Source organism: Paenibacillus sp. BR1-192 (assembly GCF_029542445.1).
GTDB lineage: Bacteria > Bacillota > Bacilli > Paenibacillales > Paenibacillaceae > Paenibacillus_AQ > Paenibacillus_AQ lautus_A.
Genome location: NZ_CP120718.1, coordinates 1,000,001 through 1,230,686 on the forward strand (window position 1 = coordinate 1,000,001; position 230,686 = coordinate 1,230,686).

Consider the following 230,686-nt stretch of genomic DNA (forward strand, 5'->3'; position numbering starts at 1 on the left):
CAGCGGCCGAAACTTCGGAGGCGCTAAAATCGGATAATCCGCTTCCCAGCATCGCAAATCCCACCATACATGACAACGTCAGCTGTTTCCATTTTTTCAATTCCATCACTCCCATGAAATGGATTTAGGTACACAGCTAACTTTAAACGCCGATTAATTACGAGCTGTTAACGGGAAGGGCTGACTGTATCAAATCTATATAGAATAATTGAATACTTGCATACATTTTTTATTAATTCCTCTGCTTGGAACCAGAAGGCATCTCCTATTCCCACATAGCTTGCTCCAGTTGTTGGCCCATCTCCCGCAAAACCTCCTGAAAACGCTGAATTTGCACGGAAGGAAGACGGTCCTTATTATGGACGCAGTATATATGCCTGGATGCCCGGTGGCCGGGAATGGGCATGACGTTAAGCATCCCTTGCCGCAACTCTCGCTGCACTGCCATGCGCGACATAAAGGAAACATGATTCCCCAAAAACACAAGTTGTTTTATCGCTTCCAGCGAGTCCAGCTCCACGGGACTCCGCATATGCAGACCATGCTGCTGCAGCCACAGATCGGTCAGCTGCCTTGTGCTGGACTCGGTTCCATGAAGGACAAAGGGGCCGCGAATGATCTGCTCGGGCTGCGGGTTATCCGATGAAGCCAGCGGATGGCCTGGTGAACATATCAGGGACAGATCATCCTTGCACAAGGGCTCGGCCTGCAGGCTCGGACCCGTGAAGGGCTCCGATGATATAATGCCCAGGTCAATTTGGTGCTTTCCCAACATGTCGCGGATGACCGGCGAAGGTTTGACAGACAAGGAAATCCGTATGCCGGGAAACTCATGCGAAAAGGTATTCAAGATCCCTGGCAGCAGATAGGTTGCAGGGACATAACTGGCTCCAATGTGCAGCGTTCCCCGATATAAGCTGTCGTATTCACGGACGACCCGCTCAGACTCTTTGGCCAGCGCGTTTATTTTTATCGCATAATGGAGCAGGGCTTGTCCGGCCTCGGTGAGAAATGTTTTTCCGCTTCGGGACTCGAACAGTCTTACTTGCAGTTCCTCCTCCAATGACTTCATATGAAAAGTAACCGTCGGCTGCTTAATGCCAAGTATCTCTGCCACGGCAGTCATATGATGATGGCGTTCGATCAGCTCCACAATTTGCAGCTTCATCAGATTCATTCGTTCATCTCTCCCCTGTATGCTCCTTATTTATCTCTCTATATAGATTTAATCTATGAGTATCAACAGAATTCAAACAAAAAGTTAATTCCTGTTTTACATTTATCTAATACAACGCTTAAACGTGAGCCTTACACTGGAAACAGCTTAAGAAGACAGGCAGGGATCAAAAATGGATATTGAAATCAGGGGGATTCATAAATCATTTGAAGGCACACCCGCGCTGCTTCCTACCGATTTAAAGCTGCGTCATGGTCGATTCACCACATTGCTCGGGCCGTCAGGCTGCGGCAAAACCACGCTGTTACGGATGATCGCCGGGCTGGAGCAGCCGGACGGAGGAGAAATTTATGCGGCAGATCAGTGTATTTATTCCAAGCACAAAAAGATTGACGTTCCGGCGCATAAACGCAACTTCGGGATGGTATTCCAGGATTTTGCCCTCTGGCCGCATATGACGGTATACGAGAACGTGGCATTCGGATTGAAGGCGGCCAAGCTTAAAGCGAATCTCAGGCAGCAAGTAACCGAAGCGCTGGCGATGGTCCGCTTGGAAGGGATGGAGAACCGTTACCCGCACCAGCTGTCCGGCGGGCAACAGCAGCGGGTTGCTTTTGCCAGAGCGGTAGCGATCCGTCCGGCCCTGGTTCTGTTTGATGAACCGCTAAGTGCACTGGATGCCGTGCTAAGGGAGGAGATGCGGATCGAAATGATGTCGCTGGTAAAGGACATGGGGCTGACTGCGCTTTATGTCACTCACGATCAGGTGGAAGCCATGTCGATGTCGGATGAAATCGTGGTGATGCGGAAGGGGAAAGTACTGCAGCGTGGAACCCCAGAGACGATATATGAAGCACCCAGCCATCCGTTTGTAGCTTCTTTTATCGGCAAGTCCAATTGGTTGACGGACGATCAGGCGATGGTGAGGCCCGAGCATGTGGCCTGGAAAAGGACAAGCGAGGAGGACGAATGCTTTCAGGCAACCGTTCTAAGCGTCAGCTATGTAGGCGAGCGATATGAAATTCGCCTGCAGGTGGACGGCTTGGATCCGTGGACCGCTTATCTCGACAAGCGGACAACTGTTGGAGAACGCGTGAATCTGTACGTGTCTCCCCGGTCGATCTGCCGGATGGGTGAAGAACCGTTTCATGATAGGAACACAAAGAATGCGCAGCCAAATAAAACAAAACGCGCGCCTGCTGCTGCAGGCTTAGGATGAAGGGGAGTTGGGGAAAAATGAGTCGATTGAAGTTACGCAAGAAAGGCGCGGTGCTGTTGTTGGCATCCGTCATGAGCCTGAGTTTGTTTGGATGCGGGAGCTCGACGAATAGCGATTCAGCCAAGCCGGCACAGGATAGCGGCAGCCTGTCGGTATCTGGAAATGCATCTGCTGCCGGTGGCAAGCTCGTTCTGTACAGCGCAGGCCCTCAAAAGCTGGCCGACAATATCGTGAGCGGCTTTGAGGCCAAGACGGGTGTGAAGGTAGAGATGTTCCAAGGGACAACCGGCAAAATCCTGGCACGGATGGAAGCGGAAAAATCGAATCCGGTCGCGGATGTGGTCATCCTGGCTTCACTCCCTTCCGCACAGGCGTTGAAGGCGGATGGTCTGACATTGCCTTATCCTGAAGCAGCCAATGCCGACAAGCTGAACAAGGATTGGTCCGACGCGGAAGGAAACTATTTCAGCACAAGCGCATCGGCGCTCGGGATTGTATACAACACCAATCTGGTCTCTGCGCCGCCTCAAAGCTGGGCGGATCTGGGTTTGCCGGAGTGGAAGGATGCGGTCAATATTCCGGATCCGACGCTGTCGGGATCGGCACTTGATTTTATCACGGGCTACTTGAGCGTGAAGGGCGACGCGGGCTGGGAACTGTTCGAAAACTATAAAGCGAACGGTACCGCCATGGCAGGAGCGAATCAGGAAGCGCTGGACCCGGTGATCACCGGTGCCAAGAGTTTGGTTGCCGCAGGCGTGGATTACATGGCGTATTCGGCCAAAGCCAAGGGGGAGCCGCTTGACATCGTATATCCGGAGGAAGGGACCGTCGTAAGCCCAAGACCGGCGGCAATTTTGAAATCCAGCCCGAATGTGGATAATGCCAAGGCTTTCATCGACTACTTGCTGTCGGACGAAGCCCAGAAGCTGGTGGCGGATGCCTATCTGATCCCGGGCCGCGAAGATGTGGAGGCCGAAGGCCGGACCAATCTGAAGGATATTCCGGTGTTTGAAGTGGATTGGGCTTGGATGAACGATCATGGGGATGAGACCGCGGCCCGTTTTTCCGATGTATTTAAGTAGATCGCATACATGCGAACCACAGGAAGGCAATGTGAGGTGAACCGCAGTGAGACCAGTCATCATGGACAGTCCGCGATTTTTATGGAAAATGGGCGTGCTTCTCGCCCTTTTTCTTCTTAGCCTTAGCATTGGTTTGCCGCTGCTGCTTATTTTCTGGCAAAGCGTATACCCCGATCAGCACTTCGATTGGCTGGCACCGATACGGACGATTGCGGGCCATGAATTGTCCGGCATTTTGCTGCAATCCATCTGGCTGGGGGTATGCGTGGTGGCAGGATCGACGCTGCTCGCGCTGCCGCTTGCCTGGATGATGGCAAAAACCCGGCTGGGACAGCATCGTTGGGTTGACGTGATTCTGATGATTCCGTTCATGACCCCGCCCTATATCGGTTCGATGGGCTGGATTCTGTTTATGCAAAAGGGCGGATATTTTCAGCAGCGGCTTCCGGGAGCAGCCGGATGGAGCGATTCCTTCTTCAGCTTCGGGGGAATGGTGCTGATCATGAGCCTGCACTTGTTCCCGTTTCTCTACCTGCTGCTGCGGGACGCCCTGATCCGGATCGGGGGGAATCTGGAGGAGGCCGGCGCGGTTCATGGCGCAAGCGCGGGATACCGGTTTAGAAGAATCATACTGCCGCTGCTCTTATCTTCCTACGGCATGGGTGCCATGCTGGTGTTTGTCAAAACGATTGCGGAATTCGGCACCCCGGCAACGTTCGGCCGCCGGATCGGCTATTATGTAATGACCTCGGAAATTCACAAATACATCTCAAGCTGGCCGATCGACTTCGGAAAAGCGACCTCGCTTGCCTCCGTTCTCCTGTCGGTATGCCTGGTGATGTGGTACATGCAGTCTACGATCAGCCGAAGGTTTACTTACCGTCTGGTCGGCGGCAAAGGCCAACGTGCCAAACGGTATTCGCTGCGCGGGGGCAGAGGTGCCATATGTGCGCTATATATCGGTTTGCTGCTGATATTATCCGTCGGCATTCCTTACTTTTCCGTTATTGCGGCGTCCTTGATGAAGCTCAGGGGAGCCGGATTGTCCTTGGATAATCTGACGCTAGCTCATTACAAGGAACTGCTGGCCTGGGGTTCCGTCAGCCAGAAGGCGCTCGGTAACAGTCTGGGCTTGTCGCTTGCAGCATCAACGGTTGCCGTTCTGCTGGGTACCGGCTTTGCCCTGGCGATCGGCAAGTCCCAGGCGCGGATGCAGCGGGTCATTGATCTGTTGAGCCTCCTGCCCAATACGGTGCCCGGCATCGTCATGGTAGTCGGTCTGATCCTGCTCTGGAATGCGCCTTGGATGCCGGTGACGCTCTACAATACGTACGGGATGGTGGTGCTGACATACGTCGTGCTGTTTCTTCCATACACGGTCCAATACGTCAAAGCCAGCTTTACGCAGATTGACGGCACCCTGTTCCAGGCGGGTCAAGTCTTCGGCGGCGGCCCTCTGCTCATCCTGCGGCGAATTTTGCTGCCCCTGATTATGCCCGGAATGCTGGCGGGATGGATCATGACGTTCACCATAGCGTCACGGGAGCTGGTCGGGTCACTGCTCATTCTGCCGCCGTCGATGCAGACATCGGCTACGTATATTTTTGCCCAGTTCGAGCAGGGGCAGGTATCGCTCGGGATGGCCATGGCCGTTGTCTCCGTCGGCATGACGGTGCTGCTGTTGCTGCTGGTCGAAGCTTTGAATTCTAAAAGAAAGTGGAATGCATCATGATGAAACTGACGGTGTGGGGCGGTGCGGGAGAGCATGGCCGCTCCGCCTATTTACTAAACGGCAGCCAGGTACATTTGCTTCTGGATTGCGGCGTCAAAAAAGAAGGAGCGGGAGACTATCCCATGATCCAGCAAGAGCAGGTGCCAAAGCTGGATGCGGTCTTTCTGTCCCATGCCCATGAGGATCACTCGGTGGCGATACCGCTCCTCTACCGGCTTGGATATAAAGGGGAGGTATGGACGACCCGGGAGACGGCGGCGCAGTTAACCGCCTATTTTGCCTCTTGGAAGGAGTATACCGCCAGAGTCGGCGCGGTGCTTCCCTATATGGAGGAGGATCAGCTGGCGATCCGCTATCGGTATCTGGAGGAAGAGGGCGATAGGCTGACATGGTTTGAAGCGTTTCCCGGCGTAAAGGTCATGTGGGGGCGAAGCGGCCATATGGTCGGGGCCGTCTGGTTCCTCGTAGAGGCGGAAGGAAAACGGATTTTCTATTCAGGCGATTATACGTCGGAATCTCTGCTGCTTGAGGATGATAGTCCGGCTCTGGCAGATAAGCCTTCTTCCACGCTGCTGGACCTGGCTATCGTGGACGCGGCTTACGGGACCGACCCAAACTCCCAGGCCGATAAGCTGAGGCAATTGGAGCAGCAGATTGAGAGCACGCTGCATAGCGGCGGGAAGGTGCTGCTGCCGGTTCCGGCCGCAGGCCGAGGGCAGGAAATGATTGTGTGGGCATACCGAAATTGGAGAAACGTGCCGATCGTGATCGAAGCGCCGCTGATCGAAGGGATGAAGCGACTGCGGCGTCGTTCGGAGTGGCTTCGCGAGAAGGATTCCGGCCTGGAATTAGGAAAGCAGTTGGAGCTTGTGCTGAACCGGAACGATTGGATCATGCCTGCCAGCGAAACGGAACGCGAGTCGCTGCTTCAGACGCACGGGGCCTCGCTATGGTTCGTAACCGACGGGATGATGCAGTCGAAGCTTGCGCAGTGGTACTATCAGCAGATGTCGGGCGATATCCGAAATCTGGTTCTGCTGACGGGTCATGTTTCACAGGGGACCTTTGGACATCGTCTCCTTCAACATCCGGCGTCGTACGGGGCCTGCTCTGTCAGGAAAATCAGGTATAAGGTACATCAAGGCTTGGCGGACGTTCGTCGGATGATAACCGGCGTGCCGGCGCTGCATACCGTGCTTGTCCATGCGGACAAGGAAGAAACAGACCGTCTGCAAGCCTGTCTGACAGACGAATTGCGGGATCCCCGCATCCAGATACATTCCATGTCGATTGGTGAGGAAGTCTGTTTCTGATTCTAATTAGAGAACCTTTATCGTTTAAAGCGATAAAGGTTTTTTCGTGTAAGAGGGACCGCGTGTTTAGATCGGGGCGAAGATGGTGAAGGCTGTAATAATCATATATAAAAAATTAATTAGTACCAAGTCCTAATACTTGGTGTTATAATGGTTATAAAATTGGAGGTGGGAATGATGAGCCAATCGAAGTCGAGAATAACGGCAATCGGGACGTACGTTCCTGAACGGATCTTAACGAATGCGGATTTAGAGAAGATGGTGGAAACGAGCGATGAGTGGATCGTCCAGCGAACAGGCATGCGGGAACGCCGGATTGCGGCTCCCGATCAGTACGTGTCCGATCTTGCCATTAAGGCTGTGGAGGATATGGTTGAACGGTATGGCGTTACCGTGCAGGATGCGGATATGATTCTTGTGGCCACGAGCACGCCGGAGTACTCTTTTCCCAGTACCGCTTCTAGAGTGCAATCGAAGCTGGGCATCGCAAGCACGGGTGCGCTGGATCTGAATGCCGCCTGTGCGGGATTCGTATATGCGCTGCAGATGGCTGACGGATTGATATCCGGGGGAGCCTACCGTAAAATTCTGGTTATCGGCGCGGAAACGCTATCAAAGATTACGGATTACACCGACCGAACGACATGCGTATTGTTTGGGGATGGCGCAGGTGCCGTATTGTTGGAGAGAGACGAGTCTTCGGCGGGGATCATCGCTTCCGTCTCGGGCACTTTTGGCGAAGGCGGCATTCATCTGTATAAAACCGCTCTCTCCGAGCAAATGGACGGTACGGAATTAAAGAGCGGATGCCTTGTCCAAAATGGCCGCGAGATTTATAAGTGGGCCATTCGGAACATTCCGGACGGCGTCCGGGCCCTTTTGTCCAAAGGGGGCATGACCGCGGACGAAGTCGATTGGTTTGTTCCGCATAGCGCCAATCTCCGCATGATCGAGGCGATTAACGAGCGGGGGCCGTTTACAATGGACCGCACCTTGACCAGCGTCGAGTACCGGGGGAATACATCGGCAGCTTCCATTCCTCTTGCGCTTCAGCTGGCCGTCGACGAAGGGCGCCTGAAAGCGGGAGACCACGCACTGCTCTACGGATTCGGCGGAGGCATGACCTACGCGGGTTCCATCGTCAAATGGACGATATGACAAATCTAAGCTATATAAACCGCTATCGATATTCGATATGCGGTTTTTTAGTGCTGCAATTTTTCGAGCGGACGAACGTGAATCGTAATATATTCAACTCAAATTCGAAAGTTTGCCTCCTCAAAATTTGGCGCCGCTTTCATTAGACTAAAGAAGAAAAATACGTTCCATGGAAGAGGGGTAGAAGAATGAAAAGGTTTAAATCATGGAGCTTGCTGCTCCTGAGTGTCATCATGGTGTTCACGCTGGCCGCATGTGGAGGCGGTGGCGGAAACGGAAGCAGTACGGCTGAATCTCCGGGGGGAGGCAGCAGCAATGAAGGAACGGACAATACGAAAGAAGGAACCGAGTCCACAGAGAAAATCGAGCTCTCCTTCTGGTCGCTCGGAACGACCAACTATGAAGATCTGGCAAAGGAATATACGAAAGAGCATCCGAACATCACGTTCAAATTCCAGAATACGTCGGACCAAACGGCGCACCACAACAATCTGACGACGGCGTTGTCCGCGGGCTCTGGCGCACCCGACATTTTCCAGCTGGAAATTGCCTTCATGGAGCGCTTCATCAATAACCAGGATAAGTTCTATAACCTGTACGACCTCGGCGCCAAAGACTTAGAGGGCAACTACCTGGAGTGGAAATGGAAGCAGGCCACATCGGTCGACGGCACCTTCCAACTCGGTCTGCCAACAGACATCGGCCCTACGGTCGTCTATTACCGTACGGATCTGGCTGAGCAAGCAGGACTGCCAACCGATCCGGACGGCTTCAGCGCTGCGATCGATTCATGGGACAAATTCGCCAGCGTGGCCAAGGATTTCACAAGCAAAACAGGAAAGCCTTTCGCCGATTTGACGGACCTGGTCTACAACGGGGTGCGTGACCAATCCCCGGATCAAATCTACTTCAACAAAGAGGACGGCTCTTTTATCGGAGATACGAACCCGCAAGTGAGAAAAGCTTACGACTTTACGGTAAAAGGAATTCAGGAAGGCTGGATCGGCAACTGGATTCTATGGTCTCCTGAATGGCAAAAAGCGATCAATGACGGCGACTTCGGCGTTATGCTCGGCCCGGCTTGGATTGCCGGTACCATCCGCAATGCGAAGGACACCGCAGGCAAATGGCAGATTGCCCAGCTTCCTGAAGGAGCAGGCAACTGGGGCGGTTCGTTCCTGACCCTGCCGAAGGAAGGCAAACATTCGAAGGAAGCTTACGAATTCATCTCGTGGGTGCTGAACAAGGAAAATCAGCTGAAATCGTTTAAGGACAGCGGATTGTTCCCGTCCATCCCGGCGGTATACAGCGAGCCTTCGTTCACGGAAGAGAAGGACGAATTCTTCGGCGGCCAGGTCATTTCCGAAGCGTATGCCAAATCGGCGGAACGCATCAAGCCGGTTTACTACGGACCGCTTCATGACCAGACCGACACGATCATCAAAAACGCGCTCAAAAACGTGCTGGAGAAAAAGGCCGACCCGCAAAAAGAATGGGAAAGCGCAATGAAGCAAATCAAGACGCTGGTCGATCGCAGCTAGGTTAAACAGAAGGATCATTCCAGCTAGCCCGTTCATATCCAATAACCGTCCGAACCCGAGAAGGGATAAAGCGCCCTTCGCTCGGGTTCGGATTTATCCTTACCTACCTGGAGGTGCATCATGGCTGACACAGCAACGGCAGAATCGCCGCAACCGGTGCCGCAAAGGCGGCGCTTGTTGACGGAGACCGTGCGAAGCCGGTTTACGGCTTATACGTTTATATCGCCATTCTTTATATTGTTCGCAATCTTCGGTCTGTATCCGATCCTGTTTACCATCTATTTGTCCTTCTTCAAATGGGATGCGCTCGGACCGATGAAATACGTCGGCTTCAAGAATTACGAGCTTATTACAAGCGACCCGACCTTCTGGATCGCATTTAGCAACACGCTCATAATGGCTCTGATGGGAACCGTGCCGCAGCTGATTGTGGCATTATTTGTTGCGGTTATGCTCAACTCGGCCTTGAACAGATTCAAGAACACGTTCCGCATCCTGTATTTTATGCCGAACATCACCTCCATCGTTGCGGTGACGCTGGTGTTCAGCACGATGTTCGGAAACAACGGGATGGTCAACTGGCTGCTGAACACCTTCGGTGCGGAAAGCGTGCCGTTCAACTCCGGCTGGTGGGGAGTCAAAATCGCAATATCGTCCATGGTCATGTGGCGGTGGATGGGCTATAACGCCATTATTTTTCTGTCGGGGCTGCAGAGCATTCCGACCGATATTTATGAAGCGGCCAAAATCGACGGGGCCACCCGAGGCCAGCAGCTGCTCTATATCACGCTGCCGCTTCTTCGCCCATTCATTCTGTTCGTCACTTTGGTATCGACGATCGGCGCGCTCCAATTGTTTACGGAGCCTTATGTATTCCTCGGTCAGTCCGGCACGGGTTCTACGCGTCAGGAAGGGGTCACGATGGTCACCTATTTGTATAACGAAGCATTTAAGAACGGATTCTTCGGTACGGCTGCGGCAACGGCGGTTCTCTTGTTCATCGCCACCATTCTGTTCTCGGTATTAAATATGATATTGGGCCGCGAAGGCAAAGATTCGGGAGGTAAAAAAGCATGAGCACAGTCGCCATAAGCCGAAAAAAGCCGGATGAACCCGGTGTCGTCGCGAAATTCTTTTTCTATCTTTTCATGGTCCTTGGCGCGCTGGTCTCGGTCTTCCCGTTCTACTGGATGTTTGTCGTGGCTACCAATGACAAGGATGCGGCATTTCACATTCCGCCGCTGCTTACGCCCGGCACGCAGTTTTTCGATAACTTCGCGCGCGTGCTGGAGCGGACGGATTTTTTCAGGGCCTTGATGAACTCGGTGGTGGTGTCTACGGCCGTGACCCTGTCCGTTGTGTTCCTCTGCACGCTGGCGGGTTATGCTTTTGCCAAGTATGAGTTTCCTCTGAAAAAGACGCTGTTTGTTTTTGTCATTGCCACGATGCTGGTGCCTGCCCAGCTGGGCGTGCTTCCACAATACGTCATCATGGCCAAGCTGCACTGGATCGACAGCTACAAAGCGCTGGTCGTGCCGGCCATGGTCAATGCCTTCGGCATCTTCTGGATGCGGCAGTACATCGCCTCTGCCGTTCATACCGAGCTGATCGAAGCGGGGCGGATCGACGGCGGCGGGCATTTCCGGATCTTCTGGAACATTGCCATTCCCGTTGTCACCCCGGCGATGGCTACGCTCGGGATTCTGAACTTCATGAACGTGTGGAATGATTTCTTCTGGCCGCTCGTCGTATTGAAAAACAGAGAGAATTACACCATTCAAATTGCGCTGCAGCAATTGTTCACCAATAAGGACGGCCTTGATTTCGGCATGATCATGTCGGCCACCTTCACGGCGACGCTGCCGCTTCTCATCGTATTTCTGTTGTTCAGCCGATGGGTCATCGCCGGATTGACATCAGGCGCCATAAAAAGTTAACAAGCAAGGTGAAGTCGACAAGGAATGCGGCCTGTCATGAAGAATAATAGACATAGTAGAGTGGAGGGAGGAAGGATCCATGAAACTCCGCCGAAAGATATTGCTGGCTATTATTCTTCTGGTCTTCATTCCGGTTATCGCGCTGGGCGGGGTATCCTATTACAGCTTTTCGGAAGCGATGGAGAAGAAGTCGAATGATTTCTACTGGATTTCGCTCCTGGAAACGGATCGGAAACTGAAGTTCGCCTTGAACGAAATCACGACGATTTCGAACTCGGCGATTACCCAGCAATCGGTTCAGCAGATGCTGAAACAGCCGGAATACGCGGTTACCTATGAACGGCGGCAGGAGATCAACAATCTGATCAATCATCCGATGATTGCGTCGTTTGCTTTTTATTCGAATGACCGGCTGATGTATAACACGAATGGCGGAATGGAGCTTCAGGAACTGAGGCAGCAGGCATGGTATGAAGCGGTGGAAAAGGCGGAGGGGCGTCCCGTATGGGTCGGACCCGGCGAGAACGGCTCTGCGGCTGACGGCGCTCCCGTTTTGATTCAATCCAGGGTCATCAAGGACTATTACTCGCTGGAGGATATCGGAACCGTGGTGATCTACGTGAAGCCTGATCTCCTGGATCAGGTGTTCTGGGAGGCGGCAACGCTGAAGCAGGGAGATATTTTGCTGGTCAACCAGCAGGGGCACATCGTGTTCAGCAAGTCAGGCGGGCATATCGGGGAGCGGACGGAATTCCCGTTTCTCTCGGATAGTTATAAGACGAATGGAAAAGGCTACTACATCGATCAATATGCAGGCGAAAAATCGCTGATCACATATTCACCTTCCCATAATAAAGATTGGTTTCTGGTCGCCATCACGCCAAGCAAACTGATTTCGGCCGAATCGGTCCCGATTCGCAACCTAGCCTTGATCCTGGGACTGATCTCGCTCGTGTCGGCGTTCCTGTTCGACCGTTTTTTTGTGCGCAGAATGGTGCGCAGCATCATTAGCGCGGTGAACGGAATGAAGCGCGTCAAGCAGGGCATCTTCGTTCCGATCCCGTCGCATAATGTGGCGGAGGACGAGACGGATTTGTTGATCGACGGCTTTAACCGGATGAGCACCCAGATCCAGGAGCTGATTGGGCAGGTCGAGACGGAACAAGCACGAAAAAAGGAAGCGGAGCTGCAGGCGCTGGTCGCTCAGATCAATCCGCACTTCATCTATAATTCACTGGAATCGATCAATTCGATGGCCGTGCTTCAGGGCAATAAGGATATCAGCAAGATGGTGGTTTCGCTTGGTAAGCTGCTGCGTATCAGCATCAGCGAGCATCATGAGCTTATCCCCCTCAGCATGGAGCTGGAGCATGTCCAGCATTATATGCGGATACAGAAATTCAGGTTCGAGGAAAAATTCGATTACGGCATTGAGCTTCCGAATGAACTGAGGCACTACGTTACGCAAAAGCTGATCGTTCAGCCGATTGTTGAGAACGCTTTATATCACGGGATCGAGCCGATGGAGGAGAGCGGACTCATCTCCATCCGGGTGTCCGAGAACGGCGAGGATATCGTGATTGACGTGGAGGACAACGGTCCGGGCTTCGATCCGGAAACGCTGATGAAGCTGTGGAATTCGGATCCGGGACAGCTCAAAAAGTACCGCGAGAACGGGGTCGGATTGAAGAATGTCCATCAAAGGCTGCGGATCCGGTTTGGCAGCCGTTACGGCCTGATGATCTGTTCCTCTCCAGGTTACGGCTCCTTGATACGAATTCGAATACCGAAAATACTGACATGACAGGGGGGCTGCAGGGTGAGATGGTTTTGGAATTGGGGCTGGATCGTCGGATATGCCGCTCTGTTGGCGCTGTCTGTCTTGTGGGTGACGGTACAGAATCAGGGACCGGCTCAGGAGGAACAGCCCGAGAAAATCACGCTAACGTTCCGGCATTTCTGGAACAAAGAGCATGACAAGCCGGTGCTGGCCGTATTCGAGAGCATCGTCCGCACTTATGAGAAAGCGCATCCAAACGTAAAGGTGAACTTCGAGAGCATCGATCAGACGATTCACCGGGAACAAAAGCTGAAGAGCGAGATGGTGACCGGCACGCCGCCGGATATGTTTGTTTTGTTCGGAGGGGCCGAGATCGTGCCTTATGCCAGATCCAACCGGTTGATGGATTTAACGGATTTTTTGCAGGATACCGGATTGAAGGAGCAGTTCAAGGATCTGCACCATTGGACCTTCGAGGACAGGATCTATGGCCTGCCCTTCGAGGGACACGCAGAGCCGATTTATTATAACCGGGCTTTATTCCGGCAGCTGAAGCTGGAGCCTCCGAAGACGCTGGGAGAGATGGACGAAGCTATTCGTGTCCTTCGGGAGAACGACATCATCCCCTTTGCGGTCGGCAACGAAGACAGGTGGCCGGCGGGAATTTTTGCCCATTATTTCATGGATCGCTACGCCGGGCCGGAACTGATTGACCGCCTGGTTGAAGGCGATGATCAGGCCAGCTTTGTGCAAGAGTCGTATTTGGAGGCGTTTGAGCACTTGGAGCTGTGGATCGAAGAAGGGGCGTTCAGTCCGAACGCAAACGATCTTTCCACGGAAGAAGCGATTGCCCAGTTCACGGAAGGAAAAGCGGCGATGTATATGAACGGCAGCTGGGATATCACGCTGCTGCAGAATGAGGATTACCCGGATTTTCAGAATGAGATCGGCGTCATTCCCTTTCCGTCGCTTTTTCCCGGCGAAGAACGCTCCTTGGCAGGGGGATATACGATCGGCATCGGGCTGTCATCGGACTTGGATGAAACGAAAAAGCAATCGGCTCTGGAGCTGCTGGGCATGTTCTATACCCCGGAGGTGCAGACTCGGCTGGTGTATGAAGGGCTGCGCGTCCCTTCGATGAAGATTGACTATGATTCGAAGAAAACCGGGCCCGTTTTTGCCCAAGTCACGGAATTGATGGAGGAATCCACGAGCACCTTTCTGCCTTACGACAACACGTTATCACCCGAGGTGAACAGTTCGTTCCTTAAGGTGATCGAGGATATGATTGGAGGACGGATCGATGCTGCCGGCGCATTGGAGCAAATTCAGAAGTCCTCGGTCCGGTATTGGAAGCTTAGGCGGAATACGGCAGCAGAGTAAACAGGAGACAGGGGGGAACGTCATGGGCGGATCGGAAGGCAAATTCAGAGTCATGCTGGTCGATGATGAGCCGATCATACTGCGCAGCCTGAAGGCGGCTATTCCATGGGATGAGCTCGATCTGGAGGTCGTTGGGGAGGCCAAGAGCGGAGACGGCGCATTGAAGCTGGCGCGCGAAGTGTCGCCGCATATCATTATCAGCGATATTCGGATGCCGGGGATGGACGGCATTACGCTCATGAAGGAACTGAAGGCGGATCAGGCAAGACGAATCATTATTTTCATCAGCGGGTACGGCGAATTCGAATACGCGAGGGAAGCGCTGCGCGAAGGGGCTTTCGATTATTTGCTGAAGCCGATCGACCACGATGAACTGACCGAAACGATTGCCAGGGCGGCCAGAACGCTGGAGAAGCAGATTGCGGATGACCAGATGCTCCACTCGATCAAGGTTCTGTCGCTGCTGGCCCGGGAGCGGATGCTGACCGAATTCATCGAAGGGAACCGTAGTCCCCTGCAGCATATGCAGTGGCTGGAGGACAGCGAGCTGGAGCATGGATACACGATGGCCGTCATTCAATTGGATCAATATTTGCGGCTTAACGAGCTGTGGAGCATGGACGAGAAGCGCCTGTGGCTGTTTGCCGTACGGAACGTCCTCGAGGAGTGGTCCTTGCAGCATGGCGGGCTGACGGTATTTCCTTTCCGCAGCGGGGAATGGGTGCTGCTGTTTCCGAACCTGACGAAGGAGCGGCAGGAGGATATCGGCCGGGATCTGGTGCAATTGATCAAGCGGAACACGAAGCTGTCCTGCTCGGTCGGCTTCAGTCCCAGCATGGCCGGCATCGACCGCTTGGGAACGGCTTACGAGACGGCCGTGCGCGCATTGTACCAGCGGTTTTATTCCGGGGAAGAGGGCGTGTTTCTCGGTGCGCCCGATTCGGTGCTGGAAACGGCCAGCGAAGCGAAGTATCCGAAGCATCTCGAGTCGCTCATGGTGGAAAGCATCCGCACGCTTCATAAGGAGCGGCTTCTGGAGCTTTTTGACGAAACCAAGGCTTATATCGAGGAGCATGCGTTCAGCAGGGAGATGACCGAGCGGGTGCTGCTGGAGATGAGCGTCGTGCTGTATCGGCAGTTTGAGCATATGAAGGTGCTGTTTGAGTGGTCGCTGGAGGAACTGCTGCAGGAGCTTCATGCATCCGGCACGCTTCAGCAGCTGATGGACGTCATCAAGAGTCACTTCAGCAAATGGATTGCCGAGAGCCGGTCCGGGCAGGCCAAAGACAATGTTCAAGCCGTGATGGGCAAAGCCAAGGAGTATATCGCGGAGAATTACCAGAAGGATCTGACCATCGAAGAGGTTTCGGAGCTGGCGGATTTGAGCATCAGTCATTTCTGCACGCTGTTTAAGGGAACGACTGGCTATACGTTTCTGGAGTACTTGACGGAGTGCCGGATCGAGAAGGCCAAGAGCATTCTGCTGAATACGGACGTGAAGGTGTACCAGGTAGCGCCGCTGGTAGGGTATCAGGATCCGCGATACTTCACCCAGGTATTTAAGAAAATCACGGGGAAAACGCCATCGGAGTATCGGGAAGAGGCGGTCTCCAAAACATAAAACGGACCTTGATCCCATGATATTGAAATCGGATATTTTGCGGATAGTATTCAACATAGGAGGGAATGAATAACAGATCCATTTTTCCGGGTTTGATCGGGGAAAAGGAGTTCTGTTATTTTTATATTAAATATCTTAATATTAAGACTTGACGTTTTAAGGTTTAAATACTAAACTGAGATTAAGCAAAACGTAAAGAAGCCAGCGAAGAACGAAGCTGCTCCCGAATCAGAAGGCAACTATGAATATTGAAGATGGTTAACATGCTATTAATAACGAAAAAAACGATAAATGGAGGTTGAAGTCATGAAGTTTAAAGGAATTCATCACGTATCCGCGTTAACGGCTGCGGCTTCGCGGAACTTCGAATTTTATACAAAGGTTCTGGGCATGCGATTGGTTAAGAAGACGGTGAACCAGGACGATGTCTCGGTATATCATCTGTTTTATGGCGACGAAAAAGGAAATCCAGGCACGGAGCTTACCTTCTTCGAAATTCCGATGGCCGGCCGGACCCGTGAGGGAAACAACAGCATTTCGGCGACATCCCTGCGCGTGCCGAACGACCGCGCCTTGGAATATTGGACCCGGCGATTGGACGAGCACGGCGTAGAACGCGAGGAGATCAAGGAACGTGCGGGCCGATTGACCCTTCTCTTCAGGGATTTCGAGGGCCAGCGCATCATTCTCGTTTCGGATGAACATAACGAGGGAGTTCCAGGCGGCGTTCCATGGGAAAAGGGGCCGGTTCCGGCGGAATACGCCATCATCGGTTTAGGCCCGGTGCAGCTGACCGTGCCTAATCCAGTGCAGACCGTGAAGGTATTGACGGAGCTGATGGGCTTCCGCTACAAAGGGCACTATGCTTCGCCAGTAGACGGGCAGCCCGATATCCTGGTCTTTGAGACGGGAGAAGGCGGTACGGGAGCGGAAGTGCACGTGGAGGAACGAACGGATCTTCCGCAGGAGCGGCTTGGCCGCGGCGGCGTTCATCACGTTGCATTCCGCGTCGAGGACGAGGAAGAGCTTCGGTCCTGGATTGACCGGATCGGTGATGTGGGCTTTTCGAATTCGGGATTTGTCGATCGCTTTTACTTCCGTTCCTTGTATTTCCGGGAGCCTAACGGTATTTTGTTCGAGGTAGCTACCGATGGTCCGGGCTTTGACACGGATGAGCATATCGACCATCTCGGCGAGTCCCTTGCGCTGCCGCCGTTTCTGGAGCCGAAGCGGGAACAGATCGAAGCCAACCTGAAGCCTCTCCATACGATTCAATGAAGATGGCGCACATCGCGCACGCAATACACACGACACCGGGTAAGCCTCTGTTTTTGGGGCGATTGCCCGGTGTTTTAATTTGATCTATTCATATAGCCGCGATATGGCATTTGCCGCCATGCTGACATGCTCCCTAAGCTCTTGGGGGGCCATCACCTCGATTTCCGCCCCGCAGCTTAGAAGAAATGCCGAAGCCGATTCCAAGGTGTTGAACTCCAAATCGGCCGTTATCCACCCGTCGTGCTGGTTATCCATATCGCATCGGAGTATTTTTACGTACCGCTCCCGCTCAAAGCGTTTGATCAGATCGACGGTCATGCGAACCTGTGCGGGATACTGCGGGAGATTTTGCATGAACCGTGCCAGCGACTCCTCCCAATACTCGGCTAGATTAAAACCGGCCGGACGCTGGAATGTATCCTCGGACATGACGGCATCCACGATTCTCGATACGCGATAGGTTCGCAGCTCGCCTTGGGATTCGGCCACCACATACCAGGTACTCCGTTTGGCAACCAGCCCGAGCGGATGAATCCTTCTTTCGACTCGTTCCTCTCCTTTCATGTATTGGATATCCATGATGCGATCCAACCACAGCGCCTCCTGCAAAACCGTAAGATACGGATGCGATTCGCGGTAGGAGTGCCAGCCTGCGCCATCGATATGGATCTTCTCCCGAATGATTTCGGCATCCTGCCGAATGGAGCGTGGGGAGGAAGCCAATAATTTTTGATAGGCAGCATCAAACTGTTTACGGATCCCCAAATCCCCGATCAGCGGGCTGTGGCTGGAAACCAGCAGGGAGATGAGCTCGTCCGGCGTCATGCCGGTCAGGTTCGTTCGATAGCTCTCCTCCAGCACCCACCCGCCCTGGGATCCTCTTTCCGCATACACGGGGATGCCCGCCGAGCTCAAGCTTTCCATATCGCGTATAATCGTGCGCTCCGATACCTCAAGCTGCTCCGCCAGATAACGGGTGTTCTTCTTCCCCCCGTTCTGAAGCATCAGCATGATGGATAATAGACGATCCGCCCTCAAGTTATGTCACCTCTCTGTATCTATAGAAGTTAATTGTATTGTAGCATGGATATAAGACAACGGATGTCATATATGTCTGATACGATGAAGGCGTTGAGATACTTCAGTATATAGTTGGAGGTAGCGCTATGAATAAGAATGATCCTAAGCCATTGCAAGGAAAAATCGCCGTCGTGGCCGGAGCGACCCGGGGAGCAGGCCGCGCCATTGCGGTGATGCTGGGTGCCGCGGGGGCAACGGTGTATTGCACGGGACGGAGCGTACGCGGCCAAGCGTCGGATATCAAGCGGACCGAGACGATTGACGACACGGCGGAGATGGTGACGGACCGGGGCGGCACCGGCATTGCCGTGCAATGCGACCATACCGTGGAAGAGCAAGTGAAAGCGTTGTTTGAACGCATTCGTGAAGAGCAGCAAGGCCGGCTGGACATCCTCGTCAATGATATATGGGGCGGCGAGAACCTGACGCATTGGAATATTCCGTTCTGGGAGCAATTTCTGTCCGATGGACTGCTGATGCAGGAGCGGGCAGTGACAACGCATATGATCACGAGTTATTACGGCGTTCCGCTGATGGTGGAGAACGGCGGCGGATTGGTCATTGAGGTCACGGACGGCTCGACGTACCGGTATCGCGGGAATTTGTATTACAGCCTGGCAAAAATTTCGGCGATTCATCTGGCCGCAGCCATGGCGGAAGAGCTGCGTCCCTATCAGGTAACCGCACTATCCGTGACGCCGGGATTTCTGCGCTCGGAGCAAATGCTGGATCACTTCGGCGTTACGGAAGAAAATTGGCGGGATGCCACGGCACAAGAACCGCATTTCATCGAATCGGAGACTCCATATTTTCTTGGGCAGGCGGTTGCGGCGTTGGCAGCCGATCCGGATGTGTCCGACAAGAGCGGGAAGGCGCTGACCAGCTGGGACTTATCGGATGAATACGGGTTTAGCGACATTGACGGGAGTAAGCCGCATTGGGGCAATTACGCGAAGAAGCAGGGACTTCCCATTACTTAAACATGTAAAACAGGGTGACCTATGCCATGATGGCGAATAGGTCACCCTGTTTTGTTACGGAAATTGTCCGTTGCACTTGCGAATACCGCTGTAAGTACGTCTAAACCATGTCATAGCGGAACATCGCAGAAACTACGCATCAACGTTCAATTTCAAGTGGTTATGAGCGGCCGCGTCTCATCGAACCCATGATCAGGCTGACGATAAAGACCAGAATGACGGCACCGATCAACGCCGGCAGGATGTAGAATCCACCCATTTCAGGTCCCCAGGATCCGAGCAGAAGTCCGCCCAGCCAAGCACCGACGAAACCAGCAATGATGTTACCGATGATACCGCCGGGGATGTCTCTGCCCATAATCAAACCAGCAATCCATCCGATGATACCGCCAACGATTAATGACCAAAGAAAACTCATGTTTATCACCTCGTATAAGTTATAGTTGTTTGTGCCTTACTATTAACCAAAGACGTGACTTTTAAACCGGATTGACCAGCAACTTGGATAAAATCATTATTTTCCAACGTAGTGATAGGCTGCTTCGTTCTTTGATAAATGCGATTTTTTTGATTATGCTTGAAGAGAGTGGTTAGGTTGAGAAAATAAAGGAGCTGGCATGGGACTCATGATAGAAAAATGGACAGAAGAATATACCATTCAATCCGTTGACGCAGATTTTAAGGGAGACTGCCGATGGTCTTCGCTGCTCAGTATTTTGCAGAGAGCGGCTGACCGGCATATTGAGGCGCTGGGAATCAGCCGCGAGGAAATGATCGAGCGGGGCATGGGCTGGATGCTGATTACGCTGGAGCTTGAGATGCGGCGGATGCCAAGGGATATGGAAACCGTATATGTGGACACCTGGAGCCGCGGGTCCAAAGGGGCGCTGTGGCATCGGGATTATCGGATCAAGAACGGCGATGGGGAATTGCTGGGCGAGGGCCGCTCGGTATGGGCGCTGGTGGACATTCATAAACGGAAAATTCTGCGTCCGTCCATGTTTCCGTACGAGGTGCCGATCGGTCAGGAAACGGTTGGAGAGCTGCCAAGCAAAGCCGTGTTGCCTGAAGGGGTACAGCTGGATGATGTTTATACGTATACGGTCCGGTATAGTGGAATCGATACGAACGGCCATTTGAATAACGCCCGGTATGCGGATTTGAGCTTTGACGTGCTGGATGAGCAGGAACTTCGGGAAGGGCGAGTGACCGGCTTCAAAATTACATACCATAACGAGGCCAGACTGAAGGATACGATGGTGATCAAGCGTTCGGCCGAGGAGAACAATCGGGTGTACGTGCAGGGCACATCGCCGGACGGAACCAACTTTTTTGAAGCGGCTATCGTTAGGGGATCATAAACCATCAGGTTGTTCTTACGGAGGGGAGAGAGCGGCCTGACGCTTCATGGAGGGTGAACGGATGTACAAAATCATGATCGTTGAGGATGACCCCAAGCTGGCGGGGCTGCTGCAATCGCATATCGAACGGTACGGAAATGAAGGAAACATCGTCGAGGATTTCGATCATGTGCTGGAGCAGTTCCATGAGATGAAGCCGCATCTCGTTCTTCTCGACGTGAACCTGCCAAGCTTTGACGGATATTATTGGTGCCGCCAGATCCGGTCGGTATCGACCTGCCCGATTATATTCATCTCGGCCCGTAACGGGACGCCGGATCAGCTCCGGGCCTTGGAGAACGGCGCGGATGATTATATCACCAAGCCGTTTGCTTACGATATCGTCATCGCCAAAATCCACAGCCAGCTGCGCCGCGTATACGGCGACTATGCGGCAGCATCCGCCGAGCGTACGGTGGAGAAGGACGGGCTTGTCCTCTATCCCGAACGGATGGAGCTGACTCTTCACGATCAGACATCCGTGCTCACGAAAAAAGAAACGGTCCTTCTGGAAACGCTGCTGAGCCGGAGCCCCCGGCTTGTGACGCGCGAGACGATTCTGGAGAAGCTGTGGGACGATACGTTCGTGGACGATAATACGCTCAGCGTGAATATTAACCGGGTGAGGAAACGGCTAGGGGAGTTAGGGATTGAGAATGCGCTGGAAACGATTCGCGGTTCGGGGTACAGGCTGCATACCGTATGGAAGAGGTAGGCAATGAAGAAGCTGTTTTGGCGTGAGCATTTGCCCCTCATTCTGTTTGTAACCGCGGCCTTGTTCGTGGTGCTGCTCGTATTCTGGTATGACGGCTATGATCATCCGGTGACAGCGGCTTATGCCGTTTTCCTCGGTCTGACCATTCTTGGCGGGTACTTGGCATTCCGGTATTTCACGCACCGGGATTTCTATGAGCGGCTGTCGCAGCCCATCAGGTCGTTGGAGGAATCGATCAAGCATAACGAGTCGGCCCCGCTGCCTACGGCCCTTAGCGAGCTTATGGAAGAGCAGTACCGTCAATACCGCACGGTCATGGAAGAGTGGGAGCGCCGGCGGAAAGAGCATATGATCTTCATGAATCAGTGGGTGCATCAGATGAAAACGCCGCTGTCCGTCATTGAGATGATCACGCAGGAGGATGATAACGACGCCTTCAAGAGTTTATCCGAGGAATCCGACCGGATTCGGCGCGGGCTGGAGATGGTGCTCTACATGTCCAGGCTCGAAACCTTCGAGCAGGATTTCAGCGTGGAGCCCGTGAAGCTTCATCAGGCGGCAGTCGAGGCGGTGCACGAGAACAAGCGTTATTTTATTCACAGTCATGTGTATCCGGAGGTCCGGATCGATTCGGATCTCACCGTTCAGACGGATGCCAAATGGCTTCGGTTCATCATGCTGCAGCTGCTGTCCAACGCCATTAAATATTCTGCCGGAACCGGGCTTAAGGTGACGATCCAGGCCCGCCGGACGGAGGACCACCGCCATGTGGTGCTGGAGATCACGGACCGGGGAATGGGCATACCGCCATCCGACTTGAAGCGGGTGTTCGACCCGTTCTATACCGGGGAAAACGGCCGCAAGCTGAAGGAATCCACCGGCATGGGCTTGTATCTCGTCAAAGAAGTGGTCCATAAAATGAACCACCAAATCGAGTTGGAATCCGAGCCGGGAAGAGGAACGACCGTGAGGCTGATTTTCTCGGGGTGAGATCTGCTTTGTACAGACGTCTCATGGAGGCAGAGTTCAATTATGGCTGTTACAGGTGACATTCACGACATTGAAATTATATAAGGCAGTAAAGCATGGGCTGGGTAAGATTTGGTTTGATCTCTTATTGAACTTTGGATTGAGTCACCTAAATACGTTACCGAAAGCACCTTATCTCGGGTAAATGATGGATGTTGACCCATCATAAAGCCTTGATGTAAGGTTCTTTCTTTTGTTTTAAATCATGAGTAGGTATTGGCACGCACCAGCGAAAGAGGACGAAACGATTCCGAAGAAGCGAAGCGGTCGCCTTTGCACCCGAATTTTCACCTCGGTGTAATCGTTCAGAAAATTTGGGGGCAACAGCGATCGTAGGAACGTTACGTACTCGTAGCGGCCTGAGAATCGCAACAGTGACATACTCGTAGCGGCCTCTAGAATCGCAACAATGACGTACACGGAGCACCTTTAGAATCGCAACAATGACGTACAGGAGCGCCTCTGGAATCGCAACCGTACGCACTCGAAGCGCCCTTTAGATTGCGACCGTGACGTACCCAGAGCGGGTCTGCGCATGAATCTTACACCGATGTAAGGTTGGCGAAAGAGTGATCGATAGGAGATGGCCTGCCGGATGCTATACACTAACCTTACAAGAACGAAATAACGAAAGTGAGGTTTACAACAAGATGGAAATATTAAACGTGCGCAATCTGGGCAAAGTCTATAAGGCCGCGGTGTCCCACGAGGCGCTTTCCAATATCAATCTGAGCATCAACCAAGGGGAATTCGTCGGCATCATGGGCCCCTCCGGCAGCGGAAAAACGACGCTGCTCAACATGATCTCCACCATCGACCGACCTACGTCCGGGGAGATCACCATCGGCGGGGAGGATCCGTTCCGATTATCCCAGGATAAACTCGCCATGTTCCGCCGGCGTGAGCTGGGATTTGTCTTTCAGTCCTTCAACCTGCTGAATACGCTGACGGTGAAGGAGAATATCCTGCTCCCCCTGGCGCTGGACGGCGTGGATCTGGATGAGATGAACCGCCGTGTCGGCATTTTGGCCGATAAACTGGGCATCACATCGATACTGGATAAGCGGACTTATGAAATATCGGGGGGACAGGCGCAGCGGACGGCGATAGCTCGGGCCATGATCCACGTACCGAAGCTGGTTCTGGCCGATGAGCCGACAGGCAACCTGGACTCCAAGTCGGCCCGCGACGTCATGGAAATGATGGACCGGAGAAACAAGGAAGACCAAGTGACGATGCTGCTGGTCACCCATGACCCGGTGGCAGCAAGCTACTGCAATCGGGTGGTGTTTATCAAGGACGGACAGTTATACAACGAAATCACGTACGGCGAGAGCCAATCGGCCTTCTATCAAAAAATCATCAACGTGTTATCGCTGCTGGGAGGTTCGGGACATGAATTTTCGCCAGTTCGCCATTAACAATGTCCTGCGCAGCAAGCGCACGTATATTGCCCATTTCCTGAGCAGTGCCTTCTCCGTCATGATTTTCTTTACCTACGGGCTGCTGTCGTTTCACCCACAGCTGAAGGACGGCCTGGTCTCCTCGAGCGATACCATGTCCATGCTGGGCACAATGGGCATGACGGTATCGCAATACATTGTGTTTGTGTTTTCCTTCTTCTTCCTGCTGTATTCGGTGGGGGCTTTCATCAAGGTTCGGAAAAAGGAGTTCGGCATTCTGCTGATCCTCGGCATGTCCCGCAAGCAATTGAACCGGATGCTGTTCATCGAGAATATCCTGATTGGCGCTGCAGCGATCGTAGTCGGCATCGGAACGGGATTGCTGTTCTCCAAGCTGATTCTGTTAATCAGCGCCAAGCTGCTGGCCGTGGATACCGGACTTCCGTTTTATTTTCCGCTCGAATCGCTGATCGTTACGGCTGCGGCTTATGCGGTATTGTTCCTGCTGATTGCGTTGTTCTCCTCGTTCATGCTGCGTAAGGGCACGCTGCTCGCCCTGGTGAAAGCAGAGGAAAGCCCCAAGCCGCAGCCGAAAGCATCGCCTTGGCTGGCCGTGCTGGCTGTCCTGTTGATCGGAACCGGTTACGGCATGGTCCTGGTTTTTGCCATTCTCCAAATCTTCAATCTGTTCCTGCTGCTTGGCGGCGTTATATTCGTCATTATCGGCACGTATTTTCTCTTCACTCAGTTCAGCGTGTTTTTTATGCGGTATCTGCAGAAGAAAGAGCGGTTCTTCTTTCGCCGAACCAACCTGCTGACGATCTCGGAGCTGCTGTACAGAATCAAAGACAATGCGGTGATGTTCTTCCTCGTATCGGTCATCTCGGCATCCGCCTTTACCGGGATCGGCACCACGCTTGCAATCGGGGATCCCGGCCTGTCGGCCATGGAGAATCCTTATGCCTATACGTACACTATGAATGATGAGAACGCTGATAAAGGGAATCGTCATCTTGATATGATCAGGGAGGAGCTCAAGAAGGGCGGATTTCAGTACAAGGAGGCGGAGGTTACTCCGATATTTTCGGATAACGGGATCAATCTGATTAAGCTCAGCGAATATAACAGTCTTATTCAGTCGATGGGTTACCCGTCAGAAACATTGGGCGACCTGGAAGGCATCCTGACCCCGGGGACCGTCACGGAGAAGAACAGCTACCGAATCGATGGTCCTGGGAATGATCAATTCGAGGTGATAAACGGGAAAACATCGGAAATCGTCAAGGTGCTCAAAGCCGAAACGTTCATTGCGGTGCCCGCGACCTACGGCGATACGCTGGTCGTATCCGACCGCCTGTATAAGGATGTGCTCCAGGCACAAGAGGATCAGGAATTCGGTTATGCGGCATTCCATACGTTTTACGTGCAGGATTGGAAGAATACGGGGGATGTGTCCAGATCGATTCAGGAACGTCTTAAAGAGCCGGAAGACTACAGCTATTATCTCAAGTCATTGTACTTGGATTGGAAAAGCGCCCAGCAGCAGAACGGCATTCTGCTTATGGTTAGCGGCCTGGTCGGCATCGTGTTCTTTACCTTCGCGGCAAGCTTTGTATATTTCCGGCTATACGCGGATCTTGCCCGGGACGAACAGCAGTATCGCATGATTGCCAAGGTGGGACTCAGCAAAAAAGAGCTTGGCACCATCATTACCAAGCAGCTTGTCATTATGTTCTTTTTGCCGATGTTAATCGCACTCATCCATAGCGGCGTTGCCTTTGTTGCGCTTCAGCAGCTGGTAGACTTCTCGATCGTAGGGCATAGTTTGAAGATCTTCATCTTCTTCCTGAGCATCCAGATCATGTATTTCTTTATTACTCGCTGGCGTTATCTGGAGCGTCTCAACAAAATCATTCAGTAAAAACCGCCATTTCTTCGTTGAAAAGGGCCAAAACGGGTATGTTATTACAAGAAGCACTCAACAACGAGAAATGGGGGCGATTCCATAATGAATGATCACAGCATGTTAAAGACGGGTGCCGTAGAGACCGAAGAGGTTACGACCGATATTCTTTCCTTGCGTACCGTCATGGTGAACGTCCAAATGATCGGTACGCCGGGAACCGGTGACTGGGTGCTGATTGATACGGGACTCGGAAATTTCGAAGGCTCCATTGCGGAAGAAGCGGAGAACCGATTCGGCAAGCCGCCAGTGGCCATCGTGCTGACGCATGGCCATTTCGACCATGTGGGCAATGTGAAGGAATTAGCCGATCGCTGGAACGTTCCCGTCTACGCACACCCGAGCGAACTGCCGTTTCTTACGGGACAAGAAGACTATCCTCCGGGGGATCCGAGCGTAGGCGGGGGATTGATGGCCCGCGTTGCTCCCATGTATCCGAACAAAGCCATCGATCTGGGATCGAGGATACGACCGCTGCCGGAGGACGGAAGCGTACCCGGTCTTCCCGAATTCAAATGGCTGCCGACGCCGGGGCATAGCCCCGGACATGTTTCCCTGTTCCGCGAACGGGATCGGGTCCTCGTAGCGGGAGACGCGGTCATTACGGTGAAGCAGGAGTCGGCGCTTGCCGTCATCGGGCAGGAGAAGGAGCTTCACGGTCCGCCGATGTATTTTACTCCGGATTGGGATCTGGCGCGTGAATCGGTTCGCCGCCTGGCAAGCCTGAATCCCGAAATTCTGGTCACGGGGCACGGCGTCTCCATGCGCGGTGAAGAACTAACGACTTCGCTTGCGCGGTTGGCCCGGGACTTTGACCGTTTGGCCGTTCCCGAGCAAGGTCGGTATGTGGATAAGGATGCGGATGGAAAGTGAATCGAGGGCAGCATTTAATTTTCATGGCATGAACGATTTATAGGCTAAACGAGACACCGTGAGGTTAACGACCTTGCGGTGTCTTTTCATATGTTGAAGATTCAATATGGAAAGAATGAACGGAACTGTGCGAAAATGTAGGTGATCGCGGCACCCGCTTTTTTCAAAAAAAATAATAAAGTGCGTGAACCTGGGTGCGCTCTCAGGCATCTAACTTATGTAAGGCCCGAGGAAGCGCCACAAAGGAGGTCTCATAACGTGAACAAAAACAAGAAATCCGATATAGAGCGCGATGTTCGGCTTGCCCAGCAGGGGGACCCGGAAGCCTTCAGCAGGCTGATCCTTGCTAACGAGCGTAATTTGTACGGTTTGGCCCGTCTATATCTGAAGCGGGAAGAGGACTGCGCGGATGCCGTACAGGAAACGATCGTAAAATTCTTCGCAGCTATGCCTTCCTTGAAAGAGCCTGCTTTTTTCAAAACATGGCTGAGCCGCATTCTCATTCATGAATGCCTGCAATTGCTGCGCTCCCAGCAGCGGCAGCGTACCGTTGCGCCTGTCGATGAGGTTGCCGATGCAATGCCGTATGAAGCGATCGAGCTTAAGGAGGCCGTAGCACATCTGGAAGACGATTTACGCAGGGTCATTCAGCTTCACTATTACAGGGATATGCCGATCAGAGCTATCGCCGAAATCGCAGGAATACCGGAAGGAACGGTGAAATCCCGTCTGCACCGGGCGCGCGCCATATTGGCGGAAAGACTGGAATCCTCCACGGAAAGGAACGTGAGCCATCACCCGATAGTTTGTAAGGAGTCGAGTCTGAATGACTTTGCTCCTATATATAATGCGATTCCGGCGGGAAGGCTTGCCGACTTCAACAAGATGCAAGGATCATGGGGGGCAGCCGCTTAATGGGAAAGAATCCGAATGTCAGATGGATGGACGAATCCGATCTTGAGCCATGCTCCGAGCTGATGCTCAAGGTCTTTAACGGCGAACCCTGGTTCGACCAGTGGGACTCTGTGCTGCATGTACAGCAATACCTTAAGGAATTTATGGACAATCCGGTGTTCCTGGGATTCGTTATCGAACAGGAGGGCAGCATCCTGGGAGCCTCCTTTGGCCATACAAAGAGCTGGTACAGCGGCAAGGAGTACCATATCCAGGAATATTTCATCGATACCGGTTTGCAGCGCAGCGGTCTAGGCTCGGCGCTCATGAATGGAATGAAGGCCTACTTACATTCGATGAACATTCGTTGCATGGTACTGCTAACGGGAAAGGGGCTTCCGGCCGAAGATTTTTATCGGAAGCATGGTTTTGAAGTGAAGCAGGACATTATTTTTATGTCCAACAAGTTTTAAGCGGTTTGATAATTCGATTGAAATAGGGGAGTTGTCTTGATGTCGGTGCGTGTTCTTAACTAACCAAATTTTATAGGACTCTGGCAAGCGCTTTGCGAAAAAACCTTACTGATGCGAGGTTTATTTGCGATGGCTCGAAGGCTGGAGTCCACCTGGTTAAGAACACAACAGCCATCCATAATCATATTGACTGTACATAGCCGTACCCTGGGTACGGCTTCCCGCTCAAGGGGCAGAAGGTGGACGATGGTTCATGGACTTCTGTCCCTTTTTCATGTCGGTTTATCAGCACGCAGGGGGTCGTGTGTGTTCTTTTCCAGGGGAAGTGCAACCCATACTCAGGAAGAGAGCGTGATTTCACATGATCCATTATATAGAAGAGGTAAAAAAGAAGGTTTCCCTGCAGGAAGGTACCCAGGTGATCGAACAGCTGCTGACAGCAAGTTATATGCGCCCGGGCATATCCACCAAGGAGCTGGCACGCCATACCTGTCTGCCGCTTCCGGTCGCTGCCGCGATCAAGAAGGAGCTCATCAAAGCCGGAGCACTCGTTCAAGAGCGGGGAGTGCGCTGCACCTCTGCCGGAAAGCTTTATGTCGAACAACAGCTGGGATACGGCGGCATCGATATCGATCTGTATCATACGCTGCTGGCCGGCGAAGCGGATTGGCGGACGGAGCTTTCCGATGTGCTGGCGAGGCTCACGGAGATTCTGGACCAGCGCCCGCAGGTCGATGTTCAAATCGACCAATCCCAATGCACAGTCGAGACGAGTCTCCGGAGGGCGATTCTGTGCCTGAGGGAGCACAGCCTGATCGGGAAAAACATCCTGTGCGTGGGCGACGACGATCTCGTGAGCATTTCGCTTGGCCTGCTGCTGAAACGGCTCTTCCCGAACGCCAAGGGGCAGAGAGCGGGCCTCACCGTGATGGATATCGATGAACGCTTCCTGCGGTTTATCGGTGACGTGGCTGCAAGGGAAGATGTATCGGTTACATGCAGGCATGCCGATCTCAGACGGCCTCTGCCCCAGGAATGGAAAGGGCAATACGATTGCTTTTTCACGGATCCGCCGTATACGCTCCAAGGCTTGACCTTGTTCTTGTCCCGTGGCCTTAGCGCGCTGAAGCCCGAGAAGGGCTGCCCCATCTTTCTCTCGTTTGCGCATAAATCACCCGACTTCACATGGTCCATGCAGCGCGAATTCGTCCGCATGGGGTTGTCGGTCAGACAGGTGCAGCTTCATTTCAATCAATATATCGGAGCGCAGATGATCGGCAATAGCGGCCAAATGATCGTGCTGACAACGACGGAATATACGGAGCCGCCGATTAAGGGCTCTTTTGAGGATGAGCTTTATACAGGCGAGGTTCGGCGGACGGTCCGAACCTACCGATGCACCCAATGCCAGAGCGAGCTGCAGGTGGGCGTGCAGGGCGATTTTACCACGATCGAGGATTTGAAGAAGCAGGGCTGTCCGGCATGTGCCCATCATGCGTTCACCCGGCTGGCGAAGAAAATGATCTGATTCGTTTTTGTGGAAACAATCGCTGGGAGGTTATAATAGGGGAACAGAGGAAGGGGAGGGCTATGAAAGTATTAGTATTGGCTGAGAAGCCGTCCGTTGCGAAGGAAATTGCGAGAGTGATGGGCAGCCGCGAGAAGCAGAAGAATTATTTTGAAGGACCGAAATATATTGTGACCTGGGCGCTTGGACATTTGGTGGGGCTTGCCGAACCCGAGGATTATGATAAGAAGTACCAGACCTGGGCGCTGGAGGATCTGCCGATCCTGCCGGACAACACGAGGCTTAAGGTGTTGAAGGAAACAAGCCACCAGTTCAAGACGGTGCAGCATCTGATGAAGCGTTCGGACGTCGGGGAGATGATTATTGCCACCGATGCCGCCCGCGAAGGGGAACTCCTTGCACGCTGGATCCTGAAAATGGCGAAGTGGAACAAGCCGTTCAAACGGTTATGGATTTCTTCCCAGACGGATAAGGCAATCAAGGAAGGTTTCGCATCCCTCAAGCCGGGGCAGCAGTTCGACCGGTTGTACGAGTCCGCACGCTGCCGGGCGGAAGCGGATTGGATGGTTGGACTGAACGTGACGCGCGCGCTGACGACCAAATTCAATGCGCAGCTGTCCGCAGGCCGGGTTCAGACGCCGACGCTCGGAATGATCATGGACCGCGAGAAGGAGATCGTGAATTTCCGCTCCCAGGAATACGAGACGCTGCAGGCCGATCTCGGAAGCTTTGAGGTTTCGTGGCGTCCGGCCGGCGGAGACGGCCGTTTATTCGAGAAGGACAAGGCCGCCAAGCTGAAGCAGAAGCTGGAAGGCAGCACGGGAAAAATCGTGAGCGTGAAAAAGAGCGAGAAAACCGAACCGCATCCGCTGGCATACGATTTGACCGAGCTGCAGCGGGATGCCAACCGCCGATTCGGGTTCTCGGCCAAGCAGACCTCGAATGTGCTGCAGCGCCTGTACGAGCAGCATAAGCTGGTCACCTATCCGCGCACGGACAGCCGTTACCTGACATCCGATATGGTCGGGACGTTGAAGGAAAGGCTGTCGAGCATTGCGATCGGACCGTATGCGTCCATTGCGCGCCCGCTGCTTCGCAAGAATTTGTCGCCAGGCAAACGGGTCGTGGACGACAGCAAGGTTACGGATCACCATGCCATCATTCCTACCGAACAGACCGTGCTGCTGAATCAGCTGTCGGTCGATGAACGCAAGCTGTACGATCTCATCGTGCGCCGGTTCATCAGCTTGTTCTATCCTCCTGCCCGTTACGATAACGTATCGGTGACCGTGCAGATTGAAGGCGAACAGCTCTATGCGAAAGGGACAACGATCAAGGACAGCGGATGGCGCGAGGTGTATGGTGGCGACTATGAGGATGACACGGACGACGAGAGTGACGATGGTCAAGGCCCATCTTCTTCGGGCAAGCTCCTGCCGGAGCTGAAAGAAGGAGAATCGGTGAAGGTGGTCCGCTGCGTGCTGAAGCCGGGACGGACCCAGCCGCCGAAGCGGTATAACGAGGCGGCGCTGCTCTCCCAGATGGAGAAGCACGGCCTTGGAACCCCGGCAACCCGGGCCGACATCATCGAGAAGCTGGTCAGCTCCGACACGATCGAACGGCAGGGGCAAACCCTCCATCCGACAGGCAAAGGCAAGCAGCTGATCGAGCTGGTTGCTCCGGAGCTCCGGACGCCGGAGCTTACGGCGCGGTGGGAAGCCGAGCTCGAGCGGATCGCGAAGGGGCAGGGCAAGCCGGAACCGTTCCTGCGCGGCATACGGGATATGACCAAGAAGCTGGTCACGGACGTGAAGGGAAGCGAAGCGGAATACAAGCCGCATAATGTTTCGAACAGCCACTGTCCGGATTGCGGCACACGGCTGCTCGAGAAGAAGACCAAGCGCGGCAAGCTGCTTGTCTGCCCGAGTGACGATTGCGGGTACAAGCGCTCAGGCGAGAAACGCCTGTCCAACCGCCGTTGTCCGCAGTGCCATAAGAAGATGGAGATGAAGGAAGGCAAGGCGGGGCTGTTCGTGCAGTGCCTTGGCTGCGGCATTACGGAAACGCTGAAGAAGGACGCCAAGCACGTGAACAAACGCGAGGAGCGGAAGCTCGTGCAGCAGTACAGCAAGCAGGAGTCGATCGGTTCCAACCTGGGCGATCTGTTGAAGGCAGCGCTTGAGCAGAAAGGGAAGGAATAGTCTCTCGAGCGTTAATCTCATAGGGCTAAGATGGATTGCGTTTTTCTTGCCGTTGTTAGCATAACCTCGGGTGCAATGGCCCATTCTACGGACAGGGGGTGATTTGCATGCCGAACCATAAAGCGAGAAAGACCGAAAACCAGCAAAACAAATCAAGCATTCTGGAGGAGAGCAAAACCCTCAAGCCGAAAAAGGCTGCAGACTATGTTCCGAGCCTGAACGAAATATCCAAGAACGAATCTTGATGGCTCGTGGCGGTTAAGAAATGTTTGGGTTGTCATTATGCCGGGCACGGGCCGGTCGGATCTTACAACCGCCGGCCGGTGTCCTCGTAATGGCATCAGGGACAGCGCTTGGCGTCATGCCCCTAAGGCATGGCCGGGCATTGTCTTCATCAGCCTGCGGTTTTATAATAGCGGTAGAACGTATAGCTAATGGCTGATTGGCAAGATCGATCAGTTGAAATGGGGGTGCGTGAACCAACGTGAGACCTGCACTGATCGTTTGGTTTATTTTTATCAACGCGGTAGCCTATCTGGTCATGTCCGAGGATAAACGGCGTGCCCGGCTGGGGCGGGATCGCGTTCCGGAGAGGACGCTTTTTCTGTTGGCCGCCATAGGCGGGGCTTTGGGCGTATGGATCGCGATGTACCGCAAGCGTCATAAGACGAGGCATTTATCATTTAAAGTCGGAGTACCGCTGCTGCTAGTCGTAAACGTTGCATTGTATACGTATTTCTGGGGTTAGCTTGTTTGTTGCCATGATTTACATAGGGGTGTCGCCGACAGTTAGTCGGCAAGCTCGTTTCATACCGGTATGAAGCTGTTTAATAATAAGTAGTAGGTCTTTTAACAACAGAAAGAGGTGGCCTGTATGCTTTTTACTAAAATTCTTCTAGCTTACGACGGCTCCAAAGCAGCGAATAAAGCGCTCGGACGTGCAGTGGAACTTGCCAAGGTAACGCCGGGAGCGACGCTGGATGTCATTCATGCTTACGATTTTCCTCGCTTCTTCGTTGGGGAAGGGCTTGCCCCGATTCCAGCTTCACTCAATAAAGATGTTTACGATCTGGCCGTGCAGACGACGGAGGAAATCCGCGAGCGGATCGAGAATTCGGGCGTTAACGGTCAAGTGGAGATGATCCAGGGTCCTCCGGCCGAGGTCATCCTGGAGTATGCGGATCAGAACGGCAGTGACCTGATTGTCATCGGCAGCCGCGGTCTTGGCGGCATCCGCGAGTTCGTGCTGGGCAGTGTCAGCCATAACGTGGTGCAGCATGCAACGATTCCGGTACTTGTCGTAAAATAATGTGGAAGGGACGCGAAGGCGTCCCTTTTTGATAGGAACGTATACACTTCAGTCGACTCACCCTCCTGATCTCGCAAGAAAAAAATCGTCAAATGCGGTCTATCTTCTTATGAGATACGTCGATCGATTTTTTTCTTATAGCGCAGTTCATGTTGGGTGTTCGTGATTATTTGGTCAAAGGAGGTCCTATGGAAATTATACTTCTTATCATCTTGGTCGTTCTGGTCGGACTTATGGCTTCAAGCCGAATGACGGCCATAGAGAAGCGAATGAAACGGCAGCAGGCCGCGTTGAACCAAATCGCAAGCCATTTAGGAATACCCGAGCCGCCGGTGCCTGCGGAAGTCAAACGGCTGCTGCAGGAAGGGCAGGATATTAAAGCGATTAAAACCGTAAGGGAAGAATTGGGATTGTCTCTGGTTGAAGCCAAACAATATGTAGATGCCATCAAGCATGGGGAGCGGTAGAACAGGCATGACGTGAATGTACGATGCTCGATTATAAGTGAGGGGTGGCATTCTCGATGGTAAGCTCCCAACGCCCGTCGCGATACTCGATTCGGTGCAGCCCGGTGTTCGCCGCCGGGAAGAACGGATTCTTATTGGTCCAAGCCGTATCTTTAATTAGATGATAAATGATGTTGATCACTCCCCCGTGTGTGACAACCAGTACGTTCTCATGATGATCCGCCGATTCCTGATCCTGGCATAGTTTGGTGAAGGTATCCTTGATCCGCTGGAAATTTTCTAGCGGGCTCTCACCTCCAGGGTATTTCTCGTCCATCCGTAAGCTGGAAAAATACAGCCCGGGGAATTTCTCTTCCGCTAATGCGTGGGGCATTCCAGCGAGCAGACCGTTGTTGGTCTCCCGCCATTCCTCGGAGCCGATCAGCGGCAGGCTAAGTTTATCAGCAATGATTGCGGCTGTCTGACAAGCCCTTTGCAGATCGCTGCAAATGATCCGCCGGATATTAAATTCATGCTTGTGTTCATTCAAGTACTGCCCCAGCTTCTCCGCTTGCCTGATCCCTTCATCGGTGAGACCGCGCTGGCTCCATCCTCCGCGATATCCTTCTTCGTCCTGACCATGCCTTACGAAATAGATAGCCATGGGTTCCTCCTTAGAAATAGATTCTGATTTTGCGAGATTCAAATTTAAACGTCGGATTAGATGATTCGTCGTATTAAATTCTAATGACGGATGTTAAGATTTCGACACTCGCCCCCAACTTCCTTGCAAGTAGCTACAATTAAAGAGCAGAATGTGGTCTTATTTTATTCTGTGATAATACTTTTCCCTTACCCTCAATGCAGCAGCATAAAATTCTTCATTGAAGAAACTCCAGCGGAGCGGACGAATCGTGGATGGAGAAGCGCCAGCGTTCGCCTTTAAACACGGGAAACAACCCAATATGATTCAATCCAGTTTCCCGTGTTTAACAGCGATCGGAATCACGATGCGTCAGCGCAGCGCTGCCATCACTGCCCATACCATTTTTATGTACGGCCGTTGCCCGTGCCTTCAATAAAGCCCGCAATCTCCAAGAAGTTTTTGCTGCAGCATTGCTTACTCCCTAGATACGAACATTATTTTTTCTGTAAATCCGATTGTTCGTGTTTAGGTTGACATTGGGTGTCAGAAATTGATAAACTGAGGATGTTGAGGTTCAAAATAACTTATGAAGCATGATTGATGAAATTGAATATGTCTCGTATAAAGCCGGGGATATGGCCCGGAAGTCTCTACCCGAAAACCGTAAATTTTCGGACTACGAGGGAATACAAACGGTGCGGCAACAACGGGGCTTGGCTTCATGTTTGCTTCTTAGGCGGCGGATGCGCAAGACTCTTCCGCTTGACGCAGGCGGCAGCGTTCGTAATCCTTGTATGTCCGAGACCTGCACAGAACTTTGTGTTTACGGGATCGGACTTTTTTTTCAGCAGTCATATGAATGTCGAATTTCGCAGAAAGCGGGGGTAACTCATGACAGCACAAGTAGGAGTCATTATGGGAAGCCAATCAGATTGGGATACGATGTCCCATGCATGCCAGGTGCTAGACGAGCTTGAAATTCCTTATGAGAAAAAAGTCGTATCCGCTCACCGGACGCCGGACCTGATGTTCCGTTATGCCGAGGAAGCGGAGGGCCGGGGGCTTCGCGTCATTATCGCCGGAGCCGGCGGAGCTGCCCACCTGCCCGGGATGGTCGCTTCGAAAACGGTGCTGCCGGTCATCGGCGTTCCGGTTAAATCGAAAGCGTTGAAGGGTCTGGATTCATTGCTGTCGATCGTACAGATGCCAGGGGGCATTCCGGTGGCAACCGTAGCGATCGGCAAAGCCGGAGCCACGAACGCCGGGTTGCTCGCAGCCCAAATTCTTGGCACCTCGGATGCAGGGATTCGCGAAAGAGTGCAAGCGCGCCGGGACCGGATCCGGGACGAAGTGCTGGAAAGCAGCGATAACCTATGATGGAGAACGGAGCACAGCAGATGCGAGCATCCGGCAGAAAGCTTTTGCCGGGTTCCGTCATTGGCGTTCTCGGCGGCGGGCAGCTCGGACGAATGATCGCGCTGGACGGAATCCGGATGGGATATTCGTTCGTCACCCTTGATCCGACGCCGAACTCTCCGCTCGGCCAGATGGCAGAGCAGGTTACGGCCCGTTACGACGACGTCGAGGCTGCCCGGCAGCTCGCGGCGAAGGCCGATGTCATTACCTACGAATTCGAAAATGTCGATGCGGGCGTGGCCCAGCTTCTGGAGGAGCAGTCTTATGTTCCTCAGGGAAGCAAGCTGCTGTACACTACGCAGCACCGCTTGCGCGAGAAGGCCGCGATCGAAGCGGCCGGCGTGCCGGTTGCACCGTATCGTGAAATAACAAGCTTGGAAGATTTGTTGTCCGCCGCCTCCGAACTTGGACTTCCATGCGTGCTAAAGACCGCCACGGGAGGTTATGATGGTAAAGGGCAAGCGGTTCTCCGCAGCGAAGATGAACTCGAATCGGCTTACAAGGAGCTGGCTGCCAGCGGGACTGAGCTGGTATTGGAGAAGTTCGTCAAGTTCGCATGCGAGATCTCCGTCATTGCGGCGCGTACGCCCAGCGGCATCGTGAAGAGCTTCCCGCCGGCAGAGAACGTGCACGTCAACAATATTTTGCACTTGTCGATTGTGCCTGCGCGCGTGCCGAGCGAAGTAAAGCGCAAAGCATGCCAGCTCGCGGAACGCGTGGCTGAAGGTTTGGGAGCTGTTGGCCTGCTGGCCGTCGAGATGTTTGTGACCGAGGAGGGGGAGTTGTTCGTGAATGAGCTTGCGCCTCGTCCGCATAACTCGGGGCACTACACGATGGAGGCATGCTCAACCTCTCAATTCGAGCAGCATGTGAGAGCGATTTGCGATCTGCCGCTCGGGGATACGACGCTGCTGAGCCCGGTCGTCATGGTGAACCTCCTGGGGCAGCATCTGGAGGAAGCGGTACGGCGTTTTGGAGAGCACGACGCGCTTGCAGAGTCTCTCGGCGTTGTGCCCAAGCTTCATCTTTACGGCAAAAGCGAGGCGAAGGCTAACCGCAAGATGGGACATATCAACCTCTTGTGCGGGGACGTCGATGACGCGCTCGAATGGGTAGAGAAAACTAATATTTGGAGGCAGGATTAAACGATGATTGAACGTTACAGCAGACCGGAAATGCGGGCGATTTGGACCGAGGAGAACAAGTTCAGAGCATGGCTGGAAGTGGAATTGTGCGCATGCGAGGCATGGGCCGACCTTGGCGTCATTCCGAAGGAGGACACCGTTAAGCTTCGCCAGAATGCGACCTTCAATATAGATCGGATTTATGAAATCGAGCAGGAAACCCGCCATGATGTCATCGCTTTTACCCGTGCAGTGTCGGAAAGCCTTGGCGAGGAGCGCAAATGGGTCCACTACGGCTTGACTTCGACGGATGTGGTGGATACCGCGATGGGATATCTGCTCAAGCAAGCCAACGATATTCTGGAGCAGGACATCCTGCGCTTTATCGGTATTTTGAAAGAGAAAGCACTGGCTTACAAGCATACCCCGATGATGGGCAGAACGCATGGCGTGCATGCAGAGCCGACGACCTTCGGCTTGAAAATGGCGCTGTGGCATGAAGAAATGATCCGCAATCTGGAGCGTTTCCGCCATGCGGCTGATGGCGTGCAGTACGGCAAAATTTCGGGTGCTGTCGGCACGTATGCCAATATCGATCCTTCGGTCGAAGAATTCGTTTGCCGCAAGCTCGGCACGAAGGCGGCGCCGATCTCGACCCAGACGCTGCAGCGTGACCGTCACGCGGAATACATGGCGACGCTTGCCCTTATCGCTACTTCGCTCGAGAAATTCGCTACCGAAGTACGCGCGCTCCAGAAGAGTGAGGTTCGCGAAGTAGAAGAGGCATTCGCCAAAGGACAAAAGGGTTCCTCCGCAATGCCGCATAAACGGAATCCGATCGGTTCGGAGAACATCTCGGGCCTTGCCCGCGTCATTCGCGGCCACATGGTTTCCGCTTACGAGAACGTGTCGCTCTGGCATGAGCGGGATATTTCCCACTCCTCGGTAGAACGTATCATCCTGCCGGACGCTACGATGCTGCTGAACTACATGCTGAACCGCTTCGGCAATATCGTGAAGAACCTGACGGTCTTCCCGGAGAACATGAAGCGCAACATGGCCCGCACATATGGCGTTCCTTTCTCCGGCCGGATCCTGACGAAGCTGATCGACAAGGGCTTCAGCCGCGAGCAAGCGTACGACACCGTTCAGCCACGCGCCATGCAGGCGTGGGAAGAGCAGCGTCAATTCCGCGAGATCGTGGAATCCACGCCTGAGATCACCGAGGTGCTCAGCGCCGAAGAGATCGAAGATGCCTTCAATCCAAGCTGGCACCTGAAGCATGTGGATACGATTTTTGCCAAGCTGGGACTGGAGTAATTAAGATACCAAAATTAATCCGCATTCATAAAAGATCTAGAGAAATTCAATTTCTACAACGGAGAAGGCGGAATTGTTTTGGAGAAGCGATAGCGGTCTCCTGAAAGCTTTCCATCGGAAAGCTAGCATCGAAAGCATATGCTGCCCCCGGATTTCAACCATTAAATCTTATGTAATAGAAATCTGGGGGCAATAGAGATCGGAAAAATAATCCGCATTCGTAGTGATGACAGGCAGACAATCTCTAGTCTAAGGGGAGGAACACATGACATTACCGGCATTATCGACCGCCACTCATCTGGTCAACGTACCGCTGCTGTACAAGGGCAAGGTTCGTGAATTGTACGACCTGGGCGAGCACGTACTCATCGTAGTAACCGACCGTATTTCCGCTTTTGACTATGTGCTGGAGCCGCCCGTTCCGGCTAAAGGAACCGTGCTGAACAAGCTGAGCGCCTTCTGGTTCGAACAAACGGAGCAGCTAATCCGCAATCATGTCGTGCATACCGACGTGAACCTGCTGGGCGATGCCGTCAAGGACAAGGACCTGCTGGACGGACGCATCATGGTGTGCCGGAGGGCCGAGCGCATCGATATCGAATGCGTCGTGCGCGGGTACATCACCGGCGGAGGCTGGAGGCAGTATCAGTCGTCGGGTGAGGTCAACGGCATTCAGCTGCCGGAGGGCCTGCGCAAGAACGAGGCCTTTCCGGAGCCGATCTTCACGCCGGCGGCCAAGAACGATGTCGGTCATGACGAGGACATCCCGCTTTCCCGCATGAAGGAGCTTGTCGGCGAGGAACTGGCATTGCAGCTGCAGGACAAAAGCCTGATGCTGTACAAGTTTGCCCGCGATTACTGCCGCAAGCAAGGCATTATTTTGGCCGATTGCAAGTTTGAGTTCGGATTGATCGACGGAGAGATCGTTCTGATCGACGAGATTTTCACGCCGGATTCCTCCCGTTTCTGGGATGAGAAGAATTATGCGCTCGACATTGAGATCGACAGTATGGATAAGGAGCCGGTACGCACGTATCTTGCTTCGTCCGATTGGGATAAGAACAGTGAGCCGGATCCGCTGCCGCAAGCCGTGGTGGAGGAGACGACCCGCCGCTACAGCGATATTTACAGCCGAATCACGGGTGTTAGCCTGTAAGCTTTGATAAACCATTTCATTCATATATACCGAGGAGGAACAGGATACAATGTTGAAAGCAAAGGTCTACGTCACGATTAAGCAGAGCGTATTGGACCCTCAAGGGGTAGCGGTGCAGGGGGCGCTTCATTCGATTGGGTACAAGGAAGTGGAGAGTCTGCGGATCGGTAAATATATGGAACTTGAGCTGGGTACGGACAACCGTGAGGAAGCCGAGCTGCGAGTGAAAGAAATGTGCGAGAAGCTTCTGGCCAATACGGTGGTAGAGAACTACCGTTATGAATTGGAGGGCTAAACCAATGAGATTTGCAGTGCTGGTCTTTCCTGGCTCCAACTGTGACATTGACTGCTATAAGGCGGTAGAAGAGACGATCGGTCAGCCGGTGGATTATGTATGGCATACGGCAACGGACCTTTCCCCATACGATTGTATTTTGGTGCCCGGCGGATTCTCCTATGGAGATTATCTGCGGTGTGGTGCGATTTCCCGGTTCGCCCCGGTCATGAACGAAGTGGCGAAAGCGGCGGAAGAGGGCAAGTATATTCTGGGCATTTGCAACGGATTTCAGATCTTGACGGAAGCCGGACTCCTTCCGGGAGCCCTGCGGCGCAACGATTCGATGAAATTCCGCTGCCATGACACGGTGCTTAAAGTGAACAATAATACAACGCCGTTTACCCGCGATTACGCGGAGGGACAAGAGATTGTCATTCCGATCGCGCATGGCGAGGGCAACTATTACTGTGATGAAGAAACGCTTCAAAAGCTCCGGGACAACCGGCAAATCGTATTTACGTATCAAGACAATCCGAACGGCTCGATCGAGGATATTGCGGGCATCTGCAACGAGCGCGGCAACGTAATCGGCATGATGCCGCATCCGGAGCGCGCGGTGAGCAGCCTGCTCGGCTCGGATGACGGTAAAGCAATGTTTACATCCATATTACAGGCATGGAGGGATACTCATGGCGCAGCAAACGTCCGTTAAGGAACCGACGGCAGAACAGATCGCAGAGCATCAGATTTACAAGCAGATGGGAGTTTCGGACAGCGAGTATGAGCTGATCTGTTCCTTCATGGGACGCAAGCCGAATTACACGGAAATCGGCGTATTCAGCGTCATGTGGTCCGAGCATTGCGCCTACAAAAACTCCAAGCCCCTGCTTCGCCGCTTCCCGACAAGCGGCCCGCGGGTCCTGATGGGACCGGGCGAAGGCGCAGGGATCGTCGATATCGGCGACAACCAAGCGGTCGTATTCAAAATCGAAAGTCATAACCACCCTTCCGCTGTAGAGCCTTACCAAGGCGCAGCTACGGGCGTAGGCGGCATCATCCGCGATATTTTCTCCATGGGGGCAAGACCGGTAGCGATTCTGAACTCGCTTCGTTTCGGCAAGCTGGAGAGCGATCGCGTAAAATATTTGTTCGAACACGTGGTATCCGGCATAGCCGGCTACGGCAACTGCATCGGAATCCCGACGGTAGGCGGCGAGGTGGTATTCGACGAGAGCTACGAAGGCAATCCGCTGGTCAATGCGATGTGCGTCGGCGTTATCGACCATGACAAAATTCAGCGCGGCGTTGCAAAAGGGGTAGGCAATCCGGTCTTTTATGTCGGGCCTCCAACTGGCCGCGATGGCATCCACGGCGCAACCTTCGCTTCCGTTGAGCTGACGGAGGAATCCGAAGCGAACCGTACGGCCGTTCAGGTCGGTGATCCGTTCATGGAGAAACTCGTGATGGAATCCTGCCTTGAGCTGATCGATTCCGGCATCGTGCTGGGCATTCAGGATATGGGCGCAGCCGGACTGACTTGCTCCAGTGCCGAAATGGCAAGCAAAGCAGGCAATGGCCTGGAGTTGTACCTGGATCAGGTGCCTCAACGCGAAGAGGGCATGACGCCTTATGAAATGATGCTGTCGGAATCCCAAGAGCGCATGCTGTTCGTCGTTGAGCCGAAGCATGAAGCGCAAGCGCGCGAAATCTTCGAGCGCTGGGGCGTCATCTGCGCCAAAGTCGGCAAGGTAACGGACGATGGCCGCCTGAAGCTGATCCACCACGGCGAGGTGGTTGGCGACATGCCGGTTAAAGCGCTCGTCGACGAGTGCCCGATCTATAACAAACCATCCCAAGAACCGGCTTATTATCAAGAGCAGGCTGCGGTGGACACGCTCCGTTATGAAGAAGTGAAGGACTTGGGCGGCGCCCTCAAGAAGGTGCTCGGTTCGCCAAGCCTTGCAAGCAAAGCATGGGTATACAACCAATATGATTATATGGTTCGCACCAGCACGGCCGTTCGTCCGGGCTCGGATGCAGCCGTCGTAACGGTGCATGGAACGCGCAAAGCCCTTGCGATGACAACGGACTGTAACGGACGTTACGTCTACCTCGACCCTGAGCTCGGCGGCAGAATCGCGGTCAGCGAAGCGGCGCGCAATATCGTGTGCTCCGGTGCCGAACCGCTGGCAATTACGGATAACCTGAACTTCGGAAGCCCGGAGAAGCCGGAAATTTTCTGGCAGATGGAAAAAGCCGTGGACGGCATGGCGGAAGCTTGCCGTGAGCTTGAAACGCCGGTCATCGGCGGAAATGTCAGCCTCTACAACGAGAATGCCAAAGGCGCGATTTATCCGACGCCGGTTGTCGGCATGGTCGGCCTGATCCATAATACGGATCATATTACGACGCAAGCCTTCAAGGCGGAGGGTGATGCCATCTACGTTCTGGGCGATACCCGTGCCGAACTGGGAGGCAGCGAGTTCCAAGCGATCCTGCACGGGGTGTCGGAAGGCAGACCGCCGGAGCTGGACCTGAATACCGAGAAGAAATTGCTCGGCGGCGTACTGAAGGCCATCCAATCGGGTCTGGTCCAATCGGCGCATGACGTGTCGGAGGGCGGACTTGCAGCAGCGCTTGCGGAAAGCTGCATCAGCGGCGGCATCGGTGCGAGCGTGAAATGGGCAACCGAGCTGCGCAACGACGTGGCGCTATTCAGCGAGAGCCAATCCCGGATCGTGCTGTCCGCGTCTCCTGATCACAAGAATGCGCTGGAGAAGCTCCTGCAAGAAGCGGGCGTTCCATTTACCGAGCTTGGCGTAGTCGGCGGAAACAAGCTTAGCATTAACATTAACGGTGCTTCTGCGCTGGAAGAATCCGTGGAGGCTTTGAAATCCGTCTGGGAGGATGCCATTCCATGTCTCATGAACTGATACCCGAAGGACTGTGGACAGGGGATTACTACAATGAGGGAACAGGTCAGAGCGATATTTTCGATACATTAAAAGAAGAGTGCGGCGTATTCGGGGTGTTTGGGCATCCCGATGCCGCCTCCCTTTCCTATTACGGGCTTCACGCCCTCCAGCACCGCGGCGAGGAGAGCGCGGGAATCTGCGTGGCCGACGGCGAGAATTTCAATTATCACCGCGGTATGGGGCTGGTAAAAGAAGTGTTTGATAAAGACAAGCTGGAATCGCTGCAGGGCAGCATGTCGATCGGGCATGTCCGGTATTCGACCAGCGGAGACAGCAGGCTGACGAATGCGCAGCCGCTCGTCTTTAAATATCGTGAGGGCAATCTGGCGATTGCTACGAACGGCAACATCGTGAATGAGCCGAAGCTTCGGCGCGAGCTGGAGATGGAGGGCTCCATTTTCCAGACGACCAGCGATACGGAGGTCATCGCGCATCTGATCGCGCGTTCGCCGAAGGATTTTGTCGAGGCTGCCAAGGATGCCTTGCAGCGCTTGGTGGGCGGGTTCGCTTTTCTGCTCATGACCAATGACAAGCTGCTCGTCGCCTCGGACCCGAACGGACTCCGTCCGCTCACGATGGGTCGTCTGGGCGATGCGTACATCTTCACCTCCGAGACCTGTGCGCTTGAAGTTATCGGAGCTGAGGCGATTCGCGACGTCGCTCCCGGCGAGCTGCTGATCCTCGATCGGAACGGGCTTCGGGAAGAGCGTTACACGGAAGCGGGACGCAAAGCGTTGTGCGCGATGGAATATATTTATTTTTCACGTCCGGACAGCGATCTGAACGGCTCCAACCTGCATTCGGCTCGCAAACGGATGGGCAGCAAAATGGCCCTAGAATCGTTCGTGGATGCGGATGTGGTTACGGGCGTACCGGATTCCAGCATCTCGGCCGCCATCGGTTATGCCGAACAGACGGGCATCCCTTACGAGCTGGGATTGATCAAGAATAAATACACGGGCCGGACGTTCATTCAGCCGAGCCAGGAGCTGCGCGAGCAGGGCGTGAAGATGAAGCTGAGCGCGGTACGGCGCGTGGTCGAAGGCAAACGGGTAGTCATGATCGATGATTCCATCGTACGGGGAACCACGTCCCGCCGGATCGTCAATCTGCTTCGCGAAGCGGGCGCGACCGAAGTGCATGTGCGGATTACGTCGCCGCCGTTCAAGAACCCTTGCTTCTACGGCATCGATACGCCGGACCGCAGGGAGCTGATTGCCTCCGAGAAAAGCGTCGAGGAAATCTGCCGGGAGATTAATGCGGATTCCCTGTCGTTCCTGAGTCCGGAGGGCCTCATATCCGCCATTGGCGGTTATGATGAGCACAGCCATAAAGGCGGCTTGTGCATGGCATGCTTTGACAATGATTACCCGACGCAGATTGATTTCAACGGGGAAGAGAAGATGGGCTGCAGCTGCTGATTCTGCGCAGCGGACAGCCATTTTTTCTCGGATATCCCCTTTAAGCTGATTATTGATTAAGCCCATAAATGATGTGTGAACTGAACTGATACTTTCGTCATAACGAAAAAGGAGTGTTGAGCGCGTGTCGGATACTTACAAACAAGCAGGCGTCGATATCGCTGCAGGCAACGAAGCGGTAGAGCGGATGAAAAAGCATGTCAAAACGACTTTCAGGCCGGAAGTCATGACGGACCTCGGTGGTTTTGGCGCACTGTTCAAGCTGAATAAAGACCAATATGAAGAGCCGGTACTCGTCTCAGGCACGGATGGCGTCGGCACAAAGCTGAAGCTTGCATTCGCGATGGACCAACATGATACCATCGGCATCGATGCGGTAGCGATGTGCGTGAACGATATTGTGGTGCAGGGCGCAGAACCGCTCTTTTTTCTCGACTATTTAGCGTGCGACAAGGTCATTCCGTCCAAAATCGAGTCCATTGTCAAAGGGATCGCCGACGGATGCAACCAGGCGGGCTGCTCGCTGATCGGCGGGGAAACGGCGGAGATGCCGGGCATGTACAGCGAAGGCGAGTATGACATCGCGGGCTTCACCGTGGGGATTGTCGACAAAAGCAAAATGATCAATGGGTCGAATATCGCGGCAGGCGACACCGTGATTGGACTTGCCTCCAGCGGCGTGCACAGCAACGGCTTCTCGCTCGTCCGCAAGCTGCTTCTGGAGGATGCCGGCTACTCGCTGCAGCAGGAGCTTCCGGAATTGGGAGGACGCCTTGGCGACGTGCTGCTCGCACCAACCAAGATTTATGTGAAGCCGCTGCTCGGGCTGCTGAAAGAGATCGAAGTGAAGGGCATGGCGCATATCACGGGCGGCGGATTCATCGAAAATATTCCGCGCATGCTGCCGGATGGCGTCAACGTCGACATCGAATACGGCGCTTGGCCGATTCTGCCGATTTTTAAGCTGATGCAGGATAAAGGCAGTATTTCGAACAAGGACATGTTTACGACATTCAATATGGGAATCGGCATGGTGCTTGTCGTTAAGGAGCAGGATGCTGACGGGGCGCTTCAATTCCTGCGCTCCGCAGGCGAAGAGGCTTATGTCATCGGCCGCGTGACCGAAGGCGAGCGCATCGTAACCTTCACGGGAGCTGAGGTGTAATGAGAGCGTTTCGGATGGCGGTGTTCGCTTCCGGAAGAGGCAGCAACTTTCAGGCTTTGGTCGATGCGCAGCAAAGCGGAGCCTTGGGCGGCGAGATCAGCATTCTGGTATGCGACAAGCCTCAGGCTCCCGTCGTGGAGCTGGCTAAAGCGGCGAATGTGGATGTATTCGCCTTTCAGCCGAAGGAATATGCCTCGAAGGAAGATTACGAACGGGAAATTGCGGCAGAGCTTCTGCAGCGCGGTGTCGAATTGATTGTTCTTGCAGGATATATGCGGTTATTGAGTCCTTCCTTTGTCGAGTTCTATAACGGGCGGATTATCAATATTCATCCTTCGCTCCTGCCTGCTTTTCCAGGCAAAGACGCGATTGGCCAAGCGCTTGCGTATGGCGTGAAGATGACCGGCGTCACGGTGCATTTCGTGGATGGCGGCATGGATACTGGGCCGGTTATCGCTCAGAAGGCCGTTGAAATCAAGGACGGCGATACGGCGGAAACGCTGGCAGAACGCATTCACGCCGTGGAGCAGAAGTTATACTCTGAGGTCGTTTCCTGGTTTGCCCAGGGGCGAATTTCGCTGAACGGGCGGAATGTGACGATTGCCTAATAGGCTTTTGTAATAAAAGCGGACAAGGTCTTGCAGTGAATCGACATGTTCGATATTTCTCGGGAAATAATTTGCAATTATGGATCTTCGACAGCATCTACGGTATCAAGACAGGCCTAACTTAGTAGATTTTCATTCAAAATAGGGGGTATGAACGTGGGTATCAAAAGAGCTTTGGTCAGCGTGTCGGATAAAACCGGCGTCGTGGAATTTTGCCGCGAGTTGTCTTCATTGGGTGTAGAGATCATTTCGACAGGAGGAACGAAGAACCTCCTCGCAAAAGAAGGCGTTCCTGTCATCGGCATTTCCGATGTGACCGGATTCCCGGAAATTCTGGACGGTCGCGTCAAAACCCTTCATCCAGCGGTGCACAGCGGCTTGCTTGCCATTCGCGACAGCGAGGAGCATCAGCGTCAAATGCAGGAGCTGGGCCTCGATTACATCGATCTGGTCGTGGTGAACCTGTACCCGTTCCAGGAAACGATCGCGAAGCCGGATGTCGAGTATGAAGATGCGATCGAAAATATCGACATCGGCGGGCCGACGATGCTGCGTTCGGCTGCGAAAAACCATGCTTTTGTGAGCGTGGTTGTCGATGCGGCGGATTACGGCAGCGTGATCGAGGAAATCCGCGGCGGTGGCGACACAACGCTGGAAACCCGGAAGCGCCTTGCAGCCAAGGTATTCCGTCATACGGCTGCCTACGATACGCTCATTTCCGATTATTTGTCGAATGTGACAGGGGATCCGCTTCCTGAGCGCTTTAGCGTCACCTACGAGAAGATCCAGGATCTTCGCTACGGCGAGAATCCGCATCAAAAGGCAGCATTTTACCGGAAGCCGCTGGCTCCTGCGGGAACGTTGACGACCGCCGAGCAGCTGCACGGCAAAGAGCTTTCCTACAACAATATCAATGACGCCAACGCGGCCCTGCAGATCGTGAAGGAATTCGACGAGCCGACCGTGGTGGCCGTGAAGCATATGAATCCTTGCGGCGTGGGCATCGGGACGAATGTCCTAGAAGCTTATCAAAAAGCTTACAATGCGGATCCGACGTCCATCTTCGGCGGCATCGTGGCCGCAAACCGGACGATTGACGCTCCGACGGCCGATCTGCTGAAGGATATTTTCCTTGAAATTATCCTGGCACCGGACTTCACGCCGGAGGCACTGGAGATTCTGACGAAAAAGAAAAACATCCGCCTGCTAAAGATGGGCGAGTTCGGCTCGGCCAAGGAGCGCCAAAGCACGCTTGCCGTAACAACCATCGAAGGCGGCATGATCGTGCAGGAAAGCGATGTGCATTCCCTCGATGCTGCTGACCTGAAGGTCGTGACGGACCGCGAGCCGACCGAAGCCGAGCTGAAGCAGCTGCTCTTCGGCTGGAAGGTGGTCAAGCACGTCAAGTCGAACGCAATCGTATTGGCGGCTGACGACATGACCGTCGGCGTTGGCGCAGGTCAAATGAACCGTGTCGGTTCCGCGCGCATTGCGGTGGAGCAGGCGGGAGAGAAGGCCAAGGGCGCGGTTCTCGCTTCCGATGCTTTCTTCCCAATGGGCGATACGGTGGAGCTTGCGGCGAAAGCCGGCATTACCGCCATCATTCAGCCGGGCGGCTCCATTAAGGATGAGGAATCCATTAAGGCTGCCAACGAATACGGGATCGCCATGGTCTTTACCGGCGTGAGACATTTCAAGCACTAATTCATTCGTTAAAATATGACGGGGGTTTGGTTGCAGACATCAGACTGCATTCGTAATCTCCCCTTTCATTCAGCAGCATATAGAGGCGACGCCGCGTTTAGCGCGCGCCGCCTTTACGTTTAAGGGGCGAAAGGTCGACTTATCGCTTTGCCCCGTAAATGATTCATGCAATGAAACGATATCGCGGGCAATATGAAATGATTCGGGAGGGGTAAACCATGGATATTTTGGTTATCGGAGGCGGCGGAAGAGAGCATGCCATCGTATGGGCACTGGCAAAGAGCCCGAAAGCAGGCACCATTTACTGTGCGCCGGGCAATGCCGGAATCGGGAAGTTGGCCGAAAACGTGCCGATTGCGGTATCGGAATTTGATAAGCTGGCGGCTTTCGCCGTAGAGAAGCAGGTGGGTCTCATTGTTGTCGGTCCGGATGATCCGCTGGCGGAAGGCATCGTGGATGCGTTTGACGCTACGGGCATCCCGGTATTCGGTCCGCGCAAAAACGCGGCCGAAATCGAGGGCAGCAAAACCTTCATGAAGGATCTGCTCCATAAATACAGCATACCGACAGCGGCTTACGCGAAGTTCGACAATTACGGGGAGGCGCTTGCTTACTTGCGCCAGCAAGGCGCGCCGATCGTCGTGAAAGCGGACGGGCTCGCAGCAGGCAAGGGCGTTACCGTTGCGCGGACGATCGAGGAAGCCGAGCAGGCGCTCAGCGACATCATGCAATCGAAGGTGTTTGGCGATGCCGGAAGCCGCGTGGTTATCGAGGAGTTCCTGGAAGGCCAGGAAATGTCGATCCTCGCCTTTGTGGACGGCGAAACCGTGAAGCCGATGTCCGCAGCGCAGGATCACAAGCCGGCCTATGATGGGGATCAGGGGCCGAATACCGGAGGAATGGGAACGTATTCGCCATTGCCTCATATTCAGCCGTCCATTATCGAAGAGGCGATTGAGACGATTATCAAGCCTACGGCAAAAGCGATGGTTGCCGAAGGACGTCCGTTCTGTGGCGTTTTGTTTGCCGGATTGATGATCACGCCGGACGGCAGACCGAAGACCATTGAATTCAATGCCAGATTCGGCGATCCGGAAGCGCAGGTTGTATTGCCGCGCCTAAAGACCGATCTGCTTGACGTTTTCCTTGCTGCCGTAAACGGGACCCTGGCCGATCTTGAGCTGGAGTGGAGCGATGAAGCAGCCGTTTGCGTCATTCTGGCTTCCGGCGGCTATCCTGCATCGTATCCGAAAGGAATCGCGATCACCGGCCTGGACAACGAGCAGGACGGGACGATCGTATTTCATGCGGGCACTTCTCGCGATGCCGATGGCACCTGGAGAACGAATGGGGGACGTGTCCTGGGCGTTGTCGGTTTAGGGGCGGATATCGCCGCAGCACGCGCGAAAGCCTATGAACGTGCGGAAGCGATTGCGTTTGAAGGCAAGTTTAACCGAACGGATATTGCGCTCAAAGCACTGCAGTAAGATAAACTCATTGGCTAACAACCCTGCTTCAAAATAGAAGGACTGCCGCAGATCGGTTTCAAAGATCACAAGCGGTAGTCCTTTCTTGCTGTTATCGGAAATATATGGGGAAGCCAACTTAGATACAAGATCTGCTCTTGGCAAACACGGGCACATCTGTTTCTATTTCGCTCGATTGTGCAAACGTTTGTTCAACAAGCAGGCATTTATGATGGCTACTTGTCTCAAATAACGTGCAAAATGACAGGATTGCACAGGATCTGCACAACTATTTTTATGATAACTTACGAAATACAGTGAATATCGAAGATAACGGAGGATTATATTCCAAAAACGGGGAAAAATGATCTGTGCAAACGTTTTTATATTCGATATTAAATGTTGTATGATGTTTTCAGTGAATGAAGCGCTTTCTCAACGGGATTTTTCCTGAGTATCTCGCCAGATGCTACATAGAAAAAGAGACGCTGAAAATTTTCTGAAATCGTTTGCGCAGATTTCCAACATTTTCTGATCATTTATTGAGAGGGGTAATCATGGAATGAAGATGAAGAAGTTACTTACGCTAGCTGCAACCTTCACGTTGGCGTTCTCCATTACAGCGTGCGGAGGAAATACGGCCGCTCCAGCTACGGAGGCACCTGCTGAGACTCCGCCAGCACAGGAAACGCCGGCCGAAAATACAGAGACACAGGAACTTAAGCCAGAAGAAGGCGCGAAATTGGTCGTATGGGAAAGCCGGGACGAAAGAGCTTACACCGATGCGGTTGCCAAAGAATTTACCGAGAAATACGGCGTTGAAGTGACCATTGAAGAATTGTCCCCAACTGATCAAGTAACCAAGCTTGCGCAAGACGGACCATCCGGCTTGGCTGCCGACGTCGTACTGTTCCCTCACGATAACCTGGGTAAAGCCGTAGCGACAAACCTGGTTCTGCCAAACGATTTTTATGAAGAAAAAACGAAAAGCAACAACACGGAAGCAGCCATCCAAGGCGTAAGCTATGACGGCGTTCTGTACGGATACCCTCGCGCTGCGGAAACTTACCTGATGTACTACAACAAGGACTTGGTAAAAGAAGTTCCGACAACGATGGAAGAGGTTATTGAATTCAGCAAAACCTTCACCGACAAATCCAAGAACAAGTATGGATTCATGTTCGAGACAGGCAACCTGTACTTCGCATATCCGTTCCTTGCTTCCAACGGCGGATACATCTTCGGTAACGGCGGTGCCGACGTCAACGATATCGGCCTGAACAACGAAGGGGCAGTGAAGAGCATGGAAGTATATGCAAGCCTTAAGGAAATCCTTCCGGTTAAATCCGGCGATATTACGCCGGATATCAAACGCGGATTGTTCACGGCCGGCGATCTGGCGATGGACATTAACGGACCATGGGAGCTTGGCGGATACAAAGAAGCGCTTGGCGACAAGCTCGGCGTTGCTCCAATCCCGACGATCGGCGGTCAGCCTGCCGTATCGTTCTCCGGTATCAAAGCTTGGTACGTAAGCTCGTTCACGAAGTATCCGCAAGCAGCTCGTCTGTTCGCCGACTTCGCAACGTCCAAAGAAGCACAATTGCAATTGAGCGCATTGGTTGGTTCGGTTCCGACGAACAACGAAGCTCAAGAAGACGATCAAATCAAGAACGACGAGTACGTATCGGCATTCACGGAGCAGTTCAAATCTTCCCAGCCGATGCCTTCCGTACCGGAAATGGCTAACGTATGGTCTCCAGTAGGCGCTGCGCTGGCTGAGATCTGGGACAATAACAAAGACGTGAAAGAAACGCTGGATAAAGCTGTAACTCAAGTGAAAGACCTCAACAGTGGTGGAGCTGGCGAGTAATAGCGTTCTTATATAATACGAGACAGATGAAGAAGTTCACCCGCCGAACAACCGGCGGGTGATTCCTCGATTATACGGAGAGGAGAATGGAGGGAGCATGCGTCAACATCGTATCACAGCGGCCGTATTATCAGCCATCTGCATGGGTCTGGGTCAGCTTTACAATCGGCAATGGATCAAAGGCGTTATTTTACTTATCGTAGGCGTATTCAGTCTGTATTACTTCATTAACAACCTGGGTGATGCCATCTGGGGAATGGTAACATTGGGAGAACAGGGGAGCCATTTAGAAAAAGTCAACGGCTTGACCCAAATGGTAGCGGGTGACCATTCCATCAATCTCCTGATTGAAGGACTTATCACCTTAATTATGTTTGCGCTCTTTCTTATTGGTTACTATGCCAATATCAAAAACGCATATAACGCTGGAAAACTAAGGGAAAAGGGTGTAACGCCCAACAATTTCAGACAGACCCTTTACTATATTTTCGAATGGAAATTCGCGCAATCTTTCCTGACACTGCCGGCGATCGGTATTTTGTTTTTTACGGTCATGCCGATCATCTTCATGGTCCTGCTGGCGTTTACGAACTATTCCGCTCCAAACAATCTGCCGCCAGCAAACCTGGTGGATTGGGTTGGCTTCAAAACCTTTACCAATCTCGTTGCACTAAAATCGTGGAGCCACACCTTTTTCGGGGTTCTGACCTGGACGATCATCTGGGCGGTGCTCGCAACGGTTACCACGTATTTCGGCGGCGTGCTCGTGGCGCTGCTTATCCAACAAAAAGGAATTCGCTTCAAAGGCGTATGGCGCGTCATCCTGATCATTCCATATGCGATCCCGCAGCTGATCTCGCTGCTTGTCATGCGTAATATGTTTAACGGACAGTTCGGCCCGATCAACCAGTATTTAAGGTACTTCGGTTTGGAAGGACTGCCTTGGCTGACCGATCCGGTCTGGGCTAAAGTGACCGTTATCGTTGTTAATATGTGGGTCGGTATCCCTGTCTCCATGCTCCTCGTGATGAGCGTTCTGACCACGATTCCGAAGGATCTCTATGAAGCGGCGGACGTGGATGGAGCGACCGGCTTCCAGAAGTTCAAGATCATAACCCTGCCGATGATTTTGTTCTCGACGGCACCGGTACTGATTACGCAATTTGCCGGTAACATCAACAACTTTAACTTGATTTTCCTCCTGACGAACGGTAACCCGGTGGTGGGCGACTATCAATACGCGGGAGCGACGGACCTGCTCGTCACCTGGCTCTATAAACTGACGCTGGATCAGCAGCGTTACAGCATGGCATCGGCCATCGGTATTATCATCTTCATGATTATTGCGACCTTCTCGATTTACAATTATCGTCGTACCAGATCATTCAAAGAGGAGGATATGATCCAATAATGGGAATTAAAATGAGAAACGCGATCCGCCTGACGGCAAGCTACATCACGCTTGTCATCATCGCGATCGGCTGTATTTACCCGGCGCTCTGGATTGTTCTGGCCTCTTTCCGTCCCGGAAAGTCGTTGTACAGCAAATCCTTGATTCCAGAATCCTTCACGCTCAGTCATTATAAAGAGCTGTTTACGTCCCAAAGCTTCCTGTTTGGCACATGGTACATGAACACGTTGAAAATTGCGGTGTTCTCCATGATTATCGGGACCATTCTTGTCCTGCTTACTAGTTATGCGGTATCCCGCTTCCGGTTCAAAGGCCGTCAGAATGCGCTATCGGTCATTCTCGTGCTGGGGATGTTCCCGGGCTTCATGAGCATGATCGCCCTGTATATCCTGTTGAACTCCCTGGACCTGCTGAATACGCATGCCGCGATGATCATCGTGTATGCGGCCGGGGCACCGCTTGGCGGAACCCTCATCATGAAGGGCTTCCTGGATACGATACCGCGAAGCTTGGATGAAGCGGCCAAGATAGACGGAGCCACCAACTTCCAGATCTTCCGCAAAATCATTCTGCCGTTGTCGAAGCCGATGATTACGTATATGGGCTTGACGCTGTTTGTCGGCCCATGGGTAGACTTTATCTTTGCCCGGCTTGTGCTCCGGACCAAGGAAAACTGGACGCTCGCCGTCGGCCTGTGGGATCTCGTCAACTCCACCCAGGACAGCAACTTTACGTTATTCGCGGCGGCATCGGTGCTGATCGCACTGCCGATCACCCTGCTGTTTGTGTTCCTGCAGCGTCTGCTGGTCGACGGCATGACGGCCGGCGCAAGCAAAGGGTAAGCCAAAAAACGAGACAAACGCACGATATCATCATAAGACACATAGATAGAGAGAACAGCGAAGAGACACAGCCGGTAATTGCCTTGCTGTGTCTTTTTGCATGTATGTTTGCAATCGGGGGGTACATAACATGAACATGATAAAGCGTTTTCAATTCAAGGCGGTCGGCATGAAGCTGTTTGTTATCTTTTTTACAACGATCGTCCTGTTATCTTCGGCGCTGGGGTTATTGTCGTATTTCATCTCCAAGGACACGGTCATGGATCAGGTATCCGAAGCGACTTCGGGGCAGATGATGCAGGCGGCGGACAAGCTGGATTTTCTGCTGGCCCAGTATGAAGCCGCCTCCCGCCAGTGGGCGCTGGACACGGTGCTTCGCGAAGATCTGGTGACGGTCAGCACGGCGGATATCGGCATTCGGGACAAAACCCAGGCCGAGAACCGGATCCGTGAGAAGCTGAACGGGATGGCATCTTCGGATAAACGCCTGCAGGGCATGCGTCTGGTCGCGCCCAATCTTCAGGCCCAAAGCTCCTATAACTCCACGGGCTATTCCGGAATGTCTTCTTCGGACGGGGTGAAGGCGAAGATCGACCGGATTATTCAGGCCGATGGCGAACCGGTATGGTTCCCGACTGAGATCAAGGGTTTTATGGGGAACGAGAATACCGCCACCATGACGATGGGGAGATTGCTGAAAAACCTGAAGAATCCGAATGCGCAGTACGTCCTGCTGATGGATGTCAAGGATGCGGCGGTGGGCGAGGTGCTGGCGAATCTGAAAATAGGGAATAACGGACAGATGCGGATCGTGGCCGAAGATAACCGGATCGTGCACGACGTGGACCCGGCCCAGCTGATGCAGCCGTCCGCCATTACGGTTCCTCCAGATGCCGAGGAAGGGGGATCTACTATACCGCCGACGAGCAGATGGTGGTGTATACGCCTTTGAAGACCGCGCCATGGCATATGGTCGGCTTTGCTCCCGTTAGCGATTTCGTGCAGGCCACTGACAAACTGCTTGCCGTGACGCTTGCGGTCATTGTGGCAGCGATCCTTGTGGCGGTTCTGATCGGCTACTATATGATGCGTACCGTCGGCCGTCCGCTGAACCAGATGTGCAGCCTGATGGAAGAGGGCGAGCAGGGGAACTTAAGGGTGCGGACGGAATTCCGCCGTGCCGATGAGATTGGCCGTCTGGGTCAGAGCTTCAACCGGATGATGGGGCAAATCTCGGCTTTGGTCGATCAGACGAATGCGTCGGCGAAGGAAGTGCTGGTTACGGCCGAGGAATTGGCAGAAGCCTCAAGGGGAACCTCCCTTACGGCCGGCGAAATCGCGGCCGCCATGGAACAGATTGCGCAGGGAAGCGGAAGCCTGGCCATGGAGGCCGAACGCGAGAACCAGCTGGCCGAGAACATCGGCGTCCGGATGAGCAAGGTGTCCGATACGAATCAGGTGATCGCTGCCGCGGCGGATCGCGTGCTGCGGGTAACGGGAGAAGGCGCGCAGCATATGGACAGCCTGGTGGAGAAATCGACGCGGATTAACCAGGTGAACCGGGCGATCGTCCAAAATGCTGAGAAGCTGAAGGATAATACCGCATCGATTCACAAAATATTGGAACTGATGTCGGAGATCACGCATCAGACCAACGTGCTGTCCATTAACGCGACGATTGAAGCGGCCCGCGCCGGGGCGGCAGGCAGCGGCTTCATGGTGGTTGCCAATGAAGTGCGGAGCCTCGCGGATCGTTCCAAGGAGTCGATCCAGACCGTAGGCGCAATGATTCTGGACATTCGGCGCGAGGTGCAGGGCTCCGTGGATGCTTTGACGTCGGCATCGCCGCTCTTTGACGAACAGCTGCATTCGGTGCAGGAAGCTCAGGGCGTCTTTGATAACGTGCGTCATGAGATGGATGCGCTCTTAACCGAGATCAGCGAGTCTACGCATGCGGTGGAGGTTCTGATCGATTCCCAGCTGGCGCTGACCGACTCCATCTCGGAGGCGAGCTCGATCGTCCAGGAAACCAGCGCAGCCACGGAGGAGGTCGCTTCGATGTCGTCCGAGCAGTTCAAGGTGAGCGAGAAGCTGGTCGGCCTGTCGTCGCGATTGGAGGAGCTGTCGGAGGGGTTGCGTAAATCGTTGGTGATGTTTAGGACGTAAATGGTTTTCGATTGCTGCGTGAAAATGATGTGGGTTATGCAACACTCCGCAAGCTCCGTTGAAGCGAGACGCTGCGAGTACGTATCGTTCCTCCAATCGCTGTTGCCCCCAATTTTCTTTGGATTATGATTTTTCGGTAGAAAATCGGGGGCAAAGGCGACCACTATCGTTTTTCCGGAATCGATTCGTCCTCTCCGCTACTGCGTGCTAAACGCACAACCATTTACGCCTGGGTTTGGGGGAAGAAAAAGGCCGATGAAGGGGAACATCTTCATCGGCCTTTTTTGTTGGTGGGCGTGTTGCTCGGGAGCGCAAGTGCAGGATCGTTGAGTTGTCCCGTCTGCTTGTTGAGTTACTACCTGCTGAGACGCTCTCCCATTGGGAATCGCTCATGCAATGCAGAGGAACGTTGAGTTACTGCTGCTGAGACGCTCTCCCATTGGGAATCGCTCATGCAATGCAGAGGAACGTTGAGTTACTGCTGCTGAGACGCTCTCCCATTGGGAATCGCTCATGCAATGCAGAGGAATGTTGAGTTACTGCCTGCTGAGACGCTCTCCCTTTGGGAATCGCTCATGCTGTGCAGAGGGAATGTTGAGGTGCTTTGTGCGTAACGGGCTATTGCCTGCTGGAATTATGAATTGCATGAGTAAAACGAGCTCCGGGATCATATCCGGAGCTGGTTTTGTTTAGGTGCCGTTCTTCGGTAAGAGCTAGTCGTTCTTGAACTTACGGCTGCCAGTTCACGTTAATGGTGGCCGTGCCGCTCGTTGGTGCGGTAAAGGTGTGGTTCGATCCGCCTTCCCATGTTACCGTCGAGCCCTGTTTTTTCAGGAATTTGAATTCGATGGTTTTGCCGGCGGGAACGCTGACGTCATAGTACCAGGTTGGGTATTGGTAGATGACCTGGTTGTACAACGGACCGATGGCTTTGGCCGGGTCCCAATTGCCGAGCTCGCTTACGCTGCCTGCCAGATACACGTTCTGGCCGAGCGCAGTGGTGGCGTTGTTCACCACAAAGCGCACGCTGACCTGATCCCCGCTCAGCACTTCGAAGTTGTCGTGCACATTGCTTGAGGTTCCGGCGCTGTTGGCGATTTTGATATTGTATACGCCTCCGGCAACGGCAGGAATTTTCACTTTGATCTGCGTGTCCTCCCAAGCCGTAATGTTAGCGCCGGTAACTGCCGTCGTGCCAAAGTATACCGTGCCTTTGGTTGCGCCGAAGCCGCGGCCGTCAATGGTGACGGTTGCGCCCGGTTTGGCCATCATCGGTCCTACGTGCCCGATGGTTGGCGTAGTCACGGCCGTGGTGTACTGCCATACGGCCGTACCGCCCGCTGCCAGCGTGAAGTTGGAAGCGGATCCGCCGGAGCCGACGGTCAGGTTGTTACCGTTCAGGAGGCCGCCCAGCACGTCGGTGTAGCTGCCGGCCGGCAGTGAGGTTACCAATCCCGTAATGGAAGCCGGCGTGTTCACGTTGCGGTTGACGGCGATGACGGCTACGTTGTTGCCGAACTTGCGCTCGTAGATCAGCACATCGTTGTTGATCCAGCGCTCCTGCGTCGTCCCGTAAGCGATGGCCGGGTTGGATTTGCGCAATGGCGCCAGCTTTTTAATTACCTGATAAGCCGTAGTCGTGGTAGAGAAAGAAGGAATTCGAGCCCGGTTGTCGGGATCGTTCCCGCCGGACATGTATTGCTCGGTTCCGTAATAGATGGCTGGCACGCCGCGTGAAGTGAGCGTGAAGGCGAGCGCTTGCTCCAGCTTCCGGCGGTTGGCGCTGTTATTGTGGAATCGTTCCATGTCATGGTTATCGATGAACGTGACCTGATCCTCCACCTGGAGGTAATCGGCCGCAGAGCCCTCCAGCATGGATTTCAGTCCGTACATATTGTCGGTGTTGTCCCTGAATACCTGGCGAACCTTCTGCGCGAAACGGAAATCCAGCAGGCTCATGCCGGATTCGTTGGCGAACTTATGGTTCTCGGCACTCACTTCGTTCACGCCAAGGAACCATTCGCCGAAGGTAAAGACCGGCTTGTAATTGTTGACGGTGGCCATGAAGCTCTTCTGCCAGCCGAACGGCATATGTTTTACCGCATCCATCCGAATGCCGTCAATGCCCAGATCGAGCCACATTTTAATGGCATCCTTCAGGTAGGTATCCACCGTGCTGTTGTTGTGGTTCAGATCGGCAAGATCGTACAGGTTTTTGTAAATCCCGTTCTCTGTCGTCGAGAAATCGGTGCCCCCGTTATGATGGAACAAATTCTGCGTATCGCCCGTGTATCCGCCGAGGAGGGTGCCGTTGTTGTACAGCTTGCCGTTCTCCGCGAACGACGGCTGGTCCGAGGAAGCGGGAGACGTGTGGTTCGGTGCGAAGTCGATGATGACTTTGATGTTCTTGGCATGGGCGGCAGCGATGAGGTTCTGGAAATCGGCGATCGTGCCGTACGCCGGGTTCGTTTTCTTGAAGTCTCTGGCCCAATAACCATGGTATGCGGTGTTGTTCACGCCGGAATAGTTGATGACGCTGTAGATGTTCTCGACCGGCTGGGAGATCCAGATGGCGGTAACACCCATGCCGGTCAGGTAGCCGTCGTTGATTTTGTTGATGATCCCTTGCCAGTCGCCGCCGCAGTACAGCCGCAGGTTGGTGCAGGTACCGTCAAAAGCCGGGCCGGTCGGATTGTTGGCAGGATTGCCGTCGGAGAAACGGTCCGTAAAGATTTGATAAATGACATCCGTGCTGAAATTTTGCTTGTTGGATACCGAGGTATCCGGAGCTGCATGGACTGGGCCGAGCAAGCTCAGCGCCAGGGACAAGCTAAGGGCAAGGGCGGTTGTCAGTTTGTAGAATTTTTTCATCGTATTCCTCCTATGTAACAGTTATTGAATGGGGGTTGGTTCAATGAGCAAACCGAAGCTGCGGGGAATCACCTCCTGTACCAAATATAGGGCAACAAAAAACCCCGGCATCTCCTGAAGAGAAACCGGGGTTGTTCCATACCGGGTGTGCGGTGACGGAATGCATGGCCCTTAAATTATGCGAGTGTTTGATTTCAACAATATTGTAAATGAAAGCGAATTCAGGTGTCAATATGTAATATCCAAATAATAGGGGATTGATATGCTTGATATGAAATTAAATTTTATAGTTATTATTTATTATTGAAACAAAATTTTACAGACCATATAATAGGTTTAGCAAGCGTTTACAAATTGAAGAGCATGTTCATATGAAAATGGCGTGTTTGTTGTTCATCCAACTCAAGGCCTGGAAAAAAGGAGGGAAGTTCAGTGGAGACTCATGTGAAGGCCGGCGCAGAGCAGCTGGGCTTGGGAATCAAGGGAGTGAAGGCGGCGTGCGCCGCCATTGAACGCGAAATAGCCGCGGGTACGACGCCGGGTGCCGTACTGGGCGTTCTGCATGAAGGCAGGACATGGTTCTACACAGCAGGCTATGCCAATCCTAATCCGGTGCAGGGCCAGCCTGTGCCTGTTAGCGAGGATACATTGTACGATTGTGCATCCTTGACCAAGGTGGCGGTCACGCTCCCGTTGATTCTGCAATTGATCGATGATGGAGTTCTGACCTTGGGCACGAAAGCGAGCGATATGCTGCCTTCATTCGGAACGGCAGGCAAAGAAGAAATAACGGTGGGCCAGCTGCTGACGCATACTTCCGGGCTCCAGGCGGATATGAACCTGCATTCCCATGGCTGGGACAGGGAGCAGATGTGGGATGCCGTTTTTTCAGCGCCGCTTGCGGCGAAGCCGAATACCGAAGTGATTTACAGCGACTTGGGATATCTGGTGCTTGGTCGCATCATAGAACGGTCGCTCGAGCTGCCTTTGGACCAAGCGTTTAAGCGATGGGTGGCGGATCCGCTGGGCATGCATCACGCAACGCTGACTCCTTCGCCGGGTCAGGCGCACCGCTATGCCGCAACGGAGCATGAAGAATCCATCCAGGATCATCTGTGCGGAATCGTGCATGATGAGAAGGCGCGGGCTTTGGGCGGCGTGTGCGGCCATGCGGGATTGTTTGCCACGGCAGGTGATCTGCTCCAGTATGCCCGAATGTGGCTTGCACAGGGCGCGATTCCCGCGGTGGAGGCTGCGGAGGCTGCGGAGGCCAGAGCCGGCGAATCGAGGCTTCTATCTCGGGCAGCGGCCGCTGCCGCCACCCGTCCCCATACGAGCCATATTCAGGGCACGAGCCGTGGTTTGGGATGGGTGCTGAAAGGGGATAAAATGGACGCCTCGGGAGATTGGATGAGCCCACACTGTTACGGGCATACCGGCTTTACCGGAACCAGCCTGTGGATCGATCCCGAGTCTGATCTTGCGGTCGTTCTGCTGACTAACCGCGTATATGGGGGGCGGAGCAGCAGCGTGGCTCAGCTGCGCGCACAGGTCCACAACGCTTTGAAGGGAGCCGTGGCATGGTAAGACTGGAATACGGCATATGGTTGTCCTGCCATCCAAGCATGCCCCGACTCACGCACCGTTTGCACAGGGAGCAGTGCGCACGATGTACAAAATATCGATTCCGCAGCGGCAGCAATCCGAAGCCGAGCTAACGCCGGATGGACATTAAGCAATGCCTCCTGATGTCGGTACATTTATGGGAGCTGCTGCATAGATAATTCGTCCAGACATGGAGGATTGGTGAATGGAGATCAACCGGTCGCATGCCGTTAAGCGGCAATCGCCGCCGATCCAAGGCTTACGATTACAAGGAGGGATAACACAATGGCGAATTTTACCTACAGGTCTTACCGGCCTGGAGACGAGGAAGGGATCACGGCTCTGTGGAACGCCTGTCTGCCGGGAGATCCCGTCACCCGGCTTCGTTTTCGAAATCTGGTGCTGCTCGACCCGAACTTTGATCCGCAGGGACTGCGGATCGCGGAGCACGAGGGCCGCATAGTGGGCGTCCTGTATGCGGTGCGCCGGAGATTGCCGATGATCGGCACCGAGCTGGACCCGGATCACGGCTGGATCACCTTCTTCTATACCGATCCATCGGTTCGAAGAATTGGGGTCGCGTCGCGGCTGCTGCAGGAAGGCGAAGATTATCTTCGTCATCATGGGCGCAGCAAAGTCTTTTTCTCCTCGTATGCCCCGAATTATATCGTTCCGGGCATTGATGGGGAGCGCTATCCGGAGGGCTTGGCGTGGCTTGCGGCCAGCGGTTTTAGCCGCAATTACACGGCGGTTGCGATGGACCGCTCCCTGGTTGGTTTCCATATGCCGCCGGAGGTGGCGGAGCTGAAGCGGCAGCGGGAGCATGAAGGCTTTACTTTCAAGTCGGCTCAGGACAGCGATCTGGTGGAGCTGATCGAGTTCGCGACGGACGTGTTTAACCCGGATTGGGGCCGGGCGATTCGCGAGGGACTGCTCCAGCGATTAACAACGGATCAGATTCTGATCGCGCGCGATCAAGGGAAGCTGGTGGGCTTCTGCCTGCATGGCGGATATGAGAGCGTGGCTGAACGATTCGGTCCGTTTGGCGTGGATCCGTCGATGCAAGGGAAGGGTCTCGGAAAAATACTTTTGTATGACTGCCTTGCCCTTATGCGTGCTCAAGGACTGCATGGTGCCTGGTTCCTCTGGACGGGCGAGCAGAGTCCCGCAGGCCATCTGTACCGCAAAGCCGGCTTCGACGTGACGCGCCGGTTCGAAATTATGAGCAAGCCGCTTCAATAGATAGCTTCGACTACATGGATATACAAAGGAGAGATTACATTGACGGAAGCAAAGCAGCATCACATTTTGGCGATTGGCGGGCATGCGGGCGATATGGATCTTACGGCAGGAGCCGTGATCGCCAAATACACGCAGGCTGGCCACAAAGCGACGTTTCTTCATCTAACGCCGGGAGAGAAGGGACACCCCCGTCTGACGCCGGAGGAGTACGCAAAGCAAAAGATTGACGAAGCTCACCAATTTGCCGATATCGTCGGCGCGGATGTGCGGTTCCTTGCTTACAAGGATGCCGAGCTTCCGCTGGACGAGGAAGTGAAGTATCAGGTCGCCGACGTCATACGGGAAGTGAAGCCGGATATCATCATCACGCATTGGAAGGAGAGCATTCATAAGGATCATTCCAATACGCATTATATCGTGGAGGACGCCCGCTTCTACGCGGGCTTGAAGACGATTGAGCGCGAGCTTCCGTCCCACTATGCCCAGCATTTATACTATGCGGACAATTGGGAGGACCCGTACGATTTCCATCCCGAGGTCTTCATCGACATTCCGGACGAAGCCTATGAAACGTGGGTGAGAGCCATGAACGTATACGCTTATGCGCGCGGGGAAACCTACGGCTTCCCGTTCATCGAATACTACAAGGCGCTCACGATCGTACGGGGAGCTCCGATGAACTTCAAGCGCGCGCAGGCCTTCGCGGTTCCGAGAGGCGCGTTGACCAAACGGTTACAATTTTTCTAAATATATGGTTTTTCATCCAATCAACTGGAATAATCGCTAACATTCTCACAAAAAAATTGTGAGAAATACCAAAACATCCACTGACATTATACCTATCTTTTGATATAATGAGTGATGTTACGGGGGAACACGTACGGAATCATATATAGAGAATAAATACAAACAGGAGAGGAAGTCTTCCATATCGGAGGCTTCCTCTCTTTTCGTTTCGTTCGTCAAGAATTGCGAAGAATGGGGACATAGCGTTTCCGATTGCAGCTCTAGCGGGGAGGCGAGGCGGAAGGGCAGCTGTTGCATTTTTCAAAATCCATGGTATGATGTATTTAAAGAATCTTAAATTTAAGATATTTAGGCTTGATTTTAGGGCAGCCTATGATGGGATCGCCGCCTAGTTTATGATGTGATTTTTCAGGGCAGACTTTGGTCCTATTGAGCTATTCCAGGGCATTCTAACGAACATTAATGGTGTCAAACGGATTCGAAATTGAAGCATATCACCAATCGAAGGGAGACTATAAACATATGGAACATACGCATATTTACCGCCAGGGAACCTCTCCGGAGGCACCAACCTTGCTATTGCTGCACGGCACCGGGGGGAACGAGGAGGATTTGCTGCCGCTGGCCGAGATGATCTCGCCCACGTCGAATGTGCTCGGCGTCCGCGGGAACGTGCTGGAGAACGGCATGCCGAGATTTTTCCGGCGTCTGGCCGAAGGGGTGTTTGATCTAGAGGATCTCGTGAAACGCACGCATGATCTGAATGAATTTCTGAACTGGGCAGCCGCCGAGTACGATTTTGACCGCAGCCGCATCGTGGCCGTCGGGTATTCAAACGGCGCCAATATTGCCGCCAGCCTGCTGTTCCACGAAGGGGACGCGCTGCAAGGGGCCATCCTCCACCATCCGATGGTTCCGCTGCGGGATAAAACCTTGCCGGATTTGACCGGCGTTCCGGTCTTCATCGCGGCCGGTCGGCGCGATCCGATGTGCACGCCGCAGGAGAGCGAGGATCTGAACGAACTATTGAGCGGGGCAGGCGCGGACGTGAAGCTGCATTGGGAGAACGGGGGACATCAGCTCAGCCGTGCAGAGGTCGGGATGGCCGCTGCCTGGTTTAAGGAGAAGTTCCTGTAATACCGGGCATGCCAAGATCCATGATGCGTTCCCTGTCTAATCAAGTAAAAATGAAAGCGAATATGATCAAAATACCGTCAATACGTTGGCGGTATTTTTTTTATACTTAACCCATCGAATAAGAATCGAGGGGGTCCGACATGGCACAGACAATGGAGACGATGAAGAAGCCTGGCGCCCAGCCGACACGGCAGGACAAGTCCAGGGGATCCTTGCAGCGGGGAGAGAACCTATGGGGGATCGCATTCGTAAGCCCGATGCTGATCGGCGTTATTATTTTGGTACTGTTCCCGATATTGGCTACGCTCGTGCTGGGTTTTGCCGATTGGAATTTCGTGCAGGGCTGGGACGGCATCCAGTGGGTCGGGTTTCAGAATTTCCGCCAGCTGCTGGAGGATGACATGTTTATCAAGTCGGTACGCAACAACGTCTTGTTTCTCCTGACGGTTCCGGTCTACATGATGATCTCGATGACGCTGGCCATTTTGATCGACCGGTTTGTCTATATGAAGGGCTATTTTAAAGTGGCTTACTTCATGCCCTACATATCCAACATCGTGGCGGTGGCCGTCGTATGGCAGGTGCTGTTCCAGCCGTCCTACGGTCCGATCAACGAAATACTCCGGACGCTCGGGATGTCCAATCCGCCCAAGTGGATCGCGGATCCCAATTTCGCGCTGATTTCCATCATGCTGATATCGATCTGGATCTCCATCGGCTTCAATCTGATTATTTATATCGCCGGCCTGCAATCCATTCCGAAGGATCTGTACGAGGCGGCGGACATCGATGGAGCCAACGGCTGGACCAAGTTCAGGCGCATTACGCTGCCCCTGCTGTCGCCGACGTCATTTTTCCTGCTGGTGACGGGGATCATCTCCACGTTCAAGGTCTTTGACATCATTGCTGTCATGACGCAAGGGGGACCGATCGGCTCGACGACCATGATGGTGTGGTATTTGTACGATACGGCATTCGTCAACCTGAAGGTCGGTTACGCATCGTCCATTGCCGCGGTTCTGTTCGGCTTCGTTATGCTGATTACGCTGGGGCAGTGGGCCGCTCAGAAGAAGTGGGTCAACTACTAAGAGGGAGGGTGCTATATGGGGACAAGAGTCGGCGTCGACTGGCGCAAGCTTATCGTCACGATCGCGATGTTCGCGGTGAGCATTCTGTTTCTCCTTCCTTTTATCTGGATGCTGGTGACATCCTTTAAGGTGGAGCGTGACGTATTCGTATATCCGATTCAATGGATTCCGCGGGAGTGGAACGCGATTCAGAATTACAGGGAGGTATGGTTCGGGGATTATCCCTTCTACCTCTATTATTGGAACTCGGTCAAGGTCAGCATACTGACCACGATCATCTCGGCCATGGTATCCGCCCTGGCGGCCTACGGCTTCTCCAAAATCCGGTTTGCCGCCGGCAATTGGCTGTTCATCATCGTGCTGGTGACCTACATGATCCCGGGCCAGGCCATCCTGATCCCGCAGTTTATTCTGTACCGCAACATCGGGCTGTTCGACAACCACTTCGGCCTCATTATGCTGGGAAGCTTCAGCGTGCTCGGAACGTTCATGCTAAGGCAATTCTTCATGGGGGTGCATCAGGAATTCATCGAATCCGCCAAAATCGACGGCGCGAACCACCCGCGGATCTTCTGGTCGATTGCGCTGCCGCTGGTAAAGCCCGCTGTTGCCACGTATGCGATCCTGCGGTTCATCTGGACGTGGAACGATTATCAGAATCCGCTCATCTTCCTGCGGACGGACGGGCTGTTCACGATTCCGCTGGCGATGCAGAAATTCACCTCCTTGAGCGGAGAATTCTATTCCCTGATCATGGCGGCTGCCGTGTCGGCGATATTCCCGCTGCTGATCGTTTTTATCATCGGCCAGAAGAGCGTCATCGAAGGCATTGCGCTGGGTGGGGTCAAGGGCTAGGGACCTCGGGAATGAACGGGGTAAAAATAGTTCCAACATCAGTAAAGATTGTTTTATGGTTAAGATGTAAGCGCTCTATATAATGTGAATAGTCACAGCTAGAATCGTCACGACCTTACATACCGATATCAATGGGGAGGGTTATAGACAATGATGAACAAGAAATGGTGGTCAGGCGTTCTCACGGCCGCGATGGTGATCGGCTTGCTGTCCGGCTGCGGCGGAGCGAAAGAGAATGCGGCGCAAGGTGATTCCGCGCAAGGCGGGGGCAAGACCAATCTGAGGCTGTACACCTATGGCACGGAGGAAGCTTACAATTGGAAGAAAACGATCCAAGCCTATGAAGAGGCAACCCCGGGCGTGACCATTGAGCTGGTCCAGCTCAGCGAGAAGGGGGATACGCAGGAGGCGTTCAAGAAGCTTGACCTGGAGGCGGCATCCTCGGCCCAGATGGACATTCTGATGTTCAGCGATCCGGCGGGTTATGCGCAGCGGGTGGCGCTCGGCATGGCCGAGCCGCTGGACGACTTTATCGCGAAGGACGGTTACAGCGTGGAAACGGATTATAAAGTGGATACCCGCCTCGACGGCAAGGTCTATGCGCTGCCCGGCAAGTTCAACCCCTGGTATGTGCTGCTGAACAAGGATCACCTGGAGGAAGCGGGGCTGCCGGTTCCGACGGACTGGACCTGGGACGAATATGCGGACTATGCCAAAAAATTGACCCAGGGCGAAGGAGCGTCGAAGCGCTACGGGACGTACTTCCATGGTCCGCAAGGGGGCGGATGGCTGGAATTTCTGAAGCTGATGATGGCCAATCAGCCTCAGGATACCGACTATTTGAAGGCCGACGGCTCTTCCAATCTGGATAACCCGACCTTCAGGCAGACGCTGGAGCTGCGCGTGCGGATGGAGAAGGAGGACCAATCCTCGGTACCTTACACGGACATGATCTCCCAGAAGCTGAACTACCGGACCCAATTCTTCAATCAATCCGCGAGCATGATCACGATCGGCAGCTGGATGAACACGGAGATCGGCGGAACGGATAAAGTGCCGCTGGACTTCAATGTCGCCGTAGCCCCATTCCCGAAAAACGAGGCAGGCGATCCGACGGGACTTACGCCGGTAACCACGGATTACGTGGCGGTGGCGGCCAAGTCGAAGCATAAGGAAGAGGCTTATCAATTCGTCCGCTGGTATACAACGGAAGGGCAGATCGTGCAGGGCAAGAACATTCCGGCCTGGCAGCAGGTGAAGACCGAGCAGGTGGAGGAGATCATCGACACCATTCTGGCGGGCACGAAGAGTCCGGAGAAGGTAGACAAAAAATCGCTCGTGGACACATTGGTTGCCTCGAAGGCCTCGGCCATCGTGCCGCCGGCGCCTTATCAGGCGGAAGTGTACGAGGCGGTGAACGAGGAATACGAGAAGCTGATACTGGGCAATCAGGATATTGACCAGACCATCGCGAATTCGCAGGAGCGAGTGAACAAAATTATAGAATCCAACAAAAAATGATCTGGTATAATAGACAAAAAAATCGGGACGAAACTCTTCGTCCCTTTTTTTGAATTCGCGTACATTATTCCCGTCACGCCATACCCGAGGTGGATCCTATGCCCGCACGATTGAAGAGCCTGATTCCCAGCTCCATCAGGCATAAGCTGATATTGGCTGCCGTCACCTGCATCGTGGTTCCCGCCATCGTCAGCTTGATTCTGTATAATTCGTTAACGAAGGAAGCCTTGAGGCAGCAGGCGGTATCCAACGCAAGCGATGCCCTTCAGCTGGTCCGCGGATCGGTGACGAATCTGCTCTTAAGCAAAATCAATATCGCCAACTATATCCAGATGAATTCCGGTTTGAATTCCTATTTCAAGCAGGTGGTATCCGGCAACGAAGACCCCGATCCTTATCGCAGGTTCATGGAATCCAACCGGGTGCTGGAGCATCTGGACAGCTTGACGGTCGTCGGCGAGAAAAGCTATGTCACCGTCATTCTGGAGAACGGCTCCTATTACATGAATTATTCCGTAAGCGATTACAATCCGCTCGATTACAGGCAGCGCCCCTGGTTTGGCCAAATTTCGGAGCTGCAAGGCTTGGAATCCCTGTGGACGGAGCCGGAGGCCACGATGTTTCGCTCGGACCAGATCGATCATCCGACGCAATTATCGGTGGTGCGCACGCTCCGGCTGCCGGATTCCGAAATTTACGGTTACGTGATCGTGACATTCATGGAGGATCAGATCAGCGGGATCTTCAACTCCCTTTCGGAAGGCAACGATATGGTGCTGCTGGATGCCAAGGGAACCATCGTTTCCGGCAGTCATCAGAGCCAGATCGGAACGACCTTTGCATATCTCGATGACTTGGATCAAGAAAAGCCGTATTCGATCGTGCCGGTGAAGGGGGAGAAGCAGCTGATGGTACACCAGGACATCCCGTTTGCCGGGTGGCGCCTGGTGCTGATGCAGCCGTACAAGGATGCGATCGTCAATATCAACTCGATTTTCAACCGGGTGTTCTGGTTTCAGATGTGCTTCTTTCTGATCTTTCTGCTGCTGCTCATTGCGCTTGTCCGCGCGTTTACCAAGCCGTTAGTCAAGCTCGGCAAAGTGGCAACCTCCGTGCAGCGCGGAAACCTGGAAGTGAGGTCGAATGTTCATGGCAATGATGAGGTTGGACGGCTGGGGCATTTATTCGACGACATGCTGGACCGGTTCAAAGCCATGATCTCGGAAATATCCGAGAACCAGGCGAGAAAACGAAAAGCGGAGCTCCGAATGCTCCAAGCCCAGATCCATCCCCATTTCCTGTTCAATGTCCTGAATTCGATCCGGATGAAGGTCATGAAACGGGGCGATCCCGAAAGCGCCAAGATGATCGGCTCCCTGTCCGTGCTGCTCCGCATGACGATCAGCCGCGAAGAGGACGAGATTGCGCTTCACGAAGAAATCGACCTGATCTCGCATTACGTCGCCCTGATGAACCTTCGGCAGAAGGAGGAGGTCCGGCTGGAGTTGGATATCGCGCCGGAGGCTTTTCTCTTCAAAGTACCGCGCTTTTTTTCTGCAGCCGATCGTGGAGAATGCATTAATCCATGGGCTCAACCAGCAGGCAGGGACGATTCGGATTGCAGCCGACATGAAGGGCAGGCATCTTGTGTTGGCCGTGAAGGACGACGGCATCGGCATGGATGCTGCGATGAGGGAGTCGATTGTCCGGAGAATCCAGGGCGGATCCGCCGGATCCTCGATGCAGGAGGAGGCAAGCGGAGGCAGCTTCTCCCATATCGGTCTGCAAAATGTGATGGAACGGATGAGCATGGTGTTCGGCGAGGCTTTTCAATGCCACGTCTACAGCGAGCCTGGCCAAGGAACGGTGATCGAGATGTATATACCGGAAAGAGGGAATGCGGATGTATAACGTGATGCTGGTGGATGATGATTATCCGGTCATTGAGCTGTTGTCGGAGGCCATCTCGTGGAATGAGCTGGGTTTGAACCTGATGGGAAGCTATGAGAACGGAATGAGTGCTTGGGAGAAGGCGAGATCTTCGCCCCCGGACATTCTGATTACGGATATCGGCATGCCCAAAATGAACGGGCTTGAGCTGTCCGCACGCATCAAAGAAGTGAAGGCCGATGTGCGGATCGCCATTCTGTCCTGCCACAACGAATTCCAATATGCCCAGCAGGCCATGCGCCTGAACGTGCAGGATTATCTGCTGAAGGATACGCTCGACCCCGAGGAGCTGGCCCAGCTGCTGAGGCGGTTCAAGCAGGCGATGGACGAGGAAGCCCAGAAGGGCTGGGAGCGGTCGCGGATGATCCATCTGGTGGACGAATCCAAGGAGCTGCGGAAGGAGCAGAGCCTCAAGAACTTCATCCATCAGCCCCTCCTGTCCCCCGAAACATGGCGGCATGAGCTGTCGGAATACGGCGTGCTGAAGCCGGGTTATCACTGCCTGCCCGTGGTCGGACATCTGGAGGATGTCCGGGAGATCAAGCACCGCTTCGCTTCCAACCAGACGCTGCATTTTGCCCTGGGCAACGTGCTGCGGGAGGTGCTGGATCAACTGAATCCGGATGCGGTGCATGTCCTATATGATGCAAAGTCTTCGCTGCTCCTGTTCGCGTATCGACCCGGCTTGGGCAGCAACATATACGATGAGGCCGCCGCCTGCCTGAAGGAGGTGCAGCGGACGCTCGAGCGCGTGCTGCGAATCCGCATGTCGTTCCTGATCGGCTGGGGGTGCGCGGAGCCGGAGGGCTTAAAGGCAGGGCTCAATGAACTGCTGGCCTGCCGGCATCAACGATTCTATCTGGAGCCGCAGGAGATATCCAAACTGAACGGAGCGCTTGAACAGAAAAGTCTTAATGGGGATCCTGATCTCTTTGCTTATTATGACCGGGCCAGTTCGGAGCTGCGGGAATCGCTGCTCGGAAAAGAGGGCTTATGCGCGGTGCGCGACGCGGTCGATCGGTGGATCTCATGGATTCAAGAGAAGCGGTACGCACCGGAATCGGTCAAGGACTGGGTATTGAAGCTCCTGCTGGATCTGAAGCTGAGGCTTCATCTACTGCATTCGCTGTCACCCGCCTATACGGCCGATGCGCTTCACAAAGAGATCATGGACATGGATTCTCTGAACGAGCTGAAATCCTGGCTTCACGATTATTTGGAATCCACCATGCAGGCTATGGACCGGGGATTCGGGGGCAGCAGACGATCGGAAGTGGCGGAGGCCTGCAAATACGTGTCCCTTCGGCTTGACCAGAGGATCACGCTGGATGACGTTGCGGGCTGCCTGCACCTGAATCCGAGCTATTTCAGCCGGATGTTCAAAAAAGAAACCGGCGTGACCTTCATCGAATACGTCACCCGCATGAAGATGGAGCGCGCCAAGGAGCTGCTGCGGCAGACGGACCGCACGGTCGGGGAAATCTGCGAAAGTCTGGCTTACGACAATGTAAGTTATTTCAGCAAAACATTCAAAGCGTATGCGGGGGTAACCCCCGTAGAGTTCCGGAACGGTTGAAAGGATGTCTAACCGGCGTCACCAACAGGCGTTGAAATGGGAAGGAGGAGGGTCCTAGTCCGATGAACAGGATACAAGAGCTGACAACGATCGTGAACGGGATGGCTCCCGCCGATCTGCGGCTGTATTACCAAAGCGGGGACCAGAGTTCCTTCTGGGAAGGGATCCGGCAAAGCGAAGATTACGAGCAGGACATATCCGAGATTCGCGAGGAAGGGGAGCGGCTTCTGTCTGTCCCGAACCCGCCGCTGACGTATGACTTATTCACCCGGTTTGCCCGGCAGGGAACGAGGCTGGATTATGAGAAGGTGTATTTCGACCGTCGGCGCCGGCTGAATACCTTTGCCCTGCTGACCCTTCTTGAGCCGGATAAGGAAGCGTACCGGACGGCTCTCCAAGAGATGATCTGGTCCATCTGCGATGAGTATACCTGGTGTTTGCCGGCGCATGTGAACGTGGAATCGCCCGGCTGCATCAAGGAGACGATTGATCTGTTCAGCGCCGAGACCGGGTTTACCCTCAGCGAAATCCGCGTGCTGCTGCGGGACCGTCTGCCTTCGCTGCTGATCTCGAGAATCGGAGAAGAGGTTGAAGCACGGCTCTTCATTCCTTTCCTAAGCCGTGAGCACGGCTGGGAGACGGCGACACATAATTGGTCTGCCGTCTGTGCCGGTTCCATCGGCTCCGCGGCGCTGCTGCTTATGGAAAGCGGGGAATCTCTTGTGAAGGTTCTGCTGAAGACGGAGCGGTGCATGGACTATTACCTGCAGGGCTTCGGCCCCGATGGAGCCTGTCTGGAAGGGCTGGGATATTGGAATTATGGGTTCGGGTATTTCGTGTATTATGCCGATTTGCTGCGCAAGCGTACCCGGGGCGAGATGGATTGGTTCCGTGTGGAGAAGGTCGGCCGCATCGCCTTGTTTCAGCAGCAGGGCTTTTTGGGAGGAAAGGCCGTCGTCAACTTCTCCGATTCGCAGCCGGAAAGCACGGTACATATCGGCTTGTCTCATTATCTGTCCGCATTGTACGCAGACTTTGAGTCTCCGCCGCAGTCTCTCCGGTCGGGCTACCGCGACGACCATTGCAGCCGCTGGGCTCCGGCTTTGCGCAACCTGATCTGGCGGAACCCCTTGCTGGCGGGGGGCGATTGGGAAGAGGCAAGTTATTATTTGCCCGATGCCCAATGGCTGATCTCCCGCAGCTTCCATGGGGGCGAAGTTTACGCGTTTGCCGCCAAGGGCGGCAGCAACGGCGAGCCGCACAACCATAATGATCTTGGGCATTTTATTCTGTATGGCGCCGGAGAAGCCTGGTGCTCGGATCTCGGCTGCGGCGAGTACACGGCGGAGTATTTCGGCGAAGGACGATATGACTATGATTGCAACGGGTCCCAAGGCCACTCCGTACCGATCATCGACGGCCATGTTCAGCAAGAGGGCCCGGATAGCGCCGCGGTTGTATGGGAAGCGGTGACGGGTGAAGCCGTGGATCGGCTTGCGCTTGAGCTGACCTCGGCCTACCGGGCTCCTGCTCTACAGTCATTCACGAGGACGCTGGAATGGAACAAAAATCGGAAGCGGCCGGAACTGACGCTGAGCGACCGGTTTACGTTCGGTTCGCCCCCGCAGAGTCTGGTGGAGCGGATCGTCACCAGGATACGGCCCGAGCTGGTACTGATCGATGGCCGGCGGGCTGTTAGGCTGCGGGCACCGGGTACTTATGAGCAAGCAGAGGCAGAAGGACCGGAAGTCGTTCAGGCCTTAGAAAAGAAGAAGGAGCCGATTGCAGCTGAAGAAGGGACCGGGGAGCAGCCTAAGGTACAGGATACAAAGCCGGACCCTGCCTTTTCCGTGGACGACAGGTCCGGCCTGCTGATCCACTATGATAACGACCTTGTGGAGCCTGAGCTGACACGCCATGTTTTCCGTGATCACTTCGGCAAGGAAGCGGCTTGGTATGCCGTGGATTTTAAAGTGAAGGCCCTTGGCTTGCATGCGGATATCGATTTCAGGTTTCAATTCATATGAACAGAGGAGTGGAGAGGAATGAAAACGGAGGTCGCTTTGGATTGGTTGACGGAGGCATGGGAAAAATCGCTTGCGAAGACGCGGCGGAACGTAGCGCGGATCGGCGCGAGGTTTCCGCATGCCAGCCAGAATGGCGTCTACCAGCTGGAGCCGCCGCATTGGTGGACGGCCGGCTTCTGGCCGGGCCTGCTGTGGCTACTGTACAACGATAGCGGGGTGGCGGAGCTTAGAGCAACCGCCGAGCAGTGCGAGCTCATTTTGGATGACGTATTGAACCAATATGTGCGTCTGGACCATGATCTCGGCTTCATGTGGACGCTGACTAGCATGGCTTCCTACAAGCTAACCGCCAGCGAAGAGTCCAAGGTGCGCGCGCTCAAAGCAGCCAACTACCTGGCTGCACGCTTCAACCTGAAGGGACAGTATATCCGAGCCTGGAATCCGTGGTCGGAAGGGGAGGATAACGCGGGTCTCGCCATCATCGATTGCGCCATGAATACGCCCCTGTTGTTCCTGGCGTCGCAGATCAGCGGCGATCCCCGCTACCGGCATATGGCCGAAGCGCATATGGATACGGTGGTCCGCGACTTCGTCCGGCCGGACGGTTCCGTCTATCACATCGTACGATACGATCCGGTTACCGGTGAGCGCCTGGAAGGGATCGGCGGGCAGGGCTTTGCGCCAGAATCCGCCTGGTCCAGGGGAACGGCGTGGGCGATTTACGGCTTGACGCTTGCCTACCATCATACGGGCAAGTCGTTCTACCTCGATACGGCCAAAACGGTGGCGCATTTCTTTCTGGCGAATCTGCCGGAAGACCATGTGCCGTTCTGGGACTTCCGCGCGCCGGACGAGGCCCGCATCTACCGGGATTCGTCCGCCGGTGCCTGCGCCGCCAGCGGGCTGCTGCTGCTGGCTGACAAGGTGAGGCCGGGACAGGATGCCGTATACCGGACATCAGCGGTCCGGATTCTGGAATCGCTGTACCGGAATTACGGCACATGGGACAACGACGGGGAGGAAGGCTTGATACTCCACGGAACCAGCCATTATCCGGAGGGCAAGAATATCGACGTGCCCCTGATTTACGGCGACTTTTTCTTTGTGGAAGGGCTGGCGCGGCTGAGAGGGAAGGGGCCGTTTTACTGGGAATAACGGAGATTGAAGCGGCGCTCGGGAAGGAAATAGTGGAAGTAAAGCAAGGAAGAGGATATGGAAATTAGAAGAAGCATTCCGGGAATGGAGTGAGAATGTTAGATGAGCATACAGGTTACTGGGAATCCCAAGGTAGGCTTGATCCATCCGGTTGCCCGGAATCCGCTGAGAACAAGACGGGACGTGCAGGAGGCGCTCTCGCAGCTGCTGGAGCCTTTAAGCAAATGCTACAGCGAGGGGCGCGCACGCTTAATCCTTGAGCGTTCGGGCGCCGATGCCTATGCCGATATTGCGGAGATGGAAGGTTTCTCTCGCGTCTTGTGGGGGCTCGTTCCCGCCGTTGCCGGCGGCTCCCATGACGGGCTGTGGGAGCTGTGCCTGCAAGGGATTCGCGCAGGGACGGATCCGGAGCATGCGGAGTACTGGGGGCAGGTGAACGACTATGATCAACGGCTGGTGGAGATGGCGGTATTCGGATTGGCCTTTGCCCTGATTCCGGACCGCATCTGGCAGCCGCTGAGCGAGAAGGAGAAGGCCAACCTCTATCAGTGGCTCGATCAAATCAACCATCATCCTTGCTATGATTGCAATTGGCTGTTCTTCCATGTATTGGTCAACGTTGGTTTCCGCAAAGCAGGCTTACCATACGATGCCGGGCAGCTGGAGAACAATCTCCGGCGCATTGAGGAATTTTATCTGGATGCAGGCTGGTATAGCGACGGGATCGGGGGGCACTGTGATTATTACGTGCCGTATGCTTTTCATTTCTATGGCTTGATCTATGCGCAGCTGATGGGAGACGAGGATCCGGAACGCGCCGGGCGCTACAGGGAGCGGGCAGCGTTGTTCGCTCGCGATTTCATCCACTGGTTTGCTCCCGACGGGTCGGCCGTTCCTTACGGACGCAGCTTGACGTACCGCTTTGCGCAGTCGGCCTTCTGGTCGGCTGCGGCTTATGCCGGGCTGGACGGGTTTAGTCCGGGCCAGCTGAAGGGACTGGTCCTTAGAAATCTCAGATGGTGGTTTCAGCAGCCTATATTCGACCGGGACGGCGTGTTGACGGTGGGCTACGCTTACCCGAACCGAATCATGTCGGAGAACTATAACGCGGCCGGCTCGGTGTACTGGTCGCTGAAGACGTTCCTGATCCTGGCTTTGCCGGATGGGGATCCTTTCTGGACGGCCGAGGAGCAGGAGCTGGCGGAGACAGGACGTATTTCGGTGCAGGAGCCTGCACATCTGGTGCTTTGCCGCGAGCCGAACACCGGCCATGTGGCTGCGTTCAATACGGGCCACCCGTCTACCAACGAGCATACGCATACTTCCGCCAAGTATGAGAAGTTCGTCTACTCTACCGCCTTTGCGTTCAGCGTGCCGAGGGCGGAATGGGGACTGGCCCAAGGGGCTTTTGATTCCATGCTGGCGCTTAGCGAAGGCGATCGGCTGTTCCGGGTCAAGCGCTTATGCGAGGAGGCCCGGATTCAGGAGCATGTGCTGTATGCGAAATGGAAGCCGTGGAGAGACGTCGAGGTAAGGACCTGGATAGCGGCAGGGCTGCCATGGCATATTCGCATCCATCGGATCAGCACGGCGAGAATGCTTGATGCTGCAGAAGGCGGGTTTGCTTTAGGCTTGGGATCTCTGAACAGCTCCATGGCGGGAGAAGAGGCAGCATCGGCTTCCGGCACTTTCGGCACGAGTGCTATTTATGGCATGCTCGGTTACGATACGGCAGAGCTCATCTATCCTCATGCTAATACGAACCTTTTGCATCCCCGCACTGTCATTCCTACATTGAGGGCGGCGCTTGAACCCGGGACCCATTGGCTCATCGCGGCCGTGCATGGCACCCCCAGCGCTCCCGGCACTCCCGCCATTGAGGAGCCTTCCATGGAAGACGTGAATGAAAGGCTGGGCGTCGAGATTTTGCAGCATCAAATTACAATCACCACGCAGACGGGAAACGTGATCGTGATTCCGATGGACTAACGGGCAGGTGATCTCACCCTAATAGGTATGTGTTATGAAGCAGTGGTTTGTCAGAGCTAATATAGATCATACAGATAAAGCCGGGGGTCATTAACCCCCCGGCTTTCAATATCATGGCCTTCCGCCCGCGCGAATCATCGCAAGGGCTTATTTTGTCAAATAGGAACTGGTCAGAGGAACAAACAGGGAAGTACCCGGACCTTCATCAACGATCTCCACAAAAATAAAATCGGCAGCCGATACATCGACGTCTACGCCGACCAGGCCATCTTCAGCACCCAGGGACACCTTTTTGAGCGTTGAGTTGTTGTGGTCCATAATTACGATTTCTTGCGCACCGCCAGTCACGGCCAGCTCAAGATGCAGGTTGGCATATTTTTTACCCGTCATGATCTGGAAGCTGTTGCCTTGTTTGGCCGAATCGGTATGTAAATAAACGTCTTTATAATCTTTGCCTTTGTAGACCGTATCGCTGGAATCTTTGGTGTGCCAGGCAGATGTCCCCAATACGGAGGCTCCGAGCGAGCTTAATGATAACGGACTGGAGGTTTGGGATGGGGATCCCTGATTGCCGCCAATCAGTACGGAAGAAGTTGCGCTGTCATAACGAATGTCGATATTCATCAGATCGCCTACAGCTCGCACAGGCAAGTACGTCGTGCCGTTGTAAGTGATCGGCAGCACGGTTTTGCCGTTTGCGTCTTTCGGCGTTACCACCGTACCGTTTAATTTCAGGGAAATCTTGCTGTTCAAATAGGCTTTGATTGGCTCCAAAGCTGACGACGCCATAGCGCCTGTACCAATCCCCAGCGTGAGTGTACCCGCCAATAACCCATACAATACTTTCTTCTTCATTAAAATCACTCCCAAAATTTAGGTTAATTTTCATGCTTTATAGTATTAAAGTGTATGAAGGAAGTCAACCCTCATTAAAGGGAAGGCCCGATCCTTCATAGCCGTATACGGGTAACGGCTGTGCATCCGGGTTATGCTTGTTGCGAAAAAACTCTTTTGCGAAAGCTTGCCAGAAAAGGGCGGGATATTTTCATGAAAAGTGATACAATGATAGAAATACGTAAATAAGGGTAGCGGATGGATCAACGTTTACCTGGCAGCGAAGTGGGAGTGTGATCGAGAGAATGGAAGAGACGTATACGGCAAAACGGGCAGTCAGCATGGAGGACATCGTGCGCGCACACCACGTGCTTCGCGAAGTGATCGTACGCACGCCGCTGCAGCGGGATGCAGTACTGTCAGCCAAGTATGACTGCGAAGTGTATCTGAAGCGCGAGGACCTGCAGGTGGTTCGCTCCTTCAAGATCCGCGGCGCTTACAATATGATTCGCAGCTTGTCGGAGGAAGAACGCAGCAACGGCATTGTGTGCGCAAGCGCGGGCAACCACGCGCAAGGGGTGGCTTTCTCCTGCAACGCGTTGAATATCAAAGGCAAGATTTACATGCCGAGCACGACCCCGAACCAGAAGGTGAAGCAGGTGAAGCGTTTTGGCGGGGGCAGCGTCGAGGTCATTCTGACAGGGGATACCTTCGATGATGCATATGCCGAAGCGATTAAGGCATGCGACGAGTACGGCATGACCTTTATCCACCCGTTCGATGAAGCGAAGATCATCGCGGGCAACGGCACGATCGGGATGGAGGTTATGGAGGAGCTGGACGCGCCGGCCGATTATATGTTTGTCACCATCGGCGGCGGCGGTCTTGCGGCCGGCGTGGCAACCTACGTCAAAACCGTCAGCCCAACGACGCAAGTCATTGGCGTCGAACCGCTTGGGGCAGCGTCCATGATCGAGTCCAAGAAGCAGGGCGAAGTCGTCACCATGCATGAGATCGACAAATTCGTGGATGGCGCCGCCGTGAAGCGCGTCGGGCAGCTGACGTATGACATCTGCTGCGAGTTGGTGGACGACATCGTGACGGTACCGGAAGGCAAGGCCTGCACCACCATCCTAGAGCTGTATAACGAGAATGCGATCGTTGTGGAGCCGGCGGGGTCGCTGGCCGTAGCGGCGCTGGATATGAACCGGGACCGGATTCGCGGGAAAACGGTCGTCTGCATCATCAGCGGCGGCAATAACGATATCGACCGGATGCAGGAAATCAAGGAACGCTCCTTGATTTACGAGGGGTTGAAGCATTACTTCATGATCAACTTCCCGCAGCGCGCGGGCGCACTCCGCGAGTTTCTGGAGGAAGTGCTCGGTCCCGACGACGATATCGCGCGCTTCGAGTATACGAAGAAGCATAACAAGGAAGACGGACCTGCCCTGGTAGGCATCGAGCTCTTGAGGCCGGAGGATTACGGCCCGCTGGTGGAGCGGATGCAGCGCAAGGGACTGGATTACACGGAGCTGAACAAGAACATGAACCTGTTCAATCTGCTGATTTAAGAGGTACACGAAAGCACCATAAAAAGCCGGATTCCCCTAACGGGAACTCCGGCTTTTCCAGTTATTTCATGGTATGGCCCTCTAGCGGTCCAGGGCGTCATCCGCTGTTAACTTCAGATGGCTCTCATTCAATCGGAACCGCCTTGGCACGGTACCGCTCTACTTCCTGGTTCAGCTTGTCTTTGTTGCTCTCCAGCACGTCGGACCAGGACTTGAGCTTTTTGAGGAGCGCGCTTTTGGAGACAGCGTCGCTGTCCTTCAGTGCTTTATCGAATGCTTGCCGCACTTCCGGGTCCAGCAGATTGTCCTCGTATTTGAACAGCGGCGTGTTGTTATAACCGTAGTATAGGCTAAGCTCGGTGAATCGAAGCTTCAGCTTCACGTCCGCAGTCCGATTGGATTTGGGATACGCGCTGATAAAGGCCTCTTGCGTTAGTCCCCGATCAATGACCTCGCTCCATGGGATCACCAAAGCGGCATCGCTGACGGCAGGCTTCTCGGATTCAACGACCATGATGTCGATATAGGCTTGAATATCCTTGTTGATATAAGGCTTGTATGGCTTGAGCGTGGTATAGTCGATGATCGGGAAGATCACGCCCTCGGTCGTATAGAGCCTGTAGCCGCTGTCGCGCAGGTTGATGAGCACCTTTCGGAGCGTTTCATCCTTGGTTTTGTTAATGGTGGTGTTAATCGGCTCCCCGAATTTGTACAAGTTCATCAGTTTATCCTGAATGCCGATTTCGTACACCTTGTCGGTTTTTGCCGGGAGCGCATCATTCATCGCATTCTCCAGCTTAAGCACCAGCATGGTCGCCTGATACGCGGTCACGCTGCGGATATGCTTGGTGATGTAAGACTTGGCATAAGCCACGTCGGATTCCTTCAGCAGTTTATTGGCTTTGTTGTACACGGCATTGCCGAAGGCGGCAGCTTTGCTTGAAACTGCGTTTGAGCCAGTTTGGGATGCGGGTGCTGCGCTAACGATAACGCCGGTCTGGATCGATAGAATAAGTGCAAGGATGGCAGCAATCGCGGATTTTTTCGACTTTAACATGGTTTTTCCTCCCTTACCACACATTACCCTTATCCTATCATCTTCTATAGAACATTAGTTTACAAAGAACGAAAAAATATTAAAGATTTTGTTAAGCGCCGCCCGCGAATTCATGACGAGTTTGTATTATTTGCTCGAAAAAAGAAGTTTGGTCCCTGCGATTCCGATCAGGAATATGACGAGGCTGATCCATGGCGCAACCGTCAGTACCGGCAGCAGCCGTCCCAGCCACACGCCCGCTACCAATATCAATACCGTGATGGCGACATAAATCCCGATGTTGCGAGCATTCACCTTGCGCTTGTCTTCCTCCGGCTTGAAGGCGTCGTTCTTCATCCATCTCAGCAATGCGTGGATCAGCACATAGGAACCGCCTGCGATCAGAATCAGGGTCGATATGCGAACCTGCGTCATGCGCTCGACCGGCCCTCCGGCCCACATCGTGATGAACCCGACCAGAGCCTGAACGAAGAAAAACCAAGTTAAGGCCACCCACGGGATCATGAGATGAAATTGGAGACTGCTGAGGCCTTTCATTTTTGGCAGCTGCTCGACCAGCTCCTTGCAGTAGGATTCGGGATCGCTTCCGAATACTTCCTCGGCGCTTTTGCCTTTGGCTTGCGCGTCCAGCAGGTGCTGGGCGATTTCGAGCAGCAGCTCCTCGCCTTTTTGCTCCTGTACGGAGCTGCTGCGGATATAGACCACCATGTCTTGGTAATAGCTCAGGTTGTTCGGCTTCATGGCATCCTGGAGTCGGTTGTTCTCTTTGATCATCTGTTTGGTATTCATCTTTACTGTCCTCCGCGGGTTAAAATGTGGTCCACACTATCTTTAAGCGTTCCCCAATGTTCCTTGAATTGTTGAAGAACCTGCCGGCCTTTATCGGTCAGATTGTAATATTTACGTGGCGGTCCCCCGGCACCGGGCGCGGGCCTTAGGGTGCCTTCGATGAGCTGCTCTTTCTGCATGCGCAGCAGCAGGGGATAGATGCTGCCTTCGCTCACAAACGTCAGCCCGCTGTCTTCCAGCAGCGTGCTGAGCTCATAACCATAAACCTCCCGATGCTCCATGAGCGAGAGGATGCAGCCTTCGAGAATGCCTTTTAGCATTTGACTTTGGGTGGTCATGAATGTGGGAATTCCTCCTTCAGGTATATTGCAATGCAAGGTAGTAGGACGTGGGGCTGGGCTGCGAGTAGGCACGATAGCAGACTACCTTGTTATGCAATATATGATAGCAGACAACATGCTTGCAATGCAAGGTAGTGCTGCTGAATCTTGTCACCTTCGTGAACAAGGTATAATTCTCCGGCTCCTATTTCACAATAATAAGCATTCTGAATCTATACACGACGCCCTGATCATTCAGGGATAAGAAGGAGGAGTTCTCAGATGAGCGCTAGCTTTTTTGACGATGAATTGCACGGAGGAGACGCTGTGCCGGCACAAGGGCAGGAGGTAATCGCAAACAGCGGTGCTCTGGATGTGACACCGGCCCAGCCTGAAGGAGAATTCGTCTCCGAGCGTGAGGACCATGATCTCTCCGCCGCATCCTTATGGGAGAATGATCCGGTCGGGAAGACCTGGATGAACGATTGGAGCGGGCGCGAAGAAACCCATGCGATGTTTCGCCAGAGTTACGAGTAAGGCTGAAGGTGCGGTGGTGCGTAAGGGATGAACGTTGAAGCGGACAAGAGAAGCGCATGCTTGGATTTACGGAGCCGCGAGTGGGGCTAGAGGTGCGGGCGTCAGCGGGATGAACGACTTGGCAAACTGATGCCGTGTTAGTCCGTAATACAGGTAGAGGGCAGAATGGACCGTTTCTTAACCGCCAGCTTTAAATAGGCTGAATCTCGCTGCACACTCCATTTCAATGTTCATTACACCGTCACACCTATGCTCAGTTTGCGTTTGCCGGTGCTCCATTGCGTTGACAATCCATAATCACGATGCTAAGATAAGTTTAATTAATTCATATTAATCTTATCGGAATTATTAATATTATGATTACGGCGCGTTATCGCAAGGAGGAATCGGCATGGAGCGGCAAATTACAATCCGGCATAATCAAGAGGAACTTACGGCAACTATCCACTACCCATTGAAGGAATCGGCTCACGGAAGCCGGTGCAATCGGGTCCCGCTGGTCATCATCTGCCATGGCTTTGTGGGAAGCCGGATCGGGGTGGATCGGTTGTTTGTCAAAACGGCGCGCGAGTTTGCCGAAGACGGGTACATGGTGATCCGTTTCGACTATATCGGATGCGGGGAAAGCTCGGGCAATTACGGCAGCGAAGGTCTAGACTCGATGATTGCCCAGACGCGTTCCGTTCTTGATTACGGACTCAGCTGCGCGGATGTCGATCCGACGCGCATCACGCTCCTCGGACATAGCCTGGGCGGCGCCGTCGCCCTGCAGACGGCCGTTCGCGATCGCCGGGTAAAGAATTTGATTCTGTGGTCCGCGGTAGGATACCCGTTCAACGATATCGTCAAAATCACCGGTCGCGACGTGTACGACACCTCGGTTAAGTCGGGATCCGCCGATTATTTGGGATACTCGTTTACCCCGGTCTTTTTCGATTCGCTGGCTCAGGGGCAGCCATTCCAGGAAGCCATCAAGTTTACGGGCAATGTGCTGGTCGTTCATGGTACCTCGGATGAGGTGATTCCAGTGGACTACGCTTTCCTGTTTCAAAAGGTGTTCTGGATGCGTCAGGAAGGCCGCTGCGACAAGGAGATTATTTTCCAGGCCGACCACACGTACTCTGCCGGACCCCAGCGCCAGCTGCTCCTTGAGCGGACGCGGGATTGGTTGAACGGGCAGGAGAACATTCAGCAGGAATGGCAGCACTGGATGATTTAAGGGAGTTATTTGGCATAATGGGCGATTTAACGGTACAATAGAGTTGTCCCTTGATTTTGAAGCTGGAGGTGGCATCGATGACGTTACCTGCTTTATTTATTGCCCATGGTTCGCCGATGATGGCCCTGGAGGACAACGAGTACACCCGCTTCCTTGAGCAGTTGGGGCGGGAGCTGCCTGCACCTAGAGGCATTGCGGTATTTTCAGCCCATTGGGACGATCCGGATCAACGGTTGACCGAGGACGCCGAGCATGGAACCATGCATGATTTTTACGGATTTCCGGAAGAGATGTACAAGATCACGTACCCTGCCCGAGGCAGTGCGGAGCTGGCAGCTCAGATCCGTCAGCGTTTTGAGGCAAAGAATCTGCACGCCAAAGCCGTAACCGGCCGCGGATTGGACCATGGGGTATGGGTCATTCTGCGCAAAATGTACCCCGATGCGAATATCCCCGTGGTGGCCTTGTCCGTGGACTCCAAGCGCTCGCCAAGCGAACAATATTCCATCGGTGCGATGCTGTCCGATTTGCGTGATGAAGGCATTCTGATTATCGGCAGCGGCGGTTTGGTGCACAATCTGCGGATGGTGCATCAGAGCGATGAGCCGGATGCATGGGCAGCTGAATTCGACGAATGGGTTGCGGAGCAGCTGTCGAATTGGGACCTGCACAATCTGTTTGCGTATGACAAAAAAGCGCCTCATGCCAGCGACGCTGTACCTTCCTACGGACGGGAGCATTTTGTCCCCTTATTCTATGCGATGGGGGCTGCGGACAACGGCCGCAAGGCAAAGCGATTGTTTCAATCTTACCAATATGGCAGTTTGAGTCTGAACTGCTGGTCATTCGAATAATGAGAAGCCGAGCTTGGATCACAAGCTCGGCTTTTGTTGTGTTTGGGCCGTTTGAGCGCGTGAAACGCGCGAAACAAAAAACACCCGCTGTGCGGGTGCCGGAGAACAAGAACGTAGCGCCATAGGTCTTATACACAAGCCCATGCAGTCTGAAATAAGATTGCATGGTTTTTTTGCCATGATCCGCAGGCGCCTCGGCTATTTTTTGTATTCAACCAAACCCAAAAATTTTTCTGCACAAACCGTGTTGACATTATTGAACTACAATTGTAGTATTTATTTGTAACTACAGCTGTAGTTTATTAATAAAGATTATAGGAGAGGAGCATTACCGAATGAAAGCAGCAACGAAAGTAGCAATCGCGACCCTAAGCAGCATTCTATTACTGGGTTCTTCCGCAAACCTTGCGGCGGAGGCACAATCCGTCAAGAAAGCCCAAGCATCCGCTGTTAAAAAAACAGCCGCAACAGCCAAGTCTATATCGGCAGAGGAAAAAAAGTTTATCGAAAAAGAGATCCAGAGAGTAAAGGAGTTAACCCAAGAGTCGGGTGATATGTATGTTTTGTATCATAAATACCCACAGTTAAATAGCGGATTTGATATTAGCTATTGGGGAGGGGTGCATGAATTCACTACGTACGAGGACTACTTGAAAAAAGCTTCAACCCTGAAAGGATCCATTCTGCAGCAGCCTGCGAACCTGCCGAAGGGATATAAGTTCTTAACAGCGGTCATTGAAGCCCCGATCGAAGGAAAGTTCGTTGATGAAGTAAGAGCCGAAGGCAAGAAGAGCGGAAAGCCCATCTACATGAAAAAGATAGATTGGAAAGAAGCGGCAACCATCCGTCTTAAATATACGAACGGAGAAGACACGCTGGGCTTTTCCAAGTATGCGGCAGATTCGGTGGGAAGCAAGAAAAAAGGTTTCTTTAACGATAAGCTGCCGGCGCATGTTTTTCCAAAATACGTTTTTTGGAATGATGGCGGCAAATTTGAATACAGTATTTCACTAACCTCATTGGATCTGTCCAGGAAACAGAAGATCGAGATTCTGAAAGCAGCGGTGAAAAAATAACTTCTGCGTCAGCTATAGGTCTTGCGGACAAGCCCATACAGCTCTAGAAATAGGATGGCATGAGTTCTTTTGCAGATCAACATGCCCACAAGCGGTACAAGTATACTGCATGTAACTAAACCAAGAAAATTTTCTTCGCCAAACATGTTGACATTATCAAACTACAATCGTAGCATTAACATAACTACACATGTAGTTTGATTGAATTAACATTGGAGGTTTCATGCATGAATCATCAAATACCACCGATTACGGATGCAGAACTGGAAATTATGCGCGTATTGTGGGCTAATCCGGACTGCCCTTCCAGCGAGGTCGTAAAGAAAATGACGGATCTGATGGGGTGGAACCCCAACACAACTCGGACGCTCCTCAGTCGTCTGGTGCAGAAGGAAGCAGCGGGTGCGAAACTGGAAAAGGGTTCAAAGCGCACCCAACTATTTTATCCGATCATCAGCGAGCAGGAGTATCTGCAGTCTGAAACCAAATCCTTCATGAAAAAACTTTATGGGGGGGCCTTAAAGCCGATGCTTGCCAACTTTTTGCAGGATAAAAAACTGAATGCGCAAGAAATCGAGGATCTGAAGGCTTTGTTTGACGAGAACAGCAGTGACGGGGAAGCAGAAAAGAGAGAGCCCTGATGAGTCATACATTGCATGAAAATTTATTATTGTTTTTCGGCTGGGTCATTCGCGGATCGTTCATGGCCGGCATCCTGATCGTCCTTGTCCTGATCCTGCAATTTCTACTAAAAAACAAGATTGAAGCCAGATGGAGATACTGGCTTTGGTTTCCTGTGGCCATTCGCTTGCTGCTCCCTTGGGCCCCGGAATCTTCGCTTAGCTTATACAATGTGTTGTCTCTGGAGGCCATCGTGCCCGGCATTCATCAACAAACTCAAGTTCCACCGCATTGGAAGGAAACGGGGAGAATAAGCGAAGCGGTGGTTCGCGCTGAGAGTTCTTTAAATCTGGAAGCAGGCGGAACTTCGGAAGTACCTGCTCCATCCCTTGAATCAGAACCCGTGCAGGAGAGCAGTTTTTGGTGGAATGGGTTCAAGCAAATAGGTTTCACCAAAATACTGATGTCGGTTTGGCTTGCGGGCGTGCTGATTCTTGCCGCGAAAACGGTCTACGACCAGCTGCGATTGAAACAAGCCCTGCGCGCGGGCCGAAAAATGGACACGCCTTTTTTATCGGCAGTGTTTCACGAGACGAAACAGCAATTAGGCGTGAAGCGAAACGTGCAGTTTGTCGCCAGCGAGCGAATTCCCGGACCTGCCGTCGTCGGTTATAGTAAGCCGGCGATCGTCATTTCGCCAAGCCTGCTCATCACATTGAAACAGGAGCAGCTGCAGTATATTCTTGCGCATGAGTTCGCGCATATTCAGCGGCGGGATGTGGCAGTGAACTGGTTGATGCATATCATCCTGATCATCCACTGGTTTAATCCGTTATTATGGCTAGCCGTACATAAGGCAAGGCAAGACCAGGAGATGGCTTGCGATGCATGCGTCTTGGATCGGATGAGCCCGCAGCAAAACAATGCATACGGACAAACGATCATCCATGTGTTGGAGCATTTTTCAGGATACCATCGCCAGCCGGGGCTTGCCGGCCTGTCCGCCACGCATAAACAAATGAAAAGGAGACTTAAAATGATTAAGCATTTTAACAAAAAATCCTACCGCCTGTCCATTTTGGGGCTGGGAATGATTCTCGCGCTTGGTAGCGTGACGTTGGTTAATGCAAAGGAAAGCAATGCGGGGAACGTACCGCAAAAAGCTCCAGTGCAATCGGAACAGGATTCAAAAGCTGCCGTGATCTATCCGGAGGGGGATATAGACCGCGAGCTTTACAAGAAAGAACGGGAACAGGCCCGAAAAAAAGCAGAAGCCGCAGCCAAGGCTCTAACTCCACAGGAAAAGAAGTATATCGAGGATGAGACCAATCGAGTGAAGAAACTAAGTAAAGAGACTGGCGATATGTACGTTCTGTATCATAAATATAAGGATCTTAACAGCGGATTCGACCTAAGTTATTGGGGAGGAATAGAAAAATTTTCTGCTTACGAGGACTACCTGAAAAGAGCTTCCACGCTGGAAGGTTCCATCCTGGAGCAGCCTGCCAACCTGCCGGAAGGATTTAAGTTTGCCAAAGCGAGAATTGAAGGTCCAACCGAAGGAAAGTTCGTTGATGAAGTAAGGTCCGAAGGCAAGAAGAGCGGAAAACCCGTCTACGCGAAAAAGATAGACTGGAAAGAGGCGGCAACCATCCGTCTTGAATATACGAACGGGAAAGACACCCTGGCCATTTCTAAATATACGTTGGACTCAGAAGGAAGTAAGAAGAACGGTTTCTTTGAGGATGACTTCCCGGCGCATGTCTATCCAAAATACGTTTTTTGGCATGAAGGCGGCTTTGAATACAGCATTTCAACCACATGGGATATGTCCAAGGAACAGAAGATTGAAATTCTGAAAGCAGCGGTGCAGAAATAACATTTTGAGCAAGCTATTTGGCGCGATAGGCCCATGCAGTCCTGTAAATAGGATTGCATGGGTTCTTTTGTTGATCATGATTTTTGTGGAGTCCGAAAGAAGAGAATCCAAACTGGGAAAGGAATATATAATCAACTTGCTTTTCTGGATTGAAAACGGCAAGTCATATAGCATCACTTCCGATCCGGGACATCCTGTGACGAATGAAAACCTGATCCCATTGGCTTAATTAGCGGTCAAAAATCATGATTCGAATGCCAAAAATGCGATTACATGAAAAGGCCTGGCTTTCATGGCAGCGCTCTAAAGAGAGCTCGTAGGCTCCCAAGTTGTATGTCACACGAGTTACGGCCTGGCCGTATCGGACCTCAGATCCGCTATTTTTGCTTTTTGCTCGCAATTGGGGGATCTATCGGACACACGATCCGTTAAATTGCGTATATCACGTAAAATGAAGGCCAAATTCGGTGAATAACGGATCTCTGGTCCGTTAGTATTAGAGAAACGGTGGTTTTGGTCAAAATAAGGTCCGCTGAGTCCGCTAAAATGGTAAGTAGCTAGTTAGTGCCGTATAAAGTAACGTTCGAACGTAAGCACAACGCTCGAACGTATACTCTCGAACGTATACTCTCGAATGTATACTAAAGTTCGAACGTATGTTAAAGCTCAAACTTATGCTAAGGCTCGAACGTATGCCAAAGCTCCAGCCGTATGCCTAAGCTCGAACGTATGCGAAAGCTCGAACGTATGCGAAAGCTCGAACGTATGCCAAAGCTCCAGCCGTATGCCAAAGCTCAGACGTATGCCAAAGCTGAGACATATGCCAAAGCTCAGACGTATGCCAAAGCATGAGCAGCATGCCAAAACACAAGCAGTATGTCAAATCCCAAACGTATGCGAAAACACGAGGTGATATGCCGTAACTCCAACGTGCCACAACAAAAACAACCCGGCTTGATGGCTCAAGTCGGGTTGTTTAATCAATAGGTTAGTTGTTTAGGTTTCAGTTGCAGTTGCTTACAATGTTATGCGGTTTGTTTTTTGAAAGGTGTGTGGGTGGTGCCGTCGCCTTTCGTTGTTCTGTGCGTCATTTTGTTCCACAGGCCGCGGAGGTAAGGGAGAACCCAATGGTCGAGACCGATTTTACCAGCGTTGGCAGCAGCGACGATGATCAGCACTTCAAGCAGCAGCATTTGGGCGTTGGTGCTCACCGTACCCGAGAAGAGGAACGCGGCGTTCATGACCAGACCCATCAGGGCTGCGAAGGTGGTGAAGGTACCGAGGATCAGTCCGACACCGACGAGGAACTCACCGAGCGGGATGATGAAGTTGAAGAGCTTCACGCCCGGCAGTGCCGCGTGCTCCAGGAACGCTGCCCACCAGCCTTGGACGGCGGGGTGATCGCCGGCAGCTTTGGCAATCGCGCCTTGCAGGAATCCGCCTGCTTCGAAACCACCCGTCAATTTACCCCAACCTGCCGTCATCCATTCATACCCGATGTAGACCCGGATGAAGGTCAGTAACCACATTGCCACTTTGTTTGTTCTCAGCCAGTTGTTAAACATATAAACCACTCCTTATAAGTATGATTTTCTTTTTTTATGAAAGCTTCCTTGCCAATTCTCCGATGTTGAAGTTCTGTGATGTTGTTCTTTAGGAAGATGATCATCTCTTTCATGTCTTTATTATAAGTGAAAAAAATCACAATATATGTGATTTAAATCACATTAGTGATAAAAATCATAAAAAACTTTAAATTTGTGAGTTGGCAGGGGGAAGTGATTGAAAAGGGGCAGGGAGAACGTGGGAAGCAGTACGCAAATGGCAGCCGCAATAGAATAAGCAAAAGAGTTCAAACAGCAAGAAGTATACGCACATCCAATATCAATTAGCAGAGCATAAGTAAGTTTTACGCATAAAGCCAGCATGTAATAAGCAGAGCAGTAAATAGTCGGCGGAAATCCAGCAAGCTATATAAGCAGTAAGCGCAAAGCATCTCCTAGTACCTGGAGCGAGTAGATAATGCGCAACGCATTGGGAGATACCATATCCCTGGACCATGAGGCTCGTCGTGAATGTATTACTAGGCATAACTGCTTATAAAACACGGATGACCGGTACCGATGGCCGCGGTCACCCGATGGCTTATTGATGAAGGCAAGCATTAAGTGGTTGGAGAGAGAGGGATTCAAATGTTTCAATTTGGCGATGAAACGAGTTGAAGGGACTGGTGCAGCCAGTCAGAAATCTCGCATGACAAGAAAACAAGAGGTTTGAGATTACTTTAAATTACTTTTGAACTCTAATTTACTCCCGCATTACTTGTAAATCAGACTGCCTGATTCTGCAGAGGGGAGGAGTCGCTGCTGATTTTCGCTTTGCGCGTGAATTTATTCTGAAGATAAGGCATGAGCCAACGGTCGATGCCGATCTTACCGCTGTTGGCCGCTGAGAGGATGATCAGGAATTCGAGCAGCAGGAGCTGACCGTTGATGCTGATCGAACCGGAGAAGAGGAACGCCGAGTTCATCACCAGCCCCATCAGCGTGGCGAACACGGTGAACGAGCCGAGGATCAGGCCTAGCCCGACAAGGAATTCGCCCAGCGGAATGATGACGTTGAACCATTTGACGCCGGGGAGCGCGGCATGCTTGAGGAATACGGCCCACCAATCTTGAACCGCCGGATTCTCGCCGGTGGATTTGGCGATGGCTCCCTGCATAAATCCGCTCGCATCGAAGCCTCCCGTTAACTTGCCCCAGCCAGCCGACAACCACTTTTACCCGACGTACACCCGAATGACCGTCAGCAGCCACATCGCGATTTTGCTGGATTGCAACCATTGAATAAACATCTACACCACTCCTCCAATGAATAATCATTCTCTTTTTTGTTTTCAGATTTTTGCAAATTTGAAATTCATAAGCGCGACGGAAGCTGAAAAAACAGCAACGATCTATATAATGTCGCATCAGCACAAATTATTCATATTTGCAAAAATCTGTATTTAAATACAGTATTCGCATAGGCTGTGATTTGGCATAGGTTCTTGGCATGGAAAAAAGACGATGGAGAACCGGAGTTCTCCATCGTCTTGCATGGATCGTTACGATGTTAAGCTGTGCGTTTTTTCAGACGAGTTGTCGGCGCTTTAGGCTCATGATCGCGGTGCGTCATTTTGTTCCACAGGCCGCGGAGGTAAGGGAGAACCCAACGGTCGAGACCGATTTTACCGGCGTTGGCAGCAGCAACGATGATCAGCACTTCAAGCAGCAGCATTTGGGCGTTGGTGCTCACAGTGCCCGAGAAGAGGAACGCGGCGTTCATCACAAGTCCCATCAGAGCAGCGAAGGTAGTGAAGGTACCGAGGATCAGGCCGACACCGACGAGGAACTCACCGAGCGGGATGATGAAGTTGAACAGCTTTACGCCCGGCAGTGCCGCGTGCTCCAGGAACGCTGCCCACCAGCCTTGGACGGCGGGGTGATCGCCGGCTGCTTTGGCAATCGCGCCTTGCAGGAAGCCGCCTGCTTCGAAACCGCCCGTCAATTTACCCCAACCTGCCGTCATCCATTCATACCCGATGTAGACCCTAATGAATGTCAGTAACCACATTGCCACTTTGTTTGTTCTCAGCCAGTTGTTAAACATATAAACCACTCCTTAAATGAGTTTTAATTTTTTTGGATTAACATGTTGCTTTGTTTCTGATGTCAATGATGTGTGTTCATGTTGCCTTGGGAAGTGATCACCTTCTCTATGTCTTTATTATAAGTGAAAATATTCACAATAAATGTGATAAATATCACAAAGTTGTGAACATTTCAAAATGAACTCTCGTTTAGGGGATTCTGCACACCGTGGTAAGGCTCTTTGCACGCGCTGATCGTGGTCAGGCAAGGTTCCCAAACGCAAGGCGCATGATTCGGGAAGGGTGCTGCCTGCACGAACGACATGTGGTCCAGCATGAGACACCTGCGGGCGCCACTTAGATCGTGGCAAGGCTCCCCGTACGCAAGGTGCGTGATTCGGCGAAGGCTCTCGGTACGCACAATACGTACTTCTTAATGAGACTCATGCGCGCGGCACATGGATCGTGGACCGAGGTGTGGTTCCAGTACGCAAGTGCATATTCCCTGCCAAAGTTCCCTTATGTAAGGTATGTGGTCCGTGGCGAGGTTCCCAATACGCAAGGCGCGTGATTCGGGAAGGGTGCTGCCTGCACGCATGACATGTGGTCCCGAGCATGTCTGGAGGGCTCTTCGATCGTTAAACAGCCGCCTGCTGCTATATCCATAAAGCGCTGCCAACTCAACGGCGTCAAGGGGAACCATGATCCGAATGCATCTCTTCTTAATACAGACAAAGCACGGATTTTGTGATTAAATGTAAATTAAAGTTGAAACGTCTGTTGGAAATTACGGGTAAACGGTCTGGAAATTTAGGGTAATAAGTAATGGGAGCGTTCATAGGGGGAAACAATATGTTTAGCAAAGGGTCTTTGTCATTCCAAAAAATCGCGTGGAGGACAAGCTTGTTGTCCATGGCGGCAGTATTGCTGCTGTCCGGATGCAGCGGCGGTAAACAGCAGGCGGAGCCAACGCCGGCACCGGTGGTGGAGGCTCCGGTCGAGCAGCCGGTCGAAGTGCCCCAGGAGGAAACCTCTTCTCCATATAAGGCACCTCTGACGGGATTGCCGTTAGAAGCGTCACTGACGCAGCGTCCGCTGGCCGTTATGATCAATAACGCACCGGCTGCTAGGCCGCAGTCGGGTCTCAGTCAAGCCGACATGGTGTATGAAGTGCTGGCGGAAGGAGGAATCACGCGGCTGATCGGCATTTTCCAAAGCCAGAGCGACATTGAGAAGATCGGGCCGATTCGCAGCATTCGACCGTATCTGATCAATCTTGGCGAAAGCTATGGCGGCGTTCTGGTGCATGCGGGAGGAAGCCCGGAAGCCTACAGCATCATTCAAAGGCAAGGCAAGCAGGACATGGATGAGATCGGGAATGCAGGCGCCTACTTCTGGAGGGCCAAGGACCGCAAAGCGCCGCATAATCTGTATTCCAGCGACGAGAAGCTCCGCGAAGGAGCGGCCAAGCTCAATTACGGCAACGACGTGAAGGTGCCAGAGTATTCGTTCTATCCGGAGGCGATCGCTGCAAGCGCCGATGGCGAAGAGGGCACTGAACCGGTTGAGGTTGTTTCCGGGGAGGCTGCAGAGAAGGTAGAAATCAAATTTTTATTGGACAGCTATGTCGTGGATTATCAGTATGACGGTTCCTCCAACACGTACAAACGGTCGATCAACGGATCGCCGCATGTGGATCTCAACGATAACGTTCAGCTGGAGGCCGCGAATGTGATCGTGCTGGGGGCGGACCATAAGGTGCTGGATGACGTGGGCCGGCTTGCCGTGAACGTGGAAGCGGGCGGGGAAGCGATGCTGTTCCAGCGCGGGGAAGTCATCAAGGGACAGTGGGTACGCGCTGCGGGCGATGCGATCCGTTTCGTGAAGGACGGCAAGGAAGTGCCGCTGGTTCCGGGAACGACATATTTCAACATTGTGCCCAACACGCCTTCTTTTGAAAGCCATGTAACGATCTCGAATCCCTAGAATTCGAGGCAGCGAATCAGGCCTGCCGTTTCGGGATAATTTGCACGCATACGGAGATGTTAATAGGCAAGGGAATTGAAGGGATATCCATGCATCTTCTGTTTTGTTAGTTCCTTACATTTTTGAGTGTTACTTTTCTATACACACCCTGCTATGGATGTGATAAGATAGTCAAGGTTGTCTATCTTTTCAGGGCGTTCGCGGCAATTTATCGAAAAAAGGGGTTAAGAGTATGAAAATGAAGAAAAAGGATATATTCTTCCAAACGCTGGAGAATATGGCCGATACGGTGGTACAAGCCGCAGACTATTTTTCGCAGCACGTTTCCAATCTTGAAGATGTGCTTGAATTTGCCAACGAAATGAAGAAATACGAGTCGCAGTGTGATACCTACACGCATACCATCATTACTGAACTCAACAAAACATTTATTACGCCAATCGAGCGCGACGACATCATGGACCTGACAACCAGCATGGACGATGTGATGGACGGATTGGAAGCAACCGCATCCCGTTTCTATATGTATAATCTGGGGAAACCTGACGAGTACATGGTGCAGTTTGCAGAGATTCTGCGTCAATCGGCTTATGAAATTCAGAAAGCCATTCATTTGCTCTCCCAGAAGAAACTTCTGGCGATTCGTGAATACACGATCCGCTTGAACGATCTGGAGAACCAAGGCGACGAGCTGCTGCGGATCTGCATCAAGGATCTGTTTGCCACCGTCTCTGACCCGATTCTGCTGATCAAGAAGAAAGAGATTTACGAACGTCTTGAGACAACCACGGACACCTGCGAAGACGTGGCCAATATGCTGGAATCCATCATTATGCGCAACTCGTAAGGGAGTCCTGAACAATGGATACAACGATGTTAGTATTAGTAATAGTTGTTTTTTTGGCGCTTGCATTTGACTTCATCAACGGGTTCCATGATACGGCGAATGCCATTGCAACGTCGGTATCGACCCGGGCCTTGAAGCCTCGAGTAGCCATATTGCTCGCAGCGAGCATGAACTTCATCGGCGCGATGATGTTCACGGGCGTTGCCAAAACCATCGGCGGCAGCGTCGCGGATCCGACCAAGCTGGATAACGGGATCGAGGTTGTTATTGCAACATTGCTTGCAGCCATCATCTGGAACCTGGTTACCTGGTGGTTCGGATTGCCTTCGTCCTCTTCCCATGCCCTGATCGGGGCATTGGCCGGCGCAGTATTCGTCGGCGCGGGAAGCGACATGCTGAATTACGGCGGATTCAAGGACATCGTGCTGGCGTTGATCCTGTCACCGATTATCGCGTTCGTGATCGGTTATCTGGTCATGCAGCTGCTGAAGCTCATATTCGCCAGACGCAGCCCGCATACGGTAAATAAAGGCTTTCGCACGATGCAAATCTTTACGGCAGCACTCCAATCCTTCACGCACGGTACCAACGATGCACAGAAGGCGATGGGGATTATCACTTTTGCTCTGGTCACTTCCGGTCAATTGACGGAGATGGAAGTTCCGCTCTGGGTTAAAATTTCTGCAGCAACAGCGATGGCGCTCGGTACGTCGGTAGGCGGCTGGAAGATCATCAAGACCATGGGTACGAAAATATTCAAAATCGAGCCGATCAACGGGTTCGCCGCGGATTTCTCGGCCGCTTCCGTTATCTTCTCGGCAACTTTGCTTCACTTGCCGATCAGTACGACGCATGCCATTACGTCGGCAATTCTCGGCGTAGGCTCGGCGAAACGCTTCTCCGCCGTAAAATGGTCCTTGGCAGGACGCATCGTGGTAACCTGGTTTATTACGATTCCGATTACGGCCGTACTGGCAGGAGTCATCTTTAAAATTCTTTTCTAGACATGAATCATTACACATAGAGAAACGGATAGTTGTGGGGCCAATCAGGAATCGATTGGCTTTTTTTGTTTAAAAGAATCGATGGTAGCAGGGGAAGGGGACATCCAATCATGATACGCGTTCTGGCGATTACGCCAAGCTATGAACCGGTGACCGGGCTTACGCTGGAAGAGATCCGGATGGAGGACTATGCCTGGATCTGGGCCGATTTCAGCAATCCCACGCCGGAGGAAGCGCGGAAGCTGGACACTTATTTTCACTTTCATCCGCTGGCGGTGGAGGATTGCCTGCACGTCCTGCAGCGTCCCAAGCTGGATTATTACGAGAAGATGCAGTTCTTTGTCCTGCATGCCCTTCAGCCGGATACGCTGCAGGCGGTCGAGGTGGATGTATTCCTGGCCCCTTCGTTCGTGGTCTCCTTCCACCAGCAGGCACTGCCGGAAATGGACGAGGCTTGGGAACGAGTGCTCGCGGTTGCCGGCAAGGGGCCGCTGGGCCAGGACGGCCCAAGCTTCACGGCGTATACGATTATGGATAAGCTGGTGGACCAGTATTTTCCCAGCCTGTTCGCCATCGAGGACGAGCTGGCCGAGTTGGAAAGCCAAGGGGAGAAGGATTCGGTCGAGGACCTGATGAATCAGGTCTTCGCCCTGCGTTCAAGGCTGCTCCGCCTGCGGCGCACGGTGGTGCCGATGCGGGATCTGCTGTACCGGATCGTGAACTCGCAGCATATGGAGCATCACGCGCACCATGCTTATTTTTCCGACATTTATGACCATCTGCTGAAGCTGGCGGACATGATCGAGGCGGACCGCGAGATGACAGCAGATTTACGGGACAGCTACATATCGGTGAATTCGAACCGGATGAATACAATCATGAAGACGTTAACCGTCATCACGACGATCTTTATGCCGCTCACCCTGATCGCCGGGATTTACGGGATGAATTTCGAGAACATGCCGGAGCTGGGGTGGCATTACGGATACTTCTTCGTGCTCCTTCTCATGTTCGTGCTGGGCGGCGGCATGGTGTTGTGGTTTATGCGCAGAGGCTGGTTTAAATAAGGAGGTTCTAAGGCGGTAAATACTGTTAAGCCAACCGAAGCAGAGATTCCAGTCGGGACCATCTGCGTCGGTCGAAGTTCTGGGTCAGCGGTAACTTTGAAGAGAGATGAGCGGGGAAGGTTGTCCCCTATCAGAGGGTGAATGCTAAATCGCTGTCGTTTCTTGTTCTTCCGTAAGGGGTAAAGGCTTGCTGAGGAGGGACTGCATATGAAACTCGGGCTCAAACGACATCCCAAGAAGCGTTTATCGCGCCAACCTGACGAGCCTAAACGTTCCCGGCTGCTGCGCCGGATGCTTCGCTTAGCTTGGAAACGAAAACGAAAGCTCGCCGTCACGAACCGTTACGAGGCGGGCATGGTCATCAGCGAGATCGCCACGGGCCTGCTGTTCATCGCAGGCAGCATCATGATGTTCTATCCCCAGATGAAACGAATCCCGACGGTGCTGTACCTGCTCGGCAGTATTACGATGCTGCTGCGTTCCGGTTTGCGCGGTTCGTATTGGTTCCGGTTAAAATCGCTGGAAAACGTCGAGAATAAAGAAGCCGGTCCCGAAGGGGACTGGACGCGCTGATGGGATATATAATTTGAAAAAAGATAGGGCTCCAGTCTGGGGGTACAGACTGGAGCCTGCGTGATGTATGAGGGTTCCGTGCATCCGGCCATGGTGGGCCCTAACGTATCTGATGGACCCATCCTGACAGATCTGATCTCATTCGCTGATCAGAACCTGCACTGTTTGATTAGAATTGCACGGCATATAAAGTGTCGTGTGCACCGATTACATAGGTTAACGACGCCGTCTTTTGCCGGAGGACGATTTACGCGAGCCGGAGCGGCGTCTGCTTCCCGAGGACCGCCGTCTTCTCGGTTTGTATTCGTAGCCGTCTTCATTCTGATCCGTATAAGCAGTCGAAGACGATCCGCTGCCCTTCTTCTTAAGTGCGCCTGCCAGCACGGAGAACATAGGCGCAAGCTGCTGGAAGCCCTGCATGACCTTTTGTACCTTGCCGATGTTGTTGACGATGCCGTCGATGCCGCCCATCCGGTCGATGAGACCCTTGATGTCGCTCATATTGTTGACTCCGAGCCCGCCGAGGAGCTTGCCTAATCCACCGCCGCTGCCGCCTCCTCCGCCGAGGAGACCTGCCAGCCCGCCGCCGCCGGAATTCGTGGAGGGAGCGAGAGCCGAAGCCGAAGCCTCCAGATCCGTTACGCCGTCGGTATATGGATATAACGCCGTTTCACCGACTTCCGGATAATCGCCGTATGGCGTGATGCCAGGGTACGGTGTTGGATCCTGCGGCAGTGATTCATATGAATTGAGGGAGCGATGGTTATTCGTGGGTCGGCGATGATAATAGTGAGAATGACGCGTCATGATATCACTTTCCTTTTTGAGTTAAGATACTATACTGTATGATACGGGCGGGCGATGGGTTTAGGCGGATGTCCCGATTTTCGGGATAGGAGCGGAATCGGGCGATGGCCCAGGAAGATTTTAGCGCGCCTCTTTCGGACGTGAATGAGAGCGTTTATGCGGGATGAGTCCCCCTAAGGGATGGTCGTCCTGTAGTGCGTGAAATCGTTAATGCTTGAAAATACTAGTTCCGCTCGGGTACAATGGGAGTGCGAGTGTTATACACACAGTAACAATAGGGGATGATCATCCAGTGCAATTAAAGAAGCTAAATGATAAGAGCATCGATCAATTATTCGAAGCGATATTAACCCTGGACAGCGTGGAGGAATGTTATGTATTCTTCGACGATCTCTGTACCGTGAACGAAATTCAATCCTTGTCGCAGCGGCTGGAAGTGGCGCGCATGCTGGGCAAGGGATGCACATACAACCAGATTGAAGCAGAAACGGGAGCCAGCACCGCCACGATCTCGCGCGTGAAGCGCTGTCTGAACTACGGCAATGACGGTTACAAAATGACGCTGGAGCGTCTGGGACGTTAATTCATGACGAAGCCGGGTGTGCTGGTCATCAGTCATGGCTCACGTGAACGGAAATGGGTGTCGCTTGTGGACGAGGCCGTCCACGAACTGGCATCCCGTATGGATATACCGGTCGTATCTTCGTACCTGGAATTGGTAGAGGGCCGTCTGATTCAGGACGGCATCACGGCCTTGGAAGACCAGGGTGTCACCGACATTGTGGTCATTCCTCTATTTGTCTCGTCCGGCAGCACACATGTCGACGAAATAGCTTATGCTATAGGAGCGAAGGCCGTTCCGGACATGGAGACGGACCTGGCGCCGTTTCGGGTCCGGTCCCGGGTTCATTTCGGTACGCCGATGGACGACGATTCCGAGATTGCGGCCATGGTATGGGATAAGGTGAAAGAGCTGTCCGTGACCCCGGCGAAGGAAGTCATTCTCCTCGTCGGACACGGCAGCCGGCATGATCTGTTTCGCAGCCGTTGGGAAAAGGGTATTAACTCTTTGGCAAAGCGAGTTAGCGAGGTAAGCGGAACCGGCGCGGATTATGCCTTACTCAGTCCCGGCGATGTGCGGGACAAGGTGACAGCATGGATGGAGCGCGGCTGCGATGTGATCGTAGCTCCGCTTTTTTTGAGTGAGGGGTATTTTACGGAGAAGGTAATACCCGATCGGCTCCAGGGGCTGGAATGCCGGTATTCCGGCAGGACCTTGCTTCCGCATTCGCTGCTGCCGCAGTGGATGGAGTCGCAGGCCAAACGTCTTCTTCAATCCTTGAAATCATAAGTAGGTGGCGTATCGTTAATGAGAAATGCAAGGTTAATCTATAACCCAACCTCCGGCCGGGAGGAAATGAAGCGTCGGCTTGCTGATATATTGCACCGTTTGGACAGTGCTGGCATCGAAACCTCCTGTCATGCAACGACCGGAGAGGGGGATGCGACCCGTGAAGCGGCGGATGCCGTCGAGCGCGGGTACGATCTTGTGATCGCGGCCGGCGGAGACGGTACGCTCAATGAGGTCATCAACGGGATGGCCGGCAGGGATAACCTCCCGCCGCTGGGCATTTTCCCGCTGGGGACCACGAACGATTTTGCGCGGGCGCTCGGCATCTCGAAGAATTGGGAGGAGTATTGCGATCTGGTGATTCGGGGCGAGACGCGTCCGATTGACGTGGGCAAAGCGAATGATCGTTACTTCATCAATATCGCGGGCGGCGGTACGCTGACCGAGCTTACGTATGAGGTGCCTAGCAAGCTGAAGACGATGATCGGGCAGCTGGCGTATTATTTGAAGGGGATCGAGAAAATGGTCAGCCTGACGCCGCAGGAGCTCATCATCAATGCCAGCGGTCATCCGGCGATCCATGACGAATTCATGGTGTTCCTCATTGCGAACAGCAACTCGGTCGGCGGCTTCGACAAAATCGCGCCGGGCGCGAGCATCGACGACGGCTTGTTCGACGTCATTGCCCTGCGCAAGTGCAATCTGGCGGAGTTCGTGCGTGTGGCTACGCTAGCTCTTCGCGGCGAGCATATCAACGACAAGCGAGTCGTTCATTTCCGCACCGACTATATGGAGGTTGTCTCTCCGGGACCGGTTCAGCTGAACCTGGACGGCGAGTTCGGCGGCGTCCTGCCGGGCACGTTCCGCGTGCTGCCGCAGCATTTGCGGATTTTTGGCTGAGATGTTTGGCTGGTAGAGAGGCGGTAGGCATGGGAAAAGCGCGTAAGGCGTGATGGTTGCTGCCGATGGCTCAGCGGGGACGGATCGCATTAGCGATGGATAGGCGATTATGGCGATGGGCCATGGAACGAGATGGAACAGGCCGAGGATCGCCGCTTAGGCTCCAGGCTCTTGTAAGTAAATGATTGGATTTGCAGGCGGAATGGATTGAATAACATACGAGGCTCCCGTATAATGATGGACGTGAGCTTGTGCGCTAAGCTCCCTTGGGGGAGCTTTTTGTTGTTTAAGCGAATGAAGGTTAACGGAAGATCATCCGCTTTTATTAAGTACGTGTTCAAAAAGAGTCGGTTTTCAGCACCGAGAAGGTTGAATGAAGCTAGGGACTGAGGAGTGGAGCGTACGCTTGGGTACGTGAGCACCGGAAGGCCCGGCTGAATTCAAGATTCGATGCCGAGTGGCTTCCTGATTCACTTCGTGATAGATATAGAATTTATGAGTTATCAGTGGAACTGATGAAATTCTATATCGCAAGAAAACCTACCTATGCATCGCGGTCGCTCATCCTTGAAGTGGCCTCGATATAGGTTTTCTTATCAAAAGCGAGCTTTTTGAACAACTTCTATTATGGATGGTGTTCCGATTGGGAATATAGAGTGGTAAGGGACAAGTTGAACGGAAAGAAGTGAACAGCACATCATGAAGAAGAATCGCAAGGGAAGCGACACGCGCCGCAGCGGCAAGCCGGCGGCTTCGGCGGCCCTCCTGGACCTGCCAGTGGCGAAGAACGACGAGGTCGTGATCGATATTATAGGAATGAACCATGACGGGGAAGGGGTTGGCCGTGCCGACGGCTACACCTTGTTCGTTCAGGGCGCCCTGCCGGGTGAGAAGGCACGGGTGAAGGTGCTCAAGACCAAGAAGCAGTATGGCTATGCCAAGCTGCTGGAGCTGGTTGAGCAGAGCCCGAACCGCATTGCAGCCCCATGCCCGATCTACGACCAATGCGGCGGCTGCCAGCTGCAGCATATGAGTTATGCCGGTCAGCTGGAGTGGAAGCGCCAGCTGGTGGTGGACAACCTGGAGCGGATCGGGAAGCTGCGGGTGGTGAGAGAGGCGGCAGGTGCTGGAGAGACGCGTGTGGGCAACGAGCGGAGTGGCACAGATGGTGGAGTGGACAATGAGATTTCTGAAACCAACGGGGCGAATCCTGCCGTGTCCGGCGTTGATTCAGATCAAGAAGGGATCCTCGTACGTCCGACACTGGGCATGAGCGAGCCTTGGCGCTACCGCAACAAGTCCCAGGTGCCTATCGGCGTAACGGAAGGCGGCCTGGTCGGCGGCTTCTACGCCCGGGGCAGCCACCGGATCGTGGACATGGAGACGTGCCTCATTCAGCATGAGCAGAACGACGAGGTCGTCAGCCGAGTCAAAGCCATCGGGCGAAAGCTAGGCATCACCGCCTACAATGAAGAGACAGGACAGGGCCTGCTTCGCCATGTCGTGGTGAAGATCGGTTTTGCTACACGAGAGATGATGATTGTACTCGTCACGAATGGTGAACGCATTCCACGCGTGAACGAGTGGATCTCGGCGATCCGTGAGGAGCTCCCGGCTGTTGTGAGCGTCTGTCAGAATGTGAATACACGTAAAACGAACGTGATTTTCGGGGATGTGACCCGTGTCCTGTGGGGGCGTGAGGTCATCCATGACTATATAGGCGATGTGAAGTTCGCTATCTCTGCGCGATCCTTCTACCAGGTAAACCCGGCTCAGACGGAAGTGCTGTATGGCAAGACAGTGGAGTATGCGGGACTAACCGGAGAAGAGACTGTAATCGATGCCTATTGCGGCATCGGAACGATATCTCTATTCTTGGCACAGCATGCCAAGAAGGTGTATGGAGTCGAAATCGTGAAGGAAGCGATCGAGGATGCGCGTGCCAATGCGGAGCTCAATGGTATGAAACATGTGGAGTTTGAAGTCGGCGCTTCTGAGGATGTGATTCCGCGCTGGAAAGAACAGGGCATCGAGGCGGATGTCATCGTGGTCGATCCACCGCGTAAAGGTTGTGACCCTCGTTTGCTGGAGACGATTCTTGAGATGAAGCCGGAGCGGGTCGTGTATGTGAGTTGTAATCCGTCCACGCTGGCAAGAGATTTGCGAGTGTTGGAGGATGGCGGGTATCGGACGGTGGAGGTTACGCCGGTGGATATGTTTCCGCATACGGTGCATGTGGAGTGCGTGGTGGGGATATGTCGCGTCGATACCTAGAAGTCTATAGTTTTCAGCATTCGGCGAAGTATTTCTCCTTTGCGAAGGATGAGAGCGATTATAAGAACAAGGAATTGCGAGACACAATTAAAGTTTCGGTTGTTTTGGACTTGAAGTGGGTAGATATGACGAGCAACTTTTAAGTGTACGTAGAATAGCTCCCACCTATAGCGGCGGGAGCTATTCTACGTACACTTTTTTGCTATTAGTATGGTCCTAAAAAGCGTACTCCATTAAAATGAATAAGGTGAGAAGGAGCATCTGCAACCCAAACTTCTGTTTCCCAAGCAATAACACTCAGATATCGAGCCATTACTGAACGATTCGGGAATGCAGTTACATATACGATGCCCGCAGTCGAGCCATTGAATAACCGCGCTAACTCATCATGCCGTTTTCCATCAACAGGGCCGTGGCTTGTTACTGATTCGATCAGTAATAACCAGTCCTTTTCAGGATAATAAATAACGACATCCGGCATCTTTCCATGGGAGTCAACCGCAACTCCGAGGTTACTTAACAAATCCTCATCGAAATATTTACCGCCTGTATCACCAGCAAATATCAGAATACCCCCTGGTACATACCGCGCGGCAAAATCCTCGATAATAGCTTTTATTAACTCACTATGCTCACCTTGACTCAGCATAATTTGCTTTCCGGGGGCAATTTGTACAGGGAGTCTGTTTTGTTCCCGTTCTTTGGCATACCGTTCCACAAGCGTTTGTCTTGTCGCTAGATATGCCTTTAGAGCAGGCTCCCATCGAGAGGTGCCATATAACTTTATGAGCATCAAGGCCTCGGGTTCAATCTGGTAAACGGCTTTAGGACTGTTAACAGGTCGGGTTGGCTTGTCAGGGTTGTATAGTGAAATCCCAGCATCAATGAACTGATGCATGGTCTGCCGTCTAAATGTTTCCCGTGTATTAGGGGCATACTCTTTCCCGTAATGTTCCCGACTAAAATCCATCATCGGGGTAATACCGATTAAGGGGTTCTCTGCTTCCGACCAAGTTTTTTCAGCAGTCAGATTTAATATTGCCAGTAGGCAAAGTGCTGAGCGTTCATTTAATTGGGCTCTTGGCAAGCCAAGCGCTCTGAGTATTTCCAAGGCTCCTTCAATATTAGGATGGGTGTCCTCAGTCACAGTATCTCCTCCAACTTTTGGTCTATTTCCTCTTGACCTATTGTATCAGAGTTTGACATCACCCATCTACCAAACTTTTCAAGTTTTTCTCTGCTTGGGAACTTCATCGTACGAAGATCGGTTGCGTTAACTTGTGTATGTCCGTTAAATACTCGGAAATATTTGTCGACTTCTGTTGAGTTTAAATAAGCGTATAAACCAAAAGCTAACTCAGCGGGTATGCCTTGCTTTTGATAATGGAGAACATTAAGTCCATTTTCAAATCCAACTTCAGCATAGTTGACGCTACTTGGAGTTAATACCCCCGCTACGATACGACGTTTTTCTTCTTTAGAGGAGAACCGTTTTACTACTGTATAATATCCGTTCGGATACAGCCATTTTTTCATCTCGTCATCAACAAAAACTGCGTTGGGCTTCTTCATGACTTTTGGCCATTCTGTTAATGTTCCCACGAAATGATTAGGGTAGAAGAGAGGAACAGTACCATCTTCCGGCATATCTCTTAAATGCCCCTTAACTCGAAAATCAACTACTGGTCCTGTAGAAACCTCAACACCTATTTCCTTAAGTGAGAAACAAACTGATGGGTATCTCTCAATGAAACTCTCTTCGTTAGAAGTAGGTATATGAATGAAGAATTCAGAGTCCTTTGGCTGGACAATCTTTTCGAACGGGTAACAATTAACTTCATAATCACTAAAGCTGTCGTCCCTAGAAGTAGATACTTGAACCTCGCCTTGTATCTCGCCGCGCTCTAACAACATGATCACATTTTCTTGCAAAACTTCATCGTCCTTAAAAGCCTTGTCTCTGGAATCGAATAAGTGCATGTGTTTTATTGCAGTTTTCTCAAGCAGAAGTTGGCGAAAAGGACGGAAGTAGGGTCCGTTACAGAAACTTCTCGGGATAATCGCTACGATTTGGCCATGGTCTTCCATCAATTCAATTGTCAGTGCTACGAAGGCTGAGTATAAATTAACGGTTTCAATACCGACGCCTCGAAGAAGTTTGCGGTGTCTCGAATTACTCATAATTTTCTTGTAAGGTGGATTTAATATGGCATGAGAAAAGCGTATTTTATTGTTCGAGCTTGAAAGTAAGCTCTCTTCATCAAGCAAAACATTTGTTGCCCATTCGATATAGTCCGCAGCTATGACTTGACTGTTGAGGTTCAGGGTGTCCTCGAATAACGAAAGCGTATTGAAAAGTTTTTCTCTAAGAATCTCATCAATTTCGACGGCTGTGATTGCAGCTTGATTACTTAAGCCTTCGGAAACAAGGCGACTCAAAAAAGCACAAGTCAAAGATCCGATTCCAGCTCCGGCATCAAGAATGTTGGGATGGGACATCGTATCTTTGTCGAATAGTGAAGCCATGAAGCTGGCAATACTTGATGGGGTCAAAAACTGACCTAACTCAGATTTACGCTTTAGAGAAGGATTTATCGCTAGCCGTTCCTGATCAACGGCATCTAATAGTTGAGCCATGTTTGCACCTCTTGCTTGCGAATTGTATCTAATTATTTTAGTATAATAGCTTAGGTCTTATCAAACCCAATATGTAGTCATAAATAAAAAGTCCTCGTGGGTGCTTCCCACAGAGGACTCTGCCGATGCTTTCGGACAAGTTTACCTTACCAGTAAATGAGAAAAAATTCAAGTGTGATTAACTTACAATTCGACAAAACCCCCATGACTAGAAAATGGGGCAATAAGAATCGACCAAGAAGAGAAACGGAACGGCTGAACCAAACTAAATAGCATCTTTTTTAGTTACTTCATCAGTAAGAAGAGTCATATCCATTACATCGACTTCTCGATACTGCTTAGTTAGCAGCTTTTTGAAGATTGTATCCACGTGGTCACGGGTCACGTAGTTGGACTTGTTAACGAGTGCTTCGAAAAGCCAGTGCATATAGTAATTTTTAGCCAGTTCGACTTCTTCGAAGTTTTCTCTATATTTTAAGTGGAGATGTGTGAGAGCATCTGTTGTGATAAAGATGGGCTTAGTAATAACTGAACTAGGTAGCTGATCTTCAAAATACTTGACAGTCGTATCAACTTGGGCTGCATTAAAACAATTTGAGATGAATATGTGTCCGCTCAGTTTTCTTTGTTTAGCGTAACTGGAAATTAAATCAGAGTCGTTAAGATCTTTAACATATTGTACAGCCTTTCTTTGCTCCGCTATTTCTAAAGGATAACCCTCATTTTTATATGCAAGTTTGAAATCAAATGAAAATGCGTATCTTTCTTTATCATTCCTGACATAAGATAACGAAAAGACGCCTTCCGGAAGTTGTTTACCACTCTGCTGTTTCCCCCACTTAACTGAGTTGGGGAACATGTCCTTCAATAGTGCATACCCATCATCCTCAAGATCGCCGGGGGTATACAGTGTTTTGTCAAGACTATCTGGTGGACAGTGGATACCACATAATGAGTGGTAGGACTTGTTCGCAGCAGAAGCCAAATAATTTTTTGCTCTTAACTCTAGGTTAGAATAGATGCTGTCGAAAAATAGTTTAAGATCATCATCTTTTTGAACATAAAGTTTTCCAAAACTAATAGCTTGAATGCACTCACTTGTATACTTCCCTATAAATTTTTCTTGTTGCCCTACGAAAACTGCTATTAGCGGGTTCATCATTTTATGCAGCTTGGACAAGAGTCTTCCATCAAGAGTGTGCTCAGTAATAAGGATTTGAAGTGGTCGTTGATCACCAGATCGCTCCAGCTTAATTAACTTTAACGTGTTATTACCGAATGTTAAATTGGAGTCTCCAAGCATAATCCAACTCTCATCGTCACACCAAATTCTTAATTTTCTTTTAACCTCAGCCCTAACCTCGCTAATTCCAATTTGAGTCGAAATGTTTTCTCTAACCCTGAGAGGACTATCACAGATGGGACATTCGCCAAGTATCACGGTTGAATCATCAATCCTTGTCTCGTGAGGACAGTCACTGTTTGTACACTCTGCATAAGCTTCTGTAATATTTTTGAGGAGTTTTTTCTTCATAAGTGCCTCGTAAAGTCCCTTCGCATCTCCTTGGCTGTGTTTTCTATAATCACGTTGACCCATAACGTAGTCAATTAAGTCCGCTTGTCCATCAGCAAACTTGTTGTTTGCAATCTCCTGAAACATTGGAACTCCGAATTTTTCAAAAAACTTCGTTTTAATTGACTCCAGTGTATCTTTCTCAATTAAGCTATCGTCCATAGTGAAAACAACATGCCCATCATCTTTCACAATTGAGCGAATTGTCCGTCCCACCCCTGACGATTTGAATGATATTGATGCTAAATCTTTTATACTTTCAATATTTACACAGCCCTTATCGCTAGCATCGATAACAGATGGCCACACATCCATATTTTTGGACTGGATAGTGATCTCAGGTGAGTTTTTTATCGGACTAGAGCGAAACACTACCTTCTCGACAAGGAAATCATTAACTGGTTTACCACTTGCAGTTTTTCCGTTCAAGATTGACTCAATAAATATTGTCTTGTTGAATTCCCCCTCTGTCAGAATAGTTGTCGTACCCCTCAAATGAATGTACAGTGAGAGGACAGAGAAGTCGAGGTGGAGGACAAATGAACCAAGTTAGCAAGGAATTGAAGGAAAGCATCTTGCAACGCATGATGCCGCTCAACAATGAACCTGTAAGCCAGATTGCCCGAGAAAGTGGAATATCCGAAACGACGCTGTACAAGTGGAAGCATGCCGCTAAAGCGAGCGGGATGGTCATGCCGACTGGCGCGCAAGTCTCTGAGCGTTGGAGCACACGAGATAAATTCGCCATCGTCGTGGAGACTGCGGCATTGAGTGAGATTGAATTGTCGGAATACTGTCGGGCAAAAGGGTTGTACGTTGAGCAAGTGAATGCTTGGCGTGACGCCTGCATGCAAGCAAATGGAGGGATCGCCGAGCAATCGAGCAAGCTACAAAAAGAGCTTCGCTCGAAAGAACAGGAAGTAAAGGAACTGAGCCGAGAGCTGCAACGAAAGGAAGCGGCGTTAGCGGAAACGGCGGCGTTACTGGTACTGCGAAAAAAGGCCCAAGCGATCTGGGGGGACCCCGGGGAAGACTAATCAGTGCCCCAGATCGTGAGTTAGCTCTATCACTGATCCAAGAAGCGGTGGAAGCTGGAGCAAGAGAAAGGCTAGCTTGTATCGAACTCGGACTGACCCAGCGAACCATACAACGTTGGCGCCAAAGCGGTTCACGTGAAGACGGACGACCGCATGCAAAGCGCCCTGCACCTGCTCATAAGCTAAGCGAGGAAGAAGAACGGCAAATCCTGAACACCATTCATCAGCCGGCGTTCAAGAGCTTGCCGCCGAGTCAAATCGTTCCTTCCCTCGCCGATCAAGGCACCTATATCGCATCCGAATCAAGCTTTTATCGCGTGATGCGTAAGCACCAACAACAGCAGCACCGCGGACGGAGCAAGCAGCGAAGCATGAAACCGCCAACGAGCCATTCTGCAACGGGGGTTAACCAAGTCTGGATGTGGGACATTACCTGGCTGCCAGGACCCGTCAAAGGCCTCTTCTTTTATCTCTATTTGGTGTTGGATTTGTATAGTCGAAAGATCGTGGGATGGGAGATCTGGGAAGAAGAGTCGGCTGAACATGCCAGTCAATTGATTCGCAAAACGGTGATCCGGGAACAATGCGTCATTCGCCAACATCCGCTTGTGCTGCACTCCGATAACGGTAGCCCGATGAAGGGAGCAACGTTATTGGAAACGCTGTACAGCCTAGGGATAACGCCGTCGAGAAGCAGGCCGCGAGTTAGTAATGACAACCCGTATGCCGAGTCTGTTTTTCGTACGTGCAAATACCGTCCAGCGTATCCCGCACAAGGCTTTAAGGACTGTACAGAGGGGCGTGAATGGGTGCTGCGTTTTGTCCATTGGTACAACCATGAGCACCATCATAGTGGGCTTAACTTTCTGACGCCTAGCCAGAGACATCAAGGCCTGGCTGAACAGATTTTCGAGAAGCGAAGGAGCGTTTATGAAACGGCAAAAGCTTCTCATCCAAAACGTTGGTCAGGTGCTACGCGCGACTGGAGTCTGGCAGAAGAAGTGTGGCTGAATCCAGACAATGTGACGTCTATTCAAACTGAGCAAAAGTGAAATCTTAACGTTGCTATTTTCGAGCTAAGCGACAACTATCTTGACAAATACCGAATTCGTGAAACACCTCAGTCTTATAAGCAGACAGCACACCGTCAAAAGTTTCTTCGATATATTTTTTGATAGCTACACTTTCGAATTGAACTTTGGTCTTTATTTCAACGGTACCACTTTCGGAGTTCAACTCAAACATAAGTGTATTAACTTCCTGATGCCGAATCCCTTGGTTATAGTCAGGTATGGAGGTATCATTAACTTGCTTGTAAATTAAACAAATAAAGCGGTTTTCTCTTACGATTGAGTATGAAAATATGCGATACTCATTAGTTTCTTTTGAGCCTTTATAGAGCAAATTGCGAAGCTTATCTTCAAAGCCTTTTTCTGATAGAACTTGTTTGGCTTTGCCCGGAGCAATGTTTTTATCTAATGCAAATAAATCACCTGTTCCACGGACAGTCCATAAATGATAAGTCAGCAAAGAAAATAACAATGCTGGAGATTGTCCAAACAGATGATGAAGTTGTGCCAAAGGAGTTTTATGTTTTAACTCGTCAGAGTTATTTTCATAAAAAATAGGAATACTACGCTTCTTACGGTTTTGGAAGTCGCGCAGTAGAAGGGCAAGCAACACCCTTCCCTCAGAGATAAGGGACAAGTCATTTTTACATTGCTCTTTATTTGCTGAGTCTGTTAATACTACTTCAGTTACATCGGCTAGGTCCTTAAGTTCTTCCAAAGACATTGCATCTAAAAAAGCCTCAAAGCGTCTTAATTGCTGATTTGCGCTCAATTCGTTTATAGCATCGAAACTCACTTCCAGATCTCTCCAGTAAAACTCAGTGACGCTACCGTGCTCCCTGTATCTTCCGTTAGCTGACATTCCTACACCTCAATCCTATTCTATTTATGGTATATACTTCTATAGACAATTGGAAAAGTCCTTTAATTCGACAACGTTCGTATTATAGTGCAATCTATTATTCTTCTTGTGGATAAAGATATGCTTGCCTTCCTCAAACTTGGCAAATCCGATAGAATTTCTTCCCACCTAACTATACGTTTATGACACTCATAGTCTTCTGCTCATCCAGTGGCATTAGGAATGGGCTATTAACCATGTTTCAGAAATCCCCCCTACATTTCCGTTATTCAAGTCCATGATTTTCTATTTATTTCTACCTCCTGCAACCCCAATAAGTAGATGAGAATCTTTATTTGATTAATCCCCTATTTTTTTTCGCATTGCTACCCGATTTTGCCCCAAAAATGAAACGGCTTGTAGAGGGAGCGTTGTCCCTCCGCTCTGTTCCTTGAAAACCACATATAAGTTTGTCCGGTACATTCCCCATGCAGCCTCAGAGGAAAGCCAGTATGCAAGCGCGCCATGACCATGTTGTTTCTGTTCGTCTATTCAAGACGCAGAATAATATGAGAGCGATTCCGTGAAGCATAGCGAAATGGTGGTCCCATTTTCGGCGATGACCTGCATGGCGGGATTATGATACTTCCGTCCAGCCACAGCTCATCGCAATGGGGGCGGCCTGCAGCGATCCTGGAGGAGGTGTAATATTGCACCTATGAGGACAGTCAGCCGCTGTCCGCCGGATAAATTTTTCTATACTTAAATCCGAATCGGCTACTCCGCGATTGGAGATCATGGAACAGCCTTCAATCAAACTGGAGTTGAACAATCGTTTCTTACAAGCAAGAAACCTCTCATATATTGAATGTTTTGCCGTAAAATCATCGTTCAAGCTTGTCCATAAACTTAATGATTCTGTCAGGCAACCATGTAAAAAACGCTAAGGTCGAATATCCAAGAGGACATGCTTACCAGGTGTTCTCTTTTTATATAGATACTCGTGAAAAGCCGTTGCTCAATTTGCTCAGAGCAATCGGCTTTTTCCATTTGAAAGGAGCTTTGAACACATGGCCAAGGTGATCGCCCTTGCTAATCAGAAAGGCGGCGTAGGCAAAACGACAACTGCGGTCAACCTGGGTATCGGATTGGTGGCGGAAGGGAAGCGGGTGCTGCTGCTCGATGCCGACGCGCAAGGCAATCTGACGGATTCGCTCGGGTTTCAGGAGCCGGATAATCTTCCGGTATCGCTGGCGACGATGCTGCAAAAGTGTATGGCGGAAGAAAGCTATGATCCGCAAGAAGGCATTTTGCAGCATCACGAAGGGATTGACCTGATGCCGGGAAATATCGAGTTGTCGGCCGTTGAGGTGGCACTCGTCAACACGATGAGCCGCGAAACCATCCTGCGCACGTATATCGACTCGGTAACTGATCACTACGATTATATCCTGATCGACTGCATGCCCAGCATGGGCATGATGACGATCAACGCATTGGCAGCGGCAGATAGCGTCATTATTCCCGTTCAGGCCCACTATTTGCCCGCAAAAGGCATGACGCAGCTTCTGCACACGGTTGCCCGCGTTCGCCGTCAGATCAACAAAAAGCTGGTGGTGGATGGAGTTTTGCTCACGATGGTGGACAACCGCACCAATTTTGCAAAAGATATTTCGTTCGTCCTGCGCCGCGACTACGGGGACAAGCTGCGGGTATTTCAAACGGAAATCCCCCTTTCCATTCGCGCGGCGGAAACGAGCGCTCGCGGCAAGAGCATTTATGCGCATGACCCGAACGGGCAAGTCGCCAAGGCTTATGTGGCGTTAACGAGGGAGGTGCAGGATATTGACGGCGAAAGAAGACCGGCGCGCCAGCATAAAGCTGACCACAGTCGATGATTTGTTTACGACGGAAGAAGATCGAAAGGGCCAGCAGAAGGAACAGATCAAGGATATTCCGCTGTCGGATATTAGCGATTTTCTCGATCATCCCTTTAAGGTAAAGGCGGACGATGCGATGCTGGAAATGGCGGAAAGTGTGAAGCAATACGGGGTGCTGGTGCCCGTTCTGGTACGGCCCAAAACGGACGGCGGCTTTGAAATGGTTGCCGGGCATCGTCGGAAAAAGGCGAGCGAGTTGGCGGGGATAGAGTCGATCCCCTGCATTGTACGCGAACTGGACGACGATCAGGCGACCATTATTATGGTGGACAGTAATTTGCAACGGGAGCATGTGTCCCCTAGTGAAAAGGCGTTTGCATATAGGATGAAGCTTAATGCAATGAAACGCCAAGCAGGCAGACCGAGCAAAGAAAATGCTGCCCAAGTTGGGCAGGATATAAATGGAAAATATTCCGTCGAGATTTTGGCGGAACAAGTAGGCGAAAGCCGTAATCAAATTAAACGCTTCATTAGATTGACGGAACTGATTCCCCCTATTCTCGAAATGGTAGACGACAAGCAAATCGCATTTAGCCCGGCCGTTGAAATCTCTTACTTGGCCGAGAAAGAACAGCAAGCCCTGCTCGAAACGATACAGGCCGAGGATTGTACGCCTTCGTTGGCGCAGGCGCAACGCATGAAGAAGCTGAGCCAGGACGGAAAGCTGAACGGCGATGTTATCCTCGGTATTATGACAGAGGAAAAGCCGAACCAGAAGGAGAAGCTGACGATTCCCAAGGATAGACTTAGCCGGTTTTTTCCCCAGGATTATAGCGCACTGCAAATGGAAGAGGTCATTATGCAACTGGTGGAAACCTGGTATCGCCGGAAACAGCGGGAACGGGATCACGAGCGTTGATACAGCCCTTTGTCTTTCGGACAGAGGGATTTTTTATGCCCATTTTTGCTGAAAGGAGCGTTCCAGATGGACTTTACTGTAGGAAAACGGAGGCAATATGAGCGGCTGATGAAGGAAAAGCCCGGCTTTACGAATAGTGAGCCGTCCGAAGAGGAAGAACGGTCGCCACGTAAGCAGGCACAGAGCATGGATTCGGTGCCCAAGAAGCCTGAACGCAAACGAAGTCGGGGGGACTGACGATGGAGCAGGAGAAACGAATGGCCGGCGACTACGAGGTTTATCAGGCGCTGCCCGTTGGCCGGGTCGAGGTCATTTTGGGCATCGACGCGACAAATCCCGAGAAGCCCTATTTGGTCTGCTACTGTGACCAGAACAATTTGTTTGGCATCGACCAGTATTATGGCGCAGAGAGATATGGGGACTATCTGCAAGCGATGCAGGACTTTACCAAGCTGATGCAATGGGAGATCGAAAAGCTTCAGACCGAACGTTCGGCCCTTCCAGAACCGATGGGTCCGGTTCCATCCGCCCATTGCCTGCCCATCAAGGGCGAGGATGAACTGAACGGCAAGCTTGTCGTGATTCGCCCGGAAAGGCTGCGACCGGAGTTTCGCACGGCGGATCATCAAGTGGTCCGGGTGACGGGCGGCTTCGGCGCATCGGGACATTCGCGCGGACGTGCCGTTTTCGCGATGAGGCTCTATTCCGGCGACGAGTGCCGCTATAATCGCGAAGACCTGTTGGGCTTCCTGAAGCAGGAGCATACACCGGCATGGGCAGCCGAGAAGCTGGCGCTTCTTCAAGCGGAGAAGCAGCAGAAGCCGCGGACGCGAGACGAAGCTCGCTAAGTTAGACCAATCCCTTCCAAGTGAAGAAAGGAGTCGTTGTCGATGTCATGGACCTCTCGCAACCGCAAGGCGTTCGTCATTGGAGCCATTGCGGTTAGTATGGCGCTGCTGGTAGCGGCGGCGGTTTACATGTTGATGCAGCATGACGAACAGAAGCAACAGCAGCAAGAGTTGCAAAACTACTATGAACAGCAGCTTGAAGCATTGAAGCAGGAACAGGAAAGGAGCAGTCGCGAGGCGTGGGTGGCAAGCCGGGCTGTCGCGGCCGGAGCTGTGCTGACAGCGGATGACCTCAAGGCGGTTTCGATGCCCGCCGATCTTCTTCCATCCGGCATGTTGACCAACCAGGAAGCGATTATCGGCAAGCATGCCAAGGTGGCGCTGGAGCTGGGAACGCCGCTGCTCGCTTCCTTGCTGTATGAAGGACAGCCGGTTCCAAAGGATGTGCGGCTCAAGGAATTTCAGGTGATCCAGCTTCCCTCCAATCTCCAGGCCGAACAGTTCATTGATGTCCGAATCAGTTTTCCGACCGGCGAAGACTTTGTGCTGCTGTCCAAAAAGAAGGTGCAGCAGTTGGCGGGCAATGTGGTCTGGCTGGAAATGAACGAAAAGGACATCCTGCAAGCCTCCAGCGCCATTATTGATGCGTATTTGCAAGGCGCGCGCCTTTACGCACTGCCCTACATCGAGCCGGGCTTGCAGGAGGCGGCTGTCGTCAACTACCCGGCCAATCCGAAGGTGCTGGATTTGATGAAGATCGACCCCAATCTGCTCGAAACGGCCGAAACGGAATTGGCTCGCAATCTGCGCCAAACCCTGGATGCAAGTTTGAAGGCGGTCAGCGAATCGGACAAGCTGCGGGTGTCCAGCGGCAATGTCACGGTCCAGCAGCAATTGCAAAACGAGCGGGCGACCACCCGGCAAGGCAATGCAATGTTTGAGGCGCAGGCGCCATCAGGAGCCGAGAACTCGGAGACGACGTCACCCGACGCCACCGCATCGAGGACGGAACAGCCACCGACATCCGAGGAGGTATCGCAGCTACCGTCAGTCCCTTCGGTTCCCTCAGCTTCCGTCACACCTCCTCCGGCTGCAACGGGAACGGAATCGCCCCCGGAAACGAATGCCCCATCGGGAGAAGACCGGTGGGCGGATATTCTAAATCAGTAAGGGAGACGGCTATGAAAAAAATCGTATTTCTTGGCTCGGCGGACAAAAGCCATGTGCTGCTGGCGCTCGGCCGACTATGGACCGGCTTGGGACAGAAGGTGTTGCTGGTGGATTCTACGATGGGACAAGCTGTGCAAGGCTACTTGCCGCCTGCGTTCACCGGCAGCGCCGTGCAGGAGTTTGAGGGCATGGATGTGGCCTACGGCTATGTGACCGCCGCACAACTGGATCGCGCGCTGGAACAAGCGGGAACCGCAGGCGCATATGATGTGCTGCTGCTCGACACCGACCATACGCAAATGGTAACGGGCCGCGATTTGCCCGGCTATGACAAGCGGGTATGGTGCTGGGACGGCAAGCGGCTGTCGCTGCAAAAAAATGAAGAGCTGCTACTGCGCTTGTGCTTGCACGAAGCGGAAGCGCTGCTCTCTTTTTATGAATGGCTGTCTCCGGCGTTGCCGGGCAGACTGCCCGCGTGGCAGGCGGAAACGCGAATGCGCCATGTGAAGTGGCTGGAGCCTTCCTTTCATTTTCCGCTGGATGAACGCGATGCCACGGTTGATGTGCATAACCAGCATCAGCATCGCCTTGACCTTCGCGGCGTGAGCGGAGCGTTTCGGCAGGGGCTGCTCACGATGCTGCAACAGCTTGCCGAATGCGACGCCAAGGCCGCGCGGCGCGCTTGGGCGACGGCTCAAAAACGATGGCGAGCCTGGTAGAAAGGAGAACGCACATGGGAATGATCGTCGTGTTTTGGAGTCCGTTCCCCGGTCAGGCCGGAACGACAACCAGTCTGTTGGCGACAGCAACGTGTTTGGGGCTGGAATATTCGGCAAGGCTGCTACTGCTCGGCCTTCTTAGCGAGGAGGATGAGGCGGTGCAGCGCGCCTTTTACCGGCCGGAAAAAAATCCGACCCGATTGCCGGATAGCGGCATTGACGCGCTGCTGCGGTTGCTGCAAAACCGGAAGCTGGAGGCGAGGATGCTGCGGGATTACGCGCAGCCGCTGCTGCGGGAACGGCTGGACGTGCTGCCCGGCTCGGCGAAGCCGAACGAAGGCTTTGCCGCGCTGGCGGAGCGCTGGCTGGAGCCGCTTTTGGATACGGCCAAGCGTGCCTACGATCTGGTACTGCTGGACGGCGGCAGCGGGCAGGCTTCGGGCTGGCGGAAGACGCTGCGAAATCGGGCGGATCTCGTCGTCGTATGCCTGCCGCAAAATTGCTTGCTGCTGGAGCGCTTTTTTCAATTGCCGGAAAGCGAGCGGCTAAACGGACGGAACGCGCTGCTGGCGTTTGGACAGTTCGATCCGGCGTCAGCCCTGACAGTAAACAACCTCCAGCGCCGTTTCCGCTGGCAGCAGCCGGCCTTTCCGGTCGCGCATAATACCGGCTGGCTGGATGCGGTGCAGCAAGGGGAGGCGATCCCGTATTGGTTCCGTAATCGCAAGCTACCGCGCCAGCTTGAGAACCATCGCTTTGTCCGGCAGGTGCGCGCGCTGGCGCAGGGGCTGATGGAAGGCGCGGGCGCTAATCGGCCCCTGTTTGGCGGCAAGGAGGACACGCCATGATGACGCTGCTGAATACCTTGCTTGTGCTTGCGCTTCTGCTGCTGGCGGCCTTTTTCTTGTATCTGCGCATGAGCAGCCGCCTGCCGGAGCGAACGGGTGGCGAGACCGTGTACACGCTGGAGGCGATGACGGCGTTTATCAAAGACACCTTGCACGAAATGACAACGAGCCATCTCAGCGATTTCGGCTTGTCCGAGGAAGAATACCGCCGTCGCAAGAACAAGCGGGCGGAGCTAAAGAAGGCGCTGCGCGGCTGCACCTCCGGGGATTTCCGGGACAAGGAATACGTGAAGCAGGTGATCGCCGATTTGCTGATGCAGCAATACGAATTGGATGATGAACACCTGAACCTGTTGCTGCCGTTCCAGCAGCCGGATGCCCTCACTGCCCAGGATCAGTTTGACATCCTGCTGGATCGCTACAGGCAGCAATTCGGGCTGCGGGCGCTGGAGCAGATGCTTCAGGCGTATGAGCTGGATCGGCAGCGCTTCGATGAGGAAGGGCAACTGGAGGCTTACCGGATCTCGGAGGAAGAAATTCGGAGCATCTATGCCCAAAGCGTCCCTCGCTTGACGGAGGAGGATAAGCTCCGCGTTGTCGTGCAGCGGATTTACCAGCACTACAAGGGATTTAGCGTCATCGACGAGCTGCGCGATATGCGAATCGACGGCGTATCCGGCGGGGTGTCCGGTTTGCCGCCGCTGATGTGGGAGGGCGAATGGGCGCTGGAAGAGGACGCGCAATGGCAGGCACTGCCTCGTTCGCATGATAGCGTCTGGCTGTTTTACAAGGGCAAGTCCATTCATTTGAGTTTCCTCTCGTTCGGCTCGGAGCAGGAGCTGCGCCGCGTGTGTCAGATCATCTACAAGCATAATTTTCCCGGCCAGTTGTCCGAGGCGAACGGCTATAAGGTCAATGAAATGGGCGACGGCTCCCGCGTCGTCGTCTTGCGCCCCCGGTTTGCGGAATCGTGGGCTTTTTTTGTGCGCAAATTCGATGTGCAGAGCGCTACACTGGAGCAGTTGATTCAAGACGAAAATGCGGAGCTGCCGATCGGACTCATTCGCTACTTGGTCGCGGGCGCGCGGATTACGGCAATCACCGGCGCACAGGGCAGCGGCAAGACCACCCTATTGATGGCGATGGTGCGCCATATTCCGGCGGTATTGCCGATTCGGGTGCAGGAGATGAGTTTTGAACTGCAGCTTCGCAAAATTTACCCGACTCGCAACATCGTCAGCCTGCGCGAAACGGAAACGATTACCGGCCAGCAAGGACTGGACATTCAGAAGAAAACGGACGGCTCGGTGAACATTTTGGGTGAGGTCGCGACCGACCCGGTTGCGGCCTGGATGGTGCAGATGGCGCAGGTCGCATCCCTGTTTACGCTGTTCACCCACCACGCCAAAACGTTCCGCGATCTCGTGCTGTCGCTGCGCAATTCGCTGCTCAAGACCGGCGTGTTTAGTAGCGAGCGCGTGGCCGAGCAGCAAGTCGTCAGCGTCGTCAATTTCGATATTCATTTACGTCGTGACTTGGACGGGCGGAGGTATGTTGAACGAATTACGGAATGTATGCCGGTGCCGCAGGAAGCGGATTATCCGGCCGATTTTACCGGCAAGATGACCAAGGATGTGCGGCAGGCCGCTTTTATGGAAACGATGCTGGAATTTTTCCGGCGCTCGACGGATCGCCCGCTGTATACCGCACGGAACCTGGTCGAATACCGGGACGGACGGTATGTTGCCGTCCATCCGCTGTCCGAGCAAAGTCGCCGGGACATAGCGACATACTTGAGCGGCCCTGATCAGGCGGTCTTCGATGCCTTTCTGGACAGCCATTGGGAGGAGGAGTCATGATGCGGGAATGGCTCTCTCCACTGCTCGGCATATCGACGGTTCTGTTCCTGATGGCAGTGGCGGCGTTCCTATGGCTGTCCCGACGCGATTCGGATATTGCCGCCATTCGGCGCTACGAATCGCTGCGCAAGCCTGGACAGGCGTCGCGCAGACAAGCGGTGTACAGTTTCCTGCAACAGTTGTACAGCGTGTGCGAGCAGGTGCCGATCCTGCGTGCCTATTTGCATCATCTGCGCAAGCGGCTCCTGATCGTTCGGTTGGGCGACGAGTGGAAGCTGCGACTGGAAACGATCAAGTCTGCTTTGCGGGTATGGAGCATCCTTCTCTTGCTCGTCATCCCGCTTGCCGTCATGGTGCGCGATCCGTTCACCTGGGGCATGTTGCTGCTTGGGCTTTGGGTAGGCCACGGCGTGCTCGCGGACATGGGCGTGCAGCGGCTGGAGCTGCGACTGCTCCGGCAGCTTCGCACGTTCTTCGGCGATGTGCGGCATCACTACCATCGCCACGGCATGGTCGAGGAAGCGATCTATGAGGCGGCGGACGGCGCGCTCTATGAAATGGCGCTGCACGGACAAGAACTGTACGACATGCTGACGGACAGCAATGCAGAGGACAAGCTGGCGCAATACGTGGAGCTGGCCCCCAATCGTTATTTGCAGGGGCTGGCCGGATTGTCTTATCTCATTAAAGAGCATGGCGACCGGCAAACGGAAAGCGGCTCAGTGTATCTCAAGGGGCTGGAAAAGCTGTCCGGCGAGCTGAGTCTGGAGCTTCTGCGACGGGAGAAGCTCAGTTATTTGCTGCAAGGGCTGACGGTGATTGCGCTGGTGCCGCTGCTCTTTACCCGCCCGATTGAAGCCTGGGCAAGCCGCTTTTTCCCGCCGATGGATGCCTTCTACGCCGGGGCGCTCGGTTGGCTGGCGAAGCTAAGCCTGCTCGTGGTCGTCTGGCTGTCCTATGTGCTGCTCCGTGCGCTGTCGGAGCTGGATGGGGCTGCCCGATCTACCAGCCGAAAAAGATGGGAAAAGCGGGTGTATGGCTGGCCCTGGATGCGCTGGCTTGTGCAGCGGCTGGGGCCGGCTCCCGATTCGCGGGAAGCGCAGCGGGTGACGCAGCTGCTCAAGGATACCGCTTCGCCGCTACGGCTGGAATGGTTTTATGTGCAGCGGGTGGTCGCAGGCGCGTTGGCCTTTGCCGCCGTGCTGGGGCTGTTTGTATCCCTGCACGCCGCAGAGCGTCATCAACTGCTGTATGCGCCTGTCAAGCCGGGGATGCTGTTCGGGCAGTTGTCGGCCGAGGAAGAAGCCAAGGCGCGGGAAGCCGCAGCGCTGGATCGCCGCATCATCGAACAAGTAAAGGAGGTGAGGCCGCGCAACGAACAAATGGTCATGAATCTGCTCCGTCAGCAGGCCGTTAACGGCGAACAGGAGGAAGAGCTTCGCCTGACCGCGCGGCGGGTGATCGGGAAGCTGGAGAAATTGGAGCAGCCGCGGCTGCTGTGGTGGGAGGTGTTGTTGGCCATCGCCGGAGGCTGGGGAGGGTATGCGCTGCCCGTCGGCATCCGATGGTTTGAACGGCGCATGCGGCGGATGGAGATGAAGCACGAGGTCGATCAGCTGCAGGCGGTGATCGCCATGCTGGCCGGGATGGAACGCATGTCGGTCGAGCAACTGCTCATCTGGATGGAGCAGTTTGCCCGTTTGTTCAAGGAGCCGTTGCAGGCGTGCTTGCTCCACTTTGAGCAGGGCGAGGAGCAGGCGCTGGCGCAGCTCAAGGAGGACGCACCATTTGTGCCGTTCGTGCGGACGGTGGAGAAGCTGGAGCTGGCGTCACAACATTTGACGATCCGTCAGGCGTTCGACGATCTCGAAGCGGAACAGAACTTTGCGCGAGAGCAGCGCAAGCAGGAGTATGAGCAATTGATTGAACAAAAGGCAGGCTGGGGGCGCTGGATCGGCTTTACTCCCCTGATGACGCTGATTTTCGGGTATTTGGTCATCCCGTTGCTCGTCGTCAGCCTGCATCAAATGACGGCTTACTACGAGCAGCTTCAACGCATTCAGTAAGTTAAGCCGTAAAAGCGTCCTTCCTTTTTTCACGAGGAAGGCTTTTTGTTGATCCCAATCATAAGGAGCGAATTCCATGTCGAATGCACAAAAAGCATTAGTGATGGCAGCGGGTATTTTCCTCGCCATCGCTCTCATTACCCTGGCCGTGGTGCTGTTTGTTTCGGCGCAGGATTCCACCAAAGCTGCGCAAAGCAATTTCAGCAACATCCAGACCGAGCTGTCGCAAACGGCCTTTACCGTATACGACAATACAACGCTGTCAGGCAGCCAGGTCGTCAACGCGCTGCGTAAATTCCGCGATGTCGATCAATTCGGCATTCAGATTTACACTGGTAAAAACCCGGCCGGGCAATGGTACGGCAAAACGATCAATACAAGCGTGCCGCTGGACAGCGTGACCTACGGCACGGTTGTCGGAGTGGCTCCGGGCCTGATCGCGCAGACGGTGGACGAGGCGGACATCAACTACGTGAACCCGAGCGGCAAGTTCCGCGCGAATCTGGTGCTGGACAGCAGCAATGTCATTCGCGGTATTGTGTTCCGGCAGCAGTAAGACCGGAGGAAGGAACGGAAGCGTCCGGGAAACCCGGACGTTTTCCGTCTGAAGGGAGGAAAACCGGATGGATTACGCCCCGAGAACGATGATGGAGATGAGTGTCGCTTTTTTGGCATTTCTGATGGCGGCGGGAACGGGGCTGCTGCTGTTTGAAAACGGGGCTTCGCTGAACACGTTGGCCTACGTCTCCGGCCAAGCTCAGGAGCGCAGCCTGCATCAGACCGCAAGCCCTATAGTCAGCGACGGCACCATGAGCGGCGCGGAGGTGCTCCACGCGCTTGCGCGGCTGGAGGAAGGCGATGCGGACATGCTTGTGGACGGTGTTCGCTACGCAGCGCCGCTGGAACGGGAGCAGCTTCGCATGGCAGGCATTTCGTTGCAGGCGAAATATGTGCCTGAATATGAACGCGATGCGGCGGGGCATTTGCTGCGTCTGGTCTTGAGGCGGGTGCCATGAACACGCTGCTCAAGCTGTTCGCGGTGCTGATCGCGCTCCTGCTGCTCTACCTGTATCCCCTCTCCGCAGCCTTCGACCAGCAGGACGACATTTCCGAGCTGGTGGCGCTGCGGGCGACGACCTCGTTTGTGGACGCGGTGCGCGACAAGGGCGGCATTACGCCCGTGATGTACAACGATTTTATGGCCGCTCTGGCGGCAACCGGCAACAGCTTTGCCGTCGAGATGGAGCATGGCAGCAAAACCTATGTGCCGGTTTACGAGGACCCGACCCGGCCGGAAACGTTCCGTGGCACCTACGAAATTCACTACGATGCGTACTACAACGCACAGATTTTACCGGTGCTGTTCCCCGGCAATACGCTGGCCAAGGATGATCCGAGCCGCCGCTACCGGATGCGGGTGGGCGATTCCTTCTCGGTTACGGTGCGCAACACGAACCGGACGGCGGGGACGCTGATCTTTGACATGCTGAGCAACACGATCAGCCCGAATGAAAAGATTGTCATTCCTTACGGAGGGACGGTGCGCCATGCGATGGATTGAATGGGCCATTGTCGGCGCGCTGCTGTTTCTTCCGTTTGCGACGATCAACCGCATCGAGACGGATGCGCTGCGCAAGACGCTGCTGACCGAATTGCGCTATGATGCCGCGTTGGATACAGCGGTGGACGATGCGGCCAGCCAGTTGATCGGCAACGCCAGTCAGCAGCAAGAGGCGCAGTACGGCTCGGACAAACGAACGGCGCTTAATAAGGAAGATGCGGTCGCGGCGTTTTATCGGACGCTCGATGCGGGCTTCGGCATTACGGGCGATCCGGTGGCGCAGGGGACGCTGCACCGATTCGTTCCCGCTCTTGTCATCGTCGGATATGACGGCTTCTACGTTTACAGCGAACAGGAATGGACGGGTGCGGACGGCCAGACGATCATGAAGGCGGTTTGGGGAGCGAAGCAGCCGTATGCTTATGCGGATAAGGCGGGCAACACCCTGTCGTTTACGCTGGATCAGGAGGTGCTGGCCTACGACGCGGCAAGCCGAAGCTGGTACGAGGGTTTGCGGCAGGACATTCGGCAGCAAACGTCGATTCCGCTTCTGCAGGATGCCGAACGCTTTGAACAGGTCCGCCGCAGCACGATTGTCCGGGCCATTCAGGATGAGTTGGCTTATCGGATCAACCAATACAACGAGGCCGTCTCCCGATCCGGATTTTCATATGTATTCACCTTGCCGTTGATCCCGGACGAGGACTGGAGCAACAGCATCGACGATGTAGGCGTTCTCGCATTTTTGCAGGGCGTTCCGATGGGCGCGAAGCAATACAACAGTTACGCGCTGGGAGGGAGCCGGGTGCTCAAGCAGGAGACAATCATCGGCGCCCGCAAAGGCGCGATGAAGGTATATTTCCGCAGCTCCTGCGGCTATGATTACCCGCGCGAGGAGGTCTTTGCCAGCGAGCAGGCGGCGGCACGCAACGGGTATATGCCGCTGCCCTGTTCACCTTAGCTCGCACTCAAGAAAGGAGGCAATCGGATGTGTATATCCGTCTATTAATCGCGATTCTGCTGTGTCTTGCCGTCCCGATGCCCGCCGCGCAAGCAGCTGGGCCTGTATATACCCAGGCTTGCGGCGGCAGCGATTTTGCCCTGGCGCTAAAATCGGATGGAACGGTTTGGTCGTGGGGCAGCAACCAGCAGCGACAATTAGGTTATGATTCCGGCGGTTCATACGTTTCGTTTCCAACCCGCATTCAATCCTTGCATCAGATCACGGGTATTGCTTGCGGCGCGACATCGGGCTATGCGCTGCAACCCGGTGGTACCGTGTGGGTTTGGGGACGCGGCGCGGAGGGGCAGCTTGGCCTTGGCGACATGAAGCAAGGAAATGAGCCGACAATGCTTTCACTCTCCGGCGTGACGCAGGTGGACGCCGGTATCCAGTTTGCGCTGTTTGTCCGGCAGGACGGAACGTTATGGGCAACCGGAGCGAATCAGCAGGGGCAGCTTGGCGACGGGACAACGATCGGCAAAACGTCTCCGGTACAAGTATCGGGGCTGGCTGCGGTAGGGGCCGTCGCGGCAGGAGGCGCTCACAGTCTGGCCGTGACAACGAGCGGTCAGGTGTATGCCTGGGGGAGCAACAGCTATGGCGGCATTGGCAACGGCGGAGCCGGGCCTCCGGTGACGACGCCGTATGGGCAGAGCGCCTTGGTCAACATCGTCAGCGTGTCGGCAGGAAACGATTCCTCCTTTGCCCTGGATAGCAACGGTCAAATCTGGTGCTGGGGCGTGAACACATATGGGCAACTGGGCTTTGGCGATACCGACAGACGCTATGAACCGACGCTGCTTACCGCGTTGTCGGATGTCGCTTCGATTCACGCCGGTGGCGATTACACCCATGCGAGGCTGGCCAACGGCGAGCTGTGGGGCTGGGGCTCGAATTGGGGAGGCAAGCTGGGAGACGGGACGGGCACGGATCGCCACGCGCCGGTTCGCGTTCAGTTGGAGGACGTGCAATTTGTCGGCAGCACGAAGTCCGACTTTGTGCTGGCCGGGACAACAAGCGATTTGCTCTATAGCTGGGGAAATAACTCGGGCAGTGTGCTTGGATACAACGGTGGTTCCCGATCCGTCCCCGGTCTGGTGATAGGATTGCTTGCATTCTCCAAGGGCGACACTTCGTTTTTGCCGGTGGTTTTGCCGTCCTCCTTGAACAGCTCGGCCGCCTTGCCGATAGCGGTTGCGGATTTGTGCGGCTATAATTCGGGCTGGACGCTGAGCGTGTCCGCCACGCCGTTTTACAGGTCGGGACTTGATCCGACAACCGGAGACGGCATTCTGGCCGTAAGCTTTCCAGCCTCTAGCCTGACCGTAAGCGGGCAATTGCCAATTACCTTGCTGCAGGGCATGGAGATTGACGCCGTTCACGGCCCCAGGCACCTGCCGGGACAAACACTGGGGGCGACCGCAGTCCCAATCATGCAAGCAGATACCGGTTACGGCACGGGAATCTATATTACGAATTTGTCTCTGGTTCTGGCGGTGCCGGAGACCGTAGAGGTTGTGCAGGCTGCGGATTCCTCTTTTTACAAGCAGGGCGACATGATCGGCCTGCTGGCCGGAACGTATACCTGTACGCTCACCCTGACGCTGACCAGCGGACTCTAAACCGAAGGAGCGAATGACGCATGATGTGGATTCGACTGTTGCTGCTGGCAACGGTTTTTTGCGTTGCGACGGGATTTTCGGCCTCAGCGGAGGGACAGCAATTAATCGTAAGCGGCGACCCGGCGCGCATCCAACCGCAGCTCGGCGCTTATTTGGAAGAGATCGTCCCCGGAGACGAACGCGAGTATACGGTGGAGGTCACCAATCCAACAGACAAGGACATCACGGCCCTGCTCTACACGGCCGATGCCGTCCCTGCGCTGGGCGGAGGCAAGGATTTTACGCTGCCGGATGACCCGGAGCTTGGCTCGTCGGCCTGGTATACGACACCGGATCGTCCGATCACGCTGCGGGCGGGCGAGACGCAAAGCTATACCGTGAGCATGCGTATCCCGGAGCATGTCGAGCCGGGTCAATACGTTTCGGTGATCGGTGTTTACGACGATCAGGGGCAGACGCGCACACCTTCGGACAACGAACAAACGCAATTTGTGACCCGCATGGTTCGCAAGACCGGCTTGCAGGTTGTGCTGAGCTATAAGCTGGACGAGGCAAAGCCGCCGCAGGCGGTTCCGCATTCGGTCTCGTATGGGCTGGAGAATGGGCGGGCCTTTCTATCCATCCTGCTGATGAACGAGGGAGGCAGCCTGTCCAAGCCGGAAATGACGGTGCAGGTCAAACGCCCGGAGGAGGACAAGCCGGTGCTGGAGCTGGAGGCCCGCTTTGATTCCATCTATGCGGGGACGGTGGCGCAGCACAGGGCCGAGCTGAGCCGGCCGCTGGCTCCTGGCGCTTATTTGGCGGAGGTCATCACGACGGTCAACGGAAGGACGGAGCAAAAGGAACTGCCCTTCGAGGTGTCGGATGAGGCACAGCGTACCCATTGGGGCACGGCATCCTCGGGCGAGATCGTCCAAGTGGCGGAGGATGGCTCTCCGTTGCCTTCGCCGTGGCCCGGCTCGCCGCGCATCTATGTGTATGCCGGACTGCTGCTTCTGCTGGGAATCGTAACGTGGCGGCGCAGGCGGGCATACAAGCGGAACAAGGAACAACGCTAAAATTCCATGCTGCGTCCGGACGCGGTATGTTCACATACAACACTTATTTATGGGTAAAGGAGAACTGATCCATGTTCAAATTGATGCGCAAGCTGCTTCCCCTCGCCTTGGCAACGGCTCTTTTGCTTCCTGCCGCCGCCCATGCCGAAACGGTGTCCATCATCGCGGGCACGAATCAATCGTCGCAAACGACCGTTTCCTTCAGTTCGGTCACGCTGGACGTAACCGCGAATCAGATTTCGACGGCCTCCAATGCGATTACAGTCCGGGACAGCCGCGGCAGCGGCGCCGGTTGGTCGGTATCCGTTTCGTCGACCGATTTTGTGAGCGAGCCCCTGCCCGACCCGACGACTATGGGGACGTATACCGTCAAAATTCCGGCCAGCGCCGTTTCGATCATTGTCGGCACTCCGGTCGTGGCCTTGAGCGGTCAAGCCGTTGATCCGACCCACGGACCGCTGGCCGTTAACGGTACGCTGTCCTCCACGCCGCTCAAGCTGCTGCAAGCCGATCCGGGCTACGGCATGGGCGAGTATACGGCAGGCGTCTCCTATTCGCTGGCAGTGCCGAAATCCGTTACGGTCGCTTCGGTCAGCAGCGGCTCCAGCAGCTATCAGGTGAACGATACGGTCGGCACAGTAGCGACAACTTATACGGCAACACTGACCTTCACCCTCGGCTCGGGCGTATAAGGCGCACGGACGGCTCCTGTTCCTTCAATAGAATGGGAGCCGTATTCCGGTTGCAATCTGGACAAGCTACAATGTGATCCCCTATCATGTAGGGACAAGAAAGTTTTTCCAAATGGGAGATTTATATGCGAAGGAGTGAAGCGGTTGAAAAAACGAATCCTGCTTTTTCTGGTGATGGTCGTGCTGGTGAACGGTTTTGCGCTGACGGCGAGCGCGGCATCCAAGCCGCCCACGTTTGTCAGTGTAATGATGGATGGGATGAAGCTTTGGTTCCCGGATGCGCAGGCGTTTGTGGATGACAATCAGCGGACGTTGGTGCCGGTGCGCTTTGTAGCGGAGGCGCTTGGCGCAAAGGTCGGCTGGGAGGCGGTGGGCCAAGCGGTTCCGATTCAAAAGGACGATCAGCGTATCCGGCTGACCATCGGCAGCAAGGTTGCGACGGTGAATGGCGAAGAAGTGGCTTTCGATACCCAGGCGGTGATGCAGGGCGGTCGAACCTTTGTCCCGCTGCGATTTGTCAGCGAGATTCTCGGCGTGACGGTGAAATGGGACGACCAAACGAATACGGTGCTGCTTTCTACCAAGTTATTGGATGGCAAGACCGACCCGTGGAGCCGATTGATTCGCACCACCGACCTGCCGAGCAACGCAGCGGATTATCCCTACATTCTGGCGGATATTCCGAATGAGATGTATGAGCTGGCTTATCCGTATTCCGACCCGGAGGATCGAAAGGTATCCTCTACGCTCTATTCGACTATTTCAGAGTACAACAAAGAGAACGTGGACATTTGGTTGAGCAGACTGAAAACGTTTGGCGCGTTGTGGCTGAATGTGGATTACCGGACGATAGATGACGTATGGGCGAAGGAACTGTTTGCAACCAAGCTGCAAAACTCGGACGCTGAGTTGAAATATATTCGCCAGTATGTCGAGTGGGTGAAGGAAAACAAAATTCGGGTTGAGGGCTACCTTGATCCGGAGCCTTCCATGATCTATTATGATGGCTTTGGCGGCGACTACATCCGGGCCAAGTTCAGAATCAGATTTGTTTCGTTCGACAAACAGGACCGTCTGCTGTACGATGAGTGGTTCCCGAAGGATGCAAAATTTGAAAAGAATGTGTGGTATGAAGGCTACTCGGATATAAAAATGAAAGCCAGTGTTGGTGGGGACTGGGGCAACTCCTTGAAGGTTTCTTCTACCGCAAGCCTTTTCTTCAATCACACCATATCAAAGGTGGAGTAGATATAATGAAGCTTTCCAAACCGCATAAGTTTATCTTGTACATGCTGCTGGCATGTACTTTTTTTATGTCGCTGATGCCTCAGAAGTTATTTGCCGCTGCTCCTGAAATCAATATTAAGGAAGGAGCCATCCAATTTGAAATCACCAGCACGGCCGCTACGACTTCCATCCGATACAAAACGGTAGGCTGGGTCGTCACGCGAGAACAGGCATGCTCTTCGACAGTGCCCAAGCATTGCAGCGATCCGCGTGAACTGCCGCATGCGCTGTTTCTCGATCAGGAGGTCAAGCAGAAAGGACAGTATCCCGATCCCCCTATCCCAGGGCAGCCCTTGACCTCATTCTACGAAGTGCCCGAAGATATCGTCACTCAGCAATTGTGGGCGGCAGGCATGGACGGTATTCAGGACAATGACGATTTGTATTTCTATGCGGTCATGGTCTCCATCAATGGCGACGGCTCGGTCCGCAAAGGTCCCTTCTATACGTTGTCGGGCATCAAGCAAGCCGAGGGCTGGCTGCATCCTGACGATCTCGATGATTATTTCGGTCTCCATATTCCATACCGCAGTGCTGAATTTCCGGTGGATGTCGTGGCCCAAACCGTCGATGGCCGGGTCATTCAAAATCCGGACGTCACATTCCTGAAAGGCAAATACAAAATTGGCGAGGGAATTAACCATGAGTTTCCCGCAGTCATTGAGGATGGCGGGAAAACGTATCGGATTGTTCGCTCCTACATGACTCCGAAGCAGGATGCAACGCAGAAAAAGTGGGTGCAGGAAAACCCCGAGACCAACGATAAGGTTCGGATTCGCAGCTTCACTGTGGCGCTTGGCGGTTCGGACGTCATTGCCGAATATGAAGAAGCCGCCAGTCCGGTAAAGGCCATCTACCAAAAGGAAGAGGGCACGGTGTTGCAGGAAGTGGATAAGGGCGAATTTGCGGCCGGAGCGGAAGCCAATCACACCTTTGAGGCAACGATCACCAAGGGCGGGCAAACCTATGAAATCATCCGCTCCTATATTACCAGCAACAGCAATCCGTCGGAGAAGCTGTTCATTCAGGAGAAAAGCGATAGCAAGCTGCGGGAGCGCTCCATTCTCGTTGATCCGAGCGGCTCCAACTTTGTCGGCATCTACAAGGTGCCTTCGCCTGTGACGGTGACCTCCCGTATCGAAGCGCCGACCGAGGCATCGTCCTCGGAAACCGCAGTCACCGGCGAATTTGTGTTCGAAGCTAAATCGCCGAACCCGCTCAAGTCGTACCAAATCACGCGCATCGAAAATGCGCAACTGGTTAACGCAAGTCAACAAACCGGCACGTTGAACGGCAAGTCGGCCAGCCAATCGCTGCCGATCCGTATCCCGCTCGGCAGCGGCGATAGCGTCACGGTGAAGATTACGGTCGTCGTGACGGATACGGCGGGCCAAACGGGCGACTCCACCTCCGATCACACGGTGACCATCCATGGCGGCGAGGATACCTCGCAGACCGGCTCCGAACAGCAAGGCGAAGCCATGGATGCCTCCGCATCGGCAGTCATCAAGGCGGATGCGCGCGGGACGGAGCGCTTCGATGTGACCAAGGGCATCCCGACATCCGAAAGTCTGTACGTGAACGCGAGCGCCAGATCTTACCTGTATCGCAACCAGTTCACGGAGATGAAGGGAACGAAGCAGTATCCGATCACCGTCAGCCGCACGTATTCGTTGTCTTGGACCGAGCGTGTCCCCGGCCCGCCGGACAGCGAGGGCCATTCGACAACCGTTTCGGTGCCGCGTTCGGCTACGCAAACGGTCACGCAAAGCTATACGGTAGAACGCAAGTTCAGCTATTGGCTGATCGACCGGCTGGAGGTTTACGGCCTGCAGCAAGCGGAGGTTTCCAATTATGCCCTGCCGGGCGGCAAGGTGACGCTGCAACCGAGCGGTTACACGCCGCCAACCGTTTCGGCCAGCCATGAGGCTTCTCCGTCCGCACATGTAACCGATCCGGTTTATCGCAATGTCATTTTGCCAGGAAAGTCGCTGAACGGCGGCTCCAGCCGTCCCTCCGTGCCCTCCGAGAATTGGAAGGCGGAAGCGGAGCAGGCAATCGGGAAAATTAAGGTGCGCAGCGACTCGCTTGTCTTTAACGGGCAAACCATTATGGACAATCGCGCGGTAGAAGAAACCGCTCCAACTCCGGGGACGATTCCGGCTGCGCCAATGATCGGGCAAAACGTGCTGTATGGCAGCGGCTTTATTATTGATTCGAACAAGAGCAACAAATCGTCTCAGCCGAGCAGCGGAACGCTCGCTTACTCCCTGATTAAAGGCATTGGCGGCGGAAGCAAGCAAACTTTTCCGATTTCCGGCATCAACACGGTGACGGTGCATACGCCGGTCGTCAATTTCGCCTCGGTGTCCGACGATCAGGCCCATAACCAGAAAACGGTGCCGACTGCCGGACGCTCGGCGCTCATTCTGAACCGGCCATTTACCGTCACGATTCCGACCAGCGGACAGCATCGCGACATTACGGGCTATGGCAACCGGGATTACGCCAAATATATCCGGGACAAGCAGGTGCGCTTCCCCTTCGATGTGTACAAAGCCGACGGCACCACGATGGTCCCGAAGGAAACCTGGACCTCGATTCCGGTCGGTCAGTTACAGACGACGTTTTTTCTGCCCGTATGGGTAGACGAAGGCAATTATGAGGTGTTGTTCCGTTCCTTTGCCGAAAACAGCCCGTCCTCGTATACGTCGCAGTCGAATGCCAATCTGGATGTGAGCCATCATGTGGCGACGCAGGTCGTGCCGGTCGAGGTGATTGGACGGTTGTTCGATTTCCGCATCACGGACATTGCAGACTACCAGTGGGAGACGGTATTCCGCGCGGCCAAGGGCAGCGCCACGCCAACCGGCAACAGCTATTGGGTCGGGCCGAACGGCATTGACGGCGCGGCGCGGGGCAATGCCGCCCCCTTTGTATTGCCGATCCGGCCGGGCAGCCACCCGGAGAGCGGCAAGAAAAACGTGGCAATCAAGACGGGCTATCATTTCAAGTTCGAGGTGAAGACACTCGGCAACATGTTCGGCTCGGGCGACAGTATCCTGATCACGCCGACCTTCTATTTCGTGGACAAGCAGAGCCAGAATCGACAACCGATAGACCTATATTATCATTCGGGCAATCAACGCTTTATTCGCATTGGTTCTGCCGAGGACACGGAGCAGCGGCTGGTGACGCTGGATACCCGGCTGCGCAACGTGCCAAAGCAAGAGCTGACGAATACCGCAAGCTCACTTTGGATGCTGAATGGCGCGACGGGCAATCAGGCTGCGTATGTGCAGCAATTCTTGAAGGATGCGGGGCAAAAGAAGATTGTTGTGGGCGGCTATGACGGCATGCTGCTGCCGCCGCAGCTTCGGACCTTCATCGGCAGCCTGCAGGTGCCAAGCGGCGTCGATGCAGCACGGGCCAATGCGGCCGCTCAGCTATGGCGCGGAGAATACAGCCTGCCCGCTGCGCCGTATGCGGTGCCTGCGGGCTTCAATGTGGCCGAGTATGGACGCACGCACAAGCTGGATGACGAGTCCCCGATCTTCCTGCGCGACGGCTACCTGATCGTCAATTTCAATATCGAAACGATCCGCAACCGGAATACCAGTCAACCTCATTTGCAGTATAAGGATGCGCCGCTGAACAACCAATGGCAGTTGGAGGGCTTTAGCCGCAGCTTTGTCGATCCATATGGAGCCAGGTTCTCCTTGCTGGACGGCGATGTGGCGTTCTATCATGCGGACTTGTCCAGCTACGACGATTTTGGAACAGGCGGCACCCATTAACGTGCATCAGCCGGGAGGAATGAATATGTTTGAGAAGCTGCAAAGCGCCGCTCCCGAGGAAGCGGCTTATTTTTATTCCGGTTCGGCGGAGCAAGAAATCGGACGCGGCTGTATCGGCCATCTGCGTGGGGATTTCGGGCGCTCGGGCGAGGAATTTTGGGTGACCTGGTTTCCCCGGCGATCTCCCTTTGAAACGACGGCGTTCAAGGAAGAATTGGGCAAGGTGTTTCAAGCCATCGGCGACCAGGACGTGCTGAAAAGCCGTCAGCAAATGCTTCGCTTCTGCAGCAAGCATCCGGAAGCGCGCATCAAGGGTGCATGGAGCACGGACGTATACGGCTTCCGCATGGAGACGCCTGAGCACCGTTACTACCTGCGCTGCTTTCCCTTTGCCGGGGACTACAACTTCTACTTGTATTGCTACGCGCGCCCGGAGCGGGTGGCCGAGCAGCAGCGGCAAGCCCCTTCCGCGCCCGCCGCGCAGAAGAACAAGACGGAGACACAGCGATAGGAGGACGCCATGAACGATCTGACGCGTTACCGACTGCTGGCAGAAGCCGCGCTTCCTCCGGCGGCCAAGCTGTTATACAGTTATTTGCTCGATTTGGCGGGCGGTCGAAACGGCACGGTGTGGCTGTCCTCCCGCCGTCTGGCATCCGAAGTCGGCCTCTCCACCTCTGCCATTCGCCGCAATCTGTATCGTCTGGAGCAGAGCGGACTGATTCATCGCACCTCCCGGTATTCCGAGGAGGGCATTCGGCTGACCAACAAAATTACGCTTCTGTGAAGGAGGTGCCCATGTGACAGCCAAGCTGCAGCGCATGGTCGAGCTGTCGGCCCGCACGGCGCATGCGGTGGTGAGCGATACCGAACGATGGGCCGATTTCCTGCGGACCGCCGCATGGAACTACAAGTATCCGTTTCAGGATCAATTGCTGATCTACGCGCAGCGCCCCGACGCCACCGCCTGCGCCCCGATTGAGGTTTGGAATCACAAGCTGAACCGATGGGTCAAGCGAGGCGCGAAGGGTATCGCGCTAATTGAGGATCGGGGCAGCAGCCTGGGATTGCGCCATGTGTTTGACGTATCGGATACGCAAAGCCGCCAGTCGCTCGCCGTGCCGCTCTGGCGCATGGACGAAACGGATACGGAGGCTGTTCTGGAAACGCTGGAGAACGCCTTCGGTTACGAACGGGAGACGGGTATGGAACTGCCCGCCTCCCTGCTGGCTGCGGCTCGTAACGCGGTGGAGGATCACAGCGCCGATTATGTGCGGCTGCTGCTCGCCGAGCGCGACAACAGCCTGCTCGAAGAACTGGATGCCTCGCATGTGGAGCTGCTGTTTCGGGAAGCCGCGCAGCATGCCGTCGCCTATATGGCGATAGCCCGTTGCGGGCAAGAGCCGTCACCCTATATCAGTACCGACGACTTGTCCGGAATCGGGTATTTCAATACCTTGCCCGCCCTTTCGCATTTAGGTGCTGCGATCAGCGATGTGGCGGAAACGATGCTGCGGGAAATCGAAACCACGGTGCGGGCCTTGCACCGAGACAGAGAACGTCTGCTTCCCCGCACCGTTGCAACGCCGGAACCGATCCCGCAAAATGAGGATAAACCAAGCGAGGGGATGATCGAACATGGAACTGACTTACACGCAGAACGGGGATTACCTGCTGCCGGATCTGGCGCAGCCCGAGCCGATGAGCATCGGGAAATACGGCCTGCTGCGCAAGACGTTTCTGAAAACCGAGCGCAAGGGCACCTACGCTCACCTTATGCTCTCGGAGCAGTTGAACCCGCATCTGGCGGAGATCGACCGGACGGCGAGGGAGCAGATCGAGCGGACGCTGACAAGGCTGCTGGAGCAGCACCCGGCCCCGGACAAAGCGAACGACTCGATGGGCTGGACGGGCCACATGAACAATCTGAAGCAACAGGCGGAGGAACTGATTCTGACCGAGCTGGTGTATCGTTAAGCTGGCACGACCGGGGAACGGAGGACCACCGTCTTCCGTTCTTTCATGACACAGACAAGATCAACGACATGCTGCGAACTGCGCCGCTCTTACAGAGCAAGGCGGAGATCGCAGCTTTTTTTGATGGCAGCGACGATCCGCGCGAACGCGCGTTGTATGTCAGGAGCCTGTTCCCGCCGGGACGAACAGAGCTGGAGCTGGAGCCGGACAACTGGCTCGGGGTGGAGCCTTACCAGAATGTGCTGCATATGTGGACGGGCCGAGCGGACGACCAGACGGCGCAAGGCTTCTACGATTGGGGCGTGATCGTAGGTCATATCCGCAGCATGCTGTTGCTGAATGAATGGGACCGAACTCAGCAACCGGAGCCGTCCGTTCAACAGCAAACGATGTGGCTGGAGGAAGCCGCGGAGGAACGAGCCGCTTCCTTTGTCTGGCCGCAGGCGGTGATTGATGCCGTCCTGCAAAACGGCAGCGGCGTTGAGAACGGCAAGCTGCGGATTGCCCTTCATTTTCAGCAATCGCTGTCGGCGCAGGACAATATCGAGTTTTTAAAACGGGAATACGGGACAGGAGGTCGCACTCCCGCGTTGACGGGTACACATATCCACGAGCATCACGACAGCAAGGGCATTGCCTTGGAACGCGGGTTTCGAGCGGCCCAGGAAGACAAACTGGTGCTGCCCTGGACGAAGGTGCAGAAGCGGATCGGCGAGTTGCTGGCCGCGGGGCGTTATCTGAATCGCCTGGAAGCGGAGCAGTTGCCCGCCTATGCCGAGCGGCTGGGGGAGCAACGCAGGCAGCGCGAAGGCGAAATGAGCGACCGGCGGCTTCCGTCGCCGGAATCGCCGCTCGCGCCGCCGCCCGATGCCCCGCCGCGCGACCGGAAAAGCCTGCATCATGCGTATACCGAAGGCAGTTCGGTTTTCATCGGCGCGGATGAATATGAGATCGTGCAACTGGAGGCGCGCAAGGTATGGTTGCAGGATAAGCAGTTCCCGCTGTTCTCCAAGGAATTGAGCCGAAGGGAACTGGAACGCCTGCTGCGCGATAATCCGCTCAACGATCATTTGCTGACGGATGAATCACTGTCCGAAGCGGAAGCGTTTTGGGAAACCGATGAAAAAGATGCACGAACGGATGAATCGGAAGAGCCGAGAGAACCAGCAGAATCAGCAAAACCGGAGCAAACAACGTCGGCGCAAACGGTACATGACGAAGCCCCTGCTTCCGAGAATGCTGCCCGCCTTCACGAACCGGCGAACAATTACCGTATTACGGATTATGCCTTGGGCCACGGGGGCGCTAAAACAAAGTTCCGCCGCAACGTGGAAGCGATTCGTTTGCTCCAACAGTTGGAGCAGGACAACCGCCAAGCGAATGCGGAGGAGCAAGCGGTACTAGCGCATTATGTGGGCTGGGGCGGTATCCCGCAGGCGTTTGATGACGCAAACGCCCAATGGACGAGCGAATATGCCGAGCTGCAAGCGCTGCTGGACCCGGAGGAATATGCGTCTGCCCGTGCTTCTACGCTGAACGCCCACTATACGTCTCCTACCGTTATTCAGGCGATGTATGAATGCCTGGAGCAGATGGGCTTTCGCAACGGCAACATTTTGGAGCCTTCCTGCGGGATTGGTAACTTCTTTGGATTGGTGCCGGAATCGTTTCAGGATTCGCGGCTGTTTGGCGTGGAGCTGGACGGCTTAACCGGGCGCATCGCTAAGCAGCTTTACCCGCAGGCGTCCATTGCGATCAGCGGATACGAGCGGACGAGTCTGCCGGACAGCTTCTTTGACCTTGCCATCGGCAATGTGCCGTTCGGCGGCTATGGCGTCGCGGACAAAAAACATGATAAACACAAGTTTTTGATTCACGATTACTTTTTTGCCAAAACGCTCGACAAGGTGCGGCCCGGCGGCATTATCGCCTTCATTACCTCTAAGGGCACAATGGACAAGCAAAATCCGGCCGTGCGCCGGTACATCGCGGAACGGGCGGCACTTCTTGGCGCGGTTCGTCTGCCAAGCAATGCGTTTCTAGCCAATGCCGGAACGGAAGTGACCGCTGATCTTCTATTTTTGCAAAAGCGGGACCGCATGGTGACCGTCAGCGAGCAAAGCGAGCCGTGGCTGGCGCTGGCCGAGACGGCTGACGGCGTACCGATCAACGCCTACTTTGCCGCCCAACCGGATATGGTGTTGGGTACAATGGCATTCGATGATCGGATGTATGGCAATCGCGAGGAAACCACCTGCCGCCCGTTCCCGGATGCTTCGCTCGACGAACTGCTGCGCGAAGCGCTATCCAACATCCACGCCGAATGGGTGGAAACGGAACGCGAGGAACAGCCGGAGGAAGAAGTCGTCTCGCTGCCGGCCGATCCGAACGTGCGCAATTTCAGCTTTGCGTTGGTGGAGGGGCGTATCTATTTTCGCGAGAACAGCCGCATGCACCCGGTGGAAACCTCCGCGACGGCGGCGGGTCGCATCAAGGGCATGATTCAGCTTCGGGACACTGTGCGCGAGTTGATCGAATACCAGACCGAGGATGGCAGCGAGGAAGCGATCCGCGAGCAGCAGCGCAAATTGAACGTGCAATATGATCGCTTCGCGGCGCAGTACGGGCTGATAAACAGCCGCGCCAACAGTCTCGCCTTTTCGGACGACAGCTCTTATTTTCTGCTCTGTTCGCTGGAAATTCTCGACGATGAAGGTCGTATGCTGCGCAAGGCGGACATGTTCACGAAACGCACCATTCGGCAACGGACGCAGGTCGAGCGAGTGGATACCGCCTCCGAGGCGCTGGCGGTGTCCATTGGCGTCAAGGCCAGGGTCGATTTGCCCTATATGAGCGAGTTGACCGGCATTCCCGAGGATAAGCTGGTACAGGACTTGCGCGGTGTCATCTTCCCCAATCCCGAGCAAATGGACGAGAACGGAGAGCCACTCTACGAAACGGCTGACGCGTATTTGTCCGGTCCTGTACGCGACAAGCTGCTTATCGCCAAGCAGCTCGCAAGCTATGATGCAGAGCGGTACGCCGAAAACGTCAAGGCGCTGGAGGCGGTGCAGCCCCCGGATTTGACGGCCTCCGAGATCGATGTCCGGTTGGGAGCGACCTGGCTACCTCCCGACGTGATTCGCGATTTTATGTTCGAGCTGCTGGATACGCCGCCGATGTTCCGCCCCTCCATTCAAGTGTTATATTCCGACTATACGGCGGCGTGGAACGTGCGAGGCAAGAGCGACGACCGAAGCAACAACATCAAGGCCAACGTCACCTACGGCACCGACCGGATCAACGGCTACAAAATTCTGGAGGATACGCTCAATCTACGGGATGTGCGCATTTTCGATACCGTGACCGAAAACGGCGTCGAAAAGCGGGTGCTGAACCGGAAGGACACGGCCATCGCCCAGCAAAAGCAGGAGCTGATGAAGGAGGCGTTCGGCGAATGGATTTGGCGAGATCCGCAGCGTCGCGAACGGTTGACGCGCCTGTACAATGACAGGTTCAATGCCATTCGGCCGCGCGAGTACGACGGAAGTCACATCCGCTTTACCGGAATGAACCCGGAAATCCGGCTCCGACAGCATCAGGTGAATGCGGTCGCCCGCACGCTCTATGGCGGCAATGCGCTCTTTGCCCATTGCGTCGGTGCGGGCAAAACGTTCGCGATGACCGCCGCGGCGATGGAGAGCAAGCATTTGGGCCTGTGCAACAAAAGTATGTTCGTTGTCCCGAATCACTTGATTGAGCAGTGGGCCGCCGAGTTTTTGCAGCTTTATCCGTCGGCCAATGTGCTCGTGACGACGAAAAAGGACTTTGAGACGAAAAACCGTAAAATGTTTTGCGCCCGCATCGCCACCGGGGATTATGACGCGATTATTATCGGGCATTCGCAATTCGAGAAGATTCCGATTTCGATGGAGCGCCAACGACAGCAGCTTGAAGAACAGATTTACGAGATTACCAGCGGTATTCGGGAATTGAAGGAAGCCAAGGGCGAGCGCTACGCAATCAAGCAACTGGAGAAGACGAGGAAGACGCTGCAGATCAAGCTGGAAAAGCTGACTGATACGAGCCGCAAGGATGACGTGGTGACGTTCGAGGAACTGGGTGTAGATCGGCTGTTTGTGGACGAAGCCGACTCGTATAAGAATTTGTTTCTTTATACCAAAATGCGCAACGTGGCCGGACTGTCGCAAACCGAAGCTCAGAAGTCGTCGGACATGTTCATGAAGTGTCGGTATTTGGACGAACTAACCGATGGCCGGGGCATCATCTTTGCCACCGGGACGCCGATCTCGAACTCGATCACGGAAATGTATACGATGCAGCGCTATTTGCAGTATGCGAGCTTGCAGAAGCAAGGCTTGCAGCATTTCGACTCCTGGGCTTCGACCTTCGGCGAAACCGTTACGGCCATTGAGCTGGCTCCGGCAGGGACGGGGTATCAGGCGAAAACGCGTTTCGCCCGGTTCTACAATTTGCCGGAACTGATGAATATGTTCAAGGAAGCGGCCGACATCCAAACGGCGGATATGCTCCAGCTTCCGGTGCCGCAGGCACATTTTCATAATGTCGCGGTACCGCCAAGCGAGTTTCAACGGGAGATGGTCGCCGATCTTGCCCGCCGCGCGGAGCAGGTTCGAGCTAAGGCTGTCGAGCCGCATGAGGACAATATGCTGCTCATTACCAACGACGGGCGCAAGCTGGCGCTTGATCAACGGCTGACCAATCCGCTGCTGCCAGATGACGAGGGCAGCAAGATCAGCGCCTGCGCGGATAACATTTATCGGCATTGGCAGGAAGGTAAGGAGCAGCGGCTCACGCAACTGGTTTTCTGCGATTTGTCTACGCCCAAGGCGGACGGCACCTTCAACGTCTATGATGAGATCAAACGCAAATTGATGGAGAAAGGCGTTCCGGAGGCGGAGATCGTCTACATTCACGACGCCAATACGGACGCGCAGAAAAAAGAGCTGTTTGGCAAGGTGCGAGCCGGACAGGTTCGCATCTTGTTGGGATCGACGTTCAAAATGGGCGCCGGTACGAATGTGCAAACGAAGCTGGTTGCCATTCATGACCTTGACTGTCCCTGGCGACCGCGCGATTTGGAGCAACGGTTAGGCCGCGTGATTCGTCAGGGCAATCAGAACAGCGAAGCCCATATATATCGCTACGTCACAGAGAATACGTTCGATGCCTATCTCTACCAGACGCTTGAAAACAAGCAGCGCTTTATCTCACAAATCATGACGAGCAAGTCGCCGGTTCGCTCCGCCGAAGACATCGACGAGGCGGCTCTTTCCTATGCTGAGGTGAAGGCGCTGGCGACCGGTAACCCGTATATCAAAGAAAAGATGGATTTGGACATTCAGGTTTCCAAGCTCAAGCTGCTCAAAGCCAACCATCTGAGCCAGCGGTATGCGTTGGAGGACCGGCTGCTCAAGCTGTTGCCGCAGCAGATTAAATCGACGGAGGAACGGATTGCCGGGTACGAGCAGGATGCGGCCTTGTATGGCCGTCAGGACGACTCAAAAGATAGCGGCGAGGAAGCCGCTTTTGCCGGGATGACGATCAAGGAGTTTACGTATAAGGAACGGGCATCGGCGGGCGCAGCGCTGCTCGAAGCCTGCAAGGGGATGACCTCTCCCGATCCGCAGGAGGTTGGCCATTATCAGGGCTTTTCGCTGTGGCTATCGTTTGACAGCTTCAACAAGGAATACAAGGCGACGCTGCGCGGCGCGCTGGGTCATGCTGTATCCTTGGGGATGGATGCAGGAGGCAACCTTACGAGACTGAACAATGCGCTTGTTGCTCTGCCGGAGAAGCTGGCTTACAGCCAAGATCAGCTTGTCACGCTTCGGAAGCAGGTGGAAACGGCGAAGGCGGAGATTGCAACGCCCTTCAAGCAGGAGGAGGAGCTGCAAGCCAAGTCGGCGCGGCTTGCCGAGCTGAATGCGCTGCTGAATATGGATAAGCGGGAGAACGAGACGATAGATTCCGGCATGGCGGAGGACGAGCAGGAGCAGCCGGAGCGTAGAAGAACGAATGAACCTGAACGCTAAGGTTTCTTGACGAACGATCCCCTGATTGCAGGTTCGCTCGCTCCGTCCCGATCGGTTATGTTTTTCTTAGGGAGGGAGGAGCGCGCATGGAGCAAGGGGTATGGAGAATATTGGAGCAAGAATACGACGAGTTGGACAATGAAGTCGTTCGGCGTTTGCGAAGCGAAACGGCCTACATGATGTGGGTGCAGCGCAGAGTGGATATCCAAATGGAGCATCCCTTTATCAAAGGCATGACGGACGGCGATGCCGGTATTTTTCCGAGCGATGCGGACTATCAGGCATGGCTGGAGGTTCGCAAGACGCTGGACGAAACCGAGCGAATGGAGCGAATGGCGTTCTATTGGCAAGGACACATGGACTGTTATGCCTACCTGAAAAAAATGGGGGCCTTATAGCCGTCGAAACGAATAAGCTGAATTTAACAAGTCTGTTGCTGTCCGGTAGCAGGCTTTATTGGTGTGAAATAAAGATGTTGACGGAAGGAGCGAGTCGATGGCCTATGTGAGCAAGGAGCAGATTGAACATGCGAAGCAATGGGACTTGCTGACGTACCTGCAATATTTCGAGCCCTACGAATTGGTGCGTTGTTCACGGAATGCGTATACGACGCGCACCCACGGCAGCTTGAAAATATCCAACGGAAAATGGTTCTGGTGGTCCCGCGGCTTTGGTGGGCGCTCGGCCTTGGATTATTTCATCAAGGTGCGAGGGATGACGTTTCCCGAGGCTGTGATGCATATCGACGAGCAGATTCCGGTGTCTTCCCCCGAACCGCTAGCCGATTTACAGGTGAGTCCCTCCGCCCAATTCGAACTTCCCGAGCCTTATGAGGATGCCAAGCGGGTCATGGCCTATTTGCGAAAGCGCGGTATTGCCCATGACATCCTTGAGGCTTGCATACAGTCAGGCCGCTTGTATGAGAGCCGAAATTATCACAATGCGGTATTCGTCGGTTTCGATGAACAGCTCACCCCCCGCTACGCCGCAATTCGCGGAACGACGAGCACTCGCTATATGGGGGAAGTGCCGGGCAGCGATAAGCGGCATGCATTTTCGCTTCCGGCTGATGGCGACAGTACCGAACTGCATTTGTTTGAAAGCGCCATTGACCTGTTGTCGTACTGTACGCTGGCGCAACTCCAGGGGAAGGATTGGAGGCAAGCCCATCTCCTGTCGCTTGCCGGAATTCACGGCCCCGCAGCAGATAAGGGTGAGTCAGCGATTCCAGTTGCTCTCCTTTCCTATTTGAAGCGCTATTCGCAAATCAAACGGCTGGCGCTTCATTTGGACAATGACGAGCCGGGGCGATTAGCTGCGGCGATGATTCAACAACAGCTTGGTCAGACGTATTTGACTGTGAATGCGCCGCCCGCAAGGAAAGATGTAAACGACGACTTGATGGCGTATAGAAAACAGCGTGAGGCTGCCTCTCGTTAGGGCGTCGTACAATGGCCTGTGATTTCCTCGCAAGCCATAATAAGAAGGTAACCATTTCAGGGGATTGGAGGTTAGCGGATGAAACCGACGGACGAGCAGGGTGAGCCATGTCTGGATGAGGAAAAGATTGTCCGAGCACTTATGGAGGCAGAGGAGCAAGTGCTGAGCGACAAGACGCGATATGACCATCATCAGGTCATGAGTGATCTACGTAACCAGATCAATCTGAAGGAACGTTGAGTCGGTTATGGCCGATTTGAATGGAATGATGCTTTCACGAAGACGCTGTTCGCACGGCGTCTTTTTTTATGAATATCTCCATGCACGTACTGTCTTCAAAAAGCATGCAAAAATAGAACTGCCGGTATGGAAGTTCTTGGGGGGTTATAAAATCAGTATTCCCTAAGCCAATTTGGTGACGGAAAAGCCGCTTTCTTCAAGCTGTTTAATCCATTGAGACTGCTTGCGAAGCTGACGTTCAGCGCAATGTCGATCCAGGTAATCGGGTCCTAACTCTTGATACGGACGGCGATGAAGCAGGAGATGATAGACGATTCGAAGCAAAGTATGGCCCAGTGCAACCAGCGCTTTCTTCTTGCCCAATCGTTTGACCCATGACCAATAACGGGCAGAAAGCCTTGTATTTCGTGTCATGGAGGACGCCCATGCGCATTCGCAAAGAATCGCTTTTAGCTGACTGTTTCCGGACCTTGCCCGCTGTCGTTTTTTTTACCCGCGCTCTCGTGATTGCCCGGGCTCATACCTGCCCAAGCTGCAAGACTGTGGTCGCTTTTGAATTGACTCATGTCCGTTCCGATTTCGGCGATGATCACGGCCGCCGCGTTTTCGTTGACTCCCGGTACGGTCAGCAGCAGGTTGAAGCTCTCCTCTTTGTCTTGGGTGTAGTTACGAATATGCGCCTCCATCTGAGCGACGGAAGACTCGATGTACTGCAAATGCTCCCAAGACATACGGATCATGCTGCGATGGTGGGCGCGAAGGCGGCTGTTAAGCGATTGAAGCAGCTTGGGAGACTTATGCCTCAGCGCACCCTTCATGTGCGTCTCCAGAAAATCCATCGTGATGACCTCGTGATCCACGATCTTCTGGAGCAACAGGCGACCGGAAACGCCGAAGATGTCGGACATATGCGAGGTCAGCTTCACATTGGCATCCTGCAGCAGCTTGTGAATACGATTTTTCTCCGCTGTCGCTTCCTGGACCAGCTTCTTGCGGTACGCAATTCGCGAATATCGACTGGAGGAACGAAGCTGTTCTCAATCAGACCGCAGCGAAGTAGCTTGGCAATCCACTCGGCATCCTTGATGTCGGTCTTGCGACCGGGGAGATTCTTGATATGATGCGCATTGGCAAGCAGCAGATCGAAATCGAAGGCTTCCAGCACGTTCCAGACGGGCTTCCAGTATACGCCGGTACTTTCCATGGCGACCTGGCTACAACCTTGTTCCGACAGCCACTCGCCAAGGGCCAGAAGTTCGTCGGTCATCGTGCCAAACGTGCGAATTTCGCACTTGGGCTTTTGGTCGAGCGGACCAGACAGCACACAAGCGACGACGGATTCCTGGTGTACGTCCAGACCGGCACAACGCTCCAGAATGGCTTCAAGCATACAAATGCGCTCCTTCCATCATGAAAACCAGGAAGACAACCTGAAACGTGAAATTTTTTTATCCGGACTCGCAGTCCAATAGCCTGTGCTTCGAAGGTTGTCCATTCAGTTTTGTTTTCGGGGTAAGATCCACCGCAAAAGAACACGAACTTGACCTGGTCAACTTCAGTATCTTAAAAATCACAAGAAAAAGCTACGATGAGATATTCATCATAGCCTGTGACCCGGCTGGGTCATGAATGTTTTGTTTGCTCGCGGTCCCCCTCTTTTTCCCGGCAGGTGCCTTGGGGCAACGTGTAACGTTGCAGCAAGCACTGAATTTGGTCTCCCAAATTCGCTTGTTAGGGGCTTGCCCCTAATACCCCCGCCTGGCGGTTCATCATGCTTACTTGTCGAATGGATGCATCAGGAACAGTCTTTTCTAAATGATGTCTTTTTTCAAGACTACCTTCATTTATTTCTGAAAGGAGCTGAAACATGCGAAAAAGAAGCATTCGCATTCAAGTATGGGTCAATCAGGAAGAGGTTCGCAGGCTTCAAAAGCAAGCGAAACAGTCGGGTCTGTCACGGGAAGCCTACCTTCGCTCTCTGATTAACGGCTATGTCCCCAAAACGTTGCCACCTCTGGATTACTACACCATGCTGCGCGAGCTTCACGCCATCGGCAATAATCTGAATCAGCTTGCAGTGAAGGCGCATACGACTGGTCATTTGGATCACGCTTCCTTCCAGCGTGAAGCGGATGATTTGCGCCGCGCTGTCCAACGGATTCAAGAGGCGGTGACTGCGCCGGAGTCGCGCAGTGCACCTTCTTGAACCACATAGGGAATAAGCAATATGGCTACGACCGCGATATGGGACGTGACTGACCGTCTGAAGCGTGTATTGAACTACGCCGTCAATCCAGATAAAACGGATCAGAGACGTATGGAAGCGGATGGCTTGCAGCAGACACTTGCCTACACTAGCTCGAATGCGAAAACAGAGCGGCAACTTTATGTGAGAGGTATCAATTGTGATCCCATCAGCGCACATGAGCAAATGCAGCGAACCAAGAAGCGGTTTCAGAAAACAGGCGGCATCGTCGCATTTCATGGCTACCAGTCCTTTGCGCCGGGGGAAACGACACCGGAGCTGGCGCACGCCATTGGCGTGAAGCTGGCGCAAGCGCTTTGGGGGGAACGCTTTGAAGTGGTCGTAGCCACCCATCTGGACAAAGATCATTTACACAATCACTTTGTTATCAATTCCGTCTCCTTCATGGATGGCAAACGTTATTACGATAATATGGCTTCCTATGCGCTGATGCGGCAAACCTCCGACCAGCTATGCCGGGAGCATGCCTTATCCGTTATCGAGCAGCCGGAGCGTGGCAAAGCCAGGCAGTACGGGGAATGGCGAGCTGATCAAGAAAGCAAGCCGACATGGCGCGGTGTCATTCGTGAGGACATGGACGCCGCTATTGCGCGGGCAAGGACGATGAGTCAATTTTATGCGCATCTGCAAGCAAGGGGCTACGAAATCAAGGCCCATGTCAAGCATGTGGCCATTCGTCCACCAGGTAAAGAAAGATTTGTTCGCTTACGTACCTTGGGCGAAGCCTACGGGGAGGAAGGGATCAAGCAACGTATTTTGGGCAGTGCGTTGCCCAAGAAAAAATCAGCTCTTCCGCTTCCAAAACGTAAGCGCGCCTTGGTGGTTCGTAGAAAACGCCCGGTCAAGCATCGCAAGCTTTCCGGCCTTCATGCATTGTATTTCCGTTATCTGTATGCGTTGGGCATTGTGCCTCGCTACCGTTCGTCTCCGAGACGAGCGTCTTTTTTGTTGAGGGAGGATTTGCGTCACTTGACGCAGATCATTGAACAAACCAAGTTGCTCAGTCGTCATCGGATAGCCAGCCGAGGGCAGTTGACTAGCTATATTGAAGCCCGAAAAGCTGAGATGAAGGGGCTGAGTCTTGATCGCAAAAGCTGCCGCAGACGCTTGCGTAGTTGCCGACAACCCGAGCAGATTGCGGTGTACCGGGAGCAGGTCGCCGCGTATTCCCGGCAACTGGCGCAGCTTCGAAAGGAGGTGAAGCTTTGCACGGGCATTTTGGCGCGCTCCGATACCATCAAGAACAAGCTGCAACAGCAAGAAGAGCATGAAGAAAAATTCAGGCGCAAGGAGGTAGAAGCCCATGAGCGGAAACGAGGCGGCCGATCAGGTCGTCAGCATGAGCCTGCGCGGCATTGAAATGATGGCGAAAATATCTGGCGAAGGCGCAAAGCATCTCGCGGCCTATTTGTTCGCCGTACTGCAAGGGCAAAAACAGACGAGAGGCCGCACGCGGCTGGAGAATCTGCTCCGTAGCGGGAAGGAACTGAAGGTATTTGCCGTGCGGAATGAGGACTTGCCCACCTTTTGCAAGGAAGCGAAGCGCTATGGTGTCCTGTATTGCGCGTTGCGGGACAAAAAGAATGTGGATGGCCTGTGCGATGTGATGGTGCGCGCCGAGGATGCCTCCAAGATTAACCGGATTGTAGAACGCTTCCAATTGGCTACCGTGGATACGGCCAGCATCAAGCAGGAAATAGAACAAGCTCGTCAGGAGAAGCAGCCGAGTAGCATGGAAGCGGAACGAGCGATGGGAGCTGTGGAGCATCAAGAACCGGTAGCCGAGCAACCAGAGGTTCCTGCATCGGCGATCAACGAGGAATTTTTGGACGAGCTGCTGGGAAAGCCGGAACCGCCGGAAGGGGTGGAGCCGGGAAACGAGGTGCCGAAAAGCGAACCACCGGGAAACGAGGAGGAGCCGGTGGCCGAAGCGGCGGAGTCGGAGCAGCTCCACCTACCCAACAAAGCCGAGAGCCAGAACCAGACGGAACTCCTCTCTCCGTCCGCGCCTACCTCCGCGCACAGCGAGGCATCCGAAATGATTCTTGAACAGCCGAAGCCGAAAGTGTCCGTGCGGCAATTGCTACGCGAGATCCGTGAAGAGAACCGCGCTGCAGAGAAGCGACGGCAGCAACAGCAGGAACAGGAGCCGAGCTTGTCCAAGCGAAAAGATCGGGGAAAAGCGTCTGTTGCCGTGAATGCTCCGGTCGAAACACCCAAGCGCAGTAATCGGAAGAGAGGGAAAGTCAAATGAGCGAGTGGGATGATTTGTTCCATCAGGAAGCTCCACCCATGACCACTACTGAACAAGACAAGCCCTTCGACAAGGAGAGCTGGGTCCAGAAAAAGCAGGAGCTACGTCAATGGACATATGAAACCATTGACGCGACCACGGTTGCGGTCGTGCAAACCGGCGAACAGCTTCAACAGTATTTGGATGTGCAAAGTCGCTTTGGCCGGTACAGTGTTTCCAATGCGCTTCTCATCATGGCTCAGCGGCCAGAGGCAACGCGGATTGCCGATTTTGAAGGCTGGAAGGCAATGGGCTACCACATTCGGCGGAAAGAGACAGGCTTTTATATTTTGGAGCCAGGCGAGACGTATAAACGGGAGGATGGCCATACAGCGATAAGCTATAATCCGAAAAAAATGTTTGATGTTGCCCAGGTAATTGGAGAGAAGCCGGCTTTGCCATCCCTGCCAGACGAACGCACCTGCATCAAGGCGCTGATGCATCGTTCACCGGTTCCGGTTCAGATGGGCGATGCCTTGCCGGCAGACAAGCATGCCCTCTATCAGCCGGATGCCGGGCAGATTGTCATTCGCCGCGGGCTGTCAGCCGGAGATATTTTTCGTTCGCTTGCGCAGGAATTGGCGCATGCGGAAATGGACCAGGGCAAGGCAGACTACAGCCGCTCGGAGCATCAGACCCAAGCGTACAGCGTGGCCTATATGCTAAGTAAGCAGTTCGGTGTGGAGACAGCGGGCTTTCGCTTTAACCGGTCGGTAGAAGGGTTGAAAGGACTGGAGCCGCAACAGATACGTGCGGAGCTTGCCGTTATCCGGGACACGGCCCTCACGATGAATAGCCGGATGTACCATCTGCTAGGCCAATTGCGGCAGCAGCAGCCGAATCGCAGTGACACGGCTCGTTAACGCTATGCCTGACAAATGAACATTTCGATGACGCGGGAGGAAGGACGATGAAAGAGGACGAGCGTATTCTTAACCTGGATCATTATGAGCATGGCATTGTCATCAACGCCCTGAATAATCTGCGTAATGGCTTGATCGGAGAGCGGCGGCCGACAGATGCCGTCGATGATCTGCTGCTGAAAACGATTGATGCCCCCTATAGAAAAGCGAAGCATCGGAGCCCGCATGCGGCGCGCTAATTCCGCAACGAGTCAGCTTATACTCGTTGTGTTTTTTTTATTGCCGGTCATTTGGCTGGCACTGCAAGCCGCGCCTGCTCTTTCCAGCGGCTTGCCCGCGCTTCTGCTTCAACTTAGCACGGCAATGGAGCATCCCCTCCATATTCGCTGGATGGAGGATACGCCTCGCAGCCTGTTGCTCTTTACGCTGGCGTATGCCCTCTGTATCGGCGTGTATGTATCCTCACAGCGTAATTATCGAAGGTTCGAAGAACACGGAAGCGCCCGCTGGGGAAAAGCAAAGCAGCTCAATGCCATATACCGAAGTAAAGAGCTGGAGCAAAACAAAATCCTGACGCAACACGTTCGGATCGGCCTTGACGGCCGCAAGCATCGGCGAAATGTGAATGTACTGGTGGTCGGCGGCTCGGGAGCCGGTAAAACGCGCTTTTATGCAAAGCCGAACGTAATGCAGGCCGCAACGTCTTTTGTAGTGCTTGATCCCAAGGGAGAAATTTTGCGGGATACCGGCGGCTTGCTCCAGACAGAAGGATACGATATCAAGGTGCTGGATCTCATCAACCCTCACCTGTCGCACGGCTACAATGCGTTTGCCTACTTACGGGACGACAAGGACGTACTAAAGCTGGTAACGAACCTCATTCGCAACACGACACCGAAGGGAAGCAATACGAATGATCCGTTTTGGGAGCGTTCCGAAACGGCGCTGCTGGAGGCGCTTGTGCTGTACCTGCTCTACGAAGCGCCGCCGGAGGAGCGAAATTTCCCGATGGTGATGGAGATGATAGCCGCAGCGGAGGTTCGCGAAGAAGATGAATCGTATCAAAGCCCGCTGGATGAACTGTTCGAGCGGCTGGCCATGCGCGAGCCGGAGCATCTGGCAGTCAAGCAATACAACATTTTCAAGCTGGCAGCAGGTAAGACGGCCAAGTCCATCCTCATCGGTCTCGGCGTACGGCTGGAGAAGTTCAATCTGCCAACCATTGCAGGCATGAGTGTGGTGGATGAACTGGACTTGTCCGGTATGGGCACGAAAAAGACGGCGCTCTTCGCTGTCATTCCCGACAACGACAGCAGCTTTAACTTTATCGTCGGCATGCTGTACACGCAGTTGTTCCAGAGTTTGATGTATGAAGCTGATTATCGGCATGGGGGGCGCTTGCCCGTTCATGTCCATTTCGTGATGGACGAGTTTGCGAACGTCGCATTGCCAACAGAATTCGACAAGCTGCTCTCGACCATGCGCAGCCGGGAAATTTCGGTGTCCATCATCCTGCAAAATCTGGCGCAGCTCAAGGCATTGTACAAGGATGAATGGGAATCGATTGTCGGCAACTGCGACCTGTTCCTGTATCTCGGCGGCAATGAGCAATCCACGCATAAGTATGTCTCGGAGTTGCTGGGCAAGGAGACGCTCGACACGAATACGTATGGACTCAGCAGAGGACGCAATGGCAGTTATTCGATTAATTATCAGCAAACAGGCCGGGAGCTGCTGACGCCGGATGAGGTTCGGCTGCTGGACAACCGTTATGCGATTTTGTTTATCCGCGGCGAACGGCCAGTGTTGGATGAGAAGTATGACGTGCTTCGGCATCCCAACGTGTCATTGACGCTGGACGGCAAAGGAGAAGCCTATCGTCACGGCGGGGCGGAGCATGTGGTGGACTGGACGAAAGTAGTGCTGCATGAGCACGGCGACTATGAATTGCTGTCAGAGAGCGAGCTGGAAGAGTTGATTTTACAAGGAGATGATCGGCATTGAAGCGTAAAACGCAAGGGTTTCTGACGTTCGGCATGATGCTTGGGCTCGGAACGCTATGGGCCTCGACAGCCTATGCCGCAGGCGATCCGATGGAGACAGTCAATAACTTCTCCAATTTCATTTTTGGCTTGATTCGAGCGGTGGGGATGATTATTTTGGGATTCGGCATCGTTCAAATTGGCTTGTCGCTCAAGTCGCATGACCCATCACAACGAGCCAACGGATTTTTAACCTTGGCGGGCGGCGTCATTATTACATTTACGAAGGAAATTCTAGCTTTAATCGCGGGATAACCGATCATGCCGGAGGGGAGCGCTCGCTACTTCCCTTCAGGACTAAAGGGTGAGTGCATGTCCAAAAACAGTTGGATCGAAGAAAATCTGGAGAACGCGTTGAACACCTGGAACGACAAGATGAACGAGATTTGGCAGCTTGTCACACAGTCGCCAGCCGAGTTTAAGGGTGGTGCAATCTGGCAGGTGGTCACGGATATTCACGGTGCGCTGCAGGCGACCGGTCTTGCGCTGCTGGTGCTGTTTTTTGTGGTCGGCGTGATGAAGACGGCGGGTAATTTTGCCGAAATCAAGCGGCCAGAACTGGCCGTCAAGCTGTTTATTCGCTTTATTCTCGCCAAGGCGGTTGTGACCTATGGGCTGGAGTTGATGATGGGGCTGTTCACGATTGTGCAGGGCGTCATATCGACCATCATGGGGAACTCCGGCTTCGGAGCGATGGAAGGAATCAGTCTGCCGGGCACGATTTCACAGGCGATTGAGGAAGTCGGTTTTTGGGAGAGCATCCCGTTGTGGATTGTCTCCTTGCTTGGCAGCCTGTTTATTACCGTGCTGTCGTTCATTATGATTCTGTCCGTATATGGCCGGTTTTTCCGCATCTACTTGTATACCGCGATTGCACCGGTTCCGTTATCGGCTTACGCGGGGGAGCCGAGCCAAAGCATCGGGACTTCCTTTCTTAAGGGATATGCGGCGGCATGCCTAGAGGGTGCCATTATTGTGCTGGCCTGCATCATTTATTCCGCCTTTGCCGAAGCGCCACCTGCCGTTGCGGATGGAACTGGGGCTGTGTCGATGATTTGGACCTATATTGGTGAATTGATCTTTAACATGCTCGTACTAGTTGGCGTTGTCAAAATGGCAGATCGCGTCGTGCGAGAGATGATGGGCTTGTAGAGAACGGAAACTTACTCCGTTTCCTCGCCGAGCAAATGGCCGACAGTAATCTCCAAGGCTTTGGCAATGATTAGTACTTCGTAGTCTTGTACCAGTCGATCTTGACCTTCTAGTCGTGACAGACTGGTCGGGCTGAGATCAAGACCCAAAGTTTGCAGTCGAGCCAGAAATTCCTTTTGCTTCATCTTCCTTGCTTTGCGAATGGCAACCACCCGGGAACCGATAATATTTTTATCGCCAGGCGGGTCTTTTCGATGCTTCATGGTGGACACCTCACAATGGTTTACATTGTACGAAATGGCATGGTTGTTTTAATGCGAATATCGAATTAAAATGAAATAAACCGATAATCGCATTAAAATCCCCCTTCGTTGTCTACTATTAACAAACGAATGGGTATGTAAACCGAAAAGAGGAGTAGTGGATGAATGAGCCGCTTTCAAAAAATATTGGAAAAGGAACGGCAAAAACTGAACCAACTTGGAGCAGAATCGTTAAGACAATCGATTCCGTTGGCAGAAAATCCAAAGGTTCAGAAACAAAGCCGTATTGTGGATGAATTGGTTGCTCAATATCAACAAAGAAAGGCCAAACGACGTCATACGGTGAGATAAAGGGAGGAAGGGGGCAGGGGCATTTGAGTTACTGCCCCATTGTCAGTTTTTTTAGAGTAGCAGCAAGATGAACAAGGTTTAGGGCTCGTGGTCTGATTAATCGTTAGCTTGGGAGTGATGCAGATGGAGATCAAAATTAACCGGGAGATCCGGGCGTATACGGAAAGCTTATTCTTTGGACTGTCCTTGCGGCAGTTCTTTTTTTCTGTTTTGGCTGTAGGAGCGGCGATTGGCCTGTACTTTGGCTTACGCAACCATTTTGGAATCGAAACGGTGAGTTGGATGTGTATCCTGGGGGCTGCTCCTTACGCCGCGCTGGGCTTCATTGAGTATCACGGCATGACCGCAGAGCAATTGTTATGGGCGTATATAAAGTCGGAGTTTTTGATGCCGAAGCGGCTCGTCTTCCATTCGACCAACCATTATGTTGAAGCGTTGCGGGTGAAGCTACGGCAGCGTGGTCTGGAGGAGACACGATGATTAAAACGCTCAAGCGCATCCTGAGCCAAGACAAGGAACGTTTTGTCGTTCCAAAGGGTGTTCAGCAAGCGATCCCGATTCGAGCCATGTGGCCGGACGGGATTTTTTTGGTTGGCAACAAATTTTCTAAGTCTTTTTGCTTTGAGGATATTAATTATGCTGTGGCCTCACGAGAGGACAAGGAAGCGATGTTCCTCGCATACGGAGAGTTGCTTAATTCGTTGGACAGCGGTGCAACGACGAAAATTACAATCAACAACCGCCGACTGAACCGGACGGACCTGGCCGATTCGATTTTGATCCCGTTGCGGGAGGACGGCTTAGACTCGTACCGGGAAGAATATAATCGTATGCTGCTCGACAAAGCGACCGGTGCCAATGAAACGTATCAGGAAAAATATATCACCGTCTCGATTGCAAAAAAGAACATTGAGGAAGCGCGGCAATATTTTGCGCGGATCGGTGCCGAGTTGTCCGGGCATTTTACACGGCTCGGCTCCAAATGTACGGAGCTGAATGCGACGGATCGCTTGCGCAGACTACATGATTTTTACCGAATAGGCGAAGAGGGCGGATTTCGTTTCGATTTGTCGGAAACGATGCGCAAGGGGCATGATTTCAAGGACTATATCTGTCCAGATACGCTGGAGTTTGAGCGGGATCATTTTCGGATGGGGCGTTTCTACGGCCGCGTGATCTTCCTGCGGGAATACGCCAGCTATATCAAGGACAGCATGGTTGCCGAGCTGTGCGACCTGAATCGAAACCTGCTGCTGTCGCTCGATGTCATCCCGATCCCGACCGACGAGGCGGTGAGGGAGGTGGAAAACCGGCTGCTTGGCGTGGAGACCAACATTACGAACTGGCAGCGGCGGCAAAATAAGAACAACAACTTTTCGGCGGTTATCCCTTATAACATGGAGCAGCAGCGCAAGGAGAGCAAGGAGTTTCTGGACGACCTGACCACCCGGGATCAGCGAATGATGTTCGGATTACTCACGATGGTGCATATTGCAGAGAGCAAGGAGCAGCTTGACCAGGATACCGAAGCCTTACTGACGACAGCCCGCAAGCATCTGTGCCAGCTTGCTCCGCTGACCTTCCAGCAGATGGACGGCCTGAATACAGTGTTGCCGTATGGGCTGCGCAAGGTACAGGCGTTGCGGACGCTCACGACCGAAAGCACGGCAGTCTTCATCCCGTTTCGCGCCCAGGAGGTCATGCATCCCGGCGGCGTTTACCAAGGGCAGAACGTCATCAGCAAAAACATGATCTTTGCCAGTCGCAAGCAATTGCTTAACGGAAACAGCTTTATTTTGGGCGTTCCCGGCTCCGGCAAAAGCTTCACGGCAAAACGGGAAATCGTGAATCAGGTGCTGGCAAGCGACGATGATGTGATCCTGATCGACCCGGAAAGGGAATATTCCGCCTTGGTGAAGGCGCTTGGCGGCGAGACGATTCATATCTCGGCCACATCGCCGAACCACATTAATGCCATGGATTTGAACCGGCAGTATGGCGACGGAGCCAATCCGATCATTCTGAAGTCCGAGTTTGTGTTGTCGCTGTGTGAGCAGTTGATGGGCGGGTATCCGCTCGGGGCGAAGGAAAAATCGCTGATCGACCGTTGCACCGCCAGTGTCTATCGAAGTTTTTTGCAGAGCCAGTATAAGGGGGAGCCTCCGACGCTACGAGACTTCCATGCGGAGCTGCTTAGGCAAGCGGAGCCGGAGGCACAGGACATCGCACTCGCGATAGAATTGTTCACGTCGGGTAGCCTGAACACCTTTGCCCAACCGACCAACGTGAATGTTCATAATCGGCTGATCAGCTACGACATATTGGATTTGGGCAAACAATTGCTGCCGATTGGGATGCTGGTTGTGCTAGATAGCATTATCAACCGCATCACGCAAAACCGGGTAAAGGGCAAAAACACGTATATCTTCATTGATGAAATCTATTTGCTGTTCCAGCACGAATATAGCGCTAACTTTCTGTACGCCTTGTGGAAGCGCGTCCGAAAGTATGGTGCTTTTTGTACGGGCATTACGCAGAACGTGGACGATTTGCTGCAAAGCCATACCGCCCGAACGATGCTGGCTAATAGCGAATTTATCGTGATGCTTAACCAGTCCAGCACCGATCGGAAGGAGCTCGCTGAGCTGCTGAACATTTCGGACTTGCAGCTCTCCTACATTACCAATGTGGACGCCGGAAACGGATTGATGAAGATCGGCAACTCGTTGGTACCCTTCGCCGATCAGTTCCCGCGGGACACAATGCTGTATCAATTGATGACGACGAAGCCAGGGGAATAAACATGCCTGATTTCGCCGCGTTCTACTTGAGCTAGATAGCTGCCCGCCATGCCAATGCGCTCGCTAAGTAACAATCAGTTCAAAGTATGATGAAACCTCAAAAGGGAGGAACTGTGGCACTGGGCCTAGGTTCCTCCCATTTTATCGTAGAATCAAGTATTCCAGCTATCCAAAGAGAGTTTGGCGAGCCGTTTGCTTGATCTTTTTTCGCAAGCGATAGATTCGCGTTGTGACAGCCGTTTTCGAGAGGTTGTATTTTTGGCTGAGCGCGTGTATGGAAAGGTGATCCTTGAAGTAATCACATAAAATTCCGTTTCCGTGCGGCTGAGCTGCTGCAAGACATGACGAACCATTTTGTTCATGTCCAATGTGCCGATTAAAACCTCGTACAATTCACAACTATTGGCTGTCAGTTGATTGGCTATGCTGTCGCTGATCGCAATTTCGTACTTTCGTCGTCGATAGAGCTTCCGGTAATAAGCGTTCACTTGATTCCTCGCGGTCTTGCACAACCATCCCGCTAGATTAGGATGAGCCTGCAAGGCCGTGATATTCTCTTGCACCTGTACAAAGGTGTTCTGCGCACATTCCTCGGCCATCTCGATAGCCTGTCCCCTCATTAGCCTCTTGCAGTAGTTCAAAACTCGGGTGAAATACTTGCGAAACACATCCACGAAAAACGTTTCATTACTCCTGAGCTTCATCAAATTCGCGTCCTCCTTCTAATTCAGGTACAAAGACAACGACTAATGGAACGGAGCGGCTGGCAAATCCCCTCCGTAATCTAAATTGGTTCCAAAGGCGTTGTTCATTCCTAGATGGAGTGCCTCCTGCGAGCGGACACTCCCGATATATGGTGTCGAATCCCTAATCCCTTCGTCATAGAGCAATAATTTTTTGACGTTTTATGTGATTTTGCGACTATAAAGCGACATTATATATAAGGGAATATTAACCTAATTTAGATTCTTCAACCAATAGTCTTTTAGAACTAAATAATTTAAGTGGAGTATCAGGCTTGAGGTTTCGATCATCCATCATTTGCATCTCGGTTAGCGCCAAGACAACTCGAGACAAGCAATCACAGTGGTGCTGCCTTGCAGGCAGGAGCTGATAGATATGCGATCTCCTCGAACGCACGATCGTTTAGTTACTTTCCGATTTCTTGCTGCCGGTAGTGGGCAGTCTGCTTTCTTGAGTCAATCGGTTATTCGTTGGCCGAAATATGTTGGTGCCGGAACCTCTCAAGCTGGAGGTTCTTTTTGTTTGCCAGAACGTCGAAGGAAGCGATGGGCAAGCAGCAAGGGCTGCCGTTCTCCGCCTCCGGTTTGGTTTATCAAAAAAACCAATCTGGAGGCGGTAATAATGAAGCTAAAAGTCAACCTGCGCGAAATCTATCCCTTCTATCAAACGGATGTTTGGGTGGAGGTAGAAGAAGAGATGGCTCGTGAACTGAGACAGTTTGAATTAGATGAAAACGCATATATTTTAAAGCGATATCGTAATCGTGCCTATTTCTCCCTGAATCGGGAGGATGGTATTGAGCAAGAAGCCTTGTACAATACGGCTTCTCCAGAGGAGCTGCTGTTATATAAGGCTTCCCGTGAAGAATTGTACAAAGCCCTGTGTCAATTGCCGGACAAATGGGTGCAACGCATTTATGCGCTTTATATGTTGGGTATGAGCAAAGTAGCGATCGCGCGATCGGAGCAAATTGATGAAAGTACCGTTCGTAAGTCGATTGAACGGGGACTTCATCGACTAGCACGGTTATTGAAATCGGAGTAGATAAGCTGTGAGGTCGGTAGAAAGAACAGCATTTGAAACATAATAAATAGAACAAAGAGTGCCCGATTTGACCTCCAAAATGAAACGGATAGTAGAAGGACTTTTTTTGCCTACTTGCTACTATCGATTATTTTGAGAGGAGAGTGCCCATGAAGCCTATTCAATTCCTAGACTCCGAACACGCAGCATTCTATTATCGAATGCTGAATGAATGTCAGAACGCCGACGCCTACCATCGCGCATTGTTTTACACGCTGGGTTTATCGAAGGATACCCGCGCGCACATTCACGACGTATTCGATTTTTCCAACGGGGGGATTAAACCGGAGGGCTTGTCCGCCCCGTGGCAAACGGGCAGTTCTGTTCGTACTTGCCGCTTGGCATTTAATCTCTGGAATGGCTGGAGCCAGGCTGGAGCGGAACGATATTCCACTCCGCACGAGCTTTTCGATTGTGGTTTTGCTCCTTACTTTGTTGAAGCAATCCGTCTTCGCTATCCCGAATACTGCAAGGTTCAAATCCCTCCCGTTAAGTTCAAAGCAGAACGCAGCCGGTAGGTAGGGAGGGTAATAGCGGTGAAAAAGCTAAAAACCAAACGTATCGTCAAGTCGATCAAGCAGATTAACAAGCAGGCTCGCGTACTCCAGAGAGGGGTACTTCGAAGGAACAACACCGCCCGCTACAGAGAGCAGGAGCGGCCTCGTTCTACTTCGGAGGAGATACAGGACCGCAATGATGCGAATATGCAGCGAGCAATAGGAAGCATCGTACGTGTATCAATGGTAGCTGCAACCATTATCCGAAAGCGATGGCACCTTGTCGATCAGGCATATCATTCTCATCCAGAAGCCGACCGAGATTCGCGGGCGAGCATGCCTATCCGATTAATGCGGTGGCCAATTAACGGGATGAAACCACGAAACGCAAGGCGGAAATCGCAGCGCTTAACTGGAAAGGCGGTGGGTCAACACCTGCCTGAGAGGCAACCAGCCGGGAAAAAGAGGGTTGGACATGCAACAGCCAGTATCAAAGCGGCCCACAACGTAAAAGTGAAAGGATATGCGCCGCGGCGGATGGCCGCTGCGGCGGCTTCTCCGTTAGCGGAGAAGATGAAACAGAAAGGAACAATTCGCCAGAGGATAGCGCTTAAGATGGTGGATCGCACGATTAAGTCTGTTCATCTCTCCGCATCAGAGGCAGGTCATGCTCGTAAGGAAGCAAAGCATGATGTTCAGCAGAAGCGAATGCTACAGACTGTAACCCAGGCTCGGCATTCGATTCATGCGGCACGAGCAGTCGCTCACATGAATCTTCGTTTGATGAAAATACTCGTTCGAGCCATAGCACTATTGGTGAAGGGAATGGCTGCTCTAATGGGAGTCAGCAGTAGCGTTATTATCCTGCTATGCATCATTATGATCATCGCGGCGCTTCTCTCCTCCCCGTTTGCCATATTCGTGGCAGATGAAAATACAGAACCCGGTACACAGAAGCTATCGTTGATTGTAGAGGAGTTGGATGAACAATTTAAGACTCGATTGGTGCAGGAACGTCAGGCGGCTGGAAATGTAGATCGCGTAGAAATGCATTACGTTGGCAGCGCGGACAACAGCCGTATCGACAACTGGCCGGAGGTATTGGCCGTTTTTTCGGTCAAAACGTCCATGTCCACGGTGGGCATCGACGTGGCAACGATGGATCGCAAGCGGGTAGAACTGTTGCAAACGGTTTATTGGGATATGAATCAGCTCGATTCGCATGTGGAGACGCTGGAGCTTACGGAAATGGTAGTCATTGAGCAGGAGGATGGAAGTACAGAGGAACAACAGGTGACACAATATGAACGTGTCTTGCGTCTATCGATTACAGCCCGAACGGCAGAGCAGCAAGCGGCTTTCTATGATTTTAATTCTGAGCAGACCGATATGATAAACGAATTGTTGTCAGCCGAATTTCGTCCCATGATGCTTGCGCTACTTGGCAAGGACGAGCATGTAGGCTTGTCATCCGGGGAGCTTGAGGCGGTCCGAACAGACTTACCAGCGGGGGTGCTTGGAAGCCAGGCTGTTGATATGGCGTTGACTCGGCTGGGTGATCCTTACAGTCAGCTAAAGGCAGGACAGGGCAACTTTACAGATTGCAGCTATCTCGTTCAGTGGGTGTATCAGCAATTGGAAGTCGGTTTGCCAAGAACGGCGGCAGAGCAGGCGCGTTTTATCGTAGAAATCGGACTGACACTAACTGCTGATGAACTAATGGCTGGCGACCTAATTTTCTGGAGCTACGAGCAAAATGGGCGATTTATGGATATAACGCATGTCGGCATTTATGCCGGTAACGGCATGGTCATTGACGCATCCTCCAGTCGCTTGCAGGTTGTATATCGGAAAGTATTCGACGCCGAACTTCAAGTGATGTATGGCAGGCCATATTTTCAGGGGGAGAAAACCGGAATTTATTAAACGAGGTTTTGTGAAGTGGCCTGTAAACGTATCACAGCCCTGCAGCCCTTCGGTCATTTTACAGATGATCTGTACGGTTTTCATAAAAAACATAATTTTTCGAACCGTTTTTTGACTCGTTTAATATGCCAGAATCCCATGTACCATAATGCTCCGAAAATGCAGGATTACGTGAGGCCACAAGTGGCAATCGGTAGAAACTATACAATAACTACAAAAGCACCATGCACAATCATTATGCGCATTCTAGAGTGATAAATCTCTACGATCGCTTGGCCGAATCAATTGGAGCAGGACCCGACTTACCTGGTGCCAAGTCCTCATTTATCGGATGAGTTTCCCTGGCTATCGACCCTCTCAGGTATCTCATCCACCAAACGCGAGACATCGATCGTGATCACATAATAAGGGTATATTCAGGCTGTATTGAGCGGAATAATGAAGCTTAAAAAAGCTAATATATTTATAGAGCCTCATTAATATATTCGTACTGCTTAAAAGAGGGAAGAGTTTAAAATGATGAAATCCTACAATTAAGAGGTGAAGGTTATGATGACGGGGACAAAAGGGAATACGACCTATTATCGACTTTATATAGACGGACTATGGATGGATTCGGCCTCCGGGCGCTTGACTGAGGTGTTGAACCCGGCCAATGAAGAAGTGATTGGATATGTCAGCGATGCGGACCTGGAGGATGTGCAGAAGGCGCTGCTCTCCTCGGAGAAAGCTCAGCGCTCGTGGAAACTGCTGCCTGCTGTTGAGCGGGCTCGGTATTTGGTCAAGCTGGTGGACCGCATCCAAGAGGAGCGGGAGCATTTCGCCCGGCTGCTTGTGCTTGAGCAAGGCAAGACCTATCGCGAGGCGCTTGGCGAAGTCGACGATACGATGGCTTATTTCATGTACGCGGCGGAATCGGCTACCCGCTTGAAGGGCGATGTGCTGCCGGCTAACCGTCAGGGCGAGATGCTTATGATTCAGAAGGTGCCGTACGGCGTCACTGTAGGGCTGTGCGCCTGGAACTATCCCCTCGCGCTCATTGGCCGCAAGCTGGGCCCGGCGCTGGTGACAGGGAACACGATGATCATTAAGCCGCATGAGCTCACGCCGATTGCGTCTGCCGAGCTGTTCCGTCTCATTGATGAGGTTGGCTTCCCGCCTGGAGTGGCCAATCTCGTTACGGGCACAGGCGTGGAGGTCGGAGGGGCGCTGGTCAGCAGTCCCATTACGAAGCTAGTCACTGTTACGGGCAGCGTTAGAGCGGGACAGGCGATCTACAAGGCGGCGTCGGACAACATTACGGCGTTATCTCTGGAGCTGGGCGGCAAAGCGCCGTTTGTTGTGCTGGAGGACGCTGATGTGGATCAAGCGGTAGAAGCGGCTGTTGGCGCGCGCTTCGCGAACTGCGGGCAGGTGTGCATCTGCAATGAGATGGTGCTTGTGCATGAGAGCATTGCCGATGCATTTACGGAGAAGCTGCTGGAGCGAGTGAAGTCCATTAAGCTAGGCGATCCCTTCGACGAGTCGGTGACGATGGGGCCGAAGGCGAACGGGCGGGATCTGGAGAAGATTGATGCTATCGTGCAGGAGACGGTCCGACAAGGCGCTACTCTGGCTGCCGGCGGCAAACGTCCAACAGGAGACGGGTTCCAGAAGGGCTACTGGTACGAGCCGACGGTACTCACGAATGTTACGCCTGATATGGCTGCAGCACGAGAAGAGATCTTTGGACCGGTCCTGCCGATTGTTCGGATCGGAAGCTTCGAGGAAGCGGTGAGCATCATTAATGCCAGCGAGCTTGGCTTATCGGCTTATCTGTACACCAATGATTATCGCAAGCTGATGCAGGCAATCCAGGTGCTGGAGGTGGGAACGGTATTCCTGAACCAAGGCATGTCAGGCTGCATGCAGGGCCATCACAGCGGCCATAAGCTGAGCGGCATCGGCGGCGAGGATGGCGAATACGGTATTGAGGGCTATCTCCAAAAGCGTACTGTTTACTTGAATTATGCCTAATAGAGGTTAAGAAGCCATATAGGAGCAGCGGGGCTGAAAGGTTAAGCCCTCGCTGCTCTTTCTTGTACAGGCTGGGAGAACGCTTACGATTTTTATAGGATTGCCATGCAAATGCTTAAGATATTTATGCGATTGGCCCAGCATAGTTCGATAGAATGAAGGGGCAGATGAATCGGAAAGGGGTTAACAAGGAATGAAGCGACACAGTTTGATGATTCTGGTCTTCCTCCTCATGATGGGAGCGTTCTCATCGCAGGCGTATGGCATGTCCTCCAAGCACTGGGCGGATGGCACAATACAGGCTTGGGTGCAGGCGGGATATGTTGAGGCGGCATCAGAAGAGGTAAAAAATCCGAATCGCGCGCTCTCTCGCGAGGATGCGGCGAAGCTGATTGGGAGCTCCATCGGCTGGGAAGCCATGGATGCTTCGAGACAGTCGAATGCGGGAGCAGCGGCTTGGGCTGTTCAAGCGTCCCAAGGTAAGTCTATTGATCAGGCCAATAAAGGAGTTACTCGAGAGGAAGCTGTCATTGTCGCTTCTGCATTCATAAGCGATGATGCTGCAGGAAGCGTTGAGCTGGACCGGATTTTCCGGGATATTGCCGGTATGAGCGCTGAAGGGAAGGCGGCGCTTAAGACCGTATATGGTGCTGGAGTGTTCGTAGGCAACGGGAGCAAGCTGCGCCCTCAAGCGAAAATTACGTTCGCAGAGCTGGTGACAGCGCTTGACCGTGTCATCTCGCATCGATATGGATTCCCTTCTCTTGATTTCGAGAATGGTGCAATTCCAGACTTTGTAACGACAGGAGATTCCACGATTGAGGTTGTCCACAACGAGGCAACGGACTCCAAGGCGCTAAAGGTCGTGTACGCCGCTGCGGACTTCCCGACTGTCAAATTCACGGCGACTACGCCTTGGCAATTCGGCAGCGGCAAAGCATTGTCCTTCGAGGTCACGAATCCGACGGACAAGGACATTACCTTCTATCTGCGTATGGATGATGACAAAAGCGCGGACGGCGTGGCGCATTCCACTGTAAGCGCTGCCGTTGCGAAAGCAAACAGTACACAAAAATATTTTCTCAGCATGGGCTCGGAAGCGCTGGATCTCGGGATGCGGTTTCTGCCGCCCAATCCTGCCGGCAGCCAGCTTGGCTACGGCTGGGGAGAGAAGGGGCTGGACAGCAGCCATATCGTGGAATTCCAGCTGTGGCAAATGTATACGAAGCAGGAATCCACTCTCCTATTCGATAACATTGCCGTAATCGGCGATCCCAATACGGATCTCAGCTACATGGACGACCTGGTGGATGGCTATGGCCAATACAGGGGCTTGGACTGGGAGGGCAAGGTACATACCGATGGGGATTTCCTTGCTGACAAGAAGGAAGAGGCTGCTGCGCTCGCCAGCGCCAAGCCGTTGGAAACAAGCAAATATGGCGGTTGGCTGAACGGACCGAAGCTTGAAGCTACCGGGCACTTCCGTGTGGCGAAGCATGAAGGCAAGTGGACGCTGGTGGATCCCGAGGGCTACTTGTTCTTCTCCAATGGTCTTGATATCGTTCGACTGGATGATATGAATACCTGGATCTCAGGCCGGGAAAATATGTTCACGGAGCTCCCCTCCAAGGATGGAGAGCTGGGCGAGCATTACACTTATACATCCATAGTAGGGGCTCCTCCACTGGGGCAAACAGAGGGCTGGCTGTTCAACCATTACCAGGCCAATCTGGAGCGCAAATACGGACAGGACTACGTGAAGGCATGGAAGGACATCTCTGTGGATCGCTTCAAGAGCTGGGGCTTCAGCTCGCTCGGTAACTGGTCGGACCCGGCATTATTCTTCGGGAAGGGCGATGAGCATGGTATCGCTTATGTTGCCAATGGCTGGACGCATTGGGGACAGCATGCCACCATTCCAAGCGGAGGCGGCTGGGCGCCGGTAGCAGATCCATTCGATCCGGCGTTCAAGACAAGCGTGGACGACATGCTGGACGAACAAATATTGGCGTATGGCGTTGAAGATGACAAGTATATGATTGGGGTGTACATCGACAACGAGATCGCTTGGGGCAATCCCGCCAATACGGGAAGCAAGTACGCGCTGATCAGCAACATTATGGCCATGGACAGCTCAGCCAAGAGCAGCTATGCCAAACGCACAATGATTGCCCACCTGAAGTCTGTTTATCAAAACAAAATTGAAAGTCTGAACAGCCAATGGGGCACCAGCTTCGCCTCCTTTGACGCTCTTGGCAAGCCTTATCAGCCGGCAGAGCTGTCCGAGGGCATGCTGCCTGACTATTCGACCATGCTGAGTCTTCTGGCGGATGAGTACTTCCGCATTGTGGATAAAGCGGTGAGCGCGAAGCTTCCCGATACCCTTTATCTGGGCTCGAGATTTGCGGAGTGGGGCACAAGCGAAGAGGTGCAGAAGGCAGCGGCGAAGTATGTGGACGTCATCAGCTTCAATGTGTATAAAGAGGATGTGGAAGGCGAAAACTGGATGCATCTTGAGGAGCTCGATATGCCGGCGATTATCGGTGAATTTGCTTTCGCTTCGGATGACAGAGGCATGTTCGGAACGGGACCAAACGCGGATACGTCGGCTGTGGATCAAGAGAATCGCGGCGAGAAGTATGTTCATTATATGGAGACTGTACTGAACAATCCTTATTTTGTCGGTGCGCATTGGTTCCAATATGTGGATCAGCCGCTGCTTGGACGCGCATGGGACGGGGAAAATTACAACCTAGGTTTTGTGGATGTAGCCGATGTGCCTTACGAGGAAATGGTTAGCGCTGCAAAGGATGTGCATGCGAGAGCATATGACATCCGGTTTCTTGGCAAGGGCACGGGTACAGGAGGCGGCCAGCCAGGCAAGGAGTGGCTGATGTCCTTTGAGTCGAACGAGGATTTGTCCATCGTTACAGCCTACAAAACAGCTGTTGTTCATTATGGAGCCGCTGGCGCAACGGATGGCAAACGGGCGATGAAGGTTAGCGTAGGTACGCTAGACGCGGATTACTCCGGAGTGGAGATTAAGCCGGCAGCCCCATGGCAGCTGGGGAGCAAGCCGCTCGTGGTCGCCGATGTGACCAATCCCAATGGGCTGCCGATCCAGCTTCGCGCGAATGTAACGGATAAGAAGGGCGCGCTTCGTACCTATTATTTTGCCATTGGGGCCAAGGAATCCCGCACGATTTCGATAGCCCAGTTCAAGGCATCCGACCCTGTATGGGGGGAGCAAGAGGGCTTCTGGGGAGCGGAAGCGACGGGGCTCGACGCTTCGGGAATCGCCTCCATTCATCTGTATCTGTGGGAGGATGCGCCGGAGAGCGGAGATTCGTTCGTGATCGATAACCTTCGCTTGTCACAGAAGTAGGCTGTCCCGCTGGTTTGAGCACTTTGTTTCCAATTGGAAACGGGTGCTCTTTTCCACTTTGTATCTCATCCCTTACAATAAGAGGACGTGATACTGGGAAGGAGAGGTGGAGCATTGCGGATCTTGTATGCTATAAGCCGATACATCGGCAAGTCTCTGTATCGCAAAATATTATTGTCTTATTTGATTATAATCGCTTTAATTGTATTCGTGCTCCTGTTCGACTTCTATTTCCGAACGGCTAATGACTTGCGAGCACAGGCAGTAGATAGTCACCTTCGCCTGACGCAGCAATCCGCTTCCACGCTGAACGCGAATATGACGAACGTCAAAAGCTTTGCCTGGAACTACTTTGGAGACTTCGACTTTCATCAGTTTGTGCGCGGTATGGGCACAGATCCAGAGGGACAAAGCTCCTACCGAGGCAAAATATCCAATTTTGTATACAATCATCCCATTGTTTCAAATGTGGTGATCTCGCAGCTTGACGGCTTCGCTATGCGGGTAGGCGGTCTGGTATCCACCCTGATTGCCCCGAGTGAAATGCAGCGCTTGACGGATGTCGCGATTGAAGCCAATGGCAAAGGCTTGTGGCTGCCTACGGATATGTACAATCCCAGCGCGTCAGGACAGCAGGTCGGTTACACGTTGTCGTACGTCCAAGCGATTAGACAAATTACCTTGACATCGCCAGGTCCCATTATTGGTGTGATGTATTTTACGCTGTCATCGGAATCGCTGGAGCAGTGGCTGGCGGAAAGCGAGGGGAGCCGAGAGGGCAGAACCTATCTGGTGGAAAAGGCTTCTGGCACCGTCGTGTATTCCAGGAATGCTGGTGAGCGGGGAAAGCGTATCTTGACAGCCGAAGAGCTGCTGATGGTTGGCAGCCAGAGCAAAGGCCACTATTACCGTTCCAGCTCAGGAGAAAACCAATTGATCGCATATGACAGTCTGGGGCATACGGGCTGGCTTGTCGTTACGGAGGTGCCTACTCGGGTGCTGACGGAGTCTGCCGACAATTTCACGAAGCGGACGATCTGGATTGGCGTGTTCACCCTGCTGTTCTCCATGCTGCTGGCGGGATTTATATCGTCCCGAACCATTACGCCGCTTAAGCTGCTCAGCAAAGGCATGAAAGCGATTGAGAAGGGCAATTATTCCGTCGTGCTTCCCGCGCGTACGGAGGATGAGATCGGGTATCTGAGCAAATCCTTCAATCGTATGACCAGGGAGATCAACCGTCTGATCAGCAAGGTATATGAATCGGAAATAGTGAAAAAAAATGCGGAAATCAAATCGCTGCAATCGCAGATTAATCCTCATTTCCTGTACAACACCTTAGGCATTATCGATAGTATCTCCTCGCTGCACGGGGACGATCGAGTATCTCTGATCAGCCGCTCGCTGGCCAAGATGTTCCGTTATAATATAAGCGGCAATGATGTGTCCAAGCTGGATGCGGAATTTCAGCAAATCAGGCTGTATTTGTCCATTCAGAAAATCCGGTTCGACAGCAGGCTGGACTATACCATTTATTTGGAGCCGGGTCTGGAGCGGGTGCCCATCCCTAAGCTTCTGTTCCAGCCGCTAGTGGAGAACAGTGTCAATCATGGGATCAGCCACAGCATCGATGGCGGTATCGTTCGTATTGAAGCGATTTCTCTGGACCAGGACGAGCTGCAGGTGAAAATATGGAATAATGGATTGGTCATTGATGAGGAGCGTCAGCAGTGGCTGCGGGAGCTGCTGCAGCTGGAGGATGCTCCTGCAGGGCTTGAGCAACAACAAGCTTCTATTGGCCTTCACAATGTGCAATCCCGCATCCGCATGTTATATGGTCCGGAATGCGGCATTACGTTCAGCAGCGACGAGCAATATGGGACAACCTTTTCCATTACGATCAAGACCTATTTGCCCGACCAGGAGGTTTAAACGATATGAGAATTATGGTGTTGGATGACGAGCCCATTATTCGACAAGGCATCATCCATAAGATTCGTCTGACCGGTCTGCCTGTAGAGGTCGTAGCGGAAGCGGGGGACGGGCTCAAGGGGCTGGAGCTGATGAAGACAGCCAAGCCGGACCTGATTGTAACGGATATTCATATGCCTGGCATGAACGGACTGACATTTATCCGACACGCGTTGGAGCTGGATGCCCGGGTTAAGCTGATCATTGTCACCGGCTATGATCAATTTGATTACGCCAGGCAAGCGATCAAATACGGAGTCAGCAATTATCTGGTGAAGCCGCTGGAGGACGATGAGCTGTATGCTACGCTGATGGAGCTATTGGAGCGCAGAGAGGCGGAGCAGCAGACGGATCAGATGATTCAGGAGCTGAAGTGCGTGGCTGAAACAAGCCAGGAGGCTTCCCGTCAGCAGGCGCTTACCCAATTCCTGCAGGAAGAGGACTTCGCGGAGGCCAGCAGCGAGCTGAATGAGCTTGCGAAAAATGGAGCTGCCTTTACGGCGGTTGTCCTCCAATTGGAGCCGTTCAAGGTGCCTCATGGCTCCTTTGGTCCAGGTGAGGAGGAGCTGCTCTGGTTCGCAATCAAAAATATTGTAACGGAGCGCTTCCTGTCCAATGCTATCAGGGGCATCCTTGTGCATCATTCGCTGAGGCGCTTCGAGCTGGTGTACGTGCTTGGACTTCAGAAGGGGCAGGACAGCGCGGGAGTGACCTATATGCTGGAAGCGATTTCGTTCGGCATTCGGAAGTATCTGAAGCTGGGAGTCACGATAGGCGTAGGGCCTTATCAGCCACAATGGCGAAGGTGCAGGAGAGTTACCGGGAAGCGAAGCAGATCGCCAGGAACGCGATCCTTCATGGAGGGAATCGGATCTATCAGGCCCAGGGCGCAGCGAATGGGGACCAAGAGGCGCAACGGAAGTCCTTTATCGGCCAAGAGGATGTCAAGCTTCTGGAGGATTGGCTGGGCAAGTGGGAGAAGGACAAGGTTCACAAGTGGATCGAGCGGCGGCTTGGCGCCATTGTGCAGGAGCCCGCCTCCAGCTATGTGATGGTGGAATGGTTCTGCGTGGATTTGTATCTATTCCTCAACAAATATTGGATCAACCATGCCACGGATTCACAGTGGGCGATCGGCGAGCTGACAGATTTGCAGCGAGAGCTGCAGCAAGCAACAGCATGGCATGAGATCGTCGAGCAGATGAAGCGGCTCGTTACGAATATGATTGGCTTATTGTCCAAATCCAATAATATTGAAGGAAAAGAAATTATGGAGGCGGTTAGGCTCTACTTGGAGCGCCATTACGCAGAGCCTATCCAGCTGGCGATGATTGCGGAACGGTTCTTTATTCATCCCAATTACTTCTCCAAGCGCTTTAAGGAGAAATACGGGGAATCCTTTGTCGATTTCTTGAATGGGCTTCGGATGAAGGAGGCGGCTCGGCTGCTGGTGGAGACCGATTTGAAGATACGCGATATCAGCGAGAGGGTCGGCTTCGACGATGCGGCTTATTTCGGAAGCGTATTCCGCAAGCGCTTTGGCGCAACGCCAGGCCAATATAGGGATAAGGGCGCTCCGCATGCATAGAAAGGAGGGGGATAAAGATGGTTGCAGGTATTGTGACAAGAGCGACATTAGCGGCGGTCGCTGTCCTTTGGTTCATACTGTCTCTGACCGCGTGCTCCGGGAATAACCATCTGAAGCTGGAAGACGGCTTGACGGACCCTGTTGTCGAAATTGTTGTCTGGGACAAGCCATTCGCGGGCTCGGCGGAGAAGCCATATTACGATCGGATGTTTCAGGAATTCGAGCAGACCTATCCCCATATCCGGGTCATTCATATGGAGGCGGCCTTCCAGAAGGAGCGCGAGCAGTTTATGACAGCAGTCGCGGGGGGCGAGCAGCCGGATTTGTATAATGCCGCGTTTCCCGATATGGAGTCGTACATCGATCAGGGCATACCTGCCGATATTACAGAGATGTGGGCGCAATATCCGGACAGCGCACACTATTCCTCCATTGCTATGGCAACAACGGAGAAGGATGGACGAATCTATGGCATTCCTAACTTCATGTATGTGACAGCCTTGGCGTATAACAAACGGATTTTTGAGGAGAATGGCATCAACCCGGAGGAAGCTTTCCTGAATTGGGACTCCTTCGCAGCGGCGGCGGAGCAAGTGACCGACCGCTCCAGCAATCAATATGGCTATACCATTCTGGGAACCGAGTGGGCGGATTGGTTCTATGAATATTATGTGTGGCAAGCTGGAGGCGATCTTACCAGCAAGAATCCTGATGGAACCGTGCAGCTGACCTTTAATTCCAATGCCGCGGTTCAGGCGCTGAGCTATTACCAGGATTTGAAGTTCCGCTATGGCGTGACGCAGCCCAACACGCTGCAAAGTCTGGATGACAACAAAAAAGACTTTTACGCTGGACGCGCCGCAACGATGATTGCAGCCTCCAACTGGTTCGGTGAAATGCTGGAATCGGGGGTTGATATGGATGATATCGGAGTGACGACGTTTCCGAAGGGTCCCGCTGGCGTGTCATTTGCGCAGGTGGGCGGAGGTATCTGGATCCTGAACCCGAACGCGTCGGAAGAGAAGCAGCAGGCAGCCTTCACCTACGCGACCTTCATGACCTCCAAATACGCGTTGGAGGAGATGCTTCGATTCCAGAAGGAGCAAGGCATGCTGCCCAATCTGTTGTCAGTGCGGGAGGACGTTGATCCCATCGCTTACGCGGAAGGGATGCCGGAGGAGCTTGTCCGCAGTATTCAGCGGGCGGCCGAGGAGAGCCGGCTTGAATATTTCCTGAAGTCCCGTCTAAGCCCTTATGTCTCTGCTGCGGTTCAGGAGGTTCTGCTGAATGAAAACACAAAGCCATATGATGCCCCTCACCCGAGCGCAGGAGAAAGCTCAGCGCGAGGTCATTGACGCTTATAATATGGAGTTCGACTAATCCAGGCGAGCGGACAGCCTTCCAAGGCTTCCGCTCGTTTCTGTATGTATGGTTAAGATTTTCGTATGAACCGCTTAATATATTCTTACAGCTCACGCCCCCATTCCTTCTACAATAAGAAGTGTAAAGCAAAGCAAAGCAAAGTTTAAGCACATCACTCGAATGGGGGAACTATCAGTGAAAAAGAAAGCAAAGCTAATGGCTGTTCTGGCCCTGACTCTTGTTGTATCGCTGTTCATGGCAGCATGCTCCGGCAACAACGGCGGCGGCAATAATGGAAGCGGCAACGGAGACGATGCCGCGTCAGCACCGCCTGCTACGGATGAACTGGTTGAGATTGTATCATGGGACATGCCGCAGGACGGCGACCCGGCTAAGCCATATTGGGAGCAGGTGTTCAAGGATTTCGCCGAGAAGTATCCCAATATCAAGGTTGAACACGTCATGCAGACGCTGACCAAAGAAAGAGAGCAGTTCATGACAGCCGTTGTAGGCGGCGAGCAGCCGGATCTGTACGCAAATGCGTTCCCGGATATGGAATCCTACATCGACCAAGGCATTGCGGCTGATATTACGGAGCTGTGGAACAACTACGCGGAGAAGGATATGTTCCTGCCATCCGCTACACAGGCAGCTACAAGAGACGGCAAAATTTACGGCATTCCGAACTTCATGTATGTAACGGGACTGGCTTACAACAAACAAATGTTTGCTGACGCGGGCCTGGATGAAAAAGAAGCCTTGAAGGACTGGGAGTCCTTTGGAGAAGCGGCGCAGAAGCTGACGGACGCCTCCAAAAATCAATATGGCTACGCTCTGCTGGGTATGGATTGGGCGGACTGGTTCTTCGAATATTATGTATGGCAAGCCGGCGGCGACCTGACCGAGCAGCAGGAAGATGGAAGCGCTAAGCTGACCTTCACATCTGAGCCTGCCGTAAAGGCGCTTCAATACTACCAAGATCTGAAATTCAAGTATAAAGCGACACAAAAAAATGTGGTACAAAGCCTGGATGAGAATACCAATGACTTCTATCAAGGACGCGCAGCTTCGATGATTGCGGCATCCAACTGGTTCGGCGGTATGGTATCCTCGGGCATGGATATTGAAAATATTGGCTTCTCCGTACTGCCTCCGGGCCCTGGCGGCACGTCCCCAGCACAGGTGGGCGGCGCGGTGTGGATCTTTAATCCGAAGGCAACACCAGAGAAGCAGCAAGCGGCGTTCACGTACGCAACGTACCTGATGTCCAAGGAAGTACAGGATGGGTTGCTTCAGTACCAGATGGATAACGGTATCTTCCCGAACCTGTTGAATGTAAGAAGCGACGTGGATGCGTCTCAATTTGTGGAAGGCATGCCTCAAGAGCTGATCGAGAATGTGCAGGCAGCAGCTGGCGAAGGCCGTCTGGAGTACTTCCTGAAAGCACGTCTGAGCCCTTATGTGGTCAAAGCTGTTCAAGAGGTGCTCCTGGATGAGAAGGCGGATCCAATGGCGGTTATGCAGAAGGCGCAAGATCTGGCACAGCGTGAAGTCGTAGACAAATACAATCAAGAAGTTAAAAAATAATAGCCATTGGGATTCCCCCGGCCGGGGGAATCCCGATAGCCGTTCCTGGGGTGAGGGAGACATATGTTGCGTAAATTAAACATTCGCTGGGTGCCGGTTTTGTTTTTGTTGCCTTCTGTAATTTGTTATGTGATGTTTAAGTATTATCCATTAATGAATATGGCCTATATTAGTTTTTTTGACTATAGCATCGTTAATCCGCCTGGTAAATTCATCGGCTTCGCCAATTATACGGAATTTTTGAAATCAACTACGTTCTGGCAAGCGATTTCGAATACGTTTATATTCTTTGGTCTATATTTGGTCCTTACATTCTGGATTCCCATTGTTCAAGCTTTGTTCCTGTATGATATTCGACGGGGCAATGCTTTCTTCCGTTTCATGTATCAATTGCCAACCATCATGCCTCTTGTAGGCGGGGTGCTCGTATGGAAATGGATGTATAACCCGGATTTTGGCTTGCTGAACTACTGGCTTGGTTTTATAGGATTAGGTCCATACCTGTGGCTCAATGACGCCACGATGACGAAGCTTGCAATCGTTCTGCCTGCCGTATTCGCCGGCAACGGAATAGCACTGCTGTTGTATTATTCCGCACTGAAGTCCATACCAACGGAAATATTGGAGGCGGCGAAGATGGATGGAGCAGGTCCATGGAGAAGGATGTGGACGATGCTTCTGCCCAATATCAAATTTATTATTGTCATTCAATTTGTGGCTTTCATGTCAAGCGTCCTGCTTGCTTATGACCATATTTACATTATGACGCAAGGCGGACCAGCAGGCAGCACAACGGTCGTGTCCATGCTTGTTGTCAACTCAGCCTTCCAGCAATCTCGATTCGGCATATCCGGTGCGGTATCCGTATTTATGTTTATCGTCATTGCGTTACTGACCATCATTCAGAATAAAATTTCCGCAGAAAAGGATTGATCATATGGAACGCACTCGCATAAGGGAAAAAGGGGGAAGATCGCTAAAGATTACGGCCTATGTGGTGACAATATCGTTCGTAATCTTTGCGTTAATCCCTATTCTGTGGATGTTCGCCTCCTCGCTCAAGACGGAGAAGGATATTAACTCCTATCCACCCAAGTGGCTGCCGACGATTCCCCAATCCATTCAAGTGACAATTGATTACACAGGAATGGATGAGACTGATCCGGCATTCTACGAGAAGGACGCCATGAGAGCGATGTGGTATCCGTGGATGAAAAATATCCGCGAGAGCATTGGCGATGTGACCATCACAGGCGTGAAGGACGGTCGTAAGCTCTATACAGCAGAGACCGTCTCCTCTATGTTCTTTGTCGGACAGCCTAAGGTTGTGCCAACCACGATCTTCAATGACAAGATGATGGATAAGAAGCTGCCTATCATCCAGGAGAACAAGCTGTCCAAGTTCGAATGGGAGGGTGACAGCGGGAAGAGTATAGCGGTAACGCCGTCTATTGCGGAGTCCGATCTGTCCAGCCGCTTCTCTGCCTTCTATCAATCCAATGAATTAATAAAGGGTCAAGTTGTTGCCATTAGCGAACAATCCAACTGGGTTCGTGTATTCAGCAGCTATATGGCGCTCAACAAAATCGCGGAGGATACGGCCGGGGCGCTGGGCTTCGCCCAATATTTCTTGAACAGTGCTATTATTACAGTGGCGAGCGTCCTTGTGCAGATGGTGCTTGGCGGACTTGCGGGATATACGCTGGCGCATCTCATCGAGAGTAAGAAATGGAAGTTTTTCTGGATCATATTTTTCCTGGCTACAATCATGATTCCTGATATTTCCTTATTGCTGCCGATGTATCTGCTCATGAAGGACTTGGGTCTCGTTAATTCCTTACTCGCCGTAATTTTGCCGCATACCGCCTGGGGGATTATCATCTTCCTATTCAAGGGCTTCTTCGACCAAGTGTCCAAGGAGCTGCTGCAGGCGGCCAGGGTTGATGGCGCTACCGAGCTTAGAACGTTCCTGCAGATCGTGACGCCGCTCTCTATTCCAATCTTTACTACTGTCGGCGTCATGACCTTCATTCCGGTATGGAATGAGTTTCTATGGCCGCTTGTCGTCAACAGCTCGCCGAAATATTGGACGTTTACCGTTGCGCTCAATGACCTGCAGAATCAGCCAAGCGTGCTGCAGAATATGCTGATGGCCAGCGCATTTGTATCCATGATCCCGCTGCTGCTGATCTTCCTCTTCTCACAGAAGTATATCGAGAAGGGTGTGGCATTCTCAGGTGTGAAGGGTTAAGCAGCTTCAGAACAAGGAGGCGAATTGCCGATATGATTGGGAAGGTTGCGATTGTGACGGGCGCAGCAGGAGGTATTGGCAGAGGCATCGTCGAAGTGCTGCTTCGCGAGGGCTGCCGCGTCGCTATGTTGGACTGGAACGAGGATGCCGGCCAAGCGGCCATGTCGGAGCTGACTGCCGCCGGCGGTGAAGCGCTGTTCATACGTACAGATGTAGCCAAGGAGGAGGAGCTGCAGGGGGCTGTGGAGCAGGCCGTCTCCCGATTCGGAGATGTGCACCTACTGGTTAATAATGTAGGGACTCATTATTACAGGCCGGTGGAGCAGATGCCATCGGAGGAATTGGACCGTGTGCTGCGTACGGACTTGAAGGGGCAGTTCCTCCTGATTCAACAGGTGCTGCCCCATATGAAGCGGAATCAGTCCGGCGCTATTATTAATATTGCCTCCGTACATGCCCATGTTACGCTTCCGGGCTTCAGCTCCTATGCAGCGATCAAGGGCGGAGTTACGGCGATGTCGAGAAGTCTTGCGCTGGAGCTGGCGCCCTTCGGCATCCGGATCAACTGTGTGCTGCCTGGTTTAACGCGGAACATAGGCATGGACCGCTACCTGAGCAGCATTGCCTCTGATGAACGCAAGACGAGAGAAGCCGAGCTGACCCGCAATATCCCATTGGGGAGAATGGCGGAGCCTGTCGAGATCGGCGAGCTGGTCGCTTTTCTTGCAAGCGACAAGGCAGCCTATATGACGGGCTCCTCGCTGGTGATCGACGGCGGGGTTTCGGTCCGGCTGCATAATGATTATTGACCGCGTGAACAAGACGCTTCAGCGCTGAAAGCTGGAGTGTCTTATTTTTCCATTCAAAGTTTATATATAAAATTATATTTGACATAAAAAACGAAGGGGGTATAATTGAAGTAATCGAAAGCAAAGGGGAATGCGGGATGCGGATAACAAACATTCAAGTGCACGTCATGAAATCGCTGCTGGAGGAACCTTTTTATTTCTCTCAAGGCTGGGTGAAGCAGCGTTCTTCGGTGCTGGTGGAGATCGAGACGGATGCCGGTATTACAGGATGGGGAGAGTGCCTGTGCCATGGGCTCCAGCCGCCGGAGATTGCTGCCGCCTTTATTAGACACGCGTTTGCGCCACTTCTAATAGGAAGAGATCCTCATGACACGGATGTGCTCTGGGAGGAAATGTACAATCTGTCGCGTCCTTACGGCCAAGGCGGCGCGGCGGTGAATGCTATAAGCGGCATTGATATCGCATTGTGGGACATTAAGGGCAAAAGCTGCGGCCTTCCCGTCAGCAAGCTGCTCGGCGGCACGTTCCGCACGCAGGTTATGCCGTATGCGACCGGCTTCTACCGGACGGCGAAGGGCAGCTACCCCGCGGATGGCGTAGCAGAGGCGTTGCAGCATAAGGCGAATGGTCTTCGCGCCATGAAGCTTAAGATCGGCTTCGGCATAGACGAGGATCTGGTCTTGATCACCTCCGTCCGGGAAGCGGTGGGACCGGAAATGCGGCTCATGGCGGATGCCAATGGCGCCTATAACACGGGACTGGCAAGAAGGCTGCTGCTGGAGTCGGAGTCGTCTAAGCTGTATTTTATGGAAGAGCTGCTGGCTCCTGAGGATATTGACGGCTACAAAGCGATCCGCCATCTTACAGGAACATTGATTGCCTCCGGTGAGAATCTGTTCGGCAAGATGGGCTACCGTCACTGGATTGCGCAAGGCGCGCTTGACATTGTGCAGCCGGACCTCTGCTCCTCGGGAGGCTTCACGGAATGCAAGAAGATTGCGACGCTCGCGCAAGCCTGGAATACGATGATGGTTCCGCATGTATGGGGCTCGGGAGTTGGCCTTGCCGCCTCCCTCCAATTCATTGCGTCATTGACGCCGACCCCGCTGGGCCTCTTCCCTGAGGAGCCTATGCTGGAATACGACCAATCGTCCCATCCATTCCGCGCGGATCTGATTGGTCATGCCATTACGATGAAGGATGGTATGGTGGCGATTCCGGATGGACCTGGTATTGGTGTGGAGATTAATCGCGACATTATTGAAAAATATGCGGTGACTGCTTGAAGCGGGCAGGCGAATTCTTGCGCGCTGTTGAGGGGGACTAGGTTTGAAAGTAATCGTTATTGACTGCGGAACAACCAACTGCAGAATGAGGCTGCTTGATGGGGATAGGCTATTGGCTAGTGTTACAAAACAAACGGGGGCGGGCAACTCAGCGCAATTAGGTAACAACTCTAGCTTGAAGCGGGCGCTGAAGGAGAGCTACGAAGAGCTAGCTGCCGCTGAACCGGTGGCTATGCGGGAGGTTTATGACATTGTCGCATCCGGTATGATAACCTCCAGCGCAGGGCTGATGGAGATTGAGCATCTGATGGGACCAATCAATCTAATTGATCTGACCGGCTCGATCAGGCGCCATCTGTTTCCGGAGTTATTCCCTCAGCCTGTTCTGTTCGTACCTGGTGTGAAATTTATAGGAGCTGCATTGGCGAATCACGATATGATACGAGGCGAGGAGACCGAGCTGTTTGGTTTTTTGGAGGTACTAACATCAGGGAATGAGGTTAATAAAGAACGATTGTTCATGCATTATGGCTCTCACCACAAATGGATCAGAACCAGAGAGCGCTCCATCATAAGCAGCAGCACGTCGATCTCAGGCGAACTAATGATGGCTGTCATGAACCATACGCTGCTAAGAGACAATACACTCCATCTAGAAGATGTGGTTCCGGATCCGGATTGGGTACGGAAAGGGGTAGAGGCGGTAAAGCAATATGGAGCGGGCCGCGCCCTTTTCCAAGTTCGAACGCTTAATGTGTTGGACAAGCAAGATAAACAAGCGTCAACAAGCTTCTTCCTCGGAGTCATTGCTGGCCAGGACTTAGCTATGCTGACGGAAGAGTTGCTGTACGGTGTCGAAGAAATCGTCTTATATGGACGAAACTTGTTTCCTTCCATCGTTGTTCCTATTCTGAAGGACTTTTACCCGAGTATTGCCATTCGGGTTGTTCCGGAGGAAGAGTCTGGCTGGTTAAGCGTCTACGGAGCGGCGAGCCTATACAGACAATATAAAGAGGAGATGAAGGGATGTTAACCGTACAGCAGCAGATTAATAGAAGCAAGATCGTAGCGATTCTTCGCAATGTACCGCTCGACCGTTTGCCGAGAGTCATGGAGGCTCTCTATGAGGGCGGTATTCGAGTGGCCGAAATTACGCTGAATTCGGATGGCGCCCTTGACGGTATTCGGGTAATGAGGAAAATGTACGAGGGGAAAATGTCGATTGGCGCCGGGACAGTTATTACCGCTCTGGACGTGGAACGCGCGACGGATGCAGGGGCCGAATTTCTAATCTCGCCCCACACGGATGAAAGAGTGATTGAGGCGGCGTTATCCCGCTCCAGCGTCCCAATCCCCGGAGCGCTTACGCCGACGGAGGTTGTGCGTGCTGTAACGGCGGGAGCGCCGTACGTGAAGCTGTTCCCTTGCACGACCTTTGGCCCGAGCTATGTGAAGGAGCTGTTAGCGCCCTTGAATCATGTCAAATTCATGGCGGTCGGCGGCATAACAGCCAAGCTGGCGGCGGCTTATATACAGGCTGGTGCGATTGCGGTCGGAGCCGGAAGCGGTCTGGTCTCCCATGCCGATGTTATGGCGCATAACTATGCCGCGATAACGTCCAATGCGCGTGAGCTTGTAAGGCATATTGAAGGCTGACCTGTATCAATGGTAGGATGAATAGATAAGCTTATGGAGGAATCGTTCCGGCGATTCCTCTTTTGGTTGGAATGGAACAAGAGGAGGCGTTGCTGATTATGCAGCATACCGTCAAATTCCGAACGGATCGTGTGCCCGCCGTGGACAATATTGGCTTGTTCAGGACAACCGCATTGTGGGCCCATATGGACCGCGTTCTGCCTCATGACGTGTTGATTGTTGTCAGGGAAGGACTTGTCCATATTATTGAAGATGGCACGGAATATCATATTTCGCCCGGCGAGGTTTTCCTGATGAAGCGGGGCGTGCGCCACTATGGCTTGCCGCAAACGCTGCCAGGCTCCGAATGGTATTGGATTACGTTCGGCGCTCCGGAGACGGAGGAGCATGATCACCAGATGGCAGAGACGGAGACAGAAGCAGAGGCAGAGATTGCGGATGCTAAGGGAATGAGCCTGCTGAGGGGCCAATTGCCCCAAACCATTGAGCTGAAACGTCTCAAGGTGAGCGACTTTCAGGGCATCTGCGTCAGAATGAATAAGCTCTTGCATCACTATGCGATGGGAACGGCTTACGACCGGCTGAAGCTTAATGTGGGTACTCTTGACTTGCTGCTGGATTTGCACCGGGATGTGACGGACTCCAGCGGGAAACGCCATAAGCTGTATGATGATGTGAAAGCCTTCGTTCAGCGGCATCTGCACGAGGATATTCGGTCGGAGCAGCTGGCAGAGTCCCTGCAGCTGAACTATTCCTATATGAGCAGAGTGTTCTCCAGAGAAGCGGGCATGTCGATCCGGCGCTTCATTATGGAGGCGAAGGTGAAGGAGGCGATCCGGCTGTTCAGTGAAAGCCGGCTTAATATTTCGCAGATCAGCGAGAAGCTGGGCTACAACAATCCGTATTATTTTACCCGAATATTCAAGCAGGTGACCGGCTACAGCCCTACGGATTATCTCAAGAAGGGGTATTATGACAAGGGCAGCTTTCAATAAATCGGGCCTTGAACGAGAGGACTCGCCCAAGGCCGGCAGGATCAAGCGTATTAGATCAGCGGCAGCCAGACGGACATATCGGTCTGACCACGATTGTTCCATGCGTAATAAGGCACAAGCCTTACATCGATTTCTGCCATGTCTAATGCTTCAAATGGCTTATAGAGGGTGTCGGAATGGTCCTCCTGCGGGATCTTCAGCGCCGTGCCATGCAAGGTTGTGACGCCGCCCAGCAGCTCATGATCGTAACGGGCCTCGAACCGCGTAGAGAGCGGAATTCGAATCTGATCAATGGCCATGCCTTCAGGGAGATCAATGCTCTCCAGACAGTAGACGAACGGACCGTACATGAAGGCAACCTGGCCGCGAGCCTCTTCGACCATTGGGTTGGCCGCAATACGTTTCACGCGCATAGGCAGCACCAGCTCGATCTGATCGTTGGCTTGCCATTTGCGCTTCAGCTCGAAGTAAGTGCCTGCCGCTGGTTGAGCCTGTTCTTCCCCGTTGATTCTGACCGTTGCGCCGTCAGCCCATTGCGGGATCCGAAGATGAATGGAGGTCTCCGCATTCAGCGAGCTGTTGATTGTCATCAATACCGTCTCTTCAGCAGGGAAGCTGGATTTCATCGTCAGGCTGAGCGTCTCGCCTGAGGACAGCACGGTATTCAATTCATTGCCGCTGTACAGATGAATATACAGGCCGTCACTGGATTGACCGTATGCCCATTGATTTAATCTTGCCAGCGTGCGAAGCACCTGAGGCGGGCAGCAGTAGCATGTATGCGTGAACCATCTCTCGGTTCTGAAATGCTGCGTTTGCGCCGAGTGGTGGTTGAAGAGCTTGCCGTTTCTGGTCTCCAGCGGATTGGTATAACAGAAGTGGTGGCCGTCCAGGGTCATGGAGCCCAGCAGGCTGTTGTACACAACCTTCTCGAACACGTCCATATACTTGGGATCCTGAGTCAGGCTGAACATGCGCATCGACCACATCGCATTGCCGATATTGGCGCAGGTCTCCGTATAAGCGGAGCGGTTAGGCAGATGGTAGTCGGTGCCGAACGCTTCCCAGATCTTGTCGCCATTCGGGGACAAGCCGTTGTAGATGGAGCCGATGCCGCCCGTCAGGTACATTTTTTTGGTATACATATTGTCCCAAATTTTCTCAAGCGCATGCATCACAGTCTCTTCGCCCGTGTGGGAGTAGACGTCTGCAGCGCCAGCATACAGGTATACAGCCGTTACAGCATGTCCCGTTGCTTCCGTCTCTTCACGCAGCGGTGTACGGTCCTGGTTCTGATCCTCGCCTCCGTAGCCGGCGCCTCTCATCGTCATGAAGATATCGGCCAGCTTCAGGTAGGTCTCGTTGCCTGTGATGCGATGCAGATCAACAAGGCCCATAATATTGGAAGGGTTCCAGCCGTAATGGATGAGATGCTTCGGACAAGGATTGAAGGTTTCGTTCAGGTAATCTGCCGCTTTGATCGCGACTTCCAGGAAGTTGGTTTTGCCGGTTGCGGTGTGGTGCACGCATGCCGCGGTTAACAGATGTCCGAAGTTATAGTCCTCATGATAGATGCGCTGACCCCAGCGCTTCTTGTGGCTAAGCTGAATGTTGGTGCTGATGTAGCCGTCTGGATCCTGCGCCTTGGCGATAAAGCCAATGTACTTGTCCATCTTCTGGTCAAGCGCAGCGTCCTTGTTGATGGCATACACATGCGCGCAAGCCTCCAGAAATTTATAGCAATCGCCGTCGGACCAGTCCTCTCCGTAATGGCGGTCCGTCTTGAGTCCAGCAGCTACCTCGAAGTTGGGCATATAGGTGCCGTTTTCTTTGACATGAATGGCCTTCTCCATAGAATCAATCATTTCTTCATGGCAGAGGTGGAAGCGATCCGCCCAGAAGCCTGTTGTCCACTTGGCGTCGGTCATATTTAATGGCTTTACTTTTCTCATATCCTGTTCCACGGTATACCCTCCAGTTAAGTCTGAATTGTCCTGCTGCCTTTATTTTAACGAGTTCCGGATATGGACAGCCATGCACTATACCATACAAAAGTAGTACCTTTTTTACCACTTACTGCTCCACATTAACCGGCTGCTGCCTCTTGCACTGGGTAAGCCCCTTCTGTCCTTGAATGGCATGGGCGACCTTCGTCCAATTATTGGTTTGGTCCAATATAAACTTATACACCGTGTTCATATTCGCCTGCTCCAGTCCCCGATAATCCGCGAGCGGCCCCAGGCCTTCCTTCCAGCTCCGCAGCTTGCTCAGCAGACCTTCCTTGATCTCAATGTATGCGGGATCGTCGAACAGATTGTTCTGCTCGTAGGGGTCCCGCTGCAGATCATACAATTCCCCTTCAACCAGCGGCTGGTCGAAGAAGGCGGAATACTTCAAATAATGATCGCCGTACAGCTTGTCGTGAATATTCTCCTGCTCGGGGTAATGCGTCAGCTTCCACCTCGCATCTCGGATCATAAGGGCAGGCTCGGTATGAATAGACCCGCAATAATAGAGGCTGTGCGCTTCCGTGCGATGAATCGCCTTCTCGCCCCGGCATACCGGCAGCAGGCTCATGCCTTGCACGCCTTCGGGAATTGGAATGTGTGCCGCATCCAGTACCGTTGGCATAATATCGATAATTTCGGCAAAGCTCTGATGGCGCATGCCGCCGTTGTGGCCGCCAGGCAGCTTCACCAGAAGCGGAATCCGGACCACCGGCTCATACATATGACCCCATTTCTCAATAAAGCCATGCTCTCCCATCATGGCGCCATGATCCGAGGTAAAGATAATAAGCGAGTTGTCGTAAAGCTCCAGCTCCTTCAGCTTGGCAATCACCTTGCCGATCCGATCGTCGACATGAGTGACGAGGCCATAATAGCTGGACATGCTTTTGCGGTAATCCTCCGCATCCAGCTTGTCGAAGCCGCGAACCTTGTGGAAGTAGCGTTGGGTAATCGGTTTGTCCGCCAGCGTTCGGCCGGCATTGTCGGGCAGCGGCAGCTCCGCCGGATCGTACATATCCGCGTAAGGCTGAGTTGGCATATATGGCGTATGGGGATCCAGAAGAGATAAATAATGAAAGATAGGATGATCCGAATGAGGCACGTCCTGAATTCGATCGATGTAAGCCTCCGTTAGCCGGGAACAGGAGGTTTGATCGGGAGGAGTAGGGCTTTTGCCATGAATAACCAGAGGGATGTCGCCTTCATTTTTTTTGAAGGAGGACTTGCGGCGCATCTCGGGCTCCTTGATTCCAAGGAAGCTGGTATAGGGATCGGGGGAGCCGTTCATAAATTCATCGAAGCCGCATTGCTCCGGTGTCCGGTGTACATGCAGCTTGCCATACATCGTTGTTGTATAGCCGTGCTCGCGAAGCAGCTCGGGCAGCGGCAGCTCGTCTTCAACCATACGCATGGCATTGTCTAGGATGCCATGGCTAAGCGGATTGCGTCCGGTCATGAGACTGGCTCTGGCGGGCACGCACATCGGGCAGTTTGTATAGGCTTGCTCGAAGATGACGGAATCCTGCGCAAGCTCATCCAGGTGAGGGGTTCTCACGATTGAATTGCCCATAAATCCCAGGCTGTCAGCTCTAAGCTCGTCGCACATCAGAAAAAACACATGGGGACGATTGGCGGATGCCATTAGATATCACTCCTTGTAAGGTATTACTTGAAATATACTATATAATTTATATTTAATCAATTTGAATAAATATAAAATGAGCTCGTGAATTCGGCAATCCAATACCGTTCAAAAAACACATTGACATCTCCACGTGGCGTCGATATCATTTAAATATATATTATTATTTTATAAATGAAATGGAGCTGGAGATGACATGTACAAACATTATATAGACGGCAGCTTGGTTCAAGGTCTCGGGCTGACATTAGCTGTACACAATCCGGCAACTGAGCAAGAAGCGGGCAGGCTGATGAAAGCGACGGAGGAGCAGGCGCAAACGGCGCTGGAAGCGGCGCAGAAGGCTTTCCCTATATGGTCCGGCTATTCGCTGAAGCAGCGTGGAGAATGGATGGAGCGTCTGGCCCAAGCGATTGAAGCGCGGCGTGAGCAGATTCTGGAGGTGCTCATGAGCGAGACAGGCAAGCCGCTTCCTCAAGCTACTGAGGATATGGAAATGCTGCCCAGATGCCTGAGATATTATTATGAGGAAGCCAAGCGGCTGCATGGCCGTATAATCGAGGATGAGGACCAAGGCATCATGAGCCTGATGAAGAGGCAGCCTGTTGGCGTTGTGGTCGGGTATCTGGCCTGGAATTTCCCGCTGTTGAATCTGGGCTATAAGCTTGGACCGGTGCTTGCCTCGGGCTGTACCTGCGTTATCAAGCCGTCGCCATTGACGCCGCTGACCACGCTGCTGATCGGCGAGATCGCGGAGGAAATCGGATTCCCGGCGGGCGTCATTAACCTGATTACAGGCGATACGATCGAGCTGGCGTCGGTTATGAACACGAGCACCATTCCGCGTATGCTGACCTTGATCGGATCCACTTCCGCAGGCAAAGCGATAGTAGGCCAATCTGCGACCTCGATCAAACGCTTCTCCCTGGAGCTTGGCGGCAATGCCCCTGCCATTGTGCTGCCTGACGCCGATGTGGAGGCGGCTTGCGAGCAGTTGGTGAATCTGAAGTTCGGCAATGCCGGCCAGATCTGTGTATCGCCGAACCGCGTGTTCGTACACGAATCGTTATATGAGACCTTTGTAGCCAAGGCTGTCGAGAAGGCGAACCGGGTTACACTGGGCTGGGGCCGCGAGCCCCAGGCGGGGATGGGCCCCATGATCTCGGCGGGGCATCGCTCCAGAGTGCAGGAGCTCATCGCGAGCGCAGTTGCAGAAGGCGCGACAGTTGCGGCAGGCGGAGGCATTCCGAGCGGCATCGACAAGGGCTACTACCTGGAGCCGACCATCATAACGAATGTGACGCCGTCCATGCGGATTTGCAAGGAAGAAATATTTGGGCCAGTTATGCCTATTATGCCCTATTCGGACCGGGAGCAGGTTATTCAAGAGGCGAATAATACTGAATTTGGTCTTGCCTCTTATGTGTTCGGCACCGATATTAACGATATCCTTCATATTGCCGAATCGCTTGAGGTGGGCACGGTATGTGTCAATGGTCCCCATTATTCCGTGGAGCTTCCGCATGGCGGCGTGAAGGAAAGCGGCATTGGCAAGGACTGCTCCGTCTACAGTCTGGAAGAATATTATACGGTGAAGCGGATCACGATACGGAAGGGGAAGTCGTAAGATGGCCCATAAGAGCAAGCCAAACATTTTGTTTCTGATGACGGATCAGCAGAGGAACGATACGTTCTCCTGCATCAATCCGGAGGTGCTGACGCCTTACCTGGATGAGCTGATTGGAGACAGCGTCTTCTTCAGCAATGCCCGCTGCGCCAATCCATCCTGCGTGCCGTCCCGGGCTGCGATTATGACGGGCAAATTCCCGTCGGAGTGTGAATGCCCGACCTTTATTACGCAGCTTCCCGCTCATGAGACTACCTTTATGACTCGTCTGCAGGAAGCGGGCTACCATACGGCTGTTATTGGCAAGCAGCACTTTGCCGGCTCCTCCATCAAGCGGGGCTATGACGAAGAGATGATTATTGACGGCCATAGCGCCTTCTATCCGGATGATACGATTCAGCCCTACCTGGATTATCTGGCGGAGCATGGCGTCGATAGAAAAGCGGTTATGAGCAAGACGCTAATCAGCGGCGGCACATGGAATGTAGAGTCCCAATATCATCTGGATGATTATTTAGGCGAGCTTGGCAAAGCATGGATGGATAAGAAGGGACGTGCCGCCCAAGCGGACGATAAGCCGTGGTTCCTCACCCTGTCATTCTCCGGACCGCATCATCCCTATGACTGCGAAGGAACGGAATATGCGGAGCTGTATGATCACGATAAGCTGTCCGCTCCGGAGTCCACTTACGCCGATCTGGACGAGAAGCCTCCACATTTCAAGAAGATGGGCTCCTACGCCGATATTTATCTCAAAAATTTCTCGGAAGAAACGTTCAAGAAGACGAAACGCTCTTATTATGCCAATGTCAGCCTCATTGATCGGAAGATCGGCGACCTGATCCGAATCATGAAGGAGCACAATCTGTATGATAACACGCTAATCATCTACACCTCCGATCATGGCGACTTTATGGGCGACTTCGGCATGGTGGAGAAGATGCAATGTCTATCGGACAGCCTGATGCGCGTGCCTCTCTTTGTTAAGCCGCCCATTCAAGGCTTCCAAGGCTTCGAGGTGAAGGATGACGTGCTCAATATCGACATAGCGGCAACCTGTCTGGAGGCGGCCGGAGGGGAGGTCCCGAGCTCCCTGTCGAGTTATTCCTACACGGGATATTGGGATGAGGCAAGAGAGAAGAAGGTCCGCGAAGCCGTCTATATGGAGGCTGGCACGATCAAGGGCTGTATTCATCAGGGATTGAAGACGGTACATTACATGGACCGAAGCTACGGAGAGCTGTACGATCTGAACAATGACCCGCTGGAGCGGCGCAACCTGTGGAATGATCCCCGTTATATGGCGCAGAAGCTGGAAGGCTATCGTTTCATCGTCGATCATATGTACAGGGCGATTCCGAAGTCCGATGTGCCATGGAATGTGGGAACGCCGGACATTTAAAACCATGAACTTCATGAGCGTATTTACCGTATCCAGTGTGAGGATTCCCCGCACTGGATATCCTTATTTCTGAGGCCTGCTGTACGGATGCGATTTGTTTGTGTTAAGTTAATAGGATCGCGCTTTTTTCCATGATTCCATTCTCGAAGTAAAGGAGCAGCATGAGCATGAGAATGAAGCTGGGCAAGATGTCCTTGTTCTACAAATACCTGATTTCCTATGCGCTCTTGCTTATACTTCCGGTGCTGGTTACCGGCTTTTTTGTTTATCAATATTTTGTAGGAATGCTTCAGACGCAAGTGCTTCAGTCGAATCACGGAATGCTGGAGCAGGTTAGAGATACGATGGACACCCAGCTGTCCGAGATGAGGAATATCGCGATTCAGCTGTCGGCCAAACGGGAATTCGATCCGGAGCAGCTTGGCGAAGCTTATGCCGTCTACGAGGCGAAGGAGAAGATCAGTCTCTACGCGGAAGCCAATACGTTTTTCTCGGAGGTTGTATACAAAGCCCATGGGGTGCCGCTGCTGATTTCGTCGAAGAGCACGTATCTGCCCTCCGTGTTTCATCAGATGTATCTCAAGGAACAGATGGATTATGAGCAATTTGAAAAGCTGCTGGCGTTAGACGAGGTTCATGTCCAGGCGGCCGCCTCGCTGAAGAGTGAGCAGGACAGCTCCTGGGATCCTTATATCTCCTATTCCGTTCCCGTGCCGGAAATTGGCTCTCCCATTGATACGAAGGGAATGCTGATCTATCTCATCAAGGAAAATGAAATGAAACGCATGCTTCAGTCCTTTCTTCCTTATGTGCAAAGCAATGTCTATATCGTGGATCAGCAGGGAGAGCTGATTACGTCGTTGTCCGATAAGCTGAAGCTTCCGAAGGAGCTGCTGTATTCAGAAACAGAGCTTAGCGGAATCAGGCAGCTGGGCGGCGAGACTTATTATGTGTCCAGAATCACCTCCGCATCCAGCGACTGGACGTATATTACCGTGGTGTCGGAGACCCAGCTAATGAAGCCGGTTGATGAGCTGAAATATAAAGCAACCATTGTACTGGCTCTCATTCTTATTATTGGCTCCAGCATCATCTACATCAATATGCATGTGCATTATAATCCGCTGCGGAGGCTTATTCGCATTGTGGATGAGAAGCTGCAGCAGTCAGACGGCGGATCACGGCAAGGACTGGACAAGCTGCAATCGGCATTCGATTATATGAGCACTCGGAGCATGACGCTGGAGAACCAGGTCGAGCTTAGCCGACCGGCGCGCAGACAGCAATTGCTTACCCAGCTGCTGCAAGGCGGGACGGGTGATGAGGAAGCGTTCCGCCAAGCCTGCGAGGAGCTGGGCATCAGGCTTCGCGGTCAATACAGGGTCGTATGTATGCAAGCGCATCCAAATGAAAGGCTCGATTCCGCTGACTCCGCGCCGGCGACTTCATGTCCATGGAGGCTGATGATTCCCGATGAGATTGACATGTATCAGGTGGAGACGATACAGCCGCATCGCTGGATCTGGATACAGGAGTGGCAGGAAGGGGAAGCTTGGTCCACATGGCATAAGGAGCTGGACGCGGCAACTGGCATACCATGGACGATCGGCGTGGGCGACAAATGCAATGAGCTCAGCGAGCTGCCCAAGTCCTATATCGGCGCGTTAACAGCGCTACAATTCCATCTTATAGCGGGAAGCGATCGCGTCATTCTGCCGGATCAGCTCTCTTCCGGTGACGACAAGTTTTTGGCTTATCCAGCGCGCGAGCTGGACATGCTCAGCTTCCATTTGAAGGAAGGCGATCTGGCGCAAACGAGACGGTATATGGAGAATACGCTGGAGCAGATACGGGCGAGGAGCCAGTCGCTGCTGACGGCCAAATACATTTATTTCGACATTGTCCATACGATTCTCAAAGCTGTGTCCAATGAAGCGCTTCATCGCGGCATTGCGATCTCTTATCCCGATATTATTGAGCTGACGCAGTGCACCTCCTATTCCCAGATGGATGCCATCGTGTGGAAGACGCTGGACGAAATTGCGCCGCTGCTGGAGAAGCAAGAGCAGCCAGGGGAGGATATGCTGCTTCAGCAAATTATCGAGCTGCTGCACGCCAAATATGCGGATTCGCAATTCAGCATTCAAGGCATGGCGGGCCACTTCTCGCAATCGCCCTCCTATCTCTCCCGATATTTTAAGGAGCAGACGGGTCGAACGGTGTCGGATTATTTGAATGGCATTCGTATTGATGAAGCAAAGCGCCTGCTCATCGAGACGGATCTAACGGTTACGGACATTGTTCAGCGAATTGGCTACAGTGATCCGTCGAGCTTTATTCGGAAGTTCAAATCCGAGCTTCAGCTCACTCCCGGCGAGTATAGAAAACGTATGCAGAAACCGCACGAAAGACCGCCGCAATAGGTGGAAAATGCTCAAAACCCTTGATGTATCAATGGTTTTGGGCGTTTTTTATTTTTCGCATATAGGTGAAAATCTCGCTGATTGTACTCTTCTGCCCTGCTTGTTACGATGAATGGGCACCTTGGTGAAAGCGCTTTACAACATCGGCATTTTTCGAAATTGGAGGGAATCATGTGTTGAACCGCTGGAAACGACATTACGAGTTATACTTGTTATTGCTTCCAACACTGCTTTATTTCGCCGTATTCGAATACGGACCAATCTACGGCTTGCAAATCGCCTTCAAGAACTTTGCTCCCTTCAAAGGAATTAGTGGAAGCCCATGGGTCGGATTCGACAACTTCCTTCGTTTCTTTGACAGCTATAAGTTCTGGGACGTGCTTGTGAATACGCTGACGATTAGCGTGTACGAGCTGCTGCTGTTCCCGATACCAGTCATACTGGCACTGCTTATTAATCAGCTGACAAGCAAGCGCTTCAAAAAGCTGGTTCAGACGGTAACGTATGCGCCTCATTTCATCTCAACCGTCGTTATCGTAGGTATGCTGAACCTGTTCCTGTCTCCGAGAAACGGAATCATTAACCAGCTTTTGGAGACGCTAGGGCTGGAGACGATCTTCTTCATGGCCAAGCCGGACTGGTTCGCTTCGATCTTCGTATGGTCGGGTGTGTGGCAGAATGCGGGCTGGGGAACGATTATTTATTTGGCCGCGCTTACCTCCATCAATCCGGAGCTGCATGAATCCGCGGTTGTGGATGGAGCCAGCAAAATCAAGCGAATCCTATACATTGATCTGCCAAGCATTATGCCTACGGTCATCGTGCTGCTCATTCTCAGTGTCGGCAACTTTATGTCCGTTGGCTTCGAGAAGGTGTATCTCATGCAGAATCCGCTTAACGTATCCTCGGCAGAGGTCATTCAGACATATGTGTACAAAACAGGATTAATAGGCGCGCAATACAGCTATTCCGCTGCAATCGGCATGTTTAACTCCATCGTTAACTGTCTATTGCTCCTGATGGTTAATTTCCTGGCGAAGCGCTTCGGCCAGAACAGCTTGTGGTAGAGAGGAGTCAACACGATGGAAACTTGGAGTCGCAGCAGAGGAGATAAGCTATTCGATTGGACGAACATTATGTTCTTCCTTCTTATTCTCGGGATCGTCATTTATCCGCTGTATTTCATTATTATCGCTTCGTTCAGCGATCCGGATCTGGTGAACGCAGGCAAGGTGCTGCTTATTCCCCAGGATATTTCGTGGATCGGCTATGAAAGAATTTTTGGAGACGCAGAAATTTGGAATGGCTATAAGAATTCCATTATGTATACGGTGCTCGGCACCATCTTTCGAGTGTCCCTAATTATTACAGGGGGATATGCCTTGTCCAGAAAGGATCTTCCTATGGCAGGCACGCTGATGCTGCTGATCCTGTTCACGATGTTTTTCCATGGCGGTCTCATTCCAACCTACCTCCTGGTGAAGGAGCTTGGAATGGTGGATACCATGTGGGCCATGATTGTACCCGGTGCGGTCAGCGTCTATCAGCTCATTATCGTAAGAAGCTTCTTCCAGTCCAACATTCCTCAGGAAATGCTGGAGGCGGCTATGATGGACGGCTGCGGCAACTTCAAGTTTTTCCTGCGTATGGTGCTGCCGCTGTCTCTGCCGATTATCGCGGTTATGGTGCTGTTTAATGCGGTAGCGATGTGGAACTCGTACTTCCAGGCGCTCATCTATCTGAATGACGCAAGCCTTCACCCGCTCCAAATCGTGCTTCGCAAAATATTGATTATTAGCGAGGCGCAGCTGGATCTCATCGATGCTTCAGGGGATGCAGCCGAGGAGCAGAAGGTATCCGAGCTTATCAAATATGGTATGGTGGTTGTCTCCAGTCTTCCCGTTCTTGTGCTGTATCCATTCCTGCAGCGCTATTTCGTCAAAGGTGTCATGATCGGCTCGGTGAAAGGCTAACTGAGCTTCATGAATAGATGCTTTACTACCATATAGGAGGTCAAAAAAAATGAGAAAAAAATGGTTCGTAACAGGTACGGCAATGCTCGTCACGATGACTATGCTTGCTGCAGGCTGCTCCAATGGCGGCAACAACGTAAATAATGGCGGCAATGAAGGGGCAAAGCCTCAGGAGAGCACTGCGCCAGTAGAGCACTGCGCCAGTAGAGGAGAGCATCAAGTTCCCTCTTGAGAAGCCGATTGAGCTGAGCATCTTCGCAGCAACCGATCCACAGGTGAAGAAGGATTACAACGAAATGCAAATGTTCAAGCAGCTTCAAGAGCAGACGAATGTTAACGTGAAGTGGACTATGGTGAGCACAGAGCAGCTTGTGGAGAAAAAGAATATTACGATTGCGAGCGGCCAGCTTCCGGATGCGTTCTTCGGCAGAGGTGTGCTGAGGGATGAAGAGGTAATCAAGCTGAGCAGCCAAGGCGCGTTAATTCCGCTGGAGGAGCTGATCGAGGAGCATGCTCCAAATCTGAAGAAGGTATTCGAGCAGCGTCCGGAATTCAAGAAGCAGATTACTGCGCCGGACGGTCACATCTACTCCTTGCCTACAACGGTAGAGCGTGATTTCAATGGTATTCCTTCCGCCTTGTTCATTAACAAGAAATGGCTGGATGATCTGGGATTGGCTATCCCAACAACAGTTGACGAGTTCTACAATGCGCTGAAAGCGTTTAAGGAAAACGATCCGAATGGCAACAAGAAGGCCGATGAAATTCCATTCTCCTTCGTATTCGGCAATAACTCGCAGAATGGTCCTAACGCATTGGCAGGTGCCTTCGGCATCCCGAATGACGACAACCGCGATCATCTGTACATCGACAACGGTACGGTGAAATATGCACCAGAGCAGCCTGAATACGAGAACTACGTGCAATTCATGAGCAAGCTGTACAAGGAAGGCTTGATGGATCAAGAGGTGTTCACGCACAACCTGAACGCTTACCAGACGAAGATTCGCAGTGAAGTGCCGCAGGTTGGCGCATTCTTCACCTATTCCCTTGGCTCCGTATTTGGTAATGTTCAAAATGATTATGTAGCGGTACCGCCTCTCAAAGGCGCTAATGGCGAGCAAGGGTGGCTGCGTATGCCTGTAGGCTTCAGCATCGGCTCCTTCGCGATTACAAACAGCAACAAAAACCCTGAAATTACAATGAAATGGATCGACAGCATCTATGAAGAGAAGCAAAGCTTCCAGTTCGAATCCGGTCCGTTCGGTCTGACCTCCAAGGAAAATGCTGACGGCACAATCGAGAAGCTGACACCTCCAGAGGGCGTGGCATTCGGAGCGTTCAAGCATTCCGAAGCACCTGGCAACGGCGCTGTGACGATTGTTCTTCAAGATATGGTAGATCGTTATATCGATGCTCAAGCGGATGAGAAGCGCACTTATTACAATATGTACGATCCTTTTGCTCCAAAAGAAATTTTGCCATCCATGCTGATGACAACGGAGGACATCGAGACGCTGGCTCCGATCCAGCTTGACCTGGGTGGACCAAACGGCTTCTATTCTTCAAACTTCGCACAATTTGTAATGAACGGCTTCACGCATGCGGATTGGGAAAACTACGTGGCGCAGCTGAAGAAGATGAACATTGATACGTATGTGTCCATTTACCAAAAGTATTACGACGCTTACAAAGCGAAGTAAATAACGGTCAGTCAGCCATATGAACCTGGAGCTTGCTCTCCAGGTTCCCTTTATATCCTAAGTAAGCAAGTTTCATTTGAGGTGAAAAAAGCGATGCTGCACTTAACAAAATATTGGGACGATCTCCATGTCCTCCATGTCAACCGAGAGGAACCGCGCGCGCACTATATCCCCTATGCGGATGAACGGTCGGCGCAGTCAGCCAAGCGAGGCCAGTCGCCACTGTACCAAACGTTAAACGGGCAGTGGAAGTTCCGGTACTATAACAGCGTGCATGAAGTGAAGGATGCCTTCTATGAGGACGGGGTCGATGTCAGCGGCTGGGATGATCTGCTTGTGCCTTCCTGCTGGCAGTCTAACGGCTATGATCAGATGCACTATTCCAACGTCAATTATCCCTTCCCTTGTGATCCTCCATTCGTTCCCGATCGCAATCCGGCGGGCTTGTATATTCGGGACTTCCAGGTTCGGGAGGAATGGCTCGGCAAGCAGAAGCACGTTGTATTCGAGGGCGTCAATTCCTGCTTCTATCTGTGGGTGAATGGCTCTTTCGTCGGGTATAGCCAAGGAAGCCGCATGCCGGCAGAGTTCGACCTGACGCCTTATCTTCGGGACGGCAGCAATCGAATGTCCGTTATGGTGCTGAAGTGGTCGGATGGTTCGTACCTGGAGGATCAGGATGCCTGGCGGTATTCCGGCATATTCCGGGATGTCTACTTGCTGGCTCGCAGCGAAAGCAGAGTGCGTGATGTCTTCTATCGGGCGGACCTGTCGGAGGGGCTGGATCAGTCTGTTGTGCAATGCACAATCGACACGGTTGGCTCCGTAGACGTAACTATACAGCTCGTAGACGCCTCCGGGGTGAAGCAGGGGGAAGCATCGGGAACCATCGATGGCTCCGCCACGTTCAGCCTGACTGTGGAGCAGCCGGAGCTATGGCATGCGGAACGGCCCTATCTCTACAGCCTGTTCGTCACCGGCGGCGGCGAGGTGCTTCATTTCAAAGTGGGGATGAGGAAGGTTGAGGTTCGGGATGGCGTGTTCCTGATTAACGGGCAAGCGGTGAAGCTGAAGGGCGTTAACCGGCATGATTCGCATCCGGAGCTTGGCCAGACGATTCCACTTAAGCATATGATTCAGGATCTGCATCTCATGAAGCGACACAATGTGAACACAGTCAGAACCTCTCATTATCCCAATGACTCTCGCTTCCTGGATTTATGCGATGAGCTGGGCTTCTATGTAATCGACGAGGCGGATCTGGAGTGCCACGGCGTATTGCACGCGGGTGATTATCATATGCTGACGAAGGACCCGGCATGGGAGGCTGCTTTCATAGAGCGCGCCATTCGGATGGTGGAGCGTGACAAAAACCATGCATGTATCGTCATGTGGTCCATGGGCAATGAGTCCGGTTATGGCGTCAATCATATTGCCATGGCGAGATGGACCAAGGAGCGGGACTCGTCCAGAGTCATTCATTACGAAGGGGCTGCGCTTAAATATAACGGCCATCCCGATACCGATTGCCTGGATGTCAACAGCCGTATGTATGCGACGGTTCAGGAGCTGCTGGATTACGCGACGAATGAGAGTCTGAACAAGCCGCTGCTGCAGTGTGAATACAGCTATGCCATGGGCAATAGCTGCGGCGACCTGCAGGATTACTGGGATGTCATCTACAAGTATCCCAAGCTAATGGGCGGCTGCGTGTGGGAATGGTGCGATCACGGCATTAAAGCTGTATCGCCGGAGGGCGAAGCTTACTTCGCTTATGGCGGCGATTTCGGTGATAAGCCGAGTGACGGGAACTTCTGTATCGATGGACTGGTCAGCCCAGACCGAATTCCGCATACGAACCTGCTGGAGTTGAAGAAGGTTAATGCGCCAGTGCTGCTGGAGGCGGAGGAGCTGTCGAAGGGTCTGGTCCGTGTCACCAATCGCTACGATTTTATCGATTTATCGGATTGCGTAATGGCTTGGAAGGTAGAACGGGATGGCGAGACGATGGAGCAAGGCTTACTGCCTGTTCTCCATACCGCGCCGAAGCAGTCCGAGGTTATCGAGGTGCCTTATACAATACCGGCTGAAGGAGGACGCTGGTTCCTGCAAATAACGGTCATGCAGAGCCGCGATACGCGCTGGGCGGCTGCGGGGCATGAGCTGACCAGTGAGCAGTTCGAGCTGCCAGCTCCTCATTCCTCTATTGATCAAGAAACGACGATTGCCTGGAAGCCATCCTTGAAGGTGCGGACAGAAGGCTCGGAAGTAACGATCGAGGGCTTTGATTTCCTGCATGTATTCGATCTGCAGGCCGGCACCTTCACAAGGGTGACCAAGCATGGAGTACCGCTGCTGCTGCAGGGTATGCCGAAATTCCACATCTGGCGGGCACCGGCAGATAATGACCGCAAGATTAAGGTGTTCTGGAGGCAGGAGGGCTACGATCGAATCGAAACGAAGGTGTACCGCTCTGAGATGACGCTGTCTGCCGCTGACAAAGTCAGGTTCGAGGTCGAATTCTCGCTGGGCGGCTACATTAAGCTGCCGATCCTGAGGGGCACATCGATATGGGAGATTGATGGCGAAGGCGTCATTACCGTTGCGGCCGAAATGAAGGTTCGTGAGGAGCTGCCGTATTTGCCGCGAATCGGTCTGCAGTGGATGATGCCGGGGGGCAATGAAGAGGTGGAGTACTTCGGCTATGGTCCTCATGAAAGCTATGTCGACAAGAGGAGAAGCGTACGCAAAGGGAAATATGCGCTGACTGTCGATGAGATGTATCAATCCTATGTCGTGCCGCAGGAGAACGGCTCTCGTTATGGAACAGAGTGGGCGACGGTAAGCAACGCGCTTGGCATGGGACTGAAGTTTACAAGCCCGGGAAGTTCATATTCCTTCCAGGCGCTGCATTATACACCGGAGGATCTGACCGAGGCGATGCATACGTATGAGCTGAAGCGTCGGAAGGAGACCATTGTTCACCTCGATCATCGGATGAACGGTATCGGCTCCAGCTCCTGTGGAACGGATCTTCTGGAGGCTTATCAGCTGAGCGACAAGGAATTTGCCTTCAAGCTGGAGATTGCTCCCGTTATGAAGGAAGACGAATAAGAGATAGAAGCGATGGCAGCCTGAGATCGCGCAAGCGTCGATATCGGCTGCCCATCGATTCAAGGAGGTCTATAATGAAGAAGACAATTGCTTTATGGTTATGTATCGTGATGATCAGCGCATTGGCAGTACCGCCAATTGCCGCTGCTTCGCCGCAGCTATCTACCGCACAGGAGCTGGCGGACTATTTGAAAACAAAGGGCGGAGATGCGTCAAAAATTATATTGGCAGACTCCAACACAACGGTTCAAGTCAGCACTCCCGTCACACTGAATGAGTCCTTTGCCATTCCGAGCGGCATCAAGCTGCAAGGCTTTGTTCAGATGAATATTCAAAGCGATATTCAGGTTTATGGCAAGCTTCAGGACAGTCGCGGGCTTGATTTCCGCAAAAACGGCATAGTGGGAACGGGTGCCGGCTCCTTCGTTCTGCATGCGGGAAGCAGCTATTACCAGCAAGGCGTAGAGGTGGTTGGCGCAAATGGACACTTTATGCTGGGTGCAAACGCCAGTGTGACGTTATCCGCCAGCAATCATTTTGAGATTACCTCCGGGACCGTAACGGTTGCGGCAGGCAAGACAGTAACGGCAGATATGGCCAAAACAATTATTGTCGCGGATGGCGCGACGCTGGTGGTCAACGGGACCATTGCGGATGGCATTCTGCAGATGACGCCTCCACCGGGCCAGGCCGACACGACGGCATTAGTCCAAGCCATCCATGAAGCCAATACGAACCGGGCATCCGTATCCATCAGCGTGGATGGAACCGATGTAACAGCGCCCGGCATATGGGTAAGCTCCACTGTAATGAGTCAATATGAAAGCGCTATTCTAGCTGCGGCCGCAGTAAGGGATCAATCTGGCGCGACCCAGCTGGAGGTAGATAACGCCGTTGCCCAGCTGGCAGCAGCTACAAGCAGCTTTAATGCCGCCAAGGCGCAGGGAACAGGCAATGGGGTCATTCGTATTGCGTCGGCATCTGAACTAGTGGCATTCCTGCAAACGCTAACAATTGACGATACCAAAGTAAAGCTGAATGGCAACACGGCCGAGCTGTATGAGCCAGTTGTGCTGGATAAGGCAATGTCCATTGCAAGCGGGGTGAAGCTTCAGCTTTTCACACATCCAACCGTCAGCACCACTCTGGACATCTATGGCATCGTGCAGGACAGCCGAGCTCCGGAATTACGTACAGGCGGTTTAATTGGAGCCGGCACAGGCAAAGTTAACTTCCACACAGGAAGCAGCTATTACCAGCAAGGAACAGAGGTAATTGGCGTTAACGGTATCTTCCGCTTGGGAGCCGACACGAGAGTGGCCGTTCGAGCGGATCAGCATCTGGATCTTGCAGCAGGCATGGTCACCTTGGCCAAGCCGGTGACAAGCCAGGTATTTAGCAAAATTACAGTATCGGACGAAGCAACCTTCAACTTCTCCATTGCCAATATCGGAGAGGGAGTCGCCTATTTCCCGGCGGGGCTTAACAAGGTGCAGCTGACAGAGGCGCTGGCCATCGCAGAGGCCCATCGCGACTTCACAAGCTCCAGCGTGGACGGGCAAGATGTGGGGTCCGACACCCAGTGGGTAACACCCGCTGTTAAGGACAGCTTTGTGGCTGCCATTCAAAGTGCAGCTGCCGTTCGTATGGATCCGGATGCTACGGAATCGGATTACGGCCAAGCTCGGGCGGAGCTGGAGGCTGCGACCACATCGTTTGTTGCGGCTAAGCAGCCAGGAGCGCTTTCTGTTGCGGAGATCACAACAGCGGGGCAGCTGCTCTCAGCCATCCAAGCCTTTCAGACCGGTGGGGAGGAGGTTGTCAGAGCGCTTAATAACGAGGTTGTGAACGGTGTCACCTACCAGGTCATCGAAGTGTTCAAGCCGGTGACCATCCCTAGCAATGTGACGGTGCCAGCGAACGTTCGTTTGAAGTATACAGCTCAGATGACGGTGCACGGTGTCATAACGGTGAAGGGACAACTGCAGGATTTCCGTGATGAAGGCTTTATTATCGGCAATGGCGCGGTAGGCGCCGGGGGTATTGGAGCCGTACAATTCATGCCGGGCAGCGCGTTATATATGAAAGGCAAAGGAGAGACGGTTGGTCCTACAGGGCTGCTGGCGCTGGATGCCGGATCGGTGCTGTCGCTGTATGCGAAGAACAGATTGGAGCTGTCCAAGGGCTCGGCCAAGGTGCTGAAGCCGCTTATTGTCGCCCTGACCAATGATGCAGTTATTGCCGAGGGAACGACGCTTACCGTTATCGCTTCCATTCCAAAGGAAATTAACGTCGTGTCCTATGGCAAAATAATTGACGCCAGCATTCAGAATACGGAAGCCAAGCTGGGTATGATAGCTGTGGAAGCGGCTTCCTCTAACGAAGCTGTTGTGACGGCGGAATTGGTGGAGGGACGTGTCTATCTGACGCCAGGAGCCGCAGGCTCAGGACAGGCGAGAGTGACATTAACCTCGGAAGACGGCAAGGCAGCGTACATTGATGTCATCGCGGCAAGCGGAGCCATTATCGATAAGACGGTTATGAAGTATGGCGCGTTATCCCCGAGCGAGCTCAAGGCTCTTATTCGAGTTAGAACGAATGAGCTCGAAGAGCTGATTACGCTGGCAGAATCCAGAAGCCTGGATGCGGAGCGGGAGAAGGGAGCGCTATGGTTCGCGGGTGAATTCGACAAGTACGCGGATTGGGATGAGCAGAACATAGCTGTTAACAAAAAAATGTTCGCTGTCATTCCGACTTATAGCCCGGGAGGACGTTCTCCCGAGGAATTGGCCGTGGAGCTGCCTGAATTCGAAAGAGTCGAAATTATCGCTATGCTGGAGGCTGCCATTGCGGAATTAAACGCCGTACTGGACGGAACGGTAACCAGAAGACCGGTTCGCCTTGTAGACTGGGATGGCATAACGCTGCAGGGCAGCAACTTCTACAGCAACGGCAAGCCTGTGTTCCTGCATGATTATTTCTCCAAGCCGCTGGATGTTCCGAAGGACAATGCGACGCTCTATAATCATTATCTAGGCAGCATTGATCTGCCGCGCTCCATTAATCCAAGCTTTGTGACCGACAATTCAGGTACGCCGGCACCGGATAAATACGGAGATCTGCAGAATCGCCCAACAAGCAACATGGGCTACACCATTCTATGGCATGATCCAGCTCCGGCATGGGCAGTCAGTCAGAATGGGGATACGATGCGTGATGGCATAACAACCTTCACCAAATATGATATTAATCATCCCGCTATTCGTTCGATATGGGAGGATGTGCTGAGCCAGACCGGACCTATTACATCCGGCAAGCCCTATACGGAGCTTGGCTATCTCTTGGCGAATGAGCCGCATTGGTTCCTGGAGAAGGGTCACTGGGCTGTCGCGAAGAAGGCGAACGGACAGGAGGGCATATCAGATATTGCGCTTCAGCAGTTCGCCGAGTGGCTGCAGGATCGCCATGGATCGGTTGACGCGATGAACGCGCTGTGGAGCACCAGCTTCGCCAGCTTCGATGCAGCAGCAAGAGGCGTCATTCCAATGGACAAATCGTACAAGGGAACGCCGGTAGGGTATGATGTATCCCTCTTCAATATGGAGAGAGGCACGGAGTGGCTGACCTTCCTGCATGATCAGGTGAAAGCGAATGACCCTGATGCCAATACGCATATGAAGCTGATGCCCGACCTGTTTGCCGAAGGCAATCGCACGCATGGCATCAACTTCGAGGACTTGACGGAGATGGCGGAGATCATCGGCGACGATGCGAAGACGCGGAAGGTGAACTTCAAGGCAACCGGCTCCTCTGAGGATTGGACGGAGCATTATGCGTACTACTGGAAGGAGCTGGGGATGTCCTATGACTTCATGCATTCCGTCAGCCCGGAGAAGGCACATGTCAATTCCGAGGTGCATTTCCTCTCCACAGTAGCGTACAGAGACCTATACATGAAGCCTGAATATGTCCGCTCCACCTACTGGCTCGCAACTGTATTGGGCATGGATGCTGGCTTCACCTGGTTCTGGGGTCGAAATCCGGACGGCTCCATCGAGAACCGACTGATGAATACTACGGTGCAGGGCTTGCTGGAATCTTATCCGGGAACGGTTGCCCAGCAGCCGCGTGTTGCCAATGAGCTGAGCAAAACCATGATGGATCTGAATGCGTTCTCCGAGGAGATTGTACAATTCCAGACGCAAGAGAAGCCGATACGCATCTATTACTCCGAGACATCCGCGATTAATGACGAGCATTATGTGGATGATCAATTCGAGCTGTATGAGGCGTTGAACTTTGACGGCGTTCCGATTGGCTTTGCGACGGAAAGCATGATCAAGAAGCAGCCGCATTCTACTTGGGACGTCATTGTGGTACGTGAGACGCCGAGTGTGACAGACGAAGAGTTTGACGCGCTGCAGGGTTATCTGAATGCGGGCGGTACAGTCATTATCGATGAAGAAAGCTTGGCCTTCAATGAGTATAAGCAGCCTCGGACAGCTTCGCTTATGCCTGGCAATGGCACATTGATCACCATGCCTGGCGATGCGACGGCTATGGCGAGCGAGGCGCTGGACATTCTTGATGAGGCCAACAAGCTCTCTCCAGTGGAGCTGAAGGAATCCAACGGCCTTGCTCAGAAGGGCGCATTATGGCGCGTTGTCCAGGCAGCCGACGATCGGTATGTCATGACTGTTATTAATGTAGGGAAAAATACCGCCAATCTGGAAATTGCGATGGCGGATCAGTCTTCCGTGACTATTACCGATATGATGACAGGGAAGGAGTTGGCCACAGCCTTCACTCTTCCATCGGAAGGCGTTCTGTTGTTGGAGATTGAGGTACATGAGAAGGAGCAGCCAGCTCCGCCTGTTATTCCTGTAACTACAGCTCCACCTCTGTCGACACAAGACCCAAGAGCTGAAGTCATAAGCAATCCTCGCGCAGATCATGGCGTGATCAAATGGAATGTGCCGGCGAACAAAAACAAGGTGCTTCTGCCAGCTCAATCATCCGGCGTGCAAGGTCAGAACAAGCTGCAATTGCTCTCCGATCAGCTTGCGATTGACATTCCTGCTTCCGTATTGAAGGACCTGACCTCAAGCCTGGGGCAAGCCTCCATGGAAGGAGCTGTTGTATCGGTGGCCTTCGATACGTTGACCGAGTCTCAGTCCCAGTCCTTGGTGGCTGCGGCGATGCAGGCGGGCAAGGTTCAGCTCAAGGCGGCGACGTCTATGATCGACTTCACGTTAAGTGTTGTGGATCAGAGCGGCAAGGAGATGAAGCTGTCCAGCTTCAAGGAGCCTATCACGATTTCCTTGAAACTGAACGAAGGGGCGGAGCTCTCCCAGCTCGGCATGTACTTCATCAGGGAAGACGGCCAACTTGAGTATGTGGGAGGAGAAGTTCGCGACGGGATGCTGGTTGCTGAGGTACAGCATTTCAGCACTTATGCCGGTCTGCAATATAAGAAAACCTTCAAGGATGTGCCTGCGTCCTATTGGGCTGCGCCTGCCATTGAGATGCTGGCTGCCAGAGGGATTGTAACGGGTGTGACCGCTGATGAATTTAAGCCGAAGCAAAGCGTAACGCGCGCCGAATTTGCCGCATTGCTTGTGCGCGCTCTGGGGCTAAGCGCCAGCGCCTCCACTCCATTCTTGGACGTAGCGGAATCCGATTGGTATGCAGAGGCTGTAGCGGCTGCTTATGAGGCAGGGCTTGTTCAAGGTGCAGCAGCCAATCGGTTCTTGCCGCATGCTTCGATTACACGGCAAGAGATGGCGGTTATGCTCTATCGCGCCAAGGCCTATATCGACCGGATTCCGGCCCATGGGCAGGCCAAAACGGCGTTAGATCTGGACGAAGCAGCAGGATGGGCGCAAGAAGCGATTGCCGATATGCTGAAGCTTGGCTGGATGCAAGGACGCGGTGAAGACGTATTTGCTCCGCTGGGGATTACGAGACGGGAAGAGGCAGCACAGGTGCTTGCCGCCATTCTCGCGCCTTAGCGGATGGATGGTAGGAAAGAAGAAAGGAAGCCCGGACGTCGAAGTCTGGGCCTCCTTATATTCGATGTTATGGTTTCCTGTAGCCCAGCTGCTCGGAGATAGCTTGGGATTGCTCCAGAGCGAGCCCGATATAGCGGTCCATTGTCTTCTTCGACATACGGAAGATGGGACCAGAGACGCCAATGGCTCCTTCGATCTGCCCGGCCGCATTCATGATCGGCACGCCGATGCACCGAAGTCCCTCACAGGATTCCTCCATGTCGAGCGCGTAGCCTTGTGCGCGAATCCTCTCCGCTTCTTCTCTAAGCTTCACCGGATCGGCAATAGAACCTGGAGTTGCAGGTTCGAGCTCATGATGGGCCAGATACAGCTCCAGCAGGTCCGGACTGTAGGCCAGCATCGCCTTGCCCATGGCGGAGGTATGGGAGGGATACTCCAGACCGACAGTCGAGAGGAACTTGATTGGCTCCAGACTCTCCAGCTGATCGACAACGAGCGTCCTGCCAAGTGAGCCCGGCTTCGTCAGCAAGGTCGTTTCCCTCGTGCCGTCCCTGAGGGCGTGCATGGAGGGCTCAGCGACCTCCTTCAGCGTAATGCGGTTGGCAATGGAGCTGCCAAGGTAATACAGCTTGCCGGTCAGCTGATAGGTGCTGTCGCTTTCTTTCTTCTGAATATACTTCTTCTCCTCAAGTTCCTTCAATATCCGGAAGACAGAGTTTGTCGTAATGGATAATGTATTGCTGATCTCGGTAACCGAGAACGGCTTGTTCTCTTTGGCCATAAGCTCCAGAATATCCAGCACCTTCTCGGCTGCTGGAGCTTTATATTTCTTGTTCGTCATGAGTGCGGATTGCCTCCATCATTAACCGATTCATACATAACTACATAGTATGTCACTTCATTTGAAGGTTCAAGGGGAAAATTGCTGAAGGGCTGGTTAATCGAAGCGAACAAACAGCAACAAGGCATCCAATTCATGATAAGGAATATAAGAACAAACTCCAATCGAACAGGAGCTGTGGATATGTCGGATATAACAAATGAGTTGGTGCAGATTCCTAAACGGTCCATTGAGCATAGTCATACCTGTGCAAGCATGACATGTCAAGCGACATGTCCGTTGGCTGAGCGTTGTCAAGGTCATCAATTGAAAAAGAGAGAGGAACCCCTCTTTATAGCATCCAGCCGGAAAGGCCTTCAATCATAAAGCGGCCAAGGTTCCATTCAAAAATCTGAATCTTATAATCGATGAGCTCTTCGGTATTCCGAGGGGCTCATCCCTATATGCAGGGAAAAAACTCGGCTGAAGTAGAAGCCATTGTCATACCCGCATTCCTGTGCGATATGATCCACGGTAAGGGGGCTCTCAATTAAAAGTCGCTTCCCGTGGTCAAGGCGAAGCTGGCGTACATATTCCGAGGCTGAGCAGCCGAATGCAGCCTTGAAGCGACGGGTAAACTGGACGGGACTTAGCCCTGATTCATCTGCAAGCTCTTTCATCGATACATTCTGGAAGGCCAACTCTTGAAGCTTGCGTCGCGCGCTGAGCATAAGTGAATCTCCTGCTCCCCAATAATCGGCCATTGGAAGCAACTGCTGCAGAACGTAACCGTCCCAAAGCTCTTGTATGAATCGATTGCGCCACAACATGGCCTGTTCGGGAGGAAGAGCGTAAAGCTGCTGCATGTATCGATAAGCAGAGGCAAGGCGTTCTTGGTCGGCGAAGGTCAGCTTGCCCAGCGGCAGGTTGGATGGAGGTGTTGACCATTCAAAGCCCAGATAAAAAAAGCTGAGCGGCTGCAAAACTTCACGCCGAAAAGGCGTTCCAGGCGGACAGACCACCCAATCACCGTTAACGGCTTCTCCCGCTTCCAAACTGCCTAATTCGTATCGAAAGCGGCCCTCTTGCACTGCAAAAGCGACCCAATGGAGGTAGATGTCTTCTTTGTATTGAAAGCTTTGTTTCTTATGCCAATAGTAATAGTGGTAGAGCTTGATTACACCATTCTGAAGCTCAGACATTAGATACACACCTTTTGAAATAAAGTATATGTTTATTGTTATTTTACTGCATGTATTAAGAGAAGTGAATAAGGTAAGATGAAATAAAAGTATATATGAGGTGAGTCTGGTGAAATTGGAAACAGTCAAAACAGATATTACGGTCATCGGCGGCGGCTTGGCTGGTGTATGTGCCGCGGTTGCGGCAGCAAGACTTGGCCATACGGTTGCTCTGGTTAATAATCGCCCGGTCCTGGGCGGTAACTCCAGCAGTGAGGTCAGAGTATGGGTGTGCGGCGCAACCGGCCATGGGACCCATCGCTTTGCGAGAGAGACCGGCATTATGGGAGAGATGTTTGTTGAGAATCAATATATGAATCCGGAGGGCAATCCCTATTATTGGGACATGGTTGTGCATGAGACGGTGAAGAGGGAAGCCAATATTGGGCTGTATCTGAACACGGATGTCCATGAGGTGGAGGCTGATGGAGATGCTGATAACCGTGTTATCCGCTCCGTTACGGGCTGGATGATGGGCTCGGAGAGGCGAATCCGCTTCGAAAGCAAGACGTATGTGGATTGTACGGGAGATGGTCTGGTCGGTTTTCTGGCTGGGGCCAAGTATAGGCTGGGCCGTGAAGCGCGAGATGAATTTAATGAAGACTGGGCACCGGAGACTCCGGATGATATTACACTGGGCAGCACGCTTCTATTCTACACAAAGGATGTCGGCAAGCCTGTCAAATACGTGAAGCCCAGCTTTGCGATCGATATCACGGAGACCTCTATTCCCATCCGCCGAGTCATCCGCAGCGGCGATAATGGATGCGCTTACTGGTGGATTGAATGGGGCGGCGAATTGGATACGGTTCATGACAATGAACGTATTCGCGATGAGCTGTGGGCTGTTATATATGGTATCTGGGATTATATCAAAAACTCAGGAAGCTTCGACGCCGAAAGCATGACGCTGGAGTGGGTCGGCGCAGTTCCTGGCAAACGGGAATATCGGCGGTTTGTTGGTGATTATATATTGAATCAAAACGATATTTTGGCGCAGGAGCCGTTCGAGGATCGGGTGGCCTATGGAGGCTGGTCGATTGATCTGCATCCGCCGCAAGGCGTGTATTCGCAAGAGAGCGGCTCCAAGCATCTGCATGCAGACGGCAACTATCATATTCCGTACCGCTCTCTCTATTCCATCAATGTAAGCAACATGCTGATGGCGGGACGGGACATTAGCGCCACGCATGTTGCGTTCGGAACAACTAGAGTGATGGCCACCTGTGCCGTTATTGGTGAAGCTGCCGGCACCGGCGCCGCGCTTTCTGTTCAATATGGCATCTCACCAAGAGAAGTGCATCAGCACCATCTGGAGGAGCTGCAGCAAACCCTGCTTCGTCAAGACGCCTCTGTCCTTGGCATTCGCAACGCCGACAGCAGCGATCTGGCGAGAGTGGCTCATGTAACGGCATCCAGCTCGACAGCACGTCTTGCAGTTGAACACGCTTACAGGACGGAAGCGGCCGATACCGATTTGGGCATCTTGTTTCCTGTGGAGCCTTCCCTGAATGGACTGGAGCTGCTGCTCGATATTGAAATCCCTGCGTCGGTTACGGTAGAGCTGTATGCAACCGGCAAGCCGCAAAATTATGTGCCTCAAGAGCTTATTGATTCCTGTACCGTTGAGACAGCTCCCGGGAAAAATCAATGGGTTCGGTTCCATCTGGAGTGGCAGCCTGATACGGCTCAAAATGCGTTTGTTGTTATCAAGGCAGCCAAGGGTGTGCTCCTGCATCGGTCCATTCTGCCGCACACCGGTGTGCTTGGGTTCCGCAAGGGCAATCAGCCCATTGTTGATCCTAGGCTTGAGGATCAGCCGGATCAGCCCGTGCTGCAATGGAGAACGGAGATGTTGGATCGCCATCCATTCTGCTTCCGTATGCATACGGCAACCGATGCGTACTCAGCATCGAAGGTGCTGAATGGGCTCGTAAGGCCTTATGGCGGTCCCAATCTATGGCGTTCGGAGCCGCTGGAGGGACGGGAGGCTTGGCTGGAGCTTAGCTGGGAGAGCGACGTAGAAGTGGGAGAAGTGCACCTGACCTGGAATGATGATGTCAACGAGGACTTAATTAATCTGCATCATCATCGTACTCCGTTTGACGTGATTCCGGAGCTTGTGAAGGACTATCGTATTGAACTGCTGGGGGCTGACGGAGCTTGGAAGCTTGTGCATATGGAAAAGGGTAATCGCAAGCGCAAGAGGGTTCACCGCTTGCAGGCCGGCATGGCTGCAAAACGTATGCGAATTGTAATGGAGTCTACAAACGGCTCCGCCTGTGCGGAATTGTTCGAGATTCGCGTGTACGAATAAGAATTCATTAAGCAGACAAGGAGTGTTAAGCACATGAGACAAGAAAGCTTGGCTATGCGCAGAGCAAGAGAACGCGAGTATGGGAAGGACAGCACCTGGTATTGCCAGTTCAAATATGCTTCTGTAACGGGGCTGGGCTATGAGGAAGGCATTCACCGGCGCGATCCCAGTAGTGTAATCAAGATCGGAGAGGTCTATTATGTCTGGTATACCAAATCCTCGGGTTCAAGCGTCGGCTATGATACTGGCGATTTGGATGCCAAGGTATGGCCATGGGATTGGTCCGAGATCTGGTATGCAACATCCAACGACGGGGTGAACTGGCATGAACAGGGTCTCGCAGTAGGTCGAGGAGAGCCCGGCGCTTATGATGATCGAAGCGTATTTACACCTGAGGTGCTGGCTCATAACGGCAAGTATTACCTTGTCTATCAGGTCGTGAAGCATCCCTATTTGAGACGTTCCAAGGAGTATATCGGATTTGCTCAATCGAGCTCTCCTGACGGTCCATGGATGAAGGCTGATGAGCCGATCCTGTCGCCTGCAAGCAATGGGGAGTGGTTCGGAGAGGTGGACAACCGCCACCTAGTCAAGCATAGAGGCGACTTCGACAGCCATAAGACCAATGATCCATGTCTCTTCTTCTATAAGGATCAATTCTGGCTTTATTATAAAGGTTATCCTATGGGTGAGCAGCTCACCTGCGCGGGCAGGGAAACCAAATGGGGAGTCGCTGTAGCTGACCGACCGGAGGGACCTTATACCAAATCGGTGTACAATCCGATAACGAACAGCGGGCATGAGACGTTGCTCTGGCCATACAAGGGGGGCATGGCGGCCTTGCTGACGACAGATGGACCGGAACGCAACACAATTCAATTCGCTCAGGACGGGCTGCAGTTCGAAATTCAAGCCTTTATTGAGCACCCTCCGGAAGCGGGAGGCCCGTTCCGTACGGAGCATTCTGATATTCATCCACTGGAAGGGCTGCGCTGGGGACTCAGTCATGAAATTAACAGCCCGTGGCATTATATTCAGAGGTTCGAGGTGGATGAAAGGACAAAACATTTGTGCAATAACAAATGTAATCACTAGATATTTACGCTACAGGAGCCTGCAAAACTTGCGATATTCGCCTGGCGGCATGCCCTCCCATTTGTGGAAAATTCGAACGAAATAATGAACATCCGTGTAGCCAATGGTATGGCCGATCCATTCGATCGTGTCGTTGGTGTCGCGGAGCAGTCGCTTCGCCTGGGCGTGACGGATCCCCTGGACAAATTTGTTAGGGCTGGTGCCCATGATTTTTTTGAACAGACGACCCATATAATCCACATTAATATTCAGCATGTCCGCCATTCTTTCATTGGACCAGAGCTCTCCAACGTTCTGCTCAATAGCAGCCGCCAGTTCAGCAATCGCCAGCTGCATACCGGCGCTGGCGCCTGCCCGTTGACGCTGATGAATAGCTCTCGACAAATGAGCGAACAGCTGCAGCAGCAGGCCCTGACAGCACATCATATAGCCTGCCGGTCGATGGGTGAATTCATGAATAACGGCTTCCAGCAGGCTGTACACCTCAGAGGTCGCATGCAGGCTACCGGCGTTCATCCATTCCAGAAATTCCGGCGTCTGAGGCATGCTGCCAAAGTGATCACCGCCCTCGTGATGGTCGAGAGAGACAATAATGTCTTCGTCCTTCGCGATAAGGAGCTCATTGTAGAAGTCAAAGTGAACGCCCAGGAACAGCGCGTCTGGCTCCGACAGCACCTCAACACGATGCTTAAGCTTCGCGGGCAGCAGGAAAAATTGGCCAGGCTGAACGCGGAAGGGCGCCTCCGATTCAATCTGAACCTCCACCTCGCCATGCTCCAGCAGCAGAATTTCGAAATCTCGAATGCGCCGCTCAATTACCCGTTCCTTGGCCTGCCGATGCTGCTGCGCCCAATGGACAACCGGGTTCAATCGTCTGCTCTCCATTGTTGCTTGCACGTTGAATTCCTCCCTGTTTCATAAGTCGGTAAAGTCCAACTATTGACCTCAATCGTTCAAATACAAACAAGTATACCCATGATAACATAAGGGATATCAAGAGTCGAACAACAATATGAGGAGTGATTGGAATGTCGGATTTGAATAAGCTGCCAGAACTAACAAGCGATTATGAGCTCACCAAGGAGCAAATTCAAGAGTTCCAGGAAAAGGGGCATATTAAGCTGAATCAAGTCGCGTCCAGCGAAGAGGTGGGTGTATACCGTTCCATCATCGGCGAGAAAGTGAAAGAGCTGAATTATCATAATAAGCCGATTGAAGAGCGGGACACGTACGGCAAAGCCTTCATCCAGGTTTCGAACATTTGGGAGAAATCGGCGGAAATCCAACGCTTCGTATTTGCGCGTCGATTCGCCAAAATCGCTGCTGAGCTGCTGGGAGTAGACGGCGTTCGCATCTACCACGATCAAGCGCTGTTCAAGGAGCCGGGCGGCGGAATTACGCCATGGCATCAGGACCAAATCTACTGGCCTGTAGATACGGACAACTTCATCACGATGTGGATGCCGCTTGTTCCTGTTTCGGAGGAAGTAGGCTCGATGAACTTTGCGAACGGCTCCCACAAGTATGGCTATATTAGCAAGCTGGCAATCTCCGACGAATCCCAGAAAACGCTGAGCCAATATATTGAGGCCAAGGGCCTTGAGGTTGAAAACTACGGCGCGCTGGAAGCGGGCGACGCAACCTGGCATTATGGGTGGACGCTGCATAGCGCGCCGGGCAATCCGACAAACACGATGCGCGAGGTCATGACCGTTATCTATTACGCGGATGACGCGAAGGTTATTGAGCCCGACACGAACGCTCGCAAGACAGATCTGCAGAAATGGCTGCCTGGCCTGGCGCCTGGCGATCTTGCGGCAAGCAAGCTGAATCCGATTATTTATAAGAAAGAAATGTAAACACATGGCGCAATTTGTCGTCAACGATTCTATAACAACACTCGTATTTTGTCACTTACGGCGGAATGCGGGTGTTTTTTTCTATGATGAAGCGTAACAGCTGTTTCTCTGATCTTGCATGGTAGCCTCCGATGCAAATACGAAGGACAATGAAGCAAACTCAGCCTGAAGCCTCTGAGGACCGCCGCGCTCGGATTGAACACTTTTTTTGTTGACTTATGGAGTGAAAATGGATATGTTTATCTTATATAAAATACAATTTTAAATTTAAAACAGGAGGGTTAGAATATGCAGTGGCTGCTAGTTATCGATGAGTGATCCCAATTTGTCACCTTCATGTATTTAGTGTGGCCATGAGTTTTTTACCCGACATCTGTAAGCGCTAACACATGTTTGGGCGAAGAGGGCAGCAATGATTGGTTACCGCGATGAAATGTAAGCGTTCACAATTCAATGACTACGAGCATTTCATATTAAATTGGAGGTGTATTTATGGGAATGAAACAGAGGCTGGGCAGCTTGGTCCTATGTATCGCACTAGCGCTGAGCTTGGCAGCGGCAGACGGCTCTACGATTGTATCTGGTGCGGAGACTCCGAAGCAGGAAGCGACAAGAAAGCTAAGTGAGCTGAATGCGTTGATTACGCAAGCGAAAAGAAGCGGGCATGACACCACAAGAGAGGAAAGTGCGGCCTGGATGGCTCGCGAATTCCTCAAGTATGCAGACTGGGATGCGGCGAATGTAGCCAAAAACAAGGTGCAATTCGAGAGAGTCAGCATGTTCCAGGGCAATGCGCAACAGCTGGCGAACAATCTGCCCGACTTCGAGCGGAATGAAGTGATTAAGATGTTGGATAAGGCAAAGGCCGAGCTGACGCAAGTCATGAGCGGAGCCGTTACGCGACGTGCGGTTCCGAAGGTGAATTGGTCCAACATTACGGTTCAGAACGATCAGTTCATGTCCAATGGGAAGCCTGTCTTCCTGTACGATTATTTCTCTAAGCCGCTTCATATTTCAACATCTGATCCAACCCTGTACAATGATTATCTCGGCAAGCTGGATCACCCTAAGGCAATCAGCCCGATCTTCGCGCTGGACGAGGCGGGAACGATAGGCCAGACGAAGATGGTCGACCTGCAGAATCGTCCGACGAATACGGCAGGCTATACGATGCTGTGGCACGATCCGTTGCCGCAATGGGCGGTGACGAAGTACGGTCCTGAGATTCTGAAGGGTCAGAGCTTCTTCACCAAATACGATATTGATCACCCCCAAGTAAGAGAGATATGGAAGGACGTTTTCAAGGGGACGATTCCGACAACAGCTGGCCAGAATTATACAAGGCTCGGCTACATTCTTGCGAATGAGCCGCATTGGTTCACGGCCAAAGGGCACTGGGCTGCAATTGCGAACGTATCCACATACACGATGAGCAAGTTCAGAACGTGGCTCGAGACGAAGCACGGCACGATTGCCAAGCTGAATTCGCTTTGGGGAACCAGCTATACAAACTTCAGCCTAGTGAATCTGGCGATTCCGCTGGATTTGTCCTACAAGAACACGCCAATCTGGTACGACTGGTCGCGCTTCAATATGGATCGCGGAACCGAATGGCTGACCTTCCTTCATGACGAGGTTAAGAAATACGATCCGGCGGCGAGGACACAGCTCAAGCTTATGCCGGATCTGTTCGTGGAAGGTAACCGCGATCACGGCATTGACTTCGAAGCATTAACCGAGCTGACGGAGATGATTGGAGACGATGCGAAGATTCGCAAGCGGAATATGAACAGTGCCGGTCCAGAGAGCTGGGAGTCTAAGTATGCGTACTACTGGGAAGAGATGGCCATGTCGTATGATTTTATGGATTCCGTCAGTCCGAATAAGCCGCATTTTAACTCCGAGGTGCATTTGCTCTCCACCACTCAATACCGGGACCTGTATATGAAGCCGGAGTATGTTCGTTCGACGTACTGGCAGACGACGGTACATGGACTTAACGGTGGATTGACTTGGTTCTGGGGCCGCAATCCGGACGGATCGATCGAGGAGAGGCTTCAGAATGCATCCGGAGGTCTGGGAGAATCGTACGCTGCGTCAGTTGCCCAGCAGCCTCAAGTGGCTCAGGAGCTGACGAAGACGATGATGGATCTGAACGCCTTTTCGAACGAGATTGTCAAGTTTCAGAGAGAGCGTAAGCCGGTTCGATTGTTCTACTCTGAGGCGGCTGCTATTAACGATTCGAACTATATGAGTGATCTATTCGATATGTATGAATCCATGTACTTCAGCGGAGTTCCTCTAGGCTTCGCCACGAAGAACATTATTTTCAAACAGCCGAACTCGGATTGGGATGTCATTGTCGTCCGCAAGACAGAGGAAGTGACAGAGGCCGAATTTAACGCGCTGCAAATATATCTCAATAATGGCGGTATCGTCATCATCGATGACGTCAGCCTCAAGTTCAATGAGTACAAACAGCCTCGTGCCAAGACGCTCACCAAAGGGACGGGCAAGCTGATTAAGCTGATGGATAATTCGGTAACGAATATGTCCGCCACGGTGACGACCGAGCTGAAGGCTCGTAACCAAACGCCGCCAGTTAGCCTGTCTGAAAACAACGGGCTGCCATCCAAGGGCGCTTTCTGGCGCGTCGTGCCTAACGGCAACAATACGTACCTGATGACGATTGTAAATGTAGGAAAAACGAGCTCAAACATTAGTCTGAAGATGGCGAACAACCAAAGTGTGACGGTTAAAAATATGATGACCGGCCAGAGTATGGGCTCCAGCTTTAGCTTAGGCTCGGAGGGTGTTCTCCTGCTGGAGGTTAAGCCTAAGCCTTAGGACTGTATGGCTGAATTGCTTTAACCAACGATCACACAATAGTGAGATCGTTGGTTTTGCTGTTTAAAAAGCGGGATTGGATGTTTACCGGCTATTTGCTCTGTATTCCCAACTAGCTTGTTGACCAAAATACAAGAGAGGGTTATAATTCAAGTATCAATAAAAATGAAATGAATTCCGAATTTAAATGTAATTTATTAATTAAACGGTTTGTTGTCTTATATCATCCAGGAGGGAGAAGGTTTAAACATGAAAAAAGAAAGCGCTGCAACGATTCGAGGCAAACAATATACCAAAAATGCCGACTGGTTCTGTGAGTTTACGTATGAGCCGGTTGAAGGTCTGGGCTATGAAGAGGGCGTTCATCGCCGTGATCCCAGCAGTGTAATCAAGGTGGGAGAGCTATACTATGTATGGTATACGAAGTCCGTTGGCGAAGCGGTAGGGTTCAACACAGGCGACCCCGAAGCCAAGGTGTTCCCATGGGATCAATCCGAGGTGTGGTATGCCACCTCTCCGGATGCCAAGACCTGGACGGAGCAAGGGCTTGCTGTGGGCCGGGGCCCCAAGGGCTCTTACGATGACCGAAGCGTGTTCACCCCTGAGATTCTGCATCATGACGGCAAGTTTTATTTGGTGTATCAAGTGATTGAAGGCCAGTACCTGCTCCGAAAATATGAAAATATTGCCATGGCAATCGCTGAGTCGCCAGAGGGACCTTGGCGCAAGGTAGATGCGCCGATTCTTCGTCCTGCGATGAACGGCGAATGGTTCGGCGATGACGATAATCGCTTAACTGTGAAGCATAAGGGCGACTTCGACAGCCTGAAGGTTCATGATCCTGTTCTCTTCCATTATAATAACCAATTCTGGCTCTATTATAAGGGAGAACAGAAGGGCGAAGAGATGACCTTCGGCGGACGGACGACAAAGTGGGGCGTTGCGATCTCCGATCATCCGGAGGGTCCTTACGTGAAGTCGGAATACAATCCGGTGACCAACAGCGGTCACGAGACGCTGCTCTGGCACTATCGCGGCGGTATGGCCGGGCTTCTCTCGACAGACGGTCCGGAGAAGAACACGATTCAATATGCACATGACGGCATTAACTTCGAGATCGAGGCCGTTATTAAAAATCCGCCGGAGGCTGCTGGTCCATTCCGGACCGAGGATCCAGAGCGCAGCCCGCTAGAGGGTATTCGCTGGGGCTTGTGCCATAACGTCCATGCCAAGTGGAACCACATTCTGAAATTCAGAACAGTGGAGGATTACAAGCATCACTATGTCAATAAGGTGAATCCTGAGGTGCTCTGGTTAGGCAAAAAAGCGAATCAAAAGAAAGATTAAGAGGTATAAGCCGAGCTGTCTGCTATGGACGCTCGGCTTCTTGCCATTCATCTAGCCGTTCCTATTAACTGAGATCGATTCCATAGTGACGTACTGACGTACGCAGCAGGAAGGGCTGAGGAAGCTAGAACCACGCATTCGGATCTGCCAACTGGTTGAGAGGGAACGTTAGCTGCGAAACGTACAGTTATTTTTGACCAAACATGCCCAGACTAGGAGATTACCTGCAAAACCTACACTTAAAAGCTGTCCAAATGGGGAAATTCCTCAAAATCCTTGAAATTAAATGTAGGTTCTGCAGTTCGTAACCAGAAACATAGGGACGCTGCCCGCGGGCAGCGTCCCTTCATGACGATGTGAATGGAGCTTAGGAGAGGTAGACGGAGCGCATGGACGGTACGAAGCCCAAGCGCTTGGAGATGAGCGAGGATTTCTCCTTCACATGCGCCTCCAGCTCATCTTGCTTATCGAAGATACGAGCGGTCGGTCCCGCTACGCTGATAGCCGCGATGACCTTGCCGGTGTAATTAAAGACAGGGCCGGCGATGGAGCTTAAGCCATCATCGTATTCCTCGCGATTGACGGCGATGCCTGACTGTCTAATTTTGCTCAGCTCCTGCAGGAACTGCTGGTGGTCCGTAATCGTTGTTGGCGTATATTGCTGCAGCCCCTTCTCGCTCACGATCTTGTCGACAGCTTCAAGCGAGAAGTAAGCCATGATGGCTTTACCCAGACCGGTGCAGTGTACAGGGTTTCTGGAGCCGAGAATCGCATTCATGATAACGGAAGCGCTCCCGTCCACCTTATAGATGTAGATAACTTCCCCTTCATTATAAACCGCGAGGAAGGCCGTTTGGCCAGTCTGCGCTGCCAGATCCTGAAGATGGGGAATGGCGGCTTCCACCAGATCGATGTTATGGAGGCCCGCCATCCCAATCTCAATGGCCTTCAATCCTACAAAATATTTCTCCGTTGAGGGCTCCTGCATCACAAAGCCCGCCTTCATCAATGTTTCCAAAATGCGGTGTGTTGTGCTCTTGGGCAGCTGAGTCGCTTCCGACAATTCGCCAATCCCGGTCCCGCCCTTGTTCAAGGCGAGCTGCTCAAGCAGGAACAGTGCGCGCTCTAATGTGGAATTCGTTTTGTTCATTTCCATGCTCAAAGGAAGCACCTTCTTTCATTTCATCTCTATTCCGTTATTTTAAATAATGTTTTGATACGAGTCAATCTCAATTATAAATTGATATATTGTTCCGATTTTGTATTGACGAATCTACTTAAGTGTAATAACATTTGATTAATTGGAACGGTTGGGTTCCGATCACTGATAATAGAGGGTGAACATAATGGCAAATGGAAAACGAATTACTCATATTCAAACCGATTATTTTCTTGTGCCGCTCGCGGAGCAATTGGGAGATGCACGGCACGGCATTCATTCGCATTTCGAATTAATTACCGTCACGATTGGCCTGGAGAACGGCAGTGAAGGTGTCGGCTATACCTACACGGGCGGCGTAGGCGGAAGAGCGGTCTGTCAGATGATCGAGCATGATCTGAAGCCGTTCCTGCTGGGCAAGGACGCCAGTTGCATCGAGAAGCATTGGGAAGAGATGAATTGGAATATTCATTATGTCGGGCGCGGCGGCATTGCGTCGTTCGCCATCTCGGCCATTGATATCGCCCTGTGGGATCTGCGCGGGAAGAGCTGTGACGAGCCGCTGTGGAAGCTGCTTGGCGGCCATGCCTCTTCAACGAAGGCTTACGCCGGAGCGATTGATCTCAATTTCACCAAGGAGAAGCTGTTAGCTAATATTCAAGGGTATATGGATAAAGGCTTCCAGGCCGTGAAGATCAAGCTGGGACAAGAGCGTCTGGCAGAGGACATCGAGCGTGTAGTAGCCGTTAGAGAGCTGATTGGACCGGACCGCACCTTTATGGTGGATGCCAATATGAAATGGTCGGTCGAGACCTCCATCAAGGCAGCAAAGCTGCTAGCCTCACATGATATCTTCTGGCTGGAGGAGCCGACCATTCCAGACGATTATGACGGCTACCGCCGGATTGGCGCAGAAGGCGGCTTGCCTATCGCGGCAGGCGAGAACTTCCATACCGTCTATGAATTCGTGAATATGATTACTCGCGGCAAGATTGATTTCCCGCAGCCGGACGCGTCCAATATTGGCGGCGTAACGGGCTGGCTGAAGATTGCGAATCTTGCTTACGCTTATAATCTGCCTGTGTGTACACATGGCATGCAGGAACTGCACGTCAGCTTGATGTCGGCGATGCCGAATGCGTCGTATCTGGAGGTGCACAGCTTCCCGATCGATCAATATACGAAGCGGCCACTTGTGATTCAGGATGGAAGAGCCGTCGCGCCGGATGTGCCAGGCACAGGTGTAGAGTTCCGGTGGGAGCTACTTCAGCCTTATAAGCAATTATTCTAATCATCTAACAGGGAGTGGATAGCATGAAAGCGGCATTCTATGAGGGGAACAAAACCATTGTTGTAGGCACAGGCACTCGCAGAGAGCCAGGGCCTGCCGAGGTAGAGATCAAGGTCGCTTATGCAGGCATATGCGGAACGGACCTGCATATTTATCACGGCCATATGGACCATCGTGTGAAGCTGCCTCAAGTGATGGGGCACGAGATGTCGGGCGTCATCGAACGTGTTGGCGGCGAGGTTGCGGACTATAAGCCGGGCGATAAGGTTACGGTGAAGCCGCTGGGACCATGCGGGGAATGTCCGGCATGTCAGGATGGCTGCAGCCATATCTGCCATCGCTTGCAGTTCATGGGCATTGAGACGGACGGCGCGTTCCAAGCCTATTGGACCGTTCCTGCGAGCACGCTGCATAGGCTGCCAGATGAGCTCAGCCTGCAGCATGGTGCGATGATTGAGCCGCTGGCCGTAGCTTGTCATGACGTTCGACTGGGTCAAGTAGCGCCGGGCGAATATGCCGTTGTAATCGGCGGAGGACCCATCGGTACGTTGATAGCGCTTGTTGCCCGTGCTGCTGGAGCAAGGGTTGTTGTGGCGGAGATTAATCCCTATCGTCTCCAGCTGCTGGAGGAGCTTGGCTTCGAAACATGCAACTCCAAGGAGCGGGATTTGGCGGAGTATGTGCAGGAAGCAACTGGCGGCAAAGGCGCCGATGTCGTGTTCGAGGTGACCTCCTCTCTGGCTGGCGCTGAGGTTATGACCAAGCTGCCGAAGGTTAGAGGACGTATTGTCATTGTTGGCATATTCAGCAAGCCTGTCCCGGTAGATCTGCATCGCTTCTTCTGGAGAGAGCTTCAGCTGTTCGGCGCGCGCGTGTATGAGCATGAGGACTTCGAGCAAGCGATTCAGCTTGCGGCAAGCGGCGAGCTTGGGCTTGATCGTCTGATCAGCGAGGTCTATCCTATCGAGCAGATTCAAGCGGGCTTTCAGCAGATGGAATCCGGCAGCGGCGTGATGAAGGTTCTTATTCAGTGCAATTAAGCGGGAGGTAGCGGGATGGCTATATTGGATTTATTTTCATTGCGGGGCAAAAAAGCATTGGTGACGGGCTGCAAGCGGGGCATCGGCAAATCTATGGCGATTGCGCTGGCGCAGGCTGGCGCGGATATTGTTGGCGTAAGCGCAACCCTGGAGCCAGGGAGCGAGGTGGAGCAGGAGGTGCGCCAGGCAGGGCGAAGCTTCGCCGGTTATGCCTGCGACTTCAGCGACCGCAACGCGTTGTACGCGTTCATCGCCAAGTTGAAGGAAGAGCATGCTGATATTGATATTATGGTGAACAATGCCGGCACCATCATGCGCAAGCCGGCAGCTGAGCATCCCGATGATTATTGGGATCATGTTATCGAAGTGAATCTGAACTCGCAATTCATATTGGCCAGGGAGATCGGACAAGGCATGCTGGAGCGTGGAGCGGGCAAAATTATTTTCACCGCGTCACTGCTTACGTATCAGGGCGGCATTAACGTGCCTGGTTATGCGGCGAGCAAGGGCGGCATTGGACAGCTGACCAAGGCGCTGGCGAATGAATGGTCCTCGCGCGGCGTTCAGGTGAATGCGATAGCTCCAGGCTACATCGAGACGGATAATACGGAGCAGCTGAGAGGGGACCCTGTCCGTTATGAGGCCATTCTAGGCCGGATACCTGCAGCTCGCTGGGGAAGACCGGGGGACCTCAATGGAGCTGTTATCTATCTGGCTTCCTCCGCATCCGATTATGTAACCGGCACGATTGTTACGGTGGACGGCGGATGGATGGGCAGATAGCATTCTGACATGAAAGTAGGGATCCCACATGACGCGTGAGACTAAAACTGTTGTCATTACGGGAGCTACAAGAGGCATTGGCCGCAACATGGCGCTGTATTTTGGGAATAAAGGCTATCAAGTCATTGGTACGGGCAGGGATCGCAATCGTTTGAATGCCCTTCAAGCGGAGCTTGTAGCCTTTCCGACGCCAGGAAGAGTCTTCCAAGTGGATGTTCGCAGGTATGAAGAGATGAAGGAGCTTGTCCGTCAACTGGAGTCGGAGCTTGGGGTTGTTCATGTCTGGATCAATAATGCAGGCGTGAATCGAGCGATTGGGCCTACATGGGAGGTGGACCCTGAGACGTGGGGAGAAGATGTGGATATTAATCTTAGAGGAACCTTCTATGGCGTCCATGCCATTGTCCCCATGATGCTGAGACAGGGCTTCGGCCGCATTGTCAACTTAATCGGCGGCGGAACCACTCATGCGATGAAGAACAGTAATGCTTATGGAACGGCAAAGACGGCGGTTGCCAGATTTACAGAAAATTTGGCGGAGGAGCTGGATGAGACGGGAGTTTCTATTAAGGTGTTTGCGTTGAATCCAGGACTAAATGATTCGGAGATGACAAGAGCTCTGCGAGTAACGCCGGAAGGGAAACGTTATTTCCCCGATATGGAGGAATGGATACGTAATGGCGCCGCGAATCCTCAAGAAGCGCCGGCATGCGCCTACAAGCTGGCGGAGGGACTGGCGGACCAATTCCATGGACGCATAGTGACTATATACGATCCTATAACGGAAGCCGGCTCCCTCCAGCCTGATCAATACAAGCTGCGACTGCAGAGCTGAGAAAAGGAGAAATCCATGAAATTACAATTATACAAAGCGCTCTGGGGGATGGAAGGCACCTATAGCGAGCAATTCAAGCGAGCAGCGGAAGCGGGGTATACCGGCATTGAAGCGCCCATGCCTCTGCCAGAGCAGGAGGCGGCCTTCCGCGAAGCGCTTCAGACCTATTCGCTTGCCTATATCGCCCAGATTTTCACTGGCGGTGAAGATCATATTGAATCCTTCAAGGAGCAGGTGGAGAGAGCTGCCGGCTTCGAGCCCCGGCTCATTGTTTCGCACAGCGCCCGGGATCGTATGAGCCATGATGAGCAGGATCGCTTCTTCGAGGCGGCGCTCCGAATAGAGGGGGACAACGGTATTACAGTTGCACACGAGACACATAGGCATCGGGCCATGTTCTCGCCGTGGACAACGGCAAGACTGCTGCATAAGTTCCCGGAATTGCGAATTACGGCAGATTTCAGCCATTGGACGAATGTATGTGAATCTCTCCTTCATGACATGGAGGAGGAGATAGAGCTTGCCATCGCACACACCCATCATATCCATGGCAGAATCGGCTTCTCCCAAGGCCCGCAGGTTCCCCATCCTGCAGCACCGGAATGGAGCATGGAGCGGGAGCGCTTCGAGGGCTGGTGGAAGCGGATGTTCAGCCGCCGCCAGTCGCAGGGGGAAACTGTAAGCACGATGACACCGGAATTTGGACCAGTTCCCTATATGCCGACGCTTGCCTTTACGAAGCAGCCTGTTGCAGATCTATGGGATGTGAATGAATGGATCGCCAATCGGGTGAGATCCAGCTATCCAGACTGGATTGCTGCTAATAGCAATTGATGCCTTGCCCGGCTGAATAACACATAGAGCACTCGGGTTCCTTCGGAAACGGGTGCTCTTCGTCTCCCTTAAGGGAACAGCCTAACTATTATAGGAGTGATACCTGTGCTGGAAATCGATAAATATTGGGAAGATCCCCGTACGCTGCACATAAACCGCGAGAAGTCAAGAGCTTATTATATTCCGCATGCGGATGCCGATGGAGCTGCCTCTCGGAAGAGAGGGCGCTCTCCTTATTATCAGACCTTAAATGGCGCTTGGAAATTCCAATATTACGCCAGTGTGGAGGAGGTTCGCGACAGCTTCTATGAAGCGGATTATGATGCAGGAAGCTGGTCCTCCCTATTAGTACCCTCCTGCTGGCAGAATAACGGCTACGACGGCATGCATTATTCCAATCTGAACTACACCATTCCATGTGATCCTCCCTTTGTACCGGACGACAATCCCGCAGGGCTGTATATTCGGGAGTTCAACCTCTCGCCGGATTGGACGGAGAAGGACAAATATGTGGTGTTCGAGGGTGTGAATGCGTGCTTCTATCTATGGGTGAACGGAAGCTTCGTCGGCTATAGCCAAGGAAGCCGGGTGCCTGCCGAGTTCAATATCAGCAAGCACCTTGTCTCTGGCGTTAACCGGATGGCGGTTATGGTGCTGAAATTTTGTGACGGCACTTACCTTGAGGATCAGGATTTGTGGCGATATACGGGCATATTCCGGGATGTCTATATGCTGGCGAGGGATAAGGCGCATATTCGCGACGTGTTCGTGCGTACAACGCTGCTGAACAGCGACCGGGAGGCTCAGCTGAATATCGAGCTGGAGATGGCCGGCGGTGCCGTTGTACAAGCTGTTCTGCGAGATCCAAGCGGTATTGAAATAGCTGCGGCGCAAGGTGAAATAGGGCAAGCGGGACAGCTTCCAATGCAGGTGCTGGACCCGCAGCTCTGGAGTGCGGAGCAGCCGGTGCTGTATGAGCTGCTCTTGTCCTCTGGTGAAGAGGTGCTGCGCTTCAGTGTTGGCTTCCGCCGAGTGGAGATTCAAGAGGGCGTGTTCCAGATCAATGGCGTTCCCGTGAAGCTGAAGGGCGTCAATCGTCACGATTCCCATCCAAGCCTTGGCCAGACCATTCCTCTGCAGCATATGATTCAGGATCTTCAGGTGATGAAGCGCCACAATATTAATACTATTCGGGCATCTCATTATCCCAATGATCCCAGATTTCTGGAGCTCTGCAATGAATATGGCTTCTATGTGGTGGACGAAGCGGACCTGGAGTGCCATGGGCTGGCTATCGCCGATAACTGGGACAATATGGCCAAAGGGCTTGGCATGCAATCCTATACGGACTTTCATGAGCTGTCCAACAATCCTGATTGGGAGGAAGCCTTCGTCGATCGGGCGGTTCGTATGGTGGAGCGCGACAAAAACAACCCTTGCGTGGTGATCTGGTCGATGGGTAACGAGTCTGGATACGGCCCTAATCATATTGCCATGGCGAAGTGGACGCGGGAGAGGGACAGCGCAAGGCCTGTTCATTATGAAGGAGCGGCCTCCCTGTACCTGGGTCATCCCGATACAAGCGCGTTGGACATGGAAAGCCGCATGTATGCATCTGTTCCGGAGATTGAAGCCTATGCCAAGGATGAATCGAAGCTGAAGCCGCTGTTCCTGTGCGAATACAGCCACGCCATGGGCAATGGCCCCGGCGACCTGCTGGACTACTGGAATGTCATCTACGCCGAGCCGAAGCTGATGGGCGGCTGTGTGTGGGAATGGTGCGACCACGGCATTGAGAGGAAAACCGAGCATGGCGACTCGTATTATGCGTACGGCGGCGACTTCGGCGAGAAGCCGCATGACGGTAACTTCTGCATTGATGGCCTGGTAGCTCCCGATCGTACGCCGCATACCGGCCTGCTGGAGCTGAAGCAGGTCATAGCGCCTGTTCGGATGGATGCCGTTGAGCTGGAGAAGGGTCGGCTGCAGATTCGCAATCTGTATGACTTCGTGGACCTCTCCCATTTGGTCTTCTATTGGAAGGTGGAGCGTGAGGGCGTGCTCCTCCAGCAAGGCGAGCTTCGAGGCCTGCGAACGGCTCCGCATACCGGAGAGGTGGTGGAGCTGCCGCTGCAACCGAAGCTGTTCTCCCTGGATGCGGTTAGCTTGACCATATCCTGCTGCCTGGAGGAGGAGAACGCGTGGGCGGAGCGTGGGCATGAAATCATGTTCCACCAATTTGAGCTGACGACAAGTGATGGCAGCGGTGCTTCCAAGCGATTTGACAACAAGGCCTCTCATACCTCCATCCAAGTGCTGGAGGAGGACCGTAAGCTCATTATTACTGGCTTTGACTTCAGCCATTCCTTCGATTTGCGGAAGGGTATGCCGGATCAGTTGACAAGGCACGGGGTGGCGCTGCTGGAGCAGCCTCTATCCTTCAATATGTGGCGAGCGCCTCTAGATAACGACAGACCGTTGGTGGCGAGATGGCAATATGAAGGTCTGGAGCATGCCGGCATGAAGGTGTATCGCTGTGATTGGGAGCAGCGCGCCGAGGGCGAGGTTGTCGTGACCGTTGAGTTTTCCTTGGGTCTCTACACGCGTAAGCCTATTGTGCGAGGGTCAGCCCAGTGGCTGTTCGATGCCCAAGGCGCGGTAACGGTGAAGGCAAGCGCAGAGGTGAAGAAGGAGATAGACTTCCTGCCTCGCTTCGGCTTACAGCTAAGAATGCCGGCAGCCATGAATACGGTGGAGTATGTCGGTTATGGACCGCATGAGAGCTATGTGGACAAGCGTCAGAGCGTACGCAAGGGCAGATATGTACAGCGCGTTGAGGAAATGGGCGAGTCTTATATTATGCCGCAGGAGAACGGCTCCAGATGGGGCACGGAATGGGCTGTCGTATCCAATGAGCTGGGCATGGGGCTGCTGCTGGACGGTACAGAACCCTTCTCGTTGAACGCTTCCCGCTATTTGCCTCAGGATCTGACGGCAGCCAAGCATACGTATGAGCTTCAGCAGAGGAAGGAGACAATCGTTCAGCTCGATTACAAGATGAGCGGGGTAGGCTCGCACTCCTGTGGTCCCAAGCTGATGGATAAGTACCAGCTGAAGGAGAAGCAATTCGAATTCCAATTCACCTTAAGACCTGTGTTTAAGGAAGATGAGTAAAAACGTATTGACGCCTAGCCTATCCAACTGTATAATCAACTCAAAACGGAACAATGTTCCGAAAATAATTAAATAAATAAAATTTTCGGGTTATTGTTCTGTATTAAAATGTGGACTTATAATGGGAGGTTATGGCATGTCACGTGTAGTGAAGGATTTAAGCGGCAAGCTCTGGCAGATGGAGAAGATGAGAGTAGGCGAAGGGGAACGAGAAGGGTTCCATATCCTTCCCGCAGAGCGGCAAGGTGTTATATTCAGCTGGAATTATGCTTCTGTGCCAGGGGATGTATACACGGATTTGCAGCGCGCCGGTGAATTGGAGGATCCTTACTTCGGCCGCAATATGCATAAGGCCAAGTGGGTGCAGGAATATGAGTGGTGGTACATTCGCAGGTTCAACGTCTCGCAGGATATGAAGGGCAAGAAGGTGCATCTGGAATTTGAAGGCGTTGACTACAGCTGCACCGTATGGCTGAACGGCCAATTGCTGGGCAGTCATGAGGGCATGTTCTCTCCTTTCTCCTTCGAGGTCAGCCAGTACCTCAACTTTGATGAATGGGCTGGCGGCTCCAATCAGCTGGCGGTCAAGCTGGACCCGCCGCCGAAGAATTTCCGCAATGTCGGCGGCAAGAAGGTGAACTTCTCTGGCGATTATTTCACCGGCCTGGTGCCAATCGGCATCTGGCGTCCCGTACGCCTCGTGGCTACTGAGGATGTGCGCATTGTGAATTATCGCAACGAGTCCGAGCTTAAGGATGGGGGCGCTGCCGTTCATGTGGAGGTTGAGCTCGACAATATGGCTGGAGAGTCGGCAACCGTCCAGCTTCAGATCGCGTTGAAGGGCCATAATTTCGAATCCGAGACGATCACTCGTACGGTGGAGGCAGAGGTTCAAGCCGGCAGCCATACTGTGAAGGCAAGTGTAGATGTTGCGGACGCGAAGCTGTGGTGGCCTTGGGATATGGGCACTCCGAATTTGTACGATATGGCAATTACAGTCCGGAAGAACGGTTCGGAGCAGGATCGTGTTGAGGACAGAATCGGTATCCGTACGATTCAGATGGAGAAGAATCCAGGCTTCACCGAAGCGGAGTCGGAATATCCGTGGACCTTCGTTATTAACGGCAAGCGCCAATTCCTGCGCTCGGCATGCTGGGGCGGCCAGCCGTCCTTCCTGTATGGACGGAACAGCACGAAGAAATATGAGCATCTGCTTCGTCTGGTGAAGGAGAGCAATATCAACAATCTGCGGATCTTCGGCTGGCATCCGCCGGAAATTCCAACCTTCTATAAGCTGTGCGATGAGCTGGGCATTACGGTGTGGACGAACTTCACGTTCTCAACACAAGCCTTCTCCAATGAGCCTGCATTTGTAGATTCGGTTGCGAAGGAATGTATTGAAATTGTGAAGCTTCGCCGCAATCACCCCTCCAATATTTATTGGATGGGCGGAGAAGAAGTGTTTTTTACAGATGCACATATTGAGAGCGGCAACAAGGAGCTCATGGAAGCGATTGGCGTTGCCATTGGGGCATACACCTCCGTTCCTTACGGGCTGGCATCGCCGCTTAGCAATGAGTTCGGCCAGAGCATGGGCTTCAAGCCCAAGGAGTCCCAGCACGCCAATGAACATTATTACGGCGGCGGCCGGAGCTTCATGGAGGAATATTACCCGGCTCTGGATTGCTCCATCATTCCGGAATTGACGGCGGCGTCGGCGCCATCTATCGAAAGCCTGAGGAAGTTCATTCCGGAGAACGAGCTTTGGCCGATTGGACCAAGCTGGGGCTACCACTGGGCCGATATCCACATTCTCCAAGGACTGAACATAGAGGTGTTCGGGGATAAGAGAATGGATTCGCTGGAGCAATTCGTGGAATCGACTCAAATCGCCCACGGCACGATTCTGCAGTTTGCCCTTGAATTGTACCGCAGACGGAAGCCGCGTATGAGCGGTGTGTCACTCTGTCACTTCATTACGCACTGGCCTGACATCAAGTGGGGGCTAGTCGATTATTATGGTCAGAAAAAAATCAGTTTCGACTATGTCAAGAGGAGCTATCAGCCGCTTCTGCCAAGCTTGGCATTCGCGAAGAGAAGATGGAACCCGGGCGAGACGTTCCAAGGCGAGCTGTGGATTGTGAATGACTACCATGAGGCCTACGGGGACACCGAGTTGGAATGGACGCTGAGCAATCATAAAGGCGAGGTTGTACAAAGCGGCACGGTAGAGGCGCAGGTGGCTTCCAACAGCTCCGCCAAATTCAGCGACATCGCATGGAAGGTGGATGCTGACGCGGCAGGCGAGTTCTCGGTTGCGCTGACGTTGAAGCAAGGCGGCAGCGTGCTGGCCAGCAATGCCTACAAGCTGCTTATTGGCGATCAGGCCGAGGCGAAGCGCATTTGTATCGAGCATCTGGACGAAAGCAACAAGCTGCGCGATGAATATGGCCACAGCTATTACCGCTACAACCCTGAGCTTTGGGAGCTGGAATAATATCGGCAAGCGGATGTTTCTTGGAAGAATGTTACGGCTGGGGAGGGGATGGCTTGCTTCCATTAGAGGGTCTGCTCGTCGTGGAATGCTGCACGCGGCTTGCCGGTCCCTTCGCGGGGTTAAGACTGGCTGATCTTGGGGCGCGTGTCATCCGAATCGAGGGGACGGAGGATGAGCCGCTTCCGCTTGTCAGCTTGTACCGCAACAAGGAGAGATTTCAGTTCCGCGCCGCCATTGGAGAGCATGCGAAGGTGAGCAAGCTGATTGCGGAGGCTGATGTTCTCATCGAAGGGCCGCCTGCAAGCGGGTTGCAGACAACGCTGCTCCCCTATGAGAGAACGCAAGCGCTGAATGGCAAGCTGATCCATGCCAGTATAACGGGTTATGGCCGGGAAGGAGCCTGGAGTGCGAAGCCTTATGACGATTTGTTCGTCCAATCACTCACGGGCATGCCCTGGCTGAGCGGGAATGCCAATGATCTCCCAATCCCATTCCCGCTGTCCACGGTGGAGATGTTCGCAAGCGCCAATCTCGTGCAAGGCATTCTGGCCGCTCTTGTGCACCGTTCCAAGTCGGGGGAGGGGATGCTTGTCGAGGTTAGTCTGCTGGAGTCGGCGATTGATTATCAATTCGAGGTGCTGACGACTCATCTTAATGATGGTGGACAGCTGCCGCAGCGAAGCTTGTTAAATAATGCCCATGCTTATCTGGCGGCTCCATATGGAATCTATGAAACGGCTGATGGGTATTTGGCTCTGGCCATGGGCTCTGTGCTGGAGCTGGGCGCTCTGCTGCAATGCGAAGCTTTGGCCCGCTATGAGGATGTTGCCAGCTGGTTCTTGAGGCGGGATGAAATTAAAGGTCTGCTCGCCGATCATCTCAGAACCAAAGCGGCTGCGGAATGGGCGGAGGATCTGGACGAGGGCGGCTATTGGTGCGCCGTGGTTCAGACGGTTGACGAGCTGCTTCAGCACGAAGGCTTCCTAGCCTTGCGCAATATACAGCAGGTGCAAGCGGAGGAGCGCGGCTTATTCCTTACGCCTTATTGTCCCATTCGCTTCGACAACAACTATATGGGAAGTCGCCGTGGAGTTGGGCGGGCGGGCATGGACAACGCTAGGCTTGAGGCGGAATTTCAGCTGCTATAGCCGTAGCAGCTGCATATTAAGTTGAAGCGAGAGTGATCCATCATGATGCCGAGACCGCTGGAGGGCTTGCTTGTGCTTGACTTCAGTCAATTCCTGTCTGGTCCTTATGCAGGCTTGCGATTAGCGGATTTGGGCGCGCGAGTCATAAAGATTGAGCGGCTGGACGGCGGGGATTTGTGCAGAAGGCTGTATATTTCGAATTTGGAGCTGGATGGGGACAGCACGCTGTTTCACTCCATCAATCGGAATAAGGAAAGCTATGCTGTCGACTTGAAGTCCGAGGCAGATCGATGCAAGGTGCGGAAGCTGCTGAGCCATGCGGATATGATGGTTCAGAATTTTCGGCCGGGTGTCATTGAGAAGCTTGGTTTCGGCTATGAAGAGGTGAAAGCTATTAATCCGCGTCTCATCTATGGCTCTATAAGCGGCTATGGAGGGAACAGTCCGCTCCGTGACAGACCCGGACAGGATCTGCTGCTCCAGGCGCTCACGGGACTGCCCTGGCTGCACCGAGACAAGTCGAGACGGGGGCCTATCCCATTTGGTCTTGCCATTGCAGATATGATAACCGGAGCCCACCTTGTGCAAGGCATGCTGGCGGCTCTTGTGCGTCGATCCATCCAAGGCAGCGGCGCATATGTAGAGGTCAATATGTTGGCATCCACCTTGGATGCCATGCAGGAGATCTGGGAGGAGAAGTGGATGCCGAATCAGGGCTCCAGCTTATCTGCCTCAGGAGCAGAGGGTTCGGCGTCCATCCGCTGGCTGAAGGGGCTGTATCCAACTGCTGCAGGCTATATCGCGCTCGGCGATATGCCTCTTCACACATTGGCCCAGGCGCTTGCCCCTCACTTCACCTTGGATGCGCTCGGCCAAGGCCAAGCTGCGGCTGCCCGCATGGAGGAGCTGCTGACAACACGTCCTGCTCATTATTGGAGCGAAGAACTGCAAAAGGCCGGCATCCCTTGCGAGGAGCTGCTGGACTGGAAGCAGCTTCTGCAGGAGGAAGCGTTCAGCGAGCTGTGTATGACGCAGGACATCTATCGAAGCAACGGGGCCCGCATGACGGCAATCTCTTGTCCCATCAGGCTGAACGGCCATCGGCTGCAGTCCTCTAGAGGAGCGCCGCATATTGGAGAGCATAACGCCGTTGTTGAATCGGAATGGAACATTACACGTTGAAGAGATGGTGATGAAGTTGAAATTAAAAGGAATGACATGGTCTCATGAGCGTGGCTTGAACCCATTGGCAGCGGCCTCAGAGGCGTTCCGCAGGCTGGAGCCTAACGTCGAGATTGAATGGGACGCGCGTTCCCTGTCTGATTTCGAGCTGTACCCGCTGGAGCTGCTTGCAGATGCCTACGATCTCATTATGATTGATCATCCCCATATAGGAACAGCGGTTGCGAAGGGACTGCTGCTGCCCTTGAATGATCGGGTGGAGGAGGCTTTTCTGAAGGATCAGGAGCTTCATTCGACAGGATTAAGCTACGCCAGCTATACGTATGAAGGCAAGCAGTGGGCGCTGCCTGTGGATGCGGCGGCTCAAGTCAGCGCCTACAGACAGGATTTGCTGGATCAGGCTGGTCTATCGCCTGCCCGAAGCTGGAGCGACGTGCTCGCCATCGCCAAGAAGCTGCCCAAAGGGCAGTCAATCGGCCTCCCGCTTGTGCCAGTGCATGCGTATTCAACCTTCTTCACGTTATGCGCCCAGCTGTCGAACCGGGCCTATTGGAGTGAAGAACTTGATCTTCCTATGGAGATAGGCGAGCAGGCGCTTGCGCTTATGGAAAGCCTGATGCCGTATGTACATTCGGAATCGGTGCATCAGGATCCCATTCATATGCTGAATCTTATGGGTGCCAGCAATGAAATAGCGTACATTCCGCTTATCTACGGGTATTCCAATTATGCGAGAGTCGGCTTTCGGCCGTACCTGGCGAGCTTCGGCAATATTCCGTCCGACAGCGGCGTGCCAAGCGGCAGCATGATTGGCGGTGTAGGGCTTGCGATTTCGTCGCAATGCCGGCATGCTGACATCGCCGCCCGGTTTGCCGTTATGGTCGCTTCACCAGAGTTCCAGCGCACCTCGTTTTTCCTGAATGACGGTCAGCCGGGCCATCGGGAGGCATGGCTGGACCCCGAGGTGAATCGTCTCTCCGGCGGCTTCTTCAAGAACACGCTGGACACATTGACACATGGCTCCATGAGACCGCGTTTCCATGGCTATATCAGCTTCCAGGAGCAGGCTGGCAATCTGATTCGGTACCGCCTGATGAATCAGGCGCCGGAGCGGAGAACGGTTATTCAAACCTTAAACGAAATGCATATGCAGGTTAGACGAGAGCATCAGGAAACGGGGATGTGAGCAGAATGAAGCTGCTGGAGGGTATTGTTGTACTGGATTTCAGCCAATATCTGGCAGGCCCTGTGTCCGCGCTTCGATTAGCCGATTTGGGGGCGCGAGTCATCAAGATCGAAAGGCCGAACGCCGGTGATGGAAGCCGCCAGCTGACATTGTCGAATCTAAGGGTAGACGGAGAGAGCACTGTATTCCAGTCTATGAATCGGAACAAGGAAAGCTACGCTGCCAACCTGAAGGACCCCTCTGATCTCGCAAAAGTAAAGCGGTTGATTCAGCAGGCGGATGTCATCATAGAAAATTTTCGCCCCGGCGCTATGGAGAAGCTCGGTCTTGATTATGAATCCGTCAAGGCGCTGAATCCTGGCATGATATACGGCAGCATTACTGGTTATGGCGTGGAAGGCCCCTGGAAGAACAAGCCGGGACAGGATTTGCTGGTCCAATCCATGTCCGGCTTAGCCTGGCTGAACGGCGACGGCGAGCAGCCGCCTGTTCCCTTCGGTCTGGCAACGATTGATCTGCATACCAGCTCCGTATTTGTTCAGGCCTTGCTTGGCTTGCTGTACAAGCGAGAGAAGACCGGTGAGGGCGGACTAGTGGAGATCAGCCTGATGGAGGCGGCTTTGGACTTCCAATTTGAAGTGCTGAGCGCTTATATGAACAAAGAGCCGAGAGAGCTGCCCAAGCGAAGCGGGTTCCGGAATGCCCATGCTTACCTTGGCGCGCCATATGGCATCTATGAAACAAAGGATGGCTATATCGCGCTGGCCATGGGCTCCATTCTGGCATTAGGCGGACTGCTCCAGTGCGAGGAGCTGCTTGTCTATACGGAGCAGTCGGCTTGGTTCGATGAGCGGGACACCATTAAGGGAATATTGAATCGTCACCTGAAGACGAGGCCGACAAAGGAGTGGCTTGATCTTCTGGAGCCGGCCGACTATTGGTGCGCTGAGGTGTTCGATTGGGAGCAGTCTCTTCAGCATGAAGGCATCAAGGTGCTGGATATGTTCCAGGAGGTCGTTAGGCCAAGCGGCGCGGTGTTCAAGACGACGCGTTACCCCGCAAGGGTGAACGGACAGCTGCTCAAGCATGAGAAGGGAGCACCTCCAGTCGGCGAGCACACGATACGAATTAATAGGGACTTCGGTCTTGACGGTTCGGTGGACAACGATGGAGGGAGGTAAGGCGATGGACAACAACGATATTCGGTACGAGGTTGACAACTATATAGGGACGATTACGCTTGCCAGACCGGGCAAGCTGAATACCGTCACACGTGCGATGGGCGAGCGGCTCAGCGAGCTCTGTCAGGAGATCAACAGGGACAAGGGCGTTCGAGTCGTCGTCCTCACCGGCGAAGGCGAGAAGAGCTTCTCCGCCGGCAGCGACATTGAAGTGCTGGATGATTACGGAAGTCCATGGGATCTGCGTAATCGAGATGATTACTGTATGGCGATTCGCAGCATTCGCAAGCCAGTCATCGCTATGGTGAATGGGTATGCCATTGGCGGAGGATTGGAGCTTGCGCTGCAGGCCGATATTCGTATGGCGTCATCCAACGCCAGATTCGGCGCAGCAGAAATTAAGCTGGGCTGGATCGGAGGCAGCGGAAGCACGCAGCTGCTTCCGAGAATGGTAGGAGCAGGCAAGGCTGCGGAGATGGTGTTGACGGGGAGGCTGCTGTCAGCGGAGGAGGCTTTGCGTTGCGGATTGGTTGAGCAGGTCGTGGAGCCTGATGAGCTGAAGAAGCTGGTCTACGAGACGGCAAGCGCCATCGCGGCATATAGTCCAATCGCTGTCGAAAACGCTAAGCTTGCGCTTCGAGCGGCCATGAATATGCCGCTTGACGCAGGCCTGCAATATGAGAACAGCCTGTTCTCCTTCTGCTTCACGACAGAGGACGCGCAGGAGGGTAAGGCAGCCTTCAAGGAGAAGAGAGCCCCGCAATTCAAGGGACAATAATAGAAGCGAAAGGGAGATGGAGCACAATGATGAAGGGCAACCGCAATGGACAAGACTATTATCGGTTATATATAGACGGCCAATGGGTGGAGGCATCTTCGGATCGGCTGATTGAGGTGCAGAACCCGGCGAATGAAGAGGTGATTGGACGGGTAAGCGATGCCTCGGCCGAGGATGTGCAGAAGGCGCTGGAATCGTCCGAGCGGGCGCAGCAGGCGTGGCAGGCGCTGCCTGCCGTGAAGCGCGCGTCTTATTTGGTCAAATTGGTGGAGAAGGTGAAGGAGAAGCGCGAGTTCCTAGCCAAGCTGCTGGTGATGGAGCAGGGCAAAACGTATCGTGAGGCGCTCGGAGAAGTGGAAGATACGATGGCTTATATGATGTTTGCCGTGGAATCCGCCAACAAAATTAAAGGCGATATTCTTCCTTCCAATAAGGAAGGCGAGATGCTGCAGATTCGCAAGGTGCCATATGGCGTCACTATTGGCTTATGCGCATGGAACTATCCGCTTGCCTTGATCGGCAGGAAGCTGGGACCGGCGCTTGTGACGGGCAATACGATGATCATTAAGCCACATGAGCTTACGCCAATCGCTTCGGCCGAGTTTTTCAACCTGATTCATGAGGTTGGCTTCCCTCCTGGCGTTGCAAACTTCGTGACAGGCACAGGCGCGGAGGTGGGACAGCTTCTGGTGAGCAGCCCCATTACGAAGATGGTAACGGTAACCGGCAGCGTACGCGCGGGTCAGCAGATCTACAAGGCGGCTTCCGACAACATTACCGCATTGTCTCTGGAGCTGGGCGGCAAAGCCCCGTTCATCGTATTGGAGGATGCGGATATTGACCAAGCGGCGGCAGCGGCTGTCACAGCCCGATTCGCGAACTGCGGGCAGGTATGTGTGTGCAATGAGCTGGTGCTTGTTCACGAGAAGGTGGCGGAGGCCTTCACAGCGAAGCTTCTGGAGCATATGAAGGCTATTAAGGTGGGCGATCCTTTCGACAGCACTGTAACGATGGGGCCTAAGGCGAATGGCAATGATCTGCAAAAAATTGACGACATTGTTCAAGAAACGGTAGCCCAAGGCGCCAAGGTAGCCTTTGGAGGCAAGCGTCCTAGCGGCGGCATCTTCGATAAGGGCTATTGGTATGAGCCGACTGTCCTTGTTGATGTGAAGCCGGACATGGCCGCAGCGCAGAAGGAGATATTTGGTCCCGTGCTTCCGATTGTAACCATCAGCAGCTTTGAGGAGGCCATTAACATCGTCAATTCCAGTGAGCTGGGCTTGTCGGCTTACCTGTTTACCAGTGATATGAAGAAAATGATGCATGGTATAGATGTGCTTCAGGTGGGAACAGTTTTCGTCAATCAAGGTATGTCAGGCTGTATGCAGGGCTACCACAGCGGCCATAAGCTGAGCGGACTGGGCGGCGAGGATGGCGAATACGGACTGGAAGGCTATATGCAGAAGCGTGTAGTGTACTTGAATTATAAGTAAGGAGAGGGGCCTGCGGTTTACCGACCGCAGGCTGCTTCCCTATTTTGAGAGGTAGTTCAAAAAGTCCGGTTTTGATCACGAAGTATGTAACGAAGCTTACTCGACATCGAATATGGAGCGCAAGCGAAACTAAGCTTATGCTTACGATGTAGGTTTCTTTCTGAAACCTTTGAGGTGCTCACGTAGCCTCCACTACGCTCCGCTCCTCAGTTTCTACTTTCGCTCCATCTTCTCGGTGCTGAAAACCGAACTTTTTGAACTTGTATTTTTATGAGGTAGAATTTTTATTTTAAGAACAGGTGGTGGGGGATAAATGCTGCAAGGCTCGCAGGGCTCGCGCATACGAGCTAATGAGAGGCTGATTGACGAAATGAATGCAACAACTCCGCCTTATGGCACCCTTGCGATCTGGCTGCTGGGCCAGGAGAGCATTGTGGTGAAGGGGGACGGCATCCTTCTCTACTTCGATCCCTTCGTATCCGATGATGTGAGGAGCAAGCTGGGCCTCCAGCGATTGTATGAGCCGCCGCTTGTTCCAGCCGATATTACGAATGCTGCTGTCAGTCTCATTACGCATGATCATGAGGATCATCTGGATGCCGGCACGATGAAGGTTATCTGCCATAGCAGCCCGGACAGCCTTGTTATCGCTCCCAAATATTGCGCCAGCACGATTAGGGGCTTGGCTTTGCGCCTCATCGTGTCTTCCATGCCCATACAGAGGAGCCCCTGTCGCTGCTTGGCGATCGGCTTCAAGTATGGTCAATACCGGCCATGCATGAGCAGTTTGAGGTTGACGCTGACGGGGAGCATCGGTATGTCGGATACGTCATCCGATTGAATGGCGTGACCCTGTATCATGCGGGAGATACGCTGGTCTATGACGGATTGGCCGCACGGCTGCGGAGTGCGTGCATAGATGTAGCCTGTCTGCCTATTAATGGACGCGACTATTATCGCGCCAGCCGGAATATTGCCGGCAATATGAATTATCGGGAGGCAGCGGAGCTGTCTTGGGAGATTGGCGCGGACACCGTCATCCCTCTTCATTATGATACGTTCGACTGGAATACAGAGAAGCCGGGCTCGTTCGTGCAATATGTATACGAGCAGTATCCGGAGCAGAAGTGTCATCTGCTGGCGCGCGGGGAACGCTTCCTCTATGTGTCGAGCTCCGCATTCAAGAATGAGAATGAACCAAGGGAGAGATAGAGAGATGAGAGGAATTCCTTTTATACAGGACTGGAAGTTTATACTGGGCGAGCCGGAGTCTCCCCATTTGCTGGCAACGGATGATACCTCATGGCGCACACTGGATCTGCCCCATGATTGGAGCGTGGAGTTCCCGTTTGATCAGGAGAAGGGGGAAGCCTGCACCGGCTATCTGCCTGGCGGAATTGGCTGGTATCGCAAGCGCTTCACGTCCACGCCCGAGATGACCGGAAGCAAGGTCATCATCAACTTCGACGGCATTTATAATCGTGCAAGCATCTATTGCAACGGGCAGCTTGTACGGTTTCATCCCTACGGCTATTCGCCATGCCTGGTGGATATAACGGATTGCCTGCATGCTGAGGGCGAGGATAATCTCATTGCGGTGAAGGTTGATCATTCCCGTTACGCGGACAGCAGATGGTATACGGGCTCCGGCATTTATCGGAAGGCAGCCCTTCATATTATGCCTAAGCTTCATATCCCCGTGTGGGGCACCTATTACACGACGCCGGACGTCGATGATACTTCTGCTGTTGTACGTGGGGTCATCACCTTGCGGAATGATGAAGCGGGCCCGCAGCAAGCGGAACTGATCTGCAGCCTTTTCGGACCGGATGGCCAGCTTGCAGCCAAGGAGAGAGTGAGCTGCTCTCTGGCAGGTAATCAATCAGAGGAGCTTCAGATGGAATGGAAGATTCCGAATCCGGAGCGATGGGAAATTCATGATGGCAAGCTGTACCGCGCAATTGTTGAGGTAGTGGACGACGGACGGACCATCCAGACGGTAGAGGATCGTATAGGCATACGAGAGTTCCGATTCGATGCCGACAAGGGCTTCTATTTTAATGGAAGGAACACGTTAATTAAAGGGGTCAATCTGCATCATGATGGCGGGCTTGTTGGCGCGGCGGTGCCTCTGGATGTATGGAGACGCAGGCTGGAGACGCTGAAGGCATGCGGATGCAATGCCATCCGGACAGCCCATAACCCAGCCTCGGAGGACTTCCTGGATCTATGCGACGAGATGGGCTTCCTGGTGCAGGAGGAGTTCTTCGATGAATGGGATAATCCGAAGGACAAGCGCAGCAACGGCGGGGAGCAACGGGTGGATGATATAACCCGGGGGCATGCTGAATTTTTCCGGGAGTATGCCAAGCAGGATCTGCAGGACACGGTGCTGCGGGACCGGAACCATCCTTGTATTTTCCAGTGGAGTATAGGCAATGAAATTGAATGGACGTATCCCAAATATAATGAGGCAACCGGCTACTTCGGCATGAATGCCTCCGGCAATTATTTCTGGACGCTGCCGCCGAACAGCAAGGATAAAATTCGCGAGATCATTCAGGGGCTGCCAAGAGACGCCTATGACATTGATAAGACAGCCCGGCTCTTGTCACGCTGGACCAAGGAGCTGGATACAACGAGACCCGTTACAGCCAATTGCATCCTGCCCAGCGCCAGCTACGAATCGGGCTATATCGACGAGCTGGATATTGCAGGGTACAGCTACCGCAGGGTGATTTATGATTACGGCCATCAGCATTATCCCGACAAGCCGATACTGGGAACGGAGAATGTAGCCCAGTGGCATGAATGGAAGGCGGTGCTGGAGAGAGAGCATATTCCTGGCATCTTCCTCTGGACTGGCATCGATCATATGGGTGAAGCCATACAGAAGCCATGGCCGCGGAAGGGCTCCAATCTGGGTCTGCTGGATTTCGCCGGGTTCCAGAAGCCTTCCTACCATATGTTCAAAAGCTTATGGAATGAAGAGGCGCATGTCCATCTCGTCACGCAGACTGTGGAGGAATCCTTGTATCGCCTGAATGAGGCCGGCGAGCTGGTGGAGAAGGTGCCTGGCGGCTGGCAGGAGAGAGTGTGGTTCTGGCATGATGTGAACTCTCATTGGAATTATAGGGATGGAGAGCTGGTTGTGGTCGAGGTATATTCCAATTGCGAAGAGGTTTCCTTATATTTGAACGACACCTTGGTTGCCGCCAAACGCCTGGAGCAGTTCGAGGACCATATCTACAAATGGGCAGTGCCTTATGCCGCAGGAGAGCTGAGGGCTGTCGGCAAGCGAGCCGGTGAATCAACCTCTGCCAGTATCCATACGGTAGGCCCTATTCATTCCATTCAGCTGCTTGGGGACAAGGACACCCTCCAGATTCATCCCGATCATGTCGTTCATGTTACTGTTCAGCTATTGGATGCGCAGGGGCATGCCATTACGAACCAAAATGTGGAGCTTGCCTTCGAGGTGGAGGGGGAATGCCGCATTCTTGGAGTTGACAATGGCAGCCCTGACAATGTGCAGCCTTACCAGAGCACAAGCCTTATGACAGAGCTGGGCAGAGGATTGCTCCTTGTACAGGGGACCAAGCCAGGAGAGCTTGCGATTAAGGCGACATGCGCTGCTATCCATGCCGTATCTAATATATGTAAGGTGAAGGTCGTCGAATAGGTCCCTAATGGAATGAATAGAAACTTGTTTCAATAGAGATCGGAAAAGTCCAATAACATGACGAATTGGTTCATTTTATTGTGGAGTAAGCCGTGATACGATTCTAATATCAAGTGAAGTCGATATCCCATGAGGAGGCAACAAGGATGAAGCTGGTACACATTCAATTCGAGGGTAAGTTAACCTGCGCGATTGCAGGAGAGCAAGGGATTCTACCGATTGAAGCGAGCCTGGAGGACGTGATTGCCGGAAGGGCTGATGCGGCGGAGCTTGCTGCAGCAAGCCCCGGTAAGTGGCTGTCGGAGCAGGAAGTAGTGTTCGCACCTTCCATACCGGCTGGCAAAAAAATCATTTGCGTTGGTCTTAATTACAAGAAGCATGCGGAGGAGGCGGGACTCCCCGTACCTGAGGTGCCAATTCTGTTCAACAAGTTTTCCAATGGACCCGTTGGACATGGAGCGGTAGTGGGCCTTCCCGCCCAAGCGTTCAAATATGATTACGAAGCTGAGCTCGGTATCGTAATCGGCAAGACGGCCAGGAACGTCAAACAGGAAGAGGCGCTGGATGTCGTATTCGGCTATTGCAACGTCAATGACCTGTCTGCGCGTGATCTACAGATGCGTACAAGCCAGTGGATGCTTGGCAAAATATTAGATGGCTTCTGTCCGGCTGGCCCTTATCTCGTCACGGCGGATGAAGTGGGCGATCCCAACGACCTGGATATTAAGCTGTATCTGAACGGAGAGCTTCGCCAGAGCTCCAATACAAGAGACATGATTTTCACTGTTCCGGAAATCATTCAATACATTACACAATATATGACGCTGGAGCCTGGCGACCTTATTCTGACCGGGACGCCTGAGGGCGTGGTGGCCGGTTATCCGGAGGATCAACAGGTATGGCTGAAGGACGGAGACGTCGTTACCGTTGAAATCCAGAAGCTTGGAGCTTTGACCAATGTCATGAAGGGATGCTGACCGATGAAAGCCTTGGTTATCCGCAGCCCGCATCATATGCAGCTAGAGGAGATGGAGGCCCAGCCGTTAGGGCCTCATGATGTTCGAGTTCGGTCCAAGGCTGTCGGCATCTGCGGGACGGATCTCGAAATCTATGAAGGACAGATTTCCTCCGATTTCGTGAAGTATCCCGTTGTGCCTGGACATGAATGGAGCGGAATGGTCGTAGAATGCGGCTCCGAGGTGACAAGCGTAAGACCGGGGGACAGAGTCATTGCCGAAGGCTTATTGTCATGCGGCAGCTGCGCCTACTGCAGAGAAGGCCGGACGAATCTCTGCCATCAATATGATCAGCTTGGCTTCACCCGCCCTGGCGGCGGGGCGGAGCTGGTCATTGTACCTGCAAGGGCCGTCCATCGCATTCCGAATGAGGTCTCCTATGAAGCAGCGGTCTTAATCGAACCGGCTGCGACGGTGCTTCGCGGCATTATGAAGACGCCGCTTCAACCAGGTGTGAAAGCGGTTATTATTGGTCCCGGTACGCTTGGCTTGTTGACTGTACAGCTGTTGAAGGCGTT

Annotated in this window: 185 protein-coding genes, 3 pseudogenes and 1 riboswitch (2 of these 189 cut by a window edge); of the genes and pseudogenes, 159 read left to right on the forward strand and 29 right to left on the reverse strand. The window is 53.1% G+C overall.

Going from position 1 to position 230,686, the window contains the following annotated elements; genetic code table 11:
• Positions 1 to 100 carry the 5' end (the start) of a hypothetical protein gene (locus P0X86_RS04345; protein ID WP_277747863.1) on the reverse strand. 698 nt of this gene lie to the left of the window's left edge, so only the first 100 of its 798 coding nucleotides appear in the window; its start codon is at positions 98 to 100; its stop codon lies beyond the left edge, outside the window.
• Positions 101 to 265: 165 nt separating this feature from the next.
• Complete coding sequence (locus tag P0X86_RS04350; protein ID WP_277747864.1) at positions 266 to 1,177, reverse strand: LysR family transcriptional regulator; 912 nt, start codon at positions 1,175 to 1,177, stop codon at positions 266 to 268.
• A gap of 172 nt (positions 1,178 to 1,349) precedes the next feature.
• Here P0X86_RS04350 and P0X86_RS04355 point away from each other — a divergent pair, with 172 nt between their 5' ends.
• From P0X86_RS04355 to P0X86_RS04410, 12 genes are all read left to right on the forward strand, one after another.
• Positions 1,350 to 2,396 (forward strand): ABC transporter ATP-binding protein, encoded by a 1,047-nt coding sequence (locus P0X86_RS04355; protein WP_277747865.1) that lies wholly within the window; start codon positions 1,350 to 1,352, stop codon positions 2,394 to 2,396.
• Between the two features lie 17 nt (positions 2,397 to 2,413).
• Positions 2,414 to 3,481, forward strand: coding sequence for an ABC transporter substrate-binding protein (locus P0X86_RS04360; protein ID WP_277747866.1), 1,068 nt, complete (start codon positions 2,414 to 2,416; stop codon positions 3,479 to 3,481).
• 88 nt (positions 3,482 to 3,569) lie between these two features.
• Positions 3,570 to 5,213, forward strand: coding sequence for an ABC transporter permease (locus P0X86_RS04365; RefSeq protein ID WP_277748990.1), 1,644 nt, complete (start codon positions 3,570 to 3,572; stop codon positions 5,211 to 5,213).
• The gene (locus P0X86_RS04370; protein WP_277747867.1) at positions 5,210 to 6,526 is read left to right on the forward strand and encodes an MBL fold metallo-hydrolase; all 1,317 of its coding nucleotides are present in this window, start codon (positions 5,210 to 5,212) and stop codon (positions 6,524 to 6,526) included. Before P0X86_RS04365 ends, P0X86_RS04370 begins: the two co-directional genes overlap by 4 nt.
• 177 nt (positions 6,527 to 6,703) lie before the next feature.
• Entirely contained in the window at positions 6,704 to 7,684 is a 981-nt protein-coding gene (locus P0X86_RS04375; RefSeq protein ID WP_176502472.1) for a ketoacyl-ACP synthase III, read from the forward strand.
• A gap of 188 nt (positions 7,685 to 7,872) precedes the next feature.
• Positions 7,873 to 9,225: an ABC transporter substrate-binding protein gene (locus P0X86_RS04380; protein WP_090912166.1), complete on the forward strand. Its 1,353-nt coding sequence runs from the start codon at positions 7,873 to 7,875 to the stop codon at positions 9,223 to 9,225.
• Positions 9,226 to 9,345: 120 nt separating this feature from the next.
• Complete coding sequence (locus tag P0X86_RS04385) at positions 9,346 to 10,302, forward strand: carbohydrate ABC transporter permease (RefSeq protein ID WP_009592284.1); 957 nt, start codon at positions 9,346 to 9,348, stop codon at positions 10,300 to 10,302.
• On the forward strand, positions 10,299 to 11,162 hold the full coding sequence (locus P0X86_RS04390) for a carbohydrate ABC transporter permease (protein WP_277747868.1): 864 nt from the start codon (positions 10,299 to 10,301) through the stop codon (positions 11,160 to 11,162). The genes P0X86_RS04385 and P0X86_RS04390 overlap by 4 nt, the downstream gene beginning before the upstream one ends.
• Before the next feature lie 79 nt (positions 11,163 to 11,241).
• Positions 11,242 to 12,966, forward strand: a complete 1,725-nt coding sequence (locus tag P0X86_RS04395; protein ID WP_277747869.1) for a cache domain-containing sensor histidine kinase — start codon at positions 11,242 to 11,244, stop codon at positions 12,964 to 12,966.
• Between the two features lie 15 nt (positions 12,967 to 12,981).
• Complete coding sequence (locus tag P0X86_RS04400; RefSeq protein WP_277747870.1) at positions 12,982 to 14,325, forward strand: ABC transporter substrate-binding protein; 1,344 nt, start codon at positions 12,982 to 12,984, stop codon at positions 14,323 to 14,325.
• A gap of 22 nt (positions 14,326 to 14,347) precedes the next feature.
• Complete coding sequence (locus tag P0X86_RS04405; protein ID WP_277747871.1) at positions 14,348 to 15,946, forward strand: response regulator transcription factor; 1,599 nt, start codon at positions 14,348 to 14,350, stop codon at positions 15,944 to 15,946.
• A 306-nt stretch (positions 15,947 to 16,252) separates the two neighbouring features.
• Entirely contained in the window at positions 16,253 to 17,224 is a 972-nt protein-coding gene (locus P0X86_RS04410; protein WP_012819073.1) for a ring-cleaving dioxygenase, read from the forward strand.
• Between the two features lie 84 nt (positions 17,225 to 17,308).
• Here P0X86_RS04410 and P0X86_RS04415 read toward each other — a convergent pair whose 3' ends face one another.
• A complete protein-coding gene (locus P0X86_RS04415) occupies positions 17,309 to 18,262 on the reverse strand; it encodes a helix-turn-helix transcriptional regulator (protein ID WP_277747872.1) in 954 nt (317 codons plus the stop codon).
• Positions 18,263 to 18,390: 128 nt separating this feature from the next.
• On the opposite strand from P0X86_RS04415, the gene P0X86_RS04420 reads away from it, so the two are divergent.
• Entirely contained in the window at positions 18,391 to 19,284 is an 894-nt protein-coding gene (locus tag P0X86_RS04420) for an SDR family oxidoreductase (protein ID WP_277747873.1), read from the forward strand.
• A gap of 160 nt (positions 19,285 to 19,444) precedes the next feature.
• Here the strand turns inward: P0X86_RS04420 and P0X86_RS04425 are convergent, their stop codons facing one another.
• On the reverse strand, positions 19,445 to 19,702 hold the full coding sequence (locus P0X86_RS04425) for a GlsB/YeaQ/YmgE family stress response membrane protein (RefSeq protein ID WP_009592319.1): 258 nt from the start codon (positions 19,700 to 19,702) through the stop codon (positions 19,445 to 19,447).
• Between the two features lie 208 nt (positions 19,703 to 19,910).
• Between P0X86_RS04425 and P0X86_RS04430 the strand changes: the two genes are divergently transcribed.
• The 14 genes from P0X86_RS04430 (at position 19,911) to P0X86_RS04495 (ending at position 33,539) form a co-directional block, all read left to right on the forward strand.
• Positions 19,911 to 20,645 carry an acyl-[acyl-carrier-protein] thioesterase gene (locus P0X86_RS04430; protein WP_277747874.1) on the forward strand — a complete coding sequence of 245 codons (735 nt, stop codon included), beginning with the start codon at positions 19,911 to 19,913 and terminating at the stop codon, positions 20,643 to 20,645.
• Positions 20,646 to 20,706: 61 nt separating this feature from the next.
• Positions 20,707 to 21,399, forward strand: coding sequence for a response regulator transcription factor (locus P0X86_RS04435; RefSeq protein ID WP_096774954.1), 693 nt, complete (start codon positions 20,707 to 20,709; stop codon positions 21,397 to 21,399).
• Positions 21,400 to 21,402: 3 nt separating this feature from the next.
• Complete coding sequence (locus tag P0X86_RS04440; protein ID WP_277747875.1) at positions 21,403 to 22,389, forward strand: sensor histidine kinase; 987 nt, start codon at positions 21,403 to 21,405, stop codon at positions 22,387 to 22,389.
• A 689-nt stretch (positions 22,390 to 23,078) separates the two neighbouring features.
• A complete protein-coding gene (locus tag P0X86_RS04445) occupies positions 23,079 to 23,849 on the forward strand; it encodes an ABC transporter ATP-binding protein (RefSeq protein ID WP_119849954.1) in 771 nt (256 codons plus the stop codon).
• Positions 23,824 to 25,752, forward strand: a complete 1,929-nt coding sequence (locus P0X86_RS04450; protein WP_277747876.1) for an FtsX-like permease family protein — start codon at positions 23,824 to 23,826, stop codon at positions 25,750 to 25,752. Before P0X86_RS04445 ends, P0X86_RS04450 begins: the two co-directional genes overlap by 26 nt.
• An 87-nt stretch (positions 25,753 to 25,839) precedes the next feature.
• Complete coding sequence (locus tag P0X86_RS04455) at positions 25,840 to 26,667, forward strand: MBL fold metallo-hydrolase (RefSeq protein WP_096774957.1); 828 nt, start codon at positions 25,840 to 25,842, stop codon at positions 26,665 to 26,667.
• A 258-nt stretch (positions 26,668 to 26,925) separates the two neighbouring features.
• The gene (locus tag P0X86_RS04460; RefSeq protein WP_277747877.1) at positions 26,926 to 27,582 is read left to right on the forward strand and encodes a sigma-70 family RNA polymerase sigma factor; all 657 of its coding nucleotides are present in this window, start codon (positions 26,926 to 26,928) and stop codon (positions 27,580 to 27,582) included.
• Complete coding sequence (locus tag P0X86_RS04465; protein ID WP_228468791.1) at positions 27,582 to 28,034, forward strand: GNAT family N-acetyltransferase; 453 nt, start codon at positions 27,582 to 27,584, stop codon at positions 28,032 to 28,034. The genes P0X86_RS04460 and P0X86_RS04465 overlap by 1 nt, the downstream gene beginning before the upstream one ends.
• Before the next feature lie 361 nt (positions 28,035 to 28,395).
• A complete protein-coding gene (locus P0X86_RS04470; RefSeq protein WP_213580260.1) occupies positions 28,396 to 29,562 on the forward strand; it encodes a bis-aminopropyl spermidine synthase family protein in 1,167 nt (388 codons plus the stop codon).
• Between the two features lie 62 nt (positions 29,563 to 29,624).
• Positions 29,625 to 31,763: a DNA topoisomerase III gene (locus tag P0X86_RS04475; protein WP_096774961.1), complete on the forward strand. Its 2,139-nt coding sequence runs from the start codon at positions 29,625 to 29,627 to the stop codon at positions 31,761 to 31,763.
• A 107-nt stretch (positions 31,764 to 31,870) separates the two neighbouring features.
• Positions 31,871 to 32,008: a hypothetical protein gene (locus P0X86_RS04480; RefSeq protein ID WP_012819087.1), complete on the forward strand. Its 138-nt coding sequence runs from the start codon at positions 31,871 to 31,873 to the stop codon at positions 32,006 to 32,008.
• Between the two features lie 239 nt (positions 32,009 to 32,247).
• Positions 32,248 to 32,511 carry a DUF1294 domain-containing protein gene (locus P0X86_RS04485; RefSeq protein ID WP_012819088.1) on the forward strand — a complete coding sequence of 88 codons (264 nt, stop codon included), beginning with the start codon at positions 32,248 to 32,250 and terminating at the stop codon, positions 32,509 to 32,511.
• A gap of 126 nt (positions 32,512 to 32,637) precedes the next feature.
• Positions 32,638 to 33,072 (forward strand): universal stress protein, encoded by a 435-nt coding sequence (locus tag P0X86_RS04490; RefSeq protein WP_012819089.1) that lies wholly within the window; start codon positions 32,638 to 32,640, stop codon positions 33,070 to 33,072.
• A gap of 188 nt (positions 33,073 to 33,260) precedes the next feature.
• The gene (locus P0X86_RS04495; RefSeq protein WP_096774963.1) at positions 33,261 to 33,539 is read left to right on the forward strand and encodes a hypothetical protein; all 279 of its coding nucleotides are present in this window, start codon (positions 33,261 to 33,263) and stop codon (positions 33,537 to 33,539) included.
• Between the two features lie 31 nt (positions 33,540 to 33,570).
• Here the strand turns inward: P0X86_RS04495 and P0X86_RS04500 are convergent, their stop codons facing one another.
• Positions 33,571 to 34,182 carry a histidine phosphatase family protein gene (locus P0X86_RS04500; RefSeq protein ID WP_213580261.1) on the reverse strand — a complete coding sequence of 204 codons (612 nt, stop codon included), beginning with the start codon at positions 34,180 to 34,182 and terminating at the stop codon, positions 33,571 to 33,573.
• A gap of 579 nt (positions 34,183 to 34,761) precedes the next feature.
• Positions 34,762 to 34,863, forward strand: a riboswitch (purine riboswitch).
• Between the two features lie 192 nt (positions 34,864 to 35,055).
• Here P0X86_RS04500 and purE point away from each other — a divergent pair.
• The 17 genes from purE to P0X86_RS04585 all read left to right on the forward strand — a co-directional run bounded on the left by purE (position 35,056) and on the right by P0X86_RS04585 (position 55,088).
• Positions 35,056 to 35,541, forward strand: coding sequence for a 5-(carboxyamino)imidazole ribonucleotide mutase (gene purE / locus P0X86_RS04505; protein ID WP_009592351.1), 486 nt, complete (start codon positions 35,056 to 35,058; stop codon positions 35,539 to 35,541).
• Positions 35,538 to 36,725, forward strand: a complete 1,188-nt coding sequence (purK, locus tag P0X86_RS04510; RefSeq protein ID WP_192569696.1) for a 5-(carboxyamino)imidazole ribonucleotide synthase — start codon at positions 35,538 to 35,540, stop codon at positions 36,723 to 36,725. The genes purE and purK overlap by 4 nt, the downstream gene beginning before the upstream one ends.
• Positions 36,726 to 36,728: 3 nt before the next feature.
• On the forward strand, positions 36,729 to 38,024 hold the full coding sequence (purB, locus tag P0X86_RS04515; protein ID WP_009592336.1) for an adenylosuccinate lyase: 1,296 nt from the start codon (positions 36,729 to 36,731) through the stop codon (positions 38,022 to 38,024).
• Positions 38,025 to 38,289: 265 nt separating this feature from the next.
• A complete protein-coding gene (locus tag P0X86_RS04520; RefSeq protein WP_036661950.1) occupies positions 38,290 to 39,180 on the forward strand; it encodes a phosphoribosylaminoimidazolesuccinocarboxamide synthase in 891 nt (296 codons plus the stop codon).
• A 49-nt stretch (positions 39,181 to 39,229) separates the two neighbouring features.
• Positions 39,230 to 39,475 (forward strand): phosphoribosylformylglycinamidine synthase subunit PurS, encoded by a 246-nt coding sequence (gene purS / locus P0X86_RS04525; protein ID WP_012819094.1) that lies wholly within the window; start codon positions 39,230 to 39,232, stop codon positions 39,473 to 39,475.
• Positions 39,476 to 39,479: 4 nt separating this feature from the next.
• On the forward strand, positions 39,480 to 40,169 hold the full coding sequence (gene purQ / locus P0X86_RS04530; RefSeq protein ID WP_012819095.1) for a phosphoribosylformylglycinamidine synthase subunit PurQ: 690 nt from the start codon (positions 39,480 to 39,482) through the stop codon (positions 40,167 to 40,169).
• Entirely contained in the window at positions 40,147 to 42,390 is a 2,244-nt protein-coding gene (gene purL / locus P0X86_RS04535) for a phosphoribosylformylglycinamidine synthase subunit PurL (protein WP_277747878.1), read from the forward strand. The genes purQ and purL overlap by 23 nt, the downstream gene beginning before the upstream one ends.
• The gene (gene purF, locus P0X86_RS04540) at positions 42,375 to 43,853 is read left to right on the forward strand and encodes an amidophosphoribosyltransferase (RefSeq protein WP_277747879.1); all 1,479 of its coding nucleotides are present in this window, start codon (positions 42,375 to 42,377) and stop codon (positions 43,851 to 43,853) included. The genes purL and purF overlap by 16 nt, the downstream gene beginning before the upstream one ends.
• Positions 43,854 to 43,977: 124 nt before the next feature.
• Entirely contained in the window at positions 43,978 to 45,018 is a 1,041-nt protein-coding gene (gene purM / locus P0X86_RS04545) for a phosphoribosylformylglycinamidine cyclo-ligase (protein WP_277747880.1), read from the forward strand.
• Complete coding sequence (gene purN, locus P0X86_RS04550) at positions 45,018 to 45,626, forward strand: phosphoribosylglycinamide formyltransferase (protein ID WP_277747881.1); 609 nt, start codon at positions 45,018 to 45,020, stop codon at positions 45,624 to 45,626. The genes purM and purN overlap by 1 nt, the downstream gene beginning before the upstream one ends.
• A gap of 156 nt (positions 45,627 to 45,782) precedes the next feature.
• On the forward strand, positions 45,783 to 47,330 hold the full coding sequence (gene purH, locus P0X86_RS04555) for a bifunctional phosphoribosylaminoimidazolecarboxamide formyltransferase/IMP cyclohydrolase (RefSeq protein ID WP_036661938.1): 1,548 nt from the start codon (positions 45,783 to 45,785) through the stop codon (positions 47,328 to 47,330).
• A 218-nt stretch (positions 47,331 to 47,548) separates the two neighbouring features.
• Positions 47,549 to 48,817, forward strand: coding sequence for a phosphoribosylamine--glycine ligase (gene purD / locus P0X86_RS04560; RefSeq protein WP_277747882.1), 1,269 nt, complete (start codon positions 47,549 to 47,551; stop codon positions 48,815 to 48,817).
• 541 nt (positions 48,818 to 49,358) lie between these two features.
• Positions 49,359 to 50,669, forward strand: a complete 1,311-nt coding sequence (locus P0X86_RS04565; RefSeq protein WP_009592303.1) for a sugar ABC transporter substrate-binding protein — start codon at positions 49,359 to 49,361, stop codon at positions 50,667 to 50,669.
• A gap of 97 nt (positions 50,670 to 50,766) precedes the next feature.
• Positions 50,767 to 52,080 carry a sugar ABC transporter permease gene (locus P0X86_RS04570; protein WP_096774971.1) on the forward strand — a complete coding sequence of 438 codons (1,314 nt, stop codon included), beginning with the start codon at positions 50,767 to 50,769 and terminating at the stop codon, positions 52,078 to 52,080.
• Positions 52,080 to 52,922, forward strand: a complete 843-nt coding sequence (locus P0X86_RS04575) for a sugar ABC transporter permease (RefSeq protein WP_009592355.1) — start codon at positions 52,080 to 52,082, stop codon at positions 52,920 to 52,922. Before P0X86_RS04570 ends, P0X86_RS04575 begins: the two co-directional genes overlap by 1 nt.
• Positions 52,923 to 53,052: 130 nt before the next feature.
• Positions 53,053 to 53,874 (forward strand): hypothetical protein, encoded by an 822-nt coding sequence (locus tag P0X86_RS04580; protein WP_277747883.1) that lies wholly within the window; start codon positions 53,053 to 53,055, stop codon positions 53,872 to 53,874.
• Positions 53,859 to 55,088: a methyl-accepting chemotaxis protein gene (locus tag P0X86_RS04585; protein WP_277747884.1), complete on the forward strand. Its 1,230-nt coding sequence runs from the start codon at positions 53,859 to 53,861 to the stop codon at positions 55,086 to 55,088. The genes P0X86_RS04580 and P0X86_RS04585 overlap by 16 nt, the downstream gene beginning before the upstream one ends.
• A gap of 729 nt (positions 55,089 to 55,817) precedes the next feature.
• Here P0X86_RS04585 and P0X86_RS04590 read toward each other — a convergent pair.
• Complete coding sequence (locus P0X86_RS04590; RefSeq protein WP_119849935.1) at positions 55,818 to 57,959, reverse strand: alpha-amylase family glycosyl hydrolase; 2,142 nt, start codon at positions 57,957 to 57,959, stop codon at positions 55,818 to 55,820.
• A gap of 432 nt (positions 57,960 to 58,391) precedes the next feature.
• On the opposite strand from P0X86_RS04590, the gene P0X86_RS04595 reads away from it, so the two are divergent.
• The 14 genes and pseudogenes from P0X86_RS04595 to P0X86_RS04655 all read left to right on the forward strand — a co-directional run bounded on the left by P0X86_RS04595 (position 58,392) and on the right by P0X86_RS04655 (position 74,851).
• Positions 58,392 to 59,546, forward strand: coding sequence for a serine hydrolase domain-containing protein (locus P0X86_RS04595; RefSeq protein WP_119849934.1), 1,155 nt, complete (start codon positions 58,392 to 58,394; stop codon positions 59,544 to 59,546).
• A 16-nt stretch (positions 59,547 to 59,562) separates the two neighbouring features.
• On the forward strand, positions 59,563 to 59,694 hold the full coding sequence (locus P0X86_RS04600; protein ID WP_277747885.1) for a hypothetical protein: 132 nt from the start codon (positions 59,563 to 59,565) through the stop codon (positions 59,692 to 59,694).
• Between the two features lie 155 nt (positions 59,695 to 59,849).
• Positions 59,850 to 60,806, forward strand: a complete 957-nt coding sequence (locus P0X86_RS04605) for a GNAT family N-acetyltransferase (RefSeq protein ID WP_277747886.1) — start codon at positions 59,850 to 59,852, stop codon at positions 60,804 to 60,806.
• 39 nt (positions 60,807 to 60,845) lie between these two features.
• Positions 60,846 to 61,553: a PIG-L deacetylase family protein gene (locus tag P0X86_RS04610; RefSeq protein WP_009592358.1), complete on the forward strand. Its 708-nt coding sequence runs from the start codon at positions 60,846 to 60,848 to the stop codon at positions 61,551 to 61,553.
• Between the two features lie 522 nt (positions 61,554 to 62,075).
• On the forward strand, positions 62,076 to 62,690 hold the full coding sequence (locus P0X86_RS04615; protein ID WP_076325589.1) for an alpha/beta hydrolase: 615 nt from the start codon (positions 62,076 to 62,078) through the stop codon (positions 62,688 to 62,690).
• 140 nt (positions 62,691 to 62,830) lie between these two features.
• On the forward strand, positions 62,831 to 63,778 hold the full coding sequence (locus P0X86_RS04620) for a carbohydrate ABC transporter permease (RefSeq protein ID WP_192569688.1): 948 nt from the start codon (positions 62,831 to 62,833) through the stop codon (positions 63,776 to 63,778).
• 15 nt (positions 63,779 to 63,793) lie between these two features.
• Positions 63,794 to 64,633, forward strand: a complete 840-nt coding sequence (locus P0X86_RS04625; protein ID WP_277747887.1) for a carbohydrate ABC transporter permease — start codon at positions 63,794 to 63,796, stop codon at positions 64,631 to 64,633.
• Between the two features lie 150 nt (positions 64,634 to 64,783).
• Positions 64,784 to 66,154 (forward strand): ABC transporter substrate-binding protein, encoded by a 1,371-nt coding sequence (locus P0X86_RS04630; RefSeq protein ID WP_213580272.1) that lies wholly within the window; start codon positions 64,784 to 64,786, stop codon positions 66,152 to 66,154.
• A 98-nt stretch (positions 66,155 to 66,252) separates the two neighbouring features.
• Positions 66,253 to 67,584 (forward strand): annotated as a pseudogene (locus P0X86_RS04635) (cache domain-containing sensor histidine kinase); the annotation flags it as partial.
• A 136-nt stretch (positions 67,585 to 67,720) separates the two neighbouring features.
• A complete protein-coding gene (locus P0X86_RS33115; protein WP_347177549.1) occupies positions 67,721 to 68,065 on the forward strand; it encodes a sensor histidine kinase in 345 nt (114 codons plus the stop codon).
• Positions 68,058 to 69,680 (forward strand): response regulator transcription factor, encoded by a 1,623-nt coding sequence (locus P0X86_RS04640; RefSeq protein ID WP_277747888.1) that lies wholly within the window; start codon positions 68,058 to 68,060, stop codon positions 69,678 to 69,680. Before P0X86_RS33115 ends, P0X86_RS04640 begins: the two co-directional genes overlap by 8 nt.
• Before the next feature lie 62 nt (positions 69,681 to 69,742).
• Positions 69,743 to 71,707 carry a heparinase II/III family protein gene (locus P0X86_RS04645; RefSeq protein ID WP_277747889.1) on the forward strand — a complete coding sequence of 655 codons (1,965 nt, stop codon included), beginning with the start codon at positions 69,743 to 69,745 and terminating at the stop codon, positions 71,705 to 71,707.
• Positions 71,708 to 71,725: 18 nt separating this feature from the next.
• Positions 71,726 to 72,862 carry a glycoside hydrolase family 88 protein gene (locus P0X86_RS04650; protein WP_277747890.1) on the forward strand — a complete coding sequence of 379 codons (1,137 nt, stop codon included), beginning with the start codon at positions 71,726 to 71,728 and terminating at the stop codon, positions 72,860 to 72,862.
• 102 nt (positions 72,863 to 72,964) lie between these two features.
• Positions 72,965 to 74,851, forward strand: coding sequence for a DUF2264 domain-containing protein (locus tag P0X86_RS04655; protein WP_277747891.1), 1,887 nt, complete (start codon positions 72,965 to 72,967; stop codon positions 74,849 to 74,851).
• Between the two features lie 147 nt (positions 74,852 to 74,998).
• Here the strand turns inward: P0X86_RS04655 and P0X86_RS04660 are convergent, their stop codons facing one another.
• A complete protein-coding gene (locus P0X86_RS04660) occupies positions 74,999 to 75,706 on the reverse strand; it encodes a stalk domain-containing protein (protein WP_192569680.1) in 708 nt (235 codons plus the stop codon).
• Between the two features lie 284 nt (positions 75,707 to 75,990).
• Here P0X86_RS04660 and ilvA point away from each other — a divergent pair, with 284 nt between their 5' ends.
• Positions 75,991 to 77,259: a threonine ammonia-lyase IlvA gene (gene ilvA, locus P0X86_RS04665; protein ID WP_009592278.1), complete on the forward strand. Its 1,269-nt coding sequence runs from the start codon at positions 75,991 to 75,993 to the stop codon at positions 77,257 to 77,259.
• A 124-nt stretch (positions 77,260 to 77,383) separates the two neighbouring features.
• Here ilvA and P0X86_RS04670 read toward each other — a convergent pair whose 3' ends face one another.
• The 3 genes from P0X86_RS04670 to P0X86_RS04680 form a co-directional block, all read right to left on the reverse strand.
• Positions 77,384 to 78,316 (reverse strand): hypothetical protein, encoded by a 933-nt coding sequence (locus tag P0X86_RS04670; RefSeq protein ID WP_277747892.1) that lies wholly within the window; start codon positions 78,314 to 78,316, stop codon positions 77,384 to 77,386.
• Between the two features lie 126 nt (positions 78,317 to 78,442).
• Positions 78,443 to 79,105, reverse strand: coding sequence for a DUF1129 family protein (locus P0X86_RS04675; protein ID WP_096774988.1), 663 nt, complete (start codon positions 79,103 to 79,105; stop codon positions 78,443 to 78,445).
• A 2-nt stretch (positions 79,106 to 79,107) separates the two neighbouring features.
• Positions 79,108 to 79,443 (reverse strand): PadR family transcriptional regulator, encoded by a 336-nt coding sequence (locus P0X86_RS04680; protein WP_009592352.1) that lies wholly within the window; start codon positions 79,441 to 79,443, stop codon positions 79,108 to 79,110.
• Positions 79,444 to 79,707: 264 nt separating this feature from the next.
• On the opposite strand from P0X86_RS04680, the gene P0X86_RS04685 reads away from it, so the two are divergent.
• The 6 genes from P0X86_RS04685 to P0X86_RS04710 all read left to right on the forward strand — a co-directional run bounded on the left by P0X86_RS04685 (position 79,708) and on the right by P0X86_RS04710 (position 85,611).
• On the forward strand, positions 79,708 to 79,962 hold the full coding sequence (locus P0X86_RS04685) for a hypothetical protein (RefSeq protein WP_277747893.1): 255 nt from the start codon (positions 79,708 to 79,710) through the stop codon (positions 79,960 to 79,962).
• A gap of 391 nt (positions 79,963 to 80,353) precedes the next feature.
• Entirely contained in the window at positions 80,354 to 81,181 is an 828-nt protein-coding gene (locus P0X86_RS04690) for an alpha/beta hydrolase (RefSeq protein WP_009592308.1), read from the forward strand.
• A gap of 77 nt (positions 81,182 to 81,258) precedes the next feature.
• A complete protein-coding gene (locus P0X86_RS04695) occupies positions 81,259 to 82,035 on the forward strand; it encodes a DODA-type extradiol aromatic ring-opening family dioxygenase (RefSeq protein ID WP_096774991.1) in 777 nt (258 codons plus the stop codon).
• Positions 82,036 to 82,370: 335 nt separating this feature from the next.
• Entirely contained in the window at positions 82,371 to 83,111 is a 741-nt protein-coding gene (locus P0X86_RS04700; protein ID WP_192569677.1) for a hypothetical protein, read from the forward strand.
• A 227-nt stretch (positions 83,112 to 83,338) separates the two neighbouring features.
• Entirely contained in the window at positions 83,339 to 83,752 is a 414-nt protein-coding gene (locus P0X86_RS04705) for a BlaI/MecI/CopY family transcriptional regulator (RefSeq protein WP_012819123.1), read from the forward strand.
• Complete coding sequence (locus tag P0X86_RS04710; protein WP_277747894.1) at positions 83,752 to 85,611, forward strand: M56 family metallopeptidase; 1,860 nt, start codon at positions 83,752 to 83,754, stop codon at positions 85,609 to 85,611. The genes P0X86_RS04705 and P0X86_RS04710 overlap by 1 nt, the downstream gene beginning before the upstream one ends.
• Positions 85,612 to 86,636: 1,025 nt before the next feature.
• On the opposite strand, the gene P0X86_RS04715 is transcribed toward P0X86_RS04710, so the two are convergent.
• From P0X86_RS04715 to P0X86_RS04725, 3 genes and pseudogenes are all read right to left on the reverse strand, one after another.
• Positions 86,637 to 87,176: a DoxX family protein gene (locus tag P0X86_RS04715; protein WP_009592282.1), complete on the reverse strand. Its 540-nt coding sequence runs from the start codon at positions 87,174 to 87,176 to the stop codon at positions 86,637 to 86,639.
• Positions 87,177 to 87,940: 764 nt separating this feature from the next.
• Positions 87,941 to 88,465, reverse strand: a pseudogene (locus tag P0X86_RS04720) (DoxX family protein).
• A gap of 260 nt (positions 88,466 to 88,725) precedes the next feature.
• On the reverse strand, positions 88,726 to 89,262 hold the full coding sequence (locus P0X86_RS04725; RefSeq protein ID WP_277747895.1) for a DoxX family protein: 537 nt from the start codon (positions 89,260 to 89,262) through the stop codon (positions 88,726 to 88,728).
• A gap of 832 nt (positions 89,263 to 90,094) precedes the next feature.
• On the opposite strand from P0X86_RS04725, the gene P0X86_RS04730 reads away from it, so the two are divergent.
• The 5 genes from P0X86_RS04730 to P0X86_RS04750 all read left to right on the forward strand — a co-directional run bounded on the left by P0X86_RS04730 (position 90,095) and on the right by P0X86_RS04750 (position 94,719).
• Positions 90,095 to 91,228: a DUF3048 domain-containing protein gene (locus P0X86_RS04730; RefSeq protein ID WP_277747896.1), complete on the forward strand. Its 1,134-nt coding sequence runs from the start codon at positions 90,095 to 90,097 to the stop codon at positions 91,226 to 91,228.
• A 232-nt stretch (positions 91,229 to 91,460) separates the two neighbouring features.
• Entirely contained in the window at positions 91,461 to 92,075 is a 615-nt protein-coding gene (locus tag P0X86_RS04735) for a DUF47 domain-containing protein (RefSeq protein ID WP_009592343.1), read from the forward strand.
• Between the two features lie 14 nt (positions 92,076 to 92,089).
• A complete protein-coding gene (locus P0X86_RS04740; protein WP_277747897.1) occupies positions 92,090 to 93,079 on the forward strand; it encodes an inorganic phosphate transporter in 990 nt (329 codons plus the stop codon).
• A 110-nt stretch (positions 93,080 to 93,189) separates the two neighbouring features.
• Entirely contained in the window at positions 93,190 to 94,146 is a 957-nt protein-coding gene (gene corA / locus P0X86_RS04745; protein ID WP_119849904.1) for a magnesium/cobalt transporter CorA, read from the forward strand.
• A 207-nt stretch (positions 94,147 to 94,353) separates the two neighbouring features.
• The gene (locus P0X86_RS04750) at positions 94,354 to 94,719 is read left to right on the forward strand and encodes a YrhK family protein (RefSeq protein WP_277747898.1); all 366 of its coding nucleotides are present in this window, start codon (positions 94,354 to 94,356) and stop codon (positions 94,717 to 94,719) included.
• Between the two features lie 216 nt (positions 94,720 to 94,935).
• Here P0X86_RS04750 and P0X86_RS04755 read toward each other — a convergent pair whose 3' ends face one another.
• Entirely contained in the window at positions 94,936 to 95,526 is a 591-nt protein-coding gene (locus P0X86_RS04755; RefSeq protein WP_119849902.1) for a hypothetical protein, read from the reverse strand.
• 292 nt (positions 95,527 to 95,818) lie between these two features.
• Between P0X86_RS04755 and P0X86_RS04760 the strand changes: the two genes are divergently transcribed.
• The 4 genes from P0X86_RS04760 (at position 95,819) to rlmD (ending at position 100,051) form a co-directional block, all read left to right on the forward strand.
• Positions 95,819 to 96,109 carry a YerC/YecD family TrpR-related protein gene (locus P0X86_RS04760; protein ID WP_009592310.1) on the forward strand — a complete coding sequence of 97 codons (291 nt, stop codon included), beginning with the start codon at positions 95,819 to 95,821 and terminating at the stop codon, positions 96,107 to 96,109.
• Positions 96,110 to 96,112: 3 nt separating this feature from the next.
• Positions 96,113 to 96,877, forward strand: a complete 765-nt coding sequence (locus P0X86_RS04765) for a sirohydrochlorin chelatase (protein ID WP_277747899.1) — start codon at positions 96,113 to 96,115, stop codon at positions 96,875 to 96,877.
• 18 nt (positions 96,878 to 96,895) lie between these two features.
• Positions 96,896 to 97,777: a diacylglycerol kinase gene (locus P0X86_RS04770; protein WP_096774998.1), complete on the forward strand. Its 882-nt coding sequence runs from the start codon at positions 96,896 to 96,898 to the stop codon at positions 97,775 to 97,777.
• Between the two features lie 699 nt (positions 97,778 to 98,476).
• A complete protein-coding gene (gene rlmD, locus P0X86_RS04775) occupies positions 98,477 to 100,051 on the forward strand; it encodes a 23S rRNA (uracil(1939)-C(5))-methyltransferase RlmD (protein ID WP_277747900.1) in 1,575 nt (524 codons plus the stop codon).
• A 205-nt stretch (positions 100,052 to 100,256) separates the two neighbouring features.
• Here the strand turns inward: rlmD and P0X86_RS04780 are convergent, their stop codons facing one another.
• The 3 genes from P0X86_RS04780 to P0X86_RS04790 form a co-directional block, all read right to left on the reverse strand.
• Positions 100,257 to 101,198 (reverse strand): BsuBI/PstI family type II restriction endonuclease, encoded by a 942-nt coding sequence (locus P0X86_RS04780; protein ID WP_277747901.1) that lies wholly within the window; start codon positions 101,196 to 101,198, stop codon positions 100,257 to 100,259.
• Positions 101,195 to 102,688 (reverse strand): Eco57I restriction-modification methylase domain-containing protein, encoded by a 1,494-nt coding sequence (locus P0X86_RS04785; protein WP_277747902.1) that lies wholly within the window; start codon positions 102,686 to 102,688, stop codon positions 101,195 to 101,197. The genes P0X86_RS04780 and P0X86_RS04785 overlap by 4 nt, the downstream gene beginning before the upstream one ends.
• Before the next feature lie 265 nt (positions 102,689 to 102,953).
• A complete protein-coding gene (locus tag P0X86_RS04790; protein ID WP_277747903.1) occupies positions 102,954 to 104,690 on the reverse strand; it encodes a hypothetical protein in 1,737 nt (578 codons plus the stop codon).
• Between the two features lie 110 nt (positions 104,691 to 104,800).
• Here P0X86_RS04790 and P0X86_RS04795 point away from each other — a divergent pair.
• A pseudogene (locus P0X86_RS04795) lies at positions 104,801 to 106,350 on the forward strand (IS3 family transposase).
• 13 nt (positions 106,351 to 106,363) lie between these two features.
• On the opposite strand, the gene P0X86_RS04800 reads toward P0X86_RS04795, so the two are convergent.
• Positions 106,364 to 107,230 (reverse strand): hypothetical protein, encoded by an 867-nt coding sequence (locus P0X86_RS04800; protein ID WP_277747905.1) that lies wholly within the window; start codon positions 107,228 to 107,230, stop codon positions 106,364 to 106,366.
• Positions 107,231 to 108,279: 1,049 nt separating this feature from the next.
• Here P0X86_RS04800 and P0X86_RS04805 point away from each other — a divergent pair.
• The 24 genes from P0X86_RS04805 (at position 108,280) to P0X86_RS04930 (ending at position 138,272) form a co-directional block, all read left to right on the forward strand.
• Positions 108,280 to 109,107, forward strand: a complete 828-nt coding sequence (locus P0X86_RS04805) for a ParA family protein (RefSeq protein WP_277747906.1) — start codon at positions 108,280 to 108,282, stop codon at positions 109,105 to 109,107.
• Positions 109,055 to 110,008, forward strand: a complete 954-nt coding sequence (locus P0X86_RS04810; RefSeq protein WP_277747907.1) for a ParB/RepB/Spo0J family partition protein — start codon at positions 109,055 to 109,057, stop codon at positions 110,006 to 110,008. Before P0X86_RS04805 ends, P0X86_RS04810 begins: the two co-directional genes overlap by 53 nt.
• Positions 110,009 to 110,074: 66 nt before the next feature.
• The gene (locus P0X86_RS04815) at positions 110,075 to 110,245 is read left to right on the forward strand and encodes a hypothetical protein (protein WP_277747908.1); all 171 of its coding nucleotides are present in this window, start codon (positions 110,075 to 110,077) and stop codon (positions 110,243 to 110,245) included.
• Positions 110,246 to 110,247: 2 nt separating this feature from the next.
• Positions 110,248 to 110,856: a hypothetical protein gene (locus tag P0X86_RS04820; protein ID WP_277747909.1), complete on the forward strand. Its 609-nt coding sequence runs from the start codon at positions 110,248 to 110,250 to the stop codon at positions 110,854 to 110,856.
• 42 nt (positions 110,857 to 110,898) lie between these two features.
• Positions 110,899 to 112,026: an SAF domain-containing protein gene (locus P0X86_RS04825; protein ID WP_277747910.1), complete on the forward strand. Its 1,128-nt coding sequence runs from the start codon at positions 110,899 to 110,901 to the stop codon at positions 112,024 to 112,026.
• Positions 112,002 to 112,745 carry a hypothetical protein gene (locus P0X86_RS04830; protein WP_277747911.1) on the forward strand — a complete coding sequence of 248 codons (744 nt, stop codon included), beginning with the start codon at positions 112,002 to 112,004 and terminating at the stop codon, positions 112,743 to 112,745. Before P0X86_RS04825 ends, P0X86_RS04830 begins: the two co-directional genes overlap by 25 nt.
• Before the next feature lie 14 nt (positions 112,746 to 112,759).
• A complete protein-coding gene (locus P0X86_RS04835) occupies positions 112,760 to 113,593 on the forward strand; it encodes a P-loop NTPase family protein (protein ID WP_277747912.1) in 834 nt (277 codons plus the stop codon).
• Positions 113,590 to 115,452 carry an ATPase, T2SS/T4P/T4SS family gene (locus P0X86_RS04840; RefSeq protein WP_277747913.1) on the forward strand — a complete coding sequence of 621 codons (1,863 nt, stop codon included), beginning with the start codon at positions 113,590 to 113,592 and terminating at the stop codon, positions 115,450 to 115,452. Before P0X86_RS04835 ends, P0X86_RS04840 begins: the two co-directional genes overlap by 4 nt.
• Complete coding sequence (locus P0X86_RS04845; protein ID WP_277747914.1) at positions 115,449 to 117,518, forward strand: hypothetical protein; 2,070 nt, start codon at positions 115,449 to 115,451, stop codon at positions 117,516 to 117,518. The genes P0X86_RS04840 and P0X86_RS04845 overlap by 4 nt, the downstream gene beginning before the upstream one ends.
• Before the next feature lie 76 nt (positions 117,519 to 117,594).
• Complete coding sequence (locus P0X86_RS04850; protein ID WP_277747915.1) at positions 117,595 to 118,074, forward strand: ABC transporter permease; 480 nt, start codon at positions 117,595 to 117,597, stop codon at positions 118,072 to 118,074.
• 67 nt (positions 118,075 to 118,141) lie between these two features.
• On the forward strand, positions 118,142 to 118,534 hold the full coding sequence (locus P0X86_RS04855) for a hypothetical protein (protein WP_277747916.1): 393 nt from the start codon (positions 118,142 to 118,144) through the stop codon (positions 118,532 to 118,534).
• Positions 118,531 to 119,079, forward strand: coding sequence for a hypothetical protein (locus P0X86_RS04860; RefSeq protein ID WP_277747917.1), 549 nt, complete (start codon positions 118,531 to 118,533; stop codon positions 119,077 to 119,079). The genes P0X86_RS04855 and P0X86_RS04860 overlap by 4 nt, the downstream gene beginning before the upstream one ends.
• Positions 119,066 to 120,040 carry a hypothetical protein gene (locus tag P0X86_RS04865; RefSeq protein ID WP_277747918.1) on the forward strand — a complete coding sequence of 325 codons (975 nt, stop codon included), beginning with the start codon at positions 119,066 to 119,068 and terminating at the stop codon, positions 120,038 to 120,040. Before P0X86_RS04860 ends, P0X86_RS04865 begins: the two co-directional genes overlap by 14 nt.
• Positions 120,041 to 120,069: 29 nt before the next feature.
• Positions 120,070 to 121,704 carry an RCC1 domain-containing protein gene (locus tag P0X86_RS04870; RefSeq protein WP_277747919.1) on the forward strand — a complete coding sequence of 545 codons (1,635 nt, stop codon included), beginning with the start codon at positions 120,070 to 120,072 and terminating at the stop codon, positions 121,702 to 121,704.
• A gap of 20 nt (positions 121,705 to 121,724) precedes the next feature.
• Entirely contained in the window at positions 121,725 to 122,762 is a 1,038-nt protein-coding gene (locus P0X86_RS04875; protein ID WP_277747920.1) for a hypothetical protein, read from the forward strand.
• Positions 122,763 to 122,833: 71 nt separating this feature from the next.
• On the forward strand, positions 122,834 to 123,454 hold the full coding sequence (locus P0X86_RS04880) for a WxL domain-containing protein (RefSeq protein WP_277747921.1): 621 nt from the start codon (positions 122,834 to 122,836) through the stop codon (positions 123,452 to 123,454).
• A gap of 135 nt (positions 123,455 to 123,589) precedes the next feature.
• Positions 123,590 to 124,702, forward strand: coding sequence for a copper amine oxidase N-terminal domain-containing protein (locus P0X86_RS04885; RefSeq protein ID WP_481858273.1), 1,113 nt, complete (start codon positions 123,590 to 123,592; stop codon positions 124,700 to 124,702).
• A gap of 5 nt (positions 124,703 to 124,707) precedes the next feature.
• Positions 124,708 to 128,538 carry a DUF5704 domain-containing protein gene (locus tag P0X86_RS04890; RefSeq protein WP_277747923.1) on the forward strand — a complete coding sequence of 1,277 codons (3,831 nt, stop codon included), beginning with the start codon at positions 124,708 to 124,710 and terminating at the stop codon, positions 128,536 to 128,538.
• Between the two features lie 25 nt (positions 128,539 to 128,563).
• On the forward strand, positions 128,564 to 129,049 hold the full coding sequence (locus P0X86_RS04895; RefSeq protein ID WP_277747924.1) for a hypothetical protein: 486 nt from the start codon (positions 128,564 to 128,566) through the stop codon (positions 129,047 to 129,049).
• Between the two features lie 9 nt (positions 129,050 to 129,058).
• Positions 129,059 to 129,325 carry a helix-turn-helix domain-containing protein gene (locus P0X86_RS04900; protein ID WP_277747925.1) on the forward strand — a complete coding sequence of 89 codons (267 nt, stop codon included), beginning with the start codon at positions 129,059 to 129,061 and terminating at the stop codon, positions 129,323 to 129,325.
• A gap of 13 nt (positions 129,326 to 129,338) precedes the next feature.
• Positions 129,339 to 136,592: a helicase-related protein gene (locus P0X86_RS33260; protein WP_481858274.1), complete on the forward strand. Its 7,254-nt coding sequence runs from the start codon at positions 129,339 to 129,341 to the stop codon at positions 136,590 to 136,592.
• A gap of 86 nt (positions 136,593 to 136,678) precedes the next feature.
• Entirely contained in the window at positions 136,679 to 136,990 is a 312-nt protein-coding gene (locus tag P0X86_RS04920) for a hypothetical protein (RefSeq protein ID WP_277747927.1), read from the forward strand.
• Between the two features lie 97 nt (positions 136,991 to 137,087).
• Positions 137,088 to 138,032, forward strand: coding sequence for a DUF3991 and TOPRIM domain-containing protein (locus P0X86_RS04925; protein ID WP_277747928.1), 945 nt, complete (start codon positions 137,088 to 137,090; stop codon positions 138,030 to 138,032).
• 78 nt (positions 138,033 to 138,110) lie between these two features.
• Complete coding sequence (locus P0X86_RS04930) at positions 138,111 to 138,272, forward strand: hypothetical protein (RefSeq protein WP_277747929.1); 162 nt, start codon at positions 138,111 to 138,113, stop codon at positions 138,270 to 138,272.
• 162 nt (positions 138,273 to 138,434) lie between these two features.
• Here P0X86_RS04930 and P0X86_RS04935 read toward each other — a convergent pair whose 3' ends face one another.
• The 3 genes from P0X86_RS04935 to P0X86_RS04945 are packed head-to-tail and all read right to left on the reverse strand — an operon-like array spanning position 138,435 to position 139,662.
• Positions 138,435 to 138,686: a hypothetical protein gene (locus P0X86_RS04935; RefSeq protein ID WP_277747930.1), complete on the reverse strand. Its 252-nt coding sequence runs from the start codon at positions 138,684 to 138,686 to the stop codon at positions 138,435 to 138,437.
• Between the two features lie 35 nt (positions 138,687 to 138,721).
• A complete protein-coding gene (locus P0X86_RS04940; RefSeq protein ID WP_277747931.1) occupies positions 138,722 to 139,198 on the reverse strand; it encodes a transposase in 477 nt (158 codons plus the stop codon).
• Positions 139,195 to 139,662, reverse strand: a complete 468-nt coding sequence (locus P0X86_RS04945) for an IS110 family transposase (RefSeq protein WP_277747932.1) — start codon at positions 139,660 to 139,662, stop codon at positions 139,195 to 139,197. The genes P0X86_RS04940 and P0X86_RS04945 overlap by 4 nt, the downstream gene beginning before the upstream one ends.
• A gap of 477 nt (positions 139,663 to 140,139) precedes the next feature.
• Between P0X86_RS04945 and P0X86_RS04950 the strand changes: the two genes are divergently transcribed.
• The 8 genes from P0X86_RS04950 to P0X86_RS04985 are packed head-to-tail and all read left to right on the forward strand — an operon-like array spanning position 140,140 to position 146,888.
• Positions 140,140 to 140,478 carry a plasmid mobilization protein gene (locus tag P0X86_RS04950; protein WP_277747933.1) on the forward strand — a complete coding sequence of 113 codons (339 nt, stop codon included), beginning with the start codon at positions 140,140 to 140,142 and terminating at the stop codon, positions 140,476 to 140,478.
• A gap of 21 nt (positions 140,479 to 140,499) precedes the next feature.
• Positions 140,500 to 141,897, forward strand: a complete 1,398-nt coding sequence (locus P0X86_RS04955) for a relaxase/mobilization nuclease domain-containing protein (protein ID WP_277747934.1) — start codon at positions 140,500 to 140,502, stop codon at positions 141,895 to 141,897.
• Positions 141,842 to 142,792 (forward strand): PcfB family protein, encoded by a 951-nt coding sequence (locus tag P0X86_RS04960; protein WP_277747935.1) that lies wholly within the window; start codon positions 141,842 to 141,844, stop codon positions 142,790 to 142,792. The genes P0X86_RS04955 and P0X86_RS04960 overlap by 56 nt, the downstream gene beginning before the upstream one ends.
• A gap of 38 nt (positions 142,793 to 142,830) precedes the next feature.
• Complete coding sequence (locus P0X86_RS04965; protein ID WP_277747936.1) at positions 142,831 to 143,694, forward strand: ArdC-like ssDNA-binding domain-containing protein; 864 nt, start codon at positions 142,831 to 142,833, stop codon at positions 143,692 to 143,694.
• Between the two features lie 47 nt (positions 143,695 to 143,741).
• Positions 143,742 to 143,933: a hypothetical protein gene (locus tag P0X86_RS04970; protein WP_277747937.1), complete on the forward strand. Its 192-nt coding sequence runs from the start codon at positions 143,742 to 143,744 to the stop codon at positions 143,931 to 143,933.
• Positions 143,920 to 145,698, forward strand: coding sequence for a VirD4-like conjugal transfer protein, CD1115 family (locus P0X86_RS04975; protein WP_277747938.1), 1,779 nt, complete (start codon positions 143,920 to 143,922; stop codon positions 145,696 to 145,698). The genes P0X86_RS04970 and P0X86_RS04975 overlap by 14 nt, the downstream gene beginning before the upstream one ends.
• Positions 145,695 to 145,991: a glutamyl-tRNA amidotransferase gene (locus P0X86_RS04980; RefSeq protein WP_481858275.1), complete on the forward strand. Its 297-nt coding sequence runs from the start codon at positions 145,695 to 145,697 to the stop codon at positions 145,989 to 145,991. The genes P0X86_RS04975 and P0X86_RS04980 overlap by 4 nt, the downstream gene beginning before the upstream one ends.
• A 57-nt stretch (positions 145,992 to 146,048) precedes the next feature.
• The gene (locus P0X86_RS04985; protein WP_277747939.1) at positions 146,049 to 146,888 is read left to right on the forward strand and encodes a VirB6/TrbL-like conjugal transfer protein, CD1112 family; all 840 of its coding nucleotides are present in this window, start codon (positions 146,049 to 146,051) and stop codon (positions 146,886 to 146,888) included.
• Positions 146,889 to 146,899: 11 nt separating this feature from the next.
• On the opposite strand, the gene P0X86_RS04990 is transcribed toward P0X86_RS04985, so the two are convergent.
• Positions 146,900 to 147,151, reverse strand: a complete 252-nt coding sequence (locus tag P0X86_RS04990; RefSeq protein WP_277747940.1) for a helix-turn-helix domain-containing protein — start codon at positions 147,149 to 147,151, stop codon at positions 146,900 to 146,902.
• Between the two features lie 165 nt (positions 147,152 to 147,316).
• Between P0X86_RS04990 and P0X86_RS04995 the strand changes: the two genes are divergently transcribed.
• From P0X86_RS04995 to P0X86_RS05005, 3 genes are all read left to right on the forward strand, one after another.
• Positions 147,317 to 147,502, forward strand: a complete 186-nt coding sequence (locus tag P0X86_RS04995; protein WP_277747941.1) for an aspartyl-phosphate phosphatase Spo0E family protein — start codon at positions 147,317 to 147,319, stop codon at positions 147,500 to 147,502.
• 123 nt (positions 147,503 to 147,625) lie between these two features.
• Complete coding sequence (locus tag P0X86_RS05000; RefSeq protein ID WP_087569033.1) at positions 147,626 to 147,982, forward strand: PrgI family protein; 357 nt, start codon at positions 147,626 to 147,628, stop codon at positions 147,980 to 147,982.
• Positions 147,979 to 150,303, forward strand: a complete 2,325-nt coding sequence (locus tag P0X86_RS05005) for a VirB4-like conjugal transfer ATPase, CD1110 family (protein WP_087569032.1) — start codon at positions 147,979 to 147,981, stop codon at positions 150,301 to 150,303. The genes P0X86_RS05000 and P0X86_RS05005 overlap by 4 nt, the downstream gene beginning before the upstream one ends.
• Before the next feature lie 152 nt (positions 150,304 to 150,455).
• Here P0X86_RS05005 and P0X86_RS05010 read toward each other — a convergent pair whose 3' ends face one another.
• A complete protein-coding gene (locus tag P0X86_RS05010; protein ID WP_277748994.1) occupies positions 150,456 to 151,007 on the reverse strand; it encodes an RNA polymerase sigma factor in 552 nt (183 codons plus the stop codon).
• A gap of 415 nt (positions 151,008 to 151,422) precedes the next feature.
• Between P0X86_RS05010 and P0X86_RS05015 the strand changes: the two genes are divergently transcribed.
• The 17 genes from P0X86_RS05015 to P0X86_RS05095 all read left to right on the forward strand — a co-directional run bounded on the left by P0X86_RS05015 (position 151,423) and on the right by P0X86_RS05095 (position 173,459).
• A complete protein-coding gene (locus P0X86_RS05015; protein WP_277747942.1) occupies positions 151,423 to 152,091 on the forward strand; it encodes an RNA polymerase sigma factor in 669 nt (222 codons plus the stop codon).
• Positions 152,092 to 152,240: 149 nt separating this feature from the next.
• Positions 152,241 to 152,648, forward strand: coding sequence for a DUF6075 family protein (locus P0X86_RS05020; protein ID WP_277747943.1), 408 nt, complete (start codon positions 152,241 to 152,243; stop codon positions 152,646 to 152,648).
• 18 nt (positions 152,649 to 152,666) lie between these two features.
• Positions 152,667 to 154,553 (forward strand): C40 family peptidase, encoded by a 1,887-nt coding sequence (locus P0X86_RS05025; RefSeq protein ID WP_277747944.1) that lies wholly within the window; start codon positions 152,667 to 152,669, stop codon positions 154,551 to 154,553.
• 549 nt (positions 154,554 to 155,102) lie between these two features.
• The gene (locus P0X86_RS05030; protein WP_087569028.1) at positions 155,103 to 156,569 is read left to right on the forward strand and encodes an aldehyde dehydrogenase family protein; all 1,467 of its coding nucleotides are present in this window, start codon (positions 155,103 to 155,105) and stop codon (positions 156,567 to 156,569) included.
• A 193-nt stretch (positions 156,570 to 156,762) separates the two neighbouring features.
• Positions 156,763 to 159,954 carry an S-layer homology domain-containing protein gene (locus P0X86_RS05035; protein ID WP_277747945.1) on the forward strand — a complete coding sequence of 1,064 codons (3,192 nt, stop codon included), beginning with the start codon at positions 156,763 to 156,765 and terminating at the stop codon, positions 159,952 to 159,954.
• A 114-nt stretch (positions 159,955 to 160,068) separates the two neighbouring features.
• Positions 160,069 to 161,886, forward strand: a complete 1,818-nt coding sequence (locus P0X86_RS05040) for a cache domain-containing sensor histidine kinase (protein WP_277747946.1) — start codon at positions 160,069 to 160,071, stop codon at positions 161,884 to 161,886.
• A gap of 5 nt (positions 161,887 to 161,891) precedes the next feature.
• A complete protein-coding gene (locus P0X86_RS05045) occupies positions 161,892 to 162,977 on the forward strand; it encodes a response regulator (RefSeq protein WP_277747947.1) in 1,086 nt (361 codons plus the stop codon).
• The gene (locus P0X86_RS05050; protein ID WP_277748995.1) at positions 162,977 to 163,513 is read left to right on the forward strand and encodes a helix-turn-helix transcriptional regulator; all 537 of its coding nucleotides are present in this window, start codon (positions 162,977 to 162,979) and stop codon (positions 163,511 to 163,513) included. The genes P0X86_RS05045 and P0X86_RS05050 overlap by 1 nt, the downstream gene beginning before the upstream one ends.
• Positions 163,514 to 163,530: 17 nt before the next feature.
• Complete coding sequence (locus P0X86_RS05055; protein WP_277747948.1) at positions 163,531 to 164,868, forward strand: extracellular solute-binding protein; 1,338 nt, start codon at positions 163,531 to 163,533, stop codon at positions 164,866 to 164,868.
• 202 nt (positions 164,869 to 165,070) lie between these two features.
• Positions 165,071 to 166,462, forward strand: coding sequence for an extracellular solute-binding protein (locus tag P0X86_RS05060; RefSeq protein WP_277747949.1), 1,392 nt, complete (start codon positions 165,071 to 165,073; stop codon positions 166,460 to 166,462).
• A gap of 63 nt (positions 166,463 to 166,525) precedes the next feature.
• Complete coding sequence (locus P0X86_RS05065) at positions 166,526 to 167,395, forward strand: carbohydrate ABC transporter permease (protein ID WP_153783666.1); 870 nt, start codon at positions 166,526 to 166,528, stop codon at positions 167,393 to 167,395.
• 4 nt (positions 167,396 to 167,399) lie between these two features.
• Positions 167,400 to 168,713, forward strand: a complete 1,314-nt coding sequence (locus P0X86_RS05070; RefSeq protein WP_277747950.1) for a carbohydrate ABC transporter permease — start codon at positions 167,400 to 167,402, stop codon at positions 168,711 to 168,713.
• A 32-nt stretch (positions 168,714 to 168,745) separates the two neighbouring features.
• Positions 168,746 to 169,522, forward strand: coding sequence for an SDR family NAD(P)-dependent oxidoreductase (locus P0X86_RS05075; RefSeq protein ID WP_153783664.1), 777 nt, complete (start codon positions 168,746 to 168,748; stop codon positions 169,520 to 169,522).
• Positions 169,523 to 169,659: 137 nt separating this feature from the next.
• The gene (locus P0X86_RS05080) at positions 169,660 to 170,808 is read left to right on the forward strand and encodes a mandelate racemase/muconate lactonizing enzyme family protein (RefSeq protein ID WP_277747951.1); all 1,149 of its coding nucleotides are present in this window, start codon (positions 169,660 to 169,662) and stop codon (positions 170,806 to 170,808) included.
• A gap of 43 nt (positions 170,809 to 170,851) precedes the next feature.
• Positions 170,852 to 171,841, forward strand: coding sequence for a 2-dehydro-3-deoxygalactonokinase (locus tag P0X86_RS05085; RefSeq protein WP_277747952.1), 990 nt, complete (start codon positions 170,852 to 170,854; stop codon positions 171,839 to 171,841).
• The gene (locus P0X86_RS05090; protein WP_277747953.1) at positions 171,835 to 172,464 is read left to right on the forward strand and encodes a bifunctional 4-hydroxy-2-oxoglutarate aldolase/2-dehydro-3-deoxy-phosphogluconate aldolase; all 630 of its coding nucleotides are present in this window, start codon (positions 171,835 to 171,837) and stop codon (positions 172,462 to 172,464) included. The genes P0X86_RS05085 and P0X86_RS05090 overlap by 7 nt, the downstream gene beginning before the upstream one ends.
• A 98-nt stretch (positions 172,465 to 172,562) precedes the next feature.
• A complete protein-coding gene (locus tag P0X86_RS05095; protein ID WP_194843361.1) occupies positions 172,563 to 173,459 on the forward strand; it encodes an AraC family transcriptional regulator in 897 nt (298 codons plus the stop codon).
• Between the two features lie 50 nt (positions 173,460 to 173,509).
• Here P0X86_RS05095 and P0X86_RS05100 read toward each other — a convergent pair whose 3' ends face one another.
• Positions 173,510 to 175,423 (reverse strand): glycoside hydrolase family 127 protein, encoded by a 1,914-nt coding sequence (locus P0X86_RS05100; RefSeq protein WP_153783659.1) that lies wholly within the window; start codon positions 175,421 to 175,423, stop codon positions 173,510 to 173,512.
• Positions 175,424 to 175,532: 109 nt separating this feature from the next.
• Positions 175,533 to 177,110 (reverse strand): sulfatase family protein, encoded by a 1,578-nt coding sequence (locus P0X86_RS05105; RefSeq protein ID WP_277747954.1) that lies wholly within the window; start codon positions 177,108 to 177,110, stop codon positions 175,533 to 175,535.
• Between the two features lie 196 nt (positions 177,111 to 177,306).
• On the opposite strand from P0X86_RS05105, the gene P0X86_RS05110 reads away from it, so the two are divergent.
• From P0X86_RS05110 to P0X86_RS05150, 9 genes are all read left to right on the forward strand, one after another.
• Positions 177,307 to 178,737, forward strand: coding sequence for an aldehyde dehydrogenase family protein (locus P0X86_RS05110; RefSeq protein WP_153783657.1), 1,431 nt, complete (start codon positions 177,307 to 177,309; stop codon positions 178,735 to 178,737).
• A gap of 1 nt (position 178,738) precedes the next feature.
• Positions 178,739 to 180,139 (forward strand): sulfatase family protein, encoded by a 1,401-nt coding sequence (locus tag P0X86_RS05115; protein ID WP_153783656.1) that lies wholly within the window; start codon positions 178,739 to 178,741, stop codon positions 180,137 to 180,139.
• Positions 180,140 to 180,306: 167 nt separating this feature from the next.
• The gene (locus P0X86_RS05120; protein WP_194843359.1) at positions 180,307 to 182,562 is read left to right on the forward strand and encodes a helix-turn-helix domain-containing protein; all 2,256 of its coding nucleotides are present in this window, start codon (positions 180,307 to 180,309) and stop codon (positions 182,560 to 182,562) included.
• A gap of 173 nt (positions 182,563 to 182,735) precedes the next feature.
• Positions 182,736 to 183,629 carry an ABC transporter permease gene (locus tag P0X86_RS05125; protein ID WP_228551494.1) on the forward strand — a complete coding sequence of 298 codons (894 nt, stop codon included), beginning with the start codon at positions 182,736 to 182,738 and terminating at the stop codon, positions 183,627 to 183,629.
• Between the two features lie 15 nt (positions 183,630 to 183,644).
• Positions 183,645 to 184,535, forward strand: a complete 891-nt coding sequence (locus P0X86_RS05130) for a carbohydrate ABC transporter permease (protein ID WP_257446001.1) — start codon at positions 183,645 to 183,647, stop codon at positions 184,533 to 184,535.
• Between the two features lie 49 nt (positions 184,536 to 184,584).
• A complete protein-coding gene (locus tag P0X86_RS05135; protein ID WP_277747955.1) occupies positions 184,585 to 184,767 on the forward strand; it encodes a hypothetical protein in 183 nt (60 codons plus the stop codon).
• A gap of 64 nt (positions 184,768 to 184,831) precedes the next feature.
• Positions 184,832 to 186,238, forward strand: coding sequence for an extracellular solute-binding protein (locus P0X86_RS05140; protein WP_277747956.1), 1,407 nt, complete (start codon positions 184,832 to 184,834; stop codon positions 186,236 to 186,238).
• 93 nt (positions 186,239 to 186,331) lie between these two features.
• Positions 186,332 to 189,352, forward strand: coding sequence for a glycoside hydrolase family 2 TIM barrel-domain containing protein (locus tag P0X86_RS05145; RefSeq protein WP_277747957.1), 3,021 nt, complete (start codon positions 186,332 to 186,334; stop codon positions 189,350 to 189,352).
• 74 nt (positions 189,353 to 189,426) lie between these two features.
• Complete coding sequence (locus P0X86_RS05150) at positions 189,427 to 195,363, forward strand: S-layer homology domain-containing protein (RefSeq protein WP_277747958.1); 5,937 nt, start codon at positions 189,427 to 189,429, stop codon at positions 195,361 to 195,363.
• A gap of 67 nt (positions 195,364 to 195,430) precedes the next feature.
• Here P0X86_RS05150 and P0X86_RS05155 read toward each other — a convergent pair whose 3' ends face one another.
• On the reverse strand, positions 195,431 to 196,204 hold the full coding sequence (locus tag P0X86_RS05155) for an IclR family transcriptional regulator (protein ID WP_277747959.1): 774 nt from the start codon (positions 196,202 to 196,204) through the stop codon (positions 195,431 to 195,433).
• A gap of 398 nt (positions 196,205 to 196,602) precedes the next feature.
• Entirely contained in the window at positions 196,603 to 197,385 is a 783-nt protein-coding gene (locus tag P0X86_RS05160; protein ID WP_277747960.1) for an AraC family transcriptional regulator, read from the reverse strand.
• Between the two features lie 109 nt (positions 197,386 to 197,494).
• Here P0X86_RS05160 and P0X86_RS05165 point away from each other — a divergent pair, with 109 nt between their 5' ends.
• Together P0X86_RS05165 and P0X86_RS05170 are read left to right on the forward strand one after the other, a co-directional pair.
• Positions 197,495 to 199,741 (forward strand): FAD-dependent oxidoreductase, encoded by a 2,247-nt coding sequence (locus tag P0X86_RS05165; protein WP_277747961.1) that lies wholly within the window; start codon positions 197,495 to 197,497, stop codon positions 199,739 to 199,741.
• Between the two features lie 33 nt (positions 199,742 to 199,774).
• Positions 199,775 to 200,836, forward strand: a complete 1,062-nt coding sequence (locus P0X86_RS05170) for a glycoside hydrolase family 117 protein (protein WP_153783646.1) — start codon at positions 199,775 to 199,777, stop codon at positions 200,834 to 200,836.
• Positions 200,837 to 200,845: 9 nt separating this feature from the next.
• Here the strand turns inward: P0X86_RS05170 and P0X86_RS05175 are convergent, their stop codons facing one another.
• Complete coding sequence (locus tag P0X86_RS05175) at positions 200,846 to 201,733, reverse strand: helix-turn-helix transcriptional regulator (protein WP_153783645.1); 888 nt, start codon at positions 201,731 to 201,733, stop codon at positions 200,846 to 200,848.
• 131 nt (positions 201,734 to 201,864) lie between these two features.
• On the opposite strand from P0X86_RS05175, the gene P0X86_RS05180 reads away from it, so the two are divergent.
• From P0X86_RS05180 to P0X86_RS05190, 3 genes are all read left to right on the forward strand, one after another.
• Positions 201,865 to 202,695, forward strand: coding sequence for a phytanoyl-CoA dioxygenase family protein (locus P0X86_RS05180; protein WP_153783644.1), 831 nt, complete (start codon positions 201,865 to 201,867; stop codon positions 202,693 to 202,695).
• Between the two features lie 492 nt (positions 202,696 to 203,187).
• Positions 203,188 to 205,542 carry a beta-galactosidase gene (locus P0X86_RS05185; RefSeq protein WP_153783643.1) on the forward strand — a complete coding sequence of 785 codons (2,355 nt, stop codon included), beginning with the start codon at positions 203,188 to 203,190 and terminating at the stop codon, positions 205,540 to 205,542.
• A 249-nt stretch (positions 205,543 to 205,791) separates the two neighbouring features.
• Positions 205,792 to 206,889 carry a glycoside hydrolase family 117 protein gene (locus tag P0X86_RS05190; RefSeq protein ID WP_153783642.1) on the forward strand — a complete coding sequence of 366 codons (1,098 nt, stop codon included), beginning with the start codon at positions 205,792 to 205,794 and terminating at the stop codon, positions 206,887 to 206,889.
• A gap of 367 nt (positions 206,890 to 207,256) precedes the next feature.
• Here P0X86_RS05190 and P0X86_RS05195 read toward each other — a convergent pair whose 3' ends face one another.
• Positions 207,257 to 208,045, reverse strand: a complete 789-nt coding sequence (locus tag P0X86_RS05195; protein ID WP_277748996.1) for an IclR family transcriptional regulator — start codon at positions 208,043 to 208,045, stop codon at positions 207,257 to 207,259.
• A gap of 190 nt (positions 208,046 to 208,235) precedes the next feature.
• Between P0X86_RS05195 and P0X86_RS05200 the strand changes: the two genes are divergently transcribed.
• The 18 genes from P0X86_RS05200 to P0X86_RS05285 all read left to right on the forward strand — a co-directional run.
• On the forward strand, positions 208,236 to 209,339 hold the full coding sequence (locus tag P0X86_RS05200; protein WP_277747962.1) for a mandelate racemase/muconate lactonizing enzyme family protein: 1,104 nt from the start codon (positions 208,236 to 208,238) through the stop codon (positions 209,337 to 209,339).
• A gap of 23 nt (positions 209,340 to 209,362) precedes the next feature.
• Positions 209,363 to 210,379, forward strand: a complete 1,017-nt coding sequence (locus tag P0X86_RS05205) for a zinc-dependent alcohol dehydrogenase (protein ID WP_277747963.1) — start codon at positions 209,363 to 209,365, stop codon at positions 210,377 to 210,379.
• A gap of 15 nt (positions 210,380 to 210,394) precedes the next feature.
• Positions 210,395 to 211,162, forward strand: coding sequence for an SDR family oxidoreductase (locus tag P0X86_RS05210; protein ID WP_277747964.1), 768 nt, complete (start codon positions 210,395 to 210,397; stop codon positions 211,160 to 211,162).
• A 28-nt stretch (positions 211,163 to 211,190) separates the two neighbouring features.
• Positions 211,191 to 211,997, forward strand: a complete 807-nt coding sequence (locus P0X86_RS05215; protein WP_277747965.1) for an SDR family oxidoreductase — start codon at positions 211,191 to 211,193, stop codon at positions 211,995 to 211,997.
• A gap of 15 nt (positions 211,998 to 212,012) precedes the next feature.
• Positions 212,013 to 212,831: a sugar phosphate isomerase/epimerase family protein gene (locus P0X86_RS05220; protein WP_277747966.1), complete on the forward strand. Its 819-nt coding sequence runs from the start codon at positions 212,013 to 212,015 to the stop codon at positions 212,829 to 212,831.
• A gap of 105 nt (positions 212,832 to 212,936) precedes the next feature.
• Positions 212,937 to 216,005, forward strand: coding sequence for a glycoside hydrolase family 2 TIM barrel-domain containing protein (locus P0X86_RS05225; RefSeq protein ID WP_277747967.1), 3,069 nt, complete (start codon positions 212,937 to 212,939; stop codon positions 216,003 to 216,005).
• A gap of 136 nt (positions 216,006 to 216,141) precedes the next feature.
• Positions 216,142 to 218,502 (forward strand): glycoside hydrolase family 2 protein, encoded by a 2,361-nt coding sequence (locus tag P0X86_RS05230; protein WP_277747968.1) that lies wholly within the window; start codon positions 216,142 to 216,144, stop codon positions 218,500 to 218,502.
• Between the two features lie 53 nt (positions 218,503 to 218,555).
• The gene (locus P0X86_RS05235) at positions 218,556 to 219,650 is read left to right on the forward strand and encodes a CaiB/BaiF CoA transferase family protein (protein WP_277747969.1); all 1,095 of its coding nucleotides are present in this window, start codon (positions 218,556 to 218,558) and stop codon (positions 219,648 to 219,650) included.
• Between the two features lie 42 nt (positions 219,651 to 219,692).
• The gene (locus P0X86_RS05240) at positions 219,693 to 220,832 is read left to right on the forward strand and encodes a CaiB/BaiF CoA transferase family protein (RefSeq protein ID WP_277747970.1); all 1,140 of its coding nucleotides are present in this window, start codon (positions 219,693 to 219,695) and stop codon (positions 220,830 to 220,832) included.
• Positions 220,833 to 220,842: 10 nt separating this feature from the next.
• Positions 220,843 to 222,018, forward strand: a complete 1,176-nt coding sequence (locus P0X86_RS05245; protein WP_277747971.1) for an ABC transporter substrate-binding protein — start codon at positions 220,843 to 220,845, stop codon at positions 222,016 to 222,018.
• Between the two features lie 5 nt (positions 222,019 to 222,023).
• On the forward strand, positions 222,024 to 223,199 hold the full coding sequence (locus P0X86_RS05250) for a CaiB/BaiF CoA transferase family protein (RefSeq protein WP_277748997.1): 1,176 nt from the start codon (positions 222,024 to 222,026) through the stop codon (positions 223,197 to 223,199).
• Between the two features lie 4 nt (positions 223,200 to 223,203).
• Complete coding sequence (locus P0X86_RS05255; protein WP_277747972.1) at positions 223,204 to 223,977, forward strand: enoyl-CoA hydratase/isomerase family protein; 774 nt, start codon at positions 223,204 to 223,206, stop codon at positions 223,975 to 223,977.
• A 26-nt stretch (positions 223,978 to 224,003) separates the two neighbouring features.
• Complete coding sequence (aldA, locus tag P0X86_RS05260; protein WP_277747973.1) at positions 224,004 to 225,470, forward strand: aldehyde dehydrogenase; 1,467 nt, start codon at positions 224,004 to 224,006, stop codon at positions 225,468 to 225,470.
• Positions 225,471 to 225,783: 313 nt separating this feature from the next.
• Positions 225,784 to 226,311 (forward strand): MBL fold metallo-hydrolase, encoded by a 528-nt coding sequence (locus P0X86_RS05265; protein ID WP_277747974.1) that lies wholly within the window; start codon positions 225,784 to 225,786, stop codon positions 226,309 to 226,311.
• On the forward strand, positions 226,206 to 226,682 hold the full coding sequence (locus tag P0X86_RS05270; RefSeq protein WP_277748998.1) for an MBL fold metallo-hydrolase: 477 nt from the start codon (positions 226,206 to 226,208) through the stop codon (positions 226,680 to 226,682). The genes P0X86_RS05265 and P0X86_RS05270 overlap by 106 nt, the downstream gene beginning before the upstream one ends.
• A 4-nt stretch (positions 226,683 to 226,686) precedes the next feature.
• Positions 226,687 to 229,152, forward strand: a complete 2,466-nt coding sequence (locus tag P0X86_RS05275) for a glycoside hydrolase family 2 TIM barrel-domain containing protein (protein WP_277747975.1) — start codon at positions 226,687 to 226,689, stop codon at positions 229,150 to 229,152.
• Positions 229,153 to 229,298: 146 nt separating this feature from the next.
• Positions 229,299 to 230,129 carry a fumarylacetoacetate hydrolase family protein gene (locus tag P0X86_RS05280; protein WP_277747976.1) on the forward strand — a complete coding sequence of 277 codons (831 nt, stop codon included), beginning with the start codon at positions 229,299 to 229,301 and terminating at the stop codon, positions 230,127 to 230,129.
• 3 nt (positions 230,130 to 230,132) lie between these two features.
• Positions 230,133 to 230,686: the 5' portion of a zinc-dependent alcohol dehydrogenase gene (locus tag P0X86_RS05285; RefSeq protein ID WP_153783625.1), read on the forward strand. The gene runs 499 nt beyond the window's last position; 554 of the gene's 1,053 nt are visible here — the first part of the coding sequence; it begins with the start codon at positions 230,133 to 230,135; its stop codon lies beyond the right edge, outside the window.

Excerpts from the sequence above, each read along its gene's own strand:
- P0X86_RS04350 (WP_277747864.1), bottom strand. The coding sequence starts at position 1,177 with ATGAATCTGATGAAGCTGCAAATTGTGGAGCTGATCGAACGCCATCAT.
- P0X86_RS04355 (WP_277747865.1), top strand. The coding sequence starts at position 1,350 with ATGGATATTGAAATCAGGGGGATTCATAAATCATTTGAAGGCACACCC.
- P0X86_RS04360 (WP_277747866.1), top strand. The coding sequence starts at position 2,414 with ATGAGTCGATTGAAGTTACGCAAGAAAGGCGCGGTGCTGTTGTTGGCA.
- P0X86_RS04365 (WP_277748990.1), top strand. The coding sequence starts at position 3,570 with ATGGGCGTGCTTCTCGCCCTTTTTCTTCTTAGCCTTAGCATTGGTTTG.
- P0X86_RS04370 (WP_277747867.1), top strand. The coding sequence starts at position 5,210 with ATGATGAAACTGACGGTGTGGGGCGGTGCGGGAGAGCATGGCCGCTCC.
- P0X86_RS04375 (WP_176502472.1), top strand. The coding sequence starts at position 6,704 with ATGAGCCAATCGAAGTCGAGAATAACGGCAATCGGGACGTACGTTCCT.
- P0X86_RS04380 (WP_090912166.1), top strand. The coding sequence starts at position 7,873 with ATGAAAAGGTTTAAATCATGGAGCTTGCTGCTCCTGAGTGTCATCATG.
- P0X86_RS04385 (WP_009592284.1), top strand. The coding sequence starts at position 9,346 with ATGGCTGACACAGCAACGGCAGAATCGCCGCAACCGGTGCCGCAAAGG.
- P0X86_RS04390 (WP_277747868.1), top strand. The coding sequence starts at position 10,299 with ATGAGCACAGTCGCCATAAGCCGAAAAAAGCCGGATGAACCCGGTGTC.
- P0X86_RS04395 (WP_277747869.1), top strand. The coding sequence starts at position 11,242 with ATGAAACTCCGCCGAAAGATATTGCTGGCTATTATTCTTCTGGTCTTC.
- P0X86_RS04405 (WP_277747871.1), top strand. The coding sequence starts at position 14,348 with ATGGGCGGATCGGAAGGCAAATTCAGAGTCATGCTGGTCGATGATGAG.
- P0X86_RS04410 (WP_012819073.1), top strand. The coding sequence starts at position 16,253 with ATGAAGTTTAAAGGAATTCATCACGTATCCGCGTTAACGGCTGCGGCT.
- P0X86_RS04420 (WP_277747873.1), top strand. The coding sequence starts at position 18,391 with ATGAATAAGAATGATCCTAAGCCATTGCAAGGAAAAATCGCCGTCGTG.
- P0X86_RS04425 (WP_009592319.1), bottom strand. The coding sequence starts at position 19,702 with ATGAGTTTTCTTTGGTCATTAATCGTTGGCGGTATCATCGGATGGATT.
- P0X86_RS04430 (WP_277747874.1), top strand. The coding sequence starts at position 19,911 with ATGATAGAAAAATGGACAGAAGAATATACCATTCAATCCGTTGACGCA.
- P0X86_RS04435 (WP_096774954.1), top strand. The coding sequence starts at position 20,707 with ATGTACAAAATCATGATCGTTGAGGATGACCCCAAGCTGGCGGGGCTG.
- P0X86_RS04440 (WP_277747875.1), top strand. The coding sequence starts at position 21,403 with ATGAAGAAGCTGTTTTGGCGTGAGCATTTGCCCCTCATTCTGTTTGTA.
- P0X86_RS04445 (WP_119849954.1), top strand. The coding sequence starts at position 23,079 with ATGGAAATATTAAACGTGCGCAATCTGGGCAAAGTCTATAAGGCCGCG.
- P0X86_RS04450 (WP_277747876.1), top strand. The coding sequence starts at position 23,824 with ATGAATTTTCGCCAGTTCGCCATTAACAATGTCCTGCGCAGCAAGCGC.
- P0X86_RS04455 (WP_096774957.1), top strand. The coding sequence starts at position 25,840 with ATGAATGATCACAGCATGTTAAAGACGGGTGCCGTAGAGACCGAAGAG.
- P0X86_RS04465 (WP_228468791.1), top strand. The coding sequence starts at position 27,582 with ATGGGAAAGAATCCGAATGTCAGATGGATGGACGAATCCGATCTTGAG.
- P0X86_RS04470 (WP_213580260.1), top strand. The coding sequence starts at position 28,396 with ATGATCCATTATATAGAAGAGGTAAAAAAGAAGGTTTCCCTGCAGGAA.
- P0X86_RS04475 (WP_096774961.1), top strand. The coding sequence starts at position 29,625 with ATGAAAGTATTAGTATTGGCTGAGAAGCCGTCCGTTGCGAAGGAAATT.
- P0X86_RS04480 (WP_012819087.1), top strand. The coding sequence starts at position 31,871 with ATGCCGAACCATAAAGCGAGAAAGACCGAAAACCAGCAAAACAAATCA.
- P0X86_RS04490 (WP_012819089.1), top strand. The coding sequence starts at position 32,638 with ATGCTTTTTACTAAAATTCTTCTAGCTTACGACGGCTCCAAAGCAGCG.
- P0X86_RS04495 (WP_096774963.1), top strand. The coding sequence starts at position 33,261 with ATGGAAATTATACTTCTTATCATCTTGGTCGTTCTGGTCGGACTTATG.
- P0X86_RS04500 (WP_213580261.1), bottom strand. The coding sequence starts at position 34,182 with ATGGCTATCTATTTCGTAAGGCATGGTCAGGACGAAGAAGGATATCGC.
- purE (WP_009592351.1), top strand. The coding sequence starts at position 35,056 with ATGACAGCACAAGTAGGAGTCATTATGGGAAGCCAATCAGATTGGGAT.
- purK (WP_192569696.1), top strand. The coding sequence starts at position 35,538 with ATGATGGAGAACGGAGCACAGCAGATGCGAGCATCCGGCAGAAAGCTT.
- purB (WP_009592336.1), top strand. The coding sequence starts at position 36,729 with ATGATTGAACGTTACAGCAGACCGGAAATGCGGGCGATTTGGACCGAG.
- P0X86_RS04520 (WP_036661950.1), top strand. The coding sequence starts at position 38,290 with ATGACATTACCGGCATTATCGACCGCCACTCATCTGGTCAACGTACCG.
- purS (WP_012819094.1), top strand. The coding sequence starts at position 39,230 with ATGTTGAAAGCAAAGGTCTACGTCACGATTAAGCAGAGCGTATTGGAC.
- purQ (WP_012819095.1), top strand. The coding sequence starts at position 39,480 with ATGAGATTTGCAGTGCTGGTCTTTCCTGGCTCCAACTGTGACATTGAC.
- purL (WP_277747878.1), top strand. The coding sequence starts at position 40,147 with ATGGCGCAGCAAACGTCCGTTAAGGAACCGACGGCAGAACAGATCGCA.
- purF (WP_277747879.1), top strand. The coding sequence starts at position 42,375 with ATGTCTCATGAACTGATACCCGAAGGACTGTGGACAGGGGATTACTAC.
- purN (WP_277747881.1), top strand. The coding sequence starts at position 45,018 with ATGAGAGCGTTTCGGATGGCGGTGTTCGCTTCCGGAAGAGGCAGCAAC.
- purD (WP_277747882.1), top strand. The coding sequence starts at position 47,549 with ATGGATATTTTGGTTATCGGAGGCGGCGGAAGAGAGCATGCCATCGTA.
- P0X86_RS04565 (WP_009592303.1), top strand. The coding sequence starts at position 49,359 with ATGAAGATGAAGAAGTTACTTACGCTAGCTGCAACCTTCACGTTGGCG.
- P0X86_RS04570 (WP_096774971.1), top strand. The coding sequence starts at position 50,767 with ATGCGTCAACATCGTATCACAGCGGCCGTATTATCAGCCATCTGCATG.
- P0X86_RS04575 (WP_009592355.1), top strand. The coding sequence starts at position 52,080 with ATGGGAATTAAAATGAGAAACGCGATCCGCCTGACGGCAAGCTACATC.
- P0X86_RS04580 (WP_277747883.1), top strand. The coding sequence starts at position 53,053 with ATGAACATGATAAAGCGTTTTCAATTCAAGGCGGTCGGCATGAAGCTG.
- P0X86_RS04590 (WP_119849935.1), bottom strand. The coding sequence starts at position 57,959 with ATGAAAAAATTCTACAAACTGACAACCGCCCTTGCCCTTAGCTTGTCC.
- P0X86_RS04600 (WP_277747885.1), top strand. The coding sequence starts at position 59,563 with ATGGTTGTCCTGCCATCCAAGCATGCCCCGACTCACGCACCGTTTGCA.
- P0X86_RS04605 (WP_277747886.1), top strand. The coding sequence starts at position 59,850 with ATGGCGAATTTTACCTACAGGTCTTACCGGCCTGGAGACGAGGAAGGG.
- P0X86_RS04615 (WP_076325589.1), top strand. The coding sequence starts at position 62,076 with ATGGAACATACGCATATTTACCGCCAGGGAACCTCTCCGGAGGCACCA.
- P0X86_RS04620 (WP_192569688.1), top strand. The coding sequence starts at position 62,831 with ATGGCACAGACAATGGAGACGATGAAGAAGCCTGGCGCCCAGCCGACA.
- P0X86_RS04625 (WP_277747887.1), top strand. The coding sequence starts at position 63,794 with ATGGGGACAAGAGTCGGCGTCGACTGGCGCAAGCTTATCGTCACGATC.
- P0X86_RS04630 (WP_213580272.1), top strand. The coding sequence starts at position 64,784 with ATGATGAACAAGAAATGGTGGTCAGGCGTTCTCACGGCCGCGATGGTG.
- P0X86_RS04640 (WP_277747888.1), top strand. The coding sequence starts at position 68,058 with ATGTATAACGTGATGCTGGTGGATGATGATTATCCGGTCATTGAGCTG.
- P0X86_RS04645 (WP_277747889.1), top strand. The coding sequence starts at position 69,743 with ATGAACAGGATACAAGAGCTGACAACGATCGTGAACGGGATGGCTCCC.
- P0X86_RS04650 (WP_277747890.1), top strand. The coding sequence starts at position 71,726 with ATGAAAACGGAGGTCGCTTTGGATTGGTTGACGGAGGCATGGGAAAAA.
- P0X86_RS04655 (WP_277747891.1), top strand. The coding sequence starts at position 72,965 with ATGAGCATACAGGTTACTGGGAATCCCAAGGTAGGCTTGATCCATCCG.
- P0X86_RS04660 (WP_192569680.1), bottom strand. The coding sequence starts at position 75,706 with ATGAAGAAGAAAGTATTGTATGGGTTATTGGCGGGTACACTCACGCTG.
- ilvA (WP_009592278.1), top strand. The coding sequence starts at position 75,991 with ATGGAAGAGACGTATACGGCAAAACGGGCAGTCAGCATGGAGGACATC.
- P0X86_RS04670 (WP_277747892.1), bottom strand. The coding sequence starts at position 78,316 with ATGTTAAAGTCGAAAAAATCCGCGATTGCTGCCATCCTTGCACTTATT.
- P0X86_RS04675 (WP_096774988.1), bottom strand. The coding sequence starts at position 79,105 with ATGAATACCAAACAGATGATCAAAGAGAACAACCGACTCCAGGATGCC.
- P0X86_RS04680 (WP_009592352.1), bottom strand. The coding sequence starts at position 79,443 with ATGACCACCCAAAGTCAAATGCTAAAAGGCATTCTCGAAGGCTGCATC.
- P0X86_RS04685 (WP_277747893.1), top strand. The coding sequence starts at position 79,708 with ATGAGCGCTAGCTTTTTTGACGATGAATTGCACGGAGGAGACGCTGTG.
- P0X86_RS04690 (WP_009592308.1), top strand. The coding sequence starts at position 80,354 with ATGGAGCGGCAAATTACAATCCGGCATAATCAAGAGGAACTTACGGCA.
- P0X86_RS04695 (WP_096774991.1), top strand. The coding sequence starts at position 81,259 with ATGACGTTACCTGCTTTATTTATTGCCCATGGTTCGCCGATGATGGCC.
- P0X86_RS04700 (WP_192569677.1), top strand. The coding sequence starts at position 82,371 with ATGAAAGCAGCAACGAAAGTAGCAATCGCGACCCTAAGCAGCATTCTA.
- P0X86_RS04705 (WP_012819123.1), top strand. The coding sequence starts at position 83,339 with ATGAATCATCAAATACCACCGATTACGGATGCAGAACTGGAAATTATG.
- P0X86_RS04710 (WP_277747894.1), top strand. The coding sequence starts at position 83,752 with ATGAGTCATACATTGCATGAAAATTTATTATTGTTTTTCGGCTGGGTC.
- P0X86_RS04715 (WP_009592282.1), bottom strand. The coding sequence starts at position 87,176 with ATGTTTAACAACTGGCTGAGAACAAACAAAGTGGCAATGTGGTTACTG.
- P0X86_RS04725 (WP_277747895.1), bottom strand. The coding sequence starts at position 89,262 with ATGTTTAACAACTGGCTGAGAACAAACAAAGTGGCAATGTGGTTACTG.
- P0X86_RS04730 (WP_277747896.1), top strand. The coding sequence starts at position 90,095 with ATGTTTAGCAAAGGGTCTTTGTCATTCCAAAAAATCGCGTGGAGGACA.
- P0X86_RS04735 (WP_009592343.1), top strand. The coding sequence starts at position 91,461 with ATGAAAATGAAGAAAAAGGATATATTCTTCCAAACGCTGGAGAATATG.
- P0X86_RS04740 (WP_277747897.1), top strand. The coding sequence starts at position 92,090 with ATGGATACAACGATGTTAGTATTAGTAATAGTTGTTTTTTTGGCGCTT.
- corA (WP_119849904.1), top strand. The coding sequence starts at position 93,190 with ATGATACGCGTTCTGGCGATTACGCCAAGCTATGAACCGGTGACCGGG.
- P0X86_RS04750 (WP_277747898.1), top strand. The coding sequence starts at position 94,354 with ATGAAACTCGGGCTCAAACGACATCCCAAGAAGCGTTTATCGCGCCAA.
- P0X86_RS04755 (WP_119849902.1), bottom strand. The coding sequence starts at position 95,526 with ATGACGCGTCATTCTCACTATTATCATCGCCGACCCACGAATAACCAT.
- P0X86_RS04765 (WP_277747899.1), top strand. The coding sequence starts at position 96,113 with ATGACGAAGCCGGGTGTGCTGGTCATCAGTCATGGCTCACGTGAACGG.
- P0X86_RS04770 (WP_096774998.1), top strand. The coding sequence starts at position 96,896 with ATGAGAAATGCAAGGTTAATCTATAACCCAACCTCCGGCCGGGAGGAA.
- rlmD (WP_277747900.1), top strand. The coding sequence starts at position 98,477 with ATGAAGAAGAATCGCAAGGGAAGCGACACGCGCCGCAGCGGCAAGCCG.
- P0X86_RS04785 (WP_277747902.1), bottom strand. The coding sequence starts at position 102,688 with ATGGCTCAACTATTAGATGCCGTTGATCAGGAACGGCTAGCGATAAAT.
- P0X86_RS04800 (WP_277747905.1), bottom strand. The coding sequence starts at position 107,230 with ATGTCAGCTAACGGAAGATACAGGGAGCACGGTAGCGTCACTGAGTTT.
- P0X86_RS04805 (WP_277747906.1), top strand. The coding sequence starts at position 108,280 with ATGGCCAAGGTGATCGCCCTTGCTAATCAGAAAGGCGGCGTAGGCAAA.
- P0X86_RS04815 (WP_277747908.1), top strand. The coding sequence starts at position 110,075 with ATGGACTTTACTGTAGGAAAACGGAGGCAATATGAGCGGCTGATGAAG.
- P0X86_RS04820 (WP_277747909.1), top strand. The coding sequence starts at position 110,248 with ATGGAGCAGGAGAAACGAATGGCCGGCGACTACGAGGTTTATCAGGCG.
- P0X86_RS04825 (WP_277747910.1), top strand. The coding sequence starts at position 110,899 with ATGTCATGGACCTCTCGCAACCGCAAGGCGTTCGTCATTGGAGCCATT.
- P0X86_RS04835 (WP_277747912.1), top strand. The coding sequence starts at position 112,760 with ATGGGAATGATCGTCGTGTTTTGGAGTCCGTTCCCCGGTCAGGCCGGA.
- P0X86_RS04840 (WP_277747913.1), top strand. The coding sequence starts at position 113,590 with ATGATGACGCTGCTGAATACCTTGCTTGTGCTTGCGCTTCTGCTGCTG.
- P0X86_RS04845 (WP_277747914.1), top strand. The coding sequence starts at position 115,449 with ATGATGCGGGAATGGCTCTCTCCACTGCTCGGCATATCGACGGTTCTG.
- P0X86_RS04850 (WP_277747915.1), top strand. The coding sequence starts at position 117,595 with ATGTCGAATGCACAAAAAGCATTAGTGATGGCAGCGGGTATTTTCCTC.
- P0X86_RS04855 (WP_277747916.1), top strand. The coding sequence starts at position 118,142 with ATGGATTACGCCCCGAGAACGATGATGGAGATGAGTGTCGCTTTTTTG.
- P0X86_RS04860 (WP_277747917.1), top strand. The coding sequence starts at position 118,531 with ATGAACACGCTGCTCAAGCTGTTCGCGGTGCTGATCGCGCTCCTGCTG.
- P0X86_RS04865 (WP_277747918.1), top strand. The coding sequence starts at position 119,066 with ATGCGATGGATTGAATGGGCCATTGTCGGCGCGCTGCTGTTTCTTCCG.
- P0X86_RS04875 (WP_277747920.1), top strand. The coding sequence starts at position 121,725 with ATGATGTGGATTCGACTGTTGCTGCTGGCAACGGTTTTTTGCGTTGCG.
- P0X86_RS04880 (WP_277747921.1), top strand. The coding sequence starts at position 122,834 with ATGTTCAAATTGATGCGCAAGCTGCTTCCCCTCGCCTTGGCAACGGCT.
- P0X86_RS04890 (WP_277747923.1), top strand. The coding sequence starts at position 124,708 with ATGAAGCTTTCCAAACCGCATAAGTTTATCTTGTACATGCTGCTGGCA.
- P0X86_RS04895 (WP_277747924.1), top strand. The coding sequence starts at position 128,564 with ATGTTTGAGAAGCTGCAAAGCGCCGCTCCCGAGGAAGCGGCTTATTTT.
- P0X86_RS04900 (WP_277747925.1), top strand. The coding sequence starts at position 129,059 with ATGAACGATCTGACGCGTTACCGACTGCTGGCAGAAGCCGCGCTTCCT.
- P0X86_RS04920 (WP_277747927.1), top strand. The coding sequence starts at position 136,679 with ATGGAGCAAGGGGTATGGAGAATATTGGAGCAAGAATACGACGAGTTG.
- P0X86_RS04925 (WP_277747928.1), top strand. The coding sequence starts at position 137,088 with ATGGCCTATGTGAGCAAGGAGCAGATTGAACATGCGAAGCAATGGGAC.
- P0X86_RS04930 (WP_277747929.1), top strand. The coding sequence starts at position 138,111 with ATGAAACCGACGGACGAGCAGGGTGAGCCATGTCTGGATGAGGAAAAG.
- P0X86_RS04935 (WP_277747930.1), bottom strand. The coding sequence starts at position 138,686 with ATGACACGAAATACAAGGCTTTCTGCCCGTTATTGGTCATGGGTCAAA.
- P0X86_RS04945 (WP_277747932.1), bottom strand. The coding sequence starts at position 139,662 with ATGCTTGAAGCCATTCTGGAGCGTTGTGCCGGTCTGGACGTACACCAG.
- P0X86_RS04950 (WP_277747933.1), top strand. The coding sequence starts at position 140,140 with ATGCGAAAAAGAAGCATTCGCATTCAAGTATGGGTCAATCAGGAAGAG.
- P0X86_RS04955 (WP_277747934.1), top strand. The coding sequence starts at position 140,500 with ATGGCTACGACCGCGATATGGGACGTGACTGACCGTCTGAAGCGTGTA.
- P0X86_RS04960 (WP_277747935.1), top strand. The coding sequence starts at position 141,842 with ATGAGCGGAAACGAGGCGGCCGATCAGGTCGTCAGCATGAGCCTGCGC.
- P0X86_RS04965 (WP_277747936.1), top strand. The coding sequence starts at position 142,831 with ATGACCACTACTGAACAAGACAAGCCCTTCGACAAGGAGAGCTGGGTC.
- P0X86_RS04970 (WP_277747937.1), top strand. The coding sequence starts at position 143,742 with ATGAAAGAGGACGAGCGTATTCTTAACCTGGATCATTATGAGCATGGC.
- P0X86_RS04975 (WP_277747938.1), top strand. The coding sequence starts at position 143,920 with ATGCGGCGCGCTAATTCCGCAACGAGTCAGCTTATACTCGTTGTGTTT.
- P0X86_RS04985 (WP_277747939.1), top strand. The coding sequence starts at position 146,049 with ATGTCCAAAAACAGTTGGATCGAAGAAAATCTGGAGAACGCGTTGAAC.
- P0X86_RS04990 (WP_277747940.1), bottom strand. The coding sequence starts at position 147,151 with ATGAAGCATCGAAAAGACCCGCCTGGCGATAAAAATATTATCGGTTCC.
- P0X86_RS04995 (WP_277747941.1), top strand. The coding sequence starts at position 147,317 with ATGAGCCGCTTTCAAAAAATATTGGAAAAGGAACGGCAAAAACTGAAC.
- P0X86_RS05000 (WP_087569033.1), top strand. The coding sequence starts at position 147,626 with ATGGAGATCAAAATTAACCGGGAGATCCGGGCGTATACGGAAAGCTTA.
- P0X86_RS05005 (WP_087569032.1), top strand. The coding sequence starts at position 147,979 with ATGATTAAAACGCTCAAGCGCATCCTGAGCCAAGACAAGGAACGTTTT.
- P0X86_RS05010 (WP_277748994.1), bottom strand. The coding sequence starts at position 151,007 with ATGAAGCTCAGGAGTAATGAAACGTTTTTCGTGGATGTGTTTCGCAAG.
- P0X86_RS05015 (WP_277747942.1), top strand. The coding sequence starts at position 151,423 with ATGCGATCTCCTCGAACGCACGATCGTTTAGTTACTTTCCGATTTCTT.
- P0X86_RS05020 (WP_277747943.1), top strand. The coding sequence starts at position 152,241 with ATGAAGCCTATTCAATTCCTAGACTCCGAACACGCAGCATTCTATTAT.
- P0X86_RS05030 (WP_087569028.1), top strand. The coding sequence starts at position 155,103 with ATGATGACGGGGACAAAAGGGAATACGACCTATTATCGACTTTATATA.
- P0X86_RS05035 (WP_277747945.1), top strand. The coding sequence starts at position 156,763 with ATGAAGCGACACAGTTTGATGATTCTGGTCTTCCTCCTCATGATGGGA.
- P0X86_RS05045 (WP_277747947.1), top strand. The coding sequence starts at position 161,892 with ATGAGAATTATGGTGTTGGATGACGAGCCCATTATTCGACAAGGCATC.
- P0X86_RS05050 (WP_277748995.1), top strand. The coding sequence starts at position 162,977 with ATGGTGGAATGGTTCTGCGTGGATTTGTATCTATTCCTCAACAAATAT.
- P0X86_RS05055 (WP_277747948.1), top strand. The coding sequence starts at position 163,531 with ATGGTTGCAGGTATTGTGACAAGAGCGACATTAGCGGCGGTCGCTGTC.
- P0X86_RS05065 (WP_153783666.1), top strand. The coding sequence starts at position 166,526 with ATGTTGCGTAAATTAAACATTCGCTGGGTGCCGGTTTTGTTTTTGTTG.
- P0X86_RS05070 (WP_277747950.1), top strand. The coding sequence starts at position 167,400 with ATGGAACGCACTCGCATAAGGGAAAAAGGGGGAAGATCGCTAAAGATT.
- P0X86_RS05075 (WP_153783664.1), top strand. The coding sequence starts at position 168,746 with ATGATTGGGAAGGTTGCGATTGTGACGGGCGCAGCAGGAGGTATTGGC.
- P0X86_RS05080 (WP_277747951.1), top strand. The coding sequence starts at position 169,660 with ATGCGGATAACAAACATTCAAGTGCACGTCATGAAATCGCTGCTGGAG.
- P0X86_RS05090 (WP_277747953.1), top strand. The coding sequence starts at position 171,835 with ATGTTAACCGTACAGCAGCAGATTAATAGAAGCAAGATCGTAGCGATT.
- P0X86_RS05095 (WP_194843361.1), top strand. The coding sequence starts at position 172,563 with ATGCAGCATACCGTCAAATTCCGAACGGATCGTGTGCCCGCCGTGGAC.
- P0X86_RS05105 (WP_277747954.1), bottom strand. The coding sequence starts at position 177,110 with ATGGCATCCGCCAATCGTCCCCATGTGTTTTTTCTGATGTGCGACGAG.
- P0X86_RS05110 (WP_153783657.1), top strand. The coding sequence starts at position 177,307 with ATGTACAAACATTATATAGACGGCAGCTTGGTTCAAGGTCTCGGGCTG.
- P0X86_RS05115 (WP_153783656.1), top strand. The coding sequence starts at position 178,739 with ATGGCCCATAAGAGCAAGCCAAACATTTTGTTTCTGATGACGGATCAG.
- P0X86_RS05120 (WP_194843359.1), top strand. The coding sequence starts at position 180,307 with ATGAGAATGAAGCTGGGCAAGATGTCCTTGTTCTACAAATACCTGATT.
- P0X86_RS05130 (WP_257446001.1), top strand. The coding sequence starts at position 183,645 with ATGGAAACTTGGAGTCGCAGCAGAGGAGATAAGCTATTCGATTGGACG.
- P0X86_RS05135 (WP_277747955.1), top strand. The coding sequence starts at position 184,585 with ATGAGAAAAAAATGGTTCGTAACAGGTACGGCAATGCTCGTCACGATG.
- P0X86_RS05140 (WP_277747956.1), top strand. The coding sequence starts at position 184,832 with ATGCAAATGTTCAAGCAGCTTCAAGAGCAGACGAATGTTAACGTGAAG.
- P0X86_RS05145 (WP_277747957.1), top strand. The coding sequence starts at position 186,332 with ATGCTGCACTTAACAAAATATTGGGACGATCTCCATGTCCTCCATGTC.
- P0X86_RS05150 (WP_277747958.1), top strand. The coding sequence starts at position 189,427 with ATGAAGAAGACAATTGCTTTATGGTTATGTATCGTGATGATCAGCGCA.
- P0X86_RS05155 (WP_277747959.1), bottom strand. The coding sequence starts at position 196,204 with ATGACGAACAAGAAATATAAAGCTCCAGCAGCCGAGAAGGTGCTGGAT.
- P0X86_RS05160 (WP_277747960.1), bottom strand. The coding sequence starts at position 197,385 with ATGTCTGAGCTTCAGAATGGTGTAATCAAGCTCTACCACTATTACTAT.
- P0X86_RS05170 (WP_153783646.1), top strand. The coding sequence starts at position 199,775 with ATGAGACAAGAAAGCTTGGCTATGCGCAGAGCAAGAGAACGCGAGTAT.
- P0X86_RS05180 (WP_153783644.1), top strand. The coding sequence starts at position 201,865 with ATGTCGGATTTGAATAAGCTGCCAGAACTAACAAGCGATTATGAGCTC.
- P0X86_RS05185 (WP_153783643.1), top strand. The coding sequence starts at position 203,188 with ATGGGAATGAAACAGAGGCTGGGCAGCTTGGTCCTATGTATCGCACTA.
- P0X86_RS05190 (WP_153783642.1), top strand. The coding sequence starts at position 205,792 with ATGAAAAAAGAAAGCGCTGCAACGATTCGAGGCAAACAATATACCAAA.
- P0X86_RS05195 (WP_277748996.1), bottom strand. The coding sequence starts at position 208,045 with ATGGAAATGAACAAAACGAATTCCACATTAGAGCGCGCACTGTTCCTG.
- P0X86_RS05200 (WP_277747962.1), top strand. The coding sequence starts at position 208,236 with ATGGCAAATGGAAAACGAATTACTCATATTCAAACCGATTATTTTCTT.
- P0X86_RS05205 (WP_277747963.1), top strand. The coding sequence starts at position 209,363 with ATGAAAGCGGCATTCTATGAGGGGAACAAAACCATTGTTGTAGGCACA.
- P0X86_RS05210 (WP_277747964.1), top strand. The coding sequence starts at position 210,395 with ATGGCTATATTGGATTTATTTTCATTGCGGGGCAAAAAAGCATTGGTG.
- P0X86_RS05215 (WP_277747965.1), top strand. The coding sequence starts at position 211,191 with ATGACGCGTGAGACTAAAACTGTTGTCATTACGGGAGCTACAAGAGGC.
- P0X86_RS05220 (WP_277747966.1), top strand. The coding sequence starts at position 212,013 with ATGAAATTACAATTATACAAAGCGCTCTGGGGGATGGAAGGCACCTAT.
- P0X86_RS05230 (WP_277747968.1), top strand. The coding sequence starts at position 216,142 with ATGTCACGTGTAGTGAAGGATTTAAGCGGCAAGCTCTGGCAGATGGAG.
- P0X86_RS05240 (WP_277747970.1), top strand. The coding sequence starts at position 219,693 with ATGATGCCGAGACCGCTGGAGGGCTTGCTTGTGCTTGACTTCAGTCAA.
- P0X86_RS05245 (WP_277747971.1), top strand. The coding sequence starts at position 220,843 with ATGAAGTTGAAATTAAAAGGAATGACATGGTCTCATGAGCGTGGCTTG.
- P0X86_RS05250 (WP_277748997.1), top strand. The coding sequence starts at position 222,024 with ATGAAGCTGCTGGAGGGTATTGTTGTACTGGATTTCAGCCAATATCTG.
- P0X86_RS05255 (WP_277747972.1), top strand. The coding sequence starts at position 223,204 with ATGGACAACAACGATATTCGGTACGAGGTTGACAACTATATAGGGACG.
- aldA (WP_277747973.1), top strand. The coding sequence starts at position 224,004 with ATGATGAAGGGCAACCGCAATGGACAAGACTATTATCGGTTATATATA.
- P0X86_RS05265 (WP_277747974.1), top strand. The coding sequence starts at position 225,784 with ATGCTGCAAGGCTCGCAGGGCTCGCGCATACGAGCTAATGAGAGGCTG.
- P0X86_RS05275 (WP_277747975.1), top strand. The coding sequence starts at position 226,687 with ATGAGAGGAATTCCTTTTATACAGGACTGGAAGTTTATACTGGGCGAG.
- P0X86_RS05280 (WP_277747976.1), top strand. The coding sequence starts at position 229,299 with ATGAAGCTGGTACACATTCAATTCGAGGGTAAGTTAACCTGCGCGATT.